We start from the raw sequence: 229,747 nt of genomic DNA, 5'->3' as shown, positions 1-229,747 counted from the left end.
TGTGTGCGGTCACACTGGAGGGCAAGCGACTGCGGGCCGCCTTCTGCTACTGGGGCTGGCGCGCGGCGGGGCAGCCGGACTGCGACGAGATGGTCAGGGCCGCCGCGGCGATGGAGCTGGTGCACGCCGCTGCCGTCGTGCACGACGACCTCATCGACAACAGCCCTGTGCGGCGCGGAGCCCCTGCCGCCCACATCGCGCTGCAGGGGGCACTCACCGGCCGTACGGGTCGTCAGGCCGGCGGCCGGGCACTGGCCATGCTCGCCGGAGACCTGCTGATGTCGTGGGCAGGGCAGCTGTTCACTTCGTGCGGCCTGCCCGCGTCCTATCTGGCCCGCGCGCGCCCGATGTGGGCGGTACTCGCCCGTGAGCTCATAGCAGGGGAGGCGCTGGAGATCCTGCGCACCGGCTCCCGTCCGTACGCGCGGAGTTCCCTCCAGGTCATCCGGTACAAGACGGCCAAATACACCGTGGAGCATCCGTTGCACATCGGCGGCCGTCTGGGGGGCGGCCCGCCGGCCCTGTTCGAGGTGTTCAGCGCGTACGGTCTCCCGCTGGGGGAAGCGTTCCAGCTGCGCGACGACCTCCTCGGGATCTTCGGAGACCCCGAGGTGACGGGAAAGTCGAACATGGACGATCTCGTGGGGCACAAACCCACCACCCTGCTGGCAGCGACCTGGGCCTCCGCCGACACCGCCGAGCGTAAGGTCCTGGGCGCGCTCCTCGGCCGCCGCACCCTCGACCAGGAGGGACTCGATCAGGTACGGGACATCATGCGGCGCACCGGAGCTGTCGGGCAGATCGAGGACCTGATCGCCGAACGCGTGCAGGCCGCCACTGCGGCGATCGTCCGGGCCGGCCTGCCGGCCCCCGCCGCCGCGGCCCTCACAGGCCTGGTCGGCTCAGCCGTTGTCCGTCAGTCATGACCGTGCGAGGAGAGAAGCCCGTGCCCTATACGCACCAGTCCATGGACGCTCTGCGAGAGGTGGGCGACGAGCTCGCGGACGCAACGGTGGCCACCCTCTTCGAGCGGGGCGAGGTCGGCAAGTTCAACACGCTCATGCGCTGGTTCTCCGTAGGCGGCCAGGATCTGCCCGACGGACTCCCGGACGTCGCCCGCGAGTACCTGCAGGCGACCAGTGCGCCCCCGTCCTGGGTGGACTGGGGCGAGATGGAGAAGGCCCGGCTCTTCTTCATCGACAACAATGTGCACATCTCCACCGCGCTGTCCTTCGCGGCGATGCCCGCCTGCTATGTCGTGCCTCATATCGCCAGACTCCTCAGTGCCACCCACTCCCTGGCGTATCCGTCCCGGCGGATGGCCGAGACCGGTCAGTTCACCGTCTACCTCATGCGCCCCGATGCCTTCGAGGCCGGCAGCCGCTTCATCCCGGCTGCGCAGAAGGTCCGCCTGCTCCACGCCTCCATCCGCCACCACCTGCGCCGCGAGAACCGCTGGGACGTGGCAGGGCTGGGCGTGCCGATCTGTCTGGAAGACATGATCGGCGGCCAGATGATGTTCTCCATCCAGGTGCTGGACGCCCTGCACCGCCTCGGCATCCACATGTCGGCCGACGGCGCGCGGTCCTACTACTACGCCTGGCGCGTGGTGGGCTCGATGCTCGGCATCGACCTGGCACACATGCCGGCCGACCTGGAGAGTGCGCGCCAGTTCTCCGACCTGTACATGACCCGGCACATGGGGCCCTCCGAGGAGGGCGCACGATTGACCCGTCAGCTGATCGACCTCTACGAAGAAGTCGTACCGGGAACCGTGTTCGACCCCGTGGTCTCCGCGCTGATCCGCTACCTCATCGGCGACACGGCAGCCGACTGGCTCGATGTCCCCCGCTCGGCCTGGGACACCGCCATCCAGACCACTCCCGTCCTGCTGGGCATCCTCGAACGGCTTGAGGACCGATCTCCGTTGGCCGCATGGGCTCTTGACCGGCTCGGCAGCCTGACCACGCACCTGGAACTCAGTTCCCTCACGCGCGGCCGCGTCATGCAGTACGCCATCCCGGAGCAGCTCAAGAGCGAGTACGGCGTCACCTCCACCGCGGCACGTACCAGCCGATGGACCCCACCACCGCTCTCCGAGGATCCGGGCGCGCAGGAGCGCCGCTGACGGACACCCCACACGGGCGCGTCCGGTGGAGCGACTGGAGCAACTGGAGTGAACAGCGCTGACATGGGGCGGGTCCTCCTGGCCGACGGTGTCACGGCCCCAGGCGTCGCTCGGAGGACAAGCGGCTCAGCCTTCGGCATGCCACGGGCCGGAGGCCCGAGCCTCCGTTGCACCGCCGGATCGTTTCACTCTGCGGAGTGGACTTGGCCTCGCTCAGGGGCACTTCGGCCCCGCCATACGCCGGTCCGGTTCGGCATGCCCCAACGATGAGCACATGTCACTGCACAGTCTGCGTTCGCTGGCCGGTCGCGTGGTTCCCGCGCTGCTGGTCGCCCAAGCCGTTCTCGTCCCCCTCCAGCCCGCCTCCGCTGCCGGGCTCATGGCACACCCCTGCCGCTCGTCCGCCCACTGCGGTTCGGTCGTCGTCGCCCCTGTCTCCCAGGCGGCCCCGGATCACGGCCCCTGTGCCAGCCCGGAACCGGTCGTGTGCCTGATCCGGAGAGAGTCTCCGCAGAAGCGCGAGGTCGCCCGTGATCAGCGGATGCGCTACCACCACCTCCTTGAGGACATGGAGCGCAAGGAGTGCGCCATGCGCGCCGAAGGACGCTCGGAGGAGGACATCGCCCGCACTCTGGTCCAGATGCGCAATGATGCCAAGGACGTCGTCCGCGCAGGGATGACCCGCGAACAGGTCGCGGAACTGGAGGCTCGCAACCAGAAGAAGTACGGCAACCCGCTCGGCCCGACGGCGGATCAGCTCTACATGAAGTACGGAGCGTGGGAGAAGGTCACCGAAGCCGCCACACGTTCGAGCGCGGCAGTGGACCACGAACTCGGCCTGGAGTTCCGCCACTGTTCCTGCGAAGTGCTCCAGGCGGCCTGACCACGCTGCCGCCGCCCGCCCCCGGCTCGTGGCCCCGGGCACCGGCCGAGCGGGTGGCCGGAGCGGCGTGGTCAGGATGGAAGACAACCCTGACCACGCCGGGCAGCGCGGTAGTGGTGGGGAACGCGGCGCGGCAGGCCGCCTGCGCCGTCGCTTGCCGCGGGACACCGCTGTACCGGCCGGACGGGGCCGTGAACCTCCAGCAGCCCCGTGACCGGGGTGTGGTGGGCGGCCCGGTCACTCGCAGAGCTGTCCGGCCGTCGGGCTCCGGCCCCCAGACGTCAACTCACCGTGCTGAGACCGCTGTCGACTTGGGAAGCGTGCAGCCTGCGGCCGACAGGTTGAGCTTGTTGCCCGTCGTGAAGCAGGCGGGGATGCCGTAGGTCTCCTGGGCGTATCCGATTCCTTGGTGGACAGTGACGGCCCCCTGCTCGTTCACCTCGCAGGGGTTGTCGAGCGTGCAGCTCGCCCCGCTCTCGTTGATGGTGTTGTTGATCGCCGTGACCTGGCCGGTCGTCGTGTCGATGACGGGGGAGCCCGAGGTGCCCCCGATGACCTGGCACTGTGGGGTGTACCGGGTGGAGTCCTTCCACGTCCACTGGTCTTCCTTGAGGCGGTACGCGAATCCGTCGATGGAGCAGGAGTAGACCCGCTTCCAGTAGCCGGAGACCACGTTGATCGCGTGCCCCTGCACCGGGTGGGCCGAGGAGAGCGTCAGCGGCGCGATCCCCGTCGATTGCTGTATCTGGGTGTAACTCTTGGTCAGTTGATAGAGCGTGACGTCCGTGTCGGTCATCGTCGCGTAGACGACCTTGTTCGCCTTGAGCGTTCCGGCGGTGCCGGCCGAGGCGTTGAGCAGCGTGAAGCTGCGGGTCGAGGACTGGTTGGTGATGACCTGACCCGCGCTCGGGAAGCCGGTTTCGAGACAGTGGCCGTTCGTCATGACCAGACCCGGGTCCGATGCCTGTGAGTTCGGCATGCGGACCAGGGAGCCTGAGCAGTTGCTGAGGGCCACGGTGCCTGCGAAGGAGGCGGCTGCCACCGGGGCGGGCGCAGCGCCGGGGTGCACGGCGGCCGTCGCGGCAGCGGGGGTCGTCCCGCCCGCGGGGCCGGGTGCTGCGGCTGCCGGGACCGTGGTGCCCGCCAGGGCGGCGGCACCGAGGGCCACAGCGGCAAGGGTGGCGAGGAGAGGCTTGCGCATGGTGATGGTCGGTCCTCTCGGTTCGGCCCGGGAGCGGGGTGGCTCCCGGACGGCGAAGGGTGACCGCATTGTCGGCGTACAGCCAAGCTCCCCGCTACCCCGCCACCCCGTCCTGGCTCTTTCGCCTCCCTTGACGGACGGCGCACCGGGTGCCCTTCTCGGGTACGGGCACGCGGAGGCGGACGGTCCTGGCGCCTTCAGCTCGCCATCCGGTCATGCCGGGGTGCGCTGAAGGTGTGACGATCCAGCCATTCGTGGAGTGCGGGGAGTCGGCGGGGACCGCGGGCGACGTGTTGTGGGAGCCGCCGCCCCCCAGCGGCCGTGGCCGGCCCGCCGGTCCGCTCGGTGCGCCCCGGTGGGGTGCGGTGCGAGGACTACCGGGCGAGCAGAGGGAGAAGTACTTCGTCGACGACGGCCTCGACCTCCGTGTCGGGAACCGTTCCGCGGTCGATGGATTCGGCGACGATCAGGCGTGGGCCGATGGCCGCGGTGCGGGCGGTGGCGCGCTCGGGAGAGGCCTCGCCCCGGTCGACAGCGGTGCGCATGCAATCCAGCAGCACGGCCTGATGAGGAAGGACGACCTGGTCCATGACCTGGGTGAAGAGATCCGGATGGCGCGGGCGCTGAGTGAGCAGAGGGCGCAGGGCGCGCCCGCGCGGCTCGTCCAGGACCCGCGCGAACGCGATGAGAAGGACGAGCAGGTCCTCGCGCAGGGTGCCGGTGTCCGGCACCAGGGGCTTGCCCAGGCCCGCGTCATGGTCCTTCAGCGCAGCCAGGACGAGCTCGCCGGTGGTACTCCACCGGCGGTACAGGACCGATTTCCCGGTGCCGGCCTTCGGGGCGATCTTCTCGAAGCTCAGCTCCTCGAAACTGCTCGCTGCCAGCTCCTCCAGAGTCGCCCGGTAGATCGCCTGCTTCAGCTCCGTGCCGCGCCGGCGCGTGGTGGTGGGCTGACCGGCCGAGGGCGTGGGAGCTGCGGAGGAGGCGTTCACCTGTCCCGTTATAGCGTTCGGTCCCGAATCACGTCGAACGGCGGGGGAGGTGTAACGTAATTTAAGAAACGGTTTTGTACTCTATTTCGGAGGTAAGTCCCATGACCGCACGCATCGAGGACCGAGCCGCCATCGCTGACCTGATGAACGGCTGGATCCACCGGGACCTGAACGAATGGGATCAGCTGGGCGATCTGTTCCACCCCGGCGCCACCATCGCGATCACGTGGTTCGACGGCCTGGCAACGGACTTCGTCGAGGGCTCGGCCCGCATGGGCGCCTCGGATCTGCGCACCAAGCACTTCGTGGGCAACCCCTCGATCACCTTCAACGGTGACCGGGCCTTTGTGCAGACCAACGCGATGATCGTCGCCGAGAACATCGCCCTGGACCTGGGTGCGACCACCCACAACCGCTTCCTGGACCAGGTCGAGAAGCGTGACGGTATCTGGCGCATCGTCCGGCGGGAGAGCAGCTACGACATGAGCTGTTTCAACTTCCTTGCCAAGATCCAGGAGGTGGACGAAGAGGCAGTTCGCAGCTACCCGCGCGAGTACGCGGCCCTCGCCTACCTGCTGGACAAGTCAGGCTTCCCCCTCGTGCGCGAGTTCCCCACCCGCGGCAGCGGCCTGGAGGCCGAGATCAAGGCCGCAGGCGCCGACTGGCTCGACCACGCCTGACGCGTACCGGCATCTGAGGCCGGCTGGGCGGCCGGTCAGCAGGCAGAGATGGTGACGGGGGAGAGGCAGCCGGCAGGTCGCGGTCTGCCGCACTTCGCCATGGCCGCCTGTCCGCCGGATCGCCATGGACCGGGAGCTCTGCGCGTATGCCGAAGCCCCGTCCGTGTCATGCCGTCACCGAGGCGCCCCCGGCTGAGCGGGCCTTGTCCGTTCGCCGCGGATGTGATCTCGTGATGGCCGCATGCGCGCGCTTCTGGAAGGAGTGGGGGGATGTCACACGCGGCCCGCGGTACTGGATCCCTGTGGGCGGTCAGCGATCTGCACGTCGGCTATCCGGAGAACCGCGCACTGGTCGAGCAGATGCACCCCGAATCCGGCCAGGACTGGCTTCTGGTGGCCGGTGACGTGGCCGAGACCGTCGAGGACATCCGCTGGGCCCTGAGCACCCTCGCGCATTCTTTCGCCCAAGTCGTCTGGGTCCCCGGCAACCATGAGTTGTGGACCCGCCCGCGTGACACGGTCGCTCTGCGCGGAGCGGAGCGATATCGGTACCTCGTGGAGATGTGCCGCGAGCTCGGCGTCATCACCCCTGAAGACCCCTATCCCGTATGGGACGGTGACGGCGGACCAGCGGTGATCGTGCCTCTGTTCCTGCTGTACGACTACTCGTTCCTGCCTCCCGGCTCCGCGACGAAGGAGGAAGGCCTGGCGTACGCCTACGGCACCGGGGTCGTCTGCAGTGACGAGTATTTGCTCCACCCGGACCCGTACCCCAGCAGGGAGGCTTGGTGCCGGGCCCGCGTGGCGGAGACCGAACACCGTCTCGCCGCAGTGTCCGCCGGTCTGCCGATGATCATGGTCAGCCACTACCCGCTCGACCGGCATCCCACCGATGTCCTCCGGTACCCCGAATTCGCGATGTGGTGCGGCACCCGCCTGACCGCCGACTGGCACCGCAGATTCCACGTGGACACCGTGGTCTACGGGCATCTCCATATTCCACGGACGACCTGGCACGAGGGCGTCCGGTTCGAGGAGGTGTCCGTCGGCTACCCCCGCGAGTGGCGCGAACGGGAACGGCCCCCGGGACAGCTGCGTGCCATTCTGCCGCGAGATACCGTGGGCCGGTGATCGAGGACATCCTGCCCGCCGCTGTGGTGGCCGTTGAGGCATACGGGTACGACGGCCCCGGGCACACGCCACTGCTTCCCGAGGAGGAGGCGCTCGTGGCCCGTGCGGTGCCCAAGCGCCGGCGGGAGTTCGCTGTCGTCCGGTCCTGTGCGCGACGCGCCATGGAGGAACTGGGAGTGCCGGCACAGCCCGTACTCAACGGCGAACGCGGTGCGCCGCGTTGGCCGATCGGACTGGTCGGCAGCATGACCCACTGCGAGGGCTACTGCGCCGCCGCACTGGTTCGCGACAGCGACCTGGCCTCGCTGGGCATCGACGCCGAACCGGACGGGCCGCTGCCCACCGGTGGACTGGGGAGGGTGGCTCTGCCCGCCGAGGCGGCGCGCCTTGCCCACCTGACGCGGGACCATCCGGACATTCACTGGGACCGTCTGCTGTTCAGTGCCAAGGAGTCCGTCTACAAAGCGTGGTTCCCGCTCACCGGACGATGGCTGGACTTCACGGAGGCCGACATAGAGATATCCGTGAACCCGGACGACCCGCGAACGGGCTCCTTGCGTGCAGCCCTGCTCGTTCCTGGCCCGATGGTCGGTGGCCGCAGGCTGAGCCACTTCGCGGGCCGGTGGACCGCTCGCCACGGGCTGGTCGCCACGGTGGTGACGGTCCACACCTGACCCCGGCAGGGCGACTTGGCGAAGACGGCGAGCTCGCCGACGACGCGCGTGACCCACGGCCGCGCCGACCTCGCCACCGGGCCTGCTGAACCGGGACGCCCACTCCCAGGCCGGGAGGCCCGCCCGGTCGTCCGGCCACGCCGCGTCGGACGTGCCACTGCATCAGCTGCCGGGCGCCGCTCAGTAGCCGCGCCAGACGTTGTCGAACGCCGCGTCCTCGATGGTGCGGCGTTGTCGTACGGCCCGCAGCTCCTGCACAGCGCCGCCGACGGCGGCCAGCACCGCTGAGACTGTGTCATCGGCGAGCTCCTGTGTGTCCTCGGCCGACTCGTCGCGGATTCCGGCAGTGGACGCCAGAGCGGCAAGCCGCGACTCGCCCGCTGCCCAGCGGTTCTTGGCCTGCCGCCGGGCCGCCGATTCGACCAGCTCCGCCTTCCCCTTCCGCAACGGAATCAGACGGCCCCGTGGCCGGGACGTCAGCCCTGCCCGCTCCAAGTCGTCGACGTAGGCCGAAAAGAGCCCGCGGCCCCTGCGCCAGAGCCAGTCCTCAACGGACTCGTAGGGCTCCTGGCGCAGCAGTGCCGCAGCGGCTTCGTCCAAGAGGCGGTCCGCTGTGGGCGCCTGGGCGCTGGGCCGCATACGGTCTCCCTCCAAGATCAGAGCCTTGGCCTCGATGAGGTCGAATACCTCGGCTCCTGCGAGCGCGAGCGACAGGTCACCCTGCTCCAGGGAGAGGCCGGGTTTCACGTCCAGGGCGACAATCGCCAGGTCCCGTGCGGTGGTCATGAGCGGCTCCACGTCAGTTGGCCGGGTGTCGGGCGAGCGGATCAGGGCCGACCGCGGCCGGCCGGACGTCCCCGGTCGATTCTCGCCCCATTCGCGCGCCGTATGCCGTCTTACGACCACGTGGTGCGGGATCCGATCCGCAGTACGGACCCACCCGTGGCCTGGCACAGGCACGGGGAGAGGGGCAGGGACACAGGGACAGGGACACAAGGCTGCTGACGCCATGGGGCAGGGCGACAAGGCGACCCGACGGCGAGGCCGTGCGGTTGGACCCTGGGGCGGTCACCACCGACATCGAGCAACAGCAGTGCACGCCGCTTCAGGAAGCCCTACTCCCTGTACGGCCGACGCCGCTGCGAGGAGCTCGCGGTCGCCGCCCGGATGACGGATCGAAGGCGCGCTCGAACCACTCCGCAAAAGGGGGCGACTTCACCCCGGGGAGCACCCACAGCGCGCGCACCGGTCTTGGTCACCCCGACGGCAAGGTGGAATCGTACGAGGACGGCCCTTCCGCGGTCGGTTTCCTCACCGAGGTCACTGCCTCCACGCTGTGCGTCGGGGGCACGTTGAACCGCGTCCCGAACCGAGCTGACGCCTTCGGGGGCTACCCGGACCACTCCGGCTGCGATGTCCCGAGTGGCGGTCACTGACATATGGAGCCGCGTGCCTGGCGCTCTTCGAGGAAGCCGAGGAACGGTGCGACGCCGGTGCCGGGGCCGACCATCACCATGGGCGTCTTGGGCAGCGGGTGGAGCGTGCTGCGCGACGTCCGGCCGGCTCAGCGGTCCGCATGGGGGGCAGGGCTCTCAGGAACGCCTGACCGTACCGGCCTTCCGGAAGCACCGCCTCGCGACCGTCGGCCGTGACCGTCTTCAGGGCATGGTCCAGGCGTCCCGCCGGACAGGGGAATGTGGAGGGGCGTGCGGCTCTCCTGAGCGTCAAGCCTCCTACCACCTGATAAGACATGTCGCACTTGGTGAGCTCTTGCCCCGGCGATGGCGACCGAATGGCATCTCTGCGTTCGAACCCCGCGCCATGACGGCGCATGACACAACAGGCGAGGAAGACCATGGGTTGGACACTCACACGTCGGGCGGCAACGTCGGCGGCTATCGCCGGAACGATCGTCTTCGCCTCGACGGTGTTGCCGCCGGCCCATGCCGGAACGAAGACCGGGGCCGCGCAGACATTTGCGACCGTGGCGGCGAAACGCTCAGGCTCGCCGGTGCCGCGTCCGCCTCAACTCCCTCGTGACTTTCGCGGGAAGGGCAAGTGGGTTGTCCGGGACCTGGGCATCACGGTTCCGTTCACCTGGAAGGGGAGAAACGGCGACAGCCAGATGATCGCAGGCGGCCCGCAGTACCCGATCTGGTTCACCAACCTGATCTACCACGGCACGCTCTACACGCTGACCTACAAGTGGCCCGGCCTGACCGAACATCCGTGTTCCCAGATCCCGGGCTTCGACCTCGACCAGTTGAACCAGGCGTTCCGAGGTTCTCGGTTCGTCGGGAGGGAGATCCTCCAGCGAGGCCAGAACCGGCACGTGAACCACTGGAGGGTCGGCGTCGTCCTGCCGAAGCGGCCTCCGGGGAAATTCCTGCGCTTCCCCCTTGCGCTGGGCGACATCTACGTCGATCAGGACGACCGGAGTACGTTCTGGCAGGTGCTGCAATTCGGAGTCCAGAATCTCTACGACCCTGAGTTGGACGAGTGGCTTGTGATGGACACCTTCGAGCACAAGCCCGGTACGGTCACGCTTCCCCAACGCTGCTCAGCTTCAAGCCGGTCGCATCCAGATCTCGCGCGTAAGTAGTCGCAGCGGGACGGACCGGCAGGGTGGGGCATCGGCGGGTCTCGTACGACAGTGGTCGGTGCGAGAGGACGAGGGTTGGAACGGGTTCACCGATGAGGCTGAGCCTGTTCCAGCCCTTCGTTTCGTCCGTACCTGAGTCCTGCCGTTCCCTGGGGGATTCGGCCGTCCCACGGACTCAGGTGGCCGTGGGGTGTTTGGTCAACTGTCCGGTCAACTGGTTGGTCAGTATGCGGAGTTGACGTTGTCCATGGAGCCGTATTTGTCGGCGGCGTAGTTGGCTGCGGCGACGATGTTTGCGACGGGGTCGGTGAGGCTGTTCTTGGTGCCCTTGACGTGGTAGGTGTCGAAGGTGGGCTGGATGACCTGGAGGAGTCCCTTGGAGGGGATGCCGTTCTGGGCGTTGACGTCCCAGTTGTTCTGGGCGTGGGGGTTGCCGCTGGATTCGCGCATGATGTTGCGGTGGAGGCCTTCGTAGCTTCCGGGGATGTGCTTGGCCTTCATGATGGCCAGTGATTCCTTGATCCAGCCGTCGAGGTTGTTGCTGTATTTGGTGTTCTTGACGATGGCGGCGACGGTGTCGACGTGCTTCGTCTTGGCTGCCTTGGTCTTGGCTGCCTTGGTCTTGGTGGTGTGCTGGGCGGTCTTTTCCGCGTGGTGGGCCTGCTTGGCGATCTGCGCGGTGGTGATGGCGGCGGCCGAGGCGGGTGTGCTGGTCGCGGGCTCTGCGGCGTGGGCCGTGTGGGGGGCCAGGGAGAGCGCGACGGCGGCTGCGCCGGCGGCGGCGATGCCGGTGACGGTGGTCTTGCGGAAGTTCAGGGTGTGGCGGGTGGTGGCAGTCATGGGTGTGTACCTCTCCGGTGGGGGACGTTCGTGGGGAGGCCGACTGGGGGGTCGGTGACACGGTTACGGCGTGGTGGGCCGTGGTGTGTGTCGTGGGGCCGGTGTCTGGGTGGCGGGCGTGGTGCGGTGCCCGGTCCGGCGTGCGGCTCCCCGGTATGTCCCACACCTTGCGAGAGGGTCCGGGTCGTTGGCAATCATGTGACCTACGACGATATTTAGTTAGAAAACGGACAGGGGTGGATGGAGGCCTGGGAGAGAGGGGCGGGCGCTGTCGTGGGTCTACTAGGCGGGGTCCTGTGTGACGTGGCCCCTATGCCCGGGCTCACACATCACCCGTCCTGGCGCCCCGGAATCTCACTCCGCGTTGCGGCCCGTACACAGAATTTCACGCTCCAGAGGGCCGCCCCGGCCCACCCGCTTCCCCCTCCTCTCGGCGGTCGGTTCGCTGCGTGAATCATCCGGTTGTGCCTGCCGAGGGAGGGCTGAAGTGTGCGCGGGACGCGCAGCGGGTGCTGGGGGAGGGGGCGGGCGGTGTGCAGGCAGAGGTGTGGCCCGGCACACCGTGCCGGGCCACACCTCTCCGCAAGGTCTTGGTCCACTGCCGACGATCACAGTCCGCTGACCGACATCGCCTGTCCATCGACTGACACACCGCTGCGCGCCCGCGCCCTGTCCCCATCACGGACCCGGCCCGCCAGATCCCGCCCCCGGGACAGAGGGCTCTACAACCGGATCCGAGAGCCCGGAGAGCCCGACGATCGGACGCGGGTCAGTGGAGCTGTCGCTCCCAGTCCCCGGGGACCTTGTCCCGAGGGCCGGGAGTGGACTGCGAGGCTGGGTGCGCGGTGGGTGGGGCCAGCTCCGGCCCCTCGTAGTACTGATCGGTCTTGATGTTCCAGAACCAGTCCTCACCCGGTTCGAAGCTGGTCAGCAGAGGGTGTCCGGCCTCTTGGGCGTGTTTCGTGCCATGCTGCGCCGGCGAGGAGTCGCAGCATCCGATATGCCCGCAGGCGGCGCAGCGCCGCAGATGGAACCACCAGCCAGGTCCATCCCCCGCCAAGCACTCCGCGCACCCGGCTCCGCTGGGTATCGCGGTCGGATCGAGTCCTGGGATCTGCTCGTGAGCCATGGGGATACCTCTCTCGTGAGGCGCGTTTCAACGATCAGGCTTCGGCGTCGGTGCGCGCCAGAATTCCGTTCAGCAGGCCCGTGGCCTGGCCGACCTCGATGAGGTAGCCGTCCGGGTCGCGCATGTAGCAGCGCAGTTCGGCGCGCCGGTCGATGGGCGGGGTGAGGAACTCGGCCCCCTTGGCGCGGGCCGCCGTGTAGAACCCATGAATGTCCGCCACCCTTACGTTCAGGAAGCTGGAGACGGTTTGAGGGTCCTGAGGGGTGTGCAGGATGACGTCGGGTTTGTCGTCGGTGGGCCCGCCGCCGGGGTTCATGATGATCCAGCTGTTGGCGACCTTGATGATGCAGGGGTTCTCATCCAGCACCGCCCTGCCACCCAGTACGTCGACGTAGAACGCCCGCGAGCGAGGAACGTCGCTGACGGTGAGGAAGTGCGTGAGCAGCAGGCCCTGGGCCGGTGCGGGAAGATCCTCGGCCGGTGCGCCTCCGGAGATGAATTCCGACATATGCCCAGCGTATGGCGTGGGCGGCCGCCCTGCATTCCCGTCGGCGGAGCCGGTCGAGCGTCGTCGTCCGGCCGTGACCGGCCGTGACCGGCCGAGCTCCAGGCACTCCGCTATCCACACACGTGAACAGCGGCCTGCCGTAGTCACCGGCAACGATCTGTCCGCGCGCTGAGCCTTGGGCCGATGAGAAGCCGACGAGATCATTCGACTGCTGTGCTCCCCACTCGGAGCCGACTCTCCGGGCCGGCACGTGAAGCCCCGCGGGTGGAGCACTCGCCCCGTCCCCCGTCCCTCGTCGCGGACGCCGGGAGATCTTTCAGCAGTGGGTTGTGCCGGTGTCCGCACATGCTCGTGATCGTGGTGAGGACGGAGAGCTGGGAGCGGCCTGTTCGTGGGTCTGTCGAGGACTTGGCCGAGCTGGTCCTGCGAATCGGCCCTGGAGCCTGAAGCCTGTTGTGAATGTGCCGACGGGCCGGGCCAGGAGTTGCCCTGGTTCAGCCCGTCGGCCGCTTGTCTCTACAAGTCGAGCTGGTACTGGACTGTCGTGTGTGTGGGCACGTAGTCGAGGCTGTCGCTGATGTGTCTCATGTGCGTGTTGCTGTCGGCGGTGTCAGTCAGAAGGCCGCCGAGGTCCGGATAGCGCCCGTGGGCTTGCCGGATCGACTCGGCCTTCATCCATCGGCCGAGGCCATGGCCACGGTGTTCGGGCAGCACGCCGGTGCCGTAGTGCTGGCCGTCACCTGTGCCGTCGCCGGGGACGACGAGTTCCGTGAACCCGGCGATCGAGTCGTCGGTGGTGTCGATGGCCACGACCGTGTGCAGATGGTCCCCGCGGTCCTGAACGGCCTTCGCTGCGGCCCGGACCCGGTCCACGTCCCAGATTGTGATGCCGTGGTCGGTGTCCTCCATGGGCATGTCGTCCATCGCGCGGCGTGAGGCGGCGAACGTCCGGGCCAGGTCGGCGGGGACGGTTCCCTGCCATGACTCCAGCCGGTAGCCGGGGTGCGGACACTCGATCATCCCGGCGAGGGCGGCGGGGTCCACGTCGGCCAGTGGCAAGCGTGCGAATCTCAAGGTGAGCACCTTGCGGAAGCCGTGGGCAGGCAGGAAGCAGCTGCCGGGCGATCCGGCCTCGGCCTGCGCGCTGACGCAGCGTCGGGCGTTGTCCCGGGCGGCGGTCACGGCGGCTTCGAGGAGTCCGGAGCCGACGCCCTTGCGACGCTCCGCGGGATGGACCTGGAGGGTCAGTTCGGCCAGGTGCTCCTGCCCGCCGTCGAACAGGCGCAGAAAGGCCGTCCCCAAGGGGACGGAATCTGCGTCGGATGCCAGCCATACAAGGCGTCGGCTGTGCGCCCCGTGAGTGGGGTCGGTCAGTGGGGTGATGCGAAGCGACAAGGTGTCTCCGTCGTGAGGAGGTGGCAAGGGTCAGTACGCGGGCTCACCTGCTGGGCACTCGTGCGCATGTGCACCACACCTCCTCGTGGACAGTGCCGGTCCGGATTACCGTGGACGGCTTGCATGAACTTAGCCGGACCGCCGGTTCCTCGGCAAAGGGTTAACCGAAGGCAGGCGCGAGTGTGGTTCCAGAGCCACTCGTCAATGGCCGCGATCAGTTCGGTTGTCTCCTAGCGAAGGGCGGGCTTGTCGCATCTTGTGGCCACGGCCCTGTGGTGTGGGAGGCGATTTGATGCCGCATTCCACAGAGTGCCGCTCGCGGAAATGGGTCTTGCCGAACGCCGGGGGCCGGCCCCGCGGGAACCGTGTTTCCTCGCGAGAACACGCTGGCTGGAGCCTCCATGAATGCGTTCAGCTCGGCGCCCGCGCGGTGTTGGTGGTTCACAGGCTCGGCGCTGCGCGGGCATAGGGGCGAGTACAGCAGGCCTGCGACGTAGTCCCACAACAGGTCGCGCAGCCGCCGTTGGGGGACGCAGGTCAGGCCGACCTGGCCGGAGCGGTGGGGGATGCGCACTCCGAAGTGCTCGGTTTCTCGATGTCAGCGGGCGTCCTCCCGAGTGTCGCCGGGGCTGAAGTAGAGCCCCCGCAGGGCTTCTTGCATCTCATCGACCACGCGCTGGTGGTAGTTGCGATGGAAGACGGGTGGGTCCAGGCCGGCGAGGGAGCCGAGCTGTACGGGGCTGCCGGGCGGTCTTGGCGCGAACACTGCCGGGTCGGACGTGACCGACCGGCCTCGGTGTCGGCGCTCACCGGCCGGGGCAGCTTGGCCCGGACGGACCCCGGCTTGCCTACGGCAGGGCTCGGCACACTGAGTGTCTGACGGCTCGGGGCGCCCGGGCGGAAGCCGGCGGTTGGTACGTAGCCACCTTGCCCTTGCTGGTCGGGCAGGCGGGTGTTTCATGAGCAACCACCTTTGAAGCGGCCCCACTCGCGGGCGCCATGCCCGTCAGGATTCGGGTGTTGCGGCGCGGTCGCGGTTGGCACGGATTTCGTCATGGTGGCCCGCGGCCCAGCCGATCAAGGGCGTCACGATCTCGTGCAGGCCGCGACCCAGCGGGGCAAGGGCGTACTCGACGCGCGGGGGTACTTCGGCGTAGGCGGTGCGGGTGATCAAGCCGTCCTGCTGGAGCTGGCGCAGGGTAAGGCTGAGCATGCGCTGGGAAATGCCGGGGACCTGGCGTTGCAGGTCGGTGTAGCGCAGCGGACCGGATTCCAGGACGGCGATCAGGAGCAGGCTCCATTTGTCGCCGATGCGGTCCAAGATCTGCCGGATGAATGCCATCCGGTCCGCGGGAATGGCCGCGCACGGCCCGATCGCCGCAGCCCTCACGGTATCGGCCTCGCTGGTCGTCCCCATGACGCACATTCCTCTCCGGCACGCACACGGATGTGCCTTTTGTAACGGCTTCCATACTGGTCCACCATGGCGTTACGCACAAGTCGTAGGAATTGGAGGTCCATGGCGAAGGCGGACAGTGTCATCGACGATCGCGACGGCGTTCCCGGCGCACACGGCGGCGACACAGTGCTCGATCTGCTGGGCTCGGTCTGGACCGACACCCGACCGGTCACCCCCGCCGTCGGCGACGCCCCGGTCTGTACTCCCGACGGCTGCGCAGCCCCCGAGCGCACCTGACCTCCGCCGCCGCTCACCCGTCTCACCGCCCCGCCGCCTTCCGGCTCCGGTTCACCCTTGAAAGGCCCTCATGTCCTATCTGCTGCACATAGACGCCTCCTCGCTCAGCGAGGCATCCGTCTCCGGCAAGGTCGCAAAGTCCTTCCGCGCCGAATGGCAGGGCCCGGTTGTCCACCGTGACCTCGCCGTCTCGCCCGTACCCCACCTCTCCGCGGCGGGCATCTCCGCCCGGAGCACCGAACCTGCCCAGCGCACCCCGGAACAGGCCGAGGCCGCCACACTCCAGGACGAACTCATCGACGAGTTCCTGGGCGCAAGCGCCTACCTCTTCACCGTGCCGCTGTACAACCTCTCGATGCCCTCGGTTTTCAAGGCGTGGCTGGACCAGATCATGGTGGACGGCCGCACCCTCGACTTCGCCAATGCCGCCCCCACCACAGGCAGACCCGCCGTGGTGATCTCCGCGCGTGGCGGCGGCTACGGCCCCGGCGCCCCCAACGAGGGCCGAGACCACCTGGTCCCCACACTGGAGACCATCCTTGGCTGGTCCCACACACTCGGACTCGACGTGACCACGGTGACCCCCGAGCTGACCATGGCCCCCGTCATCCCCGCGATGGCGGGTCTCCTCCCGCTGCACGAGGCTTCCCTGGCCGAGGCGCACGCCCAGGCGCGCCAACTGGCCAAGGACATCGACCAGCAGGCTGCCTGACCGCCCTGGACGACAGGCGAGGCCCCGGTCACCACAAGTCGGTGACCGGGGCTCCACCAGATCGGCGACGTACTCCACCGCGGCCTGCTGTCGCAGCAGGCGCCGGTCCGAAGACCTGTGGCGAAGGCGGGCCTGGCGCCCGCGGCCTCGTCAACCATCACACCCAGCGCACGGCCTCGGCTGTTCCCGTGATGACCCGGCCGGGATCGCCACCCACTCGACGGGGGACCGGCTGCTTCGAGACCGGACGCTTCGAGGGTGGTCACGCCCCCCCGGCCGATGGGTGCAGTGATCTCGAACGAGCCGTCGAAGCCACCGGAAAGCAGCATCAGCCAGTAGCCCGCAGCGGCGCCTGGACTGGCGCCGGCGCCTGATCGGGTAGCGGGGGCGGGATCAGTAGCCCTGGCCGACCAGGAAGGAGTCGAAGTCGAGAGCGAAGGAGCGGGCTTCGGCCACGTGGCCCTCGTTGTCCCCGTCGACCAGCGCGAAGATGCAGATACCCTGCCGGGTTCGCACCACCCACATGCTCCGGTCCCCCTCGCGAAGCAGTGCCAGGTCGAGTTCACTGCCGGTCACCGCGTCCGTGACCTGCTCCAGGCTCACGCGGCGCCACGCGACCTCGCCTAGCCGCAGGAGCCGAGGAGGTCCGGTCTCCTCACCGGCCGTCCACAGGGCTTCCAGACAGGCCGGGTCCAAAGCGCCTGAGCCCGGCAGCTGTTCGCCCTCTCCCGCCGCGGAGCGGAAGTACTGCCCGCTGTCCTCGCCGTCGAAGCCGGCAACGGCGAAGAACCCCGATTCCGCGGAGAAGACCGCTGCCGCCCGCACCGCGGGCACCCCCTCACCGAGGGCGAAGTGGGATCTGAGTACTTCTTCCCATTGTTCGGTCACAGGAGACATCGGTAGGGGCCTTCCGTCGGCGTCGATAGGGTTCACGGACCCGTTCGGGTCGCCGCAGGGCGGGCACATTCGGCGGCCCGCTTCTCCGGCATGACCTCTCCTGCCCGTGAATGTGCTGATCAGACGGGGATGGCCCGGAGATCGGTCAGCGAAATTCATTCCTACCCATCCGCAGATGCTGCGGGATGCCGAGTGGGGTCCGGACCTCACGCGTCCTACTGGCCCGGCAGCATCTCGCGTGCCGACGCGGCGGCGGAGTCGATGACACGGCCGGCGCCGCTCACGGCGTCCGACGTGCTCGTGCCCACCGTTTCGATCGCCGAGTGCAGGTGTCCGCCCGCCCTCGCCGTAGCGCTGAGGGTCTTCTTCCGGCCCGTCTGCGCCGCCGTGCGGGCACGGTAGGCCGCCGATGGTTTGCCATGGGTATCGGCGGCGGCCAGCAGGAGCGCACCGAACAGGCCGACGCGCCGGGCGAAGAGGGAACGCTGGTCCTTGCGCAGTTCCGGGTCTTCCTCCTTCCACCACGCGTGCTCGGCAAGGGTTGCCGGCACAAGGCTCGCGGCCAGCACGAGAGAGGCGGTGCGGGGAAAGCGGCCCAGCGCGAGCGCTCCGCCCGCACCGATCTGCACGGCGGCAGTGATCCGGACCAGCCGCAGGGGATCGTCAACGGTGACGCCGAGCTGCTGCGCCCGGGCGGCAGTGCCGGTCGCGAGGCGGCGCGGGCTGCGCAGTGCATGCCCCGCCTCGGCGATGAACGGGGTTGCCAGCAGGGGGCGGGCGATTCTTCTCAGGACAGCCATGGGTCTTCGTGTGCCCCGGGGAACAGTCGGCATACGCGGCGGACGGCAGAGCAGAGGGGCAGGGAGGGGCCGAAAGCGGGCAGGGAGGGGCCCGACCGGTCGTCGGGTTCCTCCAGCAGCACCCGCGCATGGGCGTTGCATCGCAGGAAGGGGGCCTGCCGGGCGAGTTCCGGGGCACACGCCGATCCGACGATGGAGACGCCGTCGTGACCGTCAGCCGCCGCGAGGCGCACACGCTGGGAGCTTCGATGCCGATCGCCGCGCCGGGAAGACCCGCCGGAATGCCGGGTCCAGGTGCCACCGGGACCCGGCGGGGGAGCAGGACCTTCGGGCTGCCCCGCGGTCTCGGGGGCATGGCCGGCCGTATCGCCGCACTCACCGTCGGGCAGGCCGCGCTGATGGTGGGCGCAGGACTGCTCATCACCGGCCCCGCCGCGCACATCTGGCCGATGACCGCCGAGGACCGTGTCGACGAGGGCCTCGAACACCTGCGCACGGGCGCCCTCACCACCGTGTCCTTCATCGGCTCCGAGGCCGGGAACACCCTGACCGTGATCGCCATCACCCTCCTGGCCTGCCTGGGACTGGTGTTCATACCCCGGCTGCCGATGTGGCGCCAGACAGCGTTCCTCGCCGTCTCCGTCGCACTACAAGCACTCGTCTTCCTGGTCATCACCCTGTCGGTGGACCGCCAGCGTCCGCACGTGCACCGGCTCGACGCCTCCCCGCCGACGTCGAGTTACACCTCCGGCCACACAGGTGCGGCCACCGCGCTCTACGCGGGCCTGGCCTTCCTCGCCCTGTCCCGGATGCGCGGCCCGTGGCGCAGGATCACCGGCACTCTGCTGCTGCTCCTGCCGCTGTTCGTCGCCCTCTCCCGTCTCTACCGGGGCATGCACCATCCCACCGACGTCGTCGGTGGGATGGTCAACGGCGGCCTGTCGCTGGTGATCGTGGGGTACGCGCTGTTCGCCCGCCCCGAGGTGATCGTCCCGCCCGCCGGGCGGCCGGAGCGTGCGGTCCCGGCGGCCGGGCACACCGCGGACCTCCCCGGCACGGTCACCGTCATCGTCAACCCGACCGTCACCCGGCTACAGGACCAGCAGGCCCTGAGCGCCGTCCTGGAGCGCCACGGTCACCACCGAGCGGTATTCGTGGAGACCACGGCGGAGGACCCCGGCGCCGGACAGAGCGCCCAGGCTCTCGCCGACGGCGCCCGGCTCATCGTCGTCTGTGGCGGCGACGGCACCGTGCGCACTGTCGCCGACGCCCTGGCGGGCAGCGGCGTCCCGCTTGCCATCGTGCCCAGCGGCACCGGCAACCTTCTCGCCCGCAACCTGGGGCTGCCCCTCGCGCCCGCGGACGCACTGGACGCCGCGCTCCGCGGCGCCCCCCGCCCGATCGACCTGGCCCGCATCGAGGGCGACGACTTCCCCGCCACCCATTTCACCGCCATGGCCGGGGCCGGACTCGATGCCGCGATCATGGAGAAGACCGGCGACCGCGCCAAGTCCGTCCTGGGCTGGCCCGCCTACGCCCTGGCCGGACTCTCCTCCCTCACCACACCCCCCATGCGCCTGACCGTGCGCCTCGACGGGGCCCCGGCTCTGCACCGTACGGCCCGCATGGTCCTTCTCGGCAACGTCGGCACCGTGCAGGGCGGCGCGACGCTGCTGCCCCCCGCCCGTCCCGACGACGGTCTCCTGGACCTCATGATCCTGGACCCGCACGGCCCCTCCGGCTGGCTGCGGGCGCTGACCACAGTGCTCCTGGGGCGCGGAGGTACCCCGCGGCCCACCCCCCTGAACACCGCGGAGGGGGGCGGGGGGACCCTCCCGGTGGAGTACTTCACCTTCCGCCGGGCGGAGCTGAGGTTCGACGCGCCGCGCCCCCGAGAGATCGACGGCGACCCCGTCATCCCGGGCAGCCGGCTGACGGTGAAGGTCGCCCCCGGCGCCCTGAACGTCATGCTGCCGCCGAAAGAGGCGTGATGGGTACCGCCATCACCGTCCCGGTGACCCGCGACATGTCGGGCGACGAACTCTCCGCCGACGAGGCGCTGCAGTCCCTGCGCCGCTACGGCCGCTGGCCACTTTTGCGTGACTCCTTCGTCCGCTTCCGCTATGCCGACGGCTTCAGCCATTCCCGCGCGCTGGCCCTGCAGACGGTGCTCGCCCTCATCCCGATGGCCATCGCCTTCGTAGGCCTCTCCTCGGCCCTGCACACCGAGAACATCGGCCGCATGGCACAACTGACCATCCATCAACTGGCCTCGGGACCAAGCTCCGACGTCGTCGACGATGCCTTGCGGCGCAGCCGCCGGGAGGCGGGCGACGGCGCGGCGCTCGCTCTCTGGCTGGGCCTGGTCTTCTCGCTCGTCAACGTGACGACGGCGATGTGCCAGATCGAACGCGGCGCCAACCGCATCTACGGCAACGAGCGCGACCGCCCCTTCCACCGCAAGTACCTTCGCGGACTGGTGATGTCGCTCAGCGCCGGGCTGCCCCTGGGGCTCGGATTCGTCGTCATGGTCGCAGGCCGTGACCTGGCCACCGCCGCGGCAAGTGTCTACCACATCGGCGGAGACGCCCAGACCGCCTGGAACATCCTGCGGTGGCCCTTCGGCCTGATTCTCGCCCTCATCTCGGCCAGTGCGATCTTCCGCCGCTCGCCCCGCCGCGCCCAGCCCGGGTACACCTGGCTGGCGTTCGGCTCCGCCGTCTACCTGGTGCTGTGGACCCTGTTGACCTGGCTGCTGAGCCTCTACCTCCAGCTGAGCGGGTCCTTCGACACGGTGTACGGGCCGCTCAGTGCCTTCATGTCCTTGCTGCTGTGGGCCTATCTCACGTCCATCGCCCTGTTCCTGGGCCTGTCCTTCGCCGCCCAGCTGGAGGCGTCACGGGCCCGGGTGCCCGGCCCGATCCACGCCGACCCGGGAGTCTGAATGCCCGTGCGAACCACCGCCCGACGTATCCGCGAGAGCCGCCGCCGCGCGGCCGACCGCCGCTTCGGCGTTCACCTGCTGGGAGCGATTGTCGTGGCCGCCTGCGCCGCGGTCCCCTTCGGGCTGCTGCTGGTCCTGGTCAAAGGCCGGTGGGGTCCGCTGCGCCGGATCGACGAGGGCGCGGCCAACAGCCTTCACCACACCGCCCTGGAGCACCCCGGCTGGACGACCACCCTGCAGTTCCTCTCCGACCGCGTGTGGGACCCGTTCACCCTGCGGACCGCCGTCGCGCTGCTCACCGTGTGGCTGCTCTACCGCCGCGCCTGGCGGCTGGCCGCCTGGTCCGCGGTGACGGCCGTCGCCGGCGGACTGATCGGACTGCTCGTCAAGACCGTCGTCGAGCGGGCCAGGCCTTCTCTGGAGAACCCGGTCGCGCACGCACCCGGCTTCTCGTTCCCCTCGGGGCACGCGATGACCGCGGCCACCTCGTGCGCCGTCCTGCTGCTGGTCCTGCTGCCGATGGTGCCGCGTGGCTGGCGGCCCTTGTGCTGGGTCCTGGCCCTTGTGTCGGTCATCGGCGTCGGGTTCACCCGCGTCGCGCTCGGCGTCCACTGGTTCAGTGATGTGGCCGGAGGCTGGCTGCTCGGCCTGGCCGTGGTGGCTTCCACGGCCTGGGCGTTCGAGGCCTGGCGCTCCGACGCCGGCCGGGCCCGCACACCCGTCCGTGAGGGCCTCGCTCCCGAACTCACCGGCCCCCACCCCGAGCCCGACGCCGCGATCCGCGACCGCTCCCGATGAGGGTCACGGTTTGGTGCCGGCCGGGATAGAGGGGGCGGTCTGCACCGGGGCACCGGGCTTCGGGCCGTGGTGTCAGAGGGCGATCAGCCCCCCAGACGTCTCCCGGAATCCACAGGCATCGAAATAGAAAGACCGCAGATGTTCCTCGAAGTCGACGTGGAGCCACTCGCACTTCGCCGCACGGGCCTGTTCGGTCGCAACTGCGACAAGTGCGGCGCCGACCCCTCTCGACCGGAGGTGGCGGGCGACCACTGTGGCCAGGACGAAGGCGTGTGCTCCGCCGTCCCAGACAACGTTGACGAACGGGATCCCGGACGAACGTGTGGGGCGTCGATCCCGCCGGCAGTATCTACCGGTACACCAACAACGACGCGAGTGGCGTCAACCCGTGGGTCAGGATCCCCGGCACCGCCACCGACATCGCCGCCGGTGCCGACGGCACCGCATGGCACATCAACAGCGGCAACGAGATCTACCGGTACACCGGAGACCAGCCGAGCTGACCCCCGCGCGCCACCCTTGCGGTCCCCTGGCCGAAGGCCGGGAGACCGCATCGTGTCCGTGGCATTCGGGCCGCAAGCCGCCGCATGGCGTTCTCCCCGGCCCACGGGTGCTCGCGGGTGTCTGCACAGCGCGACCGTCGACAACATGTCCACCGCTGCCGCACCGCACTCGGGGACAGGCGCCGATCAGCCATCAGCCGCGTGAACGACGCTGCGGGTCATCACCCCTGGCCGCGCCCGCACAGTGCGTGGTCGGTGAGTGTCTGCACGGCCCGGTTGACCTTCGGCTGGTCGATCAGGGCAGTCGTGGTGGTCACCGATACGGTCACGGCCCTGCGCCCGTCCTCGCTCACCGCGGGCCTGGTGTACACACCGAGCCCATCGCCCTCGTGCAGGTAGTACACCCCGCCACAGGTCAGTGGGATCACGCGCACTCCGAGGCCGTACCCGCCCTGTTTGCCCGACGGTGGCACCGGCAGATCGTCATACGGGACGGTCTCGCGCATCTGCCTCCACTGATGGACAGGCAGCAGTTTCCCCGTCACCAGCCCCTTGAAGAAGGTGTTCAGGTCGGATGTGGTGCTGACCACGCCGGAGTCGGCGGTGTGCTGGAGGCTCTGCTCGGTCAGGTCGAGTGGTGTTCCGCCGGGGCCGTCGATCGTGACCCGCACATGCGGCCCGGGCAGGAAGGGGTTCTCGCCGGGGATGTAGGTGTGCCGCAGCCCGAGCGGGGCGATGATCCGGTGCTCGACCAGCTCCTGCCAGGTGGCGCCGCCTGCGTCCGCCTTCTGGGCGATCATTGCCGCGAGCAGATAGTTGGTGTTGGAGTATGACCACTGACGTGCCGAGCCCGCCGGTCCCGGGGTGAACAGGGGGCGGTGCCGCATCGCGATGGCGACCAGTTCCCCGGCGGGCGTCGCGTCGTAACGGTTCTCTTCGAAGCCGTTGCGAATACGGTCCTGCACGTCGGGATCGGTGATGTAGTCGTAGACGCCGCTGCTCTGCTGGAGGAGATCCCGCACGGTGATGCGTGACCCGTCGTTGCCGTTCCCGCCGACCACGCCAGGCAGCCAGTGTTCGACCGTGTCGCCGAGTGAGAGCCTCCCCTCCGCGACCAGTTGGAGCACGACCACCGCCGTGAACGTCTTCGTCGTACTCGCCACCCGGAACTGCGCGTCCCATGGCACCGGCGCCTTCGACCCGGTCCCCGCCGTGCCGTACCGCGCTCGCAGCGCGCCCTGCGGTCCGTCCACCCGTGCGACGACGTTCACGTCCCCTCCTCCGGCTGCCCTGACCGCGGCAAGATCCCGCCTCAGATCGGGGGCGGTATAGCCGGTGCGACTCGGCGACGCGCTCGTCCCCGGTTGCGGGCTTCCGGCGGCCTGCGCCCCCACGGGCGTTACCGACGCCACGACGACGAGCGCGATGGCGGTCATTCCGACGGTCCCCGACATGGCGACACGCATGCTGTTCCCCCTTGGTGATGGCCGGCCTGCGGCACTGATCCGGCAGGGCTTCATTCAAACCCCCGGACGAGGACCGGTACAGGGAGTTGCCACCCGGGCGCACAGTGGGGGCAGCCCCCCCGGCAGGGGGTGTTCTCAGGTCCGGGCACGCAGGGCGAGTGCTTCCGATGAGCCGGAATGCCGACTGGTCGTCCCGGCCGCACCGTCCGGGGCGAGGGCGCTCATCCCGGTGAGCGCTGTCGACCTCCGGCCCGTCCGTCCATGCAACGCCGCACAGGCGGTGGCGGCGACCGTGACGAGCCCGAACAGGTGAGCCGATGCCCCGCGGAACCGGCCGTGGCGTGCCCAGGACGGGGGAGCGGGCCGTCCGGCGTGCCTGCCCTCCTCGCGTGGCCCGGCGGAGATCGCCGGGATGCCGTCGGACGCCGTCCGGCTCCCCGCGAGGAGGGCTACGCCTCGCGCAGCAGGCCGCGCGCCCATGCCGCCCGGCGCGTACCGGCCGGATACGGAAGCGCCACAGCGAGAGCCTCGGCCCGTGTCAGCTCCTTCACTCCCTCCGGCACCCTGGTGAGCCGGCACAGGGATATCGCGAGTGCGATCCGTGCCTCCACCTCGGCGAGCCGTTCCCCGGAACGCCGTGCCCGTGCCACCTCGGCGCGCGCACGGCGCAGCGCGGCGTCCGCCCGCCCCGAGAGGAGTTCCGCCCATGCGAACAGCACCGGCGCATCGCCGGCATGTCCCTCCAGAACGCGCAGCGCGTCGTCCGGGCGCTTCGCGTACAGGGCGAGTTCGGCGCGTGCGGTGCGCACCTCGTGCTCTGCCTGCCGGTCACCGAGCGCGGTGGCAACCGCTCCGGCACGGTCCAGGAACGCCGTGGCCTGTGCTATGTCGCCCAGGAACACCCGTACACGCGCCATGGTCGCGAGGGCGTACGCGAGGCACCAGGCGTCGTAGGACTCCGCGCCTGACACCGCTTGTTCGGCGAGAGCCCGGGCCGGCCCGGGCTCTTCCAGCAGCAGCCACAGCTCCGCGAGGTTCGCACGCTCGAAGGCGGCGGCGGTCGGATCGCCGGACTGTTCGGCCAGGCCGAGCGCGCGGGTCCCGATCTCCACGGCCTCGCGGAGCCGGCCGGCCCGCCTGGCGTTCTCGCGAAGCGTCGACAGGACCGAGCCGAGCAGCGTCGGATCCCCGTACGCCTCGGCCGGTGCGAGAGCCTCGTCGCCCGCTTCGCGTGCCTGGTCGAAGCGGCCGTCCAGGCCCAGGTTGGCTGCTTGCAGGGCGAAGGCGCGGGCCACCAGCCCCTGCCCCCGCGGTCCAGGAATGCGCCGGGCCGCCGCAAGGGCGTTCCGGGCGGCCTCCGCTCCGGCCGCGTACCGCCCCTGGACGCAACGCACGACGGACAGGGCGAGGAAGTGAGCAGCGGCCGGTTCCGGTGCGGTGTCCGCGGTCACCGGGTGTTCCCGCAGCGTTCTGCGGCCGGCTCCGGACGCGCTCGTCTTGACGAGTGTTTCGGCGAGCAGCGCCGCGGCGAGGACCGCGTGGTCGTGGTCGCCGCGCCGCTCGAACTCGGCAAGGGCCAGTCTCACCGTGTCGGCCGCCTGCTCGAAGTGGCCCATTCTCCGCAGGACATGGGCGTGCGCGAGCCGGGCACGGGCCGCATCCACGTCCAGCCGCGCCACGAGGTCCTGGTAGTAGCGGTCGGCCGTGTCGTTGGCGTACAGGGCCGCGGCACGCTCGGCCGCCCGGCGCAGGTATTCGGCCGCGCGCGGGTCATCGGCGCGCGCGAAGTGGGAGGCCAGAGTGTCGACGGCGTCGGGCCGACGTCGGCGCACCGCCTGCGCGAAGGCTGCGTGCAGTTGCCTGCGGCGGACCGCGGCCAGCTGCTCGTAGCAGGTCAGCCGGACCAGCGGATGGCGGAAGGCCACCCCTTCCTCGGGGCGCCCGGCCACCACGATGTGCCGTTCCTCGACGAGCGAGGCCGCGATGGCCTGCTCCAGGGCGTCCGCCGCCGCGGCGCCGGACACCGGAGGGTGCAACCCGTGCTCGGCAACGTCGAGGAGCTCGGACAGTGCGGCGTCGTCCCCGGCCACGGAGAGGGCCTCGACGATGCGGCGGGCGTCCGCGCCGAGCCGTACGAGCCGGTCCGCCACCAGTTCCCGCACCCCTTCGGGGGCGACGCCACCGCCGTCCTCGTCGGCCAGGCCACGGGCGAGTTCCAGGGCGAACAGCGGGTTGCCGAGGGACAGTTCCCACACCCGGTGGATCCGGTCGTCGCGTGATACGCCCGTGGCCGCGTCGCGCACCATCGCCAGGCAGGATTCCCTGTCGAGCCGCCCCAACTCCTGTCTCACGGCGAGGCCTTGGCGCACAAGGGACGCCACCGCCGTACGGCGCGCATCGCCGTCGGGGAGTTCCTCCTCGCGGTACGTCACCAGGAACCGCAGCGCCGTCCCCCGCTCCGCGGCCCGCCGGGCAAGATGGCCGAGCAGCTGGTACGAGCCCGTGTCGGCGGCGTGCAGATCGTCGAGGACCACCAGTACCGGACGGAGCGCGGCCAGGTCGCCGAGGAGCGCCGTGCTTCCACGGAAGAGCCGGTCCCGCTCCTCCTCCGGGCTGCGCTCGCCCGACGTCCCTACGTGCCCGAGCGACGGCAGGAACGAGGCCAGTTCGGGATACTCGGCGCCGGCCCGGGCGCGCTCGGCCGCACTGTGCTCGGCGAGCCACCCGTCGAGCGCGTCCGCGAACGCACCGTACGGCGTGTGCCCCTCCGCGTCCTGACTGCCGCCCCACAGTACGGCTGTACCGACCGCGGTGGCACGCCGCGCCGCCTCGCTCACCAGGCGGGTCTTCCCCACACCCGCCTCGCCGGTGAGCAGTGTGACCGGAGGCCCGTCCACCGTGAGGAGCCGTGCCAGCGCGGAAGCGCGGCCCCGCAACGGCGGCGCGGCGCGGGCGGCCCGCAGAGGGGCCGGGAGCAGCGGGGCGGCAGGGACGGGGGTGGGGGCAGCGGCCAGCGCGGCCTTGTGCAGCTCCTCCGTCTCCGGGCCCGGCCGCACGCCCAGTTGCGCGTCGAGCATCTCGCGGCACACGTGGTACTGGTGCACCGCGCGCCGGCGCAGACCCTGGTGCAGCCACGCGCCCATGAGAACGCGGTGGGCCAGCTCCTCGGCAGGGCTGGCCGCGAGGACCTGCTCGGCGGCGGCGACCGCGGCGTCGGCTGCGCCCCGTTCCAAGTGGGTCCGGGCGAGACGGAGAAGCAACTGCTCGCGCAGGAGCGTGAGCTGCCCGCGCCGGTCGTCGGCCCAGTTCGTGTAGCGGTCCTCCGGCAGCACCTCGCCCGCGAACCGGTCCAGGGCGCCGGTCAGTTCATCGAGTCCGCCATCGGCGAGTGCGATCCGGGCCGTTGTCTCGGCGTCGTCGGCGTCGATCCACACCGTCGTGGGGCTCAGGCACAGGAGAGCCCCGTCGGACAGGAGATAGGAGGATGCGGCGCGCGGAGCGAGCTCGGGCTCCAGGGCGTGGCGAGCGGCGTGCAGGGCGACGCGCAGGCTGCCTGCCGCGGCCTTCGGGGCGGCGTCCGGCCAGCAGATGTCCATGGCCTGTTCGCGGTGGAGCCGGTGCCCGGGGACGATGGCGAGGAGTTTCACCAGGGCCCGGGCGCCGGGCCGCGGCCACCGTTCGGCGAGCGCGGGGCCGCTGTCGCGCGTTGCTCTGAACCCGCCGAAAAGGTGCAGACGCAGCAACGGTGCGGCGGATGTGCTGCCGTCCGGGCGTTGCGCGTCCATGAAGGCGCACTGTAATCGAACACGCTGAGGATCCCCGGGCGAGGCCCGGGGATCCGTGTCACGTCAGGACATCGGGCGGGCTCAGGAGAGCTTGTACGCGGTGACCTGGTGAATGGCGCTGTCCTGGACCAGGTACCGGCCGCCGAGATTCTCGGCGATCCGGTCCGTTCCGGTCTCGTCGGCGTTGAGCGAGAGCACCTCGACGACGCCGTCGCCGTCGAGGTCGGCGGCGAGATAGTTGTGGCCGCCCATGAGACTGGCGCTGCCGACGCTCGACGCGTACGAGCCGGAGGAGTCGGAGGGGCTGAAGATGCTCGGGTCCCAGGCGTCGAGTCCGCCGTCGACCCCGCCGATCAGGAGCTTGCGCCCGCCGGGGCCGGTCGCGAAGCCGGCAGCATGCGACTCGGGCACGGCGAAGACCGTGACGTCGTCCTGGCCCTCGCCCTTGAAAGCCCGGAAGGACGCGGTGCCGGCCTGGTACAGGACCCCGTCGTCGGTGAAGAAGCCGCTGTGCGTCCACAGACCGCCGACCGTGGTGGAGTGCACCACCTCGCCGGTGCGGCCGTCACGGATCTCCATGTACTGGTGGGGGCTGTCGCCGTCGGTGGAGCCGACACCGGCCTCCGCCTGGATGTCCCACAGGTAGGCGACCGCGTGGCCGTCCGCGTACGGGATGTCCTTGGAGGCGAAGGTCCCGTTGTACGTGATCGCGGCGTGGATGACGCCGTCGCCGGATATGGCCGGGGCCTTGGGGGCGACGTCCCACTCGCCCTTCCCGGTGGCGGCGTTCAGCGCGACCGCGTCCGCCGCCGGGTCGGCCAGCTCGAGAGAGCCGGCCTTGGAGTACGAGGTGTAGACCCGGCCGTCATTGACCGAAGGGTCCGAGAAGACGACATCGCCGAGGCTCCTGGGCGCCGTGTAGGACCACAGTTCGTGGCCGTCGCCGTGGTAGGCGTCAAGGGAGTCCGTCGGGACCAGGATGTCCTGTTCGCCGTCACCGTCGAGGTCGGCGAGCCGGACGGAGTGGACGAACTGCCCGTCGCCGTCGATCGTGGCGAGCGTCTTGCCTGTCCTGCCGTTGAGGACGACCACCGCGCCGGCGGTGGCGACGACGACCTCGGGCCTTCCGTCGCCGTTGACGTCACCGGTCTCGATGTCGTGGACCGCGCCGGGGACCGTGGCCTGCCACAGCCTCTCGGGCTTGCCCGTGGTGAGCGACGGACCGGAGTACGCCCAGACGCCGTTCGACGAACCGCCCATGACCACGTCGGATGTGCTGTCCCTGTTCAGGTCCACCGCCTTGGCGCAGGAGATGTCGCCCTGGAGTGGTGTCAGCTGCTGCTGCTTGCCGTCGGCCAGCTTGTAGGTGCGGATGTTCTCGCTCTGGTCGATGACCCGCACGTGGCTGCCGTGGGCGTCGGAGAAGACGTCCTGGTACATCGGCGAGGCGCCGGGGCCCTTCTCCTGCCAGGCGATCCGGCCCTTGCCGGAGAACACGGTCAGCGTCGCGAGGGCGCCGCCGCCGGGGTTCTGGGACGTGTCGAGCAACTCGTCGTCCTGTGCGGAGGTGACGAGCTTGCCGTCGACCACCTGGAGGCGCCAGATACCGGCCCCGTCGTGGGTGTTTCCGGCGTCGCGCTTGACCGTGTGCGACCACAGCACCTTGCCCGGGTCCTCGCCGTTCAGTACGCGGACGGTGCTGGCGTTCACATAGAGGTCGTTGTCGAGCGAGGACTCGGCGACGCTGTACTCGTCACCCTTCCCGGCGGTGAGATCACCGATCGTCAGAGCGGTGGGCAGCACGTTGTCCCGGCTGTCCAGCGTCGCCCGCCGGCCGGTCCTCGTGTCGTACGCCGCGACCTCGTAGCGCACACCATCGGTGGCGTCGGACTGCTCGACGGCGACGATCCGCCTGCGGCCGGCGTCCACGCGCAGCTGACGGCTGTAGAGCATGCTGTCGGTCTGCCAGGTGACCGACCCGTCGGAGAGGCCGAGCACGAGGGTGCGCCCCCGGGCCGCGACGCCGGTGCGCCCGGCCCGGTCCCAGGAGATGACGGCCTTGCCCTTGCCGAGGCTCTGGATGTCGCCCCAGTTGGCCTCCCCGCTCTCCTGGGTGTCGTACGTCCACTCCGACGACGGGGTCAGGTTGTCGCCGGCGGCCGTGAAGCGAATGCCGGTCAGCTTCGCGGTATCGCCCGCCGGCGCGTTCATGTTCATCCGCGGGGCGTCGGCGACGAGCAGCGTTCCGTCGACGATCTTCACCATGGACGCGTAGTCGTACAGCTTCGACCACAGCGTCCTGCCGGTTTTGCCGTCGACCACGGTCACGAACGTGCCGGTGGGCAGCGACGAGCCGGGCGAGGTGAACGGGCGGTAGGGGAGCGAGCCGACACTGGCCGAGAAGACCAGGTCGTCGGTGCCGTCGCCGGTCAGGTCGCCGGTGGTGTAGCCCGAGTCCGAGCTGGGCGAGAACGGTGAGACCGCGTTGTAGCCCATCAGGATCCGCGCCGGGTACGGCTCGGTCTGATAGACGCGCACCGGCTTGACCTGCCAGTCCGTATAGAAGGAGGCGTTGGTGCGCCCCCACACCGTGCTGCCGTCCGCGGTGTGCCGCTGCACCGCGCCGAGGCTGTTGACCGTGAAGTAGTCACCCTTTTTCCCGACGGGCACGGTCGCGCCCATGCCCTGCACGCCTTCCAGCGTGGATGTGCCGGTGAAGGTGACCTTGTCGTCGGCAGCCGGACCGGACGCGGGTTCGGCACCGCCCTTCGCCTCGGGCGTCTTCTCCTGTGCCTTCTTCGGGCTGACCTCGGTGCCGTCGGCGTTGCCGTACGCGTCGAGCGTGACGCGGGCCGCCAGCGTCCTGGCCTGGGCGCTGCTCAGCTTCATCGCCGAGCTGTCCTGTCCGGCGGCCAGGGCCTGCGGGGCAGCGCCCAGGCACAGGCCCGCCGCGACCAGGGCCGAGGCGACCTGAAGGGCCCGCCCGGAGTGGGGGGTTCTCATCACTTGACTCCCTGCGTGAAGCGGACGGCCGAACCGTCGGCGATGACCGACTGGTTGAAGGAGTACTGGAGTGCGTCGGTGCCGGCCTGGTTCTGGATGCCGGCGGTGGCGCCCGCGCCGTGGTCCGGGACCGTCTTGTACTGGAGGGTCACGGCGCCGGTGGCCTCGTCGAAGACGGCCTCGAATGTGGCACGCCCGGAGCCGCCGTCCGCATGGGCGGCCTTGTTCCAGACGACGGCGAACTCACGGTTGCCCTTCGTGCCGGTGGTGGCGGTCTGCACCGATGACGTCCTGTCGAGCGTCAGGTCGTCCCACAGCGGGGCGATGAAACCGTTGGGGTTGGTCACGGTGGGCAGCGCCGTGTTCGCGTAGTCACCGACGCGCGGCGCCAGGAAGTTCAACAGGCCGTCGGTGGTGACCGATGTCGTCGAGTAGGCGACCCCGTACAGCTTGACGGAGAACGGCAGCGAGATCGTCGTGGCGTCCTCGTCACCGCTCAGGGCGACCTTCTTCGAGCCGGCGATCCAGGAGTACGCGGCCGGGGCGCAGCTGTTGCCGGAGTTGTCCGAGCGGGCCGGGATCCGCACGTCCTTGGTCAGATCGGCGGAGCCGACGGTGGTGGTGCCGGAGTAGACGCCGTTGCACAGAGCAGGCGTGGCGGGCCTCACCGTCAGGGTGTAGGTGCCCTCGGCGATCCTCGGCAGTGAGTAGGAGCCTCTGGTGTCCGTGGTGACCGGCGTGGCCGGGGCTCCGGTCAGCTCCACGCTGGCTCCCGCCAGCGGCTTGCCCGTGACGTCGAGGACGGTGCCGGAGACCTTGTGGGAGGCGACCGCGGAGAGCGTGAAGTCCCGGGCCAGGTCCTGCCGCTCGCCGACCGTGACGCCGGTGGCCGAACCGGCCGCGTACCCGTAACCGCTGACCGCGAAGTCGTAGGTGCCCGGGTTCAGCGACAGGCGGTACGTGCCGTCGGCGCCCGTGGTGACGGAGCGGGCGCCCGACGCCGGGTCCGTCGCCCTGACGGTGACGCCGGAGAGGGCGACGCCGGTGGCCTTGTCCGTGACCTTGCCGCTCACCGTGCCTGCGGTGTGCGGTGCCTTGTCGACCGACGCGAGGATGTCGAGCCTCCCCTCGCCCCATACGTTGTTCACGCCCGCGGTGCCGCCGCAGTGCGTGTCGTCGACGTCGGTGGCGCCCTCGTCGAGGAGCTCGCGCGTCGCGTCGATGTCGCCGATCAGCGAGGGGGCCGCCGACCACAGCAGGGCCACCGCGCCGGCGACGTGCGGCGTGGCCATCGACGTACCGGACTCCGTTGCGTACGACGAGCCGGGCCAGGTGGACTCGACATCGACGCCGGGCGCCGAGATGTCCGGCTTCATGGAGCCGTCGACCAGGGACGGGCCGAAGCCGCTGAAGGAGGCGATCCTGCCGGCGGAGTCGTACGCCCCGACACCGTAGGCGGGCGCCTGCGAGCCGGGGGCGTGCGCGGTGGAACAGGTGGTGCCGTCACCGTCGTTGCCGGCGGCGAACGCCTCGAAGATACCGGCGGAGTTCCAGGCGCCGACGATGTCCTCGTAGAACGTCGTGTCGCCGCCGCCCCAGGAGTTGTTCACGATATTCGGCGCCATGTCGGGGCGCGGGTTCTGACCGTTGTGGTCCGTCGGGGCGAGGATCCACTGACCGGCCGCCAGCAGCGACTCGTCCGAGCACGAGGAGGTCTCGCAGCCCTTGGCGGCGATCCACTTCGCGTTCGGCGCGACGCCGATGCCGTTCTTGCCGACCATCGTGCCCATGGTGTGGGTCCCATGGCCGTTGTTGTCGCACGGGACACCGCTCGTGCCGCACTGTCCGGTCGGGTCGTACCAGTTGTAGTCGTGTGTGAAGGTCCCGTCGCCGTTGTTGCCACGGTAGTTGGTGACCAGGTCCGGATGGTCGTACTGGACCCCCGAGTCGACGCTGGCGATGACGATGCCTTCACCGCGGTCGCCGTACTGCTTCCACACCTGGTCGGCCTTGATGTCCGCGACGCCCCACTCGGGGGTGTCGTCGTCCCCGGTGGCCGGGGAGTCCGTGCGCGACGTGGTGATCTTCTTGTCGGCGGTCTCGATGTCGTCGAGCTTGTAGTGCTGCTCCTTGACGATGCGCGCGACATCGGAACGCCTGGCCAGCCGGCTGACCAGGTCCTCGTCGCCGGTCACCTTGACGACGTTGGCGATCCAGTAGTCCCGGTGGCCGGCCTTCGCCTTGTCGAGGAAGGAGTCGACCGACTTCTGGCTGGCTCTGGCGTGCGCGGTCAGCGTGCTGTAGGCGGACCTGGCCATCGCCGCGTGTGTCCGCTGCTTGCGGGCGCCGGACAGGTCGGCCTGGTCCTTGAGGACGATGAAGAAGGACGCGTCGTCCGCCTTGGCGAAGGCGGCGGAGAGCGCGGGATCGACCTTCGCGGCCGGAGCGGCGTCGGCGGCGGCCGCAGGGAGCGCGGTCAGCAGGGCGGTCGCGGCGAAGGCGGCCACCGCCCGGACTGCGCGTCTGCGCCGGGGCCCATGGGGCAAGTGCATCGGGGAGCTCCTCCAGGAACGGTACGGGGGAGCCCGGACACTAGGCAGACGCCGTTACTCGGGCATTACAGAGCTCATCGGCGAGACCGGCAGGACAGAGCCGGGAGGCGTCGGGCGGCCTGGCAAGTGGCCTTCTCAGTACTTCTGTTCGACGCGCACGGAGGTGACCGCCGTGCCTGGGGGGATCCTGTGCCGGTCCATGCGAAGCCCTGCTGGACAGATCACTGCCGAGTACGATCCGTGATCGCCGCAGGACCATCTGGTGTCATGTGGCACGAGAGGCGAGGACGGGGCGGTGCTGGTGACACCAGAGGCAGGAAACAAGGTCGCGGGCCGGTATGTGTTGCAGGAGACCATCGGCAAGGGCGGGATGGGCGTCGTATGGCGGGCCTGGGACGAGCGGCTGGAGCGGCAGGTCGCGGTCAAGTTCGCGCACCCGGACGACGACCGCGCCACTCAGCAGCTCATGAAGGAGGCACGCAACGCCGGACGGTTGCACCACGCGAACATCGTGGCTGTCTTCGACTGCGACCACGACGCCGACACCTGCTGGATCGTCATGGAGTACGTGCCCGCCAAGAGCCTGGCGCAGATCATCACCGAGCGCGGTCTGCTCCCGGCGGATGAGGCCGGAGCCATCGGCGGTCAGATCGCGGCCGCGCTCGCGAAGTCCCACAGTGCCGGCGTGGTGCACGGAGACGTGACCCCGGAGAACATCCTGGTCACCGACGAAGGAATCGCCCGGCTCACCGACTTCGGGATCTCCCGGGCCCTGTGGAGCGAGGTCACCCGGACGACAACCGGTGTCGTGCGGGGCAAGCCCCGCTATCTGGCCCCCGAGCTGGTCAGGGGGAAGCGAGGTGACGAGAAGTCCGACGTGTTCTCCTTGGGCGCGACCTTGTACGCGGCCGTCGAGGGGCAGTCGCCGTACGGGCAGGCCGAGCACCCGATGGCCTACGTGGCCAGAGCCATCGAGGGGCATCTCGAACCCGCGATCCGGGCCGGCCGGCTCACCGGGCCGCTCGCCGCCCTGCTGGATCCGGAGCCCCGCAACCGGCCCGACGCCGCCGGTGCGTACAAGCTGCTGACGCACGCCGCGCCGCCCCCACCGGAGGGCGCGGCGACGCTGGACGACGACCGCACTCTGCGGCTCAGTCCTCTCCTCTCCGTCACACGCCGCTTACCACGAGCCGTACACCGTCGGCGCCGACCGCTCGCGGTCGCGTCGGGAGCACTGCTCGCGGCGGCGGCGATCACCACCGCCGTCCTGCACCCGTGGACCGCGGGCGGCGGCGGCCCGGCACATCCGGATGCCCGGCCTCCGGCAACGGCAGCCGCGAGCCGGGCCGGGACCATCGGCGAGGCCGCTACCGCCGACCCCTGCGGACTGCTCGACGCAGCGTCACTGAGCAGGTTCGGCGGCACACATCTCGACCCGGCCTACGGGGAGTTCAGCCGCTGCGACGTCGTGGTGGAGACCGGTAGCGGGGACGAACTCGCAGACCTCGAACTCGACCTCGACAACTCCCGGGCCAAGACCGGGGGTGACGTCCCCTCCAGACGGGTCGGCAACGTAACCGTCGACTCGTACGCACGCGACGGAGACGAGTGCGAGCGGCACATCGCGACCGCGGATCACCAGCAGGTCGTGATCGTGGCGAAGCAGCGCACGACCGGGGCACCCGATCCATGCGAACTCGCCGACGCGGGAACGGACATGGCGGTCGGCGTACTGGACCGGGGAGGGGTGCCGCGGCGCCCCTCCCCCGTCGCCCCGGCCTCCCTGGCCCGCCTCGACGCGTGCTCACTGCTGGACGCACCCGCCCTCAGGAAGGTGGACGGCGTCGACACGCGGAATCCCGACCGGGGCTTCGGCAACTGGCACTGCGGGTGGTCCTCCTCCGGCGGCGACACGGCGGTGGAGGTCCTGTTCAACCGGGACAACGAACTGTCGGACGACGGGAAGCCGGTGCTGGTCGCCGGGAGGAAGAGCTATGTGTCACCGGGGGAATCCGGCGACCACAGCTGTGTCGTGCGCACGCCGCACCGTACGTACACGAACGCCGTCGGCGACGACATCGTCGAGTTCGCCGAGCTGACCGTGTACGCACCGCAGCCGGCCGCCCGACTCTGCCACACCGCCGAGAAGCTGTCGGCCACCGTGGTGCGGAACATCGTGAAGCAGCTGCCGGAGAGCAAGTGACCGAGCACTCCGCGACGCTGCGTCCCGCCCCGGACGGGCATGTCCTCCCCGCCGGATACGGCAGTCTGGCCAGGGGGGCCTCCGCCTCCCGGCCGGGGACGCTCTTCGCGCTGGCGCTCACCGGCGGCATGGTGCTGGGCCCGGGCGAGGGACGCGAGGTGCTGTTCGGCCGTAACCGGCCCGATGTACACATCTGTCTGGGCGAGAACGACACCCAGGTGAGCCGTCACCAGGGCACGCTCATCCACCGGGGCGGGCAGTGGTGGGTGAGCAACAGCGGGCGGCTGCCGATCCGCTGCTCGGGAACCCGGTTGCTGTTCCGGGGCGAGGAGCCGTTACCCCTCGCCACCGGTTACACCCCGTTGTTCGCCGGCGGGTCGCGCGGCCGGGAACATCTGCTGGAGGTCTTCGTGGCCGGTCCCGACGACGAACGGCCCGTACCGCGCCACGGTGATGTCACCCGGCCACCGCGGATGTGGCTGCTCGGTGAGCTGGAGAAGCCCGCTCTCGTCGCGCTCGGGCGGCGGTACCTGTTGCATGAGCCCCGCCCGCAGCCGCTGACGTGGAAGCAGACGGCCGCCCTGCTCGCGGAGGTGCGCCCCGGTACGGGCTGGACGGACAAGCGCGTCGAGCACACGGTCAACGCGGTCCGCCTGCGGCTGTCCCGCGACGGCGTGCCCTGGCTGACCCGCGAGGAGTTGGGCGAACCCGTCGGCAACGCGCTCAACGATCACCTGATCCGCGCCCTGATGTCGTCGACCAGCCTCGTACCGATGGACCTGGCGCTGATCGATGCCGCCTGATGCGCCGCTGACCGGACCCGGTCCCCGGGACCCCTCCCCGGGGCGGCTCCTACGCTCACGCACCATGACGACCACGACCCGCCCCCCGGCCGGCATCCGCAGATGGCTTGTCGACTGCGCTGTCCTGCTGCTGACGCTCACAACAGCAACAGCAACAGCAACAGCAACAGCAACGGCAACGGCAACAGCAACAGCAACAGCGACAGCGACAGCGACCGCACAGCCCCTGGCCCCGGCCTCCGCAGCGCCCCGACCGGAGCGGCTCGTCATCACGGAAGGCGGATCGGCCGGGCACCCGGCCGTCTACCGGGGCCACGGGCGCTCCGTCGACGGGATCACCGTCGAGGCCGACCACGTCGTCGTCGAGGGCTACGCCGTCGACACCCCGGAGGCCCCCGGCATCGAGATGACCGGAAACGACATCACCGTGAGGAACAACAGCGTCACCCGCCCGCACGGCGGCGACGGCGACGGTCTGCGCTTCTTCGGCAACGACCTGAGGATCCAGCACAACACCATCACCGGTGCCTCCAATCGGTACGGCCACGCCGATTGCATGCAGACCTTCGCCAGCGACTCCCCGGCCAGCCACCACGTCCTGATCGAGGGCAACCGGTGCGCACGGATCGACAATATGTGCCTGATGGCCGAGGGCCCCAACGACGGTGAGGGCGATGGCCATGGCCACACCTACGACTTCACGGTACGGAACAACTACTGTGAGACCAGGAAGGCCTCGCAGACCCTGATGTTCGAGGACGTCCAGCACGTCTCCATCACCGGAAACGTCTTCGCCGCCGCTCCCGACCACGCCATCGGCCTGGCCATCCATTCCACGGGCGCCCACATCAGCGGCAACAGAGTCGGCTCCCGCATCCGCTACACCGTCGGCATCGACCGGTCCTCCCTGCCCGGCTACCGGGGCCCGCGGCCGGGAGGCGCCCCGTGACAGCCGCCGTGCCTGAGCCCTTCGCGAAGAGGCCGGGACCGGCCGGATGACATCGCACGCTCTCTCCGGCCCCTGGTCGGCGACGCGGTGCTGTGATACCACGATGCTGCACGGGGTATCGACAACCGGACGCCCGGTGCGGCGTCGCCGACGGGCGCGGGGGAGGGGAGAGCCGACGTGAGGGGATCCGTGCGCTGGGGTGTTGCCGTTCTGGTCCTGGGGTTCCTGGCCGTCGTGGCGGGGGTGGCCGTGCTGGTGCCGAGGGACGCCGAATGCGGCGGACAGCCCATGGGGCCGGGCGACACGTGCACCTCGGTGTCCGTGGGCGGCGGAGGCACGCGTACATCGACGAGTCAGTACCGTCCCCGTGAGGGCGGCAACCCCTTCGTGGGCGGCGCCCTGATCGCCGCGGGCATCGGTCTGGCCGGTTTCGCCGTGGTCCGGGGCCGGGGTGTTGCCCGGTCCCGGCGCGGGGAGTCGGCGGTGCGGGTCCGGGTGACCGTCCCGGCCGGCGAGGCAGCCGGGGGCACGACACGCGACGTCACGTTCACCGCGCGCCGCAGCTGCGGCGCCTGCGGCGGCCGGGGCCATACGGTCGGCGCGAGTGGCACGTTGCTCTGCGGCAGGTGTGAGACGACGGGTCTCGACGGACGCCACCGCAGGACGGTGCATGTCCGGATTCCGGCCGGGGTACGCAATGACGCCCTTCTCCGGGTGGCGGGCGGCGGTCACGCCGGGGGCGCGGCCCGCCCGGACGGGGATCTGCTGCTGCGGGTGCGGGTACCGGCCCCCCGGAAGGGCTGGGCGGCAGCGAGGAGTTGGCGCCGGCCTGCCTCCGCCGGGGCCCCGGGACGCGCACCGTCCGCACCGCCCCGCCGATCGCCCACGCGGTCCGCTGATGCATCGTCCGGCTCCGCGGCATATTCCGGCCGGCCCGTCACGGTCCAGCGGGACGGCGTGCGGTTCACCGCCGACGCCACAGGGATCACGGTGGAGACCGAGCGGCATTCACCCCGCGGTGACCGGTGGCAGACGCATGCCGCCCACGCCTGGCGGGATATCGCGCTACTGGTGTTCGACAGCGACCGGAGCGACGCCGTCATCGCTCTCTACGCGGTGCCCGCCGCCACGTCCGGTACCGGCGGCACCCGCAGTCACCTGGTCGACGCCCGCGCTTTCACCCGGCCTCAGTGGGAGCGGATCGCCGAAAGTGTGGAACGCGCCGGCTCGGGGCAGATCGTCCTCGATCTGCGGGGACTTGCCGGCGGACGGCCTCCGCGCGACACGTGACGCCGGTTCCGTGTGGGCCCTGGTGCGTCCGGTTCCCCGCCGGTCCTGGTGTGTGGCGGTGCGACCGGTTTTCCCGTGGGCTATGCTCTGCGGCCATGACTACCGGGACGGCCTTGCGCCACACACGGATTGGTGACCCGGCGCTCCTCTGAGCGCCGTAGGGGCCGGTGCGGGCCGGCTGTTCGATCGAGGATCCGGTGCTGCTGCGCGGGCTCCGCCTCCGTCGTGTTGATCACAGACTCAACACATCAACCACGACAGGAGACTTCATGCACACGAAGACGCTGCAGATTCCCGCCACGGACGGTCAGGCCGATGCCTTCGCCGCTTTCCCCGACCACAAGGAGCGGCTCCCAGGGGTGCTGATGTACGCGGACGGCTTCGGTATCCGGCCCGTGCTGCGGGAGATGGCCTGCGAACTGGCCGGGCACGGCTACTACGTACTCGTCCCCAACCTCTTCTACCGGCACGGCCCGGCACCGGTGATCGGACTTCCCGAGCACATCGGAGAAGAGGACCGGCCCGCGCTCATGGCCCAGCTGATGCCGTTGATCGAGGCGCACACCACGGAACGCGTACTGCGTGACGCCGACGCCTACCTCAGCTTCCTCACCACCCGGCCCGAGGTCGCCGCCGGGCCGGTCGCGGTGACCGGCTACTGCATAGGCGGCCTCCTGGCGGTGCGCACCGCAGCAGCTCACCCCGGCCAGGTGGCCGCCGTGGCCGCGTTCCACGGTCCCGTGGGCGCCGCCGGGCCCGAGACCCTCGCCGAGATCACCGCCCGGATTCACCTCGGTCATGCCGAGAGCGACCTGACATCCGAGGCCCTGGGTGAGCTCAACCGGGTCCTGGACGCCGCGAAGGCCGACTACACCTCCGAGATCTACCCCGGCACCGTCCACGGCTTCACCATGTCCGACACCGACGCCTTCGACCCCGCCGGACTGCGGCGCCACTGGGACCGCCTGCTCCCCCTCCTGGCCGGCACACCGGGCAACAGCTGAGGTCCTGCCCCGGGGCGGCTCGCGTACCACACACCACTATCGGCCCGCCCCGCGAGGGGAGCAGCCCATCGTCCCGGCGTGCGCCGGTCCTGGCGGAACCGGCAGTGCCGCGGGCCGGGCCGGTTCCGGAAATCGATGTACTGCGGCGGGAGGCAGCCGTCAGGATGATCTGTCATGGACCAGCTGGAACCGCGGGAAGCGGCACGTGTCATCGTCGGGGAACACCATCCGTACGCGCGGGCCGCGTTCGTGTGCGGAAGCGTGTTGACCGATCGGCGCACCGCGTACTCCGATCTGGACATCGTGGTACTCCTCGGCGGCGAGCCCGCCCCCTACCGGGCCGGCTTCATTGCGGGCGGGTGGCCGGTGGAGATGTTCGTCCACACCGAGGAGAGCTGGCACGGCTACGTCGAACGGGAGACCGCTGTGCGGCGCTCGCCTCTGCTGTTCATGTGCGCCCAGGGCGAGTTGGTAGTGGACCGCGACGGCAGCGGGGCCCGGATCGCGGCGGAGGCGAAGGACCGCGTCGCGGCCGGCCCGCCTACGGTCACCGCTCACGAACTGGAACCCCTGCGGTACGGACTGACCGATCTCCTCGACGACCTCGCTGGATGCACCGATCCGGGCGAGCGCCTCTTCATCGTGACCGCCCTCGCCGAGCAGGTGGCCGAGCTTGCCCTGCTGGTACGAGGTTCCTGGCTCGGCGGCGGCAAATGGCTCGCCCGGCGTTTGCAGTCGGCAGACCCCCAGCTCGCCGAGCGCCTGACCGCAGCCGTCGGCGATGCGCTCGACGGACGGACCGCGGCGTTGGCGGACGTCGTCGACAGCGGGCTGGCCGAGTGCGGCGGAAGGTTCTGGGCCGGCTACCGGAGGGGCGGAAGGGCGCAGTGACGATCTCTCAACGATGGTGACAGCCGGGGCTGCTGCCCGGCGGAACTACCCGGGGCCCCGGCAGGACGCCCGCGTCGTCGAGGCCCGGACCGAGCTCTGGCAGTCCGCCGGAAAGCGCGCCCGACCGCCACGGGAATCCTTCCCGTGGCGGTCGGCTGAGGTGCCCATTCCTGTCACCTGCCGTCAGCAGCGGTGCCCCGTGGCTCCCGCCGCCCGGGTGACGCCCCCCGCACCTGGGCTCATGTCAGCAGACCTTCATTTTGTAGATCTTGTCGTTGGGGCTTCCGCCCGTTGCGGAGCTGTCCTTGGACAGGTCCTTCAGGTAGTTCCCGGAATTGACCGCGATCATGAACCGGTTACTGGAGTCGTAGAAGCGGGACTGCACGCCGCCGTACTGGTTCCTGTTGTCGATCGAGGAGATGCTCGCAACCATCCTGGAGCCGTCAGGCCAGCTGTAGTTGCGGAGATCCTGAGTCGTGCAGGAGGACCAGTAGGTGCCGCCGCCACCGCCGCCGAAATTGCTGTTCTTGTACACGCAGAGCCGGCCGCTGCTGCAACCACCGGCTGCAAGGGTCAGGTCCATGACCCCGCCCTTGTCGAGCTGGATCGCGTGCGAGTTGAGCTGGTGCGATCCGGGGTTGAGGGCGAGGGCCCGGTGTATCTCGTGTGCCAGCTGCATCTGTTGCGGGGTGGTGTGCGGGGCCGCTGACGCGGTTCCGCTTCCCAGTGCGAAGGCCGCTGCCGCGAGGGCGGCGGTAATCGTCAGGGCTTTGTTCCTGATCTTCATTGCATCCTCCTGGGCCGGGGTGAGTCCCTGGCGCCGTCTTTCCTTGTGCTCCGTCAGATGCGATCCTTCCCCGGGCGGATGACCGCCTGCCATGGGTACTTGTCCCCATGGTCCGTCCTTGGGGGAGGACGCAGTGTCCGAACGTGCGCACAAGGAACTGCTGGATCTTGCCGTGGAGGTGATCCGCCACCCGCGGCCGCACCGCCTCGGCGGACTCATCAGTGCGAGGGTGCTCCACGTACTCGATGCGGAGTACGGCATCAACAAGAACGCCCCGTGGACCGAGGACGCCGGGGAGTTGCATGTCTGGTCGCCGGCCGGGCAGCAGGACGGACTTCTCCAGGAAGAGAACCGGCGGTCACTCCGGGCCGGCTACCCATTCGTCGACTTCTACAACGGCCGGCCGTCCCCCGGCCCGCAAAGTGCCCGTCAGATCGAGAACTCACGCGCGTGGCGGAACAGCGTGACGCGGACCGTCATACGGGAGACCTTCGGTGCCTGTGACGCCCTGGCGCTGCCACTGCCCCTGGGCACGGCCCATACGCAGGGGTGGCTGGTGTACCGCTCGGGCACGCCATTCGGAGCGGCCGACCTTGCCTACGCGTGTGTCGCGCAGCCTCTGCTCTCCGCTGTTCACCGACACCTGAACACTCTCGGCCAGTGCCGTGACCTGCCTGCCCGGGCATTGCATTTCGGCCTCACGCCGCGCGAGTGCACGGTCCTGCACCTGCTCAGCATGGCCCTCACCGCTGCCGCGATCGCACACCATCTCGGCATCTCCGTCCGAACGGTACATAAACACCTCGCGAGCCTGTATCAAAAGCTCGGCACATCGGATCGTCTCGAAACGGTATTGCGCGCGCAGAGGCTCGGCATTCTCCCTCGCGAGCCGAACGCCGGTCCGTGACGGAGGCAGACCAGTGCGTGCGGCTTGTCGATTCACCGGGGAGGATTCACCGGGAGGAGGGGGGAGGGAGGGCTCCGCTGTCCGGCGTCTCGCAGTCCGCGACGGCCGGTTCGTCGACCGACTCGACCGGCCCCCGGCGCTCCTCTTGCCGGACTGGCAACAGGACTGGCGTGCCCGGGCCGCGGTGGGCGACGGTGGGCGCATGACAGATGACTTCGTACGACCGTCCGCCTCCGACGCACCCTCACCTGCCGGCGTATACGCCGGAGACCCCAGTGTGAGGACGGAGTGGGACAACCGGTATGCAGACCGCCGGCAACTGTGGAGCGGCCGGCCCAACGGTGCGCTCGTGGCCGAGACCGCCGGGCTCACGCCCGGGCGCGTCCTCGACGTGGGCTGCGGCGAGGGTGCGGACGCCGTGTGGCTCGCGCGGGGCGGCTGGGACGTGACCGCGCTGGAGGTCTCGGGCGTGGCGCTGGAGCGGGCAGCCGGGCATGCGCGGGACGCCGGCCTCAGTGTTCGCTGGGTACACGCCACACTGACGGAGGCGCGGCTGCCATCGGCCCACTTCGACCTGGTCTCCGCCCAGTACCCGGCTCTGCTGCGCACTCCCGACGCCGAAGCCGAGCGTGCGCTGCTCGCGGCAGTCGCGCCCGGCGGCGTGTTGCTGCTCGTCCACCACGCGGGGATGGAGGCCCAGCCGACTCTGGAGAGCGGTCACGCAACGGCCGACTACGTCTGGCCCTCGATGGTCGTCGCTCTGCTCGACGACGACTGGGAGCTGGAGGTGGACGAGCAGCGGCCGCGCGTGCTGCCCGACGGCGGCGCGGGGGCGCACCACACCGACGACGTGGTGGTGCGCGCACGCCGGCTGCGCTGAGCCTCTCCGGCCCCGGGCAGGGCAGAAAAGGGCAGAGGAGGGGATCGCTGACACCGCCGCTGTGTCTGCTACGGCAGGTCGGGTGGTCCGGCGTCGGCGGCGATCGCCGCCGACGAGGGCGCTCTTGTGGTGCGGCCGGGGAGACGGGTGGGGTCAGCGGGTTTTGCGCACGGCCCGAGAGCGGTCGGCGCCGGCGGGCTCGATGCAGTGGGACTGAACGTGCTCGTAGACCATGGTGGTCTGCACGTCCGCGACCTCACGGCGCTCGGTGAGGCGGTCGATGACGAAGGCGTACACCCCGTTGACGTCCGGGACCGCGATGTGGATGAGGAAGTCATGAGTACCGGATGTGACGAACAGGCCGATGGTTTCGGACAGTTGGGCCGCCCATTCGCGGAATCCCTCGATGACCGGGCGGGCCGGCGGCCGGATGCGTACCGAGATGAGGGCCTGTACGGGGCGTCCGGCCGCCTCCAGATCCAGGGCTGCGTGGTATCCGGTGATAATGCCCTGCTCGCGCAGCAATCTCACCCGCTCCAGTGAGGTGGAGGGAGAGACTCCCGTCTTGGCGGCCAGGTCGCGGTTGGTCTGCCGTGCATCGTTCTGCAGTTCCCGCAGAAGAGCCCGGTCGACTGCATCAAGTTCCACGATTGTCTCCATCTGCCGAACGATATGTGGTGCCCGCTGAAGCTATCGGAATATCTGCCTAGCGTATCCAGTCATGAATGCGCAGAAGAACGGAACGACCTCCGCTGCCGGGCTGGCGCTTGGCGCGGCGGTGCTGTGGGGCACGGTCGGTCCCGCCCAGGTTCTGGCCGACACGACGCTGGGTCCGGCGGCCCTGGGCGGATGGCGACTGCTGGTGGGCGGCATGGTGCTGGGGGTCTTCACGGCCCGGAATCCGCTCGGAACGGGCGCCCTGACCGCCCGTTCGGCCTGGCGCCCGCTGCTGGTGTGCACGCTGTCCACCGGCCTGTACCAGGTGACCTTCCTCTGGTCGGTGTCACGGACCGGAGCGGCGCTGGCCACCGTGATCGCGCTGGGAACCGCACCGGCCGCCACCGGTTTGTGCGCCCGCTGGGCCACCGGTGAGCGGGTGGGCACTCGATGGCTGGTGAGCACGGGCGCCGCCGTGGCCGGCTGCGCCTTGCTGCTGGCGCCGGGCGGCGATGCGGTGGATGTTCCCGGCCTGCTGCTCGGGATGGTGGCCGGAATCTGCTACGGCCTCTACACGGTCTTCGCCAAGCGGCTGGCGTCCGACAATCCGGCGGTGCATCTGCCGACCGTCGCGGCCGTCTCCCTGACCGCCGGCGGGCTGATGCTCCTGCCCTGGATGGCCACCGACACCGCTGCACTGTCCGATGCCCGGTCACTCGGCCTCATCGTGTGGCTGGGCATCGCCACCACCGCCGCCGCCTACTGGCTGTTCTCCACCGGCCTGGCCGGCCTGAGTGCGACCTCGGTAGGCACGCTGAGCCTCGCCGAACCGCTGGCCGCCGCCCTGCTCGGTGTGCTTGCGCTCGGCGAACACCTGTCGGCCACCGCCTGGGCCGGCTGCGCGCTGCTGCTGGGTGGGCTGGCCGCCGTCTCCCTGCCGCATGTCCGCCAGGCGTCCCGTACGACGCCGACGGAGATAGGCGGGCGGGCTTGCGACCCGTGCTCCGTGCCTGTCCTGGGGCGCGTCGAGTAACCCCCGATCCGCTGCCTTCCGTCTCCGTCCGAACCCTGCGAGCGAGCCTGTGTGGGATCCGGTCCGGGATTCTCCCCGGCGGTGGGGCACCGCCCGCCTGCGCCGATAAATCCGGCTCACGCTGTCCTGCGCCACCGGACCAGAGCCGTTCGCCCCCGAAGTCGGACGACCGGCATCCTGCATGTCGACCTCAGGTTCTCGCTCGGTCCGGGGCGCGGAATGATCGGGGTATGAACGTTGCGGATGAACTGGTGCGGTCGGCGGACGAGGCCGACGTGATCGCGGTGGCACGGCTGTTGGAGCAAGGCGCTTCGGTGGATGCGCCGGGCAGCGGTGGGGGTACGGCGCTGGCTGCCGCGGTGCTGCGGGGACATGCCGATGTCGTCAGCCTCCTCGTCGGCGCGGGGGCCGATCCGGAGCAACAGGCGGGTGAGTACCAGGAGTCGACGCCCCTGTGCCTGGCGGCGGTCCGCGGGCACACGAGTGTCGTCGGGGCTCTGCTCGATGCCGGCGCCCCTACCGGTAGTCAGGGCAGGATGGGCTTCGTGCCACTGGTGCTGGCAGCCACGGCGGGGGTCGAGGGGTACCCGGAGACGGTGGATCTGTTGCTGGACCGCGGCGCGGACGTGAACGCGGTGATGAAACGCAGGACCGCCCTCGACTGGGCGGGCGGGTTCGGGCAGGTACGGATGGTGCGCCACCTGCTCAGCCGGGGTGCCACCCCGTCGGCCGAGGCTCTGGCCATCGCGCGCGAGGACGCCGAACGCGATCCGGAGGGCCGGCGGGTATCAGGGCGAGTCGCCGCAGCCTTGCTGGGAGCCGGTTGCGGGGCCGGAACGGATCAGTCCGTCCCGCTGTCCGAGTCGGATGGTTCCGGGACGGGAGCCACGGAGCGGGCGCAGTGACCGCGCGGGATGTGACCGATGCCGCCGACGCCCTCACACCACAGCGCGACGTGATCGGCCCAGAACCCAAGGCCGGGTCCGCTGCCCGCCGCTCCGCGATGTCCGGCGATCGCCGGCGTCCGCCCGGCACGGCTCTGTGACCGTCTCGGCACCACCCCGGCCCGTTCGTGACGGCTCAGAGGCGGCCCTTGGCGAGATCGGCCAGCATGTTCTCCTTCAGGGGGATCATGTCGATGTGCCCGAGCAATCGCTTCGCGGTGTGCTTGTCCGTCGTCGCCAGCGTCCTCGCCATGTTGGCGAACGCCAAGTCCCGTTCGTGATCCGTCCTGATGGTCAGGGCGATGCGCTCGGCTTCGCGCGCATTGACGGCGACCACCTGCTCGGCCAGGATGCGCACCGAGAAGTCCCGGCCGTTCTGCACTACTTGGTCCTCGTAGGTCACAGAGTTCGCGATGCGCTCGGCCTCCGCGAAGTCGCCCGGTCCGATGGCCACCTGAACGGCGAGGTCGGTCAGGGCAGCTGCCCGCTGACGTGCGTTCGGGATGGCGCGAGCCATCCGTTCGGCCTGACGAATCTCTTCTCTGAGGCGACGGCGTCCGGCCATGGCTTCCCCCCGGTGCCCAGGCGAGTGCGGTGGGCTTGATGACAGCACGTCAGGTGTACGGCCGCAAGGGGTGTGGGCGCCGACGGCCGGAAGTGCACGCGCCTGGCATCCCTGTCAGGCGCCGCACGCTCGGCCACCCCGGCCAGGAGAGCGTGTCGCTGCACGGGGGCACGGAAGGGGCCTCTGCCTGTGTGTCCTGTCCGCCCACTGAGCGACGTGCACGAAGCGGTCCGGCCCGGAGCCTTACGTGGTGGCTTCGACTTCGGCTGACCGGGTGGCGAGGGTGAGGTCTGCCGCCACGGCCGACATGCGGCCCGCCCTGCCGGGGAAGGGGGTGCCTGGCAGGGTGCGGACCGTGCTGTGAGCGCCGTCGCAGGCGACGAGATGGCTGCCGTGGACCCTCCCGGTCGTATCGCCGTCCGCGGCCCACTCGACGGAGACGCCGTTCCCGTCCTGCCCGACCGACGTCACTCGTTGGCCGCGTCGCACGGGTACGCCTCGCTCGGTGAGCGGCACCGTCGCCGGGCGAACGCGCCGTGCCGGAAGGCTTGAATCACCCTTGAGATGTGATCATTCCGCAGGCGAGAACAGCCTGCCCCACGGGGGAGTGGTCCGGCCGATCGGACGGTTGCCCTGGGCCGGGCTCATGGATCCGGTCATGAGGCGGGATCAGCGCGGGGCCCGCCGGCTGGCGAGTGCGAGCGGCCACGGCCACTGCCGCCGGTCGGCTCCGCCTCTGGACCGTCACGAGGGACGTCCGCCGTCGGTACCTGCTCCTGCCTGGGCTGTTCCCTCTCGCCTGGGACCACCGGACCTCCGCACGGGAGTGGTGACATGGCGCGGCGTCGGCGTCGGCTTTACCGGTCCGACCAGATCGAACTCGCACTCTCATCGAACCCGGTCGCCACAACGCCCTCCTGGACCAAGCGCCTCACGGCAGCGGCCAGAAGACATCCAGCCGTCGGGGTCGGCCCCCACGGCCGTTCCGCGTGCCCTCCGATGGTCACGACATGTGATCCCGGCCGCTGTCGAGGCTGCTCGTGATGGTGCTGCCGAGCCCAGGTTTTCCCTTGTCGTCGCGTACTCCACGTCGCCGTGTTCGGCGCCCTCGGCGGAGCTCGGTCCGCGGCGCCCGGATGCGGTGGCGGTTCAGCCGTAGAGGCTCGGCGAGTGGTACAGCGATTCCGGGCTGTCGGGGACGAAGGCGTTCTGCATCGAATCGTGACGGCGGTGCCGGCCGGGCTCGCTCGCATCGTAGACGGGAGCCTTCGGCGTCAGCCGTCCTTCGGCGGCAAGCATCTGTGCGCGCATGAGCAGGTCCTGCGCGCTCAGGCCGAGTTCTTCCCCGACGGTTCGGAGGTCGAGACCGGATTGCCAGCTCCGCTCCAACATGCGGTCCATTCCCTCCGTCCAGGTCACCGCGGCCCCGGAAAGCCCACTCTCCATCACCGGTGGATGGACCGGTGGCACAGGTTCCGGACGCGGACGGGGGACCTGGGCTCGCACAGGGTCCCGCTGAGACTCCCCTTCTGGATCGGGGACACCGGCAGGAGACTGCTGGGGTGCCCCGGCAGGAACGTTGGCCGGCGGCGCCGGCTGCGGGGACGATTCTGCGGGCGGGTCGAGCAACTCGTCGGCGACGACCCGGGCGTCCTTCTTGCCGACTGTGCGACGGGCGACGCGCACCTCGCGTTCGTTCAATCCCATCAAGTCGGCCACGGCGGCGTCACTGCCGACCGTCACGGCAAACGCGGCCAGTGCTCTCGTCCGGCTGGCCAGCGCCTCGTCCATAACCGCTTGCGCCTCCCGCACCCGCTCGTCCGTACTGCAGAACGCCTCGGCAAGAAGCGTGTTGCGTTCCCAAAGTTCACGTGGCTCCACGCAGGACCAACGTTTCTGCGCCGTCCGCGACACCCCGTCACGGCGGCATCACCCAAAAGGCCTATCAACTGCCATATAAGACTGTTGATCACAACAGTGGGCGTCGGTACCCAGGCGCGAATAAATCATCCTGTACAGGGGCGTGGATACACCGTGTCGTGTCTCTCTCCGAGGGATGTGGCAACAGCGCTGCCGGGTGGGGCAGTCGCCTGCGACGTGCCTGGAGACGAACGGCCGGAGCCGGCCGACGACGTCGCAGAACAGATGCCGCACTGCGCGGCCACGGAAGCGGTCATGCCGGATGCCCGCGGCCGCGCTGCTGCTCAGCGGACGTGCACGGTCACCGCATCGGAGGCGTGCAGGCGCACAGGGTGCTGGTCGTGTGCGCTGGTCAAGCCGTACAGCACCGCACGGAATTTCAGGCTGCCGCGCCGCGCGGACGTGCCATGTGCGCTGACCCGCGCATCACCCCTGACCGCAGCGCTGCACGTCTCCTGGTGCCATCCCTCGCCGAAGCCGTTCTCCTCCAGGCACAGCTGATGCAGGTAGCCTGCGCTGTCGTCACCGCCGTGCGCCGTGACCGTGATGCCCTTGCCGACCTGGGCAGTGCGCGGCGCCGTGATCTCCACAGCGCCCTTGGCGAACGCCGGCGCTGTGGCCAGGGCCACTGACGCCAGACCCAGCGCAGCGATCACAGCGATCCGGCCGCTCCGCGCCTTCAGCCCGGTCTTCTCCGTCCTGCTCATGGAATTCCCTCCCCTGGATCTCTCTCACATGGAGAGACCCAACCCCTTCGAAAAGGCGCCCGGTGCGCCTTGCCGACTACCGAGATGAGCCGGTCGCCGCGTCCGTTGCACCCCGCCCGCTCCGTTACAGACCCAGGACAGAACGCGCCGGCCGTGCCGGGTCCCACCCGCAGCCACCGGCATGTCTCTCGGCAGGGACGGCCCACTGACCCGTACGGTCCGGCAGGGTCGACGCGGCGTGGCCGGACCGGCCGTTCAGGGGTGGGATGCCGCCCCGGGGTGGCGGAGCCAGGGGGTCAGCCGGCTGACCGGCCCGGCCTCCTGGTGAAGCGCCGCAGCCCCCTTCGGGTGGGCTTGAGAGGTGTGTCCTCGGGGGCGGCCGGGCCCTGAGCCGCGGTCAGAGCTGCCGCCGGGGCGGCGGCCGGGCCCTCCACGTACTGGCTGCCCCGTTCGACCCGGGCGCGGACGGCCTGAGCCATGGTGTGGTGGGTCGGCTCCTGCAACAGTCCCGCCGCGGACAACCGCTCCCACATGTGCAGCAGTTCCTGGCCCCGGGTCGCCACCTGGCCCTCGTCCTGAAGTCGTTGCCAGGCCGCGGTGGCACGGGCCACCTCGGGTGCGGCCCGGTTCAGGTCGGTGCGGCAGCGAATGCGTGCGACGGTCAGCGCGAGGACAGTGGAGATCATGTAGTCGCCGCGGAGATAGGCGATGTACGCCTCGACGCCCCTTGCCTCCAGCGACAGTTCGTCCTCCGCGCCCCTGCGCAACGTCAGGTGCTCCCGCAACGCGCTGGCGAGGACGAACGCGGCGTGCAGCTCCTCGCGCTGCGCGTGCTGGATGATCCGTTCGACGCGGGCGAGCGGAGGAAACGCCTCCTCCTCCGCGGCGGTTCGCTCACGCCCTGGCGGCAGGTCCTCCTCCTCACCGATGGTCCGGCTGGAGCCGTCGGGGTACACCCGGATCCGTGCCACCTGCTGCGCACTGCGATCGATGACGGTCGCCGCCACCGGAGCCCCGAGGGTGCGCGCGAACATGGCCACGGCGTCGAGGATCGCCTCGTTGGACGGGCGCATGCCGCCCATCTCCAGCAGATGGCCGTTGACCACCGTCGACCCGTCCTCGGCCACGTACGCGTCGAGACGGATCAGCGGCGGTGCGCTGAGCGCGGGCAGGTTCCCGTTGTCACGGGGTGTCAGTGAGTGGGACATCCGCTCAGACTCCAGGTCGGACCACGCCGAGGATGGGCATGGAGGCAGCGGGCGCTGTGGTGATCGTGCGTCCGGGCCGTGGGGCGTGGACGACCTGTCCGCCTCCGATGTACATGCCCACGTGCGTGGCGTTGTAGTAGATGATCAGGTCGCCGGGCCGCGCGGATGCCAGGCTGACCCGGGTCAGTCCCTGCCACTGCGCCTGCGAGGTACGGGGGACGGGGTGCCCGGCTGCTGCCCATGCCGCGGAGGTGAGTCCGGAGCAGTCGTACGACGAGGGGCCCACGGCACCCCACACGTACGGCTTGCCGATCTGGGCCATGGCGAAGGCGACGGCCTTGCCCGCCGCCCCGCTCACCGTCGTCCCGCCGCCCGGACCGCCCCCGCCCGACGGACCACCGGAGCCGCGCCACTTGGACTTGGCTCTCTCCGTGTCCTGCTTCTCCAGCTGGGCCAGCCGCCGGGTCTCGCTCTTCTCCAGCCCCGACTCGATGCGCTCGGCCGCGGAGATCTTCTTCTCGATCTTCTCCTTCGCCCTGGCCTTCTCCGCGCGGGTGCGCTTCAGTACGCGCAACTCCTTCGCGGCGGCCTCGGACTGCCCGTCGAGCTCCGCACGGGCGGCCTTCTGGGTCTCGGAGACCCTGATGATGCTCAGCATGGCCTGGCGGGCCTGGGCGGCCTCGCCCAGCGCCTGGTCGGAATGGTCGCCGAGCAGCAACTGGAGGCCTGTGGAGGCGAGGGAGCCCCCGCGGTACTGCGTCCGGGCCGCCGCACCCGCGAGGTCGTGCAGGCCGTTCACCCGGTCCTCGGCGTGGGCGAGGTCCTCCTGCAGCGACGACAGCCGCTTCGACTGGGCGGTCGCCTTCTCGTTGGCGGCGTCGTACGCCTCGGTGGCCACCTCCGCCTCGCGGTAGAGGCCGTCCAGTTCGGTACGGATGTGCTCGATCGACCCGTCGCTCCGCGGCTCGGGGTCGTTCGGGGCCGCGTAACTCGGCCCGGGTATCAGAGCGATCGCGCAGACAAGGGCTGCTACGGTGGCCCGGCCCCGCAGTTGTCCGCCGCCGGTCGACACGTTCATCAGCTCCACTTTCAGAGGTAGCGTGCGGGCTGCTCGGACGGACGGCCTGCCATCATGGTCGCCATCGCGGGTCATATGGAGATCCGTTCGACCTGTGAACACACTACCCTCACTCGAACGGCCGGTCCCGGTATCCCCGCGCGTATCAGCGTCCCGGTGCGCAACCGCCCACTGTCTCCGGCCGGTTCTGATCCTTCGCGATCCGGAACCTCTGCCGCCCCTCGTCCGCGATCAGCGGCGCCGCCTGCGCGGACGGCCCCCTGGTGGGCTTGCCGCTGGACAGGCCACGGTCACCGGCGTCCTCGATGCGGAGGACGGTGAGAGCGTTCGCCGTCGCGCAGCTCTGTGCGCCTGCTGGGTGCCGCGACCGCCTCGGAGTTGATTCAAATGTCACACCCGGACTGCGGCGCAGCCGTCGGCCTCTCTTCGCGCCGCGGCGGCGTGCTGGTGAGCACGGACCAGGGCCGAGCCGACCGGTCCTGATCCGCCGACAGCGTCGGCCCTGGCCGCCCGGGCGTGGGTCGCCCGCAGTATCCGGGCGCGCGCCCGTCCAAGTCCGCGGGCTGGACGGGCGCGCGGCGTGGCCCGCGGACCGTGCCGCTCGGGCGCGTCCCACCCGGCCGTTCCGGTACGGGACTTCCGCACGATGCCGTTGAGTACGGTGCGGTCGTCCACCCGCGCCCTGCCCGCAATGGCAGGGAGAGCAGCGGCTGGACGAAGTACCGCTCGGTATGGGCCAGTTCATATCGGCGTATCACGCGACCGCGATCCATCGCTCAAGCTCGCTGGACAGCCCTTAGGGGTGCATCACGATCTTCCCCACGTGATCCCTGCGGGCTAGCTCTTCCTGGGCCTGGGCGGCCTGGTCCAGTGGGAACGTGGCGGCGACGACGGGCTGGATCCCGGCCTGACGAGCCAGATCCATCAGGAGGTCGAAGTGCGCGGGTGTGTGCATCGCGGAGCCGATCACCTGCGCGTTGTGCAGATAGAGGCGGCGCACGTCAAAGGTCACGTCGTATCCGCCGAGCGCACCGGCGACGACCCACCGGCCGCCTTCGCGCAGCAGGGGCAGCCCTTCGCCCACGAGGTCACCGGCGACGACGTCGAGTGCGACATCGATGCCCTCCGGGGCGGCGGCGCGGATCTGCCCGGCGACATCCCGTGCGCGGTCGACGACCTCGTGCGCGCCCGCCTCGCGCACCGCGTCGATCTTGGATCCGCTGCTGATGGCGAGTACCCGCGCACCGCGCGCACGGGCGATCTGCATCAGTGCGATGCCGACCCCACCGGACGCTCCGGAGACCAGGACGGTCTCCCCGTGCCGAAGCCGGCCCCGCTCGATCATGCCCAGAGCTGTGCCATAGGCGGTCGGCAGTGTCGCGAGCTGATCGTCCGTGAGCGGTGATTCCGTCACGTCGTGCACCCGCTCCGCCGGCGCCGTCACGTACTCGGCGTAACCGCCGTCGCGTTCACTCCCCATCAGGCCCACCGGGTTCGCATCCGGTCCTTCGGTGTCGTAGATCGCTGGGTCGACGACCACACGGCGGCCGACAAGGCTCTCGTCCACATCGGTGCCGACTGCCACGACCCGGCCGGCCACGTCGGCGCCCTGGATCCGCGGGAAGCCGACCGGTCCTCGCCAGCCTGACAGGGCCTGCGGGTCTCCCGGGCGGCCGTAGGCGCCCTCCCGGGTCCACAGGTCGGTATTGTTCAGCGCCACCGCGCTGACCTGGACCAGTACCTCTCCCGTCCGCGGAGCGGGTACTGCCACTTCCGTCAGCTCAAGAACCTCCGGCCCGCCGTGCTCCGCAATCCGCACCGCACGCATGGTCTCGGGCACGCCCATCGCTCCTACCTCCTCATAGGTATACTGATCTGTGAACCTTCGAGTCACGGTACACCGATCAGTGAAGGAGTGTCCGATGCGGGAGGCGCAGCCCATGTCACCGGCGGGCCGCCGCATCGTGGCGGCGGCCGAGGAGCTCTTCTACCGCCAGGGAATCACGGCGGTCGGCGTGGATCTGATCGCTGAGCACTCGGGCGTGACCAAGCGGACCCTGTACAACCAGTTCGGTTCGAAGGACCGCCTCCTGGCTGCCTGTCTCGCGGAACGTGAGCAACGCTGGCAGGCACTCGTCCGGGCCACCGTCGATGCCTGTGACGGCCCTGTCCAGGCCGTCACCGCACCCTTCGTGGCGCTGCGGACCTGGAGCGGGACCAACCCCCGCGGATGCGCGTTCATCAACGCACTGGCCGAACTCCCGGACCCCTCGCATCCCGCGTACCGCGTCGCCGCCCACCAGAAGCTCTGGCTGAAGGACCTGTTCGAGGAACTCGCCGGCGCGGCGGGCTGTTCGGGGGCCGCCACCCTCGCCACCCGGCTCCTTGTCCTGCACGAGGGTGCGCTCGCCATGCAGCCGCTTCTCCTCGACACCCTCGCGGAGACCGCCGACCTGGCACGAGCCCTCGTCCGGGCCAGCGCACCGCCCTGCCGGTAGGCGGGTGCCGGCCGCTTCGTGCCGGCGCCCCTTCGCCACTGAAGGAAGCCGTCCCTTTTCGCCGGGCCTTCTGCCGGCTCGAAGAATCACACCCGACGCCGCACCCCTCACGTGCGAGCGGCACCGGTTCCGTCGAAGACTTCGCGTCTGAAACAGATTCGGCGTTCCTGCCCCTGCACGAGCCGCAACACAGCCCCTCCGACGCGGGAACAGGGGCTGAGGAGGGCCAACCACCCTGCCTGAAAGGGCGCATGATACCCCGACAGATGAACGCTGAAGGAGCCCCCTGGGGGGTCACGGCCCTCAAGAGCATGTTTGCATATGTCAATGATCATTAGCACACAGGAAACTCATGAACCACAGACATACGTGGACCACATCCTGGAGCACTGGCAGAAGGACGAGGATGCCGAGGCGCTCGTCCAGGGTGCGCAGCGGCTGACCCGGGGGGAGGCGCGGCGGAGGCTGTTCCGGATGGGCCACGCGCTGCGCCGGCAGGGACTTGTACCCGGCGACGGAGTGGGCCTGTTCCTGGCCAACCGGGTGGAATCGGTCCTGGTACAGCTCGCGGTCCACCTCATCGGCTGCCGTGTCGTGTTCCTGCCGCCCGAGCCCGGACCCGGAGAGCTCGCCGCGCTGGTCGAGCAGTCCCGGGCGCGCGCCGTGGTCACCGACCCGCTCTTCGCGCAGCGGGCCGCCTCGGCGGCCGGCCAGAGCGTCCACGCCCCGGTGCTGCTCAGCCTCGGGCCCTGCGAGCAGCGGTGCACGGACCTGCTGGCGCTGGAGGCGGAGTGCCCTGAGGAGCGTCCCGACGGAGTGCAGGCCCCGGCGGCCGACGAGGCCGTCACCGTCCTCTACACCGGCGGCACTCTGGGCCGCCCCAAGCTCGCCGCACACAGCCGCCGGCTCTACGACACGCTGGTGGGCCTGGTGAAGGGCGCCCCGGAGAGCTCCCGGCCTGCGGTCTTCCCTGCCACGGACGCGAGCATGGACCGGGTGCTCGCCGCCACGCTGCTCACGCACGGCAGCGGTCACCTCACCGCGGTCCAGGCGCTGGTGACAGGAGCCGCACTCGTCGTCCTGCCCGAGTTCGAAGCGGGGGCGGCGCTGGCGGTGCTGCGCGAGGAGCGGATCACCGCCACCATGTTCGTACCGCCGATGCTGTACGCGCTTCTCGACCACCCCGGGTGCGAGCCGGGGGCCCTCCCCGCACTCCGTCGGATCGTAGTCGGAGGCGCGGCCTCGTCGCCCAGCCGGCTGCAGCAGGCGGTCGAGATCTTCGGGCCCGTGCTCAGCCAGGGGTACGGGCAGTCGGAGGCGCTCGGTATCGCTGCGTTCCGCGCGGAGGACCTTGCATCGGAGGGAGCCCAGCGGCCCGAGCTCTGGCGCAGCTGTGGTCGTGCGATCTCCGACACCGAGATCGAGATCCGTGGTGAAGGCAGCGCGGTGGCGCTGCCCGTCAGGCAGGTCGGTGAGGTGTGTGTCCGGGGTGAGACGGTGATGCTCGGCTACTACGAGGACCCGGAGCGCACCGCGGAGGCGCTGCACGACGGCTGGCTGCGCACCGGCGACATGGGCTACCTCGACGCCGAGGGGTACCTCTACCTCGTCGACCGGGCCAAGGACATCATCGTCACGGGCAGCACCAGCGACAACGTCTACTCCCGGGTCCTGGAGGACTTCCTGCTCACGCTGCCCGGTGTGCGCAACGCGGCGGCGCTGGGCGTACCCGACGAGGATTTCGGGGAGGCCGTGCAGATCTTCCTGGCCACGGCCGAGGGCGCCGACATCGATCCCGACGCGGTGCGCGCCTCGGTGACCGCCGAGTTGGGAGAGCTGTACACGCCCCGGAAGACGGTTCTGCTGGACCGGCTGCCGACGACCAAGGTCGGCAAGGTGGACAAGAAGGCTCTGCGCGCCGAGTGGACGAGCGGGGCCTTGGAAACGCGGTAGGCGCCGCGGTTCCCGAAGGCGCAGATCGCCTGCGGGGAGGAGGCGCCGGCTGCCCGCCCGCTCCCTGCGCGGGCCGCGGCGTCGAACGGCGTCACGAGCGGCCCGCGTTCGGTGCGGTCGGCTGGGTGACCTGAGGCAGGGCCGGACGGGTGGCACGCGATCGAGTTCCGGCATCCGGTAGGGAAGGGCACGGTGACTCGCGGCTGATCCCGGCGGGCTGTGCAGGTGGTGAGCCGAGCGGTGGGAGACCGGCGGGATCCGCAAGCGCGGCCGATTGACATCAACTTCGGTTGAGGTCTTAGCGTCCTGTGTGCATCCCGGGCCGCACGGCCGACGGGAGCCAAGGGTCGTCCGACCAGATTCGGGAGTCACCTCCATGGACATGGAAGTCACCGCGTGGACATCGATGCACAGTGCGATGAACGCCCAGCAGGACCGGCGGCCGTTCTCCCGGGCCACGCTGCGCCGTATCGCCGCCTTCGCCGGCCCGCATCACCGGAAGCTGTACCGCTTTCTCCTGCTCAGCGTGGTCACCGCGCTCCTCGCGGTGGCCACTCCGGTACTCGCGGGTCGCGTCGTCGACGCGATCGTCCAGGGCCGGGGGAGCGGTACCGTCTCCCGGCTCGCCTGGCTGATCGCGGCGATCGCGGTCGCCGAGGCAGGACTTGGACTGCTCGCCCGCCGGCTCTCGGCCACCCTCGGTGAGGGGCTGATCCTCGACCTCCGCACAGCGGTCTTCGACCACGTGCAGCGGATGCCGGTCGCCTTCTTCACCCGCACCCGTACAGGCGCACTCGTCAGCCGGCTCAACAACGACGTCATCGGAGCCCAACGGGCCTTCAGCAACACCCTCTCCGGCGTTGTCTCCAACGCTGTCACGCTCCTGCTGACACTCGCGGTGATGCTCAGCATCTCCTGGCAGGTCACCCTGCTCGCTCTGGTGCTGTTGCCGGTGTTCGTCGTCCCCGCCCGCCGGATGGGCACCCGGATGGCGGCGCTGCAGCGCGAAGCCGCCCATCACAACGCCGCCATGGGGACTCAGATGACCGAACGCTTCTCCGCCCCCGGCGCTACTCTCATCAAGCTCTTCGGGCGTCCCGCCGACGAGACAGCCGCTTTCGCCGTCCGCGCCCGCCGGGTGCGTGACATCGGTGTGCGTACCGCCATGGTCCAGTCGACGTTCGTCACCGCCCTGACACTGGTGTCGGCGCTGGCGCTGGCCCTGGTCTACGGACTCGGCGGCCACTACGCACTGCGCGGCGCGCTCGACCCGGGAGCTGTCGTGGCCCTCGCTCTCCTGCTGACCCGCCTCTACGCACCGCTGACCTCACTGGCCGGTGCACGGGTCGAGGTGATGAGCGCCCTGGTGAGCTTCGAGCGGGTCTTCGAGATTCTCGACCTGAAGCCGCTGATCGACGAGAAGCCGGATGCCCGCCGGGTGCCGGACGGACCCGTGTCGGTGGAGTTCGACCAGGTCTCCTTCGCCTATCCCTCCGCCGAGAAAGTCTCACTGGCCTCTCTCGAAGATGTGGCGACCCTCGACCCCCGTGGCGGGACCGAGGTCCTGCACGGCGTCTCCTTCCGTGCCGAACCGGGGCAGATGGTCGCACTCGTCGGCTCTTCCGGGGCGGGTAAATCGACGATCGCGCAGCTGCTGCCGCGCCTGTACGACGCCGACTCCGGTTCCGTACGGCTGGGCGGTGTCGACGTACGCGACCTGAGTGCCGACTCGATCCGCGAGACCCTGGGGATGGTCACGCAGGACGGGCACCTCTTCCACGAAACTGTCCGGGCCAACCTGCTGCTCGCCCGGCCCGGGGCCACCGAGGACGAGATCTGGGACGCCCTGCGCCGCTCCCGCCTCGACGGGCTGGTGGCCTCGCTGTCCGACGGCCTCGACACCGTCGTGGGTGAACGCGGATACCGGCTCTCAGGGGGCGAACGCCAGCGTCTCACCATCGCGCGGCTGTTGCTGGCCCGCCAGCGGGTGGTCATCCTCGACGAGGCCACGGCCCACCTGGACTCCACGTCCGAGGCAGCCGTCCAGCAGGCCTTGGCCGAGGCGCTCGAAGGCCGTACCGCGGTGGTGATCGCCCACCGGCTCTCCACCGTACGGGCCGCCGACCTGATCCTGGTCGTCGAGGACGGCCGGGTCGTCCAGCGCGGAACCCACAACGGACTCCTCGCAGTCGCCGGCCGCTACCGGGACCTGTACCGAACCCAGTTCGACCAGCCGGGGGCACAGGAGCCGCACCCGGTCGGCTGACCCTCACGAGGGTGCGGCGGCACGGCCGGTGAGCCGGGACCTCCCGGAAGACAGCAGGAACGCGACGGATGGAACAGGGGCGACGACGACCGCGCGCATGGCGGCCATCGCCGCCCCGTACCGCAGCCGATGGGGGAGAGGCCACCGTTCGGCCGACCGGAGCGGGGCAGCCGTGCTCAGCCGATGGTGGCTTCGATGTGCACGTGACCGATGCCCTCGTCCAGAAAGGCGGCCAGGGCGCGGCCTTCGGCGTGGACCTCTTCCCGCTCCGTGAGGGAGAGGGGGCGGAGCGGGGCGACGGCCAACCGGTTGTCGTGCACTGTCCAGGTGGCGGAGACGCGTCCGTCGACGAGCACGGCGCGCAGCCCGGCGACGGACAGGCCGAGGTGGGCGTCGTCGATGATGCGGCTGCGGTCGTGGTAGCCGAGTATCGCGTTGTCGAAGGCGGGGAGGAAGCGGACGGGCGCGGGGGTGTCGGGGTGCGGGCGCGGAGCGCCGGGCAGGTCCAGGAGTTCGCGTCCGCGCTCGTCGCGGAAGGTGACGAGTTCTTCGCGGACTGCCTTGACGGCAGCGGGGAGCCCGGCGAGGCCGCACCACGAGCGGATGTCCGCTGTGGCCGCGGGCCCGTACGCGGCGAGGTAGCGGCGTACGAGTTGTTGCCCGGCCGGGTCGGTGTCATCGGGGGAAGGCGGGTCGACGTCACGTCCGAGCCATGAGGCCAGGGGCAGGTTGCGCACACCTGCTCTGGTGTGCCACAGACCACGGGGCGGGAGCTGGGCCATCGGAATCAGGGCGGCGACGAGCAGTTCGCCCAGGGCGCGGCGTGGTGGCGTGGGCCAGCGGTCCCGGAGCGCCTGGACGAGCTCGGCCATGGTGCGGGGCTGGTTGTCAGCCATGACCGCTCTGCCGGCAGCTGCGACCTCGGCGAAATCGATGTCCGCGAGTTCACGCCGGTAGGTGCCAAGCACCCGCTGGCGCAGCATGGTGTCGTGGCGGGTCCGCCAGGCCAGCGCGTCGTCGGCGGTGACGAGGTGGACGGTGCGGCGCATCAGGTGGGTGCGCACGACCTGTCGTCCTGTCAGCAGACGGTCCAGGGAGTCAGGTGCGAAGCCCAGGAGCCGGGACCACAGTCCGACGAAGGGTTCGGGTGGCTGTTGTGCCTGCATCCCGCAGAGGTGGGCAACGGCGTCGCGGGGCGGTGTGCCGGCGCGCTCCAGCAGGTACTGCCGGGCGAGGGTCGCGCGGTTGAGGCTGCGGGTGTCGAGGACGGTCATGGCGTTCTCACGCCACGGCCCGCGCGCCGGCCGGACACCGACGCGGACGCGCTCGCGCCGCAGACGTACACATGGGCGCCCCCGTCGTTCTTCGCGGGACCCGCCGGGACGGTGTCGCAGTGCGACATCCGCGGCGTCCCGGTGATGTCAGCACCGATCGGCCCCAGGATCTGGATACAGAGCATGAGGCGCCAATGTACAGCTCTGAAGGCGCCGCGGCGCGGGCGCGCGGCGCAGAGCAAGGAGGCCCGAGGGGGGACACCGCTGCCTCCGTGAGGGCCAACGCGCCGGTCCGGGTGGTGACTTCGGCCGGCCCAGGGGCGGGCAAAACGGTTCCGCCGCCCCACCGTGAGGCTCCCGAAACGAGCCTTTCACAGCGCGGGAGGCCTCTGGGAAACAAGCGGTTCCTAGCGTTCCTGCTCATGGATTCAACGCGGTATACGCATCCGGATACGGCAGCCGTACCGCCGGTCGCCCCCGTCCCGGCGGCAGTGCCGGCAGTGGGTTCCACGCTGCGCGACGAGGTGTACGCGAGGCTGCGGGCCGCCGTGCTCGACGGTGCGTACGGGCCGCGGGAACGGCTGGCCGAGTCGCGTCTCGCGGGCCGGTTCGGGGTCTCACGGACGCCTGTGCGCGAGGCCCTGGCGAGACTGCTCGCCGACGGGCTGATCGAGCGGGGCGACGGCGGGTTCTTCGTCACGATCCCCAACCTGACCCAGTTGCGCGACCTCTACGAGCTCCGGATCACCCTGGAACTGCGCGGGATCGACCGCGCGGTCGAGGACTCCTCCCTGCGGCACGACCCGGCAGTCATCACCGCGGAGCTGGAACGCTGGTACGCGATGCGCGGGCGCCCGCCCGCGGCGGACCCGCGCTTCGTCGTGGAGGACGAGCGGTTCCATGCCGAACTCTCCCGCGCCTGCGGCAACCCCGCTCTCACGGACGCGCTCGTAGCGGTCAACGAGCGCATCCGCCGGGTGCGGATGTACGACTTCCTCACCCCGGACCGGATCGGGACGACCATCACCGAGCACATCGAGATCATGGAGTTCGTCCGTGACGGGCGCCTGGCTGACGGCTACCGCGCCCTGCAGGCCCACGTCGGCGACTCGATGGCCGTGGTGATGGAACGAGCCCGCCGCGCCATGACGCAGATGGCCCTGCACGTCGACCGGCTCTGACGCGCGGAGGACCGCTCCCGCCCCCGGCTGCCGGCGACGGCCACCGGGAGGCCCCACCCTCACCACACCCCCGAAGGGCTGACCATGACCGTCATCGACCCACGTCCGGCCACCGGAAAACCGAACTCCCCGACCGACCAGGCGACCAAGGAGACCCTGGAGGACTACACCCTGCGCTTCGCACCCCGCAGTTACCGCCGCTGGGCCCCGATGGTCGTGGCGACGACAGCGCTCGGTGGCATCGCCTACATGGCCGACTTCTCCATCGGCGCGGGCATCGGCCTGTCGCACGGCACCGGTAACGCGCTCGTGGCGATCGCCGTGGCCGCGGTCGTCGTCTTCGTCACCGGGTTCCCGCTGGCGTACTACGGGGCCCGGTACAACATCGACCTGGACCTGATCACCCGCGGTTCCGGCTTCGGGTACTACGGCTCGGTCCTCACCAGTGTCATCTTCGCCAGCTTCACCTTCATCTTCTTCGCCCTCGAAGGCTCGATCATGGCCCAGGGCCTCAAGCTCGGACTCGGGCTTCCTCTCTGGCTGGGCTATCTCATCTCCACGCTGATGGTGATCCCGCTGGTGATCTACGGGATGAAGGCGCTCAGCAAGCTCCAGGTGTGGACGACCCCGGTCTGGCTGCTGCTGATGGTGGGCCCGCTGGTCTACCTGGTCACCACCGACCCGGGCACCGTCGACCGTTTCCTCGCCTACGCCGGTACCGACGGCGACAGCGGCGTCAACACCGCGTCCGTGCTGCTGGGCGCGGGCGTATGTCTCTCCCTGATCGCGCAGATCGGCGAGCAGATCGACTACCTGCGCTTCATGCCGCCCAAAACCGAGGCCAACAAGCGCACGTGGTGGACCGCGGTGGTCATGGCGGGACCGGGCTGGGTCGTGCTCGGCGCGCTCAAGCAGGCCATCGGCGTCTTCCTCGCCGTCTACGTCCTCGCCAAGACCGGCCCGGCCGCCGCCACCGAGCCGATCCAGCAGTTCCGCGGCGCCTTCGACGCGATGCTGCCGGCCTGGCTGGTGATCCCGCTGGCCGTGGTCCTCGTCGTGATCAGCCAGATCAAGATCAACGTGACGAACGCGTACTCCGGCTCGCTCGCGTGGACCAACTCCTTCACCCGAGTCACCCGGCACTACCCGGGCCGCATGGTGTTCGTCCTGGTCAACCTGGGCTTCGCGCTCGCTCTGATGGAGGCCGACATGTTCAGCTTCCTCAACAGCATCCTGAGCTTCTACTCGAACTGCGCGATCGCCTGGATCGTCACCGTCGCCACCGACATCGGCATCAACAAGTACCTGCTGCGCCTCTCCCCGCTCGCCCCCGAGTACCGCCGCGGCATGCTCTACGCCGTCAACCCGGTCGGTGTCGTCGCCTTCGTGGCCGCGTCCGGGCTGTCCATCGCCATGTACTTCCACGCCCTGGGCGACGCGGTCCAGCCCTACTCCCCGGTCGCCGCGGCCGCGATCGCCTTCGTCCTGACCCCGCTGACGGCCGTCGTCACCAAGGGCCGCTACTACCTGCGCCGCACCGACGACGGCATCGCCGAGGCGCTGCTCGACACGGAGGGCAACCCGAGCGCGACGACGTATGAATGCCATGTCTGCCTGCAGGAGTTCGAGCGCCCCGACCTGGCGGCCTGCCGTACTCACGACGCGGTCGTCTGCTCGCTGTGCCTGAGCACCGACAAGGCCGCAGACCACGTCCTGCCGGCATCGCCCGCCCGCACATAGCCCCCGTCCGCCCTGCGGAGGGAGCAACTCCCGCGTGCCCCCTCCGCGGGACGACCCGTGTCCGTTACGCCTCTGAGGAGCTGCCGTCGTGTTCGACACCCTGCTCGTCGCCAACCGCGGAGAGATCGCCTGCCGCATCATCCGCGGCGCCCGGGCGCTCGGCCTGCGGACCGTGGCCGTGTACTCCGACGCCGACCGAGCCGCCCCGCATGTGCGCATGGCGGACACGGCGGTACGGCTGGGCCCGGCGCCCGCGACCGAGAGCTACCTGCGGGCCGACCTCGTAGTGGAGGCCGCCCACCGGACGGGCGCCGGAGCGATCCATCCCGGTTACGGATTCCTTTCCGAGAACGCGGTGTTCGCCGCCGGGGTGGAGGAGGCGGGGCTGGTCTTCGCCGGCCCCACACCTCACCAGCTGGAGGTCTTCGGCGCCAAGCACACCGCCCGCGCCGCGGCCGAGGCGGCCGGGGTGCCGCTGCTGCCCGGCACCGGACTCCTCGCCGGCCTGGACGAAGCGCTGGGAGCCGCTGAGGCGCTCGGATACCCGCTGATACTCAAGGCCACCGGCGGGGGCGGCGGAATCGGTATGCAACCGTGCGCATCCGCGGTCGAGTTGCGTGAGGCGTTTCCCCGGGTGGTCCGGCTGGCCCGCTCAGGATTCGGCGACGGCGGGGTCTTCCTTGAGCGGTTCGTGCCGCGCGCACGCCACGTCGAGGTGCAGGTGTTCGGCGACGGCGCCGGGCGGGTCGTCAGCCTCGGCGACCGGGACTGCAGCCTGCAGCGCCGCAACCAGAAGGTCATGGAGGAGGCGCCCGCGCCCGGCCTGCCGCCCGCACTGCGCGCCCGGCTGAGCCGCAGCGCACGGGACTTGTGCGCCTCGCTCGGCTACCGCTCCGCGGGCACGGTGGAGTTCGTCTACGACGCCGAACGCGAGGAGGCCGCTTTCCTGGAGGTCAACGCCCGCCTCCAGGTGGAGCACCCGGTCACCGAGGAGACCACCGGTGTCGACCTCGTCGGCTGGATGCTGCGCCTGGCGCGCGGGGAGAAGGACCTGCTCGACGGCATCGGACCCGACGGCCCACCCGCACGCGGCCACGCCGTCGAGGCCCGTATCTATGCCGAGGATCCGGCCCACGATCACCGGCCCAGCGCCGGGCTCCTCACCCGGGTCGAACTCCCCGCCGGCGTACGGGTGGACGGCTGGGCGGAGACCGGCCAGGTGGTCTCCACCGCATACGACCCGATGCTCGCCAAGGTGACAGCCACCGGCCGGGACCGCGCGGAGGCGTTCGCCAGGCTGGCGGACGCACTGGGGCGCACCCGGATCGACGGCGTCGAGACCAACCTCGGCCTGCTGCGCGCGGCCTGCCGCGCCGACGACGTCCTCGCCGCCCGGCACACCACCCGCACCCTCGCCGCCATCACCGATCCGAGCCCGCGCATCGACGTCGTGCGCGGCGGCACCATGACCACCGTGCAGGACTGGCCCGGCCGCACCGGCTACTGGGAGGTCGGCGTCCCGCCCAGCGGCCCGATGGACGACCTCTCCTTCCGCCTCGGCAACACCTGCGTCGGCAACCCGGAGGGCGCTCCCGGTCTTGAGTGCACCCTGGAGGGCCCGGCCCTGCGCTTTTCCCGCCCTGCCGTCGTCTGCGTCACCGGTGCTCCCGCCCCCGTCACGGTCGACGGTGCTCCCGCTGCCCAGTGGGAGCCCCTGGCCCTGGCCGCGGGCGCGCTGCTGGAGGTCGGCGCCCCGGAAGGCCCCGGCATGCGGACCTATGTCCTCGTGCGCGCCGGTATCGACGTCCCCGCCCATCTCGGCAGCGCCGCCACCTTCACCCTCGGTGGCTTCGGCGGACACGGCGGCCGCGCCCTGCGCACCGGCGATGTCCTGCACCCGGCCGCGCCCGGCCCCGGGGCACCGGAACCGGCCGCGGTGCCCGCCGCGCGGCGCCCGCACTTCGCCACGCACTGGCGGATCGCGGTCAGCGAAGGCCCGCACCCCGCACCGGACTTCCTCACCCGGCGCGGCATGGACACGATGTACACCGCCGACTGGAAGGTGTCCGCCCAGTCCGCGCGGACCGGTGTACGGCTGATCGGACCCCGGCCCGAATGGGCCCGCCGGGACGGCGGCGAAGCGGGACTGCACCCCTCCAACGTGCACGACACCGCGTACTCCGTCGGCGCCGTCAACCTCACGGGCGACACCCCCGCCATCCTCGGGCCCGACGGCCCGAGCCTGGGCGGCTTCGCCTGCCCCGTCACCGTCGTACGGGGCGAACGCTGGAAGGCCGGCCAGCTCCGCCCCGGCGACACCGTTCGCTTCGTCCCCGTCACCGAAGCCCGGGCGGACGACCTGCGCCTCTCTCCCGCGCTGCTCACCCTGCCCACCGACGGAGCGGACCGTGACGACGGCGTCCTGGCCCGCCGCCCCGCCACCGGCAGTACCCCGGAGGTCGTCTACCGGCGCGGCGCCGATGACAACATCCTCGTCGAGTACGGGCCCATGACTCTCGACCTCGCCCTGCGGATGCGGGTGCACGCCCTGGCGGAACACCTCGCCGCCCACCGGCCGCGCGGCCTGGTCGACATCACCCCCGGCGTGCGCTCCCTGCACCTGCACAGCGACCCCGACGAGCTTCCCCTGCGCACCCTCCTCGGCCTGCTCCAGGAGGCCGAGGAGGCGCTGCCCGCCACGGAGCGGCTGGCCGTGCCCAGCCGGGAGGTCCATCTCCCGCTGTCCTGGGACGACCCCACCGTCGACGAGGCCATCGCCCGCTACGTCACCTCGGTGCGCGACGACGCGCCCTGGAACCCCTCCAACATCGAGTTCATCCGCCGGATCAACGGCCTGGGCAGCGTGGCCGACGTCCGCCGGATCGTGTTCGACGCCCAGTACCTCGTCCTCGGCCTCGGCGACGTCTACCTCGGGGCCCCCGCCGCCACCCCGCTCGATCCGCGCCACCGCCTGGTCACCACCAAGTACAACCCGGCCCGCACCTGGACCGCCGAGGCAGGCGTCGGTATCGGCGGCTCCTACCTCTGCGTCTACGGTATGGAGAGCCCCGGCGGCTACCAGCTCATCGGCCGCACGGTGCCCATCTGGGGCGGCCTGCGCCCGCCCCGTTCCTTCGCCGGCGGCACACCCTGGCTGCTGCGCTTCTTCGACCGGCTCATCTGGCACCCGGTCGGCGCGAACGAACTCCTCGACATCCGCGCCGACCTGGCCTCCGGACGCAGCGAACTCGACATCCGCCCCGGCACGTTCTCCCTGGCCGGGCACGAACGTTTCCTGCGCGAGAACGCCGACAGCATCGCCGCCTTCCGTACCCGGCAGAGCGCCGCCTTCGCCGATGAGCGCACGGCGTGGGAGGAGGCGGGCGAATTCGCCAACGGCCCCGGCACCGCGCCCGTCCCGGCTCGGATGCCCGTGTCCCTGCCGCCCGGGGGCAGCCTCGTCGACGCGCCGCTCAGCTCCAGCGTGTGGAAAATAGCCGCCGCGCCAGGCACGCGGGTACGGGCAGGACAGCCGCTGGTCGTCCTGGAGGCCATGAAGATGGAGGTCGTGGTCCGCGCCCCGGCCGACGGAGCCGTCGCCGATGTCCTCGTCACCCCGGGCCAGCAGATCGAAGCAGGTACTCCGCTCACCGTCATCGTCCGAGAGGAAGCAGCGTGAACCAGGGTCCCCCACCCCTCGCCCCCGGTGCCGGGGGCGACGCCCGGCCCACCGGCCCCGCGCCCACGGCTGAGGAGCGGGTCGCCGCCGCCTACCGGCGCATCGACGAGACCGGCCGGCCGGAGATCTGGATCGCGCTGCGCCCGCGCGAGGATGCCGTGGCCGAGGCGCGCGTCCTCGACGCGCGTGTGGCCGCCGGGGAACTCCTGCCGCTGACCGGGAGGGTCTGCGCCGTCAAGGACAACATCGATGTCGCGGGCCTGCCCACTACGGCCGCCTGCCCCGCGTTCGCCTACCGCCCGGCCGCGTCCGCCACCGCCGTACGAAGGCTGACGGAAGCGGGGGCGATCGTGCTCGGCAAGACGAACATGGACCAGTTCGCCACCGGCCTGGTCGGCACCAGGAGCCCCTACGGACCGGTCCGTAGTGCCGGGCACCCCGAGAAGATCGCTGGGGGCTCCAGTTCCGGATCGGCTGTCGCCGTGGCCCTGGGCATCGCCGACTTCGCGCTGGGCACGGACACCGCGGGCTCGGGCCGCGTCCCGGCGGCGTTCAACAGCATCGTCGGTATCAAGCCCACCCTCGGTCTGGTGCCCAACACGGGCGTCGTCCCCGCCGCCCGGTCCTACGACTCCGTCACCGTCTTCGCCCGGAGCCTCACCGAGGCCCAGCCGGCGCTGACCATCATGACCGGCCCCGACCCGGCCGACCCGCGCAGCCGCACCTGGCCGGACGCGGTCCGGCTGGGGGCGCCTGCCGCACCGCGCGTCGCGCTCCCTCGCGGTGAGGACCTGACACCGCTGTCCCCCCAGGCCCGAGCGGCGTTCCAGGCGGCCGCCGGACAGCTCCGGGCCGAGGGAGCCGACACGGACGTCATCGACGTCGCGCCGCTGCTGGAAGCGGCCCGCCTGCTGTACGACGGCGCCCTGGTCGCCGAACGGTACGCGGCCGTCGGCGAGTTCATCGCCCGCGATCCCGCTGCCGCCGACCCCACGGTCGCCGGTATCATCCTCGCCGCGGCAGCGGTCCCCGCGTACGCACTCGCTGCCGACCAGGAACGTCTGGACCACTTCAAGGCGACCGCCGCCCGCCTGCTCTCCGGCTTCGACGCACTGCTGCTGCCCACTGTGACCGAGCACCCCACCCTCGCCGCCGTCCAGGCCGACCCGGTCGGCGTCAACAGGCGGCTCGGCACCTACACCAACTTCGTCAACCTCCTCGACATGGCGGCCGTCGCCGTCCCGGCCGGCGAGGCCGACGGCAGCCCGTTCGGCGTCAGCGTCATCACCCGTGCCTTCGATGACCGGGTGGGCCTCGACCTCGCCGCTCTGCTCACCGGTGAGCAGAGCCCGGATCCCCTTCCCCGGGAGGGCACCGACCTGGTCGTCCTGGGTGCGCACCGACGCGGCCAGCCCCTCAACGACCAGCTCACCGCGGTCGGTGCCCGCTACCGGGGCGAGGTGACCACCGCCGCCGAATACCGGCTCACAGCGCTGGCCACCGAACCCGCCAGGCCCGGCCTGGTCCGTGTCGGCCCGGAGCACGGCGCAGCGATCGCCGGCGAGTGCTGGACACTGTCACCGGCCGCGCTCGGCCGCTTCCTCGCCGAGCTGCCCGCCCCCATGGCGCTCGGCCGGATCCGACTCGCCGACGGCAGCTGGGTGCTGGGTTTCCAGTGCGACCCCTATGCCGCGGGCAGGGGGGCCGACATCACCCACTACGGGGACTGGCTCAGCTACCTGGCCGCGCACTGAGGCCGTGCCGCCGGCGTCCGTCTCTCCCCGGCCGGACACGATGTTTCACCAACATGGCCTGCTGTGACGGGGCGGAGAGGGGCACCGGTGTGCAAATTATGATCTTTCACGGCCGTTCGCTGCGACGGTATGTCAGTCGCGTGGCGGGACCGGCCAGGACCTGGTGCCGCTCCCGGGGCGCGGGCAAGACTGTGGCTCGCACGTCTGTGCTCCTCTCTCGTCCCAGAAGGCTCCGCGGCGCATGCATACGTCCCTCAGACCCCACGCCTCCGAGGCGCACCTCTCGCGTGCGATGAGGAGGTGCCGCGCGTGCTGCGCTATGTGACACGCAAGGCTGCGGGGTGGCTCCTGATGATCCTGGTGGCAACCAACGCCACCTATTTCCTGTCGAGTTGGTTCCTCGACCCGCGGTCGAACTTCAAGGAGTTGCGGCCCGTACGGAGCGAGGCCCGGATCGACCGGGCTCTCGCGCCGTACAACCTGGACCCGCGGGTGCCGCTGGTGCACCGGTGGTGGGACTGGCTCACCTCGGTGCTCGTGCACTTCGACTGGGGGAGGTCTCCCACCGGTGTCTCCGTCAACGGGGAGATCGGCTACCGGTCGCTCGTCAGCGCGGAACTGGTCGTCATCGCGACCGTCCTCTCCGTGGTGGTCGGCGTCACGCTGGGCGTGTACACCGCGTCACGGCAGTACGGCTGGGCGGACCGGGTGACGCAGGCCGTGTCCATCGCGGTATTCAACGTCCCCACATCGGTCGCCGCCCTCGCGGTCGTCTTCGTCGCCATCTGGCTGAACCAGCACGCCGGTCTGCATTTCCTCTATGTCGCCGGGGCGAACTCGCCGAACGTCACGGGTTTCCTCCCGACGGTCGGCGACCGGCTGCTGCACCTGATACTGCCGACCCTGACCCTGACCCTGATGGGCTACGTCGGCTACCACCTGACACAGCGTTCGCTGCTGCTCGACACGGTCAACGCCGACTTCGTCAGGACCGCCCAGGCCGCCGGGCTCACCCGCACCCAGGCCATCCGCAGGCACGCTCTGCGCACCGCGCTCATCCCGACAGCGACCTCCGTGGCGTTCAGCGTCCCGGCCATCTTCACCGGAGCCATCATCACGGAAACGATCTTCGGCTGGAACGGCATGGGCCAGTACTTCATCCAGACCATCAGCAAGAACGACGTGCACGGCACGGTCGCGACGGCCGCCTTCGCCGCCACCCTGACCGCGGTCGGAGCGATCCTCGCGGACATCGCCACGGTCTTCCTCGACCCGAGAGTGAGGGTGAACTGACGTGGCGGCGGACCTGACGACCGACGCCCCGTCCCGCGCGACAGGGAGCCAGGCGCCGGAAGCGGCCCTTCCCGTCCAGCAGGACGGGCGGAACTCCGGCCTCGCCCGGCTCTATCTGCGGCGCTTCCTGCGTAACCGGCTGGCCGTCGCCGGTGTGGTGATCTTCGTGCTGCTGGTGCTGTTCAGTGTGTTCGGCAGCCTGTTCACTCCCTACACGTACTCCGGCGCGGACTTCGCCGCGCTCACCCAGCCGCCGAGCGCAGCCCACTGGTTCGGTACCAACCAGGGCGGCAACGACATCTACGCCGCTGCCGTACACGGACTCCAGCGGTCCCTGGCGATCGCGGTGAGCGTCTCAGTCCTGACCATCGTGGTGGCCGCTGTCATCGGCTCCAGCGCCGCGTACTTCGGAGGCCGTGCCGAGAAGGTGACGCTCGCCGTCATCCACTTCCTGCTGATCGTCCCCTCGTTCCTCATCCTCGCCCTGGTCTCCAACCGTCTCGCCGGCGACTGGCGCGTCCTCATCGTCGTGCTCACGGTGTTCGGCTGGATGCCCACCGCGCGGGTGATCTGGTCCGTATCGACCTCACTGCGCGAAAGGGACTACGTCACGGCGGCCGAATTCATGGGCGTCAGCGCCCTGCGTATCATCCTGCGCCACGTCATCCCCAACCTCGGCTCGCTCCTGATCGTCAACCTGACGCTGGGCGTCGTCTCGACCGTACTCAGCGAAACCGCCCTGTCATTCCTCGGATTCGGTGTCCAGACCCCGGACGTCTCCCTCGGCACGATGCTCGCGGACGGCGCGACCACCGTCACGAGCGCCCCCTGGCTCTTCGCCTTCCCCGCGGGCCTGGTCGTGCTGCTCACCGTCTCGATGACCTTCGTCGGCGACGGACTGCGTGACGCCCTCGACCCCACGTCCGTGACCGGCGCCGCAGGAGGCCGACGATGACGCCCACAACGATCCTTTCCAGGAACTCACCCCCCGCCGACGCCACCACCCCCGTGCTCTCGGTGCGAGACCTCCGGGTCTCCTTCCCCTCGGAGGCCGGGCCCGTCGACGCGGTGCGCGGCGTCAGCTTCGACCTGCTGCCCGGCAGGACGCTCGCCATCGTCGGTGAGTCCGGGTCGGGCAAGTCGGCCACGGCGATGGGCATCATGGGCCTGCTGCCGCCCTCCGCCGCCCTGCGGGGGCAGGTGCTGCTCGATGGCCGCAACCTGATCGGTCTCGGTGACAAGGCGCTCTCCCAGGTACGGGGCAGCTCCATCGGAATGGTCTTCCAGGACCCGCTCTCCGCACTCACACCCATCTTTCCCGTGGGCAGACTGCTCGCCGACACCGTGCGGATCCACCAGGACCTGACGAAGCGCGCCGCCTGGGAACAGGCCGTCGAACTGCTCGACCTCGTCGGTATCCCCGACCCGCGCAACCGGGCCAGGTCCTTCCCGCACGAGTTCTCCGGCGGCATGCGCCAGCGTGTCGTCATCGCGATGGCCATCGCGAACAAGCCTTCTGTGCTGGTCGCCGACGAGCCCACCACCGCCCTCGACGTCACCGTGCAGGCCCAGATCCTCGACGTCCTGCGGCTCGCGCAGGCAGAGACGGGCGCCGGACTCGTCCTCATCACACACGATCTCGGGGTCGTGGCCGGCCACGCGGACGACGTCGCCGTCATGTACGCGGGCCGGTTCGTGGAGCGGGCAGGCGTCGACGAACTGTTCCGCCGCCCCACCATGCCGTACACCGCGAGGCTGCTCGCAGCCGTGCCCACCGTGGCCGGCGGGGTCCACCGGCCCCTGATCCCGATCGGCGGGGAGCCGCCGACCCTCGTGGACCTCCCGTCCGGCTGTCCCTTTGTGACCCGCTGCGCCGTCGCACTCGAAGCGTGCCACGCCGGCGAACCCGAGCTGCGCGAAGTCGCCGGGCACGGGGACGTGGCCTGCCTGCGGGCCGACGAGATGGCCGACGGATCCCTGGACCCCGCGGGAACCGTCGCAGGCGAGGACCAGGAGAGCCGCCCCGGCCGGGCCGGGACCGGCACGGTGGTGCTCCGGGTCGAGGACCTCGTCAAAACCTTCCCCGTCACCAAGGGCGCCGTGCTCAAGCGCCGGGTGGGAACGCTGCACGCGGTCAACCGGGTCAGCTTCGAGCTGCGCGCCGGTCAGACGCTCGGCCTGGTGGGCGAGTCGGGGAGCGGGAAGACCACGACGCTGCTGGAGATCCTCCGGCTCAGGCAGCCCGAGGGCGGACGGATCGAGATCGCCGGCACCGATATCGGGGCGGGCGTATCCGCCGCGCGCGTCAAGGAGCTGCGGCAGGACGTACAGATCGTCATGCAGGACCCGCTGGGGTCCCTGGACCCGCGGCTGCCCGTCCACCAGCTGCTCGCCGAACCGCTGCAGGCCATAGGACGGGATCGCGAGTCCATCCGCTCCCGCATCAGGGAACTGCTGGCACTGGTCGGTCTGGACGCCTCGCTCAGCGACCGCTTCCCGGCGGCTCTCTCCGGCGGTCAGCGCCAGCGGGTCGGCATCGCCCGCGCTCTGGCGACCGAGCCGAAACTCCTCGTACTCGACGAGCCGCTCTCGGCCCTGGACGTATCGGTGCAGGCCGGGGTCATCAATCTGCTGGCGCGACTCAAGCGCGAACTCGCGCTCGCCTACCTCGTGGTCGCCCACGACCTGGCCGTGGTCCGGTACATCACCGACCGTGTCGCGGTGATGTACCTGGGGCGCATCGTCGAGACGGGGGACACCGAGACCATCTTCTCCGATCCGAGGCACCCGTACACCCGCGCGCTGCTCTCGGCGATTCCGGTGCCCGATCCACGACAGGAACGCAGCCGCGAACGCGTCGTGCTGGGGGGCGAGCAGCCGAGCGCGGCCCGCGCCCCCGCGGGCTGCGTCTTCGTCGACCGCTGCCCGCTCCACCGCCTCGTCGACGAGGCGGTGCGTGAGCGCTGTCGCACGGAACGCCCCGCGATGGCCCAGGTGGCCGGACGCCCCGGCCACCAGCACGCCTGTCACGCCGTCTGAGACCGGCCCGCCCACGAGAGCACTGCTCCCGGCCCCTGACGCACCGACCCGGCCCGCCGCCGGGCACCTCCTTGGCCGCTTCACCGAACCAGAAGGAAACCCTTTCGCCATGCGCGCACGATCTGTCCTGCCCGTCGCTCTCATCGCCGCCGTCTCCGTCGCCGCCACCGCGTGCCAGTCCTCCCCGGGGAAGAACGCGGCCGGCCCGGACGGGAAGGACGTCCCCAAGGCCGCGTCGGCTGCCGTCGACTACAACCCGCAGCCGTACGACAACATCAGGGACGGTGGCACGTACACCACCGTCGGCACCTTCGACGACCAGGGCAATCCGTTCAACGTCAACGCCACGCTGACCGCGTCACGGATCTGGTCCTGGTACAACGCCGACGCGATCACGTACTCACCCACCGGCGAGGTGCGGTACAACCCCGACTACTACAGCGATGTGAAGGTCGAGGTCGTGGGCGGCGACCAGAGGGTGACCCTGACGATCAACCCGAAAGCGGCCTTCAACGACGGCACACCGATCGACTGGAGAGCGATTCAGGCGACCTGGAAGGCGAACAACGGCGCGAACAAGGCCTTCGACACCTCGACCACCGACGGCTACAACCAGATCACGTCGGTCGAGCAGGGGAAGAACGCGAGACAGGCGGTCATCAAATTCAAGGGTGTGAACGCTTCGTGGTCGACGCTGTTCACCACCTTCCTGCACCCCAGGGCCGCCACCGTCGGCAACTTCAACAAGGCGTACGTCAAGAAAGCCCACCCGGAGTGGGGCACCGGCCCGTACACGGTCGCCAAGTGGGACACGCACTCGGGCGACATCACCTTCGTGAGGAACCCGAAGTGGTGGGGCAAGAAGGGCAAGCTCGACAAGCGGGTCTACGTCAACCTGGAGTCGACCGCGGCCATCAACGCCTTCAAGAACGGCCAGATCGACTACACCTCCGCCGTCGACGCTGAGAGCCTCAAGCAGATCAAGGGACTCAAGGGAACGGAGATCCGCAGCGGAGGCAGCCCCTTCGAATACTCGCTCTACTTCAACACGAAGTCCCCGGTCCTCGCGGACAAGGACGTCCGCAAGGCCCTTGAGGAGAGTATCGACCGCTCGCAGATAGCGAAGATCCAGTTCCAGGGGCTCGACTACCGGGAGCCGCTGCCCGGGTCCGCGGTGCTCTACAGCTTCCAGAAGGGCTACCGGGACAATGTCGCGGAGGTTCTGAAGTACGCGCCGGACGAGGCCGGGAAGACGCTCGACGCGGCGGGCTGGAAGCTCGGGAAGGACGGCATCCGCGTCAAGAGCGGCAAGCGGCTCGAAGTCGGTTACACGCTCCTCGGCGACGATCCGCTGAGCAAGGCCACCGCCGGCGCCTTCGCCGCCATGCTGAAGCCCGTGGGCGTCGAGCTCGACATCCGGAAGGCCGCCGAAGCGGACTTCTCCAAGATCCTCAGTGATCGCAAGTTCGACCTGTTCCTCTCCGGCAACCGTTCCATGGATCCCTTCGGCGCCCGCTACCTGTGCGACTTCTACTGCTCGGACCGCGACTCCAACCTCACCGGGGCCGGCTCACCGGGTCTGGACAAGGAGATCCGTGCCACCACCCGGATCGCCGGTCTCGGCCGGCAGGCCGCGGCGGTCAACAAGGCCGAGCAGAAGGCCCTCCAGCAGTACGCCTTCCTGCCGTTGTACAGCGGCCCCTCGACCTACGGCGTGAAGAAGGGCCTCGCCAACGTCGGCGCCACCATCTTCTACAACCCGCTCCCGGAGACCGTCGGCTGGCAGAAGTAGGCCGGGTGTCTCAACCTCGCCCTGCGGAGGAGGCGGAGCCGTTCCGGGGCGTACGGACACGGGGGCGCCATTCGCGCTGGGCGGCGTTGCCGAGGGAGTTGCCGAGGACACTGCCGACCCCGATGGCGGCGGTGGCGACGAAGGCGATCAGGGCGTACGAACCCGCTCCCGAGACGTGCAACGCGGCCTGGAGCAGGCTGCGGTAGACGTCCGGTCCCGGAAGCAGGGCCCCGGCGACACCGGGCACCACCAGGGAGCGGGCCGGGAGGCGCAGGCTGGGGGAGACCGCACCGGCAGCCGCGCCGAGGACCACCGCCCCCGTGAGAGTGGCGATCGGGGTCGGCTGGTCCAGGTACTGCTGGGTCCCGTTGTTGACGAATCCGGCGAGCACCCCGCCGGCGACCGCCCAGGGCAGCAGGCGGGGCGGCCCGCCCATGAAGACGGCGTTGCCGAGGGAACCGATGGCCGAGGTCAGCAGGGTGGCGGCGAGCGGAAGGGAGCGGAAGGCGGTGTCCCGGGCCTGTAGGTCGCTGTGCCGCAGCAGGAAGCCGACCAGGACGACGCCGGCGACCATTGCCGCGAAGAAGAGCCCCACGCTGATGATCCGGCCGCTCGCCATGGAGCGGAAGCCGGAGATCGCGTCCTCCACCATGCTGACCAAGGACAGGATGGGCAGCAGGATGACCACGTTGGCGGCGGCGACGCTGGCCGCCTCGCCGCCCGTCAGCACCCTGGCGTCGGCGAGCAGCAGGGCGGAGCCGATCGCGCAGGCGGTCTGCAGCGCTGTGACGTAGAAGGACTGGAAGCCGCTCTTGCCGAGGGCCCAGCTGACGCGGTTGCTGATGACGAAGACGAGCGGGGAGAAGAGCGCGGCCTTGAGGGTGCCGGAGGCGAGCACGCAGAGCATGGCGGCGAGCAGTGCGCCGCCCAGCACGGAGGACCACCAGGGCCAGACACCCTTGCGGGAGATGATCTGGTTCAGCGCGCGCTCGGCGGCCGTGGGGGACATGTCCGCACGCAGGATGTACCGGGTGAGGCTGTGCAACTGGTCGAGCTGGTCGAGGTCCCGGCTGTCCTCCGAGCCTGTCACCGTCAGCATCATCAGCGGGGTGACGCCCTCAGGGGCGTACTGGGCCTGGACCGTCCGGGAGGTGATGTCGACGCTGACGTTGTCCATCCGCCAGCGTGCCGTGATCGCGATGACGGCCGCTTCGATGGCCTGGGTCTCCGCGCCGGCAAGGAAGAGTTCCCGGGCGTGGCGGAGCACGAAGCGCAGGCAGGCGCCGGCGGTCCGTTCGTCCACCTGCTCAGGGACGGGGAAGGGGAAGCTCTCGAACTCGGTGCCGTAGAGCCGGTCGAGCGCCGTGGACTCGTCCCGCCGGCGGCGTTCCTGACGCTCCCGCCGGGCACGACGTCTGCCGAGGAAGGGCTTCCGTGACATGGCGGCACGGCCTTTCCGGGGTGCAGGGATGGGTAAATGAGGACAAAAGGTGAGTGTAGTCACTGAGGTCCGCTCTCTGGCCGGGAGTCGTGTCGCAGCGCTTTCGAGCAGCGGCCGGAGTGGCTCTCGGCCGGAGAGGCGGGCTCCGAGGCGTGGTGACCCCGGGCGGACACGCCGCCGGCTCTGCGCACCGGAGCGTCTCGCCCCGGTACTTATGCTCGGATCCATGGCTATTCAGCGCATGGACAACGTCGGCATCGTCGTCGACGACCTGGACGCGGCTGTCGCGTTCTTCACCGAACTCGGCATGGAGCTGGAGGGTACGGGGCAAGTCGAAGGCGTCTGGGTGGACCGCACCGTCGGACTCGACGGCGTCCGGAGCGACATCGCGATGATGCGGACCCCGGACGGCCACAGCAAACTGGAGCTGACCAAGTACCACGCCCCCGCCAGGACCGGTGGCGAGCCGGTGAGCCCCCCACCCAACACGCTGGGACTGCATCGCGTCATGTTCGCCGTCGACGACATCGATGACACCGTCGCCCGCCTCCGCGGCCATGGCGCTGAACTTCTCGGCGAGGTGGCGCAGTACGAGAGCAGCTTCCGGCTCTGCTACCTCCGCGGACCCGCGGGTATCATCGTCGCCCTTGCCGAGCCGGCCGGCTGACGCGGGACGGTCGTGCGGGCGACGGGTACACCCCGTCGCCCGCACTGCGCCCGCCTGGCGGGCCGGCGGTTCCTGCCGTGGCGACAGGGTCCTCCGGCCCGTTCCTGTCCTCGATGGGGTCGAGGGCAGGCGGGATCACGCGCCGGTCTCGCCCCCGGGGCGTTCCACGCCGATCACCTTGCGGTACACGCGGGCGCCGTCGCCGTAGTCGTCCACGGCGTAGTGCCAGGTCGCCTGGTTGTCCCACAGCACGAAGTCACCGGGGTTCCAGCCGAAGCGGATGGTGTAGTCGGGCGAGGAGGCGTGCCTGAGCAGGTGGTCGAGCAGCACCTTGCCCTCTTCCCGGGTGACTCCGGTGAGCCCGAGAGCCGAGGTGCTGATGAAGAGTCCCTTCCTTCCGCCGGCAGGGTGTCTGAGGACGACCGGATGCTCGACGGTCTCGGTGACGGCGGCCCGCTTGCTTCCCTGGGCGTAGTTCTGGGGGTTGGCGTCGTAGACGGCGCTCACCGATTCGAGCAGTACCTTGAACGGCTCCGACAGATCGTCGTACGCCGCTTGGAGATCGGCCCACAGGGTGTGTCCCCCGAGCTCGGGCACCTCCGCGTAGGAGAGTGACTCGATGGCGAAGGCGGGACTGCGCCACAACCCACCGATGTGCCAGGTGCTGGCCTTGCCGGTGTGCCGCACGTTGTAGGGGTAGGCGAGTGGGTGGGCGGTGTCTTTCACGGCGGTGGGGTGGTCGAACGGCTCGGCGAAAATGCGCACGGCTTCGACGTGCTGATCGGGAGTGAGGTTCTGGTCCCGGAACACCAGTACCTTGTGCTCCCTGAGCGCTCGGCGCAGTTGGTCCGTCGTGTCGGGGTCGACCGCGTTCGTGAGGTCGACACCGATCACCTCGGCGCCGAACCTCGGCCCGACCCGGCGTATCTCATGGCTGCTGACAGTGGTCATGCCCATCTCTCCCTGTTCTGGCACCTGTTGACGTGCGGGGCGATGTCAGGCGTGGCGACAGAGGGAGGCGCACACACGCGCCAGATCCACGTGCAGTCTGCGGTACAGCGCGGGGATGGTCACCCGGCCATGCTAGGCAGGCGGTTTCCCCTTCGGCCAGGGAGTGGTCGTTTCACTCGTATGAACAAGCGGTGTGTGCGGGTGGAGACCGCCGGCGGTCCGCCGGGGCTGGTGATGGTCGCCGCCCCTGGTCCGGCGGCGGAGCGGTGGTGTCCTCAGGTGGACCGCCGTACACGAGTCGGTGGGGCCGCCCCGCACGATCGACGGGATTCCCGGCCGTGCGCGGCGGGTTCTGCTCGTCGGTCGAGCTCAGCATCACCGTGGGGTGGCTCCGCTGTACGTCCTTGACAAGTGCCGCGCTCCCTCCTGTAGCCTACAAACGTGAATCAATGTTCGCATTTACCTGATGGGTTCACTCCGGGGCAAGGAGCCACCATGTCGGCACAGTCGGAGGGCGGGGCACAAGCCCGAACCCTGATCACCGCCATCCGTGAGCGGCGGGCGGTGCTGGCCGAGGACGGGTTCGCCAGTGACCGCGACAACACCGACCCCGCTGCCAACCTGGCGCTGCTGGCCCGGATCGGGGCGGCGCGCCTCGTCGTTCCCGCCGAGTACGGGGGGCTGTGGGACGGCACGGAACGCGGGGGATGGGGCTCGGTCATCCGGGCGGTGAGGGAGGTCAGCGCGGGTGACGGGCCCACCGGACAGAACTGGCTCAGCACCGTCCTGGTCGCCCGCGAGCTGTTCGGCCCGGACGGCAGCCTCCCGAAACCGACCCGTGCCGAGCTGGCACGCCGGATACTCGACGACGGTCTGAGGCTGGTCTCTTCCGTCGCGGAGACGGGTGTGGCGGGCCGGACGACGGCTCGACACGTCGAAGGCGGTGTGGTGCTCCGTGGTACGAAGTCCTTCAACACCAACAGCGGCGGCCCGGGGATGGCCCTGGTCCGCTGCGTGGGGGAGGGCGAGCAGACCGAGCACCACCAGGTCCTGGTCGATCTCGAACACCCCCAGGTGCGCTTGCACGGTGACTGGGACAACATGGGCCAGCGAGGGACCCGCAGTCAGACGGTCACCTACCAGGACGTCTTCGTACCGGACGGCTGGCATCAGCCGGTGGGCGGGCAGTTCTCCCCGGTCTTCCTGGGCGCGGCCATGCTGCTGCACTCCGCGCTGATGCAGGGAATCGGCGAAGGAGCCCTGGACGCTCTCATCCAGCACACGCGCACCATGAAGCGCGGCTCGCTGCCCCAGTTCGCCAGTCCGGCTGAGGATCCCCTGATCCTGCGCCGTATCGGCGCCCTCTCCAGCAGACTGGCCGCCTCCCGTGCGTTGTTGCACAGTGCGGCGGACCAATTGGAGTCACCGCAGGCCGGCGAGGACATGGACGCCGCCGTCATCGACTGCTTCCGTGCCAAGGTCGCCGCCGTCGACGCCTCGCTCGAAGCCGCTGCCGGGATCCACGAGATCACGGGCGCACGCAGTACCTCCAACACGCACCGCTACGACCGGTACTGGCGCAACGCCCGCACCTTCGCCTCCCACGACCCGATCGACGCCAAGAACGTCTATATCGGCGGCTATGAGCTCGGGAACCGGCTCCCGCAGCTGTCCACGATCATCCGGTTCTGAGCACCGGGCCCGGACCCGCGCCTGCACGCTCCTCCACGAGGACACATGAACGTCCGGCGGTCGGTGCTGTTGCGGCACCGACCGCACCGACGGACGGATCATCGCGGTCCGCGGCACCGGCCTCCCGGGTCAGTGCACCTGGGCGGCGGCCGGTACGGGTTCCTCGGCTGTCCGGTGGACCGGCTCCTGGCGTGCGATGCCGAATCCGGTGTATCCGCAGATCACCGCGATGATCACGCCGAAATAGTTCAGGAACGCATACGGCGCGTACGCCATGGTGGCGACGCCCAGCGTGGTGGACATGTAGGTGGCGGCCTCCGTCCACGGCACCAGCGGAACGAAGACCGTGCCGGAGTCCTCCAGGGTGCGCGACAGGTTCTTAGGGGCGAGTCCCCGTTCGGGGTACACGTCGCGGAACGCCTGGCCCGGCACGATGATCGTCAGGTACGAGACACCCATCGCGAAGGCCGCGCCCAGTGAGCTCAGCGCGGTGGCGAGGATGATCCCACCCGTCCTGCGGACCTTGCCGAGCAGTCGGCGCATCAGGACGTCGAGGCAACCGGTCTCGGTCAGGATGCCCGCGAAGGCGAAGCCGGCGAGGCCGATCAGCATGGTCGACGCCATCGACGACATGCCGCCGCGGTCGAGAAGCGTGCCGGCTGCGGCGGACAGGTGCCGGGGGTCGATGCCGCCGTGGCCGCTCAGCATCGACGTCGTGAAGCCGGTGGAGGCGGAGGAACAGATCTGCTGGATGGAGAAGCCCTGGAAGATACCGCCCAGGGCCCCCGCGACCGCCGAAGAGACGATGATGGTCGGCAGCGGCGGCTTCTTCGTGAGGGCGCCCAGGAGGACGACCGCCGGTGGCAGCAGGAGCAGCAGGTTGAAGTGGAACCCTTGCTCCAGCAGGGCCTGCAGGGCTCCGGTGCGCTGGGCGGCGTGTCCGTCGGCGTGCTGGGTGCGGCCCAGGACGAGGTACAGGATGCAGGAGAGCACGGCGGCCGGGCCCGTCGTGTAGAGCAGATGCCGGATGTGCTCGAACAGCGTGGAACCTGCCACCGCCGGTGCCAGGTTGGTGGTGTCCGACATCGGGGACATCTTGTCGCCGAAGTAGGCACCCGAAACGATGGCGCCCGCCGTCATCGGCAGGGACACGCCGAGACCGCCGGCCACTCCGACCAGCGCGACACCGACAGTGCCGACGGAGCCCCAGGAGGTGCCGGTCACCGTCGAGACGACCATGGTGATCAAAAACGCCAGCACCACGATCCACGACGGCTGGATGGCCTTGAGGCCCCAGTCGACGATCATGGGGATGGTACCGCTCAGTGTCCATGTGCCGACGAGCATGCCGATGGATATGAGGATCAGCAGCGCCGGCATCGCTGCGTCGATCTTCGACCGTATGCCCACGAGCATCTCGTTCCAGGTGACGCCGAGCCACCGCGCGATGGTGCCGGTGACGACGCAGGCCATGAGGAGGAGCACCACGGGGTCGAGGCCGAGCCACAGAGTGCCCGTGATCATCAGGGTCAGCATCAGCACGACGGGCAGCGTGGCGACGAGCAGTCCAGGGGTACGGCGTTCGCCCGGGGGCGCCGCCACGGTGGACGGGTCGGTCATTTCGGGTACTCCAGAGGTCGGCGGGGCGGGCGGTCCGGCAGAGCGGGGGGAAGGAGGAGGAGCGGCCGGGGCGGCGTCGTCAGCCGGGGACGAACAGGGCAACCGAAGGCGCCGGGGCGCAGCGGCACAGGGCATCCGAAGGCGCCGCGGCACAGGGCATACGGAAGTGCGCCGGGGCGCTACGGAGACGGGGGCCCGGGGCGTACGTGGTGGCAGGACTTCCTCGGTGCGGGATCAGCCGCCGGTCGGCGATCCCGAAGCCGGGGGGTACGGCGGGGCGGGTGTCGAGCTCCCGGTCGAGGCCGCCATATGGGCCCGTACACGGTCGAGATGGAGGTGCATGAGCGTGGCGGCACGCTCGCCGTCCCCGTCGGCCACGGCGGCGGCGATCTCCTCGTGATCGTCCAGGGAGCCGGCCGTGTGAGCCGCCGGAACGTCCAGCGGACTGCGCAGCAGGATGACTTGCTGCTGCACTCGCCACAGCTGCTCCGCGACGCGCGGACTGCGCGCGGTGTTCGTCAGGGTCCGGTGAAAGTCCAGATCCAGCCGGTAAGGGAAGCGCCGGCCGCCCTGGACGGTCTTCCGCGCCCGGGCGCAGGCCGAGCGCAGGGCGGCGACGTCCTTGTCGTCCCGGCGCTCGGCGGCGAGCCGGGCGGAGGCCATCTCCAGTGCCGTGCGGAGTTCGAACAGGGCCCCTACCTCGTCGGGGTCGGCCGCGAAGACCGTGGCACCCCGGTTGGGGCTGTGCACGAGCAGACCCTCGCTGACCAGTAGCCGAACGGCCTCGCGCAGAGGGCCCCGGCTGGTTCCGAGTTCCCTGGCCAGCACCACCTCGTTGATCCGGGTTCCGGGGAGCAGGCTGCCGCCGAGCAGCCGTTCGCGCAGTACCTCGGCGATCTGGACGGCGAGGCCGCGTTGCAGGGTCTCACTCACGGACGGGAGCCTCCTTCGACCGGACAAGGTGTTGACAGTTGCCAGTTGACAGCTGTGTTTCCGCAGATGTCAAGGATCGCCCGGCGATTCGTTGCCGCACTCGACAGTTCCTTACGCCAAGTGATAACTGTCAACAGTTGACTGCAACTGGAAAGGCGGACGTAACTGATGCACACCGTGGTGGCCGAGGTCTGGCGTGGGGATTTCCTGGAGTCCATGCACCACGGGACGGTCCTCGCGACCGCCCCGGACGGTTCCGAGAGCGTGCTGATCGGGGATGTCGACGCCCCGATGTACCCGCGCTCCTCGAACAAGCCCCTTCAGGCGCTCGGCATGCTGCGCGCCGGGCTCGGGCTGGACGGTCCGCTCCTGGCGCTGGCCTGCGCCAGCCACTCGGGGGAGGAGATCCACCTGGACGGCGTACGGGCGATCCTCGCATCGGCCGGACTCGGCACGGACGCGCTGCGCTGCACGGCCGCCCTGCCCATCGGCGAGGGCGCGCTGCGTGCCTGGCTGGAGAGCGGGGGACAGCCTTCCCCTCTCACGATGAACTGCTCCGGCAAGCACGCCGCGATGCTGGCGACGTGCGTGACCAGCGGCTGGGACACCGCCACGTACCTCGACCCCCGGCACCCGCTCCAGGTGCTGCTGCGCGAGACTCTGGAGGAGACCGCGGGAGAGAAGGTCACCGTCACGGGCATCGACGGCTGCGGCGCACCGCTGTTCGCCATCAGTCTGCGGGGTCTCGCCCGGGCGTTCGGCCGTCTGGCCTCGGCGACGGAGGGAAGCCTCGAACACCGCGTGGCGCACGCGATGAACACGCACCCGCGGTACGTAGGCGGCACGGGCCGGGACGTGACCCGGCTCATGGGCGCCCTGCCGGGAGCCGTTGCCAAGGATGGCGCCGAGGGCGTCTACGCGCTCGGCCTGCCGGACGGGTCCGCGGTCTCCCTCAAGATCGCCGACGGTTCCCAGCGTTCCCGCCCCGTGGTGATGATCGCGGCCCTGCGCCATCTCGGGATCGACGTGGACGGCGACGAGACACTCACCGCCCTCGCCACCGCACCGGTCCTCGGCCACGGCGAGGTGGTCGGGTCGGTCCGCCCCACGTTCTGAAAGAGGCGAGGACGCCTTTGGGGTCCGGGGCCCGGCGGTGCCGGTGAGGGACTTGATGTCCAGTTGACGTGAGTCAGGGGTTCGGTGGCAGCAGGCGCTGTGTCCGATCGTTCTGGCCGGGGACGTACGGCGGTTCACGCTCGCGGTCCCCGCCCGCGCGCCGAGCCCCGCTCATACCTCGGCGGATGCGCCCGTCGCCGCCGCGATCAGGACGGCCGCCGCCGCGCGGGAGGCCGCGGCCACCGTGGAGTCGTGGTCCATCAGGGCGGAGATGCCGGCGCCGTCGTAGAGGAGTTGGAGCTGGCGGCCCAGGGTGTCGGGATCGGCGGCGCCTGCCTCGGCGGCGAGCCGGGTGAAGAGTTCACGCATCCAGCCGCGGAAGGCGTCCGCCGCTTCCTGGACCAGCCCGCCAGGGCTGGCCTCGGCGCCGGCGCGGATGAAGGCGCAGCCGTGGAAGTCGGGCCGGTCGAACTGCCGCCCCTGGGACTCGAAGACCGCCAGCATCTGCTCCCGGGGCGTGTCGTGCTCCGCGACGGCCCGGGTGAGCCGGTCGGCGGTGCCCGCGTGCCGGGTGTCGAGGTACGCCCGGACGAGCTGCTCCTTACCGCCGAAGGTGTTGTACAGCGACGCCTTGGCCACGCCCGCGTGCTCGATGACCCGGTCGATCCCGACGCTCTGCACGCCCTCCGCGTAGAACAGCTCATTCGCGGCGGCGAGCAGGCGCTCACGCGCCGACGGTTTCGCGTTGCTCCGCACACTCGCCATGACGGTCACTCCTTCAGACAGATCTGTCTACATTATGCCCCGGCCGCGTCCCTCCGCCCGGGACCCGGCCGGGGCCGCTCCTCAGGTGTTGTCGCCGACTCGCTCGCCCGGCAGGACCGCCGCCCCGTCCCGCCCGCCGCGCGCCAGCCCGAACAGCGCGAACGCCGCGAGGACGATCACGGCGACGCCGTACTCCTGTGCGGTGGCAGTCAGACCGCCCGCGTGGACGACGAGGAACCCGGCGATCACGGCGGGCACCCCCATGCCCAGGTAGGAGACGACGAAGAGCAGCGACAGCACTCCGGAACTCTCGTGCGGACGGGCCAGTGGCATCACCGTACGGATGCCGCCCTGGAACCCGCTGCCGAAGCCGATGCCCGCGATGGCGGTGCCGGCGAAGAAGCCGGCGGGGGAGGAGGCACGGATCGAGACGAGGGTGAGGGCCACCCCGGCGATCAGCGCGAGGATGCCGGTGAGCATCACCGTCCGGGTCGCCGCCTTCCGCAGGATCAGCACCGAGACGGCGGCGACCCCGGCGAGAACGAACAGGCTGAGCCCGCCGAGGACTTCGGAGCTGGAACCGGTCAACTGCCGTGCGAGGGACGGGCCGAGCGACCCGTAAAGACCGGCCAGCGCCCAGACGGCGAACAGCACCGGCGCGGCAACCAGCATCGGGCGGCGTACGGCGCGCGGCAGCTTGATCTCCGGTGTCAGGCTGGTCAGTGCCCCGGGCTTGCGGGTCACCGTCTCCGCCATCAGCGCGACAGCGACGGCCTGGAGGACGAAGACCGCCAGCAGCCCGACGTAGACCAGATGGGTGGGGGCGGGCAGGAACTGCACGACGAGACCGGATACCAGTGCGCCGCTCGCCGTACCGATGCCCGGGACGACCGCGTTGGTGATCGTGCCGCGCGGCCGGTCGATGTCCATCATCCCGGCACCTATCGCGCCGAGTGCGGCGCCGGTCGACAGCCCCTGGACAATCCGGGCGATCATCAGCCCCGGCACACCGTCGGCGGTGGCGAACACGATCATCGAAGCGGCCTGTGCGGCCAGCGCGGCGAGCAGCACCGGCCGCCTGCCGACGTGGTCGGAGAGCTTGCCCATGGTGAGCAGCCCGAATAGCACGGCCACCGCGTAGACGCCGAACACGACGGTGGTGGTGATCGGGTCGAAGCCCCATTCGGCCTGGTAGACCGCGTAGAGCGGGGTCGGCGCGCTGGAGGCCGCCAGGAAGGAGATGGTGATCGAGGCGAGCACGTACAGCGCCACGTTCGGCGGCAGCCGCCGGCCCCGCGCGGATGCGGGAGCGGAGCCCGATCCGGAAGGGGATCCGGCATCGGCGCCCGCTGTATCCGAGGTGCGCGCCGGTTTGGGCGCGGGGACGACCGAGAGATTCGTCATGACCATTCCCGTCCGAAGCGTGAGTAGACCTGTCTGTCTAGTTCTGAATCAGATTAGACAGACAGGTCTACTCAGGTCAAGCGGGAGAGGCGAGCGTCGCTCGTGACGGGCTCGCGGGCCGGCGGCGGCCTCCGGGCCTGCGAGGCTGGGGCCTGCCACGTTCCACCCACCGGCCCGGACTCGGCGGCCTTCCTGACCTCATGGCGTTCAGGCGGCGCGAGGAGTGGCGTACCAGGGCTGAAGCCTTTGCGTTCGTGGCCCCGGTTGCCGCCGGGGCTCTGCGCAAGCCCAAGGAGCCTGCCGGAGACGCAGGCGGCAGCCGGAGGGGATGGCCATCAGCGGCGGGTGGCAGGTGACCTGCTCGGAGCGATGGAAAGGCAGCACCGCGCGTGGGGCAGGATGGGTTCCCATGACGGGTGGGGGAGACAGGCTCGAAGAACTGTTGCAACGCGCGGGGCTGGACGTCGTACGGGATCCGCGGACCGAGGAGGTGCTGCCGCCCCGGGCAGCTTGGCGACCGGTGGTCTCGGGCGGCGCCAAGCCGGCGACGGCCGTGCGAACGGACCTGCCCGATCTGGTCGCCGGGCTCAACGCACAGTGGCACCGGCTCGCGGCCGGCAATGGGATCATCGGCGAGGACGGCGCGTTCCTCATCGACGTCGCCGGTGACTGGACGGGCTGTGCGCCCCGGCGCTGGACGCGTGTGCGGCTCACTGACCCGTGGGACCTCGCCGGAGTTCTGGGCGAGCTGCCCGGGCGGCCGGAGTTCATCACTCTCGCGACGGACGGCAGCACCCTGATCGCAGTGACGACCACGGAGGACGAGGTCCGGTTCACCCTGCTCGACGACCTCGCGGAGCACCAGGAGTCAGCCGCGCAGGCGGCGGCCCGGGAAACCCCTCGGGAGAGGGAAGCTGCCTGGGCGGCACTGTTTCAGGGACCGGGGCCTTCGGCGAGACTGCGCGAGATGTGGGCGCACGGGCTGGCCCTCAACCCGGCCACCCCCGATGACCTGTGCGCCGGCCTTCTGGGTCTGTCGCACTTCCTCCTGTGGCGCCCCCTGCCCACGGCGGTCGTCGAGGCGGCCATGGCCCACCCGGATCGGAAGCTCAGGCAGTTGCTGGCCGAAGCCCAGCCGAACATCACCACGGGGCAGTGGACTCGTCTGATCCTGGGCGAACAGGAACCCCGGCGCCGGTGGCTGCTCACCATGCTCGCGGCAGAGCGGCAAGCCGGGCTCAGCGACGCGGCCTGCGAACAGCTCGCCGCGGACCTGTCCGCGCAAGTCCGCCAAGAGGCTGTTCGCCTTCCCGGCCTGCCCACAGGAGTACTCACCGCCCTGGCCGCCGACGCCGACTCGTCCGTACGGGCCTCGGCCTGTCGCAGAGCCTGGCCACATCTGGACGGGACGGCCCGGCTCGCACTCCTCGGCGACCCCTGCGGAGAGGTCCGCGTCGAAGCACTCCTCAAGTACCACCAGGACCATCCGATGCCCCTGTCGGTCTTCGATGCCGAGGAACTCCAGGACCGTGCAGTGCGGACCTGTCGCCTGGACCGCGGCCTCGCCGAACACGTGGCCCGTCACATCGATCCGGCCCGGCGCCGTGCGCTCGCGGGCAATCAGCATCTTGATCCGGACCTGGTCGCCCTCCTCGCACAGGACCCTGACAAACACGTCCGCTTCGAGGTCTCCACGCGCTCTGATCTCACCGAGGAGCAGCGAGCGGACATCAGCATCGACTTCGAACCGGGCACCCACTACAGCACGCTCGACTGGGTCAGGGAGCTGCATGGCGATCACGGCGCCATGCGCCGCCTGGCCGTCTCGCCCCACCCCCTCGTGCGCAGGAGCGTCGCCCGGGCCGGGCAACTCCCGCCGGACGTCGTCGAACTGCTCGCCCGTGACGAAGACCGAGTCGTCCAGCTCTTCCTCGCGGAATCCTGCGACAACGCCCCCGCCGACATGCTGCTGCGGGTGTGGCAGTGGTGGACCGGCAGCCTCAGCATCCCCGACCGCCCCCACGGCCACCCGAACTTCCCCCGCAGTGACCTGCTCCGCTACGCCGACGACCCGAACCCGCGGATGCGCCGGCTGGCCTTGGACGACCCGGAGTCAACGACCGAGCTGGTCGAGAAGTTCAGCCGGGACAGCAACGCGGAAGTACGACACCGAGCCGCGACCGACCCGCGGCTGACGCTCGCGTCGGCGCTGCGGCTGCTCGACGACCCGCACGAAGGCGTGGCCCACACGGCTGCCCGGCACCCCCGACTGCCCGCGCGGGTCCTGATCCGGTTGCTTCGGGATGCCGATACCGCACAAGCCGCAGCCCGGCACCCGGCGTTGCCCATCCATGTCATGGAACAGATGCTCAAGCGGATCCAGCCTCCGGCCGGCCCGGGTCACCCATAGGCCGACGACTTCGGGCGTGAGATGGGGGAGCGGCAGACCAGGGCGTACGACCGGGCCGTGTCTCCTCGGCCAGGGTGTACAGGTCCGAGTGTGCCCGTGATGCTGAACCGGGCGCTGCGGCGCTCCTGGTGGGATCACCCTCCATGTCCACCTGAGCGCAGGCGGCAAGTGCCGGCCACGCTCGCAGGTCCCGCCGGACCGTGGCGACGCGTCGACGCTCCTCCACGCCGGGCGTCAGCCTGCTGCCCGAGGAAGGTGGGTGGATGAGATACACGTAAAAGCCGCTACTTCACGGCAGCACGTGACGCTCGAACAGCGCGTGAGCGTGGCGGATCGTGCGGGTGGTGATCAGCGGGCCTTGTCGGCCACCGATGGGGTAAGGCTGGCGCGGTCGAACGGGCCACCGTGCGCGGCGGCGTACGTGATGGCGTCGTTGACGGCATCGAGGCCGAACGACCGGACCCGTTCGGGGGCGAGATCCAAAGCGCCCGAGGCAAGGAGCCGGATGATGCCGACATTGGCTGTGCGCGGGTACATCCACTGCCCGCGCACGGTGATCGAGTTGCGCATGATCCATGGGTACGGGAGTGCGAGGTCGTCGCCACCGAGCATGCCGACGCCGCCCATGAGGACGACCCGGCCGTACTCGCGCACGGTCATGGCCGCCGCGCGTGAGGCCGAGCTGGGTGCGCTCGGCGGGAGCAGGTCGATCACCATGTCGATCGGGCCGTCGGCCGCCGCGGACATCGCCGCCCGGTCGGTGGCCTCGTCCCCGCTCAGCGGGACCGGGCGCAGCCGCGGACCGAACCGGTCGGCGAGGAGGTCGAGCGCGGCCTTGTTGCGGCCCGGGGCGACCACGCGGCCCGCGCCCATCGCGAACGCGACCGCGACCGCACTGCTGCCGAGGTTGCCGGTGGCCCCGCTGACGAGCAGGGTCTCGCCGGCTGCGAGCCCGCCTGCCAGCAGCCCGCCGTAGGAGATGGTGTGCACGGTGAGCGCGGCCCAGCGGGCCGGATCCTCCCCGGCCGCGGCGGGCAGCGCGAAGACGTTCTCCGTCGGGACCCGTGTGAGCTCGGCGAACGCGCCGTCGTGCATGTACTCGGCGAGCCGTGCGCCGCCCTCCCCGCGCGAACTCCAGCCTTGGAGCGTGATGTCGGGTGTCAGGGCATCGTCCCGCGAGCGCACTGTCGAGTCGCACCACACCAGGTCGCCGGTCCGCAGCCTGGTGGCGTCAGGGCCGACGTGGACGATCCGTCCCACCGCGCCGACACCGGGCACGACGGGAGGTACAAGGGGGTACTTCCGCTTGCCGCTGAAGACTTCGGCCGCGTAGGGCGCCACGCCGGCGGCGAGGACCTCGACCACCACCTCACCGCTGCCTGCCTCCGGGTCCGGCATCTCCCGCACCGAGAGTGGGGCGCCGAACCGCGTCAGAACTGCTGCTCGCATGTGATGACCTCCATGTTCGTCCGTGCTCTTGCGATCAACACTAGGAGCGGGACCTACTTGCGGGAAGCGAAGATCTCGCACCTGTGGTATGCGTATGACGCATGGACATCTCCAGTACGGGACTGCGGGTCCTGCGGCAGATCGCCGAGTCCGGCAGCTTCACCGCGGCGGCCGCCCGACTCGGATACACGCAGTCGGCCGTCTCACGCCAGGCCGCCGCCCTCGAACACAGCGCCGGAACCACCCTGTTCGAACGCCGCCCGGACGGGGTGCGGCTCACTCCCGCCGGCTTGACCCTGCTGCGGCACGCCCACACGATCCTCGCCTCGCTCGCAGCGGCCGAGCGTGAACTCACCGGCACAGTCCCGCAGGCCGAACTGGTGCGGCTCGGGGCAGTCCTGAGCGCGGGCTCGGCGATCCTGCCCGCGGCGCTGGCACACCTCGCGGAGGCCAATCCGCAGATCACTGTCACCACCCGCGAGGGCACCACGCCCTCCCTGATCCGGGCGTTGCGCGCGGGATCGCTCGACCTCGCCCTGCTGACATCCCGCCCACCCCACCGGCCCTTCGACAGCGAGTTGCCGCGCCTGCACCTCGAAGCCGTCGCCGACACCGAACTGGTCGTGGCCGTGTCCTCGACCGGAGAGTTCGCCGGACGCACCACGGTGCACGTCGTCGAACTGGTCGACGCCGCATGGATCTCGACCCCGGCGTCGAACTCCGAGCCGCTGCTCGGTGTCTGGCCCGGCCTGCCCGGGCGGCCGCGCGTCGTCCACTCCGCGCGCGACTGGCTGACGAAGCTCCAACTGGTCGCCGGAGGCTTCGGCGTGACCACGGTGCCGTCCCGGCTCTCACCGGTGCTGCCGCCCGGGGTGAGCCTGCTGCGCGTCGACGGCACGCCCCCCGAGATCCGCCGGGTGCTCGTGGCACGCCTCTCCGGCCGCCCCACCCCGGCGATCACCGCCGTCACCCAGGCGATCACGTCGGCCGCCTGAACGACCGAAGCCTCACACAACTGGTGTGGGCTGGCAGCCGGGCGTTACCTGGCTCCGCCTCGACCGTTAAGTCGAGCATGATCACTCGACGCTTGACCACCATGCTGGGCGCCTTCGCCGCATCCGCCCTGTTCGCGCTCTCCCTGCCCACCTCTGCCGCCCATGCCGCCGAGTGCGGGGTCCGCTCGGACGGCAGGCTGTACTGCGGCAACGCCGTCGGAGCGAAGGGGTACGCGGACCGCTCCTACCGTTCTGCGACCCGCGGCACGCTCACCACCGGGTTCAACTGGTTCGCGTGCTGGGGCCACGGCGATCCCCACCAGGGTGGGAATGACATCTGGTACTGGACGCAGCTCGACAACGGCGCATGGGGCAACGTCCCGGCCGTCTCCGTGAGGACGGGCCAGGACCCGGCCCCCGGCCTGCGCGAGTGCTGACGCCGTAACGGGATCCGAACGCTGCAGTCGGTCGCAGTGACCAACTGCAGCGCCGGGCCGCTTCATTCGCTCACGTGCCGTTCGCGCGGGTCGCACGGGACGGTGCTGACCGATGCCGCGGCCCGGCCCCCCGGTGCTCACCGAGCGTTGTGCGCATCGTCGGGACGCGCTCGCCGTCCGTCCTCCTCCAGCCGGCGGGAGATCGCGAGGGCCGTGGCCCGCACGGCCGGCCCATAGCCCGCGTCCGCGAAGCCTGTGCTGGGTGCCACGACCGACAACGCCGCCACCACGTCGTTCCCGTCCCGTACCGGCGCGGCCACGGTAGTCAACCGCCAGGGGTGACTCTGCCTGCCGAAAGCGTGGTCACCACGCCGTACCTCAGCGAGCGTGCGGCGCAGGTCGGCCGGGGTGCAGATGTCGTCATGGCCCTCTCCGGGCTCATAGGTGGTGATGGCGTGATCCTGGACGGCCGCGGGTGCGAAGGCGAGCAGCACCAGTCCGATGCCGGTGGACGTCAGCGGAAGGCGGCCTCCGACGCGGTAGTGCACAGGACTGGCGTCGAGCGCCGAAAGCCGTTCGACGAGCACGGCCTCATGCTGCTCACGTACGGCAAGCAGCACATGCTGCCGTGTGACGTGGAAGAGGTCTTCCATGCAGGGCATGGCGACGGAACGTAGCCCATGACCGCGCGGGGCCAGGGACGCGGTCTCCAGCAATCGCAGCCCCACGACGTAGCGCCCGTCGGCGAGGCGCTCCAGCGCACCCACGTGGACGAGGGACCGGGCGAGCCTCAGCGCGCTGCTGCGGGGCGTGCCGCTGCGCTGCGCGAGTTCGGCGAGGGTCAGGGCCCGATGGTCACTGTCGAACGTACTGAGCAGGGAAAACGCCCGATCGATGACGGGTTGCCCCTCGGCCGGCTTTCCTCCGCGTCTTGGCCGATCGCTCCCATCGGAAATCCCCGTTTCATTCATTGGCATCACACATGCCAGCTTACGGCTGCGCTTCTACGCTCTTCCAGGTACGCACCCCCACCCAAGGGAGCCCGCATGACCCCGGCCGGCCTCATCGACGTCCACGCCCATTTCGTCACCGACAGCTACGTCGCCGCGGCTCGGTCCGCCGGGATCGAACACCCCGACGGGATGCCCGGATGGCCCGCGTGGAGCGTCGAGCAGCATCTCGGTCTGATGGAAGGCTCAGGGATCGAGAAGTCCTACCTGTCGGTCTCCTCACCGGGCGTGCACTTCGGTGACGACGTCGCGGCCCGTGCTCTGGCGCGCGAGGTCAACGCATTCGGGGCCCAGGTCCGCAGCGACCATCCGCAGCGTTTCGGTCACTTCGCCTCCCTGCCCCTGCCCGACGTCGAGGGCTCGCTCGCCGAGGCCGCCCACGCCCTCGACGTGCTCGGCGCGGACGGGGTGGCCGTGGAGACCAACCATCACGGCGTCTACCTCGGTGACTCCCGGTTCGAACCGCTGTGGGAGGACCTCGACCGCCGCGGAGCCCTCGTCTTCGTCCACCCCACGTCCCCGCCCCACGCCGACGCACTGTCCCTCGGACGGCCGCGGCCGATGCTGGAGTTCCTCTTCGACACCGCCCGCACGGCGAGCGACCTGCTCCTGCGCGGCGTCCTCACCCGCCATCCGCGGATTCGCTGGGTGCTGACCCATGGCGGGGGAGCGCTGCCACTGCTCGCCGACCGCATGGACATGTTCAGCACAGTCGTGGGAGGCGGCCTCGCGGACGCGCCCAGCGCCGTCGAGCAGCTCGGCCGTCTCTGGTACGACATGGCCGGGACGCCATTCCCGCGCCAGATTCCGGCCATCGACGCCGCATTCGGCACCGACCGCCTCCTGTACGGGAGCGACTACTGCTGGACACCCGCGGGAGCGGCCCGGGCCCAGGCCGCCTCCGTCGACTCGGCGGCACAGCCGTCCGCCACCGACACCTGGCGGGACCTCACCACCCGCAACGCGCGACGGTTGTTCGCCGTGTGAGGGCCACCCCGACGCCGCCGGGCGAAGGCCGGGGCGCAGCGGAGCGAGTGCAGACGGCCGAGGCGGTCCGCGCACAAGGGCGGACGGTGACGTGACAATCCCCAGGAGAGACATTGAGCAGGTACGTTGAGCCATCCTCGGTCAGCGGACGGGTGGTGGTGAAGGGTGTCACCGTGGTCGACCCGTTGGACGGGACTCGCACACCCGGCCAGGACATCGTGGTCGAGGGGGACCGGATCACGTCCGTGACGGCGACCGGAGCCCCGGTCGCAGGTGCACATGTGGTGGAGGGCCGAGGACGCTTCGTTGTCCCGGCGTTCCTGGACATGCACATGCACGCTCTGAACACGCCGGAGGACGTCGACGGAACCTATGCGCTGATGCTCGCCAACGGTGTCGTCGGCTTCCGCCAGATGTCGGGCAGCAGGGCGCTGCTGAGGTCCCGTCGTGAGGGCACGCTGCCCCGGCCGATCGGTGCGCCGGCCCTGAAAGCAACCGCTGGTGACCTGCTGACCCCGCTGAACGCCGGCACGGCCGCCGGCGCGGTCCAGGCCGTACGGGAACAGCACCGGGACGGCGCCGACTTCGTCAAGGCGGGCATGACGACCCGGGAGACGTTCCTGGCAGCCCTTCAGGAGGCGAACCGCCTCGGCATCCGTCTCGGTGGCCACTTGCCCGCCGACCTCGACCCCCGGGAGGCGGCGCGCGGTGGGGTGTGGTCGATCGAGCACCTGGGCCCCGGCGTGACCGTGTTCGCCGCCGCGTCCTCCCGGGAGGCCGAGGTACGTTCCAAGAACGCCACCCGGAAGCTCCCACCGATCCCCAAGGTCAAGCTCCCCGGCGCCGACAAGCTGGTGATGAAGCTGGTCAAGGGTATGGCCGTGAACCCGGCAACCGGCACCTCCGAACTGGAAGCTCACGCCTACAACCTCGCCGACAACTCGTACGACCAGCAGAAGGCCGAGGAACTGGCAGCCCTGTTCGTCGAACACACCACCTGGCAGTGCCCGACCCTGATCCGGGTCCACACCCAGCAGTTCGGCGACTCACCCGAACACACCCAGGACCCGAGGCGCCGCTACATGGCGCCCGGGGAACTGCGCGCCTGGGACAAGTCGGCGAAGAAGTTCGCCAAGCTCCCCGACGACACCCGCAAGGCCCTGCGCGGCCACTGGGCCGCGCAACTGCGGATGACCAAGACCTTCGCGGACGCCGGAGTCCCGATGGTTGCCGGTACCGACGCCTGCGGAGCCGCGGGAATCATTCCCGGATTCTCCCTGCACGACGAGTTCGACCACCTGGCAGAAGCCGGACTCGACCCGCTGACCATCCTGCGGATGACAACGACCGAGCCGGCCAGGTTCCTGGGGGAGGAAGGCGCGTTCGGCCGGGTCACCCCCGGAATGCCCGCCGACCTGGTCCTCCTGGACGAGGACCCGCTGGAGGACCACACCGCTCTGCGCAAGATCACGGGCGTGATGCGGGACGGTTCCTGGTGGTCCCGCGCCGACCTCGACGCCACCCTGGACCGCATCGCCGCGAAGCCCGGCGCCCACTGACCGCGCCCCCGTCAGTACCCGTGCGGCTGCGCGCAAGGCCCGGCGAATCGATGGTCCTCGCTCAGTACCGATGGGGCCGCGTACCAGCTCTCCACAGCCGGGTTCCGCACAGGGGCTCAGCCTACTGACGGGCGGTCACAGCAGGGGTCTGGCCGCCGGCCCCGCTTCGGCCGTACGCGCGCACCCGTCGGCCCGCGACGAACAGCAGCACGGCGGCGGCGACCGCGAGAACGACATGCCCGACCAGATTGAGGGTGCCGGCGGAGCCGGTGTCGGGGGTCTGACCGAAGCCGATCCATACATACGTCAGCGTGGCGCCGGCGGCGAGCGCGAACACGTGCGGCAATCCCCAACCGGACGTCCGCGACCAGGAGATCCCGAGGCCCAGAGCCGCAGCCGCAATGACGAGAGCCGCCGCTACGCCCCACCAGCTCGGCTGCAGCACGAGCATGAACCCGCTGGTCAGCAGGAACGCCACCGCGCTCGCGAGCAGGGGGCGGGGCGCGCCGCGAGCGGGCAGGCCGGGCACCGGCGGACGGATCCTGAACGCGGCGGCTCCCAGCAGGACGACCGCCGCGGCTGTGCCGGCCAGGCGCGGCCAGGGGGCCATGAAGTGACTGTCGTCGTAGCTGCCCCAGCCGGTGATCACGGCGCCGAGGGTGAAGAGCGCCACGGTCACGGACAGGCCGGTGGGGCCGAGCCATGGTTCCCGCGCCCGGCCCGGGACCAGCGCCTCCATGAGCGCGATCGGCACGGTGATGCTCCACACGGCGTGCACGGCCAGCACCGAGAGCAGTCCGTACCCGCCGACACCCACGAACGGCACATGCGTCACCCAGACCATGTCGTAATTGCCGGAGTAGTGCGCATTGAACAGCATCTGGTCCAGGAGACCCTCCTCCACCAGTGCGTACGCAGCGCCCAGCAGCAGGATCGAACACCATCCCCGTCCGGCGCGCCGAACGCCCTCACGGATCAGCAGGCACCCGCCGCCGTACAGCAGCGCCTGCATGGGCAGCAGCCACAGCATGTCGATCGAAGTCGCGCCGAGCAGCAGTTCCCCGATCGCCGGGGACAGGAAGAACAGCCCCACGGCAGGCATCGCGTGTCTCATGCCACCCGACGCTAGGAGAGACGGGACCGACGGCGCATCGGCCGACCGGTTGGAGTGATGTGACGAAAGTCGAGGCCGGGCGGGTTGCAGACGGCCGACTGGCTGGAGTGGCGTGACGAAAGTCGGGGCCGGTGATCGCGGTCCGGTACTGAAGACCCTCCAGCACCGGATACGAGACCGCCGGGGGCTGCTCACGCGGAGGCCGGACAGCGTCGCCGGCGACAAAGCCCAGAGCAACCGGCCGTGCCGCAACTGTCTGCGGCGTCGGAGCAGCCGGCGCACCATCCCGGAGAGAAACGGTGAACCCTTCGCCCGCGCCCGCGCCCGCGCCGGGTACGGGACGACGGACACACAGAACCCCGGCGGGGGCAGGGGCAGAGGACCCGGTCGCCCCAGCGACGCGATCAGCACCCCCTGCGCGCCGCTCGCGCTCGGCAGACGCGCCGCTGGCGGCCCCTCCATTGCGGGCGTGAGCGATCGCACCAGTACGGGTCGTCCCCTTTGATCCGGTCGGACAGTCAGTTCCCCCCGGTCTCGAAGCCCCGCAGCACATCGGCCGCGACGCTCAGTGCGATGGTCGCGGGTTCCTTGCCGGTGATGTCGACCAGGCCGATCGGGGTCTTGATCCGGTCGATGGTTGCCTCGTCATGGCCACCCTCGGTGGCAAGACGCTTGCGGAACCGCACCCACTTGGCCGCCGACCCGATCAGTCCGATGGAACCGAGGTGAGGCGTGCGCAGGGCGGCGTCACACAGAGCGGCGTCCTCGGCATGGTCATGGGTCATGATCAGGACATGGGCACCGTGCGGCAACGTCTCCAGCACCTCCTCGGGCAGCAGCGGCGTGTGATGGACGTGTACGTGCGCCACGGCGTCCGAGAGCACACCGAGCCGCTGCTGGGTGAGCATGTCGGAGCGGGTGTCGATCAGATGGAGGTCGATATCCTGGCGTGCCAGGATGCGCACCAGTTCCAGCCCCACGTGCCCGACACCGAAGACCGCCACCGCCTGAACCACCGGCAGGGGTTCGAGCAGTACCGAGACCGTGCCGCCGCAGCACTGCACGCCATGCTGGTTCGTCACCTTGTCGCTGAGGGTGAAATCGACCAGCTCCGGCTCCGGTTTGGACGCGGCGATCATTTCCCGCGCCCGGTCGATCGCGACGGCCTCGACATTGCCGCCACCGATCGACCCCCACGCCTCGGCCTGCCCCACGACGAGTTTCGCACCGGCGTCGCGCGGGGCATGACCGCGCACGGTCGCGACGGTCACGAGCGCGCCGGGCTCCCTGCGCGCTCGCAACCGTGCTACCGCGGTCACCCACGTCATGTCAGGCACCACTCAGGGCTTCTGCGTCGGCTCGGATCCTGCCGTTCGTGACCGGCCCGTCCCCGGTCCGGCCGTCGGTGGTGAACCCGTTGGCGGCGTGGTCGTTCTTCCCGGCAGCATCGCTCTGCCGAGCCGACTGGATCGCCCAGTACATGGCTTCCGGTGTCGCGGGGGAGGCCAGTTCGACGCTGATCCCGCTCGGCCCGAACGCGGCGGCGGCCTGCCGCAGCGCCTCCCTTACCGAGAACGCCAGCATCAGCGGAGGCTCACCCACCGCCTTGGATCCGAACACCGCGCCCTCCTCGGTGGCGTTCTCCATGAGGGTGATGTTGAACTCGCCCGGCATCTCCGAGAAGCTCGGCAGCTTGTAGGTGCTGGCCGCCTGAGTCTGGAGCCTGCCCCGGTTCGGCCCGTCGCTGGTGTCCCAGCGCAGGTCCTCAAGTGTGAGCCAGCCCGCGCCCTGGACGAAACCGCCCTCGATCTGACCGATGTCGATCATCGGGGACAAGCTGTCGCCGACATCGTGCACGATGTCCACCCGTCGAAGGCGGTACGCGCCGGTGAAACCGTCGACCTCGACCTCCGTCGCGGCGGCGCCGTGTGCGAAGTACTTGAACGGCGATCCCCTGAAGGCCTTCGCGTCCCAGTGGAGCCCCTCGGTCCGGTAGAAACCGGATGCCGACAGCTGGACCCGCTGGAAGTAAGCGGTGTGCACCAGATCGTCCCAGGCCAGCTCCTGGTCGCTGCCCAGGGCCCGCGCGACGCCTTCGACGATACGCACGTCCGCGGCGTTCGCACCGAGCCGGGAGGCGGCCACCTGCAGAAGCCGCTCGCGCAACTGCTCGCAGGCGTTCTTCACCGCCCCACCGTTGAGGTCCGCCCCCGAACTGGCAGCTGTGGCCGAGGTGTTGGGCACCTTGTCGGTACGCGTCGGTGCCAGCCGGACCTTGTGCAGCGGGATCCCCAGCGTGGTCGCTGCCACCTGCAGCATCTTCGTGTGCAGGCCCTGACCCATCTCGGTGCCACCGTGGTTGATCAGCACCGATCCGTCCTTGTAGATCAGCACCAGCGCGCCGCCCTGGTTGAAGGCGGTGAGGTTGAACGAGATGCCGAACTTGATGCCGGTGATCGCGAGAGCCCGCTTGGTGTTCGGGTGCGCGGCGTTGAACGCGGCGATCTCCCGCTTGCGGTCGGCGATACCCGCGTCGTCCTGGACCTGCTGCCAGATCGTCGAGATCCGCTCGGCCTGCGTGACCGGCTGTCCGTACGGCGTCGTCTGGCCCTGGTCCGGCTGGTAGAAGTTGCGCTCCCGCAGCTCCATGGGGTCCAGGCCGAGCAGCGGCGCGCAGCGGCCGAGGATGTCCTCGATCACCAGCATGCCCTGCGGTCCGCCGAAGCCGCGGAAAGCGGTGTTGGAGACGGTGTTGGTCTTGGCTATGCGACCGGCGACGCGCGCGTTGGGAATCCAGTAGGTGTTGTCGATGTGGCACAGCGCCCGGGCCAGTACAGGCTCGGACAGGTCCAGGCTCCACCCGCCGTCAGCGATCAGGGTGGCGTCCAGGGCCTGGATACGGCCGTCCGCGTCGAAGCCGATCCGCCACTCGGCGTGGAATCCGTGCCGCTTGCCGGACATGGTCAGGTCCTGGGTCCGGTTGAGCCGGAACCGGACCGGCCGACCGGTCAGCTTGGCACCGAGCGCGGCTATGGCCGCGAACCCGTGCGGCTGCATCTCCTTGCCGCCGAAGCCGCCGCCCATGCGCAGGCACTGCACCGTCACCTCGTGGCTGGGCAGGCCGAGTACGTGCGCGACGATCTCCTGGGTCTCCGAGGGGTGCTGGGTGCTGCTCTGGATGAACACCTGCCCGTTCTCGTCGATCTGGGCGAGCGCCGCATGTGTTTCCAGATAGAAGTGCTCCTGGCCGGCGAACTGGAACTCGCCGGTGAACACGTGCGCCGATTCCGCGAAGCCCGCGTCGGTGTCTCCGGCCAGCATCACGGGCTGGGCGCCGTGATAGCTGGTGGCCGCGATCGCGTCCTGCAGCGTGATCAGTGAGGGCTGTTCGTCGATGTCCACCTCGACGGCCGCCGCACCGAGCCGGGCCGCTTCCAGGGTCTCGGCGAGCACCCAGGCGACCGCGTGGCCGTGGAACATCACCTCGTCGGGGAAGAGCGGTTCGTCGTGCTTCATGCCTGCGTCGTTGACCCCGGGCACGTCGGCCCCGGTCAGGACGTGCACCACACCGGGCACGGCGAGAGCGGGCTCGGTACGCAGCGCCGTGATCCGGCCGCGGGCCTTCATCACCTGGACCGGGTACGCGTGCAGGACGTCCTTGGTCCGCTGGACCAGGTCGTCGGTGTAGAGAGCGGTACCTGTGACGTGCAGGAAGGCGCTCTCGTGCGGCATCGAGACACCGACGGCGGGCTTTTCGGGACGCTCGGACAAATGGCTCATGACGGAACCGCCTCAGTGGTTTGCGCCCACAGCTTCAGCAGGCTCTGGCCGAGCATCGCGGAGCGGTAGTCGGCGCTGGCGCGATGATCGTTCATCGGTGTCCCCTCGGCCCGCAGCACGGGGGCTGCGGCCTCGGCGGTCTCGGCCGTCCACGGCTTGCCCTCCAGGGCGGCCTCGGTGGCCAGCGAGCGGATGGGGGTGGCGGCCACACCTCCCAGCCCGATGCGGGCCTTGCGGACGATCCCTCCCTCGATGTCGAGGGCGAAGGCGACGGCCACACTGGAGATGTCGTCGAAACGCCGCTTGGCGATCTTATGGAAGGCCACGACCGGCGACAGCGGGAGCGGGACCCGCACCGCGCGGATCAGCTCGCCGGGACGGCGCACGCTCTGCCGGTAGCCGGTGAAGTAGTCCGCCAGCGGGACCTCGCGCTCACCCTCCGCGTCGGCGAGGACCACCGACGCATCCAGCGCGAGCAGCACCGGAGGGCTGTCGCCGATGGGCGAGCCGGTACCCAGATTGCCGCCGAGGGTTGCGCCGTTGCGGATGAGACGGGAGGCGAACTGCGGGAACAGCTCCGCCAGCAGGGGGACGCTGCCGTCGAGGCGGCGTTCGATCTCGGTGAGCGTCAGCGCCGCCCCGATCTCTATGCGGTCGGACTCGACCCGCAGCTCACGCATCTCGGCCAGCCGGTCGACAGCCACTACGCAACCCGCCCGGCGGGAACGGATGTTGACCTCGACGCCGAAGTCCGTGGAGCCGGCGACCACCACCGCGTCGGGCCGCTCCCGCAGCAGCTGCAGTGTCTCGGCCAGAGTGCTCTTCCGCAGGAACGCGCTGCCGTCCCGGGTGTATTCGGTGGCGACCGGTGCGGGCGGCGACTGCTCGCGGCGCTGGGCCAGCGGGTCCTCGCCGGCGGGCGTACCGACGGCGAACGCGGCATCGCGGATAGGGCGGTAACCGGTGCACCGGCACAGGTTTCCGCTCAGGGCGTGCAGGTCGAAACCGTTCGGACCGTGCTCGGTGTCGCTGTCGTCGGCCGGGTCCGCCGTGTGCGCCGGTTCCGCGTGCGTGCAGCGGTTGGGGCGGTAGTACTCGGCGGCCATGCTGCAGATGAATCCCGGTGTGCAGTATCCGCACTGGGAGCCGCCGCGTACCGCCATCTCTTCCTGAACCGGGTGCAGTTCGGGCGGCGTACCGGGGGCGCCCGGTACGGCGAGACCTTCGGAGGTGATGACCTCCTGGCCGTCCAGCGCTGCGGCCGGGACCAGGCAGGCGTTGACCGCAACCCAGTCGGTGGGCTTGCTCACGCCGGGACGGGCCACCAGGACCGAACAGGCACCGCACTCACCCTCGGCGCAGCCCTCCTTGGTGCCGGTGAGGCCACGCTCGCGCAGGAAATCCAGCATCGTGGTGTGAGGCGTGCTCGGTGCGATCGGTGTGTTCTTTCCGTTCACCGTGATCCGCGCGGCTACCATGACGGGCCTCCGTCTCGCCGCGGGGCAGGGGGATTCATCATGTTCGCCAATTTCGGGCAGCTTTCTCTGTTCAGGCATCCACGTGAGAGGAGTGGGCCTGTCGGCACACAGCAGTGCTGTGCCGGGAAATGGTGAGGGGGATCTCGTGATGTGCCACCGACGGACACATCAGAACGGCGTGCTCAGCAGCCGTGCGCGACCTGACCCGGAGCCCAGACCGTAAGGCGGGCGAGGCGAGCCACATCAGAGCAGGTGTACATCTGCTGGTCGCCTCCTTCCGGGTGTTATAGAGCCACTTACATCGGAAAAATAGTTGCTTCGGCGGACAAGGTCAAGAGGTTGATCTTGATCTCTTGAGAACCGACCGGGCCCGACATCAGGTGAATACCATCGGAGCGTACAGGTCGATGGACCGATGACGTGGCGGGCCGATCATGGAACTACCGTCGGGGCTTGACTGGCTCCACCTGTTCTGTACGAAGTGCCACGCCCGCCATCTGTAAGCGGGCTGCTCCGTCCAGGCAGGGCCACATCGAGACCGTTCCTCGGTAGCCGGCCGCATCACCACGAGCTGATGCAGCTCTTCTCGCTGGACAGGAGCGCGCAGAAGCCGAACCAACCCGCTCGACCGGCCGACTGAAGTGCCCGTCGCATCCGGGGAGGGGGGCTTCAACCGGTCCGCCGAGTGCTGTACTTGGCCGGCTGAGGGGCCCGTGTAGCCTGGCGCGACACAGGTTGTCTGGTCGCTGGTGTTCGGCACGGGGCCGCACGAGGGCGCGGTCTCGGCACCGCGGTGCGCCGCAGGAGGAAATTCCGTGTACTTGGCGCCCATCGATCCGAACCGCAATACCTTCAGCGATCCCGGGCATTACGTGTGGTGCGGCTCGCCCGTACGGGCGGCGCCCGGTCGGTGGCTGCTGTTCTATTCTCGCTGGCGGCACGGCACGTCGTCGGCCGGGCAGGATTTCGACGGCTTCCGCGGCTGGCTCCGGCACAGTGAGATCGCCGTCGCCGAAGCGGCTGAGCCTACTGGGCCCTACCGTCACCTGCGGGTGGTCCTGCGTGGCAGCGACGACCCTGGACGCTGGGACACCTACAACGCTCATAACCCGCTGGTCGTCGTGGACGAGGCGGGGCGGGCCCTCCTCTACTACGTCGCGAACAACCCGGGAAACACCCCGCCCCCGCACCGGGCCCGTTTGAACACTGTGTGGGACGTGCACCAGGCCGGGCAGCGGATCGGGGTCGCGGTGGCGGACAGCGTCGACGCACTGGCCGCGGGGCGTCTCGTGCGCGCTGACGAGCCGCTCAACGCCCCCGACTACCGGACTTCGTTCCGTATGGCGGTGAACCCTGCGGTGACCCGCGCTCCTGATGGCCGGTGGCTGCTGGCGTACAAGACCTGGGACCGGCAGGACAACGGCCGCTACACGCTGCGCCTGGGGACGGCCGACGCCCCGGAGGGCCCCTTCGCCCCGGCGGGGGAGATGCTCCACGGGACCGCGCTCCAGACCGAGGACCCCTACCTGTGGTGGGACGCGGGGTACGACCGCTACCGGGCGGTGGTCAAGGACTTCGCCCCTGTGCGTTCCGGGGCACTGACACCGCAGTTCGGGGCATTGGGATTGCTGGAGTCCGCAGACGGCCGCCATTGGGCGCCGGCAGCGGAGCCCCTGCTGTCCCTGCGCCGCCTCACGACGCTCGATGGCGGGCAAGTGGAGCTGGCCCACCTTGAGCGACCGCACGTGTTGCTCGATGGTGGTCGCCCGGTCGCCCTCTTCGCGGCTGCGGCCTTCGGTGACCCGTTCGGTGACTCCTCCTCGCACCCCCGGCACACCACCTTCAATCTGGCCATCCCACTGCGGGGTTGAGAGGTCATCTCATGTGGTGCGTCTGCGGCAGCGGATGAGGGCGCGTCCGACGCTCGTGGAGGCGAGGAACGAGATGGCTTCCAAGGCGGCAGTTGCCTGCGTGGGCGGACGTGAGGCCGGTGTGCTGATGATCTTTCACGTCCCGATCAAAGCCACAGTGGGCGGTCCCCACTCCACCGTGCCGACAGCGTCATCGATGGCCGCATGGCCGTACAGCTCTGAACGGCGGTCTTGAGGCCGGGCCGGTGGGAATCGCGGGGTCCTGCCCCGGGGGTTCATTCGTCCGGATGAAGCCTCCGAGAAACCGCCGCTGCCGTGCGGTGGATGAACCACGCTGTCGGTTCTCTGCGAGATCCGACCAGGGGAGTGGTTATGACGGGGCGTCTGCTGGCACCGCACGAGGCGGCGATCACTGCGGCCGGGGTCCGGCTCGTACTCCACTGTGACGTGGTGGGTGAGCTGGACGAGACGGTGCTGGCGGAGGCAGTGGTCCGGCTGCGTTCGTGCTACCCCCTGATCGCGGGAAGGATCGCCACCGACGATGCGGAACGCGGGCCGGCTGTGCGGATCGAGGAGGGAGCAATTGCGCCCGCGGTGGGACGCGGTGAGGACTTCGGCGAGGAGGTCGCCGCGCCTCTCCACTGGGATCAGGGACCGCTGCTCCGTCTCACCGTGTTGCACGATCCGGACCGCCCAGGCCACAGCCGGGTGGTCCTGACATTGCCCCGTGCGTTCGCCGACGCGATGAGCTACCTCGCTCTCCACCAACGCCTGTGGACCCTCTACACCGCACTCGCCGCCGGCGCACCGGTGCCCGACGAGACCGTCCGGCCGGTGCTGGGCCCGGCGCTCGACGACCTCCTCGCAGCGCGCTTCACCGCCCGGCAACTGCGCGACTTCGTTGCCGAACGGGCCCGCCTGGACACCGAGGCCCCGCCCGCGCTGCTGCCCACCCTGGCCTCCCGCAACGGCGGCCCGGGTGCGGACCTCAGCTTCGGGATCCTTGTGGTCGAGGCCGGCGCGGACCAGTGCGTACGGCTGGTCCAGCGGGCCCGCGAGACCGCTCTCACCGTCAACGCACTGGTCTCCGGGGTCCTGCTGACAGCACTGCGTACGCTCTTCGACCCGTCGAGCGGCCCGGTCCGGATCCTGTGTACGACGGCCGCCGATATGCGCCGCAGGCTCGACCCCCCGCTGCCCAACGAGGTGCTGCAGTCCGCCGCGACGACCACCTCGATCCGCTTGCAGGTCGACCACGCAGCAGACCCGGTCGAGACCGGAAGAGCCCTGGACACCCAGCTGCGCGCCGATCTGGAGAGCGGCGCCGCAGCGATGGAACTGGCAGCGTTCCCTCATATGCTCGACCAGTACCCGCCCAGCCTGGTGATCACCAATGTCGGTTCCGTCACCGAGCCCGGCCTCCCCGACGGCCTGCGCATCACCGACATCTGCCTGGCACCACTCGGCCACGTCCCGATGGTCTTCGCCGTCGTCAAGCGCTACCAGGGCCGCCTGGCCATCGCCCTGAACTACAGCCGCGCCTGGTACACCGACACCCAGATGCAGGCACTCGCCGATCAGACCACCCTCATGCTGAAGGACCTGACTGCCTGACGACTCCGCCGCGCCTCATCAGGCAGAGGGTCCGGAGACGTGCGGCTGTTCAGACCAGTAATCCGGCTGCGGTGGCGAAGAGCGTGTGGAGCGTTGCGAAGGTGTCTTGGTGGACGAGCCCTTCGGGGGGCAGTGCGCAGTCCGAGTCGCTTCAGCAACGGGGACGCCAGCGCCTGAAAGGCCGGCGTCGGCAAGAACAGGACCGCTTGTGAAACCGCCATGCCATGGGAGGGGGTGTGACGTCCTGCCACGGCCACGGAATCGCCGCCCGTCCGCCGTTCCAGTCCTGCGTTCCAGCTCTTGTTGAATCTATCGAAACTCGATAGATTCCCATCGTGAGTCGATGGGAGGAGGGGTCGTGGGGAAACTGATCGTGGGAGCGCTGCGCGCCGTGCTCGTGGCGGTGCTCGCCGGCACCGTGTTCGTGCAGGCGGGGATGGTGTGGACGCTGGTCAGCGGGAGCGATCCGGAGGATGGGTCGCTCCCGCTGACCTCGCTGCGTGTGATCACGATCCTGGGCATGGTGTCGGTCCAGGTCGCCCTGGTCTGTGTATGGCGGCTGGTCACGATGGTGCGACGCGGAACCGTGTTCTCCCACACCGCCTTCCGGTACGTGGATGTCATGAGCGGCGCGATCGTGGCGGCCGCTCTCGTGTGGTTCGCGGTCACGGCCGTCAACGCGCCGGGCCAGCGGGAGGATCCGGGCGTCACCGTCATCATGGGCGGGGTCGGCATGGCCATCCTGGGGGTCGCACTCATCGTGCACGTGCTGCGGATGCTGCTCGCCCAGGCTGTGGCGCGCGATGTCGAAGCGGCGCAGATGCAGGCCGAGTTGGACGAGGTCATCTGATGCCGATCACAGTCGATATCGACGTGATGCTCGCCAGGCGGAAGATGTCGGTGGGCGAGCTGGCGGACCGCGTAGGGATCACGCCCGCCAACCTGGCAGTACTCAAGAACGGCCGCGCCAAGGCAGTGCGCTTCGCGACGCTCGCCGCGCTCTGCGAGGTGCTCAAGTGCCAGCCGGGCGACCTGTTGCGCTGGGAGCCCGAGGATGTCGCGGGCGGATGACACGCCCCAGCGGGGCGTGCAGGCGCCTGGCGCCATCGCCCGTGGCACAGCATGTGGACTGCGCCGAGCGTGAATCACCGACCACGCTCAGCGCTGTCCCGGCCTCGTTGGGCGGATCCGGTCGACCTGCACCGTTCCATCCTGGTCGACGACCGAGACCCGCGAGCGTGCTCCCACCGCAAACTCCCGTCCGTCCAGCGCGGAGGCGGGGGGGGCGATGCTGGTTTGGGCAGCCGGGGCTTCGCCGTAGTCGCTTCACGCCGCGCTCAATCGGAGAGCGTGGCCGGGGTCCTCATGCCGAGCCACTGTTCGGCACCCCAGGCTTCGAACCGCTCTACCTCGGTGAATCCCAGCTTCGCCGCGAGACGCATTGAGCCGAGGTTGGCGGTCTGGGTGGTGAGCACCACCGGCTCGCCGGGAAGAGCGCCGGCGAGCCAGCCGAGTGCCGCCGCGCATGCCTCGGTGGCGTACCCGCATCCCCACGCTCCCGGCAGGAACAGGTAACCGAGATCGACCATCCCCGCGGCAGCCGGGCGACGATGCCCGGGCGCTCTCCTGAGCAGTATCTGGCCGATCATCGCCCCGCCGAGATCAACGACGAAGCTCCCGGGCCACCGCTCGGGAGCCCCGGGCAGCTCGCGCTCAAGCGCGTGACGCGAGCGGGGGCCACCGAGGTAGGTGTGTACCTCCGGCGAGGCCAGCAGTTCGATGAATGCCGGACGGTCCCGGGCCTCGGACTCACGGAGCACGAGCCTCCCGGTGCTGATGGGGGATGGCGGCCAGTGGACGGATCCGAGCTCTGTCATACCGGCCAGCCAATCAGCAGGCCCGGCAGCGATCAAGATGCGTGGAGCGATCAACCCACCGGCCCGGCCCCACCCCAGGCAGCCGAGGTCGCAAGCCTCCTGGGCCAGCGCTGAAGGCGATTCGGCCCGCGCCAACCTCAGAACAGGCAAAGGTGGCGACACCGCCCTGCCGGGCCCCGGTCTGCCTGCCGGCCGGCAAGGAACACGGTGTTGCGTCGGGGACCGGTCGAGCGACGACGTGGCGACGCCCATGGTCACCATCACCTGCGAGCTGACCCGGCTCGGCCTCTCGCCCCACCACCTGGCACTGGGGCTCAGGCGGTGGGCACAGGCGCACATGGACCAGGTCCGGCGCCGAGTCGCTCTGGCCCAGTGCTCAGCAGCCGGTGCGCCTCGACTCGGCAGGCGAGTGCTTACTTGCCTGTGCTGTGGTTGTGCCCGAAGATCTGTTCAAAGCGTCGGCCGACCCCGCTCGCCGCACCCTCCTCGACGAACTCGCGGAGAAGTCTGGACAGACCCTGCCCAGGATCAGTGATGGCTGGTGATGCGGCATCAGCTCGGCGTCTCCCGCTCTGGGGCTCCCTGTACCTCGCCGTGCTGGAGGCCGCGGGAGTTCGTCGAGACGAAGTGGGAGGGCCGCTACACGTTCCACGACCTGGTCACCGCGCCGCTGCAGCAGATCACTGAGCGATGGCCCCTGTCCCACTCGTCCGACACCGGAGAGCACCTCATGAAGATCCACCTGACCAGCGTCTTCGTCGACGACCAGGCCAAGGCCCTGCACTTCTACACCGAGATCCTCGGCTTCGTGAAGAAACACGACGTCCGAATGGGCGAGAAGGACCGGTGGCTGACTGTCGTCTCGCCCGAGGAGCCCGGCAGTACTGAACTCCTCCTGGAGCCCGTCGGGCATCCGGCCGCAAAGACATACCGCGACACGCTCGTCGCGGACGGTATCCCGCTCGCCCAGTTCGCGGTCGATGACGTGCAGGCGGAGTACGAGCGTCTGCACGACCTCGGGGTCAGCTTCACTCAGGAGCCCCTGGAGATGGGCCCCGTCACGACCGCTGTCTTCGACGACACCTGCGGCAACCTGATCCAGATCGTCACACAGCCGCAGTAGCTGGGCACCAAGACGGGTACCTGCCCGCCGTGGAGTCGACGCCCCTCGATAATGGACAACGGCGCCCTACGGTCGTGCCCCGCCCGGAAGGCTTCCCCGGTGGGGGTCCGCATTCGCGACGCGGGGGAGGAGCGAGGGAATCAGTGTCTGATTCTGCGATCAGTTTGACGAAGGTGCAGGCTGCTGCTCCTGGGCTGGTGAGTCTGTACAAGAGTGCGGCAGTGAGTCTGCGTAAGTCTGACCTGGAGGGCGTGCGGGCCGCGGTGTATCTGGTGTTGGACCGGTCCGGTTCGATGCGCCCGTATTACCGGGACGGATCGGTGCAGCACTTGGCCGAGCAGGTGCTGGGGCTCTCGGCGCATCTCGATGATGACGGTGTGGTGCCGGTGGTGTTCTTCTCCACCGATATCGACGGCCTCAGTGATGTGAGGCTGGACAACTATGAGGGGCGTATCGAGAAGCTCCACCAGAACCTGGGGCATATGGGCCGTACGAACTACCACCGGGCTATGGACGAGGTGATCGACCATTACCAAGCGTTCGGGGGTCAGGATCCAGCATTGGTAATCTTCCAGACGGATGGCGGGCCGACGAGCCGGCTCGCGGCGGAGCGGTACGTCTGCAAGGCGGCGAAGCTGCCGCTTTTCTGGCAGTTCGTGGGGTTCGGTGATCCGGACGACAACGAGTTCGCGTTCCTGCACAAGCTCGACGAGCTGGCGGTCCCGGCCAAGCGGTTGGTGGACAACGCGGGGTTTTTCCCTGCAGGGCGCGACCCCCGCTCTCTGTCGGACACGGTTCTGTACGACCAGCTGCTCGACGGGTTCCCCCGGTGGCTGACCGATGCACGCAACGCAAAGATCCTGCTGTGAGCTGCACATGCCGGCGCTCGGATCTGTTTGATCGTTTACGAGGATTACGTCGAGAGTCCTACGGTTGGCCGGCCCCTTCGATGACGAGGTTGCCGTCCTCCGTGCGGCGGGCGATGAAGCCCGTGTGGTGGAAACCGTCGGGGGTGAAGGCGACGGCCTGCTGGTCTGGGGCCTTGTAGTAGCCACGCAGGGTGCAGGGGCCGCGCGCCCAGAGCTGACCGGAACACCCTGTGGGTGTGTCGGCGCCGTCCGCGCCGGTGATACGGATCTCGTCGCCGGGGGAGAGGGGGCTGCCCTGGGTGTGCTGGAGGACAGCGTCTGTGTCGGACAGCCGGGTGAGGGAGAGCAGTCCCTCGGCCGTCCCGAAGACCTGCTGGACCCGGCATCCGAAGGCACCTGGTATGCGGGCCACGAGTTCGGGGTGGGGTCGCGCGCCACCGATCTGGAGGAGGCGCAGGGTGGAGAGGTCGTGCCGGTCGTCGGCGGAGGCGTCAAGCCAGAGTTGTGCGACAGCGGGCGTGAGCGAGGCAACCGTGACGCGCTCGGTCTCGATCGCGTGGAAGGTGTCGGCGGGGCCGGGGTCGTCCAGCAGTACGACGGTGCCGCCGCTGGCGAGAGTACCGATGACCCCGGGACAGCCGAAGGTGAGGTTGGAGGCGGCGGGAAGTGCCGCGAGGTAGACGTCGTCGGGGCTGAGGCCGATGAGTTCGGCTGCGGCCCGGGTCTGGTATGCGTAGTCGTTGTGGGTCCGGGGGACCAGCTGCGGCAGCCTCACGTTCCCGTCAGGCAGCGATCCGCTCGGCAGGACCCCGTCCGGCTGCAACCGGTCCGAAGGGAAGAGGAATGCGGCGTCGTTCGGGTCGTACGCGCGGTCCGCGTCCCGCGGGGCGTCCACGGAGCTCAGGGGAAAGAACAGGCAGCCGCTGGCGGCGGTGGTGAAGCCCCCCTGCGCGCCTCCGGGACCGTCCAGGACGAAGGCCCGGCGCAGACGTGGGGAGTCCTCGCTGATCCGCGCGGCCATTTCGGCGTGGCTGAAGCCGCGGTGGAGGCCGGGGCCGATGTAGGCGGCGGCTTCGGTGATACGGGCGAGGTGTCCGATCTCGTCGGCGCGGAACGAGGTGGGCGCGAGCACCGGGAGGGCTCCGGCGCGCATGAGGGCGTAGACGGCGATGACGAACTCGGGCACGTTGGGGAGCTGAACGATGACCCGGTCACCCGAGCGGACACCCCGGAATGTGAGCCCGGCAGCCATGCGGTCGACGCGGCGGTTCAGCCAGCGGTAGGTGAGGCGGTCCTCGCCGTGGACCAGGGCGGTTCGGGTGGCATACGTGTGCGCGTGCTCGGCGAGGAGCTGGGGCAGGGCGGCTCCCTGGTAGTAACCGCGGTCGTAATAGCGGCCGATGGTCTCGGGCAGGCGCGGGGTACAGCCGTCCAGCATGGTCCTGAGCCCTCTCTGATGACGTGTGAGGCTTTCTCGATCACCATCACGGCCCAGCGTTCCATGCCGGGCACGGAAGCGACCAGTCCGTTCGGCCTCACCGAGACGCCGGTGCGGCGGGCGTGGAGCATCGCAAATTGCCCGGCTCGGACGGCTGCGCCGCTACGGCAGATCCCGGCGCATCAGGTCGGCGTAGGTCTCGCGACGCACCACGGCGCGGTGCGCGCCGTCGCGGACGAAGACCACCGGCGGGCGGCGCGCGCCGTTGTAGTTGTTGCTCAGCGCATAGGTGTAGGCGCCGGTGACCGGCACGGCGATCAGGTCCCCGACGCGCGGGTCCGCCAGTGGGACGCCGGTGCTGAGGGTGTCGCCGGACTCGCAGTGCCGGCCCACCAGGCTGCACAGTTCGCCCCCGCCTGTCGGGCGGCCGGCGACGGCGGCCTCGAAGCGCTGCTGGTACAGGGAGACTTCGAGGTTGTCGCCCATCCCGCCGTCGACGGCGACGAAGGTGCGGCCTCCACCGCGCTTGACGGAGACGACCCGGTACAGCGAGACGCCGGACTCGGCGACCAGCGAGCGGCCCGGTTCGATGAGGATGCGGGCGTCGGCGGGCAACAGGCGTCGGGTGACATCGGTGACGGCGTCGAGGTACGCCTCCACCGTGGGCGGTCGGTCGGCATAGGTGTAGCGGGAGCCCAGGCCGCCGCCCAGGTCGTAGACGGCGAACTCGCCGAGCTCGGCGACCGCCTCGACGGCCTGCGCGAAGGGTGCGAGGTCCAGGATCTGCGACCCGACGTGCACATGGACGCCGTCCAGCCGGAGCCGGTCGCTGCCGCGCAGCCGAGCGATCGCCGCCCGGGCCTGCGGCAGGGGCAGACCGAACTTGGAGCCGTTCTGGCCGGTGGACACGGCCTCGTGGGTGGCTGGGCGGATGCCGGGGGTGACCCGGACCAGGACTCCCTGCTCCGTCGCGGTGCCGGCGAGGATCTCCTCCAGCCGGTCGATGTCGTCGAAGTTGTCGACGACGACCGTCCCGGCACCGGCCTCGACGGCGAGGCGCAGCTCCTCCTCGGTCTTGGCGTTGCCGTGGACGACCAGGCCGGCCGGGTCCGCGCCTGCGGCGAGGGCGAGGGTCAGCTCGCCGCCGCCGGCCACGTCGATGCCGAGTCCCTCCTCCGCGAGCAGCCGGATGACGGCGGTGCAGGGGAAGGCCTTGGAGGCGAAGGTGGCGCGGGAGTTCGGCCAACGGGCGGCCAGACCGTCGGCGTACCGGCGGGCGCGGGCGCGGACCGACGCCTCGTCGAGGATCAGCGCGGGAGTGCCGTAGAAATCGGCGAGTTCGGCCGCCGGTACGCCGCCGATCGTCAGTCCGCCTTCCCTGTCCAGGGTGCTCCCGGGCGGGAACAACCCCAGCAGTTCCCGGCCTGCCTGCGTCTGCATCGTTGCCATCCGCGCTCCTTGTGCCACTGATCCGTGTCGCTCTCCTGCCATGCTCCCGCGACGGTCACTCCGGATCATCGTTGACATCGTCAATATGGGTCGCCCAGACTTGACGCCCACGACAGTCCTACGAATCTGGGGTGCACCATGCGGGAGTCCGGCGCTCGGCGGCAACTGCCCGTCCGTCAGCTCGTGGACAACATCGGCCCGGCACTGTTGCGCCTGGTCCAGGAGGGGGCGGGCAGCGGCGGGCCGCTCACCGACATCGCCATCCATGCCCCGGGTTCGCCGGCGCAGCTCGGCCCCGGGTGCGTGGTGCTGGGGGTCGGTGTGACCACGGAGGCCGAGCTGCGCGAGCTGACCGCGGCCATGCGGCAGGCCGGCGCGGAGGTGCTGGCGGTGAAGGCCCCGGTGCCGCCGTCGGCCGACGACAAGCCGGTGATCATCGAGGTCAACCGGGACGCGTCCTGGATGCATGTGGCGACGACCGTCCGTGAGCAGCTGCTCGAGTACGCGAGGACGCGCGTGCGCCCGGCGGGCAGCGGCGCGGAGCTGTTCGCCCTGGCGAACGCGGTCTACGAGGCGGTCGGCGCCCCGGTCACCATCGAGGACCGCTTCTCGGCGCTGGTCGCCTGGTCGGAGGGGCAGGACCGGACCGACTCCGAGCGGATCGAGACCATCCTGGGGAGGGCCGTGCACCAGCGGACGCTCGCCGAACAGCGCGAGCGTCAGGAGTTCGAGCGGCTCCAGGCCAGCACCGAACCGGTGTACATGGAGGCGACCGGGGCGGATCAGCTGGCAAGGGTGGCGATCGCGGCCCGGGCCGGGTCGGACGTCGTCGGCTACATCTGGGCCGCCGTCACCGGGCCCCTCGACGAGGCGGCCACAGCCCGGCTGCGCGAATTCGCGCCCGTGGTCGCGCTGCAGCTGGTCGGCCTGCGCACGGAGACCAGCTACGCACGCCGCCAGCGCGGCGAGCTGGCCGCCGCGGTACTCGGTGGGGCGGCCGACCCGCTGGAGGCGAGCCGGCTGCAGCTGGGCTCCGGCCCGGTCTGCGTCCTGGCCGCGGCTCCGCGGCCCGCCGGGAGCACGGGCTCCGACGCACTGGACGCCGCCGGGCTGCGCCGGTTCGCGGACACGCTGGAGTACTTCCTGGCCGCCGTGCACCCCCGTTCAGCCCTGGTGACGGGCACCGGAGCGGTGTACGTACTGGCTGCCTGGCCTCCGGAACACGCCACGGCCCTGGAGTCGGCCATCGCCCTGGCCCGAGACTTCCTCGCGCGTACCCCACTGGCCGGTGACTACGTGGTCGCCGTCGGCGGCCCGGCCGAATCGATGAGCCGGATCGCCGGCGTACGGGCGCAGGCGGACGCCGCGCTGCGGGCGCTGCGGCATCCGTCCGTCCACGGACCGGCCGTGCGCACCGTGGAGGACATGGCGCTGGCGGTACTGCTGCTGCACCTCGCCGACGCGACCGAGGCGCTCGGCCTGCCCGACGCCGGCGGCGCGCTGCTCCGGCTGCGCCAGGAAGAGGGCCAGGACGGTCCGCTGGCAGCGACCCTGGCCGCCTATCTCGCCGCCGCGGGAGCCACCGACACCGCTGCGGAGGCCCTGCACATCCACCCCAACACCATGCGCTACCGGCTGCGCCGTATCCGCGAGGTCTCCGGGCTGGACTTCGCCGATGCCGATGCCATGCTGCTCGCGCACCTCCAGCTCCGGGTGCGCGAGCTGCGGACGGGCGCCCAGGCCTCCGGCTGATCAGGCCTCCGGCCGATCCCGGAACGAGCGCGTGTAGCGGCACCCGTCCAGGTCGACCCAGAGCACCGCGCCGTCCAGGGCGGGGCCCGACGCCAGACGCTCCGGCAGCCGGGGGTCGGCTCCGATGCGGAACGTCGTGTCGTCGAGCGGGACGAGTTCCGGTTCGTCGCAGGGCGCTTCCACGCCGGTCGCGGCGACCATGTGCAGTCGTCCCGCACGCTGCACGATGCTGAAGCTGGGATACCAGGGGGTGTAGCTCCGATAGTGGCCCGCGAGTGCATGCGGAGGAGCGGTCGGCTCGGAGGGGTTGGGGCTGGGGCTGGTGCCCAGTGAATCTGGTCCGTAGAGCCAGCGTCCGTCCAGAGAGTGGTGGTAGGCGGACCACCCTGGGTGATCGCACACCAGCCGCCCGTCGCCCGCGTCGTACAGCTTGCCGGTCACCTCGTCCGAAGTGAGCGAGAGACGGTCGTCCCCGGTGGCCTCGACCCGGATCTGACGAGTCGCCGTTCCGTGGATCCCGGCGTAGCGCTGGGCGCCGGGGATCCGCTCCGGGTCGAACAGCTCCGGGTCCGCCGGGGCCCCCTGGACTACGGCGAGCACATGGCGGGCGAACCGGTCGACGATCTGGCACTCGCCTGGTGCGTTGGTCAGCACGGCGACACCGTGCCCGCCGTCGGTGTCGACCGCGAGGTACGAGCGGTACCCGACCATCCCGCCGGCGTGCGTCAACCAGGTGCGGCCGTCGATGTCTTCCACGTCCACGCCGAGCGCGTAGCCGGAACCGACCGTGCCGGCAGGAACGGTGACGATCTGCCGGAAACGCTCCGGCCCGATGATCCTGGTGCCGTCCAAGGTGCCCCGGCCCAACAGCATGCGGGCGAATCTGCCCAGGTCGGAAGCGGTCGCCAGTACGTTCCCGTCGGCCGACGCATACTCGAAGAAGCCGGCCGGCGCGAGCGGGGCCGACGGCAGCGGCGGACGGTCGTCGCGCAGGAACCGGTACCCGGTGGCACGTTTGTTGATGTCCCCGTCGGTGATGTCCTCGTGAGTGATCCGCGCCGCCGATTCGCGCATGCCCAGGGGCCGCAGCAGCCGTCCGGCCATGGCGTCCGCCAGCGATTCCCCCGTCACCTGCTCGACGATCAACCCCAGCAGGTTGTAGCCCTCGTTGGAGTAGTGGAACAGCTCACCCGGTTCGGCCCAGGTCCTCGCCTCGCGCAGCGCGTAGCCGCGTGCGGCGGCATCGGGCAGCGCGTCGGCCCCGGCCACCAGGCCGGAGGTGTGCTGCAGGAGGTGCCGGACGGTGATCGCGCGGGAGCCGCCGTTCGGGGCGAACCAGGGCAGGTGGTCGGCGACAGCCGCGTCGAGGTCCACCTTCCCCTCGTCCGCCAGTACGCCGAGCAGGAACGCGGTGAAGGTCTTGCTGATGGAACCGATCTCGAACCGCGTGCGACGGGAGACCGTCGCCCCGGACTCCGCGTTCGCGAATCCGGCGGTGACGAACGCGGACTCGCCGCTCCCATCGACGACACTGATCGCGATCCCCGGCACCGGCCACCGGGTCCGCAACTGCTCCGCAAGCCCGGAGAGCACCCGTTGTACATCCATCAGACGCCCGCCTTCCGCGAACCGAATCCCGTGAACCGGTCGGGGCCCAGCTCGACCTGGGAGGAGTCGATCTCGGCGTCCGGCCGGTCGCCTTTGACGAACCGACGGCACAGCGGGTAGAGCAGTACGGCCAGCAGCGCCACCGCGAGACTCGTGCCGAACGTCGTGGCCTCGTCGACCGCCGTGCTCCACGCCAGGTAGACGATCATCGCTGTGGGCAGCAATACGACCAGGACCGCGCCGGGCCAGCCGCCGGGGACCCGAACCGGCCGGAGCATCTGCGGATACCTCCAGCGGAGGACCAGGAAGGCCACGAATTCCAGCAGGATCGAGGCCAGGGTGAGCAGCACCGTGGCCCGCAGGATCGAGCTGAAGTCGACGGCGGAGAGCACGATGACGACGGTGGTGCTCGCCAGCAGCGCACCCACCGGCGTGTTGAACCGCTTGCTGTCCCGGGCCATCCAGCGCGGCAGGTACGCGTCCGCGGCGAGCGCCCGCGGGACCCGGGTGCTCGTCAGCAGGATCGCCATGAACAGCCCCACCAGGGAGAGCGCCGATCCCAGGGAGAGCAGCACCTTCAGCCAGATTCCGCCCAGGGCGTCACCGACCACGATGAAGTCGCCCTGGGCCCAGTCGGCGGGCGAGCCCCGGTGCAGTCCGCTGCCGATGGCGGCGATGGTGGGCAGCAGATACGCGGCCATGATCAGTGGAACCGAGATGGCCAGGGCCCGGGTGTAGGTCCGGTGCGCGTCGGCGACCTCGCCCAGCACGGTGCTCGGGCCGTCGAAGCCGAGGTACAACCACACGATCACGCTGAGCGCGCCGGCCACCGACGAGTGAGCACTCTGCCCCGGCACCATGAAGGGCGAGAGCACGTTGATCCCGTTGCCGATCGCATGCCAGATGCCGAGGACCGCCAGCACCGCGAACGGTGCGAGGATCAGCAGCATCATCCCGACCGAGTACTCGCTCACCGCCCTGGAGCCGCGGTAGTTGAGGTACGCCATCGGGACGATGAGGGCGACGGTGACGATCCAGTGCAGGTCCACGACGAAACCGCCGTGGAACAGGTCCACGATCACCAGCCCCTTCCCACGGGCGATGTCCGGGACCCAGGTGGCCAGGTAGTCGACCAGCAGGATCGGGTAGAGGGCGAGGTTCAGCACCGACCCGATCGAATTCCAGGCCCCGAAGACGAACGCCGCACCTCTGCCGAGCGCGATCTTCGTCCAGTAGTAGTAGCCGCCGTCGACCGGTATCGCGGCACTCAGCTCCGCTGCCACCAGCGCGTTCGGCACGCCGAAGACCACCGGTATCAGGACGATCATCAGCAGGGTCATGCCCGGACCGGCGCTGGAGAGTGAGGCTTCGAGCCCGAAGGGGCCTCCGGACACCGTGAAGAAGAAGATTCCGACCAGGGGCAGCACGCCGAGCGTGCGTCTTCCCGCCCCGGGCGTCGGCCGGGTGGTTTCCGGCGGGATCAGTTCGGTCATCCTGGGCTCCACTCTCCGTTCGCGCCTGGTCGGCACAACGTACGGGCGCGACCCAGGGGCCGTCCTCGTCGCGCGCGCCAAAGCCGCGGCCCGTCAGTTGTCGCCGCCACCAACGCCCGGTTGATCCAGCCGCAACACGACGAAGCCCCGGGCGACGGGGTCACTCGAAGCGAACGAAGCTCGCCTGCCGAACAGTGATCTTGGCCGACACCGTTATGGGCGGGGATCTCTCGTGCTCCGCAGTAATGGAAGTTCCGGCTGACCTCCTGGACGCCATCACGGCCTTCGCGCCGGCAGCCTGACCATCTGGGCCACCTGACGACTGACCTCCCTGATCACCCGCCGGACACCTTGCCGTACAGCAGCCGGCGGCCACGGCCCGGCCCGGTGAACAACGCTGCGGGTCAGAACACCCAGGGCTCCGCCCGCGTGAAACGGTCCAGTCCGAGCACGGCCAGGAGCTGGAGCTTCTCGTAGTTCGCGGATCGCGGCGGAGCGGTGAGCACGAGCAGCGTCTGGGACTGGTCCTCGGTGAACAGCGCCTGGCAGTCCAGTTCGATCGAGCCGATCTCGGGGTGGATCAGCGTCTTGTGGTCCTCGAACCGCTGCGCGACCTCGTGCAGGGCCCACAACCCGGCGAACTCCTTGTTCGCCTTCTGCAAGGTGCGCACGAGCTCACCGGCCTGCGATCGTGGGCCGCGCAGTCCATGGGCGGCCCGCAGGTTCGCTACTTGGGCGCGGCTCTGCCGGTCCCGGTCGGCCTCGGGATAGACCGTTCGTTCCGCGGGGTCGGTGAACCAGCGGTAGATCGCACTGCGGGCGAGGCCCGTGTGCTTCGATGCGTCCCCGAAGAGGGCGGTGGCCATTCTGTTCTGCACCAGCGTCTCGCCCAGGTCGGTCAGGATGAGCGCGGGGGTGTCATCGAGGCGGTCCAGCACCCGCAGCAGCGCGGGGGCGACGTGCGGCGAGGTCGACAGCGACGCCGGTGCGTTGTGACCCGCGACCCGGTAGAGATAGTCGCGCTCGCCGGCCGTCAGGCGCAGTGCCCGGGCGAGCGAGGCCAGCATGTGCGCGCTGGGTTGCGGACCGCGCTGCTGCTCCAGTCGTGTGTAGTAGTCGGTCGACATCACGGCGAGGGATGCGACCTCCTCACGTCGCAGGCCCCGCGTCCGCCGGCGGACGCCTGGGGGAAGAGCGACGTCTTCCGGTCGAAGCGCCTCGCGGCGGCGGCGAAGGAAGTCGGCCAGTGCTGCACGGTCCATGTGGCCGATTATCCGCCCGTGCGCGTGGGCGAGCCAGGGATCGCCGATCCCCCGATAACTGATCTCTGCACCCGCGACGGGGGACCGACGACGATCGGGACATGGACGAATTGGATCTGCACGGCAAGCTAGCCGTCGTCACAGGCGGCAGCGACGGGATCGGGCTGGGGCTGGCTCGCCGCCTCGCCCGGGCCGGCGCCCAGGTCGTCATCCCGGTACGCAACGCGGCGAAGGGGCAGGCCGCCCTGGAGAAGATCGGCGGCAACTCCTCGACGCGGACGCTCGACCTGGCATCGCTGGCGTCGGTCGCCGCGTTGGCCGACCGCCTGAACGAGGAGGGGCGGCCGATCGACATCCTGATCAATAACGCCGCGGTCATGACGCCGCCCACCCGGTACACCACCGCCGATGACTTCGAGCTTCAGTTCGGCACTAACTATCTGGGCCACTTCGCCCTGGTCGCCCGGATTCTGCCGTTGCTGATCGCCGGCCGCGCCCGGGTCACCACCCAGTCCGCCCTCGCCGCCGCCATGGCCAGCAGGATGAACTGGGCAGACCTGCAGTCCGAACACGGATACAAACCCTGGCCCGCCTACAGCCAGTCGAAGCTGGCGACCATGCTCTTCGGTCTGGAGCTGGACCGGCGCAGCCGCGCCAACGGCTGGGGCATCAGCAGTAATATCGCCCATCCGGGGTTCACCCGCACCAACCTGCAGACGGCGGGCCCGACCATGGGCGGCAGCAGGTCGCGGTTCGACGTGCTGTTCAAGCTCTTCGCCCCGCTCGGCTGGCCTGTCCAGAGCGTCGAGGGTGGCCTGGCTCCGGCGCTCCACGCGGCGACCAGCCCTGCCGCCAAAGGCGGTGGCTTCTACGGCCCACGAGGCCTGGGGCATCTCACTGGCGCGCCCACCGAGGAAAAGATCTACCGCTCCGCCCGCGATCCGCAGGAGGCCGTCCGGCTGTGGGAGGCCTCCTGCCACTTGGCCGACGTCACGTTCGCCATATGACCACGTGGAGGACGACCGGGGCACGCCAAGCTGCCCCGGCGCCTCCGGGACGGCACGAACGATGCTGAGATCGACGTCTTCCTCGCCGCCCAGGGCCGAGACCACCGGAGCGTTAGGCGTTCTGTCCACGGAGGTTGTGGACGGCGATCGCCGCTTCCGCGATCGCCGCCGCGTCCGGGATGGCTCTCATCACCGGACCGCCCCGGGAGACGGGGCCGGCCCGGTGCGCCGCTTCGGGGATCTTCGCGGCGGGCGTCGCATCGGCTGAGGCCCCCGCCACACAGCCGTACCGCAACGCGAACGTCTCGTAAGGGAGTTGGCCGCACGGGAGAACAGCGGAGAGTGGAGCTGCCCGGACCGGGGGCCGGTGTTCTGCAGGACCGGCCTGTCCGGGCCCGCGCCGATTGAACGGCGGAGCCGGCAGGTGTGATCCCGGTCCGCTGGGGCACGCGCGTCCGTATGCCAATGAAGGGGCGACTCACAGCGTTGCCCCGTCCCCGTGCGAACGGAAGTGGACATGCTCTTCCTTGTCGTGGCCTTCGTCGTGCTGGCCGTCCTCGTCGGATCGGCCACCTACCTTCCCCTGCCGGTGACTGTCGTGGCGGGCGTGGCCATCACGCTGTGGCTGCTCGTGTTCGCCGTCCGCGAGCGGCGCAAGCACGGCCGAACCCGAAAGGCGTGACGTGATGCGACTGACAGCACCCCCGCGGCGGGAGACCGGCAGGCGCGACACCGAGGGAATGGCCGTAGCCTCCTTCGTCCTCGGCCTCGTAGGACTCCTCGTCCTCAACTTCCTCCTCGGCCCCATCGCCATCGTCCTGGCCACCCTGGCCCTGCACCGCAACACGCCCCGCCGCTTCAGAGCGCTGCTCGGGTTGTGGCTCGGTATCGCGGACATCGTGCTGCTCGCCGTCCTCATGGCGGTGAACGGCACGACGGCGTGGAGCATCCTCGGCTGATCCTTTCCGCCACAGGGCGTACGGTCGGGCGCCATTGCTTGCCGGGCCGGGCTCGTCGGACCGTCTTGTCGTCCCGCGTCGTTCCGGCACTCGCGTGGACCTCGCCCCTAAAGTCCTTTGCTACGCAGCAAACGGGCTTTTCGGTGAAGGGGCTATCAAATGGTTCGGAACGGGCGTGCAGGTGCTTTCGTGGTGGTCGCCGCGGCGGGCGCGCTTCTGATGTGTGGGTGCTCCGGTTCCGGCGGGCAGACCCCGGCGCACGGTACTGGGGCGGCGCAGGCGTCTCCCAGCGGCTCTTCCAGCCCGTCGGGGAACCTGACAGAGGACCAGGCCGAGCGCAAGGCACTGATTCCGGCGGCCAAGGTGGACTACGAGGTGGCGGCCAAGGCCGCCGTCAAGGCGGTGCCGGGCTCCAAGCCCGTCTCGGTGGAGCTCGAACGAGGTGCGGATGGCACGCCGGTGTGGGAGACGGAGGTTGCCAAGAGCGACGGCACCAGCAGCAAGGTCCCGGTGGACGTGGCCACAGGCAAGGCGGGAAAACCGCGAACCGACACCGGCGAGGACAGCGAGGACAAGACCAAGTTGGCCTCGCGGCTGAACAACGCGAAGGTCACCATGTATCAAGCAGCCGGCACCGCGACGGGGCATACGAAGGGCACCGTGAGCACCGTCAAGCTGGACGACGAAAATGACACGCCGGTCTGGAAGGTCGACGTCGTGACGCACGCGGACTGGAACAAGACCACGTACGACGTGGACGTCAGCAGCGGGAAGGTGCTGCGCGTGAAGGTAGACCGCGACTGATACGGGCCGGGGCAGACGACTGATCCTCCCAGGTGAGCCGGATGACGGCGGCTCTCTCGCGGACCGCGCGATCGGGGTTCTCATGAAGGCAGCCCCGCTCATCAGGGTTTCCTCCACCCAGCGGAAGGGCGAGCTGGCGCCGCCTTCGGCACGGCGGTTCTGCGGCGGTCGGCCAGCCGTCCGGCGAGTGTGTGTGGACGGCCCCGGCCCTGGATGTGCGCAACTGACCGGCGTCCTGCCCGGCAAGGGCTCAGGCAATGATCCGCCGGAGCTCTTGCCGGGCACCCCAACCGGAGATCGCAGTAGGATCACTGGCGCGTGGCGCGTGGCGGGGGCGTGGAGCGAGCACACGGATACGGTGCGGGGGCGGCAGGGTTGCTGACGGCGGAGGAAGTGCAGGCCGAACTGGGCTCACTGCTCGGCAAGTTGGCGTGCGAGTGTGGCGCATACGTGGCGCATGGGCGCCTGCGCGCTGCTGGCGGCGGCCCCGCCGCTCAGGGGTCCAGCCTCGTAGCGGAGATATACCCCCTCGTGTACCAGGCCCACGAGGAGTGGGCGCGGCAGGACAGCTACGTACAGATGCCCGCCTCCCACGTCGAGATCGAGGCGGGGCTGGTGGCGCTCGCCCAGCACGAGGCCGCCGCGACGATGGCGAGGTTCGCATCCGAGTGCCCTCTGTGGAATGTCGCGCTGATGGACAGCGCCCGCGCCCTCTCGCTCACCTCGCGCGTCGTCCAGATCCTCGGCCCGGGCGCCCGCTGGTGGTCGAACCATGACGAACTATCGGCGAACTGCTTCACCGGATGCACCTTCGACAGCCTGGTCGCGGGCACTGACGGCACCCTCTTCGTGGTACTCCTGCAGGCCTTCGCCGACTGACCCCGGGGCGGCGGGGTCAGCCACGGCTGGGTGAGGTCGGACGGGCCTGGTCCACCAAGAGGTACAAGGTGGGTCGCCAGTGTCCGCGGCCCGCACACGCCCCGGACAGGCCACCCGGGCCACCGCGCAGTCAAGCTTGCCCACGCAGCCCTTCCCGACCGTGTGATTCCTGAGCCGCACGACTACGCGTCAGAGTTACAGGCGGAAAGGGCCAGAAGTGAATGGTCTCGGGCGAACCCAGTCGGCAGTCGAAGGGGCCCTCCAGGCGGCAGGCCATGAGCCAACCGGCTGCGAGGGGGAGCGATGCGGGCGTCGGGTGCCAGCACAGCACAGCACAGCACAGGACAGTCAGGACAGTGGGCCGATGGTTCAGCTCGACGCGAGTGTGCGCTGGTGATTCCTGGTCAGCGGCGGCCGGTGGCCAGGGTGACGAGGAACTGTCCGCCGCCCGGCTCGATGTCGGCGGTCACCGGCAGCCCCGGTACGAGTCGGGAGAACCGGTCCACCAGCCAGTCCGCCGCCTCTTGGGCGTCTCGCCTGGTCGGACAACGGCCCACCATCTCGCGGCCTCCCTTGCGCTCCAGTCTCCCGGCAACGGTGATCAGCGGCGCGGGTTCGACCACGTACAGGCGGTCCGGCCAGGCGATGACCACCTTGACCGCGCCCTTGCGGGTGTTGCATCCGCGGTGCGCGAGCCGCTCGGCGACTTTGGCCTTCCGGTCGGCAGTCCGGCTGTCGACGCTGGGCCCCCGCGGGTCGTTCACCGACTCGTTCGGGTCGACCGCCTCGTCGCACACCCAGCACCGCCAGCCGTCGCGCTCGGCCACATCATCAAGAAGGCTCATCCGAGCAAACTAGCCTGCCCCGCCCCCAATCCGTGCACCAGGGCCCCGGCAAATCCCTCACCGAGTTGCGTGACGGCTGGGGGAGGGGGCGATCCGGACGTACGGCGTCGCCGTCGGCTCGCGGCTCGCGGCTCGCGGTTCGCGGTTCGCGGTTCGGGGGAGGCGGCGTCCGCGGCGGTGCGGGCGGGAGCGCAATCGGTGGTTGACGTCGTCCTGGTCGTCTTGGACACCGTCGCTCTGGTGTACGTGATGCGCGGCGCGTTCAAGCGCCGGCACCTGCCCGCCGAAGCGCCCCTGGACAACACGCCTCTCTCAGCCGTCTCCCGCCTGTTGGGAAGTCTGTTCTGGAAGGACCCGGACACCCGCCACCCCGGGCATCGACTCCCTTCGCCTGCCACAGGAGGTTGCCTCCGTCTGGAAGACGCGGCACCGGACGAAGACGACAACAATCCGAAGGCGTGATGACGGCGTGGTCCCGGTCACCGGTCCGCGGGAGAGCGCGCGATGGGATCTGACGACGGTGCGGGCGTTCTGCCGTCCCGCCCACCACAAGGTCGGCACGGCACCGGGTTGGACTGGCTGAACGACAAGCGCAGACACTGGCGCCGATGGTGGGGCGGGGGCCTGACCGTCTACTGGGCAACGGCGACCGCTTATATGATCGTCGGAGGGTGGGCTGGCGGGGCACGGGGGAGGTGCAACACGGTGGAGCAGAGGCGATCCGGGGGGCTGTGGAGGCAGTTGTGGGGGCGGCCACGTCCTGATCAACTGGCCCGCATCGAAGCGGACATCACGGCCTTCGGTGAGGAGCTTGCCCAGCACGAGCTGCTGTCGTCGGGCCATTCCGAGGACGAGTTGCTGCTCGCGGACTTCCGGCGTGCTCTGGATGCCTACGAAGAGGCCAAGAGTGTGGCAGATAACGGTGGCCGCGACAGCGTGGAGGATGTCCTGCGGGCACTCGACGAGGGGCGGCATGCGCTGGCCTGCGTCGACGCCCGTTCGGCCGGCCGACCGGTGCCCTCCCGCCACCCCTGCTGCTTCTTCGACCCTCGGCATGGGGCGTCGACGACCGAGATCGCCTGGTCGCCGCCGGAAGGTGCGGCACGGACCATTGCCGTATGTGCCGCTGACGCGGTCCGGATCACGGACGGTCTGGCTCCGTTGTCCACCGGCCGCAGAACGGTGCAGGCGGCGGTGGGTGGCCAGGTCCGAGGTGAAGGGGGACGCCCAGCCCCCGCCCGACGGCCCTCTCCGCCCTCTCGGCGCTCCCCGCCCTCCCCGCCCTCCCCGCCCTCCCCGTCCTCCCCGTCCGCCGCGTCGGCGCTGCGAGGTGTCTGGCGGCCGTACAAGACCTGGCCGCCGGGCACTCCCAGGGGACAGTGTGCCGAGGTCAGGGACATCAGCATGCGGACGGAGATCAGACTCCTTCGCCCCGATTCTGCAGGGCCCGCACTGCTCGCGATCAGGGCAGTGCACGGGTCCGTGGGCACAGTCGATGTCCTGGGCGGCCCATCGCAGCGACGCATACTCAAGAAGAGCAAGGCACCGCGGCTCGTGGTGCCCCTTCCGGCCGACGGTGAGGACCATGTCCACCTCGCTCTTGAGCCATACGGTCATCTGCAGCTCTGGACTCAGTCCCTCGACCTTGTGCCGGTGCTCGGGACAGGGCTGAGTTCCGTCGGCGGGTTCGTATTCCGCCATATCGGTGGGCCCGTGACGATCCAGGTAGGCAAGCGCGGCGGCGGAAGAGCGTTCCGGATACACGCGCTCAGCACAGAACTGACGACCGGTGACGAGGTGCTGGCTGCCGAGGGCGAAGCCGTGATGACGGGCGGGCTTCCGGGGCCGGGGTTATACCTCGTGGGGGCGACCGCCGCGCAATGGCGCATCACTCTTGTGCCCTGAGCATGCTCGGGGACAGCGCCGAGTCGTCGATCCCGCCGGCCATCGAGGCCGGCCGCTGTCTGCCCGTCGCCACCCTGCGGGCCGCGGCCCGCAGGGTCTTCGATCAATCCTGTGGAGGCCTCCCGCTTCCGCGACCGCCAGGGCGTTTCCCGCAATGAGTACGTAGAGGCAGGCCCATCGAGGGCGGGCGGCAATTATTCCGCCCGCCCTCGAAGCTTCGGCTTTTTCATGAAGCACCCGTCAATTTACTGACTGGCTGGTCGCAGTGGCCCCGCAGGGCGTTCCACTCCCGGGTCTGCTCGTGAGCAGTACACCGAGCCGCGCCGGAGAGCTGCCGCCACACCCTGGGCGGCACAGTTTGAGATCACTGCTTCTTGAACGACCGGATCTGATAGCTGCCCTGGAGGTTCCCCTCGCCGCCGGACGGGGTGGAACCGACCCGGGAGTGGTGGTTGGTCTGTGTGTAGTACTGCACGCGGTGGTTGGTGTTGTTCCGCACCGAGCGGACGTTGTGCCCCCTCTGAATGAACGAGCAGTCGTCGGCGGTGTTGGCCTTGCTCTCCTGGGACCACTGACAGAGGGTCCCGCCACCGTTCCAGTCGCTGTAGATACAGAAGTACCCCGGCGTGCACGGGTAGACCCGCGCGGACGGTGCGACAACGGCGCTGGCAGTCGGGGCAATACCGAGGGCGACGGCTGCGGCGACCGAAGCGAGGGCGAACGAACGAAGACGGCGCATGGGTGGGCTCCTATTTCATTTGGGTATGACGTAGCAAGACTGCCCATCTGTAATCGTCCGAACACATACCGTTACCACCCAGTGTCGGCTCGATCATGCTTCCGGTCCGGACGACAGTTACGGGAGCCGGCTCGGAGAGACGTCTGGTGCCAGTCGCCACCCGCACCATCCGATGCCCCGGGCCTCGACCCCGGCGTCATACGTCACCACCGACGCCCAGGACGTCGACGTCGGGTTTCGGGGTCGGCTGGACTTGCGCCCGGGCGCAGTGATCACAGCCAGCCGTTGGCCTCCGCGAGCCGGGCCGCCTCGGCGCGGGTGCGGGCTTGCGTCTTGCCGATCGCCGACGACAGGTGGTTGCGCACGGTGCCCTGCGTCAGCCGGAGCGCCCTGGCGATGTCGGCCACGGTGCCGCCCTCGGCGGCGACGCGCAGCACGTCCGCCTCACGCCCGGTCAACGGGCTCGCGCCGGTGGCCAGCGCTTCCGCGGCGAGGGCCGGATCCACGAAGCGCAGGCCGGAGTGGACGCGGCGGATCGCGTCAACCAGTTGTTCGGGCGGGGAGTCCTTCACGACGTATCCGGCCGCGCCGGCGGACATCGCCCGCGCGAGGTAGCCGGGCCGGCTGAAGGTCGTGCAGATGATGGCGCGGCAGCCGGGCAGCGCCCGCCGGAGATCGGCGGCGACGGTCAGGCCGTCCCGGCCGGGCATCTGTACGTCGAGCAGCGCGATGTCGGGTGAGGTCCGTTGCGCGGCGGCCAGCACCTCGGTGCCGGTGCCCACCTCGGCGACCACGTCTATGTCGGGCTCCAGCCGGAGCACGGCCGCAAGAGCGCCGAGTACGAGTGCCTGGTCATCGGCCAGCAGGACACGGATCATTTCGGCTCGGTTTTGCGCGAAGGCGCAAGGTGGGGCGCTGGGGCCGGCCCGCGGGCGATGACCCGGAACCCACCGCCGGGGGCAGGTCCGTGTCCGAGCGTGCCCGATACTGCCTCCAGCCGTTCGGAGAGGCCGGTGAGCCCGTTCCCGGCGTCTGCCCCACTGGTGGAACTGCCGTTGTCGGCGACCTCGACCCAGTCTGGCCCGACGCGGACGGTGCACAGTTCGGCGTCGGAGTGCCGCAGCACGTTGGTGACCGCCTCGCGCACGACGTAGCCGAACACCTCGCGCAGCTCGGCGCGCACGGTGAGGGTCGCTGCGGGCAGATCGGCCCGTACTCCGGCGGCACGCAGCGCCATGCGGGCGCCGGCGAGCTCGCTGTCCAGCGACAGGGTGCGGTAGTCCGAGACGGTGGCCCGTACGTCGGACAGAGCCGAGCGCGCCATGTTCTCGAGTTCGGTGACCTGGCCGACGGCGAGGGCCACGTCTCCGGAGGACTCCAGGATGCGCCGCGTCAGCCCCAGCTTGACGGTCATCGTGGAGAGGGTGTGGCCGAGGATGTCGTGCATGTCCCGGGCGACCCGTTCCCGTTCCTGGTTCACTGCCAGCCTCTTGACTTGCTCGCGCGCGGCCCGCAGGTGACCGATCGTGAAGTTGAGCGCGAAGACGGTGCCGAGGGCCGCGGTCACGGCGACAAGGATGGACACCTGCGCCCAGGCCACCTCGCTCCGGGCGAGGCGCATCCAGACGATCTGCCCCAGCACCGTGACGAGGCCGAGCAGCAGCGCATGGCGCAGCGGCAGCAGCATGAGTCCGATCGAGAGGGCGTAGGTCAGATCGGTCAGGTAGGACGGCGACGCGAGTAACACCGCCGGTGCCGCGCCGAGCAGGAAAATCACGGCCACGATGGCGATGCGTTCCCGGCGCAGCGCCACCGGCCCGAACCAGGGCGCCAGTATGCAGCCGACGCCGTAGCAGGCGACGAGGCCGATCGCCAGCGCGGTGATCAGAGGAGGTCCGGAGCCATGCGCGATGCCTTCGACTGGTGCGATCAACGTGAGGGAAGCCAGCGTCATGGCCGTGGCGATGGCCAAGCGGCCTCGGCCGCGGGCTCTCGGGCCGCCCGGCTGGTCCTTCCAGAAACTCCAGTCCGGCCACTGGCCTGCGGAGAACTCGTCCGGATCGCGTGCACGCACGTCGTTCATTCTACGGCCCGGCTGTCGCAGGGGTGCACGAACGGCGGCCCGGAAGGGGTGCGTGGGACATACGGACAAGCGTGGCCCACCCATGAGCGGCGCCCCTGCTCGCCTTGTCACCCGGTCATCCATGACAAATGACATGGGCCCCGTGGGTGTGCCGATGCTGCAATGAGGTCATGTTGCACGCGAAGAGGATCCATCTGCCGAGCCAGGAATACGAGCTCACCGAGGACGGCCGGGCGTTGACGACGTTCTCGTTGCACAGAGGCGGCGTCGGCGCACAGTTCACCCTGCGCGGGGTCGACTACATCGTCCGCACGCACCGCTTCAGTGGTGTCTACGAACTACTCGGCGCCGGCGGAACCGTCGTCGCGACCACGGGCCGGGTGCGCCGCAGCTGGAACATGACGTGCTCCGAACGGGTCGTCTCGTTCCGGCAGACGGCGGCGGCAGACCGGGAGTACACCATGATGAGCGACGACGGTGAGCCCGCAGGCACGATCCGCCGCACCGGACATGTCCATTCCGAGGCAACCGCCGACCTGCCCGGCCTGGAACTCGTGCTCCAGGTCTTCGCGCTCGTCGTCGTCCTGCTGCGCAGGCGGCACAAGCGCACAGCAGCGGCCGTCCGATCGACCTCCCTCGCGGGCGGTTGACGCTCCGGCCCGAGCATGAGTGTCCCGCCTCTGATGAGCTGGAGCGGGCGATGCTGCACCTTTTCTCGGGGCCAGAAGGGCTTGGGTCGACTGATCATGCGCATGGATGAGGAATTCGAGCATCCGTGGGCCGCACCTTGCCCGGGCCCATCACCTCGGGTGGGCAATATCGGGCTGGTGGGGGACCAGAATGCGTGAACGCTGACGGACTCTGGCTCGCAGCCCTCTCCTTGGACCGGGATCGAACGCCCCGTCACCTCCGCGGCGGCTCCCCAAGTTCTCTGCCAGAACCCGCACTCGCGCCCCGGCTGGGGATGTGTGGGCTCCTGACTGGATCTCAGCCGAGGGGCCCGACCAGGACGTCGATCGCCAGGGGCGACCGCGGATCACGGTTTGGCCTCCTCTTGGATCTCGGTTCTGCCGCCTCCGACCACCCGGTCGACCACGCCGCAGGCAGGCGCACGACGAAGGCTCCCCCGCGGTCCCACAGAGCGTCCTCGATGGCATCCGACCAACGTGGCCGCTTGGGATTTGCTCGTGCGTGGCGTCATAGGATGGGCGTCTGCAAGCGGGGGGAAGAGCGTTGAGCGACACACAGAATCCATCGACCGCGGCCGCTGTCGGTACGGGGACCGGCAAGAACCGGTCGGCGAAGATCAGCGCGTTCTTCGCCCTCGCCGGCGTCGCTTCGCTGGGGAGCTTTTATACCGCTTTTGCGTGGATCAACCCCGGCGTCTACGTCAGTATGGCCGTCCTGTGCGCTCTCATCGCCATCCCCACAGGGCACATCGGCCGCTTCAGAGGCCGACGGCTGCCCGAGAAGGACGGCCGGGGAGTAGCGCTGTTGGCGATCCTGGTCAGCTGGCTGGTGCTCCTCGTCTGCCTGCTGGCAGGCCTCGCCTATTTCGGGCTCATGGTCGGACTGGCGTACCTGAGTACAGCCCTCTGAGCCTGCCGAGTACAACCGTTGAAGAGCCCCGCGCCATCCGGGCCAACTGTCCCGAGGACGATGCCCCCACCAGCGACTGCAGCGGACGTACCAGAACATCCTCGGCCACCAAAGGGGGTGCAACAGCTCGCCGGGCTGCTCCGGGTGTCGCACCGGTTGGCTCTATCGAGCAGTAGTGGTTCTGGCACAGATTTCGTGATCGGTCAGGTTGCGTGTCGGTCGCTGGTATCGGGCAGTGGCGCGCTGATGGCCAGATCTTCGTCGAGTCTGGCTGTCAGGTCTTCGGCGAGAGTCGGAACGTGGCGAGTAGCCCACTGCTTGGTGAGATAGAGAAAGCCTTGCAGTCCCTCTTGCACGGTCTGCAGGATTACCGGTAGGTCGCCCACCATGATCTCGACGGGCAGCCCGGAAGGAGCTTCTTGAGCGTCTGCTCCGTCCGGCCACAACTGCACGGCCTCGTCAGTGTGCTCAAGCCTTGGTGAAGGGTCATGGCCGAGCCACAAGGTCTCTCCGTTTGCGACGTCGAGCCACTCGCGCCAGTCCTCCAGGCCACAACAACATCCTGGCAGAACGGTGACGTCGGTGCGGGTGTCGTGCACGCGCAGCCCTCCTGTTGCGATGACTTTGTCCGTCTCCAACAGCCGGCGAATCACCTCGTCGGCGTCCGTCAGGGGGCGATCGTCCTCACCTGTTCGCCAGGTGTAGTCAACCAGCTTGGTCAGCGCGGTGCCGACTTCGAGCGGGGACATACTGCCCGACAGAGCCATGAACTGGTAGGGAGGCAGGTCAGCCACCGGCCACAAGGAGAAGCCAACGGTGTCCGGGGTCTCCAGGACGGCATTCACGATGATCACCGCGTCATTCTCACCTCGGAGGGTCCAGTCCGCCCAGCAATTTTTCCCGGGGCTCATCACGCGAGGAGTACGCGCTCCCGGAGGAGGTCGAAGCCGGCGCGGCCGAAGATCTGAGGTTTGAGCATCTTGATCCGGTTGACATGGCCTTCGACTGCGCCAGAGCTCCATGGCAAGGTGAGTCCGGCGATGACGGCGTCGCGATCGCGGTCGATGCCCGCCGCGAGGGTGTGAAGGCTGGGCAGGGCGTCCCTGCGGACGGCGTCGAGCCATCGCGGGAGACGGTGGCCTTGGCGCTCGGCGAGCATTTCGGCGGAGGTCCGGCCGTGGCGGTGAGGGCTTCGACTCCAGGGCAGTTGGCCAGGACTTCCTTCAGTCGAACCTGCCCGGCGGCGTCGGCATCGGCCTGATCGACCTCACCGCCCCTGCGCTCTGGACATTCTGTGAACTACCGCATGATCCAGCGTTGATCGTGCGAAGGGTTGTGGTTTTCGACGCTGGTGGGGGTGCCCTGGCATCTGTGACGCTGACGATGACACCGCCTCAGTCCTCGGTGGGAACCTCGACGATGCCTGTGGAGTATGTGCCGTTCTCGAGGATGTCCGGGGTCACGTGGACTCCAGTGAGCTCTTCGGCGAGTGCAACTTACTCTTCGAGGTCACCTCGGCTGCAACGGCTGGGGGCAGCGATCCTCGGGAGGCACCGGCACCGCACCGGCCGACGACAACGGCAGCAGCCACAGCGGCGGCGGGGCCATCGCCTGCGGATCGTTCGCCGGCGCGGGCGGGGGACGCGCCGCCTGGGGCAGCGGATGCATGCACTCCCAGTGGGAGGGCCAGTACCCGGTCCAGCTTGCGACCGGCCTGGCGGCCCAGCACTTGATGGCCGCCGCCATCGGGGATGTTGCCGAGCTTCTTGATGCCGACATGTATCAAATCGCCTGGTGCGGCGTGCTCGTAGCGTCGAATGACACGGCCCGTGTCACGGTCCAGGTGCGACAGCCGGGCGATCCCGTATCCGGTAAGCACTCGGTGCACACTGGAGGGTTGAGGTGCGGGCGACTGGAGCGATCCGTCGTGCGGGCGGCTGGTCACCGGGACGACAGTGATGGATCAATTCCACTGCCAGCGGGGCCGCGCAGAGGCAGATTCCCGACGTGTGGGGGCGACCTCATCGCGAACGTGAGGGCGTGAGTGATGACCGAGAGTGGGATCCTGACCTGCTGCGGCTGCGCAGGGACCTCGAAGGCCGCTCTGCGGTACAGGCTCGCCGCTCCGTCAGTTACGCGCCTGACGTCGACTTTGGGGCGACAAGCCGTCACTCACCGCTGTCACTGCACGGAAGGTGAGCCGGATCCCGAGAAATAGCAGCAGGCCATATGGACAGGCCGCAGGCCGCGGATGCACGTCGGGGCGGCGGAGGTTGTCACATGCGTGGACCAGACGGTGTCTTCATGCCGAACAGCCCCACAGGGATGTATGCAAGGAGAGACAGTATGACGCTGCGACTGCCGAAGGCCGAGCTCCCCGCCGAGCTCAAGGAGAACATGATCAAGCAACTGGGCGTCGTGCCCGAGAACGTCGAAGTGCTGTGGCACAGCCCACGAGTGGCCCAGGACAATCTGGAGTTCGGCGCCAAGGTGGGGGCGTGGGAAGCGGCCGAGCCGGGTCTTAAGTCGTTCGCGCACATGGCCGTCGCTTCGCAGGTCGGCTGCAGCTGGTGCCTGGACGTCGGCTATTTCCAGGCGCAGAACGAGAACCTGGACCTCGCCAGGGCGAGCCAGGTGCCGCGCTGGCGTGAAGCGGACGTGTTCACGCCCCTGGAGCGCGACGTCATGGGATACGCCGAGGCGATGACGAACACTCCGCCGACTGTCACCGACGAGCAGTACGCCGCCCTCCTCGGGCGGCTCGGGACGCCGGCGATGGTGGAGCTCACCGCGTTCATTGCCTACGTCAACCTGGCGACCAGGGCCAACGTGGCGAACGGGGTCACCTCCCAGGGATTCTCCGACGCCTGCGAGATCCCGCTGGCCAGCCGCCCGGCGGCCTCCCGCGTAGAGTCCTCGCGATGACTGAGGACCCGTTCGTCGCCCACCGCGGCCTGCTGTTCACTGTCGCCTACGAGATGCTCGGCTCCGCGGCTGATGCGGAGGACGTGCTGCAGGAGACCTGGCTGCGCTGGGCCGCCGTCGACCGGTCGCAGGTCCACGATCCGCGGGCATACCTCGTCCGGGCTGTCACCCGGCAGGCGCTCAACCGCATACGGACACTCTCACGCCGCCGAGAGGACTATGTCGGCGAGTGGCTGCCTGAACCCTTGCTGACCCACCCCGATGTCGCTGACGACGTCGAACTCGCGGAAACGGTCTCCATCGCGATGCTGACCGTCCTGGAGACACTCGGGCCGGTGGAACGCGCGGTGTTCGTCCTCCGTGAGGTCTTCGACATGTCGTACGACGAGATCGCTGAAGCCGTGGGCAAGACTGCTGCCGCCGTTCGGCAGATCGCCCGGCGGGCCCGGAATCACGTCGCGGCTCGGCAGCCACGCGTCAGCGTGAGCCGGTCGGAGCACCAGGCCGTGGTGGGCCGGTTCATCGCTGCTCTGCACACCGGACGCATCCAGGACCTTCTGGAGATCATGGCGCCGGATGTGGTCCTCATCGCCGATGGCGGAGGGCTTACGGCCGCCGCGCTGGCCCCCATTCACGGGGCCGAGCTCGTGGCCACGATGCTCGCCGGCACAGACCGGGCCAACACCGAGACCACAGCGGTGTGGCTCAACGGCAGTCCTGCGATCCAGATCGAATCCGACAGCGGACGGGCCGCGGTCAGCCTTGTGATCGAGAAGGGACGCATCACGCGGATCTACGCGACATCCAATCCACAGAAGCTGACACGACTTGACACACCTACCGACCTCATCAGGTAGGTCGTGATGTGGATGTTCCGGGCACGACGCGCCCGGAACACCGCCCACAGCACCGTGACAGGCCCTAGTCGAAACTCGGCCTCTGGCTCAGGTAGTGTGATGCGACCACTCTCTGTGATCCGTCGTGTCTTCCAATTTCCGAGCGGCCCCTGGATGGATGGGGGAGTAGAGCGTCACTGGACTGCAACAGCCGCTCGTGGTGAGGGCAGTAAATCCTCCGAAGTGGAGGCGGAAGCAGGCAGATCCTCGCCCGTACTGCGGGCAGGTCACCGTGGCCGAAAGATTGACCTACGCGTCCCAACATGCTTACTGCCACGCGGTCTTAGAGCTTGTGTCGCAGTCGTGAAAGTGCGGAGCTCGGCCATGTTCTGACTACAGCGGTGCAGGTCGCTGAGGTTGCAGCCCGCGCGCGCAGGAACGGTCCCCAATCGTGCGGGACCGAGGCGGCACCCCTGTGAACGGGCGGTCAGAGTCGGCGGGGCCCGGGCGCGCTGTCGTCACTGCGTCGGAGCGTGTCCTGCGGCACGCGCATCCGGGGCGTTGGTGGTCGCCATGCCATCGAGAAGGAGGCGCAAGATCTGCTGCAGTTCCTCGGCGAGTGCGCCGGCGGTGCCGGGGGAGCGGTGAGCCCATCGGTACAGGGCGCCCAGATAGACGTCACGCAGGACGTTCCCGGCTGTCAGGGACGATGTTCCCGGTGCCAGCTCGCCCAGGGCCATGCCGCGATCCACGATGTCGGCGAACACCTGGGCCACGTAGGGCTCTTCGAGGATGGGACGTCCAGCCTTGACCCATGCGGTCAGCATGGCGGTCGTGAGCTGAGGTTCCTGCTGGTTCACGTCGATCAGCACCGCCATGCTGTGCCGCAGCTGGGCGATGGCCCCCGTGGTGGCACCGATATCGTCCGCCTCCAATTCCCTCACCAGCCTGGCGCGCCTCTGCTCGCCCCAGGCCCCGATGATGTCTTCCTTGCGCTGGAAGTAGTTGAAGAAGGTACCTCGTGCGACGTCCGCCCGCTCGGCGATCTCGTCGATGGAGGTGTGGTCGTATCCCTTCTCCACGAAGAGTTCGACGGCCGCTGTGTAAAGACGTTCCTTGACGCGCTGCTTGTTCCTCTCCCGGCGACCGGTCGGGGGCTTCTCCCGCAAGGTCATGATGTTCCTCCTCAGGGCGGACCACGGCTCGGCGGTAAGTCGTCGGGAACGCGCGCCACCTGCGGCCCGGCGCGGCCTCCTCACTGGCGGGGCACGCGGTCAGGGCACATTAACGTGAGGTAAACTTATACCACAGTACATTTTTTTCTGTCGTCACCGTGGTGACGAGGAGAGCTCTCGGTAACTCAGGCAGATCTCAGGCGCTCCGACGGTCCGGAGCGGTCGTTGTCGGCCGTGTCCGTGTCCGTGTCCGTGTCCGTCAGCGTCCGCGACAGCGCGGCGATGCTCTCGGTCCCGAGCAGCCGCCCGGAGGTGACTGTCACGCCGTGCTCCATGTGCAGGTGCTGGCGCAGTCGCGTCGCCATCAGTGAGTCCAGGCCCAGTTCACGAAGTGACCGGCGGTTGTCGATCTCGGACGGGTGCAGACCCAGCAACTCGGCTGCGTGGTGGACCAGTGCTTCGGACATGTTCTCGGGACGGCTCCGCGTGCGGGGGGTGTCAGCGCTGCGGAGCGCCCTCGGCGACGTCGGCTCGGCGGAGTCCGGCGCGGTCGTCGTCCCGGGCAGGCGAAGGCGCAGGAGCGCCGGTACCAGATCGGTTCTCAGGGGCTGCGCGGCTCTGCGTATCAGGCGGGCCAGTGACACCGCCGGTCGTTCGGTCAGGGCCGATACGAGCGCGGGCAGTTGCGGCAGGACGCGTGTGGGCGGGCACGGGGCGGTGACCGGGCGCAGAAGGACTCCCGAGAATTCCGCAACGAGCGTGTGGTCGGTCGACAGGACGCGTACCTCGGCACGCAGCGCACCGTCCCGGTCGCCGTGCACGGTGGCCAGGGCCCAGAATTCGTCAGGCAGGTGGTCGTGCAGACACACTTTCTTGAAGGAGACCGGCGCGTAGGCGCGGAGGTCGGTGCGCGCGCCGGGGCGGGCGGCGAGCACCGGCTGCAGTGCCAGCTCCCAGCCTGCGTGCGGCAACACCTGTCGGGGCCGGACGCGGGCGACGGCTTCGCCTTCGCGCCGCCACAGGTGCTGCACGCCTCGGAACGCGTCGTCGATGCCGAGGCCCTGGCGTGCGACGAGTGTGTCGAAGTCCCCGGCGCTCAGGTAGTCGTGGCAGCGTGCCAGCGCCTCGTCCAGTGCTCCCGTGCCGGACTCGGGTGCCGGGCGGGTGGTCTCCACTACGGTCCCGCGGGCGCAGAATGTGGGCGGATCGTGCTCTGTCGCGGCGTACACCGACACGCCCCGGTGCCGGCCAGTGCCCGTGACGGTCACCTCAAGTGTGGTCTCGGGCGCCTCGTCCACCGAGAGGAGTGCGTCGCCCAACTGCACGTTCTCCAGCGTGAATGAGCCCTCCGCGTTGTTCGAGCGGGCAGCCACGGTCATCGCGGCGAGGTGGACGACCGCGGGCACGGGACGGACACCGCGCAGGGAAATTCCCTCGCCCCACCGGTCGGTCTCGGCGAAAGAGGCCAGAGGGAGGTGGCTGACGTGCCGGACGGACGGGTCGGCCGCGGGCGTGGGCCCGCGGTGGAAGGGGGTGAGGTCCCAGGCGTAGGTCGGAAGGGACGGAACGTGATGGGGGCCGCCCGCGTACCACCGTCGCCAGTCCACCTTCGCGCCGCGGACGAAGAGGCGCCCTGTGGCACGGGCGAGGTCGCCGAGTTCGTCGCCGCCGCGCGTGAGCGACGCCACAGAGGCCGTGCGGCCTCCTGAGGGGGCTCCGTGAGTGAGCGTTTCGTCGATGGAGGCGGTGAGGGCCGGGTGGGGGCTGATCTCCAGGAAGACGCTGTCCTGTTCGCGGGCCACTTGGGCGACCGTCTCGGCAAAACGGACAGGGAGCCGCAGGTTGTCCATCCAGTACGTCCCGGTCAGTTCCGTGCCACGGACAGCGGTGCTGTGCACGGTCGAGACCATCCGGGAGGTTCCCTCTTCGGGGGCCAGGTCCGCGAGCCGAGCCAGCAGATCGTCGCGGAGCGAGTCCATCTGCGATGAGTGCGACGCGACATTGACCTTGATCGGGCGGCACAGGACGTCGCGTGCTTCCAGGCGGATGCGGAGCGCGCCGAGGGCCTGCGGCTCGCCGGCGAGCACTGTGCTGGTGGGCGAGTTCTCGACCGCCACGTCCACCGCCCCCGCGCGGACCTCCTCCTCGCGGCGGGCGCGGTCCGCGGGCAACTCGGCGACCATCATGGCGCCTTGACCCGCCAGGCGCTGCATGAGTGTGCTGCGTCGGCAGATCACGGCGGCCGCGTCCTTGAGGGACAGTGCTCCGAAGGCGTGGGCCGCGCTCACCTCGCCCATGCTGTGCCCCAGGCACACATCGGCGCTCACGCCCCTCTCCGACCACAGTGCGACGAGTGCGACGTGCAGAGCCCACAGCAGGGGCTGGACGGTGGCGACGTCGGACGTCGGGTCTGCGGTGCCGGACAGCAGGTGCTCGACCACGGACCAGCCGAGTTCCGTGCGGATGGCACGGTCGCACGCGTCCAGGGCTTCGCGGAAGGCGGGCGAGGTCCGGTAGAGGGTGCGCCCCATCCCGGTCCACTGCGTGCCCTGTCCGGAGAATACGAAGACGGTCTGCCGGGCCGGTCCGGGCCCGGTGTCCGCCATGCCCGCGTCGGCGGTCGGGCGACCGTCGGCGAGGGCCGTCAGTTGCCCGGCGAGGGCGTCGTGGTCGGCACCCACGGCCCACAACCGGTGCGGGTACGCTTCCCTGCCCTGCGCCGCGGAGGAACAGATGTCGCTCAGGCGCTGGTGTCGTCCGGCGCCCTGGGGGCCCAGATACCCTACCCACCTGCGCGCAAGGCGGCGCAGGGAGCTGTCGGTTCGCGCGCTCAGGACGAGCAGGTGCGGGCCCTCGTCGGTCGCGGGCCCCGGGGGCGGGGCATCCGCGGGGCGTTGGGAGGGGGCGCCCAGGACGACGTGGGCATTGGTGCCGGACAGGCCGAAGGAACTCACTCCGAGGAGCGGGCGCCCGTCCGAGGCGTCGAGAGGCTCGTTGCTCTCCACGACGCGCAGGGGGAGGCCACCGCTTGCGAGCAGGTCGTGGGGGCGGTCCAGGTGCAAGGACGCGGGGATGGTGCCGTGCCGCAGGATCAGTGCGGCCTTGATGAGGCCGGCGATACCCGCTGCGGCCTCGGTGTGCCCGAGATTCGTCTTGACCGAGCCGGTGAGGAGCGGACGGTCCGCGGGGCGCCCCGCTCCCGCTGCCTCGGCCAGGGCCCGCAACTCGACACCGTCCCCGACAGCGGTACCGGTGCCGTGGGCCTCCACATAGTCGAGGTCGGCCGGACTGATGCCGGCGTTGTCGCAGGCGCGGCGCACCATGTCGGCCTGGCCCGCTGCCGAGGGGCGTATCAACAGGCCGCTGCCCGCCCCGTCGTTCGTCATGGCGCTGCCGAGCAGAACCGCGCAGACGGGATCACCGTCGCGTACAGCGTCGTCGAGACGCTTGAGAACGACAGCGCCCACGCCCTCGCTGCGGACGAAGCCGTCGGCGTCCGCGGCGCCGAATCTGCACCGCCCGCTCTCGGACAGCATGTCGCCCTGGGAGTAGGCGATCGCGTCGTGCGGCGAGAGGATCAGGTTGACTCCGGCCGCGATGCACAGATCACTCTCGTGGGTGAGCAGGCTCTGACGGGCGGCGTGCACGGCGGCCAACGACGAGGAGCACGCGGTGTCGAGGACGACACTCGGCCCCCGCAGATCCAGGGCGTACGAGACCCGCCCCGCCGTGACCGCGCGCAGGTGACTGCCGACCATGCCGCGTACGTCGGGCTCGTGGGGGTGTGGATCGGTGTCGGCGTACTCCGCGGTCGCCTGACCGACGAACACCCCGCCGTGACTGCCCGCGAGCCGGGACGGCCGGATACCGGCCGACTCCAGGGCTTCCCACACGGCGAGCAGGAGCAGCCGTTGCTGCGGGTCCATGACCTGGGCCTCGACGGGTGAGATCTGGAAGAAGGATGCGTCGAAGTCGAAGGGGCGCCCGACGAAGCCGCCGTGTCGCGAGACCGTGCGCCCCGGCGTCATCGGCTCGGGACTGTGACTGTCGTCCGTGCTGAACCGGTCGGGAGGGACGGGAGTGATCGCGTCGGTCCCGGACACGAGCACGTCCCAGAACTCGTCGATCCCGGCCGCACCGGGGAACCTGCATCCCATGCCGACGACGGCTACGGGTGTGGCCGTGGGTTTTCCGTTGAGCATCAACGCTCCAGGTGCATCTGATGAGACAGGAGATCATCAAAGGAATACAAAATTACACTCAAGGTCAACATTTGACCGCCGCCTACCCGGGCGCGGAACGCTCAAGCAGGCGTGGGTAGTTGAGGAGCGTTCGTCCAGCTTGCGGACCGCTCGGCCGGCGCCGCCCGGGAGTAAAGTTTGTACTTGCGTTCATCTATGGAGTCGTGTCTATTGTTGGTCATGATTGTCTCTAGGGACGGGGGAGCGCCCATGGACATCGCCCAGACGATCGCGTTGATGGAGGACCAGGAACTGGCGGCCTACAAACTGCTCGTCACGACGGGCGGGGCGACCACCGACCGGCTGGCCACGAGCCTGGGCTGGAAGCGAGGCAGAGCGGCCCACGTGCTTTCGGGGCTGAGGAGGATGAAGCTGGCCCGCTCGCATGGCGAGGAGCGGAACGAGGAGGGCGGTGAGTGGACCGCGGTGCATCCCGAGGCCGTCAAGTTGCAGTACGCCAGGCCGCTGGTCGGCGCGCTCGATGCCTGGCAGGAACAACTCGACGGAATGCGGAAGCAGGTGGAGGCACTCACCGAGCTGTCCGACGGCGCCTCGCACGATGCCTCCGCGAGCCCGGTCGCCACACTCGACGGCGCCCAGGAGATCTGCGACGCCCTGACGGTGTGCGCCAGGCGCTGCTCCGAGGAGATCCTGGCCGTGCAGCCGCTCGGGACCGGCGTACCCGAGGCGGCCTGCGCCGTGCTGGACCGTGACGCGGCCCACGTCACCGAGGCCGATGTGCGGGTCCTGTTGCCGCATCTCTCGCGCTACGACGCCGGGACACGCCAATGGGCCGAGGGCCTTGCCGACGCCGGCGGCGAAGTACGGACCAGCGCCTCGCCCCTGCCCGCCCTGATCGTCTTCGACCGGACGGTGGTCGTTCTCCTGGACGGCCAGGACGCGGGTACGGCGCACCTCGTGAAGCACGGGGCCATGGTCGAACTCATCGTCAACATGATCATGAACGCCTGGGCGACCGGAGCCCCCTTCCAGGGAACGGGGGGCAGCAACCGGATACCGGACAGCCTGACGCAGGAGACGAAGACCGAGATCCTGAAGCTGCTCGCCGCCGGCTACAAGGACGAGGTCGTGGCGCGCCGGCTCGGGATAGGGGTCCGTACCTGCCGCAAGTACATCGCCGAGATCTTCGGTGAACTCGGGGCGCAGAGCCGCTTTCAGGCCGGCTGGCTCGTCCGCGACCGGCTGCTCGGCGCCGACAGCGCCCCGGCCACGGCGGAGGGCTTACGGCGCGCGGACACGTCGCCCACGGCTCCCGCGACACCCGGAAGGTCCGCCTCCTGACGGTCCGGCGGGCGCAGCTGACGGTCCGGCACGCACACATGAGCGTGCTGGCGTCCTCGGGAATCGGCCCTTCCGGGAACACCGTCACGTACGTCCGGCACGCCTGCTGTGTCCGTCGTCGGCCGACGTGGGCTTCCCGCCCGCGTCGGCCGCACGGCGTTCAGCGGGCCAGCACCGATCCGAGCGCGTGCGCTAGCTCATCCCCGGGGTTCGACATCGCCTTCTTGGCGCGCCAGGCGATGACGGAGTCCGGACGGATCAGCACCGCGCCACTGGAGTCGACCCCGTACCGTCGCGCCCAGGAGTCGTCCACATCCACGAAACGGTCCCCGACGCGGTACGCGGAAAGAGTCACGCCCAGATCGCGCGCGGTCCGCTGCGCCGCCTCCACCCACTCGGGCCCATCGAACCCCGCCACGAGCACGAACTCCCGGCCGAACAGGTCGTGGATGCCGAAGTCGTGCCGTGCGTCGTGCAGTGCGACATGGGGGGCTCGTCCCCCCGGGCGGCCCGTAGGCGACCACGGGTCCTCGTGAAGGCTCCGGTCGTCGCCGTCCTCCGTGACGACCGCGGGGGAGTGGCACCGAAAGCCCACGAATTCGCGTGGCGCGGGGACCGGGGCGTTCGGGTCCGCCGGATTGTAGCTGGCCGGGACCCGCCCCTCGGATATCTTCGCCAGCTCCAGTTCGCGGGCGATCGTGTACTCCACGAGGGGCCGGCGCTCGGCCTCGTACGTGTCGAGCAGCCCCGGACCGGCCTGGCCGGTGAGGACCATGCCCAGACGCCACGAAAGGTCGAACGCGTCCTGTACGGCCAGGTTGCCGCCCTGCCCGCCGTTGGGCGGGCAGGCGTGCGCGGAGTCGCCCGCCAGGAACACGCGCCCCTGGCGAAAACGCGTTGCCAGTTTGTGGTTGATCGAGAAGAAGCGTGCGTTGACGAACGAGACGTCGATCGACGGGTCGCCCACGGCGTCGCCCACCCGTTCCAGGCACCGGTCCTCGGTGAAGTCCTGCGGGCTCTCCCCGCGTTCGGGAAAGTAGTCGACCCACAGAGTGTGCCGCTCGGAGCCGTCGAGGATGAAACTGGAACCACTGCCGGGCATGCCGATCACCTCCACGGCGCCCGGCTCGACATAGCGGCTCAGGTCCGCCTCGAACGTGATGATGTACATGTGGCCGACGCTGCCGCTGCCCTCGACGTCGATGCCGACCTCGTCGCGGGTGGGACTCAGATGGCCGTCCGCCGCCACAAGGTAGTCGGCCTCAACGGTGTACTCGTGGCCGGTCGTTGTGTCCCGCAGGGTCGCGGTGACTGTGTCGACGTCCTGGCGAACGGACACCATCTCGGTGCCCATGCGCAGGTCCGCGCCCGCCTCCTGCGCACTGGTCCGCAGGATGTCCTCGACCTGGGCCTGGGAGACCCAGGCCAGAGGAGGTACCGCGGACAGCTCTTGCGGGTCGGGCAGGCCGGCGTCCGGGTCCAGGAACGCGCGCGCGGGGTCCGCGAGGGACGCGCCGTGACTCATGCGCGGCCATTTGGTCTCGCCCAAGGCGTCGCGCAGGCGCCGTGCCACTCCGGGCAGGCTGTTGAGCAACTCCTGCGACCGTGTGTTGAGTCCCCAGGCTTTCGGCAGCCGCGACGGTTCGGGGCGCCGCTCGGCGAGCAGCGGCCGTACACCTCGGGCGGCCAGACTCAGAGCCGTGGTCAGGCCGGTGTAGGCACCGCCGACGACGAGGACGGGAACGCGCTTGTCTGACATGGGTCTGCCTCCGTGTCTACTCGTTCGGGCACACGTACGGTCGTGCCGGCCCGGCTCAGGCGGACGTGCGTGCTCCGGGGGTGAAACCGTGCTTCTTCGTCATCAGAACGAGGGCGAAGGTCACCGCGATCAGCACGATCAGGGTGACCGGCAAGGAGAAGACCCCGGACGTCTCCAACAGCAGTCCGCCGGTGACACCGGCTCCCGCGACCGCGAGATTGCACACCGTGACGAGCATGGACTGCGCCACGTCGGCGCCGTCCCCCGCCGCGTCGGCGAGGGCGGTCTGCTGGAGGGTCGGAGCACCGCCGAAGGTGACACCCCAGGCGACGACGCCCACCACCACGGCGATGGACGAGTGCGCGCCGACGGCGAGCAGCAGTGCGGCGACGGCGAAACCCACCAGGGTGGCGAGCGACAGCGTCCGCAGCTTGCGGTCCACGAGAACACCGGTGACCCAGATACCGGCCATGGCCGTGGTGCCGAAGACGAGCAGCATCACGTCCACGTGGCCGCCCAGACCGACGGCATCGAGGTAGGGGGCGACATACGTGTACAGGACGTTGTGCGCCAGCGTCCACAGAAAGATGATCAGCAGGATCGCCCGGATGCCGGGCAGTGTGAAGATCTCCCGCAGCGGCAGCCGCTCCTGACTCGACTGGCCGGGGAAGTCCGGAACCAGCGAGCGCACGGCGGCCACGAGGACGAGCGCGACCGCGGACATCACCCAGAACGCACCCTGCCAGCCCACCACCGCGCCGAGCCAGGTGGCGATCGGGACCCCCAGGGCGAGGGCCACCGGCTGGCCGACACTCACGACGGCGAGGGCCCTGCCCTGCAGGCGCTCGGGAACCAGTCGGCGTCCGTAGCCGGCCAGGAGTCCCCATATGACGCCGGACGCCATGCCGGCCAGGAACCGTGCGCCGAGCGTCAGGAGGTAGGAGTGGGAAAGCGCGGTGACCGTGTTGAACACGAACAGGCCGACGATGGCGGTCAGCAGGAGGGGCCGGCGCCGTACACCTCGGGTGGCCGTGATGACGGGAATGGCCGCCAGCACGGAACCCAGGGCGTAGAGCGTCACCAGCTGCCCGGCGGCGCCCTGTGAAACGGAGAGCCCGCGTGCGATCTGCGGAAGCAGTCCGTCGGGTGTGGTTTCCGTCATGAAAGCGAGAAAACCGGCTGCGGCGAAAATGGAGAGCCGTAATATCGGCAGCCGCTCGGCCCGAGGCTCGGGCGACACCTGTCGTGTTGCTGAACTTTTCTCGGTTGTCGTCACGAATTCTCTCCAGGATGCGTGGAATTGCATCGTCGGTCGGCGGGACCTGGCTGTTCGGAAGGTCAAATCTCGGGGAGTGCTGTGCGGCACTCCGCTTGGACTCATCAGCCTGCTGATTCAGGGCGTGATGCGCGAGTGTTCAGGAATGCAGCATGTTGTGGCGCACGTTCCTGCACGCCGCGTGTCGCCGTCGGGGCGTGCGGATTCCGGGCCATTCAGTGCGTCGAGGACCTCCTCGGCGACCTCGTCAGGACGACGGCCGTCCGTGGCGACGACCACCCGGGCGACCTCGGTGCAAATACGATGTCGCTGTCGCTGTCGCTGTCGCTGTCGCTGTCGCTGTCGCTGTCGCAGTCGCAGTCGCAGTCGCAGTCGCAGTCGCGGTAGCCGGGGAGCCCCTCCAGCGTCGCCACCGAAGGGGGACCGCGCGGCTCCTGCGCGGTCAGCCGGCGCAACCTGCTCAACGGTGCTGCTTCGTCGTCATGGAAGGGGCCGCTGGACAATCGGAGCGCTTGTAGAGGGTGCTCCACTGAATTGTGCGTACTGAAGACGCCGTGCGATGCAGCTAAATGCACCACAACTTGCTGCACGCGTCATCGCTGGACCTGGTTCGCCGGAATGGGCACGGTAGTTGTGTGCCGCAAGGGAGCGGACTGAACCCCCACTTCGTTCCCCGGTCATGGGGAGGGTTCCGGAGTTCTCACGGTAACCGGCCCTCCCTTCCCCGAATGATTCGTTGTCGACGCCCGGACCGGTGCACTGAACGTCACGAATTGAGGATCGATGCAAACTCTTGGCAGTGTGTTTGAGCGTACGACGCAGGCCGTCGGCGGACGCGTGGTGTCCGACGAGGTGCTTCCCGATGCTGTCGGAGGGCGCCACCGCAGCCACACGGCGAGCACCCCGGGCGAGCTGCGGAGCGAGCTGCCGCGGACACCGGACGCGGCAGCGGCGGTGGACGCGGGCCGCAGGACGACGCGCCAGGTCCTGCGAGGGAAGGACGACCGGCTCCTCGTCGTCGTGGGTCCGTGCTCGATCCATGACGTCGACGCCGGACGCGAGTACGCCACGTCGCTGAACACGGTGGCGGCCGAACTCCGGCACGACCTCGCCATCGTCATGCGGGTGTACGTCGAGAAGCCGCGGACCACCGTCGGCTGGACGGGGCTCCTCGCCGACCCTCACCTCGACGGACGCCTCGACTTCGACCGGGGCCTGCGCGCCACCCGCAAACTCATGCTGGACATAGCCGAGTCGGGGATGCCCATCGCCACGGAATGGCTCAGCCCCGCGGCCCCCGCCTACCTTGCGGACCTCATCTCCTGGGGTGCCATCGGCGCGCGGACCGTGGAGAGCCAGGTGCACCGCCAACTGGCCAGCGGCCTGCCGATGCCGGTCGGGATGAAGAACGGCAGCACGGGTTCCGTCAAGGTCGCTGTCGACGCCATCACGTCCGCGGCCGCCCCGCACGGCTACCTCGGGTTCGACCAGGACGGACGTGCGGTCACCCTGCACACGAGCGGCAACCCGGATTGCCACGTGGTGCTGCGGGGCGGAGCCGGCCGGCCGAACTACCAGGTCGAGCATGTCGACGAGGCCGCAGGCCTGTTGGCGTCCGCTTCCCTCCCGGCCGGTGTGGTCATCGACGCCAGTCACGCCAACAGCGACAAGAACCACGAACGCCAGGCGACCGTGGCGGGCGAGATCGGCGAACAGGTCGCCCGGGGCAGCACCGACATCCGCGGTGTGATGCTGGAGGGCTTCATCCTGCCCGGCCGGCAGGACCTCGGCCCGGAGGAGCCGGCGTTCGGGCAGAGCATCACCGACGCCTGCATGGGCTGGGAGACCACCGTGGACGTCCTCACCGACCTCGCGGCCGCCAGCCGGGCACGCCGAGCGGCGACCCGCGCCTGAAAGGCGCGAGGCCGGCCGACGCACCTACAGGAGAGGAGAGTTGAGCATGCGGGAAATTCCCGCGCTCGGGCCCGACGGCCCCTGCCGCACGCGCCGGAGCGCGACGCTCACCGACAGCGCGGGACACGAGGTGGCCGAGCTCGCGCAGGCTCCGGCCCTGATGGTCTCGCACTGGATCAGTCGGCTGCGTGACACCGCACCCCTGCCGGCGAGCGAGGTCATCGGCGTGTTGGCCAAGGCCGCCGACGTGTTCGCGGACCAAGAAATCATGGGAGACGATCTGGCGCGTCACGAACGGCGGGTGGCCGAACTGACCGGGACGCCCGTCACGGTGGTGCGTGAGTGCGACCGCCTCATCCTCGACGCGCTGCGTCATCCCGGCCGGGCCCCGGCCCAGGCTCGTCCGACAGGCTGCACCGTCGAGGACGTGGGCACGGCTCCGGTGGCGCAGGGCGCCGTCTGGGTACCGCGCGGAGAGGTCTTCGCGGTGCACGCGGCCGGCAACAGCCCAGGTGTGCACGCCATGTGGCTGGAGGCGCTCACCCTCGGCTACCGCGTCGTGGTGCGTCCCTCCCAGCGGGACCCGCTGACCCCGGGGCGCCTGGTCACCGCACTGCGTACGGCCGGATTGCCTGCGGACCAGGTACTCGTGGCTCCCTGTGACCACAGTACGGCCGACCAGATCATCGACCGGGCCGACCTCGCCCTCGTCTACGGCGGGCAGGACGTCGCCGACAGCTACGGCGGCCGTGACGACGTACGCCTGCAGGGACCGGGTCGATCGAAGCTGCTGGTGACGTCGGACGCCGATCGCGGACAAGGGCTCGCACTCGCCCGTGAAGGCGCCCTCTATCACGCCGGCACCGCGTGCACCGCCACCACGGCGGTCCTCGTGGAGCGCGACGCCCCCCGCTTCGCCGCCGACCTGGCCGCCGAGCTGGACGGCCTCCCGGCCGCCGGCCCCGCCGACGAGGACGCGGCGCTGCCCTGCATGCCGGTGGAGCGGGCCGGACAGCTCGTCGCCGCGGTCACCCGCTGGGCGCAGGGGTCCATCGTGCATCTGGCACCCCGTGTCGAACGCGTCGGACGGAACGGCACGCAGGCCACCGTCACTCCGGCCGTCGTCGAAGTCGCGTCCGCGGACAGCCCCCTGCTCGCCCACGAGATGCCCTTCCCCTGCGTATGGGTGGCCCCCTGGGACGACGGCGACCTCGCCGCTCTGGACGACTCCCTCGTCCTGTCCCTGCACACCACCCACCCCGAACTTGCCACACGGGCAGCGCGGTTGGGACGCGTCGCCAACGTCTACCACGGCAGGCCGACGTCCTGGACCCACCCGGATGTTCCGCACGACGGGTACCTCGGCACGTTCTTGATGCGCGCCAAGGGCCTCGCCCTCGCCCCCTGACACGCCGCCCCGCGCATCGCGCCGCGGCGTCCCCGTTCGAGCCCCGAGAGGAGCAACCCCATGCAGATCAACTCCAGGAGCGACTTCGACTTCATGGAGCGGATCCGTCAGGAAGCGGCCGACCACCACACACGCACAGAGGTGGACGACACCTTCTACGCATCCAAACTGGACGCGGTCTGGCGGCGAGCGGCCCAGACCCCCGCCTACCGGAACATCGGCCCGGCCGGCCCGCGCACCCTTCACGAGACCCCCGTCACGTCCAAGGACGCGCTCAAGGCGCACCCCTTGGACTACCTGCGGGTCCCGGTGACCGACGGCCTCAAGTACTACCAGACCACCGGGACCACCGGCGTCCCCACGCCGACACCGCGAACGGCACGGGACATGATCGCCAACACGGTCTCCGTCGCCGAGGCATGGCGCCCGCTGCTGACCGGCGGCGACCACCGCAGCCTGATCCTGCTCCCCTCCGACATCGTGCCCGTGGCCGATCTCATCGTCGGAGTCTGCGAGTTCCTCGGCGTGCCCCACACCAAGGCCTACCCGTACACCACGGGAATCTCCGACTGGGATCGCATCGTCGGGCTGTGGGAGGTGTTTCGCCCCACCACGCTGTTCGTGGCACCGGGGGTACTGCTCCAGTTCACCCAAGTGATGAAGAAGCGCGGCCTGCTGGACGAACTCAGCGGCTCGGTCGAGCAGATCATGCTGCTGGGCGAGGTCAGCACCCCCGAACTCCGTTCCATGGTCGGCGAGTGGTGGGGTGCGCGAGTCTTCGACGCCAGCTATGGCAGTACCGAGAGCGGGACCCTGGCCGCATGCTGCGCGCATGACCGTCTGCACCTGCTGGGCGCGGCCAACTACTTCGAGATCGCCCGGGGATCGGGCATTGACCCCGTCCTCCCCGGACGTGAGGGCCGACTCGTCGTGACGCCGCTCAACAACGACGCCCGCCCGCTGGTCCGTCTCGACATGGGCGACGAGGTGACGGTGGGCGACCGGTGCCCGTGCGGCGCGCAGTCGCCCACGGTCACGGTGCACGGCCGCGGCAGCGACGGCACGACCATCAAGGGCAACCGCGTGCGGACCCGGGACCTCGAAGGAATCGTGTACGGGAGCCGCGATGTCATGGGCTACCTGATCGAGGTGAACTCCCGCGGCACCTGGGCCCGTCTCCTGCTGGAACGCGATCCGAGCCGCGATCGCGGCGATGAAGCGAGCCGCGGCGACCTCATCCAGCGACGGACGGCGGAGCGCATCGGATTCACCTGGGACGAGGTGCGCTTCGTCAACCGGCTGCCGGTGACGACGAAGAGCGGTGGATCGCAGAAGAGCTGGAAGCGCTCCAACTTCAACGTGGTCGACGAGGGGGTGCCCGCATGACGTTCGAAACACTGCTCGACTCCTCCGGTGTGGTGTCCGGCGACTCCGACCTGTGGTGCACGTATGCTGCCGTGCGCACGCTCGCCTGGCTGGGGCGCACCGACGATCTGCCCGATCCGCAACGGGCCGCCGACTTCCTCGCCTCGCGCCAGAACACGGATGGCGGGTTCGCCTGGTCGCCCGGCATGACGTCGGACGCCTGGGCCACGTACTACTGCACCCAGGCCCTGGCGGACCTTCCCGATGACACCCGCGCCGATGTCACGACCACCAGTCCTGACTGGGTGCGCAGGGCCGCCCACCCCGACGGCGGATTCGCCATGACGCCTGGTCAGGCATCTGATGTCTGGGCCACGTATTACGCAGTGCGCACCCTGGTCGAGATCTACGGCGAGCAGCCGCCGCCCGCGCTCTTCGACTGGTTGGGCGCCCTGCAGGCGGCGGACGGCGGCCTGGCATGGAGTCCCGCGCACGCCAAGGACGGGACCTCCGACGTACGGGCCTGCTACTACGCCCTGACCGCATGGAAGACCGCTTTCGGCAAGGACAGCCCGCTGCCCTGGGACCGCGGACTGCTCGTCGGCTGGCTGCGCTCCCGGCAGAGCGACGACGGGGGCTTCACCTTCCAGGCGGGCGACACCACGGACTGCCTGTGGGCCACCTTCCGGGCGACCAATGCGCTGGGGCACCTCGAAGAGCAGCCGCGCGACCCCCGGGCGTGCGTCAGCTGGATCCGCGGACAACGTCGCGAGGATGGTGCCTTCACTCGCTGGCCGGGCTATCCCGTGGCCGATGTCTGGGCCGCCTTCTGTGCGGTCGGCGCGCTGCGCGCGCTCGGCGACGACCTCGGCGACCTGTCGGACCCGGTGGTGCACACGCTCCTGTCGTTCCGCACCGAGCAGGGCGGCTTCACCTATCGGATGCCCGAGTTCGCCTCCGACGTCCTCACGACCTCGGCCCACGTGCTGTCGGGTCGTCTGGCGGCAGCTGCCGACGAGCAAGCCGTGGCGTGGATGGAAAGCTGCGTACTGCCCAATGAGAACGGCGTCATGTACATGCCCGGCCGGGGCGGTGAGGTGCGCTGTACGTTGTGGGCCCTGGCCGCGGGCGCCTTCCACGACGACCTCCGGGCCAGGGCCGACATCGCCGACTGGCTCGTCACCGCCATCCAGAACCCCGACGGTGGCTTCGGCTACTGGGAGGGCCGCGCCTCGGACATGGTGTCCACCTGCGCCGCGGCGGAGATCCTGAGTGAGGCCCCGAAGGACACCGCGCGTTCCGCGCTGCGCGATGTCGCCCACTTCGTCGCCACTTGCGCGACCGGCCCCGGCCGCTGGGCCAACGTCCCGGGCGGCAGCCCCACCCTGCGCTCCACCCTCCAGGCACTGCGCGCCCTGCGGCGTTCCGTCGGCGTCGACGAGGCACCCGTCCATGAAGCCCTGGACCTGCACCGCGTCCGGGGCGGTGGCTTCGCGAACGAGGGACACCGTGTACCGGACCTGCTCAGCACATACGAAGCGGTCCTCGCCTTCGACCTGTTCGGCATCGCACTGGACACCGACCACCTGAGCCGATTCGTCGACAGCGTGCGTGCCGCGGACCGGGGTTTCGCCTGGACACCGCTGATGGCCACGAGCGGCGGGCCGCTCGCCGACTGCCTGGGCCGCCGCCTGGAGCTGCGGCTCTCCGCCGAGCAGCGGCCACTGCCGGCGCTGGCCCTCTCGTGAAAGGAGCTCCCCTTGCCCACCGTTGACGTGACCAGCCCCGCACTGACCCCATCCGCCCGCCTGAAGGCGGCCCTGAACCTGACCCGTTGGCTGACGAACCACGGTTCCGACGCCGCCCACGTGGTCGTCGCCTTTCACACCGCGGACCCGATGGCCTACTTCGTTCGCGGCGTACCCTTGACGACCTTCGACGACCCGGGCGGCGACCAGCGCCGGGCTCCATGGGCATCGGTCGTCTGCCACGTACACCCGGACCGTGACGCCGAGTACCGTGCGGGCCTGGCCGAGGAGATCCGCCGGACCCTGTGCCCCGAGGCGGGCACCGGCCACCTCATGGTCCGCTTCGAGCCGACCCGCCCCGATCACGTGCTGTACCGGGACGGGAACACGATGACCAGCGGCGCACCGGCGCCCGCCGGAGCCGGCCCCACCCGTTGACCAGCCCGGGACAGGCCGCCGGCCACGAGACGTGCGACAGGAAGGACCCATCCCTCATGCAGACCACCACCCGCCCCGCCGACATCCAGCCGCGCATCCTGGACGTCCTGCACAAGCGCTTCGGCGACCAGGTGCGCGCACTGAACCCGACCGCCGACCTGGCCACGACGCTGCCGGGCTTCGACAGCCTCGCCGCCCTGGAGTATGTGACCGCGGTGGAGAACGAGTTCGGCATCGAGGTCGACTTCGTGAGCGACGACGTCCGGTACTCCTTCAGCACGCTGGAGCGCACCACCGAATACGTTCGCGAACGCGTCGAGGACCAGCTGGGATGACCCGGCCGGCTACGCACCCCACCGCTGAGGCGGGCGACGGCCCGCACGCGCGCGAGTTCCCCTTCGAGACCTCAGGCAGCACGGGCAGGCCGCAGCGATGGTTCCGCAGCACGGAGCAGATGCGCCGTGAAGTGGACCTGATCGCGTCCGACCTCGTCGGGCAGGTGGACGAAGTGGTCAGCTACGCGCCGCCGCACCATCTGTTCGGCGCCCTGTTCGGCGACTGGCTGCCACGCTTGCGGGGGATCGACGTCCACCATGCGTGGGCCGACCCGCTCACACCCTTGCACCTGCGCAGCGGCAGCCGGGCCCTGATCGTCTGCGTGCCGATGACTTGGTCCATCCTGCACCGCAGCCGATCCGCACTCGCCACGGCGCGATCCGTCGTGGCCCTGCACAGCTCGGCGACCGCACCGCCTCAGGCCAGGGACGTCGTCGCCGCCACCGGCCCTCACCTGCGGGCGCACGAGATCCTCGGGTCCACCGAGACCGGAGGCATCGCCCACCGGCCCCTCGCCGCCACCGGAACCGACACCGGCCCCTGGCACGCCTTCGCCGACGTCGACCTCCCGCGCGCTCGCGGCCCGGTGCCGGGCGTGCAGGACCTGGTGGTCTCCGGACCACGCCTCGCCCGCCCGCAGACGGCCGCCCGGCCTCCGGAGCACTGGGCCACCGGCGACCTGGTGAACCACCTCGGTCCACGGACGTTCCGGCTCGCCGGGCGCCGAGGCGACCTGATCAAGGTGAACGGCCGACGGGTCCATCTCGATCAGGTGGCCGCACTCCTCGCCACGCGCCTGCCCGGAGCGGACTGCGCGGCGATCCCGCTGGCGAGGGGCACTGTCGCCGGCGAGGGCTACGCGGTCTTCTGGACCACCGGCTCCACAGCGCCCGCCCGGATCAGGGCCGCGCTGAGTGACCTCCCCGGCCCCTCTCGGCTCATGGAGGTTCCCACCATCCCCCGACTGCCCACCGGCAAACCCGACCGGCGGCGGCTGCTGGCTCTGCTGCCCTGAGGCCGTCGGCCTACCCTCGTACACACCGCCCAACGCAGACCCACCCGGCTGCTCAGGAAAGGAGCCACCATGACCAGGCTGATCGTCGTGACCGGAGCGAGCGCAGGCATCGGCAAAGCGACCGCGCTGCGCTTCGCCCGCAACAAGGACAGGGTGCTGATGATCGCCCGCCGCGAGGACCGGCTCGCCCGGGCCACCGAAGAGATCCGGGCCGAAGTCCCCGGCGCGGACATCGAACCACTCGCCCTGGACGTGTCCGACCCCGCGTCCGTCACAGCCCTGCAGGAGCGTGCCGCCGCGACCGGGCAGGCGGTATCCGCAGTCGTGTGCTGCGCCGGCGCTGTCCCCGTTCAGAACGCCGAAGGTGTCGAGTCCATCGTGCGTGAGTGGCAGGACGCACACCAGGCAAATGTGATGACCGCCGTGATCACCGTCGAAGGCCTCGTCCCCCAACTCGCCGACGAAGCCAGCATCGTGCTGTACAGCTCGATCGCCGCCTACCGCGGCAGCGGCGGCAGCGGCGGCTACGGCGCTGCCAAGGCGGCCCTGCACTCCTACGTGCACACACTCAGCAACCGGCTCGGTCCACGGGGCATCAGCGTCAACGCCGTCGCGCCCGGCTACGTCGCCGACACCGACCTCTTCGGGGGCGAACTGCCCGCCGACCGCGAGAACACGCTCGTCCGCCAGACTCTGCTCGGCCGTGCCGGGGACCCCGCCGACGTCGCCGAACTCAGCTTCTACCTGTGCTCCCGGCCCGGTGGCTACATCACTTCGCAGATCGTCCAGATCAACGGCGGCGCCTCCCACGGCGTGTAGCCCACCCGGCGCACGAGCCGATCCCACCGGACCCAGCTCTCCGAGAAAGTGGTGACCTTGCCATGAACGCCGAACACGCCGACGCCCACGTCCGCGCCATGATGCACTGGCACTTCGACCCCGGGACCGGATCCCCCTTCTGGCTCGAACGCCGTGACCGGCTCGGATTCGACCCCGTCCGGGACGTGCGGTGCGTCGACGACCTGCTCAGGTTCCCCAATCTCGTGGACGAGCAGCGCGACGTGCCGGTGTCCGACCTCGTGCCCCGTGGTCTCGGCGACGACGAGGAGATCTTCGCCGTGTACGAGAGTGGCGGCACTACCGGCGCACCCAAACGCTTCCTCATGTTCGAGAACTGGTTCGACCAGTACATGAACTGGGAGAACTCCCACTACCCGGACGACGGGGTCGGCGACACACTGGCTGTCGCTCCCAGCGGCCCCCACATGCTGGGCGAGTACTCCAACAGGATCGCCAGGGCCCGGGGCGGAGTCCGCTTCTCGATCGACCTGGATCCCCGCTGGGTGAAGCGGCTCATCGCCGACGGCGAGACCGCCATCGCCACCGCCTACGTCGAGCATCTGGTCGATCAGGCCGAACTCGTCCTCCAGTCACAGGACATCGCCTTCCTGATCACCACCCCACCCCTGCTCGCGCGACTGTCCGAGCGGCCGTCGGTCCGCACCCTCATCCGGGACAAGGTGCGGCTGATCGTCTGGACAGGGGCACACATGGACCCCGACACCTTGGACTTCCTGTCCGGCGAACTGTTCCCCAAGACCCGCTTCCGCGGCTCCTACGGCAGTACCACGGTGCTGAGCGGAACCGTCGAGCGCAGCGCGGCGCAACCGGGGGACACGGTCTTCGACTCGTACTCCCCCTACGTGCTGTACCGGGTCGTGAACCCGGACACCGGCCTGCCCGTCGCCCACGGTGAGACGGGGGCGGTCGTCATGAACTACCTGACCCGGTACGGGCTGGTGCTCAACAGCGTCGAGCGCGACCTGGCCACCCGCGTCCCCAGCCCGAGTGGTGCGGGCGACTCGCTCAGCTCGATCCACCCGGCCGCGGAGGTGGACGGCCAGAAGGTGATCGAGGGCGTGTACTGAGCCAGGACCCGTACCCACCGCCCCGCCGCCGTCGTCTTCGTGTCCGGGCCGCTCCCGAAAGCCCGCCACGAAGGCGAGGGCGGAACACACAAGGAGGAGCAGACCGGTGCCCCAGCACCTGGAACTGGACGGAACCAATCTCTCACCACGCCAGGTCGCGGATACCGCGCGGGCCCCCCGCTGCGTGACGATATCGCTCGCCCCGTCCGCCGCCGTGCGCATGCAGGCCTCGATGGAGCTCAAGGAGCGTCTGCTCGCGGAGGAAATCCCCATCTACGGTGTGACCACCGGGTTCGGGGACAGCTGCGACCGGCAGATCTCCCCTGGCCGGGCCGCGGAACTGCAGCGCAACCTGGTGCAGTACCACCTCAACGGGACCGGACCCATCGCGAATCCCGCCGTGTCCCGCGCCGCCCTGCTGCTTCGGGCCAACGCCCTGGCCCATGGCGTCTCCGCCGTACGGCCGGAACTGGTGACCCTCCTGCTGGACTGCCTGCGACACGATGTGCTGCCACTGATCCCCGAACGCGGCTCGCTGGGCGCCAGCGGTGACCTGGTCCCGCTCTGCTACCTGGCAGCCGTGGTGGACGGCAGCGGGGAGGCTCTCCACCGAGGGCGCGTCCGCCCGGCGGGTGACGCTCTGCGGGAAGAAGGCCTCGAACCCCTGAGGCTGGCCCCCAAGGAGGGCATAGCCCTGATCAACGGCACCTCGTTCGCCTCGGCCTACGCGGTGCTCGCCGCCGCGGACGCACGAGAGCTGACCTTCGCGACGGAACTGGCCACCGCGATGACCTTCGAGGTCCTGCACGGAAACGCCTCGGCACTGCATCCCTTCATCCACGCGCACAAACCCCATCCGGGGCAGGCCGAATCGGCTCGCCGCATCCGTGCGCTGCTCGATGGATCACGGCTCGCCACCTCTTTCGAGGACATCGTCGTGCGCCGCGAGCGACTCGCGGGACGCGCCGGCCTGCGTCTCAGCGAACGGATCCAGGAGAAGTACTCACTGCGCTGCGCGCCGCACATCGTGGGGATCGTCCGCGACACGCTGGAGTGGACCGACCAGTGGCTCGAAACCGAGATCAACTCCGCAACCGACAACCCCTTGTTCGACGCGGACGAAGACGCTCTGCACCTCGGTGGCAACTTCTACGCTGGACACGTGGGCCAAGCCATGGACAGCCTCAAGACCACCGTGGCCGGCCTCGCCAACCTGATGGATCGCCAGCTCGCGCTGGTCATCGATGAGAAGTTCAGCCAGGGGCTGCCGCCGAATCTCGTCGTGCCCCGCTGTGCGGACGATCCGCAGGCAGGGCTCCACCACGGCTTCAAGGGAATGCAGATAGCGGCGTCCGCCGTGACTGCGGAGGCACTCAAGCAGACGGGGCCGGTGTCCGTGTTCTCCCGCTCCACCGAGGCGCACAACCAGGACATCGTGAGTATGGGCACGATCTCCGCGCGTGACGCCCGCACGGTGAACGGGCTGGTCCGGGAAGTGGCGGCGATCCACTTGCTCGCGCTCGCTCAGGCACTCGACCTGCGCGGCGTCGAGCGCGCCTCGCCGGCGGTCCGTGCGGTGCACTCCATGATCCGGCAGCACAGCGACTTCGTCGACCGGGACCGACGCCTCGATCGGGACATCGCCGCGGTGGCCGACCTCATCGAGACCGGAGCGCTGCGTCGCGCCGCTGAACGCGGCGGCCCGGCCGGCAGTGACACGAGCTCTGCGCCGGAACGCCACCTTGCGCCGGCTGCGGGCTGACGAGACAAAGGAGAACGACCATGGACAGGCCAACCATCATGCTGCTCGGCGCCGTCTGCACCGGAGCCCTCGTGACCACCGCGATCATGGCTCCCGCTCAGGCCACCGATCGCACGGCACGGACTGATTCGCACCGTGTGATCGAACTGGATGTGGGCAACGACAAGGTGGTCCATTCGGACGTCGGCAAGCACGGACTGAGCATCGGGGACGAGTTCATCTACACGGACCTGCTCTCACGAGACGGCCACCGCGTGGGCAAGGACGGCAGCTCCTGCCAGGTCACCGACCTCGAAGGAGACCGGACCACGACGAGTTGCGTGCTGTCGGTCCAGCTGCCCGATGGCCAGCTGACCGCCCAGTCGCTGTGGACCAAGGGCAGCAGCACGGTCCGGATGGCGATCACGGGCGGGACCGATGCCTATCGCGGCGCCAGCGGAGAACTGACGTGCCGGGACATACAGACCCCGCACGAGACCTACCGCATCAGCCTGGACTGACCACAGGCACCGACATCCGGGACGCGCATCTCGCCGGCGACACCCGGCACGGGAAACCGCGCGGAGTTCGCCCCCCCCCGCCCCCCTCCGCCCCCCCGGGCGGCCACCGTCCTGGACGTCGTGGGCAGCCGGGACGCGAAGTGGGACAAGCCGGGCGAGGCGGTCCTCGGCGAGAAGATGGCCGGTGACCTGGGGCTGAAGCAGGGCCAGGAAGTCCCGGTCCGGTTCGCGGACGGCGCCACCGTCACTCTCCGCGTATCCCAGGTGCTGCCCGACGACCCGGCTCGCGGCGACTTCGTGGTCGCCCGTGACCTGGCCCGCGCCCACGACCCGGCCGCACTCACTGACGACATCTTCGTCCCGCGCGACGCCAAGGCCTCGGCCTCGGCTCCCGGAGTCGCGCTGCACGACGCCGCCGAGTACGCCCTGGCCGACTACAACACCGACGCCAAGCTCACCGAGTCGCTCGCCATGATGCTGATCGTCATCGCCGTCGGCTACAGCGTGATCGCCGTCGCCAACTCCATGGCCATGGCCGCCCACGGCCGGCGCCGCGTGTGGACGGTCACGCAATTACCCAGGCGGAAGTTCACGTAATTCCCCAGGTGCTGCCGTGAGCTGACTGGAGGGCGCCCCGCGTCAGTCCCACCACAGCACGAGAAGAAGGTGCCGTTGGGATGCATCACGGTAAAACTCTCGCAGGGCATTGAAGTGCCCCAGCAGGTACTTCCTCGGGCCGCCGACGATCCTGGCCGGCTCGTCGCCGATCAAGGAAGCGGCCTCTGTCTCGTCGGTCGGCAAGGCGGCCAGAAGGGCGGTCAAGTCGATCTGCCAGAGCAGTTCCGAGACGCGAGCCACCTGAGCCGCGGAGAGGGCCGTGGGAGCGGGCCCGAAGGGACCGATGGCATGCGGGTGTGTGTTGAGGAAGCCGAGGTCGATTGCAACATCGCCCTCGGTGGACTGCCGCAGAGCGTTGAGGTGGACGTCATCGAGACCTCCCAGCTCGCAGATCCGTTCGAGCAGAGTCGGCGCCCAGTCCAGGTCCAGGGTGTCCGCCGTGGGTGGATCCCAGTGAGGATCTCCATCCGGTGACTCGTCAGCTGACTGATGGCAGGAGGCGAGATACTCCGCAGGGATGCGGGCAAGTTGTTGCGTGACGGCCATGACGGCAGTATCCCGACGACGTCCACCGATTCTCCCTACTTGGTCTTGTCAGTGGGGTTCTTTGGCCGCTTGTTGGGGCAGTAGCTGGGGCCGTTCATGATCACCTGGTGGCTGGTGTTGATCAGGCGGTCCAGGAGCGACTCGGCGACGACGGGGTTGGGGAAGAGCGGATACCAGTCGCTGGGTGCCCGGTTGCTGGTGATGATCAGGGACCGGCCCTGCCGTTCGCTGACCAGTTCGTAGAGGTCATCCGCCTGGGCCGCGCTGAGCTGGCGCATGGCGAAGTCGTCGAGGATGAGCACGTCGGGCCGTACCAGTTCGCGGATCCGCTTGTCCCAGGTGCGGTCCGCGTGGCCGCCGGCGAGGTCCGCGAGGATCCGGCTGGTCTTGGCGAAGCGGACGTGGGCGCCCTGGCGGATCGCGAGGTGGCCGAGGGCCTGGGCGACGTGGGTCTTGCCGACCCCGACCGGCCCGAAGAGGATGACCGACTCGCCGGAGTGGAGCCAGCGCAAGGCCCCGAGATCTCGGATCTGGGGGGCTGGGAGCTTCGAAGAGGCGGTGAAGTCGAACTCCTCCAGGGTGACCTGCTGCTCGAACTTCGCCCGTGTCAGGCGTCGTTGGAAGGCGACGGTCTCGCGGCGGGTGATCTCGTCCTGGCAAAGGACCTGGAGAAAGTCCAGGTGCCCGAGTTCGCCGCCGTGGGCCTGGGCCAGGCGGGCGTCGAGGGTTTCCAGCATTCCCGAGAGCCGCAGGGATTTCAGCGACTCGCGCAGGGCGGTGTCCATCACGCTCATCAGATGCTTCCCTTAGCTTCGCCGTGGACCTGGTCGTCGTGCATGTCGTCCGCCGTCTCGGCCGGGGCGACGGAGGCGAACAGTCGCTGGGGCCCGTGGAGGAAGGCTGCGGCTCCCGCGTCTCCGCTTGATTCGGGCTCAGGGTCGGTCTCGGTGCCGGCGATCAGGATGCCCTTGATGGTGCGGTAGGACGGATCACCGACCGTGATTGCCTTCGCGCAGGCGGCCTCCAGCCGCGTCTCGTCGTACTTCTTCCTCAGCCCGACGACCCCCTGGGCGGCGCGGAGACGGTAGAGCGCGTTGACCTCCAGTAGCTGGTCGACGACGGTCCGGCAGGCGTCCCCGACCTCGGATGCCTGGGTCCGGCACCAGATTGGCGTGCGCATCTGGAAGGCGATCTTCTCCGGCGGGTAGTCACCCTTGTCGGTGCGTTTGCCCTGGTCAAGCGAGGCGTGGGTCTTGACCAGGTCGCCGTCGAGGAAGACCCTCACCATCGTGGCGGTGGAGCGGACGTCGACCCGGCGGCCGATCAGTTCCCAGGGCACCGAGTAGAGGGTGCGGCCGGCCTTGATGTGGATGTCCGGTCCGACCGTCGCTGTTGACCAGCGAGCCAGGACGAACGGAGTGGGTGGCAACGGCAGTAGGGTCTGGGCTTCGACGGCCTCGAACACTGCCATCGGTGAGGCTCCCTGCAGCGGCCGGCACTGTCGTCGGCCCGCCACCTTCTGACTCCAGGCGACAGCCTCGGCCTGCATGTGCTCGATCGAGGTGAACTCCCGTCCACGCCAGAACGAGTCCCGGATGTAGGGCATGGGCCACTCGACCCGCGGCTTGTCCTTGGGCCGGGCGGCGCGGGCTGGATCCACCAAGGCGCCGTAGTGGGTGGCGAGTTCGGCATAGGCCTTGTTGATCTTCGGGTCGTAGAGATCGGGTTTGTCGACGCCGGTCCGCAGGTTGTCCGGGACCAGGCGGCGCGGGACGCCCCCGAAGTAGCGGAAGGCGGCGACGTGGGCCTCGGTCCAGGCGTGCTGGTGCAGGTAGAGGACCGGGCGGACGAACATGTGTCGCGAGCACGGCAGTACCATCACGAACGCCCAGATCCGGTGCCGTTTGCCGGTCTTCGGATTGGTCCACTGACCCAGGTGGCCGTAATCGATCTGAGCTTCTGAGCCCGGCTCGACATCATCGCGCAAGACCGTGACCTGCGACCTTGTCGTCTCATCGGGCAACGTGGCATGTACCCACCGGCGGAACGAGGAGATCGACACGTCGAGCTTGTGCTCGTCCCGCAGCCGTTGGTGGATCGTGGAGACGGTCACCGTCCCCAGCAGGTTCTTGATGTAGTCGCGGTGCTGGTCGATGTCGGGCCAGGTGATCTGCCGCAGCCGCCGGTCAGACAGTTCAGGGAACCATCTCTTGATCAGCTTGGCCCAGTCGGCCTCTCGCATCGGCGGACCGCCCGGGACGATCTCGGACGCCTCCGCCGGCGCCAAGTACTTCCTGATCGTCTTGCGGTCCACCCCCAGCGACGCGGCCAGCTCGCTCTTCGATCGGCCTGCGTACCAGTGGACATAGATCTCGGTGATGTCGACCACGACGAACCTTCTCCTCGCCATCCGGGCTGCCCATCGGCCATCCGCACTACAGGCCGAGAGCTGCCCACGCGCCTCCGCGATGACCAGGTCCCTCGATCCCGAACTCCGTCGTACCCCTGGGGAATTAGGAGAATTCGGGATGGGGAATTACATGACGCTCAAACCACTCGTCGTGGGGAAAAACGTGAACGCTCACACCGCGACTTCGGGGTGATGAAGTCGGCCGGCGGCACCGCCCGCCAGCTCCTGTTCACCTCGGCCGGCGAGACCGCTCTGGTTGTCGCTATCGGCGCCGCCCTCGGTGTGCTGGTGACCCTGCCCCCGCTGGTCGGTATGGCCGCAGGTCTCTCCGAGGCCACCTCGTCGGACGTGGGCCTGCACCTGAACTCGGATGCCGTCGTCGCCGCGATCATCGGTACCCTGGTGGCTGCCCTGCTCGCGGGGGTCGCCGTCACGTCGAGGTCGCTGACGACGCCGACGGTCTGAGGCGGACGCGGACCACGCCCTCCCAAACGCCTGCGCGCGCTCTGTAGAGCCCGGGCAGCCCCGCTGATTGTGCTGGTGGGCGCAGGCGCGGCGGGAGGCGAAGGCAGCGACCACGAGGACCTGCACACGTGACGTGATCACGGTGGCTCAAGGCGTTCCGCCAGGTGACGTGGCCCGGATGCCGCTTCTTCTGCGACCCGCACGCCGGCGGCGCCGCGCAGGCGTACCGCACCTGGCTGGCAGACCATGGCGCGACCTCGGGGGAGCGGTGGGACGACGGGTGGCTGGGCCGGAGGAGCGCTTGGGTTTTCCCGTGCAGGCCCTTGTTGTGCCGGACTCCGCCCCGCAGCCGCTGGCGGAGCTAGCCGCCTCGCTGGGCCGTCGGTTGTGGCCTCATCCCACCCGCCTGGCTGGGACGTCTGCAGTACGGAGGTCCACCAGTCCAGCGGCGAAGGGTCCGACCGCCCACCGTAAAGTCGTCAGGGTGACTGATGAATGTAGTCAATAGGGCTGACCAACTGACCAACAAGGTGAGGCCGCAGCCCGTCGGCTGCCCCGGCGGCTCAGGGTGAACGGGGTTGGCGGCAGGCGGCTCTACTGCGCGTAAGGGTCGGTGATCTCGCGGAGTTGCTCCAGGATCTGGTGCAGCAGCGTGAAATTGCGGGTGCCCAGGTAGGTCTTCCACTCCGAGAGGATCTCGTCGAGTGTTGCCGAGGCCACCTCGACGGCCCGCCTGCCGCGTTCCTCGATCACGATCAGCCGGGCGCGGCCGTCCGTAGGATCGGGGATCCGGCGGACGTAGCCCAGGCGTTCCAGTTGGTCGACCAGCACGCCGGCGCTCTGCTTGGTCATCTGGGCCTGGTCAGCGAGGTCCGTGAGGCGCGAGCCGTCCGGGGCGACGCGCTGGAACACCCGGCACTGGGTGAGGGTCCAGTCGTCGAAACCGGCATCCTGCAGGGCCCGGAACATCCGGTCCTCGGTGTACCGGTACGGGATGAACAACGACGTCCCCAGATCAACCCGCTGCTCGTCGTCCATAGCGCTCTCGGTCCTGTTCTCCCGCCTGATCCCGCGAGGTTCACACCCTACGTGAATGCTGCTGGGCCGGATCCCCTGCCGGCCCGGCCGCGGTGGTGCGTGCGCGGTTCCGGGCTCGCCACGTTCCGCACGGGCCGGCTGCCCCTCGGTGATCTCGGGCCGGTTGCTGTTGCCGTTAGTTCCGCCATGTGACTACAGTAGTCAATGTTCCTGACTAAGTCGGTTGTCGACGCGATGGAGGAACGGGCGGTCCGGCCCAAGGACTGTTCACATCCGGCGAGCACAGAGAGAACGCGGGTAGCGCGATGACATTGACATCAAGCCTGGCGGGCAAGCGGGTCCTGGTCACCGGAGGCAGCAGCGGAATCGGCGCCGCGATCGTGCGGCGGCTGGCCGCCCAGGGGGCCACGGTCGCGGTCAACTACCGATCCGATCAAGAGGCGGCCGAGGCGCTCGTGGGCGAACTCCGCGACAGCGGGTGTGCCGCGTCGGCCTTCCCGGCCGATATCAGTGACAGGGCCCGGACCCACGAGCTCGTCGGCGCGGTGGTGTCCGAGTTCGGCGGCCTGGACCTGCTGGTCAGCAACGCCGGGGTCGAGCACTTCGGAGCCCTGGAGACCATCACTCAGGCCGACTTCGACCGCCTCTTCCAGACCAACGTGGCCGGGCAGCTGTTCGTCACCCAGGCCGCGGTGGCCGCGATGACGGACGGTGGCCGGATCGTGCTCAGCTCCTCGGTCAGTGCGCGTATGGCGGTCCGTCAGCATGCCCTGTATGCGGCAAGCAAGGCCGCTATTTCGGCGATGGTGCGCAATCTCGCTCCCGAGTTGGCCGAGCGGAACATCACGATCAACGCGATAGCCCCGGGCGCCACCGCTACTCGCATGGCCGGCTATGCCCCCAACTACGTCCATCCCGCGCTCGCCGATGTGCCGTTTCCCGCGCTCATCCGCTCCATGAGCGCACTCGGCCGGTTGGCCGAACCTGACGAAATTGCCGCCGTGGTCGCGTTCCTGCTCTCTCCGGACGCGTCCTTCATCACCGGCGCCACCATCGACGCCGACGGCGGCTGGAACTGACACACCGGCTCAACGCACCCGGCCGTGACGCCGGGGATTTGGGCGTCGGGACCGGTCGTATCGGCCGTCAGTACGGCGGCTGGGATGCCCTCTGTCCGTACGGCGCCAGTCATACATCCACCTCGTAATGCACTCACACCGAACATTTGTCGAAGGGAAACATCATGTCCATTGTCATCACGGGAGCCTCAGGTCATCTTGGCCGGCTCATCGTCGATCAGCTCCTCGCCGCCGGCACGCCGCCGGAGCAGATCGTGGCCACAGGGCGGGACACCGGAAAGCTCGCGGACCTCGCACGGAACGGGGTCACTGTGCGGCGTGCGGACTTCGCCGACCCGGGAACCCTCGACACCGCTTTCGCGGGTGCCGACGCGATGGTGCTGGTGTCCACGACGACGGTGGGTGAGCGGTTCGACAACGCCCGCAACGCCATCGACGCGGCGCGCCGGGTGGGTGTCTCCCGCATCGTGTACACCAGCATGCTCAATGCCTCGACCGCGCAGATGATGCTCGCCGGCGCGCATCGCCGCACCGAGGAGTACCTGCGGGAGAGCGGGTCGCCATTCGTCATCCTGCGCAACGGCTGGTACTTGGAGAACTACACCGACCAGCTGCCGATGATCACCCAGTACCAGGCTCTGCTGGGCAGTGCACACGACGGGCGTGTCAGTGCGGCCGGCCGGTGTGACCTGGCGGCGGCCGCGGTCGCGGCGCTGACGCAGGACGGGCACCTCGGAGCGACCTACGAGCTCGGCGGGACGCCGTTCACGCTGACCGAACTCGCCGCCACGTTCAGCGATGTCCTGGGCACCCCCATCACCTACCGGGACATGCCGGTGGCCGACTACACCGCGACGTTGACGGGCGCCGGGCTGCCTGCGGAGATGGCCGCTGCCGTGGCTGATGCCGATGCCGGGCTGGCCCGCGGAGAGCTGTTCACCGACAGCGGCGACCTGGTCAAGCTCCTCGGCCGGCCGGCTATCACGGCGCGCGAAGCGATCCGGAAGGCCGCGGCCGTCGAGGTGTCACGATGAGCGCTTCCGGGCCCGGCGTCGACACGCACGAGATGGTGCTGATCCATCGCGTCCTGCGGCGCGAGTTCGGTCAGCTTCCGCGGTTGTTTCGCGCCGCGGCCGGGGACCGTGCGCGATCCAAGGTCATCGGCGCGCACGCCCGGGAGATGCTGACATTCCTCCACACGCACCACACCGGTGAGGACGAGCTGCTCTTTCCGCTACTGCGTGAACGAGCAGCCCTCGATCCGGAGCTGATGGACCGGATGGATGCGCAGCACGCGCAGGTCGACAATGCTGCCACGGCCATCGACGCGGAGTTGCCGGCGTGGACGGCGAGCGCGGACGCTGCCGCGGGGGAGCGGATGGCCGCTCGCATCGACGCCATGATGCCCACACTGATCGAGCACCTGGCCGAGGAGGAGCAGTCAATACTGCCGATTGTCTCCGTCACACTGGCGCAGAGCGAATGGGACGCACTCGGCAAGCACGGCATGAGCGCGATTCCCCTCACGCGGCGGCTGGTCATCCTCGGCCACATCACCGAGGAAACCGATGATGCGGAACGCCGGAGGTTCATGAAGGTCCTGCCGGCCCCGGCCCGTGTGGCCTACAAGCTGATCGGCCACCGCCAGTTCACCCGCGAAACCAGCCAGATCCGCGGCTGACCCGCCCCACAACCCGACACCACACCCAAACGATCACGGGCACACCCAACGTCTACGGCAAGACAAGGAGAGGCAATGGCAGTTTGCTATTGAAGGCCACGGCAGGCGAGAAGGTCACTACTGATGGGGGCTGCAAAGGTCACCCCTGTCTGCCTGACGCGGACATTTTCGCTGAACTGACGGGCCCAGGGTGACGACATGCTCTTCACCCGCAGTCCCCAGACCCCGCGTCCGCAGGTTGAGGGCTGCGCCGTGCGCCGACCGATCAGTTGCAGCCACAGCCGGGCGCGCTCTTGGCCTCTGCAGCCGTGCTGTTGGGGTCGGCTGCTCGCTCGGCGTCGGTGCAGCAGGCGGTCACGCCGCAGCAGCTGTCCGTCCCCGTAGCCATGGTGGCGGGTTTGGTGGCGCGGACGATGACGGAGTGCATGCCGTCGGAAACGCTGTGGGTGGGAGTGATCCCGATGTCCGTGAACCCGACGGCTTCGAGGCCACGGCGGTATTCGGTGAAGGAGAGGGCGCCGGCGATGCAGCTGACGTGGTCGCCGCGCGCGGCCCGCTGTTCTGGGGTGAGGGTGTCATCGGCGACGACGTCGGAGATCCCGATGCGGCCGCCCGGCGTGAGGACGCGGTGCATCTCGGTGAAGACGGCGGGCTTGTCGGTGGACAGGTTGATCACGCAGTTGGAGATCACGACGTCGATGGTGTTCGCCGGGAGGGGGATGGCCTCGATGGTGCCCTTGAGGAACTGGACGTTGGCGGCGCCTGCCTTCTTCTGGTTTGCGAGGGCCAGGGTAAGCATCTCCTCGGTCATGTCCAGACCGTAGGCCTTGCCGGTCGGGCCGACCCGGCGAGCGGACAGAAGGACGTCGATGCCGCCGCCGCAGCCGAGGTCCAGGACGCATTCACCCTCGTGGAGGTCGGCGACGGCAGTCGGGTTGCCGCAGCCCAGCGACGCGGCGACGGCCTCGGCGGGCAGCTGGCCACGCTCGTCGGCGGCGTAGAGGGTGGAGCCGAAGTTCTCGTCGACCTCGATCGCGGCCGGTCCGCAACAGGCGCTTCCGCCCTCGGTGACCTGGACGGCCGCCGCGGCATAGCGCCGACGCACGGTCTCGCGCAGGTCTTCTGTCTGCTCGCTCATGACCTTCACTCCTCGATGGCAGGGATGAGAAGGGTCCCAATCAGGCTGTATTGATATGCCTCGATGTAACATTGCGCCTTGGATCGAAGACTGTCAACATAGACGCATGTCGAAACAAGAGCTGGTGGTGCTCGGCCAGGACAGCGCCGAGGGGTGCTGTCCGACCCTGCTGAGTGCACCCATGGGCGAGGACCAGGCCGTCGAGCTGGCGAAGGTGTTCAAGGCCCTGGGTGATCCGGTGCGACTGCGGCTGCTGTCGATGATCGGCTCGCGGGAGGGCGGGGAGATCTGCGTCTGCGACCTCACCCCTGCGTTTGACCTGTCCCAGCCGACGATCTCCCATCATCTGAAACTGCTGAAGCAGGCTGGGCTGATCGCCTCCGAACGGCGCGGGACGTGGGTGTATTACCGGCTGCTGCCCGCGATGACCGACCGCCTCTCGGCCGTCCTCACCAACCCGCAGGCTCAGCCCCTTGAGCCCCTGGAAGCCCCGGCGGGGGCCGCGTCGTGAGCGAGACGACCACCGCCGCGGCGAGGCCGGTCGCGGGCCGACTGTCGTTCCTCGACCGCTTCCTCGCCGTGTGGATCCTCGCCGCGATGGCCGCCGGCCTCGGGCTCGGCCGCCTGGTCCCCGGGCTCGGAGACGCGCTGGCGAAGGTGACGGTCACCGGGGTCTCGCTGCCGATCGCCCTCGGTCTGCTCGTGATGATGTACCCGGTCCTGGCGAAGGTCCGCTATGACCGCCTGGACACCGTCACCCGTGACAAGCGCCTGCTGATCCCGTCCCTGGTCATCAACTGGATCATCGGCCCGGCCGTTATGTTCACCCTCGCCTGGACCTTCCTGCCAGACCTGCCGGAATACCGGACCGGCCTGATCATCGTCGGCCTCGCCCGCTGCATCGCCATGGTCATCATCTGGAACGACCTCGCTTGTGGCGACCGCGAGGCCGCCGCCGTCCTCGTCGCCCTCAACTCCGTCTTCCAGGTGATCGCGTTCAGCCTGCTCGGCTGGTTCTATCTGTCCGTCCTGCCCGGCTGGCTCGGCCTGGACCAGACCGCCCTGGACATCTCCGTATGGGAGATCGCCCGCAGCGTGCTGATCTTCCTCGGTATCCCTCTCGCCGCCGGATTCCTCACCCGCAAGCTCGGCGAGAAGACCAAGGGACGCGCCTGGTATGAGGCGGAACTAGTTCCCCGCGTCGGACCGTTCGCCCTGTATGGGCTGCTGTTCACGATCGTCGTGCTGTTCGCCCTCCAGGGCGACGCGATCACCTCGCAGCCGTGGGACGTGGTGCGGATCGCGCTGCCGCTGCTGGTGTACTTCGCCGTCATGTGGGCCGGATCCATGGCCCTGGGCAAAGCCGTCGGCCTGGACTATCCTCGCGCCACGACCCTCGCGTTCACCGCTGCGGGCAACAACTTCGAACTCGCCATCGCGGTGGCCATCGCGACGTTCGGGGCAACCTCCGGGCAGGCCCTGGCCGGCGTCGTCGGCCCCCTCATCGAAGTGCCCGTGCTGATCGGTCTCGTCCATGTCGCCCTCGCCGCCCGCCGCTGCTTTCCCAACTCCGAGCCCCTTTCGGTCCCTGCGGCCACCGCTGAGGGCCCCGCCGGTGGCTGAACCCCGGCCGAAGCCGTCCGTGCTGTTCGTGTGCGTCCATAACGCCGGACCGCCGGACAGTTCTCCGTCGGCCGCAGGCGAAGCCGCCCGTTTCCGACCGCGGTCGCCCGCAGCCCGCGCTCATCCTCGAAGCGCAGGTCCTCATCGACCAGGAAGGCCATCCCCTCAGGGATCACCGGCTTCGCCGGCAGCCCCCAGGACCCCCAGCCCTCACGCGAGCAGGACGAGACCTCCATGCCATCGACCGTACGGGCGGGACACAGTGCAGAACACCCGGCGAATGCGTTCAATGAGAACCTCGAACTGCCTTATGTGAAATGACAGTCAAGCGTGAACAACCGGTAGGGGGCATCGTCACGTCCGAGCCCGGCGGCCTGCGGGAATTCTCAGGCCGGGAGCGGATGAGCGCCTAACGGGACGTCCTGCCCATCGACGTATTCCTGCACCTGATGGACCACCACCGGCTGCTGCGTGAGCTCGGCGCCACCGACGCAGCCCGCCTCCAGCGCATCGCCCCGGGCAGAGGTTTCTGGGGGGCGGGTGTACGGGCCTCCACGCAGACGCCGCCCACCCCTTCGGGGAAGCGGGTCGTCTTCGTCGCCCTCGAAGACGGCTCAAGCCTCGTCGACCTCCCCATCTTCGACACCTCCCCCGAGACCTGCGCGCACACGATCTTCCGCTCCGGGCTGCTCCTGGTCCGGGGCACTGTCGAAGCACGCGGCCTCCGGCGCACCGTGGTCGGCGACATCGTCCGGTGCCTGGACGCTGTTGCCGTCGCCCGCCGCGATCATGGTCCGCGAGCAGCCCTCGACCGCCTCGGCCACCACACCACAGCCACCACTCCCGCGGCCCAGACCACCACCGGGCCCACCTCGCGGGTGCTCAGCGACGGAACCGCCGGCGCTGAGTTCGCCGCGCGGGCGGATCTTCAGCCCGCGCGGCAGCCGCTGCGCCGGTCTGCGCCGTCTCGGGCACCGATCACCCGCAAGCGCCGGCTGATCCCGGGGGTGGCGATTGTCCGCAGGGGTCGCGATGGGGGAGTGGGGCTCGTAGCGTTCTGCTCTGTCGATCACGGGGGCGCGGTATGAGGAACGCCGCGGACCCGGACTGGCTGGCAGCGCAGGCTGGCCCGGCCCCTCCCTATGCGGGTCGATCGCTGCAGCCGGATCAGCGTGAGCACCATCCGGACAACGAAACCAGCGTCTGCCCGGCGTGGCGGAGGGCGGGCCGGCATCCGTACGGTCGGTCGGGTGAGTCGAACGGAACACAGACGTGGAAGAGGGTGAAAATGGTGCACTGACCGGTGCCTGCCTGGCGTGTGTCTCGGGTACCGGAGGGCCTTGGAAGGTGAGGTGGTCGCGGTGGTGGAATCTTCGTCTGATACACAGGGCGATGCGAAGACCGTCGAGGCCGGAGGGTACCGGCAGGAGCTGAAACGCACCCTCGGCCCCTTTCAGGTGTTCGCGATCTCGTTCGCGTTCATCTCGGTGGCGGTCGGCATCTTCGCGACCTACGACGAAGTGCTGTTGACCGCGGGTCCGGTCGGTATCTGGCTGTGGATCGTCGCGGCCGCAGGGCAGACCCTGGTGGCGTTGGTAGTCGCGCAGTTCGCGGCCCGCATCCCGCTCAGCGGTTCCTCGTATCAATGGGCCTCGCGGCTGACCAGCCCGAAGATCGGCTGGTGGTTCGGCTGGCTGACCTTCTGCTACCTGGCGATCGGCGTGGTGGCGGTCGACAACGCGCTGGCGAGCCAGGCGTTCATGCCACTTGCCGGCATCGCACCGGACGAGGACGCCGCACGGCTGATCACGCTCGTGGTGCTGCTCGTCCAGACCGTATTGGCCGTGGCCTCCACGCGCCTCGTCAGCCTGATCAACACGGTCGCTGTGGGGCTCGAACTGGCACTCGTGGTGGTGGTGGCGATCGCGCTCGTCATCGCCGTCTCGGTCACTGGCAACGGCTCGGTCGGCAACCTCACCTCGCGCGGTGTCGTCGAAAACGCCCCCGGCTACTTCGCAGTTGGCGGTGGCGTGATACTTGCGATGATCATGGGACTCGCGACCCTCGTCGGCTTCGACTCGGCGGCCAACCTGGCCGAGGAGGCCAAGGATCCGTTCCGCACCGTTCCACGCGCGATCGTGGGATCGGTCGTGGCGGCCGGTGTCCTGGGCATGCTGTTTCTGATCACGCTCACGCTCGCGATCGACGATATCCCCCGCATCAGCAACACCGGCTCGCCCGTCGCGGCGATCATCCGTGATCAGCTCGGTCCGGCTATGGAAAAGACACTGCTGGTCGCGATCACCATCGCGTTCTTCGGCGCCGGGATCGTGACGATGGTCGCATGCTCGCGCCTCGTCTTTGCGATGTCACGCGACGCCCGCTTCCCCGCCCACCGCCTGATGCGGCGGGTCAACCCCCGCACGAGGACGCCGATCCCGGCGACCGTGCTGGTCTTCGCCCTGGGCGTCGTCCTGATGGTTGCCCTCCCCGGCGCCGCACTGCTGGAGCTGATCACGGCCTCGACCATCCTCCCCGCCCTCACCTACGGCTCGACGATCGTGCTCTACCTGGCAGTACGCGGACGCCTCAGCCGCCAGAAGGGTGCCTTCAACCTCGGACGCTTCGAACTGCCCGTCGCGATCTGCGCCCTGGTATGGACAGTTTTTGCCCTGTTCGTACTGGTATCCCCGAGAGAGGCGCTGGTCTCCGTCGTGATCGTGGGGGGCCTCCTGATCCTGGGAGGCCTGTTCTTCGTCGCCATGCTGAAGTTCGACCGCCAAGCACTGGAGACGGAGCCTGGTGAGGCGGACCCTTTCACGGGCTGAGCAGGAAGCGCCCCTCTCTCCCGAAACGGCCTTCCCTGACGAGCCGGAGACAGAGCAGTCAATGGACCCGTCCGGGAGGCGGGACATCTTCGTCACCTTCGAAGGGGGCTCGGGCCTCGTCGGCCCCGCCTTCTTCGACAGCTCCCGCGAAGCCTGCGCACATGCGACCTTCCACTGCGGACTGCTCCTGGCCGGGGGCATGGTCGAAGCACGCGGCCCCCGGTGCACCGTCGTCGGTGACAGGGTCTGGGACTTCGACGTGGCGCGGCTGCCCGCCGCGTCCACGGCCCGCGAGCCGCCCTCGACCTCTTCGGCCAGATCGCCATAACTGCTGTTCCTTCGTCTGATCGAACTCGACGGCCAGAACAGCTTCACCGAACACCTCACCATCGAACCCGCGCAGCAGATCCCGCTGGGGACTTTGCCGAGATGGATGACAAGGCGCAGAGCACACGCAGCCGCGACCGTATTTGTCCCACCGGGTGGGCCAAGGGCAGCGGTGACGCCAGCGCCCTGGTCGACGCGTCGGACGAACTCACCTGTGCCCAGTTCGCTATTGCGTCCTCGTACGGTGGAATGTCGGCAGCCGAGGGCGGCCTGAACCGGCTTTGCCCACCGGCAGCACGACACCCAACGGGAATGCCTGCCTGGGCACCAACGCGAAGAAGCTGGGTACGGCGGTGCACCTGTTCAGCCTCAACGGCACCAACCCGTCAGTCAAGGAAGTGTGCGGACGGTCAGCGATCTCCGGCATGCACAATCAGCAGTCCATGGGCGGTCACTTCTCAGAATTCATGAGCGCGATGCGGCTCATGGACAAAGTTCCGTACTGGCTGGACACCCGCATGACCCCGGGTAACACCTGCCTGTACGACGGAGCCACGCCTGCCATCTGCACGTCGACTGCTCAATAGCAGCCCACAGCACAGGCCCGCCCCGCTCCGGGACCTGGAGTGGAGGCGGGGCTGTGAGGCCGTCAGACCATGGGGATCAAAAGCGACGGCAGTTCGCCGGCCTGGACAGCTGACGAGTCGATGGACAGCCCGCAGTAGGCTCCGACGCCGGAGAAGACGGCCCCGGGCAAACGCTCCCTGTGCTCCTCGTAGTACGCCATCACTACGGCTTCCTCTTCGTCCGGTATGGACGGAAACACTGCTCCCGCTGCATGCAGTGCCGCATCCAAGGCGGACGACCGGCCGGTGGTTTCCCCGAAGTCGGCCCGCCAGGCACGCCCGTCACCCGGCGCATGAATGATCGTCGATGGCGGGTTCCACCAGTCCATCGTCAGACAGATGACCTCCTCGTCCGGACAGGGCCGCATCGACTCCACTTGTCGATAGCCGGTTGACCATGTCGCCATGCCCCAGTCCTCCAGTACGTACACCCAATCGCCGTGCGTTCCGTACATGACAGGCTTGACGCGGGGTACCGACCTGCCCGGCCGCCCCGCAGGGACGACAAGATCCTTGTACGGGGTGCGGTCGGCGAGCTCATCGAAGTCGGCGCCCAACGCGATGAGGAACTCGTCCGCGTCGACGCCGCGGGCGCAGGTTATCGATATCCCACCGAGCATTCCAGGCAGGGTGGAAGACTTATCTGTGGTGCTGTGCGCACCTATCCAGGCGATCCCGTCAGGCATGGCCGTCACACTAGATGATCGATTCCAAGAGGTGCGGCGATAGCACGTGCGTGACGACGTACCGCGTGGGAAAGTGTCCCTGGGCTCTCCGGTCGCGACTTGGCGCACCCGTGGTAGCGCCTGCAACAGGCGGCGGATGAGCAGCGGACCCGCCTCACTCGATATCCTGCGCATGTGAGGCGCTGCACCTCCCCAGAACCACCCGGCCCGTCCGCGCGGAGAGGCGCGATGGGGCCTGGGGGCACTCCAGTCGAAGCGGATCGCGTCAGGGACACTGGCAGCTGGGGTCCGACCGGCTATCCCCGGGCCGGCCCGCCCCGGCCGAACGACAGTGCCCAAAAATGCGGCCGCAGAACCTGAGTTGTTCATGCCGGGCCTGGGCAGGGCGTAACCGATGCAGCTGCGCCCTGCCCGGGCACGTCAGGCGCAGGTGTCGAGCATTGAGGCCAGGGCGGTCTTCTCGGCGCCGGTGGTGGTGAGCTTGAAGACGGAATTGATGTGGGTGTAGTCCTCGCCGTAGGTGCACCAGAACGCGTTGTTCGTTGGCTTCCAGTCCGCGGGGCCGAAGTCGGATTTGCTGCTGTTGGAGGAGGTTGAGGTGATGAACGGCTGCTGGTCCTTCAGGTCAGCGGGTGCAAAGCTCGATCGGGCGCGGGTGGATCGAACTGTGCCGTGGGTGTGCGTGGACGCTGGCGCCATGTCCGTGCGGGCAGCGGCACCGGTCCGTCCAGGAGAACTCGTTCGACTGGAAAGGGGCCTGGCAGCGGACGCACATGAGCGATGACGGCATGCCGAACTCACATTGGCCTGCGGGCTAGTCGGTTAGATGCGGCACGGGGGGCTTGAGTGTGGCTGATCAGCGGGGTAGCGCGTGTCCACCGTCCCGGCCGCGGTCGGCACCGCAGCCCCGAACGGGCAGGGCCTTCACCGGGCCCGAGGCCACCGTCACCACGCCGGTGGCGGCCGGCTGCAAACTGACCGGCGGATCCTGGCCCAGCGCCTACGACGACCTCAGGGTCACCGGCGCCGCCCGTCTCGACGTCGACCACTCTGTCCTGCTCGCTGAGGTCCGACTCGGAGCGGACTCCGTGGAGCGCGGCTCGGCTGGAGGCATACGCGAACGACCAGGGCTCCCCGGACACTCTGATCGCGGTCTCCGCCGACTCGAACCGGTCCAAGAGCGACAATGACCCGGTCGAATGGCTCCCCTCCGACCACTCCTACCGCTGCACCTAGGCCGCGACCTGGGTCGCAACCAGACTGCGCTGGGACCTGGCCACCGACGCCGCCGAGCGCCGGGCCCTCCTCGGATTCGCCGACGACTGCCCCTCGGCCAACGTCGTCTACGAACGCGCCTCCTGATGGCTCGACTGCCCTGCAGCTGGCCGGGATGCCAGAACGGCTGCCGGCGGGGATTGCGAGAGCGTCCGAGGCCGGGAGGCGCGCGAGATATGGGCAGGGGCGCTGCAGTGGGCCCCGGTATCAGTTTTTGGGCGGGCCCTGCCTGCGCAGCGACGACGTGTCATTGGGCTGCACGCATACGAGCCTGCCGGTGTCGAAGACTTGGTAGGGGTGAGCCGGGTCGGCCGGATCGCTGTCGGGACAGGGTGTGTCGTTGGCCTTGCCGTTGGTGCAGACGATGTAGCGGGTGGAGTCGAAGGGGTGGGTCTCGGCTGTCTCGTGCCGGCCGCTGCAGTCGTAGTAGGTGACGTCCGGATAGGTGGGCCTGCTGGTAGTGGCGATGAGGTGGTCTCGTTCTGTGGCCTGGCCAGTGCTTGCGAGCGCGCCGTTGGCATGGGCTGCGTTGGCTGATAGGGCGGTGACGAGTAGGACTGCTGTGGCCATGGCGGCATACGTGATCTTCATGTTCTGAGCAACGACCTGCACTACCAATCGTCACGATTTCATCGGAGTAGCCCCTTCCCTGCGTGCATCGCCTGAATTATCCACTGGTGCTTCATGTCGGCAGGCACTGAAATCCGTCTGTCGTCGAGCGCCAGAGGCCGTTCTGCCGCGGTGAGGCTCCAGCCGGCGCCTGCCGGTCGGAACCTCACCTGTGGTTCTGGTGGTGCGCGCCTGCCCATCGGGCAGACGGCAGCGGGGGCGCCGGGCATCGCGGAAGCCCGCTGGGACGGGCTGGGGGCACTCTTAAGAAGCCGTACGCCGAGTATCGGCCGAGGCGTGGGCGTCACGCTCCGATGTGGAGAGGTGATCCCATCCGATGGCGGGCGGGCCGGGCAGGGTGCGAGGAGCGTCGGACGTCCGGGTGCCCGCTTCTGGTTTGTGGACGGGCGTCCACCAGTTGGCGTCGCCGGCCAGGCACATCACGGCAGGGACGAGGAGGCCGCGTACGACGGTGGCGTCCAGAAGGACTGCCAACGCGAGACCGATTCCGACAATTTTCAGTACGAGCAGCGACGAGGTGCCCAAGGTGGCCATCACGGCGGCGAAGGTGACTGCGGCCCAGGTGAACAAGCGACCTGTGCGGTCGAGACCTCGGGCTACGGCGAGGCGGGTGTCACCACAGGCCTCGTATTCTTCGCAGATCCGGGCGAGAAGGAAGATTTCGTAGTCCATGGACAGGCCGAATGCGATACAGAACACCATGATCGGCAGGAGGGCGTCGGTAGCTCCGATGATGGCGAAGCCGCCCAGCGCATCGGCGAAGTGCCCGTCCTGGAAGACGTAGACCAGGGCACCGAACGTGGCACACAAGCTCAGGGTGTTCAGGAGCAGGGCCTTGAGTGCCAGGACCGGTTTCCTGGTCAGCGCAAGGACCAGGGCCAGCATCGCCAGGGTCACCAGGACCAGGGCCAGGGGCAGTCGGTTGGCCAGGGCGTCCTGCACGTCGGCGAGTCTGGCTCCCGGTCCGCTCACCAGGGCTGGGGCAGGTGCTGGCAGGGTTCGCAGTGAGCGGGCGAAGTCGCGCATGGCGGGTGTGTACGGCTCGCCGCGTGTGGTCACTTCCAGCCGTACGCCGTGCTGCGACAGGTACTGCCCAGCCGGTGCAGGGCCGGGGATCGCCTCGGTGCCGGCGGCGGTGCCTCTGTTGTATGAGCCGGTGGCGGTGTCAACACGTACTACGTCCGGCAGCGTCGAGATGCGCCGCGCGTAGTCCTGCAGCGCTTCAGGCCGCGCCCGCACGTCGAAGGCGGGCAGGACGACGGCCGTCGCGGTGACGGTGCTGTTCGCCTCGAAATCATGGCGCAGCTGTTCGCCGGCGCGCCCTGCGTCGGATGTCGGGGGCAGGACGCGGTCGTCGAAAAGGGTGAAGCGCACGTGTGAGAACGGCGAGGCCAGAAGGATCAGCCCGGCGACGACGGCGACGGCCACGATCGCTGGGTGGCGCATGACCCATACTGCGGTCCTGCCCCAGCTGCCCAGGTGCCCTTCGCTCCCATCCGGAGGGTTGAAATGGCGCGGCCGCCAGTGTGCGAAGACGTCGAAACGGTCCACCCGGTCGCCGAGCAGCGCCAGCACTGCCGGAAGGAGGAGCAGCGTTCCGGCCGCGGCCAGCACGACGACGCTGATCCCGCCGTAGGCGATGGACCGGAGGATGGTGTGCGGGAAGACCAGCAGCGCCCCCAGGGACAGGGCCACCGTAGCGGCCGAGAAGGCCACGGTCCTGCCCGCGGTGCGCAGAGAGACGCGCAGCGCCTCGTGCGGGTTCCGTCCGGCGTTCAGTTCTTCGCGGTAACGGCTGATCAGGAACAGGCTGTAGTCCACGGCCAGGGCGAAGCCCAGGGCGCTGCTGATGCTGTTCGCGTACACGGATACCGGCGTCCACATGGTCAGTGCTCGCAGGACTGCCATCGATCCTGTCAGCGCGAGGGCTCCTACCAGGACCGGGAGCAGGGCTGCGACAGCGGAGCGGAAGACCAGTAGCAGCAGGACGGTAGTCAGCGGCATTGCCAGCAGTTCTCCGCGCAGGCGGTCGTGTTCGGCCTGTCGCATGATCTCGGCCCTGACGACAGCTTCGCCGTTGGCGACTACCTCCAGGGCTCCCTGACGGCCGGTGACGTGGGGGGTGAGCCGCCCGGCGGCCTGCGTCGCCTCGTCCTCTCCTCCACGCAGCTGGATCAGGAGCAGCGCGGCTCGTCCGTCGTGCGAACGGAGCGAGGGTGTCCGGGCGGACCAGAAGGAGACGACGTGCTCGACGGCGGGATCCGCGGCCAAGCGCCGTTCCAGGTCCACGCCGGCTGCGGTAGAGGCGGCCGTGTCGACCGGTTGCCGGGCGCGCGCGACGAGGATCATGTTGGCTCGCGGGGCGTGGAATCGGGTGGCCAGTATGTGGTCTGCGCGGGCTGACTCGGCGGAGGCAGGTACGACGTCGCCGGCCGTCATATGGTCGCCGGCCGAGGCTCCGTACCAGCAGGCTGCGACGGTGAAGACGAGGGCCAGGAACACGACGAGACGGCGTTGACGTACCAACCGCAGGGGTCGTGGGGTGCCGTGCTGGATCGCAGTGCCTTCCCGCGTTCGACCCGCGTCAGTCGCCTTCCGAAGATGCATGGCTTTCTCCCTTGTCTCTGGGGAGGGCGGGGGTTTGCGTAGAGGCCCCGTCCCGTCCGGTGTGGAAACGACGGTTCGAGCGGAACGTGGCGCAGCCCGGCACGACTGTGGTGCCGGCCCAGGTCTTACATGGGATTGGGAAAACCCGCTGTCCCTGTGTGCGTCGGGGTTTGACGTACCGGCAAGCCCTTGCACAGGCAGCGCTTCCGCGACCGCCATCAAGATCCACTCGAAGGGGTGGAGATAGTCCGACCTGTCAGGCCTCCATGTCCGGCCGTGCGACGCTTGATCAAGGCGTGAGGTGCACACACGCAACCCGGGGGACCGGCTTGAACAGAGCCGCAAGACACTGAGTGCCAACAAGTTCTCTCAGTTGTCACCCGCGGGTCCAGTTGAAGCCAGCTCGATCACGCCGATGCATAGGGACAAGTCATGAACACCGGAGAGCTGCAGTCTTCGTACCGCGGGATTCAGATGTCCGCGACGGTGCAGTGGTGTCCAACACCCCTGACCGATCCCGTTCTGGTGGTGAACAGCCTGCTGCGCAGCCAGAGCTACACACAGACTCTCGCGGACGGAATCGTCCGCTGGTCGCATGTGATGACCGCGGACATCTGCGGGGTGTCAGCGCCTGGTGAGCTGCCGGCCGGGTGCAATTTGGACATGCTGGCCGATGCCCTCGCACATCTGGTCGGCGAGTGCGGTTTCACCGGCGTGAACGTTGTGGGGAACTCCTTCACCGCGGACGTGGCACACCGTTTTGCCGTGCGCCACCCTGGGGTGGCCAGGCGCGCTGTGCTGACCGGAGCGACGGGAGGATTGTGCGACCCCGCCGCTGCGAGGGACCTTGCCGAGGCAGTGAACCGTCTGGACTTGGAAGGAAGCGCTGTGCTGGATGACGTGCTGCACCGGGTGGTGTGCCTTGATCCCAGCCGCACGGTACTGCGCCGCCGCGCGCTGCTCTCTACCCTCACCAAGCGCATGAAGCAGCCCACGGCGGTTGCCGAAATGCAGACGTGGGTGAGCTGCCTGAGGCTGCTCGATGCAGTCACTGCGGCCCTCACGCCGGCCCTCGATGAGCCTCCCGGCCCTCTGCTGCTGGTAATCGTCGGCGAGCACGATGTGGCCACGCCACCGGCCACCTGTCGTGCACTGGCAGCCCGCACCCCGGGAGCAGTCTTCGCGGTCATCAAGGACGCCGACCATTTCGTCAGCATCACCAGGCCGGTCGAGCACCAGGACCTGATCCGTCGTTTCCTGCTGGATGAGCCTTTGGACGCCCTGCCCTACTGCGTGCAGGTCGACCCCTCCAGCCAGCCTATGGTCGTGGGCTCATGAATGCCGCAGCGGTTCAGGGGAGCGGACCAACTCTACGGCCGGCTGGCCCCGTTGATCCGTGGTGCGACCGCGTGGCCGACGACCTGCCCTTCGACGTAACCTGCCCGTCCTTCCTCGCAGACCCTTACCCCCACTACGAGCGGATGCGCGAGCAGCGGGGCCAGATGTGCCGCCTTCCGTCCGGCGGAATCGCCGTCCTGGGCCACCGGGAGTGCTCCGCAGTACTACGCAGCCGAGACTTCGGCCATGGCGCACGCACAACCAGCGACACAACGGCCTACGGGCTGCCCGCGCGTTCTTTCCTGCTCGTGGACCCGCCCGTACACGACCAGCACCGCGGCCGGGTGGCATCGGCGTTCAGCACGGAGGCCATCAGCGCGCTGGTGCCCCTCATGACCGAAGTGCTGCATCAGCGCGTCTCTGCGATCCGGCCCGGCGATATCTGCGATGTCGTCACCGATATCGCAGAACCGCTTGCCTGGGGCGTCATCTCAGCCCTCCTGCGTGTCCCGGAGGACTTCAAGAAGCACGCCGAACTCCTGCTCGGAGGCGTCAACCCCCGCCAGTCCGGCAACGAATCCCACAACGCCCTGGCTCGCGTCAAGTTCTCACGCGCCCTGCGCAAGATCCTCGCCTCAGCGCCACCCGGCCGTTGCCCCACCGACCTCATCTCGCTCCTCACCAGCGCCGGGGGACCCGACGGTCTGCCAGCGACGCAACAGGAGGCACTGGCCACCAGCGGACTGATCCTCTCAGCCGGCTACAAGACCTCCGTTGGGCTGATCGCCAACGGAATGCGAGCTCTCCTCGACCACCCCGACCAACTCCGCCTCCTCACTGACAACGCAAAGACCCCTGGCGACATCAGCAAAGCTGTCGAGGAATTCGCCCGCTTCGATCCACCCATCCAGATCGGCCTGCGCGCCGCCGTGACCGACACCGAAATCGCAGGCGTGGCCATCCCCCAGGGCACGCCACTGCTGCTGCTGCTCGGAGCGGCCAACCGAGACCACCGCGTCTTCGACAACCCCCAGCAGCTCGACGTGACACGGACACCGCGGCATCTGGCCTTCGGCGCCGGCAAACACTTCTGCCTGGGGGCACAGCTTGCCCGCGTCCAGGCACGTCAGGCTCTCACCGTGCTCCTGCAAGCCAGGCCGCAACCTGCGGGCGCAGCCACATACGACGCTCGCTGGGTCACCCGCCACCTGCGCTCGCTTCCAGTCCGCCTCTTTCCGAACCCGGAGATCGCATGACCCCCACGAACCAGCTCATCACAAGGCTCCTGACCGACGAGTTCGGCGTATCAGCCGACCGGCTGGTCCCCGGAGCCACCGTACGCCAGCTCGGTCTCGACTCCCTGTCCATCGCCGAACTCGCCTTGCTCCTGGAGGAAGGCACGGGGATCAACATCGAGAACCAGCTCACCGAACACAGCACCCTCGCAGAGCTCACCACGGCCCTCACCCCAATGCCGCAGGTATCGGCTGCCATGGGATAACCAATAGCCCAGAGCGGCGCCTCTGGAGTGATCCGACCACCACGAGTTCTCGGTCGCCCGCCGTTGCTCTGATCCGGACGGTCTGGTCCGGGGCTGCCGCGACGGCTACGCTTCCAGGCCTGTGAGTACCGAACTGATCGTCGCGTGCCTGTCGGGTGCTGTGGCGCTCGGCAGCGCCTGGTTCACGGCCAGGTCCGGCCGACGACAGGCCCTACTCGCTTACGAGTTGGAGAGCCGGACCGCGCAGCAGGACCTGATGGGCCGCCATCGTGATCCGCTCCTGTGGGCTGCCTACGATCTGCAGTCCCGCCTCTACAACATCGTGGACCGTGGATTCCTGCGGGTGTACTTCCGTGACGGCTCCCACCGTGAACGCGCGTACGCCCGGCGCAGCACGCTGCATGTACTGGGCGAGTACCTGGGCCGGGTGGAGATCCTGCGCCGTGGCGTCCAGTTTCTCGATCTCGGGGACAGCACACTCAACCGGAGGATCGTGGGGCACTTCACGGCGATCAGTAACGTGCTGAACAACGACGGGGGCGGGAACGCACGCTTCCTCGATGGCCACTTCGTGGTTTTCCGCAGCGATCAGCGGGCGATCGGTGAGTTGATGCTGACTGGGGACGGCACGTCCTGTCTGGGGTACGTGGAGTTTTGCCGGCGGCTCGACGACGACCCGGAGTTCGCCGAGTGGTTCGGACCGCTGAGCGACAGCATCGAAGCGGTGGCGCGGGCAGAGAAACTGCCGTACCGGCTGATCGCGCTGCAGCACGCCCTCATGGACCTGATCGATCTGCTCGATCCTAGCGCGGAGCGCTTCCCCGACCACCGGCGCTCACGACTCGGCCGCCCATCGGAGGGGTGACAGCTGCTGGCGTTTCGAAGGGGTGAACTTGCAGATCTGAGCACCGTGCACCGGGACGAGCCCGGCTTTGTCAATGCTCGCGTGACTGAACGGTGTCCGACCCGCGGGTCGTCTCGTTAAGAGCGGGAATTGGGAATTCGCGCGCCCGCCGTGGCGCGCGCCGCGTTCGCCTCCTCTTCCGCGCCCCAGGCGTCGTCCCGCTCCGCCTCCGCGACGTCGTGGGGCTCGACCGCAGCCCCCCGCTGCTGGCTCCTGGAGGCTGCGGCCTAGTCCTTGGCGTCGCTCGCCTTGGTCGTCTCGACCTGGGAAGCCCGTTTGTGCTGTGTGGCCTCGGTCTGCGTCGCGGCGGCCTTCTTGGCATCGCTCTCCGTCTTCAGGGACTCGGGGAGCTTGGCCTCGGCCTCTTCCTTGTCCTTCTTCGGGCTGTCCCGGTGTGCCTTCGCCGTATCGGCTGTGGCCTCTGCCTGCAGTTCGGCGCTGTGTGCGGCTTCCCTGCGGAACTCCGTCCTCACCTGCGCGGCCTGAGCCGACGGGGGTTCTCGAACAGCTGCGTCGCGCCGTTCGCGGCGATCACCGGCTCGGAGGCCGCCGCGATGACAGCGACGCCGAGCTCTGCCAGTTCGTGAACGCCCGGTCCGGTGCCCCGGAAGGCCGCGCAACCCTGCTGCTGCGCGGCTTGCCGCAAGGGCCCCAGCTCCCACCACCTTCGCCTGAACGGCCGACGCCCACCGCCCGTGGCGAACCAGTCGGCGGGCCCCCGGGAGGTGAGGCGCCATACGCCCCCCGGGCGCGGGTGGGCACGTGCCATTTCAGCCTGCGGTCGTCGGGTTATCTGATTCGGCGGCCTGGCGGTATTGCTCGTTGATGCGCTGGGCTTCTTCGAGCTGGTCTTCGAGGATGACGATGCGGCACGCGGCCTCGATGGGGGTGCCCTGGTCGACAAGTTCGCGGGCGCGGGCGGCGATGCGTAGCTGGTAGCGAGAGTAGCGGCGGTGGCCGCCCTCGGAGCGCAGCGGGGTGATGAGGCGGGCTTCGCCGATGGCGCGGAGGAAACCCTGGGTGGTGCCGAGCATGTCGGCGGCCCGGCCCATGGTGTAGGCGGGGTAGTCGTCGTCGTCGAGACGGCCGAACGAGTCGTCTGCTGTCACTTGCACCTCTCTGTGGAACACGCTGGAGGGGCCCTGGTGCCATGTGGCACCAGGGCCCCGAAGGAACTGCTACACCATCTGCCGGCCCTGGTACTGCGCCGGCCTTCTGTTTCCGCTGACCCGACCTGGAAGGTGTCGGGGTCGCGGGGATCGCGGTTGCTTGACCGGAGACCACCTCACTATCGATGTCCTGCGGTACCCGGGCTCAAAACTCCGCCCGGGCGATCCTGATGGCGCCTGGCTCCTCCGTTCTTCCCTCTGGGATCACTCACGTACTGCTGGTACTGCTTTTCTGCGTACTGTCCTGTGGCCTGCGATAGCGCCACTCTCCGGCAACCAGCCCCGTCGCCCGTCCTGCGTCTGCTCTGGCTTGGAACCCCACTGCCGAACTTCCCGGTGCGCGCGTCCGCAGCCGACGCCTTCGCCAAGGTGTTGCTCACTCAACTCACTGCGGAGTACTGCCACTGCGGTACTGCTCCTGCCTGAACTGCGGTACTGCTGTCGGTGGCCCCTGATCACTGCGGGCCACCCGGTCCGGTCGTCAGTCCCGTCGCCTCTGCAACAGCCCTGGCTTCGAAACTCCACCACCGCACCGTCCTGCCACCTGCAACTGCGGTCACTGCTGCCCGGCAGTTCGTTCCCGCCGGGCCCTGCGATCTCGCTGTCTACGAGAGAAACCATAACCACGCCACCACTCGATGTCTACTCCAGCCACCATAGATTTTTGAAGCTCGGGTGGAGAGATAGTCAGCTTCGGCGACGGAACAGGCACCCAGCGGCCCCGCTCCGGTCAGACCCGTACGCGATCTCGATGCGGGGAACACAGCCGCCACGGCGGGCAGAGCCTGGCCGTCGTGCGCCAAAGGGCCAGGTCGCAGGCCGTGTACTTCGGGCGCCGGTGTCTGCGCCCCGTCCTGCCGGGGGCCCGGAACCAGGCTTGACCGTCGCCGATGGCCCCGTGGCTTGCCGGATGTCGGCGAGAGCTGGTGGACTCGCTCCTGACGGCGTGGCTGCCCGAGCGACGCGGCGCGCGGCCGGGACGCGGCCGCCACCGGTCACGACCTGTGCAGCCTCCTGGGCGCGTCCTCGACGTGCATTCTCTGCGTCCTGTCGGCGTACCTTCGGCCAGCCTGATTCGTTGCCCGGGATGAACAGCAGTTGCGGGCCCGGATGCCGGCATCGGCCTCGGGCCCGCACCACTGGCGACGACTTTCGCAGATGCGGCTGACCGAGGTGCCACCAGAGATCGAACCGTCGGGGCAGGCCCGGATCGTGCCGGCGTTCGCTGCCTGCACGAAAACCCACGCTCGCTTGCCAGGCTCACTCCTCGCGCCCTCTTCGCCGGCCACCTTGCGCGGCACGATCGCGGGCGACACCGGGAAGAGCTGTTCAACCGGGCCGTGCGGCAAAGGGCCTTTGTGGGTGTTGTTCAGGTATGGCTGTGAACGGGGAGTGGGGGTAGTCGGGGACCGAACGGAGTACGGCGTTGGTCAGGAGACAGGAATGACACAGGCAGCGGCATCGCCGCCACGGACTCAGGCAGCTGCCCTGGGACGGGCCGCCCGGGCGAGGCAGTGGCTGCGGCGGGCTGCGGGGTCGGACGGCCACGAGCGGCACACCCTGGAGCTGATCGGGAAGAGCACCATCGCCGCCACCATCTCCTGGGTGATCGCCTATGACGTGATGCACGCGACGTCCCCGGCCTTCGCCCCATTCTCCGCGATCCTGATCATGCACGTCACGGTGTACCAGTCGGTCACGCAAGCGCTCCGCTACGTCGGCGCCGTGTCGGCAGGTGTGGCACTGCAGGCCGTGCTCGGCCTGCTGGCCGGCCCTGATCTGCTGACGTTCGCACTGGTGGCACTGGTCGCCCTGAGTATCGGCCGATGGCGACCGCTCGGCTCCCAGGGTTCCCAGGTAGCCACAGCGGCCCTCTTCGCCTTCTCCACTTACGTATCCGCGTCCAGTCCGGGACAGGCGCTCACCCAGCTCGGCCAGATCATCCTGCTCGTCTTCATCGGATGCGGCGTGGGCGTCCTGGTGAACCTGCTCGTGCTGCCGCCCCTGCGCTACCGCAGCGCCGAACACGGCATCCATACTCTTGCGCAGTCGCTGTGCGACCTGATCAGCGACATCTACCCCGCCCTGAGAGAAGAAGAGGGACTGGAGAAGGAGCGCACCGCGCAATGGCGGCAACGTGCCGCATCCCTGGGCTCCATCGTCACGCAGGCACAGTCGTCGATGAACACCGCGAGGGAAAGCATCTACTACAACCCCCGCCACCTGTTCCGGCGCAAGCACGGTCACCACGTCACCTTCGACGGCTACCAGGCAGTGGTCGACGCCCTGGAGCGGGTGTCCTACCAGCTGGCGTCGATGACCCGCAGCCTCGACCAGGAGCAGGACGAGGATGAGCGCGCCGGTCACGAACAACGGCGCTTCTACCACGCCTACGGAGACCTGCTGGCCTCACTCGCCCGGATCACCGGCCTCTTCAGCGCCATCGACGAAGACCACCTCACGGACCAGGCCAAGCAACTGTGCAAGGCGGCGAGCGACGCCCAAGAGCTCTACCAACAGCTCGCCCAGGACGCGCAGGCCAGCTCACTGCGCATCAGCGACCCGTCCCACCCCTACGGCATCCTCCTCGCGGAGGCAGCCCGGCTGACGGACGAATTCCAGCACACCTGCGACATCCTGCAGCACGGCGTCGACCATCCCTCACAGCGGCAGGCCTCACGCTGAAAGCCAGAAAAAGCACAGGCTCATTACGGAACTGATCAAGGCGGGCTTCCCCCGTGCCCGGCCGTCGGGTCCGCTCCCAGCTGGGGTCTTTCCAGGGCACATCTTGCGCGGCCAGTACGACCTGAAATGGGTGCATTACCATTCTATTGAGTGGGCGCTCCGTGATCGGAGGTTCGTCGTGATCATCCTCGGAGTCATTCTCCTCATCGTCGGTCTGGTGACCGGGCTCGGCATTCTGTGGACCATCGGAATCATCCTGGCAGTTATCGGGGTGGTCCTGTGGATCCTGGGTGCGGTAGGCCGCGCGGTTGGAGGGCACAGGCACTACTGGTGAACGAGGCCAAGGCACCGTCCAGGACCAGGGCGGGCCGGCCCGGGTCGAAATACGTGCTGAACGCACTGGACTGTCCGCCCGGTCGCGGCACCCCTGTGCCCGTCGGTCTTCCGGCTCTCGGGCCGGCTGCGCGCGCAGCCCGGGGAATCGCCACGACTGTGTGAGCCCCCAGTTTGGCCTTCCGAGGCTGACAATGGGGTATGACGACCTACCAGGGACCTGTGACCGTAGTGGCTGACGACGTGGAAGTGTCGATGCAAGCTGACTTGTCCATTGACAAGGGCGGCCACTGGGGTGGCCGCCTGTCCGACTACGAGGACTCCGACATGTTCAAGGTGCTCGCCTCGGACACGGCCCTCATGCGCCTTCCCGGCGGGCAGCAAGGCCGCTTCGTACTGGAGGGCAAGCTGGAACCGGGCCAAACAGCGATGGACGTACTCGGAAGTGGGCCCGCACCTTTCTGAGACCGGGCCTTCTGCCGGCCCGGTGCTGAGAGGCGAAGACCGGCCAGATGCAGGATCTGTTGCAGGTGGGCGACGGGAGCGGGGGCGCCGGTTGTAGCGGCCTCGTCCGCGGAACGTGTCGAGGTGGCCTTCGGCCTTACCGGTGCTGGTGGGTTTCGCGTCGAGCGTCGAGTTGGTGTCCGGCACGCAGGGTGAGGTGCTCCACAGCCCGGCGGAGATCGGGTGCCGCCATATGGTCGAGCTCCCCGGCGACCTCCAGCACGGGGCCGGTGACGTCGGAGCGGGCAGTGACGGTCAGCAGGCTTTTGTCCCGGCTTCACTCGCAGGGATGGGAAGCGGGGCGGGCATACCGAGGGCGAGGAGCGCGGTGTCGTCGTCGAGTCCGTCGAAACTGGTGAGCAGCCCGGTGAGAGCGGCAATCAGGGCTTTGGGGCCGGCCGGGGGCACGGAAGCGGTGAAGGCGTGCAAGGCATCGTCACCGTAGAGGTCACGCTCCGGGCCGACCCTCGCCTCGGTCAGACCGTCTGTGTAGAGGAGCAGGGTATCCCCGGGGGCGAGCCGGGTGCTGGCGGGCGTGAACTGTGCCTGGGGCAGGGCGCCGATGAGCATGCCGCCGGGTGTGGGCAGGAAGTGCGCGCTGCCGTCGGCGCGCTGGATCAGCGCCGATGGGTGGCCGCCGGAGGCCAGGTGCACGCTGACGCCGTCGCTGCCGGGGCGCAGGACGCCGAATATGGCGGTGCAGTAGCGGGCTTCGCCGCTGGCGTATCGCTCGTGCAGCACGGTGTTCAGGGTGGTCAGGACGTTGATGGGGTCCGGGTCGTGCAGAGCGGCCGCCCGCAGGGTGTAGCGGGTCAGGGAGGTTACCGCGGCGGCCTGGGGTCCTTTGCCGCACACGTCGCCGAGGAAGAACGCCCACCGGTCCGCGCCCAGGGGGAACAGGTCGTAGAAGTCTCCGCCGAGGAGATCAGGGGAGGCGATGTGGTAGTGGGAACTGGCTTCCAGGCCCGGGACCGTGGGCAACTCGGCGGGCAGCAGGCTCTGCTGGAGGACGGCGAGGGCTTCCTGGAGGCGTTGGCGGTCAGCTTCGGCCTGCAGTCGTGCTTCTTCGGCTGCCCGGCGTTCGCGCAGCAGCTCGCTCTCGTAGGCGCGGCGGTCGCGGGCGTCGAAGATCGTGGTGCGGATGAGCATCGGCTCCCCGGCATCGCTGCTCTTCACCTTCGAGGTGACCAGTACCGGCATCCGCTGCCCGTCGGCAGCTTTGATGTCCAGGGCGATACCGCTGGCCTCGCCGTTCATCTGCAGTAGCGGGGCGAAGTGCGTCTCGTGGTACAGCTTGCCGCCCACGGTGAGCAGATCGGGAAACCGCATCCGGCCCACCACCTGCTGCCGGGACAGGCCCAGCCATTCCAGCAAGGTGCTGTTGATCTTCGCGATGGTGCCGTCCATCAGCGTCGACAGGTAGCCGCACGGAGCCTGCTCGTACAGTTCCTCCGCACTGTCCTCCAGCAGGGCGGAGAAGGCCACGTCGGTAGCAGCCATGTCCTCACCCGTGCCCGGCTCGCCGGGCTCCTGGCCGGTGCGGCACATCACCGGCACTCACCCAGGAAGCCGACGATCGCCTCTGCCGTCGCCTCCGGTGCGCTGAGCTGCGGACAGTGCCCGGTTGCGTCCAGCGTGACGAGCCGGCTGCCGGGGATCGCGGCGTGGACGTAGGCGCCCACTTCTCGCGGGGCGATCACATCCTGCACGCAGTCCAGCACCAGTGTCGGTACGGCCACGCTGGGAAGATCCTTGCGGCTGTCGGACAGGAACGTGGTGCGGGCGAAGACCCGCGCGATCGCCGGGTCGGTCGCGCAGAACGACGCGGTCAACTCTTCACCGAGTTCCGGCCGGTCCGCGTTACCCATGATCACCGGAGCCATCGCCGCCGACCATCCCAGATAGTTCGCCTCCAGCGACTCCAGCAGCTCGTCGATGTCCCCGGCGCTGAACCCGCCCCGGTAGCCGTCGTCGTCGATGTAGCGGGGGGAAGGAGCGATCATCACCAGTCGGGAGATCCGCTCCGGCGCGTGGGCCGCCGCGAGCACACCGGCCATGGCGCTGACCGAATGTCCCACCACCGCCACATCCCGCAGGTCCAGCTCTTCGAGTACTTCCACGATGTCCCGGGCGTACCCGTCCAGCGAGCTGTACCGCTGCTCACTCCACGCCGAAGCATCCGAGCGGCCTGAGCCCACGTAGTCGAAGAGCACCACCCGGTGCTCTTCCGCCAGCGCCGGGACGACCAAGCGCCACATGTTCTGATCACAGCCGAACCCGTGCACAAGCACGACCACCGGCCCGTCCGCACGGCCGGTTACGGTGACGTTGTTCCTGCGACGGATATCCACGCCTGGCAGTCTTCCAACGCTCGGGGCGGGCGAGCCGGAGTGGCCGCCCAGGCCCGAACCGGCGCCGGACCCGAAAGCGGGGCCGTCGGCCCCGCGGGTGTGTGAGCCACGATCGTTCATAGGTGTGGGGTTCATTCGAAACCTTCCTTGACACGGCACCAATCAAGGAAAGTCCCGCAACGAAGGGGAAGCGGGTGATCACGAGAGCGGGCCGTAATGGAATGCGAAAGAAGATAGTGCGAGAAATTCTGGAAGCTGAAACCTGTGACTCCGGAGGTGCGGCACCACACAGCCACAAAGGGCTATGTCAGGTGAGAATAATGTTCTCGGCGGTCAGGCCCTTCTGATTCGGTGCGATATCGAAGGTCACCTTCTGGCCCTCAAGCAGCTCCCGGTACCCTTCGGCGGCGATGTTCGAGAAGTGGGCGAAGACATCAGCGCCGCCGTCGTCCTGCTCGATGAAGCCGAAGCCCTTGGCTGCGTTGAACCACTTCACGGTTCCAGATGCCATGACGTATCTCCTTTGGGGGCAGTGTGCCGGGTCCCGTAATTTTGCGGATACCGGGTCGTCGCGATGATGCCCCACCGGAAAGTGACCGGAAATACAAAAGCGCTTCCAGCGGCAAATGTACCGTCGGAGGCGCTTGGGGAACCACAACTGCAACTACGGTCGACAGTAACATGCCAATGCGTCATGGTGGATCAAATAATTCCGTCCGTTCGTTGCGATAAGAACGTTCCCGGCATGGCGCCCTAAACCCTCACGTCGCGGTCATAGCTTTTGCCCCTCCCTGAGGGCAGTGTGTTCACGGTTCGCGAAAAAGACGACGCCTGGATGGTGCTTCTTCGAGCTGCCACCTCCTGCGGAACGCGGAGGGGCCCTGGTGCCATGTGACGCCAGGGCCCCGAAGGAACTGCTACACCATCTGCCGGCCCTGGTACTGCGCCGGCCTTCTGTTTCCGCTGACCCGACCTGGAAGGTGTCGGGGTCGCGGGGATCGCGGTTGCTTGACCGGAGACCACCTCACTATCGATGTCCTGCGGTACCCGGGCTCAAAACTCCGCCCGGGCGATCCTGATGGCGCCTGGCTCCTCCGTTCTTCCCTCTGGGATCACTCCCGCACTACTGGTACTGCTTTTCTGCGTACTGTCCTGTGGCCTGCGATAGCGCCACTCTCCGGCAGTCAGCCCCCGTCGCCCGTCCTGCAACAACCCCTGGCTTCGAAACTCCACCACCGCACCGTCCTGCTACCTGCAACTGTGGTGACTGCTGCCCGGCAGTTCGTTCCCGCCGGGCTCGGCGGTCTCCCTGGCTGCGAGAGAAACCATATCCAGGCTGTGCCTCAATGTCTACTCTGGCGAGGATAGATTTTCGGGTGCGTGGTGGGGAGGTAGTCGGCCTTGGTGGGCGAGGGTGTGCGAGGCGTGTCGTCCGAGCAGCGCGTACCAGGTCCGGCGTGCTCTCCTCGATCGGCTCGGTTGTGTACGGGCTTGAGGAACTCTGCTGATTCAGCGGCCGCCCCTGCCGGTCTGGCGGAGCCGGTCGGCGTTGTGGGTGATGGTGTCGACGCGGGCGGCGAGGTCGGGGTGGCCGGCTGCGAGGTGCGCTTGGGTGTCGGCGAGCGGCTTGATGAGGTTGGCGGCGTCGTTGTCGGCCAGCGCCTCGGCGAGGCTCTCCCGGGGCGTGTTTGCCGGTGCGGGGAGGTCGGTGAGTGCGGTGATCTGCCCTGCAAGTTGTCGCAGGTCAGCGGCGTTGTCCCGGGCCCAGGCGGTGACGCTGCGGTCGGCTGCGCGATCGTCGCGGGTGGCCTGGACGCGTTGTTCGCCGGTGCTGCCGGGGGCTCCTGGGCGCACCCGGAGATAGCGCCGCTCGGCGGCTTGCCGGCTGGCGACGCCCAGGGGGTGGGCCAGGTCGGCCCAGCTGGTGCCCGCGTCGCGGGCCGCTTCGATGAGTCCGGGCTCCCATTCGGCGAGTTGCTCGCGCAGTTCGCGCAGCATGAGCAGGGCGGCCAGGGCCTCCTGCGAACTTGCCTGAGCGCCTTCTGGGTGGGTTGGAGGCTGGGCGTTCCGGGCGGTGCGGACGGCTTCGTCGATCGTGTCCAGTGCTTCTGCGGCGGCGAGGAAGGAAGCGGGGTTACTGGAGGACTGGGATGCGTTCACGGGACCCTCTTCTCAGTCGTCACCCTCTGGGTGACACTGAACTTGTCATCGTCTGGATGACATGTTACAACAGTGGCACACGAAGCGCATTGGCAGTTTCTGCCAGACCTGTGGAGGTGTTTTCGCGATGTTGATGCGCACTGACCCGTTCCGTGAACTCGACCGGCTCGCCCAGCAGTTGACGGGTGTGACGGGTACCTGGTCCAGGCCCTCGGCGATGCCGATGGACGCCTACCGGGAGGGCGAGGAGTACGTGATCGCCCTGGACCTGCCCGGTGTGGCGCAGGACGCGATCGATATTGATGTCGAGCGCAACATGCTCACCGTCAAGGCCGAGCGCCGGCCGGCGGTGAAGGCGGACGATGTGCAGATGGAGCTCTCCGAGCGGCCGCTGGGTGTCTTCTCCCGTCAGCTGGTGCTGGCCGACACCCTGGACACCGAGCGCATCACGGCCGATTACGACGCCGGGGTGCTGACCCTGCGTATCCCGATCGCCGAGCGCGCCAAGCCCCGCAAGATCTCGGTCGGCGGGCGACCCGCGCGCACGGAGATCCGCAGCTGAGAAGCCGGCTGTCCGGCCACGTCGAGGTCGGAGGACGGGCATCGATCCCTGTCCCCTTCTGGTCCCGTCCTCCGACTTCCGCTTTCGCGCACCTGCGCAGACCGTCCGTCACATCCCGCTCAAGCCCCCCGGGGTCACGGCCTCCTCCGCGGCCGCCCGGCAGCACACCCGAGCCCAGACGCACCAGCCCACCGACACCAGCCGGTCGGCTGACATTCATGCCAGTAACCCTTCCTGCCAGCAAAAACGCCCTTGAAATGAGAAAGGCGATCCGCGATGTTCCCGCTGCGTGAACCGGCCGCCACCCGGACGGACATGACGTTTCACCAGATGCTGGAAAGAATCCGCTACGAAGGCGCGTACCCCACCCGGGAGCATGCCGAGGACGTCACACGCGCCGTGCTGGCCGCCCTGGGACGCCAGCTGACCGGCGACGAACGCGTCGACCTCGCCGCCTGTCTCCCCGTTGAGGCCGCCCTCGTCTTCACCGCCCAGATCCCCGACAACCGGCCGCTCACGGGCTGGGGCTTCGTCAAGGATCTGGCCGCCCGCACAGGCGGCACGCCCGCCACCACCCGCTGGGACACCGGAGCCGTCCTCTCCGCCGTCGCTCACCTGGCAGGCCCCGGCCTCATGGACCGTATCCTCACCCAGCTCCCCTCCGGATGGGCCCTGCTCTTCGGCCGCGCGGAACTCATCCAGGCCGCATGACCGCTTCGGCCGGGAACCTGTAGCAGTAGTTGCTGAGCCCGGGGCAGCCCGGACAGTGGGCTCCGGCAGGGACGCCGGAGCCCCGTCCGTAGGTGACCACCCTCGAACCCGGCCCGGGCACGCCACATACTGGCCGAGATCCAGAAGGAGCCGCCAGAAGCGGCGTTCATTCGGCCAGCGGTGCCGCTGCCCGAACTCTGCGAGCGCCCTGCGATCCCCCGGGCTGGGCTGGTTGGGGGAGTCGGCGGCGTCATAGTGCCGGAGCTTCTCGTGAACCTCTTGCACCCGCCCGTGGGTACATCACGCCGCTAAGGACAGCTGCCACAGGGCCGCCGCGCCAGAGGGTGAAGTGGCGTGGGCGTACAGGTCAGTGTGACCGGGAGCAAGATCGGGAAGGCGTTCGCGAACCGGGCAGCCGGGCGTCGCGAGGATCATTGAAATCGGTAGGTGTGCCTGCGTTCGAGCTGGGCACGTGGGCTCTACCTGGAGTCGTTTAGGGAGTGATTGTCATGTCGTCCTCGCTGACTGCAACGTCGTTGCCCGTACGGCCGGCTGAGGCCGCCTCCTCAGTTGTCCCATGCCCTACGGTCGGCGAACTGCCGTCAATCGAGAACCCGTTGAAGGTTGCACCGAAGGATGCGCGGGACCTGAGCAAGGTGTTCTTCGACCGGCTGCAGGTACTGGAAGAAGGCACACACGCGTACCAGTACGCGCGGAACACACTCATCGAAATGAACCTCTCCCTGGTCCACTACGCGGCCGCCCGATTCCGTAACCGGGGCAGCGGCGCCATGGAGGACATCGTCCAGGTCGGCACCGTCGGCCTGATCAAGGCCATCGACCGTTTCGACCTGTCTCGCGAGGTCGAGTTCACCTCATTCGCCATCCCCTACATCGTCGGCGAGATGAAGCGGTTCTTCCGCGACACCAGCTGGTCCGTCCACGTCCCGCGCCGCCTGCAGGAGCTGCGCGTCGACCTGGCCAAGGCACAGGACTCCCTCTCCGTTGACCTGAACCGCCGGCCGACCGTGGCGGAACTCGCCGCGCACCTGAGGCTGAGCGAAGAAGAGGTCATCGAGGGCCTGATCGCATCCAACGGCTATACCGCCGGGTCGCTGGACCTGCCCCAGGACAACAACGACCAGCACCAGGGGCCCTCGGGACGGACACGGAGCCTGGCCGACGTCGTCGGCGCGTGCGACCCGGCGATGGAACTCATCGAGGACTTCCAGGCACTCGCTCCCCTCCTGGCCACTCTCGACGATCGAGACCGGACCATCCTGACCCTGCGCTTCGGCCAGGAAATGACCCAGTCCCAGATCGCTGACGAACTGGGGATTTCCCAGATGCACGTCTCGCGTCTGCTGTCCCGAACGCTGACAAAACTCCGCAAGGGGATGCTCGCCCAGGACTGAGTTCTCTGGCACCGGTGTGGTAGCCAGAGCCACTTCCCCTTCCTGCCAGCACCTCGTGTCCCCGGCGCCGGGCAACGCCCCAGGCATTCGCCGGCGATACGCCGGCGTCCCACCACGTCCAGCACTCGCGTTCCGGGCCGACTTCGTGCAGCGCACTCAGCAGCAGCTCGTTCGACTCGGCGTACCAGCACAGCGGCGCCTCGGGGGAGTGGGGTGTTGCGCCCCTGCGCATCCTCGGCGAGCGATCCGCAGGGGCTCGGGGGCATGAACGCCACCGACGCGGTCGCAAAACCGGTGGCGGGCCCGGCAGGCCCGTGGTGAAGATCGCGGCATGTCGAACTTGCTGGAGACCGACAGGCTCGTCCTGCGTGCGTTCACGACGGCCGACACCGACCACTTGCTTGCCCTGGACAACGACCCCGAGGTCATGCGCTTCGTGAATGGCGGCCGCCCCACCAGTCGTGAGGTAATCCAGACACGGGTCCTGCCGCGGCTCCAGCACGACTACCCGTGCTGGGAGACCGGCGGCTACTGGGCCGCGCAGGAGAAGACCACCGGTACGTTCCTGGGCTGGTTCGAGTTCCGGCCGTTGGACGAGCACAGCCCAGCCGTGGTCGAGCTCGGCTACCGCTTGAACCAGGCGGCATGGGGGCACGGCTACGCTACCGAGGGGTCCCAGGCCCTGATCCACAAGGGATTCACCCACCTGGAGGTCGAGCGGGTCACGGCGAACACGATGGCCGTCAACACCCGGTCTCGCCGTGTCATGGAGAAGTCGGGCCTGTCCTTCGTCCGGAACTTCACCGGGGACTGGCCGGAGGCCATCGAGGGCTCCGAACACGGCGAAGTCGAATACGAACTCACCCGGACCGAGTGGGAACAGCGGTAGAGGTCAACAGCACGGTCCCCGCGGACGGAGGAACTCCAGTCCAACCGGGCCAACCTCACCTGCCTGGACGCTGCCGACCGGGACCAGCGCTGGCGCACCGCCGCCGCGGATGTCAAACGAAGACTCAACGGTCGCGGTACCCGTATCGGAATTAACCCGGTCGCCCCAGTCTCACATCGCCCCCGGGCGCCAGTGCGATCTGACCTGGTTAACCGCCGGCAGCGCGATGACACCTGTGCCCGGCTCGCCCCGACCAGCCTCCTGGAGCGCAACAAGCCCCTTGTAACGACAGTACGACAGCTGAAGAGACGCCCGTCCGCAGACCTCAGGCGAGGCCGTCTGGGAAGGGTGCGGCCTTGGCGCTCCGGCGCGACATCGACCGGCTCCAACGACACCTCGTCAGGCTGGAGCACGAACTCGCCGCCAAGGCCGACGAGCGGGACGAACGAACCGAGGAACTCGAAACCGCCCGGGCGGCCAACCACGAACTGACGCGCGCGCTCAACAGCGGACCGGGCTGAAGGCCATTTCGATGAAGGTCAGTTGCCTGCGCGCCGCTCTGCCTGTTCCAGGTTGCCGGGAGGTCCACCGAGCACGCGGTCCAGGTGAAGTGAACCGGTTGCCGACGGACGTCTCGTAGGTGAGCCCAGAAGGGCAGTTGGCTCTTGTCTGTGTCGACACCGACGGCGCCGCTGCTCCGCCTTCGCGCTATGGCCCACTCACGTGCCTGGCTGACGGCGGCAAGCTTTCTCGGAAAACTGACGACAGTGACGTCCGGAGGACGATTACCGGTCCTCGCTCCGGCCGGACCTGGGGTAGGCGAGTAGGCAAACGCGTTCCCGGACGCGCAGATGGCCGGCTACGTCTGCGGCGAGGGCTGCCGAGTGTGCTGGTGGTGCGCGATGTCGGTGATGCAGAGGACGGCAGGGAGGATCGCGATCAGGGCACGGTCGCGGTCCACGGTGTGGACGGCGATGCCATCGAAGAGTCGGCCAGCACGGGGAAGGCCCTTCTTGGAGTGGTGACGTGGAGGGGGCTGCGGCGGTGACGCCGAACCGGCCGGGCTCTGCGGGCGGATGAAGTCTCACGGTGTCTCGGGCGGAACGATGACGATTCCGGCGACCATCTCGTCCGTGTCAAACGCAACGCGGGCCTTCATATCGCCAGCCTCGTAACGCAGCGGGATGTCGATGACCGTGTGATCGCCGATGCGCCGGACGAACGGCTCGCCTTCACCGAAGCCTTCGAACGCACCGACCAGGCCGGTGACCGTGGCAAGGCCGAGGCCCCGAACCTCGTCGGTGAATGCCTCCAGTACCTGGGCGTTGAAGGATTGCCGTGCTTCGTCCATACGGCCTTCGAGGACGTCCGTGACGATCTTGATGGCGCGTTCTGCGGCGTCGGTCATGTGCACTGTCTTGTCCATGGGCTCTCCCGTTCGGGGGTCGATGGGCTTGCCGAACCGCTGGAAGGCTGCCTGACGGGTGACCCCGAGCAGGCCCCCGATCTCCTGCCAGGTGTGGCCGGCGTCCCGGGCCTGCTGCACGCACAGCTTGAGCACCTGTTCAGCCAGGGCATCGACGCCCTGGGAACGTCGGATCAGGTCTAGTGCTGTGACCGGGAAGGTTCGCCGGGTTGCTCGTGTGCTGGTTGGAAATGCTTTCCCGGACCAGTGGGGAGGCGGGATGGCGCAAGCGGTCCGGGTTCGCGGGCTAACCGAGCAGGAGGGGCAGAAACTCCAGCACATCGTCCGGCGAGGCAGTACCAGCTCGGTGCGGTTCCGGCGGGCGGTGATGCTGCTGGCCTCGGCCGGCGGCAGCACGGTCCCGGTCATAGCCCGTCTGGTCCAGGCGGACGAGGACACCGTCCGCGACGTCATCCACAAGTTCAACGAGATCGGGCTCGCATGCCTCGACCCTCGCTGGGCGGGAGGCCGTCCTTGCCTTCTCGACCGTGATGACGAGGACTTCGTCGTCCAGACGGCCACCACCCGCCCGACCGTGCTGGGCAAGCCTTTCACCCGCTGGTCCATCCGTAAGCTCGCCGATCACCTGCGCAGGAACATCGCCCGGCCCGTCCGGATCGGCCGGGAGGCTCTGCGGTGCTTACTGGCCCGCCGCGGGATCTCCTTCCAGCGCACGAAGACCTGGAAGGAGTCCCCTGATGCGGACTTCGACGCCAAGCTGGCCCGGATCGAGTACGCGATCAACGAGCGGCCGGACCGCACGTTCGCCTTCGACGAGTTCGGCCCGCTGGGCATCCGACCCACCGCCGGCTCCTGCTGGGCAGAACAAGGCAGGCCAGACCGGCTGCCGGCGACCTACCGCCGCACCCACGGAATCACCTACTTCCACGGCTGCTACTCCGTCGGCGACGACCAAATGTGGGGGATCAATCGGCGCCGCAAGGGCATCGACCACACCTGGGCGGCCCTGCGGAGCATCCGGGCCGCCCGCCCGGACGGCGCCCCGATCTACGTGATCCTCGACAACCTCTCCGCCCACACGAACTGGCGGATGAAAAGGTGGGCGGTCAAGAACAAGGTCGAGCTGTGCTTCACCCCGACCTACGCATCCTGGGCCAACCCCATCGAAGCCCACTTCGGACCCTTGCGGCAGTTCACCCTGGCCAACTCGCACCATCCCAACCACACGGTCCAGACCCGGGCTCTGCACGCCTACCTGCGCTGGCGCAACCAGAACGCCCGCCACCCCGACGTCCTCGCAGCCCAACGACGCGAACGAGCTCGCATCCGCAGTGAGAGGGGTGTTCGCTGGGGAGGGCGTCGCACCACGATGGCGGCCTGAGCGACTACACCTGCTCCTGATACACCCTGATCTCGGTCGGCTTGAGTCTGCGGATCGTTGCCCAGGCTGCTCGCTCGGTCAGTCCTTGAGCCCACTCTTCGAGATCGTTGCCGGCATCGTGGAAGAACCACGAGTCGAAGCTTCCGAGGGCCTCCAGGGCGGGTGCGGGGCCGTATCTGAGCTCACAGTGGACTTGCACGTAATGGTCGTGATCACCGTCGCTGTCGGAGATCTCAAACTGCCGGGTGAGGTCCAGCGTGAACGCCGGAGGGCCGTCGAACGCGTGGGTCCCGTACTGGAACAGAAGACCGTCAGCGTCGGGTGTGTCCGGGACGTCGAACAGCCGTCGGCCGAATCGGAGGAAGGCAAGCCAGAGGTCTTTCGTGACCAGATCGTCAAGCGATCGCTGTCCTGACCCCAGTTCGCCCTCAAGCGATCCCACGGCCTCGTCCATCGCCAGTCTCCGCGTCATGCCCGAACTCCTCGTCCACCGCAGCCTGGCTCAGCGTACTGACCCCGGTGAACCTTCCCGGTCAGAGCACTAGGTAGGACGGCGGGGTGAACGGGCTGCTCAGCGAAGCCGTCAGGGCCGAGGTCTGCTCGGCAAGCAGGACGCTCAGGGCTGCGAGAGTAGGAGGGGAGTCGGTCACACGTAAAGGATGCCTTTACGTGACCCTTGCGTCAAGGATTCCTTGACGCAAGGGTCGATCTCCCGAGACCCGAGCGGACTGAACGGACGACAAGGGGTCCCCCTGGGGGTCCCCTGCGGCTGGGCTGGGGTCCTGACCAGTTCGGGCGGACCATGGGAGGAGACAGACCCAGCCGTCGCGAGACCCGCGGGGCGAGAGGAGGGCCGGAGATGAGAGCGGATAAAGCTCGGCGTTCGCAGCCGGAACCGCCGAAGGCTGGCCCGGGCCCGCCCGGCGGCCTGATGGACCTGCTGCGTATCGCCGCCGTGGTACTGGACGCCGAGGGCCGGATCGTGCTGTGGAGCCCACAGGCCGAGCAGCTGTTCGGCTACACCGCCGGGGAAGCGCTGGGCCAGTACGCAGCTCGTCTGATGGTCCACGAACACGACCTGGATCTGGTCAACCAGCTGTTCGCCGAGGTGATGGACAGCGGCGAGAGCTGGGCCGGACCTTTCCCGGTCCGGCACAAGAACGGCACGGTCCACCTGGTCGAATTCCGCAACATGCGTCTGGAAGACGACCGGGGAGACCTGTATGCCCTGGGCTTGGCCAGCGACCAGGCCACCTTGCGTACGGTGGAGCGCGACCTGGCTCTGTCCACCCGGCTGGTCTCGCAGTCGCCCATCGGTCTTGCCGTGCTGGACCCTGACCTTCGCTACGTCACGGTCAACCCCGCCCTTGAACGGATGAACGGGATCCCCGCAGAGGATCACCTGGGCCGCTGCTTCCGCGAAGTCCTGCCCACTCTGGACGTCGAGGCGGTTGAGACCGCTATGCGCCAGGTCCTTCGTACTGGTACGCCGATCGTCGACCAGGCCAGCACCGGCCGTACCCCGGCGGACCCGGACAACGATCATGCCTGGTCCGCGTCGTACTACCGGCTGGACACGTCGGACGGGCACGTACTGGGCATCGCCCTCTCGGTCGTGGACACCACCGAACGCCACCGGGCCACTCTGGAAGCCGACCGAGCCCGGCACCGACTGGCGCTCATCGCCGATGCTTCCGTCCGGATCGGCACCACCCTCGACCTCTATCGGACCGCCCACGAGCTCGCCGACTTCGCCGTCCCCGATTTCGCTGATATCGCCGCCGTCGACATCCTCGACTCCCTCCTGGAAGGCAACCCCTCGGCAGTGGGCCATGGCGGCAATACGGTCCTCCGGGCGCTGGCCCTGGCCGCCGCACGGCCCAGTGAGGCCGCCGAGGCAGCAGACCGGCCCGGCAGTATCGCCGCCTACGGCCCAGACCGCCTGGTCACTCAATGCGTCCGCACCGCTCGGCCCGTGCTGATCCCGCACGTGCAAGCCGAAGACCTGCCTCGGATCGCCCGCGACGCCAAGGCGGCGGCCCTCCTTGGCCGCGCCGGCGTCCGCTCCTACCTCGCCGTGCCATTGATCGCCCACGGTGAAGTGATCGGCGCTCTGGACCTCAAACGCACTCGCAACCCTCGCCCCTTCGATCACGACGACGCCGTGCTAGCCGGGGAACTGGCCGTGCGCGCCGCCGTCAGCATCGACAATGCCCGCTGGCACCAGAGCGTCCGCAACACCGCCATAACCCTCCAGCGAAGCCTGCTGCCGGATCATCCACCGCCTCTGGCGGGCCTGGAGGTGGCCTCCCGCTACCAGCCAGCCAGGGCCAGCAACGAAGTCGGCGGTGACTGGTTCGACGTCATCCCCCTCGCACACGACAGGACTGCGCTGGTCGTAGGCGATGTGATGGGCCACGGCATCGATGCCGCCGCCACCATGGGGCGTCTGCGTACCGCGACCTGCGCCTTCGCCGAACTCGACCTGGATCCCGCCCAAGTGCTCCACCACCTGGACAAGATCACCAGCGGCCTGGGGCACGCCATCGCGACCTGCATCTATGCGGTCTACGATCCTCACCGTCAGCGGTGCCACCTCGCCAAGGCCGGACACGTGCCCCCGGTCCTCGTCCGCGTCGGCCGGCCCGCGTTCCTGATCGACCTCCCCGCCGGCGCACCCCTCGGTGTCGGGGGTGTCCCTTTCCGCACCACAACCGTGGCCCTCGGCCCCGGTGACCGACTCGTCCTCTACACCGACGGCCTCGTCGAAACCCGTGACCAGGACATCGATAGCCGCCTGCACGCCCTGCTCAGACACCTCGACGCCGTCCCCGACGCTTCGCTGGAAGACACCTGCGACCGTCTTCTGAATGCCCTACGACACCCCGGCGGCCACGATGACGTCGCCCTGCTCATCGCACGGGCCAGGGAGGGCCCCTGACCGAAGGGGCCGGTCACGGACGTCCCCGGGGCCCTCATCGCCGTCACCCTGCCGACCACGGGGCTCGCGGGCCGTCCTGCTCCCTGCGGGCGCGAGGCCCGCAAGGGGGCACCCCGCGGAATGGAGGAAGCCGTCGAAAGGCCGTCGTCGTGGCGGACAGTTCGACTTCCGCCACCTGAACGGCTCCGGGAAACAGGTAGCCGGTGCTCACGGACGTGGGGCCGGGCAGGCGGGGGAGCATGCGGCGTACCCGGCACGCCTTCCAGCAGATGGTCGGCCGCGAGGATTCGCCTGGCGCACCACCACTCAACCGGCCGGACGGCGGTGATTAGAATCATCTCTCATGTCGAAGCCTGACGAACTGCTTGTTGATGTCGCTGCCCTGGTGGAGTCCGGGCACAGCAACCAGATGACTCTGACCGTGGTCGCCGGTGGTGCTGTCATCACCGGTCGGCTGGCTCCTGAAGCGGTCTGGAGGCAGCGGGTGTCCGAGGTCCTGGCGGACTCGGCCCGCCTGACTGATTTCTCCGCCGTCTTCACCGCTGAGGCGCGTGAGGAAGAGGCGCCTACGCATCTGCATTTCCATGTGGCACGGATTCTGCAGGGCACGGTGGGGATCCCGGAGACGGGCGGGATGTACCGCGTGGCGATCGATGACGTCAGCGCTTGGACCATCGGGGACTTCAGCTACTCCGACCACTGAACATACCGCTGCGCGCTGACGAACCTCTCGGCACGCGGTGAGGGCCCGGCCAGCGCGTGCCGGTCGGACCCTCACTGTTGCTCTGGTGGCTCGTGCCTGCCTGCGGCCAGGCCGTACTGCCACCGTGCCCCCTGACCGGTGGCTGCCGGGCCGGTTCGCCACGCCGGATGGACGAACCTCACCGCTGGCGCCGAGCACTATCGGTCACGGCCCGAGCACGCATTCGTCGACCTTCATCTCGCAGCCTGCGACCGCATCAGCGCTGACCGCGCCGCTGCTGCGCTACTTCTCCGATGCGCCACTACGCCGACGTGTGACAGCGGCGGCCAACACGGTGGAGTCGTTCAACCGCTTCTCCCAGCGGATCGCTTCGGCAACCGCGGCCGCATCGCCGACAACGACCCCGTCGAGCAGGAGAAGGCTCATGAAGGTCAACGCGCTGTTCACGAACGCGGTGATCTTCCACAGCGCCCTCGACATCGTGGAGATCGCGGGGCAGCTGCTGGAGGAAGGATGGGAGATCGGCCCGGAGGGCCTGGCCCACATCTCGCCGGACTTGACTGAGTACATCAATCGGTTCGGCGAGTACAGCACGCATGAACTCGGCATCAGCCCGACGCGTACACCCCGAAGCTCGACGTCGACTTCACCCCGCTGTGCGAGCAGGACCTGACCGTTGCCCGCCTCGGCCAGGCCGCTTGACCGACTGGGAGCCTTCTTGGGTGGGCGCTGGCCGTACAGGCGAAGCGGCGTCCAAAGACTGCTGTGGCTTCGGACGCCCTTCGTGACCGGCCTCGGGGCTGGTGGCCAGGGGATGAGGTGGGCGTGGGAGTGGCCAGCCGGTTCGCCGTGGTCCTCAGCGCCTCCTCCCACCGGACGTTGACCAGGTGGAGGGCCCATTGCGCTCGGCGCGGGCCTCATGGCTGCTCTTCAGACGAGAGTCTCGGCGGTGGCGGTCAGGATGGCGCGGCCGAGTATGTGACCGGCCATGGTGAAGCCGAGGGCGGCCGGGGTGGCATCGGCGGGGACGCCGATGGTGTCGACGTCGAGGGCGTGCACCACGGTGAAGTAGCGGTGCGGGCCGTGTCCGGCCGGCGGGGCGGCGCCGATGAAGCGGGCCGCGCGGGCGTCGTTGGGCAGCTGGAACGCACCTCCGGGCAGGCCCGAGCCGGTGTCGTCACCGGCACCTTCGGGCAACTCGGTGACGGTGGCGGGGATGTCGGCGACCGCCCAGTGCCAGAAACCGGACCCGGTGGGGGCGTCGGGGTCGTAGACCGTGACCGCGTAGCTCCTGGTGCCATCCGGGGCTCCGCTCCAAGAAAGCTGCGGGGAGACGTCCTTCCCGCCGGGAACGCCGGAGAGGCCGGAGAACTGCTCGATCGACCAGGCGGCGCCGTCGGTGACGGTGGTGCTGACAACGGTGAAAGAGGCCGCCTCGGGGAGACGGGCAAAGGGGTCGTTGGCGCTCAAGGTGTCGTGCCTCTCAGGTGTGCCGTGGGGTGGTGGGTGATGCGGCCGACGGAGGTCCCGCCGTGGCGGTGCCAGAAGGCGATGCGGTCGCGTTCCTCTCTCCATCGAGATCGACCATAACACTGATAATCGATTATCCGTCCTATCGTCTATTGTGTAGGCATGACTCAGACGACCCATCCCTCAGCCTCGGCGGGGAAGCAGATGCTCTCCGAGCAGGTCTACACACACCTGCGGGAGGCGATCATGCGCGGGAACCACGCCCCCGGTAACTCCCTCAAGCCCCAAGAACTCGCGAAAGAGCAGGGCGTGAGCCTGGCCGTCGTGCGGGAGGCGCTCGTGCGGTTGGTCGGCGAAGGCCTCGCCGACCGGCTGCCCAACCGCGGCTTCGCCGTCCCGGCCTTCTCCGACCACCGCTGGCAGGAGATCGCGGAGGCTCGCCGGAGCATCGAGCCGGTCATGCTGCGCATGTCCATCGAACGCGGCGACATCGACTGGGAAGCCCGCGTACGAGCCGCCCACCACCGTCTGGCCCGCACTCCGGCGTACGTAGCGGAGGAGGGCGAGCACTACAGCGGCACATGGGCCGAAGCCCACCGGGTCTTCCACCGCACCCTGCTGGAGGGATGCGGCAACCTCGTCCTGCTGGAGACCTTCGACCGGATGTGGACAGCGAGCGAGCTGGCCCGCCGCTGGTCGGCGCACCGCAACCCCGACCGGGACGGCGCCCTGGAACACCGCCGACTGGAGGAGGCAGCCCTCGCCCGCGACGCCGACACCGCAGCCGGGGTCCTGACCGAGCACCTCACCCAGACCGCCGCGGGACTGACCGACTGCCCCCACCACGAGCCCACGGACGAAGCCTGACGCGCACCGCCCGCCTGGCCGCACGACCGCACCTGATCACGGAGACCGGAGCCACAGCATGACCATCCTTGAGGCGAGCACGAGCCGCCACTGCCACAACGCCGTCAGCCCTCTGCACTCATCCGTGTACTTCGCACCGGAACCGGAGGACGAACTCGCAGCACTCGGGCTGGAGCGCGGAGCCATGGTCTACCTCGCGCACCGCGCAGCACCGCTCGGGGCCGTCGACGCGGGCACCGTCACAGCGACGTTCTACAACTTCAACCACCAGCACGTGCAGCGGTACATCCCCGCCGCCTGGACCGTCACCACACCGGAGAAAGTGCTCACGGCACGGCTGCGCGGCGCGGACCGGACGCTGCGGCGGCTGCTCGGGCAGGAAGCCCTCACGTCCACAGAGATGACCGAGGCGGCCGAACTGGCGCTGCGCGCCACCGAAGCCTGCCGCCGGGAGGCACGGCCGCTGTACGCCGCCAACGCCGACCTCCCCGTGCCCGAAGAACCGCACCTGGCTCTGTGGCACGCCGCGACACTGCTGCGCGAGCACCGGGGTGACGGTCACCTCGCCGCCCTGGCGGTCGCCGGTCTGTCCGGCATCGAAGCGCTGGTCCTGCACAACGCCACCGGCAAGGCACCGACATCGGCTCTGTTCATGCGGACCCGCGGGTGGTCCGCGCAGCAGTGGGACACCGCCCGGGTCCAGCTGCGCGAGCGCGGCCTGCTGGACGGAGCAGACGACCTCACACAGGCGGGCACGGCCCTGCGGGACGAGGCCGAGGTGCTCACCGACCGCCTCGATGCCGCTCCGTACGAACACCTCGGCCCGGCCGCCACCGCACGCCTCACCGAACTGGCCGGTGGCTTCTCCGGGACCCTCAGAGCAGCGGGCGCCTTCCCCGCGGTGCACTTCGGCAAGGGCTGAGTAAGGGCCGGCGCCGGAGGCCCGGCCTCGGCCGCGCCACACGCCGCGCACGGCTATGCCGTTCAGGGCCCGCACCGGTTTGCTCAGCCGACCCTTCCCGATGGGCGGCGTAACGGCCCGGAGACCGGTGACAGAACTGTGTGCCCGTCCGCCGACGGGCACACAGAACCGCATCTGGAGACCTACGGGGCGGTCTCGTACTCGACGTTCGTCTGTCGTCACCCGTCGTAGTACGAGTACCGGGTCCCTGAGGCGACCTTGCAGCCCGCTTCGACGACCGGCTGCGTGCGTGATTCGGCGATCAAGAACTCCGCCCTCGTGTTGCATCCGTCGTGGTCGGCGTCGGCCCAGTGCTTGAACTTCGTCCGCTCGTACCCCTCACGGTGTTCAGGGGCTAGGGTCCGTTTCAGAAGTGGATCAAGGTCGTGCGGTGATCACGTTCCATGGGTCGGGGAGATATGACGGACGCCCAGTGGGCAGTGCTGGGGCCGCTGCTGCCGCGCGGTTCCAAGCCCGGTCGGCCGCCAGTGCACACGAAGCGGCAGCTGATCAACGGGATACGATTCCGCACCCGCACAGGCATACCGTGGCGGGATCTGCCTGAGCGGTACGGGCCATGGGAGACGGTGTACGGGTTGTTCCGTCGCTGGCAGCGCGATGGTACGTGGCACCGGATTCTCGAGCGGCTCCAGGCCCGTGCCGATGCGAAGGGTCTGATCACCTGGGACATCTCCGTCGACTCCATGATCGCTCGCGCGCACCAGTACGCGGCCGGGGTGCGCAAAAGGGGGACCTGCAGGTCGAACCGCCCGGCGGCGTCTTCGTCGAGCCCGACGACCACGGACTCGGGCGGTCTCGCGGTGGACTGACCACCAAGGTCCACTTGGCGGTCGAGCAGGCGCAGAAGCCCATGTCGCTCGTGATCACGGCCGGACAAAGGGCTGACTCTCCGCAGTTTCAGGTTGTCCTGGGCCGCATCCGGGTGCCCAGACTCGGCCCGGGGCGCCCGCGTACCCGGCCGGACAAGGTCTGTGCCGACAAGGCGTGCGGTTCCCGCGCGAACCGCGTCTACCTGCGTAGACGTTGTGTCGGCTGCACGATCCCGGAGAAGCGCGACCAGATCGCCAACCGCAGGAGGCACGGCTTCCACGGGGGCCGGCCGCCGAAGTTCGACAAGGCCGACTACCGAGAGCGTCACGCCGTGGAGTGCGGCATCAACCGTCTCAAACGTCACTGCGCGGTGGCCACGAGATACGACAAACTCGCCGTCCGCTACGAAGCGACCATGCTGGTCGCATTCATCAACGAGTGGCTGTGACCAGGACGTTCGCAGATGTGCCTGGCGAACACCGCCGTGTGAAAGTCGGTCCGTCCGACTTCCCTCTCCCAACCCTCGCTCGAAAAATCCGATGACCGAATCGTGCGCGTCCACCTACACTCCGGCCATCATGAAGCGCCGTGTTGAGTTCACCGAGCGAGCGGCCCGGCTCCGCGACTACCTCCCGCCCGATGATCGCCGGACCCTGAAACGCCTCGTCGATCGGGTCACCGATGACCCATGCGGCCCCTCCACTCACCTCGCCTTCACACACGATGACCTCACGCGCTCCTGCTGGCTGGACGGAGCCATGGTCCATTTCATCGTGACCACGGATGTCATCTACGTCGTGGACGCCGACATCTATGACGCCGCCCGAGGCTTCAACGTCGTCTGAACGACTGGTCCGACCGGGTCCGCTATGGAGCATCACCGCATGACCTTGATCCACTTCTGAAACGCTCCCTAGTGTTCTGAGTCGGGAATTCTGTTCAGATAGCTGGCGAGGCGTTCGAGGATCTCGTCGGCGGTCTTCGTCCAGACGTAGGGCTTCGGGTCGGTGTTCCAGGCGCTGATCCAGTTGCGGATGTCCTTCTCAAGGGCCTGGACGGATTTGTGGACGCCTCGCCGTATCTGTTTGTTGGTGAGTTCGGCGAACCATCGCTCGACGAGGTTGAGCCAGGACGAGCCGGTTGGTGTGAAGTGCAGGTGGAACCGGGGGTGGGCCACCAGCCACTTCTTGATGGCGGGTGTCTTGTGGGTGGCGTAGTTGTCACAGACGAGGTGGACTTCCAGGTCACCAGGCACCTCTTTGTCGAGCTTGACTAGGAACTTCTTGAACTCCTCGGCCCGGTGCCTGCGGTGCAAGGAGCCGATCACCTTGCCGGTGGCCACCTCGAGTGCGGCGAACAACGTGGTGGTGCCGGCGCGGACGTAGTCATGGGTCGCCCGCTCGGGAACACCGGGCATCATCGGCAGCACCGGCTGCGACCGATCCAGGGCCTGGATCTGCGACTTCTCATCCACGCAGAACACCAACGCCCGTTCGGGCGGGTCCAAGTAGAGACCGACGACGTCGTGGACCTTGTCGACGAAGTACGGATCGGTTGACAGTTTGAAGGTCTCCGAGCGATGTGGCTGCAGGCCGAACGCCCGCCAGATCCGGGACACCGACGACTGAGACAGACCCATCTCTTTCGCCATCGACCGCGTCGACCAGTGTGTCGCGTTCTTCGGGGTGGATTCCAGCGTCCTGGTGACGACCGCGGCGACCTGGTCGTCCGTCACCGTCCTGGGGCCACCCGGACGTGGCATGTCACCCAGACCTGCGATTCGATATTGCACGAACCGGGCCCGCCAGCGGCCCACCGCCTGTGGTGTGGAACCGAGTTGAGTAGCCACGTCCTTGTTGGAGGTACCTTCGGCGCAGGCCAGGATGATCCGGCACCGCAATGCCCACGCCTGCGGCGTGGAACGACGCCGCACCCACTCCTCAAGTGCGGCCCGTTCCTCATCCGACAGAGTCAACTCGGCCTTCGGCCGCCCCATCCGCGCCATATAACAAGCCTACACATATACGCGGAATTCCTGACTCGGAACACTAGGGGCAGGTTGGCGATCCCGTTGGTGAGGGACGTGGTCAACGCTGTGGGGGCGGTTGGCGGGGTGCGGGTGCGGGTGCGGCGAGCGGCAGGGAGAGGAGGGCGGCGGCCGCGAGGCCGCGCATCAGGTTCTTGATCACAGACTGTTGATATCGGCTGCGGAGGAACCGGGTTGGGCGTATCGCCCCGGTGATCACCTGTCCGTGGATAGGTCGCATGTACGGCTCAGGGCCCGACGGTCTGTGACTTCCCCGCCGGGTGGGCTGATCGGGGGCGTTGAAAGTGGGGTGGGCGGGGTCTGGTGCCGCCCGTGTCCTACGAACTTCGCAGCCGGCGGCGTTCACGTCGAAGGCGGTACCGCTCGGCCCGTCGGGCAACCCACCGCGCAGATTCGGTGCCGAGCCCCAGCAGCAGAACGAGCAGGACCGCTGCAGCCATCACGATCTGAGAAGTAGCGGTCACCAGTAGACCTGCCCGGTAAAACCCGAAGCCGGCTGCGGCAAAACTGGCAGGCGCGATAGTCAGGACCAGCCAGAGGCGGGCCGTTGACGCAAGGGTGCGTCGCTCTGAGGCATGGTGATCCAGGCCGCCACGAAGATGTCTATGACCCAACGGAGCATGGGGCACATCGTCCTGCGGAGTGCTCGGCCGAGCTTGAGCACAGCTACTCAACTTCGAATGGCCAGACTGCCAGCGGTCTTTCAGACCCGTATGTCCACCCCAATGACAACGCGGCGGGCGAGGGGGCCAGGCTCAGCGTTCACCTCGCCGACCAGGACGAGCACGCCCTGATCCTGGTCCTCTCCCACCAGCACGAACAGGATCCGACCGACCATTCACTGCTGCATCAGCTCGCGGGGCTCGGTGTGGTGTCGTGCGGGGTGGATACCGACCAGGAGCACGGCGGCCGCCGTTGTCGGGCACTGCTCGCCGTGTGACCCGCGTCCTGGAGAGCCGACGGTCGTGTCGTCGGTCGGGCCAGGTCGTTGTTCTGGGCGAACAGCAGGTAGGGGCCTGGGTGCCAGCGTCGGCCCAGGGCCCCGTTTTTGCTGCTGTCGCCGTTTCGGCCCAGGACCTGAAAGGCAGGCGCGCTGCGCCCTCCACCACTCAGCTTCCTGTGCTGGTTCGTGAACGCTTCCTCGGCGGTCAGGCTCCGGTCGTTCGTGGTGAACAGCGCCCGCAAATCCCGTTCTGCTACGCCACCCTCCGGCAGTGATCAACCGGCCCCAACCTAAGCCCCGTACGGGGCCTTGAGGCACAGCATCTCCTGACCGGGCGCATCGCCGCAGCGCGTCTTCACGGCCTTCGTTCCCGGTCGCCTGTTGGGGAGCGCCGCGATGGGGGAGGAGAGCCGAGGAGAATAACGAATCCGCGTAAGATCAACAAGGAGCTGGGCGCTATGACCGACCCCGACATCCCCGACTTCTCCGGCCTGCAGGGCGGAGAGGAGCAGGCAGCTGAGGACGCCGTCCAGGCAGTGGTGCACTGGTACAGCACCCAGATCGTCGCGGAGCACCGCACGCCGGTGCCCGACGAGGAGCGGGTCGATGAGCTGAAGAGTGCCCGGGCGGGCGCGCTCGCCGACCAGGCCCAGTTGGCGACCGCCGACCCTGAGGATGCGGCTCGGCTCGCGGAGTTCTACGCAGCCCGGCTGAAGGAGCTCAACGCGTCGTAGGCGAAGTCCTACCGCCGCAACGCCAGGGGCGCACCGTCGGGTCCGGCCGGCAGATCAGGACCGGCTGGACCTGCGGGGGCATCAGGGGCCGGGCCAGCGAGAGCATTTCCTCCAGCTCGGCCCGGTGGCGCGGGAGCGTGCGGCGCAGCACCTGGTGAAGGTGAGGAACGCTCTGGCCTCCTGCTCGGCGTATGGGCGCAGCCGCTCGGCGGCCAGGGCCTACGTGGCGCGGCCGGGCCCGTCGGCCTCGTGGCGCAGCAGGGCTTGGCCGTCGCGGCGGATCACGGTCACCGACGTGCGGTAATCGAGGCCCTCGACTTTCAGATGGCGTCTGCGTGCCCAGGAGTGCACCGTCACGAGGCTGATGCCACAGTGATCGGCGGCTTCCCGGGCTGTCAGCCAGAGTTCGTCCTCCATTGAAGCCCTCCCCACACGCGAAAGGCCCCGCATCTCCAGTGGAGTCGGGGCCCGCACACTGATGCACATCGTGCGGTCAGGACCATTGGTACGTAAAGGACCTATCATGACGGGCGTGGTCCTGTTCGGTTTATCTCCCTCTCCCGGTCGCGGGCCTCTCTGGCGGCGGTGGCTTCTTCGACCTTCCGTTGTCGTTCGACGAACGACGCCGAGGGCTCGGGGAGTCGCTCTCCCCGCAGAAAGGCGGCCAGGATCTCTACGCCTTCGTCCGTCGCCGCGAGGTTCCAGGAAATCCTGTACGTGGCGCGCACGGCGCCAGTCCACCCCTTCGCTCCATAGAGCCTGAACACATCTTCCAAGCGAGTTCGCAACGCTTCAGAATTGGGAATGGTCAGTGCAGCCATCTCGGCTCTGCTCAGGGACTCCCGTGCGACACTCAGCGCTGCGTACGACGACCCGTCTCCCTCAAGACCATCTGTGAGGGCCTGACGCACGACGATCAGCTCGTTGAGTGCGGTCTCTGCGAGACTGGCTCCTCGTATTTCGTGGCGCTCCCGCTTAGCGGCCTTCTCCTGGCCTCGCTGCTGGAGCCATGCCCCGAAGATCGTCAGTCCTGCACCGACCACGACACCCACGAGACCGATGATGGCGGCCTTCACCTCTGCGCTCATAGCGGTCATCATGCCGACGGGACCAACCTTGTCGGGGTTGATCCCGTCAAGTTGACGATCGTGGTAGTCGTCGATCACGACGGCCAGCAGGGCTTCCGCTGCGCCACCCTCTGACCGCAGTCCGGTTTCGGCCGCGTCCTCCTGCCGTTCACCGGCAGGAGGGGATTCGTACATGCCCGCCCGCGCGGACTGCCGCTGCTGGTCATGGTCACCCCAGCCGACATGACCGACCGCGACACGGCCTAGGAAGTCCTCTTCCGACTCCGCCTGATGGACCCCGAGATCACCATCGTCTGGGCCGATTCCGCCTATGCCGGAAAGCGCGTGACCTGGGGATGCCACTGCGATCCACTCGCACATCGACGTCATTGAGCAGGCGGTTGAGCGTCAGCCCTGGTGTCGTACACCCGCTGGCAGTCCTGGATCTCTCCGCTGTGATCGACGGTCCAGTCGTAGAGCAGGCCGAACGGCTCCCGCAGGGACTCGCCCAGGGGTGTGAGCGAGTACTCGACACCGACCGGTGAGGTCGGCAGTACCGTGCGCTGGATCATGCCGTTGCGCTCGAGACGGCGCAGTGTCTGGGTGAGGACACGTTGCGTGATGCCCTCCAGGCCCCGCTTCAGTTCATTGAACCGGGTGGGCCGCTCCAGCAGCGTCATCACCATCATCGACCACTTGTCCGCTATCTGATCCAGGATCGGTCGGCTCGGGCAGTCCGCCCGGAAAACCGTCCGTGTTTCGGCGTCAACGCCGTGCAGACCGGTGTCCTTCATGATCCTAGGTGCTCCCAAAGTGCGTTCTTGACCATCTGGGCGCCGTCGCCGACGGTAGGTATGCATTGCAAACCTACATGCCCAGCGGTAACCAATGGAGAACCTCATGACGAACGATGCCTACTCGACCCTGCGCGTGAGCAGCGAACACGGAGTTGCCCGGATCGTCCTCGACAATCCCCCGGTGAACGTGCTCGGAACGACGATGATGCGTGAGCTGCGGACGGTGCTGACGGGCCTCAAGGACGATTCTTCCGTCCGTGTGATCGTCTTCTCGAGCGCCGACCCGGAATTCTTCATTGCTCACGTGGACATGCACGTCGGGGAAGAGCTGGACATCCTCCAGGAACTCGCCGCATCCGCGCCGGCAGACGTCAACGTGTTCCAGGCGATCGGTGAGCTGCTCCGCCACCAGCCCCAGGTGACCATCGTGAAGCTCGCTGGAAAGGCCCGCGGAGGCGGGGCGGAATTCGTGGCCGCAGCGGATATGACGTTCGCCGCTGTTGAGACCGCTGGACTCGGTCAGATCGAAGCGCTGATGGGCATCATCCCCGGCGGAGGCGGAACGCAGTACCTCCGGGACCGCGTGGGTCGCAACCGCGCACTGGAGGTGATCCTCACCGCCGACTTGTTCGATGCCGAGACCGCAGCGTCCTACGGCTGGATCAACCGGGCCCTGCCGGCCGACGAGCTCGACGAGCACGTCGACCGTGTCGCTCGTAACATCGCCGCGCTGCCCGATGGTGTCATCGAAGCAGCCAAGCACTCGCTGCCCGCCGCTGACTTCAGCGAAGGACTCCTCCGTGAGAACGATGCTTGGGCTTCTACGTTCAGTCTGCCGACCGCTCAGCACCTGATCAGCGGGGGCCTGCAGGGCGGGGCACAAACACCGGCTGGGGAACGCGACCTTGAGGGACTGATGCGCAGCGTCGCGCGCTGATTCCCGGGCGGGCGCATGACACCTCGCTGAACGGCCCCGCTGCCGTCCTGTTCGGCCATCAAGCCATTGAGCTTCCGGTTCGGGCTTGGAAACACGCACTCATGCCGAGGCGGCGTGTATGCCGTCTTTGGTCAGGGGTCGGGGACGTCAGAGAACAGGTCGTAGGGACGACCGGTTTTTCCCAGGGGGTGGGTGCTCGAATGCGGTCGCGGCGTTCCGCCAGAGCAAGGTTGCAGCGGTGCCGGTGATCAGTCGGTCACCGGGGCGCAGGCGACAGGTGGCGTACGGCCTGTGCCACGGCCTCGTGTGGTGTGGCGAACAGGCCGAGGTCCGGGGTCAGGAAGCCTGTGCCCACCCCGTACGTGCCGTCGCTGTCTGCCGTCAGACAGGGGCCCGTCGGTTTCAGCAGGGCCGGGCGCGTGGTGGTCGAGAAGCGCAGCGCCCAGTGGCTGGTGAATGGGTACAGGCTGCGCAGCGCCGGCTCGGCATAGGCCGCCTCGATCATGCTCCGGTAGGCAGGCGCCCAGGGGTAGAGCAGTTCGCTCGCCTGTATACGCAGGTGCTGCCACTCGCTTTCCGTCTGACGCGCGAACTCGGTGTCGGGTGGTATCGGCATGACACGAGTGTGCCGGATCCATGCACAGGCTCGCTCACCGTCGAGGTGTGGTCGACCTTCCCGATCGCGTCATGGGATAACGGGTCTGCGCCGGTCCATTCCAGGGCACCATCCCAGAACTGTGAGCCGTTGGAGCAGGCGTCGCCCAGGAGGCAGTCGAACCTGACGTCCAACGTCACGGAGACGACTTCGGGTCGACTTCCACCGGTATGAGGATGAGCTGTTGCGTGAATGTTCCGGACGTCCCGGAAGTCTCACGTCCTGGGCGACGCCAGCCGGACGCAGCGCGCAGACCAGTGGGCGGCACAGCCGGGGTACTTCAACCATGCTCGGCTGGGCGACCTTCTGCGGCTTCTGGAAATCGTCCTCGTTCAGCACCGGGGCGTTCGTGCCAGGCTCGGGCAACTTGATCTCCACTGCGCGGCCACGGGTCTTGAACTTCGCCCAGGGAGACCACTCCGTATCGTACAGACTGCCGTCGTAGGCCGAGGTGCGGAAGGCATAGGTGGTACCCAACTTCAGGTTCCCGTCCGGGACGGTGACCTTGGCCGTGCCGCCGGAATTGACATAGTCCGAGACGAGAACACCGTACGGCTTGTCCTTGATCACGATTTGCTTGTCGGATTACCGAAGGCATCTGTCGTGTAGGTCGCGAAGGTCAAGTCGGCCTGTCGCCATCCGGGTCAGTGACGGTGTTACTCAGGACAGCCATGGTGCGGTTGACCTGCCACACCCCGCCCGCCTGAGTCCCGTCGGTCCCGAGGCCTCGTTCTCCCTCGGCGTGCGCCGACCGGGTGCCGGCGCGAGGTGCGCCGTGTTGGGCGGAGTCGGTTTGTGTCTCAGGAGATGGCCTACACGCTCCAGGCCCCTCCCCTGGCGGTGCGGGACGGACGAGCCGGGCCTGGTGGGTGAGACGCTGATGTGACGCAGCCGCCTGGTCTCGGCCGATGGATGAGGAGGCATCGCAGCCTCTGGTCGGCTAACCCGACGTCACCACGTGAGTAGGGCTGGCCCCTCCCCGAAGGGCGCGCTCGGAGGGGCTACGCGTTGTTTCATGCCTACGGTGGGGCTATCACTCCCAGTCCCAGTAGTAGGTAAACAGGGATCTCTTGGGGTGATCCGACGCAGCGGTTGTATGCGGGCAGGTCCACGAAGAAGCGTCGCCGTCCAGCATGCGCCACGACGAAGCCGGGGACCCGGCGAACGCCTTGCGGTTCTCCTCGCCTGGGATCGCGGCCCGCCCGCAGTCCTCGCTATCTGCGGGCCTTGAGTAGCAGGAATGGGCTCGCTAGCGGTCTGGGCCATCGAGCCCGGTCACGCCCTGGACACTCGTCCTGCGGGACCAACCGTCACCGCGTTGACTGTGGCGAGGACCGGAACACCAACAGTGCCCTCTGGACCATCGTCTTGGTCCGCGTGCGGAACGACCATCGGACCCGGGACTACGTCGCCAGACGGACGGCCGATGGCATGTCCACCAAGGACATCATGCGGTGCCTCAAGAGGTTCGTCGGCCCGCGAGGTCTACTCAGGAGGACAGGCGTCCTGAACGCGGCTGGCTCGGCAGGAGCCAGATCGTGACGCCGACCGGCTGCCGTTATCGGAGTCGAGTGACGTGGCCACAGCCAGTCGCTCGACGAACTTCTGAGAGTCGGCGGCGAGCGGGAGCTCCGTGTTGGCTTCCACGTCGAACCACGTCACGGACGGCTCCCCTTGCTCCCCGCATTCCCGGTAGTCGAGAGCTATCCAGCAGTGACCATCACCGGATAGCAAAACCAAGGGAGACGGAAGACACCACTCCGCAACCAAGTAGGGCGAGTCCAGCAAGGACAACTGACCGTCGTGGCAGCCGATGCCCATCATGTCGTCGAACGGAACATGGTTCTCACTCCACGACGTTGGTACGTCGGTCTGGAACGCGTTCCACGGATCCGCTACCGAGCCACCGTTCTGAACGTGCAGGATCTCCAGCAACGAAGTCGGCAGGCGGACACCAAGCCGGCGCCCGGCGTCCTGAACGACCGCGTCCGTCAATGGTGGCTGAACCCCATGCAGGCCCTCGCCCGGGAACTTCGCCTTGACCTCATCGAACCGTGCCACGACCGCATCTTAGGACTCAGTAGCCGACCGGTTTGACGATCTACAGGAGCTTCAGCGGAACGTGTAGACGGTCGGTCAGGCTGGCTACGGACCGGAGCTGATGGCCCTTTCCAAGACCGGAACAGGCCCTGGACTGCCTGCAGGGCCGGATGTTCTCCGCCGCGCCGTCCATCCCGGAGCCGATCGGGTCGGTGCTGTTGTAGGCCGGGAGTAGGGGTGACGACTCCGCCAGGGAGGGATCGCGGAGCTATGATCTGGTCAGTGATCGAAAACCTTGTCAAAGCCCATCTGGAAGCTTTCAACAGCCGCGACCTCGACGCCCTGATGGCAAGAAACTCGCCGAAATGTTCGCCGGAGCGATGGGCGGCCTCCTGCCGACCCTCACGCTCCAGCACCTGATCGTCGGCAGTGACCGGGCCGCCGCGCAGATGATCGAGGTATTCACGCGCGACGAAGTCGAGCACACCGACAACATCGCGGGGTTCTACGTCATCAAGGACGGACTCATCACCTCGGCAAAATCTACCGAGAAGGCAGCGCAGACTTCACGAACCCCCGATGACCGAGATGACCTACTCAGATCCCCGAAAGATTACCGTGGTGCTGCACTAGGCAGCCCCATTGGTCGTGCTCCTCACAGGCGGCGGTATTGAGGGTCGGCAGGGTGCTTTTATGTTCTCCGGGGCGGGACGTCTCGGGGCCGGGCCCGGTCACTGTGAGGGCGCGGGTCCTGGGACCGGCTCGTCGGCGGAGCGCAGCGCCACTGCCGCGTAGAGGCCGCCCGCGACCACGAGAAAGCCCGCGACGGTAAAGATCGTGTCGATCCGTCCGAACCGTACGCCGGCTATCTCGGCGTGGAAATTGCTGAGGACGGTGCTGGCGAGCCAGCCGGACACCGAAACACCAACGAGAGCGGCCAACTGCTGCACCGGGTTGATCACCGAGATGACCCGGCCAAGGTGCGACTGCGGGACGTGGGCAAGAAGCACAGGGGTCAGAGCCGTGTTGACCGCGGCAAGCGGAATACCGACCAGAGACAGCACGACGAGAGCCGCCCCCAGACTGGTCAGCCTCGAGTAGACCATCAGACCGATCCCGGTGACTACGAGGCCGGCCGAGAACAGTCGGGCACCGCCGAAACGCCCTGCGAGGACGGTCGCACCCAGCGCACCGGCGACAAGGCCGAAGCCGAGTGCCATTTCGAGGGTTCCATACCAGCGCGAAGCCGCTCCGAGATTGTCGGTCACGAAGAACACGTTGAGTGAGTTCAACGCATCTGCGCCGACGGTGACCAGGGCAATGGTGACGATCAGCGCGGTCACGGGCCCGCTGCGGGCCACGAGGCGCAGACCGGCGGCCAGTTCCTTCCGTACCCCGGCAGCTCCGGTCGCGCGGTGCGGGGCGTCCACTGGGGACGGGGCCGCCCGTCCTTCCGGTATACGGACCGCCCGGACCGCGGCGAACGACAGCAGGAAGGAAACGGCGTTGAGTAGAAGCGCCCAGCGCACGCCCACCGAGAACAGCAGCGGGGCCGCAAGCGGCGGTCCGGCGATGGTCGCGATCGCCTGGGTAGCCTGGCCTATTCCCGCCGCTTTGGCCCGCTGCGCCGGCTCCACCAGTTCGCCGACGAGCGCGAACCGGGCCGGGTTGAAGAACTGGGCGGCGCCGGTGGCCAGCAGGACGGTGACGTACACGACTACGAGTTCGGCCGTGTCCGGCAGCGTGCCGGTGGGGAGGAAGGCCACCACGGTCAGGGCGCCGATGAGCCCGGCCCGCACGAGGTCCGCGCCCAGCATCGTCCGCCTGCGGTCCCAGCGGTCGACGAACACCCCGGCGATCGGACCGACCAGCAGTGTCCCGGCCGCCACGACGACCACCAGGGCGGATACGGCGGCAGGGGCGTACGACTTGCCGCCCAGCAGGACTGTGCCGATCCACAGGGCTAGCGTCGTGCTGAAGACGAAGTCTCCGATTTGGGAGACCAGTTGGCCTGTCCAGAGCAGTCGGTACCCACGGTTGATCAGAACCATCGCGCCATTGTGTGACGCCCGTGGCCCGTCCGCCAGTGTCTTTCCCGCCGCGGTAGCAGGTCTTGTCCGGCTGGTCCTCGTGGCTCAGCCCACAGGGCATAGCGAAGGTTCGTAAGCTGTGAATGCTCGCCACAGCGCCCAGGACCATGGGGGGCCGGGTTCTCGCGCGGGAGTTGGGGATCGCGGAGCGCACGGTGAAGGCGCACATCGCGCGGATCGTTGAGATGCTGGACCAGCAGACGCGGCTTCAGGTCACGGTGCTGGCCGTGCCCGCGCACGAGGAGCTGTGCTCCGATCCGCGGTGCGAGTGCCGTGAGACCGACGTTCCGCCGGGGTCACTGATGACAGCCGCCCGATGGGGGTGCCCGTGGGAACACAAGCACGTACACCGTGTCAGGGGCCTGACGGGACACCAGGTCGAGGGTGCCGTGGTGTGCACCCTTGGATCTGTCATAGTGCTCTTCCCGGTAGATGCCGTCGGCGTCGACACCACGGCCCCCAGTCACCGAACCCCGTGTTGACCAGCTCAATGTTGACGACGAAGGATCCGGCCGCTGCGAGGGTAATCCTGAACGGAGCGTCGTCCTCGGCGGGCAGGTTGTTCACGGCCAGCAACGGAAACTGCGCGAAGGTTAGTGCCGGAACGTCGGCGATGAGGAGGAGAGGGCTGTCCGGCCAGTCCTCGCCATCACGCCCGATCCGCGCCTGGTTCCACTCCGCCGTGAAGTCCGCGTCGGTGCGGGGTCGATGACGGCGATCGACTCGTTGAAGCTCCGAGCCCTCATCGAGGGCCTGGAGCAGGCCTGTCCATTGCCCTGGCGTCCGCAGGCGGACTCTTCGATCGTGGAGGAGGAGGGCGGCTCGGACTCGGGGCCCCGCCCGCTCGCGGGGACGACCTGGATAAGGAAGCAGGGCTTCTTGCCGTCCGTCGACCGGTCATTGGAATGGACACGGATCAGGTACCGGCCGGCTCCTGCGACGGCGAGGTTCTCTTTGTGGTTGATCAGCTGCTGTTTACTCTGCATCGGCGGCCGTCCAGGCTTGGCGCCCTTCGGCAGTAGCGGATCCAGCAAAGGCCACTGAGCGACAGTCAGATCTCCCCGAGTCACGAAAAGAGGGTATTGCAGGGCCTTGATCCACTTGTGGAATTAAGTACGACCGCGGATAAATCCGCCGCCGTCTCCTGCGTATGGTCGGCTCATGACCGTCGTACGGATCATCCTGCTCAGCCTGTGTCTGTCAGCGGTGACAGCCCAGGCTGCCCTCAACATCCTCCTGGTCCGGATGGCCCGTCAGGGGAAGTCCGGCACCGAGTTCATCGCGACAGCCTCGATGCCGGTCACGCTCGTGGTGTCCTTCGTCGCCGGGCCGAGTGGTGTCTGGCTTGCCTTCGATCTCGCCGCCGATGCCGGGTCGGCGCCGACCCGGTTCGGTTACGGTGCCGTCGGGTCGGTGTTGGCTGCATACTTGGCAGTCACTCTCCTAGCCACCGCGTTGCATGCGGCGAGACAACGCCGGGGCCGGCGCGGCTGCGAGCAGGTGATGAGTCGGGAGGAGACCCTCGGCCTCATCAAATCCCAGGTGATCGCCGCCGTGCACCGGTCTCCCGACGGCTCGGTCACAGTCGTCTACGTCGACAACCGTTGGGTCGATGGAGCCTATGACTACCGCCGACCTGGATATGCCGATCCGGCCGGCTGGCGCGATTATGAGGCGGCGGTCTCCCAGACACCCGGCGCGAAACTATACCCCGGGGTTCTGCTCTACCGCCCAGACAACGTGAACCGGAACCTCTGAGACAGCTCTCAAAACGCGCCTCAGCTTGACTCTGTCGGGGATCTTGGAGTTTCCCGGTGCGGCAGCCTGATCGGCAGGAATGCTCGGGTGGTTCCGATGACCGATGCAGCTGTCGAGGTGCCCGTTGTCCCTGCGCCCGCATTCCGGTGAGCACGTACCGTCGCTGACTGCGCGGATCGCACGGGCGAGCAACCCGGCTGGCACGACGGCGATATGGGTGCGCGCCCGGCTGGACGGAGCAATAGTCAAGAGTTGTGGGTGGGGCCTTCCGACGCGGGGATCTCGGCTGCTGCGAGCCCGGCTTCGTCGCGCACCTGTGGGTCGGAGTGGTGGAGGAACGGCTCGATCAGCAGCCGGGCCCGCGGGTCGTGGGTGGCGCCGAGGATGTAGAGAGCGTGTTCGAGGAGTTCGCGCTCCATCGTCGGCATGGCGGACGCCAGGGGTTCGACAAGGTCCAGTGGCAGGCGGTGGTGGTTGAACGCCTCGCTGATCGAGTTCAGGGCGGACTCGCGGACCCTGGTCACTGATTCGTTGAGGGCCAGGCTGACCAGGCGACCGACGACCAGGCGGGCGGTGTCGGTGTCGAGTGCGGTGCCGCGCAGGCGGTCCCCGAGGTCGGCGGCGGCGACATCCCGACGGTTCGGATCACGGTCAGTCAGCGCTTCAAGTGCCGCAAACACGTCGTTCATGCCGCCACCTCGACCCGCTCGACCAGGACGCCGTTCTCGAAGCGCGCACCGGAACGGACCAGGGCCACGAGGTGGGCGCCGGTGATCGCGCGCCATCGCGCCTGGGCGGACTCGACGAGCTTGAACACCATCGCGAGCGCGGCCGCCGGGCTGCCGGCTCCCCGGGTGACCTTGGTTCGCAGCTTGACCGTGGAGAACGTGGACTCGATGGGGTTCGTGGTCCGCAGGTGGATCCAGTGCTCGGCCGGGAAGTCGTAGAACGCGAACAGTTCCTCCCGGTCGTCGGTGATCTTCGCGACGGCCTTGGGGAACTTGGCGCCGTAGGTCTTCGCGAACGCCTCGATCGCCTTCTCAGCGTGGCCGCGGTCCTCGGCGTTGTAGATCTCCTGCATCGCCTTCGTCGCCCCCGGCTGCGCGGACTTGGGCAGGCAGTTGGTGACGTTGCGGGATTTGTGAACCCAGCACCTCTGCGGCCGGGCGGCCGGGAACACCTCGGCGAGCGCCCGCCACAGGCCCATAGCGCCGTCGCCGACGACCAGCTCGGGGTCGCGCATGCCGCGGCGTCGGCAGTCGCGCAGCAGGTCGGCCCACGACTCGGTGGACTCCCGCAGGCCCTCAGCCAGCGCGATCAGCTCCTTCGTGCCGTCCAGTCGCACGCCGAGCAGGACCAGCACGCACGAGTGCGCCTGGCCGAGGCGGACCTTCGGGTGCACGCCGTCGGCCCAGACGTAGACGTAGTCACGGTCGGACAGGTCCCGGGTCTGGAAGGCCGCATGGTCGTCGCTCCACTGCTTCGTCAGCCGGGTGACAGTGGCCGGGGACAGGCCGGCGGCGCCGCCGAAGAACTGCTCCAGCGCGGGGACGAAGTCCCCGGACGACAGTCCGTGCAGGTAGAGCAGCGGCAGCACCTCGGAGATCTTCGGCGACTTGCGGCACCACGGAGCCAGGATCTTCGAGGAGAACCGCTTGCGCTCGCCCGTTGCGTCGTCGACGCGTCGGTCGTTCACCCGCGGCGCGGTGACCTCGACCGGGCCGGCCGCGGTGACCACGGTGCGGGGCCGGTGGTGGCCGTTGCGGACGACCAGGCGGTGCCCACGCTCGTCGGTCTCGGCAGCCAACTCGGCTATGTACTGGTTGACTTCCGCCTCCAGCGCGGCGGCCAGCATCCGACGGGCGCCCTCGCGGACGATCTCGTCGATCAAGGAGCCGGACTGGGTCGAGCCGTCGTCAGTGATTACGCTGAGCACGGGCGTGCCTTCCCGACCCGCGCTGCAACGCGGGCCTACTCGGAGACCATCAAAGGATCATTCGGGAAGGTACGCCTTCCGCGTTCCTGCCGGAACTGATCCACAGGTCTCCAGCATTGCTCGGCTGGACGGGCTGTGGTGCGACGAGGGCTTCGCCGGCTGGTACCCGCGTGACGGACGTCCGGGTCTCTCGCCTGCTCAACTGGCCACCGTCTGCGTCCAGTTCCTGCTCGGCCTCTCGGACCGGGAGGCCGTCGAGGGTCCGCTGCCGCATCGACTGCAAGTACGCGATGGCCATGGAGCGGAACGATTCCGGTATCCATCACAGCGTGCTGGCCGACATTCGCGACCGTTTGGCTGAAGACGACCGTGCGGACCGACTCCTCAACCTCGCGCCGGCCCGCCTCAAAGAGGCCGGCCTGGTGTGCGAGCGCACCACGCAGTGCACCGACTCCACCCACCTCCTGGCCACGGTGCGTGACCTGACCCGCCTGGAGCTGATCACCGAGGCGGTCCGCGCCGCACTGGAAGAAGTCGCTGGCACCTCCCCTCATCTGCCGGCCGAACTGGTCGTCGAGAACTGGGGCCGCCGTTACGGCCGACCGGTCCGCCTGGGCAAGAACCCCACCGACGGCCCCACCGTGATCACGGACGTGGCCACCACCGCGGCCACCACCCATGACAGCCAGGTCCTGCCCGGCATCCACACGCGCCTGGCCACCGCGGGCTGCTGCCCACCGAGCACTTGGTCGACGCCGGCTACACCTCCCTGCCCCACCTGGAACAAGCCACCCGTGAACACCAGGTCACCGTCTCCGGGCCACTCCGGGCCAACCCCACCCGCCAACACCGCCAGGCCGAGGGCTTCGCCCGGGACCACTTCTACATCGACTACGACCGCCAGCCCGGGCTTTCCTGCTCCCAGAGCCAGGTAAGCCCGGGCTGGCAAGGCCCCTACCCGACGTCCTCGCCCACCGCGGCCCCGCTGATCGTGGCCAGGTTCACCAAAAGCCAGTGCCGGCGGCCCTGCCCGGCCCGCGCCCAGTGGACCACCACCGCCGCCGACAGAGTCAAGCTAGTGCGGGTCTCGGCGGCTGAAGCCGAACCGTGCTTCAGCGGATGGTCCTAACGCGACTGCGCCCAGTCGTAGAGGCGGTGGGCGCTGTCGCCGAGGCGCGTGGCGTAGAGCGTGGGGTTCTGCCCGCCCGCGAGTTCCTCATCAGTGGTGGTGACGCCCACGACGGTGCCGGTGCCGGTGCGGGTGTCGAAGTGGGCCAGGTGAGGTCCACCGCTTGAGCCGCCTGACATGTCACAGGTCTCACCCCACAGGAGGGGGGCCTTGGGCCCGGGGTGGCTCGTGCCCGCGCAGTGGATCATGCGGGATCCGACGTACTTGTCCCCGGGGTCATTGAGTCCGTCCTTCGGGTACCCGAAGGTGTGGACGAATTCGTCCACGACGGGCTGGTCGAACCCGATTCGCTGGCTTCCGGTGACTTCCTCGATTGGGTGCCCCCCGGCAGCGGGGTTCGCCACGAGGAGCCCCGTGTCGTAGCCATCGGCAGCGATGTCCGACGATGCGGTGGTGTTCGGATCGGCGTTCCAGCGGGAAGAGGTGGCCATGGTCCTGATGCTGAAGCCACCGAGCGGTTTCGTTCCGTTGCGATAGCCGGGCACGAAGTAGATGTTGTGGTTCCAGGTGTCGTCGTCCGAAGGCGTACCGACGCCTCTCAGGCAGTGTGCTGCAGTGATGACGGTACTGCGGTTGGCGCTCGTGACGACCGTCGCAGTGCAACTGCCGTCGTAGCCGTCGGAGAAGGTAAAGAACAGGCGGCCGACGTTCTTCTCCACCGCCCCGCCGTGAGTCCACACTGACCCGGATTCCGGAGTGTTCGCGGGAAACGGCCGCGGGTCGTCCGGCGTGTTGTCGTCCTCGGGTATGGGGGTGATCTCGGGGATCACAGCGCCCGCAAGCTTCATCCGCTCGGGGCTCCAGTAGGCGTTGACCCGGTCGCGTTCTTGCGCGGTCCCGGCGCCGGCGTGGGTGGTGATGGTGTCCGGTCCCGCCGCGTCGCCGCTGATGGACGACGGGTTGTGCGGTGCGGTGTTGGCGGCCGCGGCCGGCGTGACCAGCGCGACGACGGCAGCCGACACTGTGACGGTGGCCCCGATCGCGCGGCGGAGGGTCTTGCGGGTGCCCTGCTGACCGCGTGGGCAATGAGACGGTATGCGCATACGCCGGACAGTAGGCACGCGATGTCAGGAAGCAGTCAGAGAAGTATGCAGGCAGTGTCAGCACGGCGGGTCGGCGGGTCTTTTTGACCGACGGTTGCCCCTGCCGTGAAGCGAGCCGGCAGGCGAGAGCGGCGCGGAGGACGTACCGGCGGGGGCTCACCCCACCGCTGTGATCGTCGTGGAAGGCGGGGCCGACGTCAGCCGTGAGCCCGGGACCGCACGCTCCCTTGCCAGCAACGCACTTCGCCAACCAGCTCGGGCGGGATGAGGATCTGCGTCAGTGGAGGTCGAAGTCTGCGGAGTCGCTGTCGAGAGAGTGATACTTCGCCTCTGCCATCGTTCCGCTGCATCTGAGTGACTTCGGCCTGTGCGACGTCCCGCAGGCCGTGCCCGTCAGAAACTTCCAGACGATCCCCTTGCGGACCGTCCGGTCGTCCAACTGCTTCCGCCCTCGCTCCGACCGAGGCAACACAGGACAGACGAACTGCCACTCGGTAACGGACAGTTCATGGCGACATATCACCCGACCATGATCGACCACGCAAGATCATTTGAAGACACCGCCGAGAGGGGTCAGCTGACCGGCAGCGTGCTGTTCCTTCGCCGGGAGGCTGTGCCGAGCAGTGTACGTGCGACGTCTTCCAGTGATCCGAGCAGCGGGTTCGGATCGACGGCGCGCGTGACGAGCACGACCTCGCAGGGGTCGGTGTCGATGATGGGTACCAGGGCGATGTCCTCGCGCACAGCGGCGCGTCGATCGCTGGCAGGGAAGAGCGCGACACAGTGGCCGGTGGCGACGAGCTCCAGTTTGTCCTCGTAGCTGTCGTCGATCGCGGGCGGAGGTGGTGCCGGGCGGTCACCGACCGGCTTGGGCGTGCTCCAGACGACCGGAGTGCTGACACAGGCCACCAGTTCCTCGTCCGACAGCGCCCGCAGGCTGACTGCTTCCTCGTTCGCCAGAGGATGACTCACCGAAGTGACGAGCACCCGCGGTTCCTCATGGAGCTTGGTCACCCGGAGGCCGTCCGTGGAGAAGGGGAGGGGTTTGTATGCGACGAGGGCGTCGACCCGCCCCTCGGCGAGTGCGCGCGTGTCCCGCCAGTCGAGGTGTCGGGTGCGGACCTGCCCTTCAGGGTGCCGGCGGCGCAGTTCCTGCATACAGGCGGTGATGACCAGTCCCTCGGCGCAGCCGACGGTGACAGTAGGAGGCCGCACGGCGGCCCTGACCATTCGAGCGGCTTGCTCGGCCTCCTGGAGCAGCATCCGGGCCCGGGGAAGGAATGCCCGACCGGCGTCGGTGAGGCTGGTGCCCTGCGGCGAGCGGTCGAAAAGCCGCACACCGAGCTGAGCCTCCAACCGCTGGATCTGGCGGCTCAGGGACGGCTGCGCCAGGTGCAGCCTGGTGGCGGCCCGGCCGAAGTTGCCGTACTCCGCCACGACGGTGAAATAGCGCACGAGCCGCAGATCGACGTCCATCCGCCCAGCGTACGTGGCGCGCTGTCATGCGCCAGGCGCATGACGGCATACGGAACAGGTCTTGGACAAGGGGGGCTGATGGCTACTTGGCTTGAGGGCATGACCACTTATGACGGCAAGAAGATCGTGATCACTGGCGGAAGCAGCGGTATCGGCATGGCTACCGCCCGGTTGTTCGCGGACGGTGGGGCGCAGGTACTGATCACCGGCCGCACCCGATCCACCCTGGATGCCGCGCTGGAGCAGCTGGGGGACAAGGCGGTCGGCGTCCTCAGCGATGCGGCGTCCCTGAAGGACATCAAGGCGCTGGCCGGCACGGTTCAGGAGCGGTTCGGCGCGGTGGACGCGCTGTTCGTCAACGCCGGGGTTACCGCGTCCGCGCCGTTCGAATCGACGACGGAGGAGATGTACGACGCGCTGTTCGACATCAACACCAAGGGCCCATACTTCACGGTGCAGGCGATGGCGCCGCTGTTGCGCGAGGGAAGCGGCGTGGTCCTCACCACGTCGGTGGTGAACGTCCTGGGCCTCGACGCGCTCAGTGTCTACTCGGCGAGCAAGGCAGCCCTGCGGTCGATGACGCGCACCCTGGCCCGCGAGCTGCTGCCGCGCAAGGTGCGTGTCAACGCTGTGAGCCCCGGCCCGACCGACACAGGCGTCCTGGACCGCACCGTCCCCGCCGACGTCGCCGAGACGCTGAAGGACACCTACCGGAGCACCATCCCGATGCAGCGGCTGGGGACTCCCGAGGAAGTGGCCGCGGCGGTGGCGTACTTGGCGTTCGGTGCGACCTTCTCGACGGGAGCGGAGTTCGCTGTCGACGGAGGGGCGTCGCAGCTCTAGTGTCGGCGAGGAAGCCGGACCACCGCTCCACCTGGTTGATCCAAGAGGAGCGGTGGGCGTGAAGTGCAGGTGGAACCGGGGTGTTTCGCCAGCCACGCCTTGATGGCCGGGGTCTTATGGGTGCCGTTGTTGTCCACGAGGAGACAACAACCAACGATCAGAAGGTCCGAAAGAAGCCGCCTAGGGAGCGGTCTCGTACTCAACTCTCGTCCGCCCCGCCCCCGGTAAGCCCAGAAGATCAAAAGCGCTGACAGCCCCATCAGTTCGCCACGAACCCACGGGGGCAACCCCCGAGACCTTTGACTCAGGCACGGAACGGACCTGCTCGCCTCGTGTCCCCACTCGCTGCTCGCGGGCAGGTCGCGTTCGGCCTCCCAGGTCCGAGCCCCATCCGACCGACCGACCGGGGGGATCGCCTTGCCTGGCGGTGCTGGATGCAGCCATCATCGTCTGCCGCATCGGCAGGACAGCACCACAAGGTCTGAAAGCTCGCCCCGGCCGACGCTCTCTTGTCAGGTCCAACGGCGTTGTCATGGTGGTTAGTTCCCGGTAATAGTGTGACGTTTCGCCCAGCCCGATGACCTGTCGCAGGGCACCTGGACGGCCCCATACTCCGGGACCTGACGGATCGACGGGTGAGGGAGCACGGTGAGCGCAGCGGCGGCAGCTGGGACTTGGAAGCTCGGGGGCCTGGAGGTGAATCGCATTGGCTACGGCGTGATGCGGCTGACGGGCAACGACATGATGGGCAACTCCGACGGCGCCCCGATCGACCGCGATATCGCCGTCGGCCTGCTGCACAGTGCGTTCGAGCAGGGGGTCCATCACATCGACACGGCCGCCTTCTACTTCTCACCAGTGCGGTCCGCGAACGAGCTCATCAACCGCGCCCTCTCGTCCTGGTCCGGCGATGTGGTCGTGGTGACCAAGGTCGGGCCGGGGCGTGATCCCTCCGGCGAGTGGCTCGATACGGTCCGCCCCGACCAGTTGCGTGGCCAGGTCGAGGAGAACCTGCGCCAGCTCGGCCGGGACTGCCTGGACGTGGTGAACCTGCGCGCCGGCGGCCCCTGCACGGCCTGGATCGCCGAGCAGTTCGGCGCCCTCGCTGAGCTGCGCGAGGCCGGCCTGGTCCGGCACCTCGGACTCTCCGGTGTGCGGCCTGAGCAGGTGGCCGAGGCCCAGAACATCGCGCCCGTTGTCTGCGTGCAGAACTCCTACAGCCTGGACTGGCGCCGCGCCGACGAAAGCGGGCTGGTGGACCTGTGCGAGGAGCAAGGCATCGCCTTCGTACCGATCTTCGCAGTCTCCGGTCTGAGGCGCGAGGCAGCCGCAGGTCAGGAGCACGACTCGCGGGTCCACTCCGTCGCTCGCGCCCACAACGCCACGCCGGCCCAGGTACGGCTCGCCTGGACCCTCCACCGAGGTCCGCACGTGCTGGCTATTCCAGGTACCACGAACCCGGCACACCTCGCGGAGAACATCGCCGCCGGAAGCCTGTGCCTGACCGAAGAGGAATTGACTCTCCTCAACAAACCGGACGAGGGCGCCGTCTGAGACTCTGCTCGCGATGCTCGGTGAACTTCCCCAGTCCGTTGAGAATCGGACCGAGAGGGGCGAGGAATGTCCCGGGTCGTTTTCAGGAATCGCCATCAGGACACGCGGAACCGGGTTCGAGGCCGGCCTGGAGAAGCTGCCGGGCCGAGTCTGCGTAGCGGGTGGCGGTCTTCTCGTCGATTCCGAATACGAGCGCGAGGTGGAGCGGGTCGGCGCCGTGGGTGATCGCCTTGGCCACGGCCACCTTCGTCTCCCACGACCGGGCAGCTATACCAGCGCTACCAGGGGGGCATGGCGGACCAGATCGGTGCCCTCGGACTCGTCCTCAGCCCCCTCGTGCTGTCAACACCCGCTATACGGACGCTGCCCTCACCTACCACCGCGCCGACGGATTCGAAGTCCGAGCCCAGGACGTCGCCCAATTCTCGCCCTTCGGCCGTCACCACATCAACGTGTTGGGGCGGCACTCCTTCCACCTTCCCGATCTGCCCGGCGGGCTGCGGCCCCTGCACGACCAGCACGCCACCGACGATGAATGACCGGTGCCGGCCGGGGAAAGCTGCGCTGGGCCTTCCCCGGGCGAGGCTCATTTGACCAGCACGAACGACACGGTAAACCGGTCCGGCGTCGGTGAAAGGGCGGGGAGAGGGAGGTGACGGCAGCGGTTGCCCCGGAGGTCCGGCCGCGTAAGGGCAGATCGTCAGCAGGAGCAACGGCAGAACACCGAGCCTGTCGAAGTCGCCCGGGTCGGAGGTGAGACCCATGGGGATGGACACGTCTCCGGGGCAGGTTTTGAGCGCTTCGTTCAGGCGGGAAGTTCGGTGATGCTGAGGGCGAAGTCCAAGTTCCCCACGCCGTGGTTGGCGAGGCCGACCGTGACCACGCCTGCTCCTTCCAGCCAGTGCGCCATTGGCAGGCCGCCGACGTCCAGGGGGCGCAGCCCGAGACTTTCGATGAACGCCTCCACACGTTCCTTGGCCTGTGCATCGTCGCCGGCGATGAAGACGTCGGGCCGGCCCTTCTCCAGGACGTGTCGGAAGATGGTGTTGAACGCCTTCACCACGCTGGCGCTGGCTGGGGCAGTCTTGGCGATTTCCTGCGCGATGGAGGTCTCCTCGCGGTGGGCCAGCCCGTCGAACGTGGAGTTGAAGGGGTTGCTGATGTCGACGATGATCTTGCCCGCGAGAGCGTCACCGTACTGGGCGACGGCCGGAACGACGCCGTCGTACAGCAGGGCCACGATGACGAGGTCCCCGGCCGGGGCGGTGCCCCATTCTCCCGCCGTGGTGCCGCCGCCGAGAGCCTGGGCCAGGTCAGCGGCCTTGGACTGATCGCGACCCATGATCTCGACGGTGTTGCCGCCCGCTACCGCTCGCGCGCCGATGGTGCGGGCCATGTTCCCGGTGCCGATGATGCTGATGTTGCTCATGAGGTGTCCTGCCCTGGTTGCGTGTTGTCGGGTTCAGATGGCGGTGGTGCCGCCATCGGCGACGAGTTCCATGCCGTTGACGTAGCTGGAGTCGTCGGATGCGAGGAAGAGGGCGGCGGTGGCGATTTCGTCGGGGCGGCCCATCTGGCCGCGGGGGATGAGGGACTCGAACTGGCGCTTGGTGGCCTCGTCGAAGAGTTCTTCCTGCTTGGCAGTGGCGACCTGGCCGGGGGTCAGGACGTTGACGCGGATGTGGCGGTCCTTGAGCTCGTTGAGCCAGATTCGAGCCCATGCCTGCTGGACGGCCTTGCTGCCGGCGTAGACGCTCCAGCCGGGGAAGGCACCGAGGGAGGCGTTGGAGCCGGTCATGAGGATGGAGCCGCCGTCGTTGAAGAGCGGGAGGGCCTTCTGCACGGTGAACAGAGTGCCGCGGGCGTTGAGCCCGAACCAGGTGTCGAACTGGGCCTCGGTGATCTCGCCGAGCGGGGCGGGTTCGCCGCCACCGGCGCTGGCCCACAGCACGTCGAGGCTGCCCTTCTCCCGCTTGACCGTGTCGTAGAGGCGGTCCAGGTCGTCCAGGTCGGCGGCGTCGCCCTGGACGCCGGTGACGTTGCGGCCGATCTGCCTGACGGCCTCGTCCAGGGCGTCCTGGCGGCGGCCGGTGATGAAGACGTGCGCTCCCTCGTCGACGAACAGCTTCGCGCCGGCCAGTGCCATGCCGGTGGTGCCGCCGGTGATGACCGCAACCTTGCCGTCAAGCTTTCCCATAGTCATTCCCTTGAGTTCGTAGTGCCCTATTTACCTGCGGCGATGACGTTAAGTACACCGCCCTGTGTGCTTACGGTACTGGGTGGGCGGCGGGGGCGCAAACTATGTACACCGGTCGTTACCTAACTGCGGTACGATGGCCTCATGACGGAGTTGGAGAAGGGCCCCACAGGCCGCCGCCGCGGCCGGGGCGCCCGCGAGCGCATCATCAGCGCGTCCCAGCAGCTGTTCCGCGAGCAGGGCATCAACCGCACCGGCATGAACGAGCTCTGTACGGCGGCCGAGGTGTCCAAGCGCACGGCCTACCAGCACTTCGCCGGCAAGGACGAACTCGTCGCCGAGTACCTGCGCCGGTTCGACCCCTCCGTGCTGTCCGGCGTGTTCGACCGCACCGACCTCACCCCCCGCGAACGGCTCCTCGCCGCCTTCGACATCTCCCCAGACACACCCCTGTGCCCGTATATCGCTGCCGCCGTGGAGCTCCACGACCCCCAGCACCCCGCGTCCCAGTACGCGCGCGAGTACAAGAAGGCCGTCGCCGCGCGGCTCGCCGACACCGCCCGCGAAGCCGGCGCCGCCGACCCCGAACAGCTCGGCGAGCAGCTCGCGCTGCTCATCGACGGCGCCGCGGCCCGCACCAGGGTCCTCAACGCCGATGCCTTCCCCACCGCCGCCGCCATCGCCGCCGTCCTCATCGACAGCGCCATCCCCGCCACAGCCGGCGATGAGCGGCGGTGACGGCGGACCAAAGGATGCGTCGAGTTGACGCGGCACCTCGCGGCCGGGCTGGGCGCGGGGCAGAGGAAGAACGGTGAAGCAGAGTTACTCCCTGCGGGACAACGCGCATGAGCATGCCCTGCGCGCGCGTTGGCGCGTCCCGGAGGAGGACCTTGAAGCCCTTGTTCCATGATCAGGGCAGAGGATGAGGGTGCCGAATCCGCGGACGGGGCCGGTTGACGTGACGCCGTGGAGTGGGCGCTGCCGTTTCATCCAGGAGCAGAGCTGTAAACGGCTGACGGGGCGCTGAACGCCTTCACGCAGTGCGTACCGAGGCACTGACCGCATCAACACCCACTGCAACTCTTAACTCACTTCTTTGAGATGGGCGTGCCTGTCCGCTATGCCGTCGGGGCCGTGCGGCGGTGCAGGTGGAGGAGCAAGGCGAGCAGCCCGAGCGGGGCAGCTATGGCAAGTGTGCCGACGGCGTTGTGTTCGCGGGTGGCGACTGCCTCGGAGCATCCGGACGTGCCGAGCTCGTCGAGCCGGCCTTCAGGGCCGTACTCCTGTTTTGTGAAGGCGTGTCGGTCGAACAGGGCGGGCACGCCGCAGGACATCGGCTCCGAAAAGTTTCCTTCGTTGTCGAAGGAGGGCGGGATCAACATCAGTCCGATCGCGAGGAGGAAACCGACGGTCGCCGGTATCGCGAGGATCCAGGCCCCGACGATGAGCTCACGGTTGGCCTTGGGGGCATTGGTTTCGGTCATGCTGGGAGACGATACGTCCGAACCCAGCTCGGGTGGGATGAGGCGCTGCGTGAGTGGAGGTGACCACCCCCGGCTGCTGTGTGAGCTCGGCGCCACCGACGCAGTCCGCATACGCAGCCCAACTGCGTTCCGAACACCCGGAGTGGGGCGCTGAGCAGGTTTCGCTCGGCAGCCAGCCGCTACGTGTCTCCGCCCGAGATCGCACCGCACAGCGCTGGGGCGGCTGTTGACCTGACCTTGCTGACGACGGCGGGCGCGAAATCGACTTGGGTACTCGTATGAACGCGTCTTCTGAGGAGAGCGCGGGCGCTTGTCATACGCAGGGCCGACAACATCAGCGACGAGACTCGCTCCCATCCGGACATCCTGAGTACTGCGCTGACCGCAGCCCAGCCGGCCTGGTCAACTACCTCACGGAGTGGTGGCACTGGTCCTACGGTGACCGCTACTGGGCCCTGCGTACAGGAGGGGCAGTCGCCCACTACGGACCCAGGGAACCCGGCTGACCGGAGACCTCACAGCGGCCCCGAACTCCAAGGAGTCGACCTGGGTGCAGGCCAGAGACCCCGGCCTGCACCCGAGGAAGTGACACGTTTCCTGAGACGAACTCGCCATGACACGACGTGAGACGGCTTCAAGAGCCGCAGGTCAGGAGCGATGCCCTACGACACGAATCGCGAGATCCTACAGCCGTGTAGGGGCTCAAAACCTGCTTCATAATCTCGGCGCCAGCTGCGTACGGATGGCATTTGTGCAGCCATCGTGAGGCTCACAGCTCGGAACGTTCGCTCTTCCGGTTGGCGTGAGGGATAACCTCTCCACGCGGAGAGCGAGTCGGCACCTGAGACCACGGGAAGCCGCAGCCTCGCACAGCATCTGCGGCCCCCTGGCCGCACGCCCCGGACCTCAGAAGCCCTGGCCGCCGGCGTGGCCGTGGCTGCCGTGTCCGTGCCCGCCACCGTGGCCGTTGCCGTGGCCGCCGCCGTGTCCGTGCCCGCCACCGTGCCCGTGCCCGCCGCCGTGTCCGTGCCCGTGTCCGTGCCCGTGACCGTGCCCGTGGCCGCCGTGACCGTGCCCGTTGCCGTGTCCGTGTCCGCCACCGTGACCGTTGCCGTGACCGCCGCCGTGTCCGTGTCCGTGGCCGGGCCTGCCGTCGCCATAGTTGTGGTCAGTCGCGGCAGACGATGTTGCCGTTGCCAGGTGGGGGGTGCGGGGCTGTGCCGCGTGTGCGGCGCCAACGCCGCCGATCGCCAGGGCAAACGCGGCAGCGGCCAGGGCCACGGCCTTGAGCGGGGAGGTGTGCATGGAAGATCTCCTTCTGCCCGGAGCGGCACGTACGCCGCTCCCCGGGCGTGCGCCGGTGCGCACGCCATGACACTGACTCTTCCCGGGAAGCAGGTCGGGCCCGGCCCGCCACTCCGTGCACCACTCGACCGGATGACTCCGGCGGTTGTACCGGCCGCCAGATGCCGTCCTCCGGGGTTCGATCCTCCCCGAGGCCATCTGTGCGGCCTTGGGGCACACCTAGGGTTCCGCTCGCTCGCCGCCGATCTGCCGCGCAACACACTTCTGGTGTACTCGTACTCCAAGCACTCTCGTACTCCAAGCACTAAGGTGCGACCGGCTGGCGGCTCGGTGTCATCGGGCTCCATGACGACAACGTCATCGACGCGACGCTGGCCGGGCAGGACGCACAGGAGAAGGCGCGGCAAATCCGTCGCGTCGTTCTTGACCACGGCGCCGATCTTGGCGACGAGCTTGTTCAGTCCGGCGCGGGCACCCACCAGGGTGAGCACGCCCCCGCGCTGGAGGATCGTCTCCCCGGAGGCCGGGAGCTGCTGGTCGTTGCGCAGGACGTCGGTGATGTACACCCCGTCCTTGCGGAACTCCGGATGGGGCCGCTCCATCTGGTCGATCGACGAGCCGGCGGTGGTCTTCTCGGTCACCGCGACCTGGCGGGTGGCCAGCGGGGCGTCGAGACCGGGGACCGCCGGGGTCTCCGGGCCGATCTCCCGGCCCGCTTCGATGATCGCGGAGCGCCTGCCGACGAGCTGGACGAGGTCGCTCAGGGTGAGTTGGACACCGGGGGAGGGGAGCGAGGAGCTTGCTGCCCCGCTTGATGCCCTCCACTGTCACCAGGCCGCCGAGTGACGACTCCAGGTCGCCGACGGTCCGCCCGTCCGCCAGCGTCACCAGGTACGTCCGCCCGACCGTGCCCGGCAGCGCCTCGCGTTCGTCGGACTCCAGGCCGTGGACGCCGCCGCGCATCTTCTGCCACGGCTCGCGGGAGGCGTCCGCGAGGTTGATCCGCAGCAGCATCGGCATGATCTGGCTGGTGAACAGCACGATGGTGATCAGACCGAAGAGGTAGCAGACGGTGTACGCGGTGGCGATGTGGCCCTGGTACTCGGCGATCTGGGCGGAGGTCAGTCCGTCGAGCTTGCCGATGGCCTCGGTGGCCGTACCGACGATGGCGGACTCGGTCGCCGCCCCGGCCAGGATGCCGGAGGCCGTACCCACATCGAGGTCGAACGTCTGGGCGATCCCTTACGCGATGCCGAGGACGCAGACCAGTTCGATCGGACACAGCGCGAAGAAGCGCAGGCTGTTGCGGTTGAGGTTGGCGAAGATCCGGGGGCCCGCCATGTAGCCCAGCGAGAAGATGAACAACGCGAAGAAGATGGTCTTGACGTTGTCGTTCACGCTGACGTGCCGGGTGCCGATGAGCAGCGAGACGATCAGTGTCCCGCAGATGCCTCCGGGAGTGACGGGGCCTACGCGGAGCTTCCCCACCAGGTAACCGGCGGCGAGGCAGAGGAAGAGCGCGAGTTCGGGGTGGTCCCGGACTACGCCTATTTCGCCTCGATCACTGGAGGGGTGAAAGCCTTCAATAGGGATATAGGTGAGAAAGTAACAGGACGGGGTATGAGGGCGCTCGTGGCGTGGCCCGCACACCTGGAGGGGTCCTGCGGAAAGCGGTGAGGCGCGGCGCCAGGCACCGAGCCTCACCTGATCCGAACAACGGCCTCCGCCTGGCTGGAAGTCCCGCGTAGGGGCTGTCGAATGAGCCGCCCGGCATGCGTATGGACAAGGCGCGCAACCTCGAACGCCGAAGTCCGCGGGCCAACTCTTGAATGAGCACTTCCCGTGTGACAACAGTGAGGCCATGGGCCGGGGCTTGCGCCGCTAACCTCCGCCCTGTTCATTCTGCTGCTCACCACGTCGCGACGGCTGTCGCACTTCACGCACCCGTGCGACGCGGCGCACACGTATCGCACACGTATCGCGCGCGCGAGACCGGGGATCGCCAGCCCGCGGCCGGAGTGGCCGCGTGTGTCCCTGTCCGGCGCGGTATGTCGCCGGACCCGCGCCGACCACCCCTTGTCGGAGTGAAAGTGCCCCTTGGAGGGGCACTTTCCCGCCGTCAGAGCGCAGTTCCGGGGTATGCCACGATGGGCACCCGGCGCGATCCGGGCCGCGACCAGGGCGGGACCTGATCCGCCACCCTGGTCTGGGTGGCCGTGTATGTCTCGGGCACCCGCCCAGAGCCCCCTTTTCGGGCCCCTGCCGCGTGCTGGTGAGCGCATGTCGCGAAGCTGGACCCGGTCTGGTGGCCTTTCCGGCTGTCGGGGAGCGGCGGCCCGGCGAGCGCAGGGCGGGGGAGGCGCCCGGGTTCAGTACTCCGTGGGCAGGACTCGGGTACGGCCGATGGCGCCGAGCCAGGCGGCCGAGGGCTTGGGGGCGCGTGCGAAGGTCTCCCGGTCGACGGCGATCAGGCCGAAGGTGGGTGCGTAGCGGCCCCATTCGTAGTTGTCCAGGGCGCTCCAGTGGAAGTAGCCGCGGACGTCGATGCCCTCGCGCATCGTGGTGGCCAGGGAGTCCAGGGCTCCGGTGGTGTAGTCGATTCGCCGTGCGTCGTCGGCGGTCGCGATGCCGTTCTCGGTGACGATCAGCGGCGTCCCGCCGGAGACGGAAGCGCTGTGGCGCAGGGCATGGCCCAGCGCCTGCGGGTAGTACTCCCATCCCATGAGGGTGCGTTCCGCGTCCTGGGGTACGGGCAGCCGGCCCTGCGGGCCGATAAGAGTGCGGGTATATGCCTGCACACCGAGCCAGTCGTCTCCGCGGGCGGCTTCGATGAAGACGTCCTGTCGCGGGTGGCGGAATGAGTCGGCGACGTCTTCGGATCCGGGGAGGGGCTGGCACACGAGGTTGGCGATGGACCAGCCGGTATGTACGTGCGGAGCAAGGGACTTGACGGTCTCGACGGCGCGGGCGTGCGCGCGTACCAGAGCATCGGTGGTGGCCTCGTCGGGTGCCGGTGGGTTCTCGGTGAAGGACACGGCCTGGCCGGAGGCCAGGGCGGTCTGCGCGGCAGCCATGACAGTGACGATGTTGGGTTCGTTGATGGTGCACACATGCGCCACGTCCGTGGCGTAGATGGGCGCGGCTGCGGTGAGGAACCGTGCGAACAGTTCGTCCGATCCGGCGGCGGCCCATCCGCCGCGCTGGGCGAACCACAGGGGGTTGGTGAAGTGGTGCAGGGTCACCATGGGGCGTAGTCCGCGTTCCCGGGCGCCCTCCACCATGCGCCGGTAGTGGGCGATGGCGGAGCGGGAGAACTCGCCCGGGGAGGGTTCGATGCGGGCCCATTCGATGCTGAACCGGTAATCGGTGAAGCCGAGTTCGGCCAGCAGGTCCATGTCTTCTCGCCAGCGGTGGTAGCTGTCGCAGGCGTCGCCGCTGGGCTCTTTGACGATGGGGTTCTGGCTGTGCTCGAACTCCCACCAGTCGCTGTTGGTGTTGCCGCCCTCGATCTGGTGGGCGGCGGTGGAGGCGCCCCAAAGGAATCCTTCGGGCAGACGTCGTGTATCCGGCATGAGTTGATTCTCTCTTTCATGTAGATGTGGGGCCTGCGGCTGGGTGGCGTGGATGTGAGTGGGAACGGTCGCGACAGGTCAGCGGACCCGGCGGATGCGGTCGATGCAAAACCCTCCAGCGAGGGACAGGGCGATCGACAGGGCGGACAGGGGGTTGCGGTCAGCCGCCCGCGCGTACCAGGGCGATCAGGCGGTCCAGGTCGTCCTGGTTGAGCGGGACGGCGGGGAGCCGGGCGATCTGGGAAAGCCGCATGCCCAGCACTGACCGGTAGCGGGAGCTGCCTTCCCCGGGGTAGTTCTCGCCCAGGGCTGCGCGGACCTTGTCGAGCAGCCCGTCGAGTGCCGGCCCTCCCACCGGGTGCGCGAGCCACACCGCGAGCGAGGAGTCGGCGTCCGGAGTCGGCACGGCCTGGTCGCCCGGCACGGTGGCCGCGCCGCTCAGCCGCAGGTCGCGGCTGGAGGCGCCGACGTCCACCCGGTAGTCCAGGCCCTCCACGGCCCAGGCTCCGGCGGCGGTGTCGAAGTAGGCGAGGTCTGTCCGGGGGATACGCACGGTGACATCCCGCGTCTCGCCTGGCTCCAGGTCGGTGATCGTGAAGCCCTTGAGCTCCCGGGCCGGACGGCGGACCCGTGAGCCCGGCGCCCCGACGTACACCTGCACGACCTCGCGGCCCGTGCGCCGCCCGGTGTTGGTGACCGCCACGGTGACGTCGAGCCCGTCGTCGCCGGCCGCCGTCCGCAGATTGGTGTAGCCGAAGTCGGTGTACGAAAGCCCGTGGCCGAACGGGAAGGAGACCTCGATCCCCCGGGTGTCGTAGTAGCGGTATCCGACGAACAGGCCCTCACCGTAGGCTGCGTGGCCGTTCTCGCCGGGC

Annotated in this window: 204 protein-coding genes and 10 pseudogenes (2 of these 214 running past the window's edge); 116 read left to right on the top strand and 98 right to left on the bottom strand. The window is 69.0% G+C overall.

Going from position 1 to position 229,747, the window contains the following annotated elements; translation table 11 throughout:
* The 3 genes from OG917_RS01620 to OG917_RS01610 all read left to right on the top strand — a co-directional run.
* Positions 1–926: the 3' portion of a polyprenyl synthetase family protein gene (locus tag OG917_RS01620; RefSeq protein WP_328315672.1), read on the top strand. 130 nt of this gene lie to the left of the window's left edge; 926 of the gene's 1,056 nt are visible here — the last part of the coding sequence; its start codon lies off the left edge, out of view; it ends in the stop codon at positions 924–926.
* 41 nt (positions 927–967) lie between these two features.
* Positions 968–2,128 carry an oxygenase MpaB family protein gene (locus OG917_RS01615; protein ID WP_443058895.1) on the top strand — a complete coding sequence of 387 codons (1,161 nt, stop codon included), beginning with the start codon at positions 968–970 and terminating at the stop codon, positions 2,126–2,128.
* A 274-nt stretch (positions 2,129–2,402) separates the two neighbouring features.
* Positions 2,403–3,011, top strand: a complete 609-nt coding sequence (locus OG917_RS01610) for a hypothetical protein (RefSeq protein ID WP_328315670.1) — start codon at positions 2,403–2,405, stop codon at positions 3,009–3,011.
* Positions 3,012–3,297: 286 nt separating this feature from the next.
* Here the strand turns inward: OG917_RS01610 and OG917_RS01605 are convergent, their stop codons facing one another.
* Together OG917_RS01605 and OG917_RS01600 are read right to left on the bottom strand one after the other, a co-directional pair.
* Positions 3,298–4,212, bottom strand: a complete 915-nt coding sequence (locus tag OG917_RS01605) for a S1 family peptidase (RefSeq protein WP_328315669.1) — start codon at positions 4,210–4,212, stop codon at positions 3,298–3,300.
* Positions 4,213–4,586: 374 nt separating this feature from the next.
* Positions 4,587–5,204, bottom strand: coding sequence for a TetR/AcrR family transcriptional regulator (locus OG917_RS01600; protein WP_328315668.1), 618 nt, complete (start codon positions 5,202–5,204; stop codon positions 4,587–4,589).
* A gap of 101 nt (positions 5,205–5,305) precedes the next feature.
* Between OG917_RS01600 and OG917_RS01595 the strand changes: the two genes are divergently transcribed.
* The 3 genes from OG917_RS01595 to OG917_RS01585 all read left to right on the top strand — a co-directional run bounded on the left by OG917_RS01595 (position 5,306) and on the right by OG917_RS01585 (position 7,689).
* Positions 5,306–5,884 carry a nuclear transport factor 2 family protein gene (locus OG917_RS01595; RefSeq protein WP_328315667.1) on the top strand — a complete coding sequence of 193 codons (579 nt, stop codon included), beginning with the start codon at positions 5,306–5,308 and terminating at the stop codon, positions 5,882–5,884.
* A 270-nt stretch (positions 5,885–6,154) separates the two neighbouring features.
* Positions 6,155–7,015: a metallophosphoesterase family protein gene (locus tag OG917_RS01590; protein ID WP_328315666.1), complete on the top strand. Its 861-nt coding sequence runs from the start codon at positions 6,155–6,157 to the stop codon at positions 7,013–7,015.
* Positions 7,012–7,689, top strand: coding sequence for a 4'-phosphopantetheinyl transferase family protein (locus tag OG917_RS01585; RefSeq protein ID WP_328315665.1), 678 nt, complete (start codon positions 7,012–7,014; stop codon positions 7,687–7,689). The genes OG917_RS01590 and OG917_RS01585 overlap by 4 nt, the downstream gene beginning before the upstream one ends.
* Positions 7,690–7,869: 180 nt before the next feature.
* On the opposite strand, the gene OG917_RS01580 is transcribed toward OG917_RS01585, so the two are convergent.
* Positions 7,870–8,475 carry a GPP34 family phosphoprotein gene (locus OG917_RS01580; protein ID WP_328315664.1) on the bottom strand — a complete coding sequence of 202 codons (606 nt, stop codon included), beginning with the start codon at positions 8,473–8,475 and terminating at the stop codon, positions 7,870–7,872.
* A gap of 1,069 nt (positions 8,476–9,544) precedes the next feature.
* On the opposite strand from OG917_RS01580, the gene OG917_RS01575 reads away from it, so the two are divergent.
* On the top strand, positions 9,545–10,291 hold the full coding sequence (locus OG917_RS01575) for a hypothetical protein (RefSeq protein ID WP_328315663.1): 747 nt from the start codon (positions 9,545–9,547) through the stop codon (positions 10,289–10,291).
* Between the two features lie 222 nt (positions 10,292–10,513).
* Here the strand turns inward: OG917_RS01575 and OG917_RS01570 are convergent, their stop codons facing one another.
* The 6 genes from OG917_RS01570 to OG917_RS01545 all read right to left on the bottom strand — a co-directional run bounded on the left by OG917_RS01570 (position 10,514) and on the right by OG917_RS01545 (position 15,580).
* Positions 10,514–11,131, bottom strand: coding sequence for a transglycosylase SLT domain-containing protein (locus OG917_RS01570; protein WP_328315662.1), 618 nt, complete (start codon positions 11,129–11,131; stop codon positions 10,514–10,516).
* Between the two features lie 769 nt (positions 11,132–11,900).
* Positions 11,901–12,260, bottom strand: coding sequence for a UBP-type zinc finger domain-containing protein (locus OG917_RS01565; RefSeq protein WP_328315661.1), 360 nt, complete (start codon positions 12,258–12,260; stop codon positions 11,901–11,903).
* Positions 12,261–12,294: 34 nt separating this feature from the next.
* Positions 12,295–12,768, bottom strand: a complete 474-nt coding sequence (locus OG917_RS01560; RefSeq protein WP_328315660.1) for a VOC family protein — start codon at positions 12,766–12,768, stop codon at positions 12,295–12,297.
* 516 nt (positions 12,769–13,284) lie between these two features.
* Positions 13,285–14,163 carry a GNAT family N-acetyltransferase gene (locus OG917_RS01555; protein WP_328315659.1) on the bottom strand — a complete coding sequence of 293 codons (879 nt, stop codon included), beginning with the start codon at positions 14,161–14,163 and terminating at the stop codon, positions 13,285–13,287.
* Positions 14,164–14,761: 598 nt separating this feature from the next.
* Positions 14,762–14,929, bottom strand: coding sequence for a hypothetical protein (locus OG917_RS01550; protein ID WP_328315658.1), 168 nt, complete (start codon positions 14,927–14,929; stop codon positions 14,762–14,764).
* Positions 14,930–15,169: 240 nt separating this feature from the next.
* Complete coding sequence (locus OG917_RS01545; protein WP_328315657.1) at positions 15,170–15,580, bottom strand: winged helix-turn-helix transcriptional regulator; 411 nt, start codon at positions 15,578–15,580, stop codon at positions 15,170–15,172.
* Positions 15,581–15,682: 102 nt separating this feature from the next.
* Between OG917_RS01545 and OG917_RS01540 the strand changes: the two genes are divergently transcribed.
* Complete coding sequence (locus OG917_RS01540; protein ID WP_328315656.1) at positions 15,683–15,859, top strand: hypothetical protein; 177 nt, start codon at positions 15,683–15,685, stop codon at positions 15,857–15,859.
* 70 nt (positions 15,860–15,929) lie between these two features.
* On the top strand, positions 15,930–16,571 hold the full coding sequence (locus tag OG917_RS01535; protein ID WP_328315655.1) for an FMN-dependent NADH-azoreductase: 642 nt from the start codon (positions 15,930–15,932) through the stop codon (positions 16,569–16,571).
* 393 nt (positions 16,572–16,964) lie between these two features.
* On the opposite strand, the gene OG917_RS01530 is transcribed toward OG917_RS01535, so the two are convergent.
* Both OG917_RS01530 and OG917_RS01525 read right to left on the bottom strand, forming a co-directional pair.
* Positions 16,965–17,468 (bottom strand): hypothetical protein, encoded by a 504-nt coding sequence (locus tag OG917_RS01530; protein WP_328315654.1) that lies wholly within the window; start codon positions 17,466–17,468, stop codon positions 16,965–16,967.
* A gap of 215 nt (positions 17,469–17,683) precedes the next feature.
* A complete protein-coding gene (locus tag OG917_RS01525) occupies positions 17,684–18,268 on the bottom strand; it encodes a DoxX family protein (protein ID WP_328315653.1) in 585 nt (194 codons plus the stop codon).
* A gap of 248 nt (positions 18,269–18,516) precedes the next feature.
* Here OG917_RS01525 and OG917_RS01520 point away from each other — a divergent pair, with 248 nt between their 5' ends.
* Genes OG917_RS01520 through OG917_RS01510 form a run of 3 tightly spaced genes read left to right on the top strand, consistent with a single transcriptional unit; the run spans position 18,517 to position 22,010 of the window.
* The gene (locus OG917_RS01520) at positions 18,517–20,259 is read left to right on the top strand and encodes a diacylglycerol kinase family protein (RefSeq protein ID WP_443059049.1); all 1,743 of its coding nucleotides are present in this window, start codon (positions 18,517–18,519) and stop codon (positions 20,257–20,259) included.
* Positions 20,259–21,212, top strand: coding sequence for a YihY/virulence factor BrkB family protein (locus tag OG917_RS01515; protein WP_328315652.1), 954 nt, complete (start codon positions 20,259–20,261; stop codon positions 21,210–21,212). The genes OG917_RS01520 and OG917_RS01515 overlap by 1 nt, the downstream gene beginning before the upstream one ends.
* Positions 21,213–22,010, top strand: a complete 798-nt coding sequence (locus OG917_RS01510; protein WP_328315651.1) for a phosphatase PAP2 family protein — start codon at positions 21,213–21,215, stop codon at positions 22,008–22,010. It begins immediately after the preceding gene.
* A gap of 72 nt (positions 22,011–22,082) precedes the next feature.
* Here the strand turns inward: OG917_RS01510 and OG917_RS01505 are convergent.
* Positions 22,083–22,319: pseudogene (locus OG917_RS01505) on the bottom strand (GNAT family N-acetyltransferase); the annotation flags it as partial.
* Positions 22,320–22,330: 11 nt separating this feature from the next.
* On the opposite strand from OG917_RS01505, the gene OG917_RS01500 reads away from it, so the two are divergent.
* The gene (locus OG917_RS01500) at positions 22,331–22,513 is read left to right on the top strand and encodes a tectonin domain-containing protein (RefSeq protein WP_328315650.1); all 183 of its coding nucleotides are present in this window, start codon (positions 22,331–22,333) and stop codon (positions 22,511–22,513) included.
* Between the two features lie 221 nt (positions 22,514–22,734).
* Here the strand turns inward: OG917_RS01500 and OG917_RS01495 are convergent, their stop codons facing one another.
* The 4 genes from OG917_RS01495 to OG917_RS01480 all read right to left on the bottom strand — a co-directional run bounded on the left by OG917_RS01495 (position 22,735) and on the right by OG917_RS01480 (position 33,319).
* Positions 22,735–23,784 carry a serine hydrolase domain-containing protein gene (locus tag OG917_RS01495; RefSeq protein ID WP_328315649.1) on the bottom strand — a complete coding sequence of 350 codons (1,050 nt, stop codon included), beginning with the start codon at positions 23,782–23,784 and terminating at the stop codon, positions 22,735–22,737.
* A 644-nt stretch (positions 23,785–24,428) separates the two neighbouring features.
* Entirely contained in the window at positions 24,429–27,764 is a 3,336-nt protein-coding gene (locus OG917_RS01490; RefSeq protein WP_328315648.1) for an ATP-binding protein, read from the bottom strand.
* Positions 27,765–27,845: 81 nt separating this feature from the next.
* Positions 27,846–30,767, bottom strand: coding sequence for an FG-GAP repeat domain-containing protein (locus tag OG917_RS01485; protein WP_328315647.1), 2,922 nt, complete (start codon positions 30,765–30,767; stop codon positions 27,846–27,848).
* On the bottom strand, positions 30,767–33,319 hold the full coding sequence (locus OG917_RS01480) for a S8 family serine peptidase (RefSeq protein WP_328315646.1): 2,553 nt from the start codon (positions 33,317–33,319) through the stop codon (positions 30,767–30,769). Before OG917_RS01480 ends, OG917_RS01485 begins: the two co-directional genes overlap by 1 nt.
* Positions 33,320–33,614: 295 nt before the next feature.
* Between OG917_RS01480 and OG917_RS01475 the strand changes: the two genes are divergently transcribed.
* The 6 genes from OG917_RS01475 to OG917_RS01450 all read left to right on the top strand — a co-directional run bounded on the left by OG917_RS01475 (position 33,615) and on the right by OG917_RS01450 (position 40,459).
* Entirely contained in the window at positions 33,615–35,522 is a 1,908-nt protein-coding gene (locus OG917_RS01475; RefSeq protein WP_328315645.1) for a serine/threonine-protein kinase, read from the top strand.
* A complete protein-coding gene (locus OG917_RS01470) occupies positions 35,519–36,325 on the top strand; it encodes an FHA domain-containing protein (RefSeq protein ID WP_328315644.1) in 807 nt (268 codons plus the stop codon). Before OG917_RS01475 ends, OG917_RS01470 begins: the two co-directional genes overlap by 4 nt.
* Before the next feature lie 64 nt (positions 36,326–36,389).
* Positions 36,390–37,274, top strand: coding sequence for a right-handed parallel beta-helix repeat-containing protein (locus tag OG917_RS01465; RefSeq protein WP_328315643.1), 885 nt, complete (start codon positions 36,390–36,392; stop codon positions 37,272–37,274).
* 177 nt (positions 37,275–37,451) lie between these two features.
* On the top strand, positions 37,452–38,564 hold the full coding sequence (locus OG917_RS01460; protein ID WP_328315642.1) for a DnaJ C-terminal domain-containing protein: 1,113 nt from the start codon (positions 37,452–37,454) through the stop codon (positions 38,562–38,564).
* A gap of 269 nt (positions 38,565–38,833) precedes the next feature.
* Positions 38,834–39,568, top strand: coding sequence for a dienelactone hydrolase family protein (locus tag OG917_RS01455; RefSeq protein ID WP_328315641.1), 735 nt, complete (start codon positions 38,834–38,836; stop codon positions 39,566–39,568).
* Between the two features lie 183 nt (positions 39,569–39,751).
* Entirely contained in the window at positions 39,752–40,459 is a 708-nt protein-coding gene (locus OG917_RS01450; protein ID WP_328321590.1) for a nucleotidyltransferase domain-containing protein, read from the top strand.
* Between the two features lie 244 nt (positions 40,460–40,703).
* Here OG917_RS01450 and OG917_RS01445 read toward each other — a convergent pair whose 3' ends face one another.
* Complete coding sequence (locus OG917_RS01445; protein ID WP_328315640.1) at positions 40,704–41,246, bottom strand: hypothetical protein; 543 nt, start codon at positions 41,244–41,246, stop codon at positions 40,704–40,706.
* A gap of 133 nt (positions 41,247–41,379) precedes the next feature.
* On the opposite strand from OG917_RS01445, the gene OG917_RS01440 reads away from it, so the two are divergent.
* Together OG917_RS01440 and OG917_RS01435 are read left to right on the top strand one after the other, a co-directional pair.
* Positions 41,380–42,153 (top strand): LuxR C-terminal-related transcriptional regulator, encoded by a 774-nt coding sequence (locus tag OG917_RS01440; protein ID WP_328315639.1) that lies wholly within the window; start codon positions 41,380–41,382, stop codon positions 42,151–42,153.
* A gap of 202 nt (positions 42,154–42,355) precedes the next feature.
* Positions 42,356–43,033, top strand: coding sequence for a class I SAM-dependent methyltransferase (locus OG917_RS01435; protein WP_328315638.1), 678 nt, complete (start codon positions 42,356–42,358; stop codon positions 43,031–43,033).
* A 153-nt stretch (positions 43,034–43,186) separates the two neighbouring features.
* On the opposite strand, the gene OG917_RS01430 is transcribed toward OG917_RS01435, so the two are convergent.
* The gene (locus tag OG917_RS01430; RefSeq protein ID WP_328315637.1) at positions 43,187–43,681 is read right to left on the bottom strand and encodes an Lrp/AsnC family transcriptional regulator; all 495 of its coding nucleotides are present in this window, start codon (positions 43,679–43,681) and stop codon (positions 43,187–43,189) included.
* 73 nt (positions 43,682–43,754) lie between these two features.
* Between OG917_RS01430 and OG917_RS01425 the strand changes: the two genes are divergently transcribed.
* Both OG917_RS01425 and OG917_RS01420 read left to right on the top strand, forming a co-directional pair.
* Positions 43,755–44,723 (top strand): DMT family transporter, encoded by a 969-nt coding sequence (locus OG917_RS01425; protein WP_328315636.1) that lies wholly within the window; start codon positions 43,755–43,757, stop codon positions 44,721–44,723.
* 230 nt (positions 44,724–44,953) lie between these two features.
* Positions 44,954–45,628 (top strand): ankyrin repeat domain-containing protein, encoded by a 675-nt coding sequence (locus OG917_RS01420; RefSeq protein WP_328315635.1) that lies wholly within the window; start codon positions 44,954–44,956, stop codon positions 45,626–45,628.
* Between the two features lie 175 nt (positions 45,629–45,803).
* On the opposite strand, the gene OG917_RS01415 is transcribed toward OG917_RS01420, so the two are convergent.
* The 8 genes from OG917_RS01415 to OG917_RS01380 form a co-directional block, all read right to left on the bottom strand.
* Positions 45,804–46,184 (bottom strand): hypothetical protein, encoded by a 381-nt coding sequence (locus OG917_RS01415; RefSeq protein ID WP_328315634.1) that lies wholly within the window; start codon positions 46,182–46,184, stop codon positions 45,804–45,806.
* 291 nt (positions 46,185–46,475) lie between these two features.
* Complete coding sequence (locus OG917_RS01410) at positions 46,476–46,748, bottom strand: FAD-dependent oxidoreductase (protein WP_328315633.1); 273 nt, start codon at positions 46,746–46,748, stop codon at positions 46,476–46,478.
* Positions 46,749–47,381: 633 nt separating this feature from the next.
* A complete protein-coding gene (locus OG917_RS01405; protein ID WP_328315632.1) occupies positions 47,382–48,113 on the bottom strand; it encodes a hypothetical protein in 732 nt (243 codons plus the stop codon).
* 323 nt (positions 48,114–48,436) lie between these two features.
* Positions 48,437–48,859 carry a hypothetical protein gene (locus OG917_RS01400; protein ID WP_328315631.1) on the bottom strand — a complete coding sequence of 141 codons (423 nt, stop codon included), beginning with the start codon at positions 48,857–48,859 and terminating at the stop codon, positions 48,437–48,439.
* A gap of 296 nt (positions 48,860–49,155) precedes the next feature.
* Positions 49,156–50,067: a hypothetical protein gene (locus tag OG917_RS01395; RefSeq protein WP_328315630.1), complete on the bottom strand. Its 912-nt coding sequence runs from the start codon at positions 50,065–50,067 to the stop codon at positions 49,156–49,158.
* Positions 50,068–50,071: 4 nt separating this feature from the next.
* The gene (locus OG917_RS01390) at positions 50,072–51,145 is read right to left on the bottom strand and encodes a C40 family peptidase (RefSeq protein WP_328315629.1); all 1,074 of its coding nucleotides are present in this window, start codon (positions 51,143–51,145) and stop codon (positions 50,072–50,074) included.
* Between the two features lie 390 nt (positions 51,146–51,535).
* Positions 51,536–51,820 carry a hypothetical protein gene (locus OG917_RS01385; RefSeq protein WP_328315628.1) on the bottom strand — a complete coding sequence of 95 codons (285 nt, stop codon included), beginning with the start codon at positions 51,818–51,820 and terminating at the stop codon, positions 51,536–51,538.
* A 121-nt stretch (positions 51,821–51,941) separates the two neighbouring features.
* The gene (locus OG917_RS01380; protein ID WP_328315627.1) at positions 51,942–52,991 is read right to left on the bottom strand and encodes a zinc-binding dehydrogenase; all 1,050 of its coding nucleotides are present in this window, start codon (positions 52,989–52,991) and stop codon (positions 51,942–51,944) included.
* Between the two features lie 76 nt (positions 52,992–53,067).
* Between OG917_RS01380 and OG917_RS01375 the strand changes: the two genes are divergently transcribed.
* The 3 genes from OG917_RS01375 (at position 53,068) to OG917_RS01365 (ending at position 57,862) form a co-directional block, all read left to right on the top strand.
* The gene (locus OG917_RS01375; protein ID WP_328315626.1) at positions 53,068–53,643 is read left to right on the top strand and encodes a TetR/AcrR family transcriptional regulator; all 576 of its coding nucleotides are present in this window, start codon (positions 53,068–53,070) and stop codon (positions 53,641–53,643) included.
* A 327-nt stretch (positions 53,644–53,970) separates the two neighbouring features.
* Positions 53,971–55,596, top strand: a complete 1,626-nt coding sequence (locus OG917_RS01370; RefSeq protein WP_328315625.1) for a class I adenylate-forming enzyme family protein — start codon at positions 53,971–53,973, stop codon at positions 55,594–55,596.
* Positions 55,597–55,972: 376 nt separating this feature from the next.
* A complete protein-coding gene (locus OG917_RS01365; protein ID WP_328315624.1) occupies positions 55,973–57,862 on the top strand; it encodes an ABC transporter ATP-binding protein in 1,890 nt (629 codons plus the stop codon).
* Positions 57,863–58,038: 176 nt separating this feature from the next.
* On the opposite strand, the gene OG917_RS01360 is transcribed toward OG917_RS01365, so the two are convergent.
* Positions 58,039–59,136 (bottom strand): winged helix DNA-binding domain-containing protein, encoded by a 1,098-nt coding sequence (locus OG917_RS01360; RefSeq protein WP_328315623.1) that lies wholly within the window; start codon positions 59,134–59,136, stop codon positions 58,039–58,041.
* On the bottom strand, positions 59,133–59,321 hold the full coding sequence (locus tag OG917_RS01355; RefSeq protein WP_328315622.1) for a hypothetical protein: 189 nt from the start codon (positions 59,319–59,321) through the stop codon (positions 59,133–59,135). The genes OG917_RS01360 and OG917_RS01355 overlap by 4 nt, the downstream gene beginning before the upstream one ends.
* A gap of 237 nt (positions 59,322–59,558) precedes the next feature.
* Between OG917_RS01355 and OG917_RS01350 the strand changes: the two genes are divergently transcribed.
* From OG917_RS01350 to OG917_RS01315, 8 genes are all read left to right on the top strand, one after another.
* Positions 59,559–60,317, top strand: a complete 759-nt coding sequence (locus tag OG917_RS01350; RefSeq protein ID WP_328315621.1) for a GntR family transcriptional regulator — start codon at positions 59,559–59,561, stop codon at positions 60,315–60,317.
* 84 nt (positions 60,318–60,401) lie between these two features.
* Entirely contained in the window at positions 60,402–62,057 is a 1,656-nt protein-coding gene (locus tag OG917_RS01345; RefSeq protein ID WP_328315620.1) for a purine-cytosine permease family protein, read from the top strand.
* Positions 62,058–62,145: 88 nt separating this feature from the next.
* Complete coding sequence (gene uca, locus OG917_RS01340; RefSeq protein WP_328315619.1) at positions 62,146–65,736, top strand: urea carboxylase; 3,591 nt, start codon at positions 62,146–62,148, stop codon at positions 65,734–65,736.
* Complete coding sequence (atzF, locus tag OG917_RS01335; protein ID WP_328315618.1) at positions 65,733–67,490, top strand: allophanate hydrolase; 1,758 nt, start codon at positions 65,733–65,735, stop codon at positions 67,488–67,490. The genes uca and atzF overlap by 4 nt, the downstream gene beginning before the upstream one ends.
* Positions 67,491–67,799: 309 nt before the next feature.
* A complete protein-coding gene (locus tag OG917_RS01330; protein ID WP_328321588.1) occupies positions 67,800–68,783 on the top strand; it encodes an ABC transporter permease in 984 nt (327 codons plus the stop codon).
* A 115-nt stretch (positions 68,784–68,898) separates the two neighbouring features.
* Positions 68,899–69,738: an ABC transporter permease gene (locus OG917_RS01325; protein ID WP_328321586.1), complete on the top strand. Its 840-nt coding sequence runs from the start codon at positions 68,899–68,901 to the stop codon at positions 69,736–69,738.
* Positions 69,735–71,822 (top strand): ABC transporter ATP-binding protein, encoded by a 2,088-nt coding sequence (locus OG917_RS01320; RefSeq protein WP_328315617.1) that lies wholly within the window; start codon positions 69,735–69,737, stop codon positions 71,820–71,822. The genes OG917_RS01325 and OG917_RS01320 overlap by 4 nt, the downstream gene beginning before the upstream one ends.
* Positions 71,823–71,931: 109 nt before the next feature.
* Entirely contained in the window at positions 71,932–73,614 is a 1,683-nt protein-coding gene (locus OG917_RS01315) for an ABC transporter family substrate-binding protein (protein ID WP_328315616.1), read from the top strand.
* Positions 73,615–73,624: 10 nt separating this feature from the next.
* Here OG917_RS01315 and OG917_RS01310 read toward each other — a convergent pair whose 3' ends face one another.
* Entirely contained in the window at positions 73,625–75,055 is a 1,431-nt protein-coding gene (locus OG917_RS01310) for a threonine/serine ThrE exporter family protein (protein WP_328315615.1), read from the bottom strand.
* Positions 75,056–75,281: 226 nt separating this feature from the next.
* On the opposite strand from OG917_RS01310, the gene OG917_RS01305 reads away from it, so the two are divergent.
* Positions 75,282–75,722, top strand: a complete 441-nt coding sequence (locus OG917_RS01305) for a VOC family protein (RefSeq protein ID WP_328315614.1) — start codon at positions 75,282–75,284, stop codon at positions 75,720–75,722.
* Positions 75,723–75,857: 135 nt separating this feature from the next.
* Here OG917_RS01305 and OG917_RS01300 read toward each other — a convergent pair whose 3' ends face one another.
* Positions 75,858–76,673 carry a TauD/TfdA dioxygenase family protein gene (locus tag OG917_RS01300; RefSeq protein WP_328315613.1) on the bottom strand — a complete coding sequence of 272 codons (816 nt, stop codon included), beginning with the start codon at positions 76,671–76,673 and terminating at the stop codon, positions 75,858–75,860.
* 495 nt (positions 76,674–77,168) lie between these two features.
* Here OG917_RS01300 and OG917_RS01295 point away from each other — a divergent pair, with 495 nt between their 5' ends.
* On the top strand, positions 77,169–78,365 hold the full coding sequence (locus OG917_RS01295; protein ID WP_328315612.1) for an acyl-CoA dehydrogenase family protein: 1,197 nt from the start codon (positions 77,169–77,171) through the stop codon (positions 78,363–78,365).
* Positions 78,366–78,494: 129 nt separating this feature from the next.
* Here the strand turns inward: OG917_RS01295 and nhaC are convergent, their stop codons facing one another.
* Entirely contained in the window at positions 78,495–79,985 is a 1,491-nt protein-coding gene (nhaC, locus tag OG917_RS01290) for a Na+/H+ antiporter NhaC (protein WP_328315611.1), read from the bottom strand.
* Positions 79,986–80,219: 234 nt separating this feature from the next.
* Positions 80,220–80,918 (bottom strand): GntR family transcriptional regulator, encoded by a 699-nt coding sequence (locus OG917_RS01285; RefSeq protein ID WP_328315610.1) that lies wholly within the window; start codon positions 80,916–80,918, stop codon positions 80,220–80,222.
* A 168-nt stretch (positions 80,919–81,086) separates the two neighbouring features.
* Here OG917_RS01285 and OG917_RS01280 point away from each other — a divergent pair, with 168 nt between their 5' ends.
* The gene (locus OG917_RS01280; RefSeq protein ID WP_328315609.1) at positions 81,087–82,034 is read left to right on the top strand and encodes an asparaginase; all 948 of its coding nucleotides are present in this window, start codon (positions 81,087–81,089) and stop codon (positions 82,032–82,034) included.
* A gap of 171 nt (positions 82,035–82,205) precedes the next feature.
* Here the strand turns inward: OG917_RS01280 and OG917_RS01275 are convergent, their stop codons facing one another.
* Both OG917_RS01275 and OG917_RS01270 read right to left on the bottom strand, forming a co-directional pair.
* The gene (locus tag OG917_RS01275) at positions 82,206–82,799 is read right to left on the bottom strand and encodes a TetR/AcrR family transcriptional regulator (RefSeq protein WP_328315608.1); all 594 of its coding nucleotides are present in this window, start codon (positions 82,797–82,799) and stop codon (positions 82,206–82,208) included.
* A gap of 81 nt (positions 82,800–82,880) precedes the next feature.
* A complete protein-coding gene (locus OG917_RS01270) occupies positions 82,881–84,203 on the bottom strand; it encodes an MFS transporter (protein WP_328315607.1) in 1,323 nt (440 codons plus the stop codon).
* A gap of 409 nt (positions 84,204–84,612) precedes the next feature.
* On the opposite strand from OG917_RS01270, the gene OG917_RS01265 reads away from it, so the two are divergent.
* Positions 84,613–86,613, top strand: a complete 2,001-nt coding sequence (locus OG917_RS01265; RefSeq protein WP_328315606.1) for a PE-PGRS family protein — start codon at positions 84,613–84,615, stop codon at positions 86,611–86,613.
* Positions 86,614–86,961: 348 nt separating this feature from the next.
* Here the strand turns inward: OG917_RS01265 and OG917_RS01260 are convergent, their stop codons facing one another.
* A complete protein-coding gene (locus OG917_RS01260) occupies positions 86,962–88,062 on the bottom strand; it encodes an alcohol dehydrogenase catalytic domain-containing protein (protein WP_328315605.1) in 1,101 nt (366 codons plus the stop codon).
* A gap of 101 nt (positions 88,063–88,163) precedes the next feature.
* Between OG917_RS01260 and OG917_RS01255 the strand changes: the two genes are divergently transcribed.
* Both OG917_RS01255 and OG917_RS01250 read left to right on the top strand, forming a co-directional pair.
* Complete coding sequence (locus OG917_RS01255) at positions 88,164–89,057, top strand: LysR family transcriptional regulator (protein WP_328315604.1); 894 nt, start codon at positions 88,164–88,166, stop codon at positions 89,055–89,057.
* 101 nt (positions 89,058–89,158) lie between these two features.
* Positions 89,159–89,494 carry a hypothetical protein gene (locus tag OG917_RS01250; RefSeq protein ID WP_328321584.1) on the top strand — a complete coding sequence of 112 codons (336 nt, stop codon included), beginning with the start codon at positions 89,159–89,161 and terminating at the stop codon, positions 89,492–89,494.
* A gap of 137 nt (positions 89,495–89,631) precedes the next feature.
* Here OG917_RS01250 and OG917_RS01245 read toward each other — a convergent pair whose 3' ends face one another.
* Positions 89,632–90,339 (bottom strand): IclR family transcriptional regulator, encoded by a 708-nt coding sequence (locus OG917_RS01245; protein WP_328321582.1) that lies wholly within the window; start codon positions 90,337–90,339, stop codon positions 89,632–89,634.
* A gap of 201 nt (positions 90,340–90,540) precedes the next feature.
* Here OG917_RS01245 and OG917_RS01240 point away from each other — a divergent pair, with 201 nt between their 5' ends.
* Positions 90,541–91,491 (top strand): amidohydrolase family protein, encoded by a 951-nt coding sequence (locus OG917_RS01240; protein WP_328315603.1) that lies wholly within the window; start codon positions 90,541–90,543, stop codon positions 91,489–91,491.
* A gap of 113 nt (positions 91,492–91,604) precedes the next feature.
* On the top strand, positions 91,605–93,050 hold the full coding sequence (locus OG917_RS01235) for an amidohydrolase family protein (protein ID WP_328315602.1): 1,446 nt from the start codon (positions 91,605–91,607) through the stop codon (positions 93,048–93,050).
* A gap of 121 nt (positions 93,051–93,171) precedes the next feature.
* On the opposite strand, the gene OG917_RS01230 is transcribed toward OG917_RS01235, so the two are convergent.
* The 4 genes from OG917_RS01230 to OG917_RS01210 all read right to left on the bottom strand — a co-directional run bounded on the left by OG917_RS01230 (position 93,172) and on the right by OG917_RS01210 (position 99,422).
* Entirely contained in the window at positions 93,172–94,164 is a 993-nt protein-coding gene (locus OG917_RS01230) for a DUF998 domain-containing protein (protein WP_328315601.1), read from the bottom strand.
* A 518-nt stretch (positions 94,165–94,682) separates the two neighbouring features.
* Positions 94,683–95,492, bottom strand: coding sequence for a xanthine dehydrogenase accessory protein XdhC (xdhC, locus tag OG917_RS01220; RefSeq protein WP_328315600.1), 810 nt, complete (start codon positions 95,490–95,492; stop codon positions 94,683–94,685).
* Position 95,493: 1 nt separating this feature from the next.
* Positions 95,494–97,944: a xanthine dehydrogenase molybdopterin binding subunit gene (xdhB, locus tag OG917_RS01215; protein ID WP_328315599.1), complete on the bottom strand. Its 2,451-nt coding sequence runs from the start codon at positions 97,942–97,944 to the stop codon at positions 95,494–95,496.
* A complete protein-coding gene (locus tag OG917_RS01210) occupies positions 97,941–99,422 on the bottom strand; it encodes a xanthine dehydrogenase small subunit (protein ID WP_328315598.1) in 1,482 nt (493 codons plus the stop codon). Before OG917_RS01210 ends, xdhB begins: the two co-directional genes overlap by 4 nt.
* A gap of 815 nt (positions 99,423–100,237) precedes the next feature.
* On the opposite strand from OG917_RS01210, the gene OG917_RS01205 reads away from it, so the two are divergent.
* The 4 genes from OG917_RS01205 (at position 100,238) to OG917_RS01190 (ending at position 103,978) form a co-directional block, all read left to right on the top strand.
* Positions 100,238–101,293: a glycoside hydrolase family protein gene (locus tag OG917_RS01205; RefSeq protein WP_328315597.1), complete on the top strand. Its 1,056-nt coding sequence runs from the start codon at positions 100,238–100,240 to the stop codon at positions 101,291–101,293.
* A gap of 372 nt (positions 101,294–101,665) precedes the next feature.
* Positions 101,666–102,907, top strand: coding sequence for a phthiocerol/phthiodiolone dimycocerosyl transferase family protein (locus OG917_RS01200; RefSeq protein ID WP_328315596.1), 1,242 nt, complete (start codon positions 101,666–101,668; stop codon positions 102,905–102,907).
* A gap of 358 nt (positions 102,908–103,265) precedes the next feature.
* Positions 103,266–103,757, top strand: coding sequence for a DUF2975 domain-containing protein (locus OG917_RS01195; RefSeq protein WP_328315595.1), 492 nt, complete (start codon positions 103,266–103,268; stop codon positions 103,755–103,757).
* Entirely contained in the window at positions 103,757–103,978 is a 222-nt protein-coding gene (locus OG917_RS01190; protein WP_328315594.1) for a helix-turn-helix domain-containing protein, read from the top strand. The genes OG917_RS01195 and OG917_RS01190 overlap by 1 nt, the downstream gene beginning before the upstream one ends.
* 266 nt (positions 103,979–104,244) lie before the next feature.
* Here the strand turns inward: OG917_RS01190 and OG917_RS01185 are convergent, their stop codons facing one another.
* A complete protein-coding gene (locus tag OG917_RS01185) occupies positions 104,245–104,784 on the bottom strand; it encodes a GNAT family N-acetyltransferase (protein WP_328315593.1) in 540 nt (179 codons plus the stop codon).
* Between the two features lie 730 nt (positions 104,785–105,514).
* On the opposite strand from OG917_RS01185, the gene OG917_RS01180 reads away from it, so the two are divergent.
* Both OG917_RS01180 and OG917_RS01175 read left to right on the top strand, forming a co-directional pair.
* Positions 105,515–105,907 (top strand): VOC family protein, encoded by a 393-nt coding sequence (locus tag OG917_RS01180; protein WP_328321580.1) that lies wholly within the window; start codon positions 105,515–105,517, stop codon positions 105,905–105,907.
* Positions 105,908–106,050: 143 nt separating this feature from the next.
* Entirely contained in the window at positions 106,051–106,776 is a 726-nt protein-coding gene (locus OG917_RS01175; protein ID WP_328315592.1) for a VWA domain-containing protein, read from the top strand.
* A 58-nt stretch (positions 106,777–106,834) separates the two neighbouring features.
* Here OG917_RS01175 and OG917_RS01170 read toward each other — a convergent pair whose 3' ends face one another.
* Together OG917_RS01170 and lysA are read right to left on the bottom strand one after the other, a co-directional pair.
* The gene (locus OG917_RS01170) at positions 106,835–108,214 is read right to left on the bottom strand and encodes an AMP-binding protein (protein ID WP_328315591.1); all 1,380 of its coding nucleotides are present in this window, start codon (positions 108,212–108,214) and stop codon (positions 106,835–106,837) included.
* 162 nt (positions 108,215–108,376) lie between these two features.
* Positions 108,377–109,663: a diaminopimelate decarboxylase gene (gene lysA / locus OG917_RS01165; protein ID WP_328315590.1), complete on the bottom strand. Its 1,287-nt coding sequence runs from the start codon at positions 109,661–109,663 to the stop codon at positions 108,377–108,379.
* A 138-nt stretch (positions 109,664–109,801) separates the two neighbouring features.
* On the opposite strand from lysA, the gene OG917_RS01160 reads away from it, so the two are divergent.
* Positions 109,802–111,415, top strand: coding sequence for a helix-turn-helix domain-containing protein (locus OG917_RS01160; RefSeq protein WP_328315589.1), 1,614 nt, complete (start codon positions 109,802–109,804; stop codon positions 111,413–111,415).
* Here OG917_RS01160 and OG917_RS01155 read toward each other — a convergent pair whose 3' ends face one another.
* The 3 genes from OG917_RS01155 to OG917_RS01145 form a co-directional block, all read right to left on the bottom strand.
* Entirely contained in the window at positions 111,416–113,023 is a 1,608-nt protein-coding gene (locus OG917_RS01155; protein ID WP_328315588.1) for a serine hydrolase domain-containing protein, read from the bottom strand. It lies immediately after the preceding gene.
* A complete protein-coding gene (locus tag OG917_RS01150; RefSeq protein ID WP_328315587.1) occupies positions 113,023–114,516 on the bottom strand; it encodes an APC family permease in 1,494 nt (497 codons plus the stop codon). Before OG917_RS01150 ends, OG917_RS01155 begins: the two co-directional genes overlap by 1 nt.
* Before the next feature lie 404 nt (positions 114,517–114,920).
* Positions 114,921–115,778 (bottom strand): helix-turn-helix transcriptional regulator, encoded by an 858-nt coding sequence (locus OG917_RS01145; protein ID WP_328315586.1) that lies wholly within the window; start codon positions 115,776–115,778, stop codon positions 114,921–114,923.
* Positions 115,779–115,879: 101 nt separating this feature from the next.
* Between OG917_RS01145 and OG917_RS01140 the strand changes: the two genes are divergently transcribed.
* From OG917_RS01140 to OG917_RS01120, 5 genes are all read left to right on the top strand, one after another.
* Entirely contained in the window at positions 115,880–116,785 is a 906-nt protein-coding gene (locus tag OG917_RS01140) for an SDR family oxidoreductase (protein WP_328315585.1), read from the top strand.
* Positions 116,786–117,302: 517 nt separating this feature from the next.
* Positions 117,303–117,467, top strand: a complete 165-nt coding sequence (locus OG917_RS01135; protein ID WP_328315584.1) for a hypothetical protein — start codon at positions 117,303–117,305, stop codon at positions 117,465–117,467.
* A 4-nt stretch (positions 117,468–117,471) separates the two neighbouring features.
* The gene (locus OG917_RS01130; protein ID WP_328315583.1) at positions 117,472–117,744 is read left to right on the top strand and encodes a DUF4190 domain-containing protein; all 273 of its coding nucleotides are present in this window, start codon (positions 117,472–117,474) and stop codon (positions 117,742–117,744) included.
* A 189-nt stretch (positions 117,745–117,933) separates the two neighbouring features.
* Positions 117,934–118,548 (top strand): PepSY domain-containing protein, encoded by a 615-nt coding sequence (locus OG917_RS01125; RefSeq protein WP_328315582.1) that lies wholly within the window; start codon positions 117,934–117,936, stop codon positions 118,546–118,548.
* Between the two features lie 531 nt (positions 118,549–119,079).
* Positions 119,080–119,427, top strand: a complete 348-nt coding sequence (locus OG917_RS01120; RefSeq protein ID WP_328315581.1) for a hypothetical protein — start codon at positions 119,080–119,082, stop codon at positions 119,425–119,427.
* A gap of 404 nt (positions 119,428–119,831) precedes the next feature.
* Here OG917_RS01120 and OG917_RS01115 read toward each other — a convergent pair whose 3' ends face one another.
* Positions 119,832–120,272, bottom strand: a complete 441-nt coding sequence (locus tag OG917_RS01115) for a hypothetical protein (RefSeq protein WP_328315580.1) — start codon at positions 120,270–120,272, stop codon at positions 119,832–119,834.
* Between the two features lie 198 nt (positions 120,273–120,470).
* On the opposite strand from OG917_RS01115, the gene OG917_RS01110 reads away from it, so the two are divergent.
* Both OG917_RS01110 and OG917_RS01105 read left to right on the top strand, forming a co-directional pair.
* Positions 120,471–120,734 carry a hypothetical protein gene (locus OG917_RS01110; RefSeq protein ID WP_328315579.1) on the top strand — a complete coding sequence of 88 codons (264 nt, stop codon included), beginning with the start codon at positions 120,471–120,473 and terminating at the stop codon, positions 120,732–120,734.
* 1,020 nt (positions 120,735–121,754) lie between these two features.
* Entirely contained in the window at positions 121,755–122,177 is a 423-nt protein-coding gene (locus OG917_RS01105; protein ID WP_328315578.1) for a hypothetical protein, read from the top strand.
* 364 nt (positions 122,178–122,541) lie between these two features.
* Here OG917_RS01105 and OG917_RS01100 read toward each other — a convergent pair whose 3' ends face one another.
* The 3 genes from OG917_RS01100 to OG917_RS01090 form a co-directional block, all read right to left on the bottom strand.
* Positions 122,542–122,916, bottom strand: a complete 375-nt coding sequence (locus tag OG917_RS01100) for a peptidase inhibitor family I36 protein (RefSeq protein WP_328315577.1) — start codon at positions 122,914–122,916, stop codon at positions 122,542–122,544.
* A gap of 272 nt (positions 122,917–123,188) precedes the next feature.
* Positions 123,189–123,794: a response regulator transcription factor gene (locus OG917_RS01095; protein ID WP_328315576.1), complete on the bottom strand. Its 606-nt coding sequence runs from the start codon at positions 123,792–123,794 to the stop codon at positions 123,189–123,191.
* Positions 123,791–124,999, bottom strand: coding sequence for a sensor histidine kinase (locus tag OG917_RS01090; RefSeq protein ID WP_328315575.1), 1,209 nt, complete (start codon positions 124,997–124,999; stop codon positions 123,791–123,793). Before OG917_RS01090 ends, OG917_RS01095 begins: the two co-directional genes overlap by 4 nt.
* 170 nt (positions 125,000–125,169) lie before the next feature.
* Between OG917_RS01090 and OG917_RS01085 the strand changes: the two genes are divergently transcribed.
* Together OG917_RS01085 and OG917_RS01080 are read left to right on the top strand one after the other, a co-directional pair.
* The gene (locus OG917_RS01085) at positions 125,170–125,649 is read left to right on the top strand and encodes a hypothetical protein (RefSeq protein ID WP_328315574.1); all 480 of its coding nucleotides are present in this window, start codon (positions 125,170–125,172) and stop codon (positions 125,647–125,649) included.
* 583 nt (positions 125,650–126,232) lie between these two features.
* Entirely contained in the window at positions 126,233–126,598 is a 366-nt protein-coding gene (locus OG917_RS01080; RefSeq protein ID WP_328315573.1) for a hypothetical protein, read from the top strand.
* Positions 126,599–126,801: 203 nt separating this feature from the next.
* Here OG917_RS01080 and OG917_RS01075 read toward each other — a convergent pair whose 3' ends face one another.
* The 4 genes and pseudogenes from OG917_RS01075 to OG917_RS01065 form a co-directional block, all read right to left on the bottom strand.
* Complete coding sequence (locus tag OG917_RS01075; RefSeq protein WP_328315572.1) at positions 126,802–127,452, bottom strand: hypothetical protein; 651 nt, start codon at positions 127,450–127,452, stop codon at positions 126,802–126,804.
* A 56-nt stretch (positions 127,453–127,508) separates the two neighbouring features.
* A pseudogene (locus OG917_RS01070) lies at positions 127,509–127,739 on the bottom strand (transposase); the annotation flags it as partial.
* A gap of 253 nt (positions 127,740–127,992) precedes the next feature.
* Positions 127,993–128,079 (bottom strand): annotated as a pseudogene (locus OG917_RS30605) (hypothetical protein); the annotation flags it as partial.
* A gap of 221 nt (positions 128,080–128,300) precedes the next feature.
* Positions 128,301–128,495, bottom strand: a pseudogene (locus tag OG917_RS01065) (IS481 family transposase); the annotation flags it as partial.
* Positions 128,496–128,944: 449 nt separating this feature from the next.
* Between OG917_RS01065 and OG917_RS01060 the strand changes: the two are divergent.
* The gene (locus OG917_RS01060) at positions 128,945–129,523 is read left to right on the top strand and encodes a carboxymuconolactone decarboxylase family protein (protein ID WP_328315570.1); all 579 of its coding nucleotides are present in this window, start codon (positions 128,945–128,947) and stop codon (positions 129,521–129,523) included.
* A complete protein-coding gene (locus OG917_RS01055; protein WP_328315569.1) occupies positions 129,520–130,380 on the top strand; it encodes an RNA polymerase sigma-70 factor in 861 nt (286 codons plus the stop codon). The genes OG917_RS01060 and OG917_RS01055 overlap by 4 nt, the downstream gene beginning before the upstream one ends.
* Positions 130,381–130,877: 497 nt before the next feature.
* On the opposite strand, the gene OG917_RS01050 is transcribed toward OG917_RS01055, so the two are convergent.
* Both OG917_RS01050 and OG917_RS01045 read right to left on the bottom strand, forming a co-directional pair.
* Entirely contained in the window at positions 130,878–131,534 is a 657-nt protein-coding gene (locus OG917_RS01050; RefSeq protein WP_328315568.1) for a TetR/AcrR family transcriptional regulator, read from the bottom strand.
* Positions 131,535–131,719: 185 nt separating this feature from the next.
* Complete coding sequence (locus OG917_RS01045; RefSeq protein WP_328315567.1) at positions 131,720–135,736, bottom strand: type I polyketide synthase; 4,017 nt, start codon at positions 135,734–135,736, stop codon at positions 131,720–131,722.
* Between the two features lie 249 nt (positions 135,737–135,985).
* Here OG917_RS01045 and OG917_RS01040 point away from each other — a divergent pair, with 249 nt between their 5' ends.
* Entirely contained in the window at positions 135,986–137,077 is a 1,092-nt protein-coding gene (locus OG917_RS01040; protein ID WP_328315566.1) for a helix-turn-helix transcriptional regulator, read from the top strand.
* Positions 137,078–137,237: 160 nt separating this feature from the next.
* Here the strand turns inward: OG917_RS01040 and OG917_RS01035 are convergent, their stop codons facing one another.
* Positions 137,238–138,836 carry an FAD-dependent monooxygenase gene (locus OG917_RS01035; RefSeq protein WP_328315565.1) on the bottom strand — a complete coding sequence of 533 codons (1,599 nt, stop codon included), beginning with the start codon at positions 138,834–138,836 and terminating at the stop codon, positions 137,238–137,240.
* A gap of 55 nt (positions 138,837–138,891) precedes the next feature.
* Complete coding sequence (locus OG917_RS01030) at positions 138,892–140,142, bottom strand: MFS transporter (RefSeq protein ID WP_443058894.1); 1,251 nt, start codon at positions 140,140–140,142, stop codon at positions 138,892–138,894.
* 105 nt (positions 140,143–140,247) lie between these two features.
* Here OG917_RS01030 and OG917_RS01025 point away from each other — a divergent pair, with 105 nt between their 5' ends.
* The 13 genes from OG917_RS01025 (at position 140,248) to OG917_RS00965 (ending at position 153,123) form a co-directional block, all read left to right on the top strand.
* Positions 140,248–140,499, top strand: a complete 252-nt coding sequence (locus OG917_RS01025) for a hypothetical protein (RefSeq protein ID WP_328315563.1) — start codon at positions 140,248–140,250, stop codon at positions 140,497–140,499.
* 414 nt (positions 140,500–140,913) lie between these two features.
* On the top strand, positions 140,914–142,026 hold the full coding sequence (locus OG917_RS01020; RefSeq protein WP_328315562.1) for a 3-deoxy-7-phosphoheptulonate synthase: 1,113 nt from the start codon (positions 140,914–140,916) through the stop codon (positions 142,024–142,026).
* A gap of 46 nt (positions 142,027–142,072) precedes the next feature.
* Positions 142,073–143,434 carry an aldehyde dehydrogenase family protein gene (locus tag OG917_RS01015; protein WP_328315561.1) on the top strand — a complete coding sequence of 454 codons (1,362 nt, stop codon included), beginning with the start codon at positions 142,073–142,075 and terminating at the stop codon, positions 143,432–143,434.
* Between the two features lie 60 nt (positions 143,435–143,494).
* On the top strand, positions 143,495–144,820 hold the full coding sequence (locus tag OG917_RS01010; RefSeq protein ID WP_328315560.1) for an AMP-binding protein: 1,326 nt from the start codon (positions 143,495–143,497) through the stop codon (positions 144,818–144,820).
* On the top strand, positions 144,817–146,547 hold the full coding sequence (locus tag OG917_RS01005) for a prenyltransferase/squalene oxidase repeat-containing protein (protein WP_328315559.1): 1,731 nt from the start codon (positions 144,817–144,819) through the stop codon (positions 146,545–146,547). The genes OG917_RS01010 and OG917_RS01005 overlap by 4 nt, the downstream gene beginning before the upstream one ends.
* A gap of 12 nt (positions 146,548–146,559) precedes the next feature.
* Positions 146,560–146,985, top strand: coding sequence for a hypothetical protein (locus OG917_RS01000; protein ID WP_328315558.1), 426 nt, complete (start codon positions 146,560–146,562; stop codon positions 146,983–146,985).
* A gap of 56 nt (positions 146,986–147,041) precedes the next feature.
* A complete protein-coding gene (locus OG917_RS00995) occupies positions 147,042–147,320 on the top strand; it encodes an acyl carrier protein (protein ID WP_328315557.1) in 279 nt (92 codons plus the stop codon).
* On the top strand, positions 147,317–148,336 hold the full coding sequence (locus OG917_RS00990; protein WP_328315556.1) for a class I adenylate-forming enzyme family protein: 1,020 nt from the start codon (positions 147,317–147,319) through the stop codon (positions 148,334–148,336). The genes OG917_RS00995 and OG917_RS00990 overlap by 4 nt, the downstream gene beginning before the upstream one ends.
* 69 nt (positions 148,337–148,405) lie before the next feature.
* The gene (locus tag OG917_RS00985) at positions 148,406–149,155 is read left to right on the top strand and encodes an SDR family NAD(P)-dependent oxidoreductase (RefSeq protein WP_328315555.1); all 750 of its coding nucleotides are present in this window, start codon (positions 148,406–148,408) and stop codon (positions 149,153–149,155) included.
* A 62-nt stretch (positions 149,156–149,217) separates the two neighbouring features.
* Entirely contained in the window at positions 149,218–150,264 is a 1,047-nt protein-coding gene (locus OG917_RS00980) for a phenazine antibiotic biosynthesis protein (protein ID WP_328315554.1), read from the top strand.
* Positions 150,265–150,370: 106 nt separating this feature from the next.
* Positions 150,371–152,026 (top strand): HAL/PAL/TAL family ammonia-lyase, encoded by a 1,656-nt coding sequence (locus OG917_RS00975; protein ID WP_328315553.1) that lies wholly within the window; start codon positions 150,371–150,373, stop codon positions 152,024–152,026.
* 20 nt (positions 152,027–152,046) lie between these two features.
* Positions 152,047–152,526, top strand: a complete 480-nt coding sequence (locus tag OG917_RS00970; protein ID WP_328315552.1) for an allene oxide cyclase barrel-like domain-containing protein — start codon at positions 152,047–152,049, stop codon at positions 152,524–152,526.
* 120 nt (positions 152,527–152,646) lie between these two features.
* Positions 152,647–153,123: a hypothetical protein gene (locus OG917_RS00965; protein ID WP_328315551.1), complete on the top strand. Its 477-nt coding sequence runs from the start codon at positions 152,647–152,649 to the stop codon at positions 153,121–153,123.
* 42 nt (positions 153,124–153,165) lie between these two features.
* Here OG917_RS00965 and OG917_RS00960 read toward each other — a convergent pair whose 3' ends face one another.
* From OG917_RS00960 to istA, 3 genes are read right to left on the bottom strand one after another with little or no spacing between them, the layout of a single operon-like run.
* Entirely contained in the window at positions 153,166–153,690 is a 525-nt protein-coding gene (locus OG917_RS00960) for a DUF1877 domain-containing protein (protein WP_328315550.1), read from the bottom strand.
* Between the two features lie 35 nt (positions 153,691–153,725).
* Complete coding sequence (gene istB / locus OG917_RS00955) at positions 153,726–154,484, bottom strand: IS21-like element helper ATPase IstB (protein ID WP_328315549.1); 759 nt, start codon at positions 154,482–154,484, stop codon at positions 153,726–153,728.
* Entirely contained in the window at positions 154,484–156,079 is a 1,596-nt protein-coding gene (gene istA / locus OG917_RS00950) for an IS21 family transposase (RefSeq protein WP_328315548.1), read from the bottom strand. Before istA ends, istB begins: the two co-directional genes overlap by 1 nt.
* Between istA and OG917_RS00945 the strand changes: the two genes are divergently transcribed.
* On the top strand, positions 156,050–156,565 hold the full coding sequence (locus OG917_RS00945) for an ABC transporter permease (protein ID WP_328315547.1): 516 nt from the start codon (positions 156,050–156,052) through the stop codon (positions 156,563–156,565). The two genes, istA and OG917_RS00945, sit on opposite strands and share 30 nt — an antisense overlap.
* Before the next feature lie 594 nt (positions 156,566–157,159).
* On the opposite strand, the gene OG917_RS00940 is transcribed toward OG917_RS00945, so the two are convergent.
* Positions 157,160–157,603 (bottom strand): MarR family winged helix-turn-helix transcriptional regulator, encoded by a 444-nt coding sequence (locus tag OG917_RS00940; RefSeq protein WP_328315546.1) that lies wholly within the window; start codon positions 157,601–157,603, stop codon positions 157,160–157,162.
* Between the two features lie 305 nt (positions 157,604–157,908).
* Between OG917_RS00940 and OG917_RS00935 the strand changes: the two genes are divergently transcribed.
* From OG917_RS00935 to OG917_RS00925, 3 genes are all read left to right on the top strand, one after another.
* Positions 157,909–158,682 (top strand): SDR family NAD(P)-dependent oxidoreductase, encoded by a 774-nt coding sequence (locus tag OG917_RS00935; protein WP_328315545.1) that lies wholly within the window; start codon positions 157,909–157,911, stop codon positions 158,680–158,682.
* 164 nt (positions 158,683–158,846) lie between these two features.
* On the top strand, positions 158,847–159,716 hold the full coding sequence (locus tag OG917_RS00930; protein ID WP_328315544.1) for an SDR family oxidoreductase: 870 nt from the start codon (positions 158,847–158,849) through the stop codon (positions 159,714–159,716).
* Complete coding sequence (locus OG917_RS00925) at positions 159,713–160,363, top strand: hemerythrin domain-containing protein (protein ID WP_328315543.1); 651 nt, start codon at positions 159,713–159,715, stop codon at positions 160,361–160,363. The genes OG917_RS00930 and OG917_RS00925 overlap by 4 nt, the downstream gene beginning before the upstream one ends.
* A gap of 265 nt (positions 160,364–160,628) precedes the next feature.
* On the opposite strand, the gene arsM is transcribed toward OG917_RS00925, so the two are convergent.
* A complete protein-coding gene (gene arsM / locus OG917_RS00920; RefSeq protein WP_328315542.1) occupies positions 160,629–161,501 on the bottom strand; it encodes an arsenite methyltransferase in 873 nt (290 codons plus the stop codon).
* Between the two features lie 106 nt (positions 161,502–161,607).
* Between arsM and OG917_RS00915 the strand changes: the two genes are divergently transcribed.
* The 6 genes from OG917_RS00915 (at position 161,608) to OG917_RS00890 (ending at position 166,866) form a co-directional block, all read left to right on the top strand.
* Positions 161,608–162,012: an ArsR/SmtB family transcription factor gene (locus OG917_RS00915; RefSeq protein WP_328315541.1), complete on the top strand. Its 405-nt coding sequence runs from the start codon at positions 161,608–161,610 to the stop codon at positions 162,010–162,012.
* Positions 162,009–163,124, top strand: coding sequence for an ACR3 family arsenite efflux transporter (arsB, locus tag OG917_RS00910; RefSeq protein ID WP_328315540.1), 1,116 nt, complete (start codon positions 162,009–162,011; stop codon positions 163,122–163,124). The genes OG917_RS00915 and arsB overlap by 4 nt, the downstream gene beginning before the upstream one ends.
* 449 nt (positions 163,125–163,573) lie before the next feature.
* Complete coding sequence (locus OG917_RS00905) at positions 163,574–164,212, top strand: hypothetical protein (RefSeq protein ID WP_443058893.1); 639 nt, start codon at positions 163,574–163,576, stop codon at positions 164,210–164,212.
* A gap of 252 nt (positions 164,213–164,464) precedes the next feature.
* Positions 164,465–165,952 (top strand): APC family permease, encoded by a 1,488-nt coding sequence (locus OG917_RS00900; RefSeq protein ID WP_328315539.1) that lies wholly within the window; start codon positions 164,465–164,467, stop codon positions 165,950–165,952.
* Positions 165,953–166,013: 61 nt separating this feature from the next.
* A complete protein-coding gene (locus OG917_RS00895; RefSeq protein ID WP_328315538.1) occupies positions 166,014–166,280 on the top strand; it encodes a hypothetical protein in 267 nt (88 codons plus the stop codon).
* 280 nt (positions 166,281–166,560) lie between these two features.
* The gene (locus tag OG917_RS00890) at positions 166,561–166,866 is read left to right on the top strand and encodes a hypothetical protein (RefSeq protein WP_328315537.1); all 306 of its coding nucleotides are present in this window, start codon (positions 166,561–166,563) and stop codon (positions 166,864–166,866) included.
* 62 nt (positions 166,867–166,928) lie between these two features.
* Here OG917_RS00890 and OG917_RS00885 read toward each other — a convergent pair whose 3' ends face one another.
* From OG917_RS00885 to OG917_RS00870, 4 genes are all read right to left on the bottom strand, one after another.
* Positions 166,929–167,591 (bottom strand): hypothetical protein, encoded by a 663-nt coding sequence (locus OG917_RS00885; protein ID WP_328315536.1) that lies wholly within the window; start codon positions 167,589–167,591, stop codon positions 166,929–166,931.
* 420 nt (positions 167,592–168,011) lie between these two features.
* The gene (locus OG917_RS00880; protein ID WP_328315535.1) at positions 168,012–168,290 is read right to left on the bottom strand and encodes a hypothetical protein; all 279 of its coding nucleotides are present in this window, start codon (positions 168,288–168,290) and stop codon (positions 168,012–168,014) included.
* Between the two features lie 783 nt (positions 168,291–169,073).
* Entirely contained in the window at positions 169,074–169,457 is a 384-nt protein-coding gene (locus OG917_RS00875; RefSeq protein WP_328315534.1) for a carbohydrate-binding module family 14 protein, read from the bottom strand.
* Between the two features lie 282 nt (positions 169,458–169,739).
* The gene (locus OG917_RS00870) at positions 169,740–171,998 is read right to left on the bottom strand and encodes an MMPL family transporter (RefSeq protein ID WP_328315533.1); all 2,259 of its coding nucleotides are present in this window, start codon (positions 171,996–171,998) and stop codon (positions 169,740–169,742) included.
* Between the two features lie 537 nt (positions 171,999–172,535).
* Here OG917_RS00870 and OG917_RS00865 point away from each other — a divergent pair.
* The 4 genes from OG917_RS00865 to OG917_RS00850 all read left to right on the top strand — a co-directional run bounded on the left by OG917_RS00865 (position 172,536) and on the right by OG917_RS00850 (position 175,807).
* Entirely contained in the window at positions 172,536–173,441 is a 906-nt protein-coding gene (locus OG917_RS00865) for an alpha/beta fold hydrolase (protein WP_328315532.1), read from the top strand.
* Positions 173,442–173,512: 71 nt separating this feature from the next.
* Entirely contained in the window at positions 173,513–174,697 is a 1,185-nt protein-coding gene (locus tag OG917_RS00860; protein ID WP_328315531.1) for a cytochrome P450, read from the top strand.
* Complete coding sequence (locus tag OG917_RS00855; protein ID WP_328315530.1) at positions 174,694–174,942, top strand: acyl carrier protein; 249 nt, start codon at positions 174,694–174,696, stop codon at positions 174,940–174,942. Before OG917_RS00860 ends, OG917_RS00855 begins: the two co-directional genes overlap by 4 nt.
* Before the next feature lie 121 nt (positions 174,943–175,063).
* Positions 175,064–175,807, top strand: a complete 744-nt coding sequence (locus tag OG917_RS00850; protein WP_328315529.1) for a hypothetical protein — start codon at positions 175,064–175,066, stop codon at positions 175,805–175,807.
* 266 nt (positions 175,808–176,073) lie between these two features.
* Here OG917_RS00850 and OG917_RS00845 read toward each other — a convergent pair whose 3' ends face one another.
* The 3 genes from OG917_RS00845 to OG917_RS00835 form a co-directional block, all read right to left on the bottom strand.
* A complete protein-coding gene (locus OG917_RS00845; RefSeq protein WP_328315528.1) occupies positions 176,074–176,319 on the bottom strand; it encodes a hypothetical protein in 246 nt (81 codons plus the stop codon).
* A complete protein-coding gene (locus OG917_RS00840) occupies positions 176,316–176,492 on the bottom strand; it encodes a hypothetical protein (RefSeq protein WP_328315527.1) in 177 nt (58 codons plus the stop codon). The genes OG917_RS00845 and OG917_RS00840 overlap by 4 nt, the downstream gene beginning before the upstream one ends.
* Before the next feature lie 124 nt (positions 176,493–176,616).
* Positions 176,617–176,955 carry a MerR family transcriptional regulator gene (locus tag OG917_RS00835; RefSeq protein ID WP_328315526.1) on the bottom strand — a complete coding sequence of 113 codons (339 nt, stop codon included), beginning with the start codon at positions 176,953–176,955 and terminating at the stop codon, positions 176,617–176,619.
* Between the two features lie 1,503 nt (positions 176,956–178,458).
* On the opposite strand from OG917_RS00835, the gene OG917_RS00830 reads away from it, so the two are divergent.
* From OG917_RS00830 to OG917_RS00820, 3 genes are all read left to right on the top strand, one after another.
* Positions 178,459–179,700, top strand: a complete 1,242-nt coding sequence (locus tag OG917_RS00830) for an FUSC family protein (protein ID WP_328315525.1) — start codon at positions 178,459–178,461, stop codon at positions 179,698–179,700.
* Positions 179,701–179,878: 178 nt separating this feature from the next.
* Positions 179,879–180,034: a hypothetical protein gene (locus OG917_RS00825; protein ID WP_328315524.1), complete on the top strand. Its 156-nt coding sequence runs from the start codon at positions 179,879–179,881 to the stop codon at positions 180,032–180,034.
* 200 nt (positions 180,035–180,234) lie between these two features.
* On the top strand, positions 180,235–180,498 hold the full coding sequence (locus OG917_RS00820) for a hypothetical protein (RefSeq protein WP_328315523.1): 264 nt from the start codon (positions 180,235–180,237) through the stop codon (positions 180,496–180,498).
* Positions 180,499–180,792: 294 nt separating this feature from the next.
* Here OG917_RS00820 and OG917_RS00815 read toward each other — a convergent pair whose 3' ends face one another.
* From OG917_RS00815 to OG917_RS00800, 4 genes are all read right to left on the bottom strand, one after another.
* Positions 180,793–182,085, bottom strand: coding sequence for a PP2C family protein-serine/threonine phosphatase (locus OG917_RS00815; RefSeq protein WP_328321578.1), 1,293 nt, complete (start codon positions 182,083–182,085; stop codon positions 180,793–180,795).
* Positions 182,085–182,888 (bottom strand): alpha/beta fold hydrolase, encoded by an 804-nt coding sequence (locus OG917_RS00810; RefSeq protein WP_328315522.1) that lies wholly within the window; start codon positions 182,886–182,888, stop codon positions 182,085–182,087. Before OG917_RS00810 ends, OG917_RS00815 begins: the two co-directional genes overlap by 1 nt.
* A gap of 307 nt (positions 182,889–183,195) precedes the next feature.
* On the bottom strand, positions 183,196–183,399 hold the full coding sequence (locus OG917_RS00805; RefSeq protein WP_328315521.1) for a cold-shock protein: 204 nt from the start codon (positions 183,397–183,399) through the stop codon (positions 183,196–183,198).
* A 998-nt stretch (positions 183,400–184,397) separates the two neighbouring features.
* Complete coding sequence (locus OG917_RS00800) at positions 184,398–185,048, bottom strand: type III effector protein (protein WP_328315520.1); 651 nt, start codon at positions 185,046–185,048, stop codon at positions 184,398–184,400.
* Between the two features lie 127 nt (positions 185,049–185,175).
* Between OG917_RS00800 and OG917_RS00795 the strand changes: the two genes are divergently transcribed.
* From OG917_RS00795 to OG917_RS00785, 3 genes are all read left to right on the top strand, one after another.
* Positions 185,176–185,610: an Hsp20/alpha crystallin family protein gene (locus tag OG917_RS00795; protein ID WP_328315519.1), complete on the top strand. Its 435-nt coding sequence runs from the start codon at positions 185,176–185,178 to the stop codon at positions 185,608–185,610.
* Between the two features lie 276 nt (positions 185,611–185,886).
* Positions 185,887–186,321, top strand: coding sequence for a DUF2267 domain-containing protein (locus OG917_RS00790; protein WP_328315518.1), 435 nt, complete (start codon positions 185,887–185,889; stop codon positions 186,319–186,321).
* A 521-nt stretch (positions 186,322–186,842) separates the two neighbouring features.
* Positions 186,843–187,736 (top strand): RNA polymerase sigma factor SigF, encoded by an 894-nt coding sequence (locus OG917_RS00785; protein ID WP_443059048.1) that lies wholly within the window; start codon positions 186,843–186,845, stop codon positions 187,734–187,736.
* A 106-nt stretch (positions 187,737–187,842) separates the two neighbouring features.
* On the opposite strand, the pseudogene OG917_RS00780 reads toward OG917_RS00785, so the two are convergent.
* Positions 187,843–187,968, bottom strand: a pseudogene (locus OG917_RS00780) (hypothetical protein); the annotation flags it as partial.
* A gap of 99 nt (positions 187,969–188,067) precedes the next feature.
* Between OG917_RS00780 and OG917_RS00775 the strand changes: the two are divergent.
* Together OG917_RS00775 and OG917_RS00770 are read left to right on the top strand one after the other, a co-directional pair.
* Positions 188,068–188,625, top strand: a complete 558-nt coding sequence (locus OG917_RS00775; RefSeq protein ID WP_328315516.1) for a GNAT family N-acetyltransferase — start codon at positions 188,068–188,070, stop codon at positions 188,623–188,625.
* A 356-nt stretch (positions 188,626–188,981) separates the two neighbouring features.
* On the top strand, positions 188,982–189,146 hold the full coding sequence (locus tag OG917_RS00770) for a hypothetical protein (RefSeq protein ID WP_328315515.1): 165 nt from the start codon (positions 188,982–188,984) through the stop codon (positions 189,144–189,146).
* A gap of 563 nt (positions 189,147–189,709) precedes the next feature.
* On the opposite strand, the gene OG917_RS00765 is transcribed toward OG917_RS00770, so the two are convergent.
* Positions 189,710–190,186, bottom strand: coding sequence for a DUF3887 domain-containing protein (locus tag OG917_RS00765; protein ID WP_328315514.1), 477 nt, complete (start codon positions 190,184–190,186; stop codon positions 189,710–189,712).
* Between the two features lie 124 nt (positions 190,187–190,310).
* On the opposite strand from OG917_RS00765, the gene OG917_RS00760 reads away from it, so the two are divergent.
* Positions 190,311–191,432, top strand: coding sequence for an IS630 family transposase (locus OG917_RS00760; RefSeq protein WP_328315513.1), 1,122 nt, complete (start codon positions 190,311–190,313; stop codon positions 191,430–191,432).
* Between the two features lie 4 nt (positions 191,433–191,436).
* Here OG917_RS00760 and OG917_RS00755 read toward each other — a convergent pair whose 3' ends face one another.
* Positions 191,437–191,904, bottom strand: a complete 468-nt coding sequence (locus OG917_RS00755) for a hypothetical protein (RefSeq protein ID WP_328315512.1) — start codon at positions 191,902–191,904, stop codon at positions 191,437–191,439.
* A 387-nt stretch (positions 191,905–192,291) separates the two neighbouring features.
* Here OG917_RS00755 and OG917_RS00750 point away from each other — a divergent pair, with 387 nt between their 5' ends.
* The 3 genes from OG917_RS00750 (at position 192,292) to OG917_RS00740 (ending at position 195,749) form a co-directional block, all read left to right on the top strand.
* A complete protein-coding gene (locus OG917_RS00750) occupies positions 192,292–194,373 on the top strand; it encodes a SpoIIE family protein phosphatase (protein ID WP_443058892.1) in 2,082 nt (693 codons plus the stop codon).
* A gap of 343 nt (positions 194,374–194,716) precedes the next feature.
* Positions 194,717–195,076, top strand: a complete 360-nt coding sequence (locus tag OG917_RS00745; RefSeq protein ID WP_328315510.1) for a hypothetical protein — start codon at positions 194,717–194,719, stop codon at positions 195,074–195,076.
* Between the two features lie 37 nt (positions 195,077–195,113).
* On the top strand, positions 195,114–195,749 hold the full coding sequence (locus OG917_RS00740; RefSeq protein WP_328315509.1) for a Tn3 family transposase: 636 nt from the start codon (positions 195,114–195,116) through the stop codon (positions 195,747–195,749).
* Positions 195,750–196,006: 257 nt separating this feature from the next.
* On the opposite strand, the gene OG917_RS00735 is transcribed toward OG917_RS00740, so the two are convergent.
* A complete protein-coding gene (locus tag OG917_RS00735) occupies positions 196,007–196,546 on the bottom strand; it encodes a YbhB/YbcL family Raf kinase inhibitor-like protein (RefSeq protein WP_328315508.1) in 540 nt (179 codons plus the stop codon).
* A 162-nt stretch (positions 196,547–196,708) separates the two neighbouring features.
* On the opposite strand from OG917_RS00735, the gene OG917_RS00730 reads away from it, so the two are divergent.
* From OG917_RS00730 to OG917_RS00715, 4 genes are all read left to right on the top strand, one after another.
* Positions 196,709–197,413, top strand: coding sequence for a GntR family transcriptional regulator (locus OG917_RS00730; RefSeq protein WP_328315507.1), 705 nt, complete (start codon positions 196,709–196,711; stop codon positions 197,411–197,413).
* Between the two features lie 58 nt (positions 197,414–197,471).
* Entirely contained in the window at positions 197,472–198,335 is an 864-nt protein-coding gene (locus OG917_RS00725) for an SCO6745 family protein (RefSeq protein WP_328315506.1), read from the top strand.
* A gap of 443 nt (positions 198,336–198,778) precedes the next feature.
* Positions 198,779–199,653 (top strand): IS5 family transposase gene (locus OG917_RS00720; protein WP_328315505.1). Its coding sequence is split into 2 segments (ribosomal slippage): positions 198,779–199,168 and positions 199,171–199,653, totalling 873 coding nucleotides; the frame shifts between segments, so codons are not numbered across the junction.
* A gap of 130 nt (positions 199,654–199,783) precedes the next feature.
* Complete coding sequence (locus OG917_RS00715) at positions 199,784–200,050, top strand: hypothetical protein (protein WP_328315504.1); 267 nt, start codon at positions 199,784–199,786, stop codon at positions 200,048–200,050.
* A 68-nt stretch (positions 200,051–200,118) separates the two neighbouring features.
* Here the strand turns inward: OG917_RS00715 and OG917_RS00710 are convergent, their stop codons facing one another.
* The gene (locus OG917_RS00710; protein ID WP_266814980.1) at positions 200,119–201,201 is read right to left on the bottom strand and encodes an IS630 family transposase; all 1,083 of its coding nucleotides are present in this window, start codon (positions 201,199–201,201) and stop codon (positions 200,119–200,121) included.
* A 1,452-nt stretch (positions 201,202–202,653) separates the two neighbouring features.
* Between OG917_RS00710 and OG917_RS00705 the strand changes: the two genes are divergently transcribed.
* Positions 202,654–202,929 (top strand): hypothetical protein, encoded by a 276-nt coding sequence (locus tag OG917_RS00705; protein ID WP_328315503.1) that lies wholly within the window; start codon positions 202,654–202,656, stop codon positions 202,927–202,929.
* A 219-nt stretch (positions 202,930–203,148) separates the two neighbouring features.
* On the opposite strand, the gene OG917_RS00700 is transcribed toward OG917_RS00705, so the two are convergent.
* Positions 203,149–203,346 carry a hypothetical protein gene (locus OG917_RS00700; RefSeq protein ID WP_328315502.1) on the bottom strand — a complete coding sequence of 66 codons (198 nt, stop codon included), beginning with the start codon at positions 203,344–203,346 and terminating at the stop codon, positions 203,149–203,151.
* 854 nt (positions 203,347–204,200) lie between these two features.
* Here OG917_RS00700 and OG917_RS00695 point away from each other — a divergent pair.
* A pseudogene (locus tag OG917_RS00695) lies at positions 204,201–204,350 on the top strand (transposase); the annotation flags it as partial.
* Between the two features lie 32 nt (positions 204,351–204,382).
* Here OG917_RS00695 and OG917_RS00690 read toward each other — a convergent pair.
* A complete protein-coding gene (locus OG917_RS00690; RefSeq protein WP_328315501.1) occupies positions 204,383–204,790 on the bottom strand; it encodes a winged helix-turn-helix transcriptional regulator in 408 nt (135 codons plus the stop codon).
* Between the two features lie 106 nt (positions 204,791–204,896).
* Between OG917_RS00690 and OG917_RS00685 the strand changes: the two genes are divergently transcribed.
* Positions 204,897–205,730 carry an enoyl-CoA hydratase/isomerase family protein gene (locus OG917_RS00685; RefSeq protein WP_328315500.1) on the top strand — a complete coding sequence of 278 codons (834 nt, stop codon included), beginning with the start codon at positions 204,897–204,899 and terminating at the stop codon, positions 205,728–205,730.
* A 256-nt stretch (positions 205,731–205,986) separates the two neighbouring features.
* Here the strand turns inward: OG917_RS00685 and OG917_RS00680 are convergent, their stop codons facing one another.
* The 3 genes from OG917_RS00680 to OG917_RS00670 all read right to left on the bottom strand — a co-directional run bounded on the left by OG917_RS00680 (position 205,987) and on the right by OG917_RS00670 (position 208,446).
* Positions 205,987–206,346, bottom strand: a complete 360-nt coding sequence (locus OG917_RS00680) for a DUF6193 family natural product biosynthesis protein (RefSeq protein ID WP_328315499.1) — start codon at positions 206,344–206,346, stop codon at positions 205,987–205,989.
* Between the two features lie 69 nt (positions 206,347–206,415).
* On the bottom strand, positions 206,416–206,955 hold the full coding sequence (locus tag OG917_RS00675; protein WP_328315498.1) for a hypothetical protein: 540 nt from the start codon (positions 206,953–206,955) through the stop codon (positions 206,416–206,418).
* A gap of 915 nt (positions 206,956–207,870) precedes the next feature.
* Positions 207,871–208,446 carry an SMI1/KNR4 family protein gene (locus tag OG917_RS00670; protein WP_328315497.1) on the bottom strand — a complete coding sequence of 192 codons (576 nt, stop codon included), beginning with the start codon at positions 208,444–208,446 and terminating at the stop codon, positions 207,871–207,873.
* A gap of 344 nt (positions 208,447–208,790) precedes the next feature.
* Between OG917_RS00670 and OG917_RS00665 the strand changes: the two genes are divergently transcribed.
* Positions 208,791–209,099 carry a hypothetical protein gene (locus OG917_RS00665; RefSeq protein ID WP_328315496.1) on the top strand — a complete coding sequence of 103 codons (309 nt, stop codon included), beginning with the start codon at positions 208,791–208,793 and terminating at the stop codon, positions 209,097–209,099.
* Between the two features lie 57 nt (positions 209,100–209,156).
* Here the strand turns inward: OG917_RS00665 and OG917_RS00660 are convergent, their stop codons facing one another.
* Positions 209,157–210,476 (bottom strand): MFS transporter, encoded by a 1,320-nt coding sequence (locus OG917_RS00660; RefSeq protein ID WP_328315495.1) that lies wholly within the window; start codon positions 210,474–210,476, stop codon positions 209,157–209,159.
* A gap of 450 nt (positions 210,477–210,926) precedes the next feature.
* Positions 210,927–211,304, bottom strand: coding sequence for a DUF6924 domain-containing protein (locus OG917_RS30600; protein ID WP_443059047.1), 378 nt, complete (start codon positions 211,302–211,304; stop codon positions 210,927–210,929).
* Between the two features lie 372 nt (positions 211,305–211,676).
* Here OG917_RS30600 and OG917_RS00655 point away from each other — a divergent pair, with 372 nt between their 5' ends.
* A complete protein-coding gene (locus tag OG917_RS00655) occupies positions 211,677–212,273 on the top strand; it encodes a hypothetical protein (protein ID WP_328315494.1) in 597 nt (198 codons plus the stop codon).
* 245 nt (positions 212,274–212,518) lie between these two features.
* Here OG917_RS00655 and OG917_RS00650 read toward each other — a convergent pair whose 3' ends face one another.
* Both OG917_RS00650 and OG917_RS00645 read right to left on the bottom strand, forming a co-directional pair.
* Complete coding sequence (locus OG917_RS00650) at positions 212,519–212,962, bottom strand: hypothetical protein (RefSeq protein ID WP_328315493.1); 444 nt, start codon at positions 212,960–212,962, stop codon at positions 212,519–212,521.
* Entirely contained in the window at positions 212,959–214,209 is a 1,251-nt protein-coding gene (locus tag OG917_RS00645; protein WP_328315492.1) for an IS256 family transposase, read from the bottom strand. Before OG917_RS00645 ends, OG917_RS00650 begins: the two co-directional genes overlap by 4 nt.
* A gap of 296 nt (positions 214,210–214,505) precedes the next feature.
* On the opposite strand from OG917_RS00645, the gene OG917_RS00640 reads away from it, so the two are divergent.
* Positions 214,506–215,144, top strand: a complete 639-nt coding sequence (locus OG917_RS00640) for a hypothetical protein (protein WP_328315491.1) — start codon at positions 214,506–214,508, stop codon at positions 215,142–215,144.
* Between the two features lie 190 nt (positions 215,145–215,334).
* Here OG917_RS00640 and OG917_RS00635 read toward each other — a convergent pair whose 3' ends face one another.
* Both OG917_RS00635 and OG917_RS00630 read right to left on the bottom strand, forming a co-directional pair.
* Positions 215,335–216,441, bottom strand: coding sequence for a trypsin-like serine peptidase (locus OG917_RS00635; RefSeq protein ID WP_328315490.1), 1,107 nt, complete (start codon positions 216,439–216,441; stop codon positions 215,335–215,337).
* A 573-nt stretch (positions 216,442–217,014) separates the two neighbouring features.
* Complete coding sequence (locus OG917_RS00630) at positions 217,015–217,917, bottom strand: LysR family transcriptional regulator (RefSeq protein WP_328315489.1); 903 nt, start codon at positions 217,915–217,917, stop codon at positions 217,015–217,017.
* Positions 217,918–218,016: 99 nt separating this feature from the next.
* Between OG917_RS00630 and OG917_RS00625 the strand changes: the two genes are divergently transcribed.
* Both OG917_RS00625 and OG917_RS00620 read left to right on the top strand, forming a co-directional pair.
* Entirely contained in the window at positions 218,017–218,760 is a 744-nt protein-coding gene (locus OG917_RS00625) for an SDR family oxidoreductase (protein ID WP_328315488.1), read from the top strand.
* A 648-nt stretch (positions 218,761–219,408) separates the two neighbouring features.
* On the top strand, positions 219,409–220,314 hold the full coding sequence (locus OG917_RS00620; RefSeq protein WP_328315487.1) for an aldo/keto reductase: 906 nt from the start codon (positions 219,409–219,411) through the stop codon (positions 220,312–220,314).
* Positions 220,315–220,396: 82 nt separating this feature from the next.
* On the opposite strand, the gene OG917_RS00615 is transcribed toward OG917_RS00620, so the two are convergent.
* Complete coding sequence (locus OG917_RS00615) at positions 220,397–220,552, bottom strand: hypothetical protein (protein WP_328315486.1); 156 nt, start codon at positions 220,550–220,552, stop codon at positions 220,397–220,399.
* A 23-nt stretch (positions 220,553–220,575) separates the two neighbouring features.
* Between OG917_RS00615 and OG917_RS30595 the strand changes: the two are divergent.
* A pseudogene (locus OG917_RS30595) lies at positions 220,576–220,853 on the top strand (Tn3 family transposase); the annotation flags it as partial.
* Positions 220,854–221,119: 266 nt separating this feature from the next.
* Here OG917_RS30595 and OG917_RS00610 read toward each other — a convergent pair.
* Both OG917_RS00610 and OG917_RS00605 read right to left on the bottom strand, forming a co-directional pair.
* Positions 221,120–221,743: an NADPH-dependent F420 reductase gene (locus OG917_RS00610; RefSeq protein ID WP_328315485.1), complete on the bottom strand. Its 624-nt coding sequence runs from the start codon at positions 221,741–221,743 to the stop codon at positions 221,120–221,122.
* 33 nt (positions 221,744–221,776) lie between these two features.
* Complete coding sequence (locus OG917_RS00605) at positions 221,777–222,511, bottom strand: SDR family NAD(P)-dependent oxidoreductase (protein WP_328315484.1); 735 nt, start codon at positions 222,509–222,511, stop codon at positions 221,777–221,779.
* A 144-nt stretch (positions 222,512–222,655) separates the two neighbouring features.
* Between OG917_RS00605 and OG917_RS00600 the strand changes: the two genes are divergently transcribed.
* Positions 222,656–223,249 (top strand): TetR/AcrR family transcriptional regulator, encoded by a 594-nt coding sequence (locus OG917_RS00600; protein WP_328315483.1) that lies wholly within the window; start codon positions 222,656–222,658, stop codon positions 223,247–223,249.
* 380 nt (positions 223,250–223,629) lie between these two features.
* On the opposite strand, the gene OG917_RS00595 is transcribed toward OG917_RS00600, so the two are convergent.
* On the bottom strand, positions 223,630–223,995 hold the full coding sequence (locus OG917_RS00595; protein WP_328315482.1) for a hypothetical protein: 366 nt from the start codon (positions 223,993–223,995) through the stop codon (positions 223,630–223,632).
* A gap of 110 nt (positions 223,996–224,105) precedes the next feature.
* Here OG917_RS00595 and OG917_RS00590 point away from each other — a divergent pair.
* Positions 224,106–224,501 (top strand): annotated as a pseudogene (locus OG917_RS00590) (M15 family metallopeptidase); the annotation flags it as partial.
* A 400-nt stretch (positions 224,502–224,901) separates the two neighbouring features.
* On the opposite strand, the gene OG917_RS00585 reads toward OG917_RS00590, so the two are convergent.
* Entirely contained in the window at positions 224,902–225,300 is a 399-nt protein-coding gene (locus OG917_RS00585) for a hypothetical protein (protein ID WP_328315481.1), read from the bottom strand.
* A gap of 222 nt (positions 225,301–225,522) precedes the next feature.
* Between OG917_RS00585 and OG917_RS00580 the strand changes: the two are divergent.
* A pseudogene (locus tag OG917_RS00580) lies at positions 225,523–225,716 on the top strand (aspartate 4-decarboxylase); the annotation flags it as partial.
* On the opposite strand, the pseudogene OG917_RS00575 reads toward OG917_RS00580, so the two are convergent.
* From OG917_RS00575 to OG917_RS00565, 3 genes and pseudogenes are all read right to left on the bottom strand, one after another.
* Positions 225,708–226,851: pseudogene (locus OG917_RS00575) on the bottom strand (aspartate-alanine antiporter); the annotation flags it as partial. The pseudogenes OG917_RS00580 and OG917_RS00575 sit on opposite strands and share 9 nt — an antisense overlap.
* Before the next feature lie 818 nt (positions 226,852–227,669).
* Positions 227,670–228,872, bottom strand: a complete 1,203-nt coding sequence (locus tag OG917_RS00570; RefSeq protein ID WP_328315480.1) for a glycoside hydrolase family 1 protein — start codon at positions 228,870–228,872, stop codon at positions 227,670–227,672.
* Positions 228,873–229,032: 160 nt separating this feature from the next.
* Positions 229,033–229,747 carry the 3' portion of a glycoside hydrolase family 3 C-terminal domain-containing protein gene (locus tag OG917_RS00565; protein ID WP_443059046.1) on the bottom strand. It continues 1,535 nt past the right edge of the window, so 715 of the gene's 2,250 nt are visible here — the last part of the coding sequence; its start codon lies beyond the right edge, outside the window; its stop codon occupies positions 229,033–229,035.

The sequence above is a fragment of the Streptomyces sp. NBC_00388 genome, from assembly GCF_036061255.1.
Classification (GTDB): Bacteria; Actinomycetota; Actinomycetes; order Streptomycetales; family Streptomycetaceae; genus Streptomyces.
Note: the sequence above shows the minus strand (reverse complement) of the source record. Positions and strands in the feature narration are given on the sequence as shown.

Excerpts from the sequence above, each read along its gene's own strand:
- OG917_RS01615 (WP_443058895.1), top strand. The coding sequence starts at position 968 with ATGGACGCTCTGCGAGAGGTGGGCGACGAGCTCGCGGACGCAACGGTG.
- OG917_RS01610 (WP_328315670.1), top strand. The coding sequence starts at position 2,403 with ATGTCACTGCACAGTCTGCGTTCGCTGGCCGGTCGCGTGGTTCCCGCG.
- OG917_RS01605 (WP_328315669.1), bottom strand. The coding sequence starts at position 4,212 with ATGCGCAAGCCTCTCCTCGCCACCCTTGCCGCTGTGGCCCTCGGTGCC.
- OG917_RS01595 (WP_328315667.1), top strand. The coding sequence starts at position 5,306 with ATGACCGCACGCATCGAGGACCGAGCCGCCATCGCTGACCTGATGAAC.
- OG917_RS01590 (WP_328315666.1), top strand. The coding sequence starts at position 6,155 with ATGTCACACGCGGCCCGCGGTACTGGATCCCTGTGGGCGGTCAGCGAT.
- OG917_RS01580 (WP_328315664.1), bottom strand. The coding sequence starts at position 8,475 with ATGACCACCGCACGGGACCTGGCGATTGTCGCCCTGGACGTGAAACCC.
- OG917_RS01575 (WP_328315663.1), top strand. The coding sequence starts at position 9,545 with ATGGGTTGGACACTCACACGTCGGGCGGCAACGTCGGCGGCTATCGCC.
- OG917_RS01570 (WP_328315662.1), bottom strand. The coding sequence starts at position 11,131 with ATGACTGCCACCACCCGCCACACCCTGAACTTCCGCAAGACCACCGTC.
- OG917_RS01565 (WP_328315661.1), bottom strand. The coding sequence starts at position 12,260 with ATGGCTCACGAGCAGATCCCAGGACTCGATCCGACCGCGATACCCAGC.
- OG917_RS01560 (WP_328315660.1), bottom strand. The coding sequence starts at position 12,768 with ATGTCGGAATTCATCTCCGGAGGCGCACCGGCCGAGGATCTTCCCGCA.
- OG917_RS01545 (WP_328315657.1), bottom strand. The coding sequence starts at position 15,580 with ATGGGGACGACCAGCGAGGCCGATACCGTGAGGGCTGCGGCGATCGGG.
- OG917_RS01540 (WP_328315656.1), top strand. The coding sequence starts at position 15,683 with ATGGCGAAGGCGGACAGTGTCATCGACGATCGCGACGGCGTTCCCGGC.
- OG917_RS01535 (WP_328315655.1), top strand. The coding sequence starts at position 15,930 with ATGTCCTATCTGCTGCACATAGACGCCTCCTCGCTCAGCGAGGCATCC.
- OG917_RS01530 (WP_328315654.1), bottom strand. The coding sequence starts at position 17,468 with ATGTCTCCTGTGACCGAACAATGGGAAGAAGTACTCAGATCCCACTTC.
- OG917_RS01525 (WP_328315653.1), bottom strand. The coding sequence starts at position 18,268 with ATGGCTGTCCTGAGAAGAATCGCCCGCCCCCTGCTGGCAACCCCGTTC.
- OG917_RS01520 (WP_443059049.1), top strand. The coding sequence starts at position 18,517 with ATGCCGATCGCCGCGCCGGGAAGACCCGCCGGAATGCCGGGTCCAGGT.
- OG917_RS01515 (WP_328315652.1), top strand. The coding sequence starts at position 20,259 with ATGGGTACCGCCATCACCGTCCCGGTGACCCGCGACATGTCGGGCGAC.
- OG917_RS01510 (WP_328315651.1), top strand. The coding sequence starts at position 21,213 with ATGCCCGTGCGAACCACCGCCCGACGTATCCGCGAGAGCCGCCGCCGC.
- OG917_RS01490 (WP_328315648.1), bottom strand. The coding sequence starts at position 27,764 with ATGGACGCGCAACGCCCGGACGGCAGCACATCCGCCGCACCGTTGCTG.
- OG917_RS01485 (WP_328315647.1), bottom strand. The coding sequence starts at position 30,767 with ATGAGAACCCCCCACTCCGGGCGGGCCCTTCAGGTCGCCTCGGCCCTG.
- OG917_RS01480 (WP_328315646.1), bottom strand. The coding sequence starts at position 33,319 with ATGCACTTGCCCCATGGGCCCCGGCGCAGACGCGCAGTCCGGGCGGTG.
- OG917_RS01465 (WP_328315643.1), top strand. The coding sequence starts at position 36,390 with ATGACGACCACGACCCGCCCCCCGGCCGGCATCCGCAGATGGCTTGTC.
- OG917_RS01455 (WP_328315641.1), top strand. The coding sequence starts at position 38,834 with ATGCACACGAAGACGCTGCAGATTCCCGCCACGGACGGTCAGGCCGAT.
- OG917_RS01445 (WP_328315640.1), bottom strand. The coding sequence starts at position 41,246 with ATGAAGATCAGGAACAAAGCCCTGACGATTACCGCCGCCCTCGCGGCA.
- OG917_RS01435 (WP_328315638.1), top strand. The coding sequence starts at position 42,356 with ATGACAGATGACTTCGTACGACCGTCCGCCTCCGACGCACCCTCACCT.
- OG917_RS01425 (WP_328315636.1), top strand. The coding sequence starts at position 43,755 with ATGAATGCGCAGAAGAACGGAACGACCTCCGCTGCCGGGCTGGCGCTT.
- OG917_RS01420 (WP_328315635.1), top strand. The coding sequence starts at position 44,954 with ATGAACGTTGCGGATGAACTGGTGCGGTCGGCGGACGAGGCCGACGTG.
- OG917_RS01415 (WP_328315634.1), bottom strand. The coding sequence starts at position 46,184 with ATGGCTCGCGCCATCCCGAACGCACGTCAGCGGGCAGCTGCCCTGACC.
- OG917_RS01400 (WP_328315631.1), bottom strand. The coding sequence starts at position 48,859 with ATGAGCAGGACGGAGAAGACCGGGCTGAAGGCGCGGAGCGGCCGGATC.
- OG917_RS01395 (WP_328315630.1), bottom strand. The coding sequence starts at position 50,067 with ATGTCCCACTCACTGACACCCCGTGACAACGGGAACCTGCCCGCGCTC.
- OG917_RS01390 (WP_328315629.1), bottom strand. The coding sequence starts at position 51,145 with ATGAACGTGTCGACCGGCGGCGGACAACTGCGGGGCCGGGCCACCGTA.
- OG917_RS01380 (WP_328315627.1), bottom strand. The coding sequence starts at position 52,991 with ATGGGCGTGCCCGAGACCATGCGTGCGGTGCGGATTGCGGAGCACGGC.
- OG917_RS01375 (WP_328315626.1), top strand. The coding sequence starts at position 53,068 with ATGCGGGAGGCGCAGCCCATGTCACCGGCGGGCCGCCGCATCGTGGCG.
- OG917_RS01370 (WP_328315625.1), top strand. The coding sequence starts at position 53,971 with ATGATCATTAGCACACAGGAAACTCATGAACCACAGACATACGTGGAC.
- OG917_RS01365 (WP_328315624.1), top strand. The coding sequence starts at position 55,973 with ATGGACATGGAAGTCACCGCGTGGACATCGATGCACAGTGCGATGAAC.
- OG917_RS01360 (WP_328315623.1), bottom strand. The coding sequence starts at position 59,136 with ATGACCGTCCTCGACACCCGCAGCCTCAACCGCGCGACCCTCGCCCGG.
- OG917_RS01355 (WP_328315622.1), bottom strand. The coding sequence starts at position 59,321 with ATGCTCTGTATCCAGATCCTGGGGCCGATCGGTGCTGACATCACCGGG.
- OG917_RS01350 (WP_328315621.1), top strand. The coding sequence starts at position 59,559 with ATGGATTCAACGCGGTATACGCATCCGGATACGGCAGCCGTACCGCCG.
- OG917_RS01345 (WP_328315620.1), top strand. The coding sequence starts at position 60,402 with ATGACCGTCATCGACCCACGTCCGGCCACCGGAAAACCGAACTCCCCG.
- OG917_RS01320 (WP_328315617.1), top strand. The coding sequence starts at position 69,735 with ATGACGCCCACAACGATCCTTTCCAGGAACTCACCCCCCGCCGACGCC.
- OG917_RS01315 (WP_328315616.1), top strand. The coding sequence starts at position 71,932 with ATGCGCGCACGATCTGTCCTGCCCGTCGCTCTCATCGCCGCCGTCTCC.
- OG917_RS01310 (WP_328315615.1), bottom strand. The coding sequence starts at position 75,055 with ATGTCACGGAAGCCCTTCCTCGGCAGACGTCGTGCCCGGCGGGAGCGT.
- OG917_RS01305 (WP_328315614.1), top strand. The coding sequence starts at position 75,282 with ATGGCTATTCAGCGCATGGACAACGTCGGCATCGTCGTCGACGACCTG.
- OG917_RS01300 (WP_328315613.1), bottom strand. The coding sequence starts at position 76,673 with ATGACCACTGTCAGCAGCCATGAGATACGCCGGGTCGGGCCGAGGTTC.
- OG917_RS01295 (WP_328315612.1), top strand. The coding sequence starts at position 77,169 with ATGTCGGCACAGTCGGAGGGCGGGGCACAAGCCCGAACCCTGATCACC.
- nhaC (WP_328315611.1), bottom strand. The coding sequence starts at position 79,985 with ATGACCGACCCGTCCACCGTGGCGGCGCCCCCGGGCGAACGCCGTACC.
- OG917_RS01280 (WP_328315609.1), top strand. The coding sequence starts at position 81,087 with ATGCACACCGTGGTGGCCGAGGTCTGGCGTGGGGATTTCCTGGAGTCC.
- OG917_RS01275 (WP_328315608.1), bottom strand. The coding sequence starts at position 82,799 with ATGGCGAGTGTGCGGAGCAACGCGAAACCGTCGGCGCGTGAGCGCCTG.
- OG917_RS01270 (WP_328315607.1), bottom strand. The coding sequence starts at position 84,203 with ATGACGAATCTCTCGGTCGTCCCCGCGCCCAAACCGGCGCGCACCTCG.
- OG917_RS01265 (WP_328315606.1), top strand. The coding sequence starts at position 84,613 with ATGACGGGTGGGGGAGACAGGCTCGAAGAACTGTTGCAACGCGCGGGG.
- OG917_RS01260 (WP_328315605.1), bottom strand. The coding sequence starts at position 88,062 with ATGCGAGCAGCAGTTCTGACGCGGTTCGGCGCCCCACTCTCGGTGCGG.
- OG917_RS01255 (WP_328315604.1), top strand. The coding sequence starts at position 88,164 with ATGGACATCTCCAGTACGGGACTGCGGGTCCTGCGGCAGATCGCCGAG.
- OG917_RS01250 (WP_328321584.1), top strand. The coding sequence starts at position 89,159 with ATGCTGGGCGCCTTCGCCGCATCCGCCCTGTTCGCGCTCTCCCTGCCC.
- OG917_RS01240 (WP_328315603.1), top strand. The coding sequence starts at position 90,541 with ATGACCCCGGCCGGCCTCATCGACGTCCACGCCCATTTCGTCACCGAC.
- OG917_RS01230 (WP_328315601.1), bottom strand. The coding sequence starts at position 94,164 with ATGAGACACGCGATGCCTGCCGTGGGGCTGTTCTTCCTGTCCCCGGCG.
- xdhC (WP_328315600.1), bottom strand. The coding sequence starts at position 95,492 with ATGACGTGGGTGACCGCGGTAGCACGGTTGCGAGCGCGCAGGGAGCCC.
- xdhB (WP_328315599.1), bottom strand. The coding sequence starts at position 97,944 with ATGAGCCATTTGTCCGAGCGTCCCGAAAAGCCCGCCGTCGGTGTCTCG.
- OG917_RS01210 (WP_328315598.1), bottom strand. The coding sequence starts at position 99,422 with ATGGTAGCCGCGCGGATCACGGTGAACGGAAAGAACACACCGATCGCA.
- OG917_RS01200 (WP_328315596.1), top strand. The coding sequence starts at position 101,666 with ATGACGGGGCGTCTGCTGGCACCGCACGAGGCGGCGATCACTGCGGCC.
- OG917_RS01190 (WP_328315594.1), top strand. The coding sequence starts at position 103,757 with ATGCCGATCACAGTCGATATCGACGTGATGCTCGCCAGGCGGAAGATG.
- OG917_RS01185 (WP_328315593.1), bottom strand. The coding sequence starts at position 104,784 with ATGACAGAGCTCGGATCCGTCCACTGGCCGCCATCCCCCATCAGCACC.
- OG917_RS01180 (WP_328321580.1), top strand. The coding sequence starts at position 105,515 with ATGAAGATCCACCTGACCAGCGTCTTCGTCGACGACCAGGCCAAGGCC.
- OG917_RS01170 (WP_328315591.1), bottom strand. The coding sequence starts at position 108,214 with ATGCTGGACGGCTGTACCCCGCGCCTGCCCGAGACCATCGGCCGCTAT.
- lysA (WP_328315590.1), bottom strand. The coding sequence starts at position 109,663 with ATGGCAACGATGCAGACGCAGGCAGGCCGGGAACTGCTGGGGTTGTTC.
- OG917_RS01160 (WP_328315589.1), top strand. The coding sequence starts at position 109,802 with ATGCGGGAGTCCGGCGCTCGGCGGCAACTGCCCGTCCGTCAGCTCGTG.
- OG917_RS01155 (WP_328315588.1), bottom strand. The coding sequence starts at position 113,023 with ATGGATGTACAACGGGTGCTCTCCGGGCTTGCGGAGCAGTTGCGGACC.
- OG917_RS01150 (WP_328315587.1), bottom strand. The coding sequence starts at position 114,516 with ATGACCGAACTGATCCCGCCGGAAACCACCCGGCCGACGCCCGGGGCG.
- OG917_RS01145 (WP_328315586.1), bottom strand. The coding sequence starts at position 115,778 with ATGGACCGTGCAGCACTGGCCGACTTCCTTCGCCGCCGCCGCGAGGCG.
- OG917_RS01140 (WP_328315585.1), top strand. The coding sequence starts at position 115,880 with ATGGACGAATTGGATCTGCACGGCAAGCTAGCCGTCGTCACAGGCGGC.
- OG917_RS01135 (WP_328315584.1), top strand. The coding sequence starts at position 117,303 with ATGCTCTTCCTTGTCGTGGCCTTCGTCGTGCTGGCCGTCCTCGTCGGA.
- OG917_RS01130 (WP_328315583.1), top strand. The coding sequence starts at position 117,472 with ATGCGACTGACAGCACCCCCGCGGCGGGAGACCGGCAGGCGCGACACC.
- OG917_RS01115 (WP_328315580.1), bottom strand. The coding sequence starts at position 120,272 with ATGAGCCTTCTTGATGATGTGGCCGAGCGCGACGGCTGGCGGTGCTGG.
- OG917_RS01100 (WP_328315577.1), bottom strand. The coding sequence starts at position 122,916 with ATGCGCCGTCTTCGTTCGTTCGCCCTCGCTTCGGTCGCCGCAGCCGTC.
- OG917_RS01095 (WP_328315576.1), bottom strand. The coding sequence starts at position 123,794 with ATGATCCGTGTCCTGCTGGCCGATGACCAGGCACTCGTACTCGGCGCT.
- OG917_RS01090 (WP_328315575.1), bottom strand. The coding sequence starts at position 124,999 with ATGAACGACGTGCGTGCACGCGATCCGGACGAGTTCTCCGCAGGCCAG.
- OG917_RS01085 (WP_328315574.1), top strand. The coding sequence starts at position 125,170 with ATGTTGCACGCGAAGAGGATCCATCTGCCGAGCCAGGAATACGAGCTC.
- OG917_RS01060 (WP_328315570.1), top strand. The coding sequence starts at position 128,945 with ATGACGCTGCGACTGCCGAAGGCCGAGCTCCCCGCCGAGCTCAAGGAG.
- OG917_RS01055 (WP_328315569.1), top strand. The coding sequence starts at position 129,520 with ATGACTGAGGACCCGTTCGTCGCCCACCGCGGCCTGCTGTTCACTGTC.
- OG917_RS01050 (WP_328315568.1), bottom strand. The coding sequence starts at position 131,534 with ATGACCTTGCGGGAGAAGCCCCCGACCGGTCGCCGGGAGAGGAACAAG.
- OG917_RS01045 (WP_328315567.1), bottom strand. The coding sequence starts at position 135,736 with ATGCTCAACGGAAAACCCACGGCCACACCCGTAGCCGTCGTCGGCATG.
- OG917_RS01040 (WP_328315566.1), top strand. The coding sequence starts at position 135,986 with ATGGACATCGCCCAGACGATCGCGTTGATGGAGGACCAGGAACTGGCG.
- OG917_RS01035 (WP_328315565.1), bottom strand. The coding sequence starts at position 138,836 with ATGTCAGACAAGCGCGTTCCCGTCCTCGTCGTCGGCGGTGCCTACACC.
- OG917_RS01030 (WP_443058894.1), bottom strand. The coding sequence starts at position 140,142 with ATGCAATTCCACGCATCCTGGAGAGAATTCGTGACGACAACCGAGAAA.
- OG917_RS01015 (WP_328315561.1), top strand. The coding sequence starts at position 142,073 with ATGCGGGAAATTCCCGCGCTCGGGCCCGACGGCCCCTGCCGCACGCGC.
- OG917_RS01010 (WP_328315560.1), top strand. The coding sequence starts at position 143,495 with ATGCAGATCAACTCCAGGAGCGACTTCGACTTCATGGAGCGGATCCGT.
- OG917_RS01005 (WP_328315559.1), top strand. The coding sequence starts at position 144,817 with ATGACGTTCGAAACACTGCTCGACTCCTCCGGTGTGGTGTCCGGCGAC.
- OG917_RS00995 (WP_328315557.1), top strand. The coding sequence starts at position 147,042 with ATGCAGACCACCACCCGCCCCGCCGACATCCAGCCGCGCATCCTGGAC.
- OG917_RS00990 (WP_328315556.1), top strand. The coding sequence starts at position 147,317 with ATGACCCGGCCGGCTACGCACCCCACCGCTGAGGCGGGCGACGGCCCG.
- OG917_RS00985 (WP_328315555.1), top strand. The coding sequence starts at position 148,406 with ATGACCAGGCTGATCGTCGTGACCGGAGCGAGCGCAGGCATCGGCAAA.
- OG917_RS00980 (WP_328315554.1), top strand. The coding sequence starts at position 149,218 with ATGAACGCCGAACACGCCGACGCCCACGTCCGCGCCATGATGCACTGG.
- OG917_RS00970 (WP_328315552.1), top strand. The coding sequence starts at position 152,047 with ATGGACAGGCCAACCATCATGCTGCTCGGCGCCGTCTGCACCGGAGCC.
- OG917_RS00960 (WP_328315550.1), bottom strand. The coding sequence starts at position 153,690 with ATGGCCGTCACGCAACAACTTGCCCGCATCCCTGCGGAGTATCTCGCC.
- istB (WP_328315549.1), bottom strand. The coding sequence starts at position 154,484 with ATGAGCGTGATGGACACCGCCCTGCGCGAGTCGCTGAAATCCCTGCGG.
- OG917_RS00940 (WP_328315546.1), bottom strand. The coding sequence starts at position 157,603 with ATGGACGACGAGCAGCGGGTTGATCTGGGGACGTCGTTGTTCATCCCG.
- OG917_RS00935 (WP_328315545.1), top strand. The coding sequence starts at position 157,909 with ATGACATTGACATCAAGCCTGGCGGGCAAGCGGGTCCTGGTCACCGGA.
- OG917_RS00930 (WP_328315544.1), top strand. The coding sequence starts at position 158,847 with ATGTCCATTGTCATCACGGGAGCCTCAGGTCATCTTGGCCGGCTCATC.
- OG917_RS00925 (WP_328315543.1), top strand. The coding sequence starts at position 159,713 with ATGAGCGCTTCCGGGCCCGGCGTCGACACGCACGAGATGGTGCTGATC.
- arsM (WP_328315542.1), bottom strand. The coding sequence starts at position 161,501 with ATGAGCGAGCAGACAGAAGACCTGCGCGAGACCGTGCGTCGGCGCTAT.
- OG917_RS00915 (WP_328315541.1), top strand. The coding sequence starts at position 161,608 with ATGTCGAAACAAGAGCTGGTGGTGCTCGGCCAGGACAGCGCCGAGGGG.
- OG917_RS00905 (WP_443058893.1), top strand. The coding sequence starts at position 163,574 with ATGGACCACCACCGGCTGCTGCGTGAGCTCGGCGCCACCGACGCAGCC.
- OG917_RS00895 (WP_328315538.1), top strand. The coding sequence starts at position 166,014 with ATGGACCCGTCCGGGAGGCGGGACATCTTCGTCACCTTCGAAGGGGGC.
- OG917_RS00885 (WP_328315536.1), bottom strand. The coding sequence starts at position 167,591 with ATGCCTGACGGGATCGCCTGGATAGGTGCGCACAGCACCACAGATAAG.
- OG917_RS00880 (WP_328315535.1), bottom strand. The coding sequence starts at position 168,290 with ATGGCGCCAGCGTCCACGCACACCCACGGCACAGTTCGATCCACCCGC.
- OG917_RS00875 (WP_328315534.1), bottom strand. The coding sequence starts at position 169,457 with ATGAAGATCACGTATGCCGCCATGGCCACAGCAGTCCTACTCGTCACC.
- OG917_RS00865 (WP_328315532.1), top strand. The coding sequence starts at position 172,536 with ATGAACACCGGAGAGCTGCAGTCTTCGTACCGCGGGATTCAGATGTCC.
- OG917_RS00855 (WP_328315530.1), top strand. The coding sequence starts at position 174,694 with ATGACCCCCACGAACCAGCTCATCACAAGGCTCCTGACCGACGAGTTC.
- OG917_RS00830 (WP_328315525.1), top strand. The coding sequence starts at position 178,459 with ATGACACAGGCAGCGGCATCGCCGCCACGGACTCAGGCAGCTGCCCTG.
- OG917_RS00820 (WP_328315523.1), top strand. The coding sequence starts at position 180,235 with ATGACGACCTACCAGGGACCTGTGACCGTAGTGGCTGACGACGTGGAA.
- OG917_RS00815 (WP_328321578.1), bottom strand. The coding sequence starts at position 182,085 with ATGTGCCGCACCGGCCAGGAGCCCGGCGAGCCGGGCACGGGTGAGGAC.
- OG917_RS00805 (WP_328315521.1), bottom strand. The coding sequence starts at position 183,399 with ATGGCATCTGGAACCGTGAAGTGGTTCAACGCAGCCAAGGGCTTCGGC.
- OG917_RS00795 (WP_328315519.1), top strand. The coding sequence starts at position 185,176 with ATGTTGATGCGCACTGACCCGTTCCGTGAACTCGACCGGCTCGCCCAG.
- OG917_RS00790 (WP_328315518.1), top strand. The coding sequence starts at position 185,887 with ATGTTCCCGCTGCGTGAACCGGCCGCCACCCGGACGGACATGACGTTT.
- OG917_RS00775 (WP_328315516.1), top strand. The coding sequence starts at position 188,068 with ATGTCGAACTTGCTGGAGACCGACAGGCTCGTCCTGCGTGCGTTCACG.
- OG917_RS00760 (WP_328315513.1), top strand. The coding sequence starts at position 190,311 with ATGGCGCAAGCGGTCCGGGTTCGCGGGCTAACCGAGCAGGAGGGGCAG.
- OG917_RS00755 (WP_328315512.1), bottom strand. The coding sequence starts at position 191,904 with ATGACGCGGAGACTGGCGATGGACGAGGCCGTGGGATCGCTTGAGGGC.
- OG917_RS00750 (WP_443058892.1), top strand. The coding sequence starts at position 192,292 with ATGAGAGCGGATAAAGCTCGGCGTTCGCAGCCGGAACCGCCGAAGGCT.
- OG917_RS00745 (WP_328315510.1), top strand. The coding sequence starts at position 194,717 with ATGTCGAAGCCTGACGAACTGCTTGTTGATGTCGCTGCCCTGGTGGAG.
- OG917_RS00730 (WP_328315507.1), top strand. The coding sequence starts at position 196,709 with ATGACTCAGACGACCCATCCCTCAGCCTCGGCGGGGAAGCAGATGCTC.
- OG917_RS00725 (WP_328315506.1), top strand. The coding sequence starts at position 197,472 with ATGACCATCCTTGAGGCGAGCACGAGCCGCCACTGCCACAACGCCGTC.
- OG917_RS00715 (WP_328315504.1), top strand. The coding sequence starts at position 199,784 with ATGAAGCGCCGTGTTGAGTTCACCGAGCGAGCGGCCCGGCTCCGCGAC.
- OG917_RS00710 (WP_266814980.1), bottom strand. The coding sequence starts at position 201,201 with ATGGGGCGGCCGAAGGCCGAGTTGACTCTGTCGGATGAGGAACGGGCC.
- OG917_RS00705 (WP_328315503.1), top strand. The coding sequence starts at position 202,654 with ATGACCGACCCCGACATCCCCGACTTCTCCGGCCTGCAGGGCGGAGAG.
- OG917_RS00700 (WP_328315502.1), bottom strand. The coding sequence starts at position 203,346 with ATGGAGGACGAACTCTGGCTGACAGCCCGGGAAGCCGCCGATCACTGT.
- OG917_RS00690 (WP_328315501.1), bottom strand. The coding sequence starts at position 204,790 with ATGAAGGACACCGGTCTGCACGGCGTTGACGCCGAAACACGGACGGTT.
- OG917_RS00685 (WP_328315500.1), top strand. The coding sequence starts at position 204,897 with ATGACGAACGATGCCTACTCGACCCTGCGCGTGAGCAGCGAACACGGA.
- OG917_RS00680 (WP_328315499.1), bottom strand. The coding sequence starts at position 206,346 with ATGCCGATACCACCCGACACCGAGTTCGCGCGTCAGACGGAAAGCGAG.
- OG917_RS00665 (WP_328315496.1), top strand. The coding sequence starts at position 208,791 with ATGTTCGCCGGAGCGATGGGCGGCCTCCTGCCGACCCTCACGCTCCAG.
- OG917_RS00660 (WP_328315495.1), bottom strand. The coding sequence starts at position 210,476 with ATGGTTCTGATCAACCGTGGGTACCGACTGCTCTGGACAGGCCAACTG.
- OG917_RS00655 (WP_328315494.1), top strand. The coding sequence starts at position 211,677 with ATGACCGTCGTACGGATCATCCTGCTCAGCCTGTGTCTGTCAGCGGTG.
- OG917_RS00650 (WP_328315493.1), bottom strand. The coding sequence starts at position 212,962 with ATGAACGACGTGTTTGCGGCACTTGAAGCGCTGACTGACCGTGATCCG.
- OG917_RS00640 (WP_328315491.1), top strand. The coding sequence starts at position 214,506 with ATGGAGCGGAACGATTCCGGTATCCATCACAGCGTGCTGGCCGACATT.
- OG917_RS00635 (WP_328315490.1), bottom strand. The coding sequence starts at position 216,441 with ATGCGCATACCGTCTCATTGCCCACGCGGTCAGCAGGGCACCCGCAAG.
- OG917_RS00630 (WP_328315489.1), bottom strand. The coding sequence starts at position 217,917 with ATGGACGTCGATCTGCGGCTCGTGCGCTATTTCACCGTCGTGGCGGAG.
- OG917_RS00625 (WP_328315488.1), top strand. The coding sequence starts at position 218,017 with ATGACCACTTATGACGGCAAGAAGATCGTGATCACTGGCGGAAGCAGC.
- OG917_RS00610 (WP_328315485.1), bottom strand. The coding sequence starts at position 221,743 with ATGAGCAACATCAGCATCATCGGCACCGGGAACATGGCCCGCACCATC.
- OG917_RS00605 (WP_328315484.1), bottom strand. The coding sequence starts at position 222,511 with ATGGGAAAGCTTGACGGCAAGGTTGCGGTCATCACCGGCGGCACCACC.
- OG917_RS00600 (WP_328315483.1), top strand. The coding sequence starts at position 222,656 with ATGACGGAGTTGGAGAAGGGCCCCACAGGCCGCCGCCGCGGCCGGGGC.
- OG917_RS00595 (WP_328315482.1), bottom strand. The coding sequence starts at position 223,995 with ATGACCGAAACCAATGCCCCCAAGGCCAACCGTGAGCTCATCGTCGGG.
- OG917_RS00585 (WP_328315481.1), bottom strand. The coding sequence starts at position 225,300 with ATGCACACCTCCCCGCTCAAGGCCGTGGCCCTGGCCGCTGCCGCGTTT.
- OG917_RS00570 (WP_328315480.1), bottom strand. The coding sequence starts at position 228,872 with ATGCCGGATACACGACGTCTGCCCGAAGGATTCCTTTGGGGCGCCTCC.